Annotated in this window: 178 protein-coding genes, 6 tRNA genes, 2 pseudogenes and 1 riboswitch (1 of these 187 running past the window's edge); of the genes and pseudogenes, 136 read left to right on the plus strand and 50 right to left on the minus strand. The window is 69.8% G+C overall.

Annotated elements, in window-relative coordinates; translation table 11 throughout:
- On the plus strand, nt 1-739 hold the 3' portion of the coding sequence (locus tag ACGFNK_RS31585; RefSeq protein ID WP_393421357.1) for a TrmH family RNA methyltransferase. It extends 80 nt beyond the left edge of the window; only the last 739 of its 819 coding nucleotides appear in the window; its start codon lies off the left edge, out of view; its stop codon occupies nt 737-739.
- Here ACGFNK_RS31585 and ACGFNK_RS31590 read toward each other — a convergent pair.
- On the minus strand, nt 730-2055 hold the full coding sequence (locus tag ACGFNK_RS31590; protein WP_393421610.1) for a serine/threonine-protein kinase: 1326 nt from the start codon (nt 2053-2055) through the stop codon (nt 730-732). The genes ACGFNK_RS31585 and ACGFNK_RS31590 overlap by 10 nt on opposite strands.
- Before the next feature lie 196 nt (nt 2056-2251).
- On the opposite strand from ACGFNK_RS31590, the gene ACGFNK_RS31595 reads away from it, so the two are divergent.
- The 4 genes from ACGFNK_RS31595 to ACGFNK_RS31610 all read left to right on the plus strand — a co-directional run bounded on the left by ACGFNK_RS31595 (nt 2252) and on the right by ACGFNK_RS31610 (nt 4588).
- Nucleotides 2252-2527, plus strand: a complete 276-nt coding sequence (locus tag ACGFNK_RS31595) for a hypothetical protein (protein WP_033324869.1) — start codon at nt 2252-2254, stop codon at nt 2525-2527.
- 224 nt (nt 2528-2751) lie between these two features.
- Nucleotides 2752-2961 carry a hypothetical protein gene (locus ACGFNK_RS31600; protein ID WP_388676211.1) on the plus strand — a complete coding sequence of 70 codons (210 nt, stop codon included), beginning with the start codon at nt 2752-2754 and terminating at the stop codon, nt 2959-2961.
- A 288-nt stretch (nt 2962-3249) separates the two neighbouring features.
- Nucleotides 3250-4221, plus strand: a complete 972-nt coding sequence (locus tag ACGFNK_RS31605) for a phosphotransferase (protein WP_393421359.1) — start codon at nt 3250-3252, stop codon at nt 4219-4221.
- A 73-nt stretch (nt 4222-4294) separates the two neighbouring features.
- On the plus strand, nt 4295-4588 hold the full coding sequence (locus ACGFNK_RS31610) for a zf-TFIIB domain-containing protein (RefSeq protein WP_033324873.1): 294 nt from the start codon (nt 4295-4297) through the stop codon (nt 4586-4588).
- A 62-nt stretch (nt 4589-4650) separates the two neighbouring features.
- Here ACGFNK_RS31610 and ACGFNK_RS31615 read toward each other — a convergent pair.
- Together ACGFNK_RS31615 and ACGFNK_RS31620 are read right to left on the minus strand one after the other, a co-directional pair.
- Nucleotides 4651-4725, minus strand: a tRNA-Val gene (locus tag ACGFNK_RS31615).
- Between the two features lie 525 nt (nt 4726-5250).
- Complete coding sequence (locus ACGFNK_RS31620) at nt 5251-5877, minus strand: hypothetical protein (RefSeq protein WP_393421364.1); 627 nt, start codon at nt 5875-5877, stop codon at nt 5251-5253.
- Nucleotides 5878-6372: 495 nt separating this feature from the next.
- On the opposite strand from ACGFNK_RS31620, the gene ACGFNK_RS31625 reads away from it, so the two are divergent.
- Both ACGFNK_RS31625 and ACGFNK_RS31630 read left to right on the plus strand, forming a co-directional pair.
- Nucleotides 6373-7185 carry an adenylate/guanylate cyclase domain-containing protein gene (locus ACGFNK_RS31625; protein ID WP_393421612.1) on the plus strand — a complete coding sequence of 271 codons (813 nt, stop codon included), beginning with the start codon at nt 6373-6375 and terminating at the stop codon, nt 7183-7185.
- Nucleotides 7186-7805: 620 nt separating this feature from the next.
- Nucleotides 7806-8315, plus strand: coding sequence for a hypothetical protein (locus ACGFNK_RS31630; RefSeq protein ID WP_393421366.1), 510 nt, complete (start codon nt 7806-7808; stop codon nt 8313-8315).
- A gap of 307 nt (nt 8316-8622) precedes the next feature.
- Here the strand turns inward: ACGFNK_RS31630 and ACGFNK_RS31635 are convergent, their stop codons facing one another.
- The gene (locus tag ACGFNK_RS31635; RefSeq protein ID WP_393421368.1) at nt 8623-8892 is read right to left on the minus strand and encodes a hypothetical protein; all 270 of its coding nucleotides are present in this window, start codon (nt 8890-8892) and stop codon (nt 8623-8625) included.
- Between the two features lie 900 nt (nt 8893-9792).
- Here ACGFNK_RS31635 and ACGFNK_RS31640 point away from each other — a divergent pair.
- Complete coding sequence (locus ACGFNK_RS31640) at nt 9793-10587, plus strand: NUDIX domain-containing protein (RefSeq protein ID WP_393421370.1); 795 nt, start codon at nt 9793-9795, stop codon at nt 10585-10587.
- Here ACGFNK_RS31640 and ACGFNK_RS31645 read toward each other — a convergent pair.
- On the minus strand, nt 10571-11614 hold the full coding sequence (locus ACGFNK_RS31645) for an XRE family transcriptional regulator (RefSeq protein WP_393421614.1): 1044 nt from the start codon (nt 11612-11614) through the stop codon (nt 10571-10573). The two genes, ACGFNK_RS31640 and ACGFNK_RS31645, sit on opposite strands and share 17 nt — an antisense overlap.
- Nucleotides 11615-12037: 423 nt before the next feature.
- Between ACGFNK_RS31645 and ACGFNK_RS31650 the strand changes: the two genes are divergently transcribed.
- From ACGFNK_RS31650 to xerC, 11 genes are all read left to right on the plus strand, one after another.
- Entirely contained in the window at nt 12038-12391 is a 354-nt protein-coding gene (locus ACGFNK_RS31650; protein ID WP_053750107.1) for a hypothetical protein, read from the plus strand.
- Between the two features lie 2 nt (nt 12392-12393).
- Nucleotides 12394-13749, plus strand: coding sequence for an FtsK/SpoIIIE domain-containing protein (locus ACGFNK_RS31655; protein WP_393421372.1), 1356 nt, complete (start codon nt 12394-12396; stop codon nt 13747-13749).
- A gap of 83 nt (nt 13750-13832) precedes the next feature.
- Nucleotides 13833-14504 carry a DUF2637 domain-containing protein gene (locus ACGFNK_RS31660; protein ID WP_393421374.1) on the plus strand — a complete coding sequence of 224 codons (672 nt, stop codon included), beginning with the start codon at nt 13833-13835 and terminating at the stop codon, nt 14502-14504.
- 20 nt (nt 14505-14524) lie between these two features.
- Nucleotides 14525-14719, plus strand: coding sequence for a hypothetical protein (locus tag ACGFNK_RS31665; RefSeq protein ID WP_393421376.1), 195 nt, complete (start codon nt 14525-14527; stop codon nt 14717-14719).
- A gap of 1 nt (nt 14720) precedes the next feature.
- Nucleotides 14721-14912, plus strand: a complete 192-nt coding sequence (locus ACGFNK_RS31670; RefSeq protein ID WP_062043666.1) for a mobile element transfer protein — start codon at nt 14721-14723, stop codon at nt 14910-14912.
- Nucleotides 14913-14924: 12 nt separating this feature from the next.
- The gene (locus tag ACGFNK_RS31675; protein ID WP_217234632.1) at nt 14925-15080 is read left to right on the plus strand and encodes a hypothetical protein; all 156 of its coding nucleotides are present in this window, start codon (nt 14925-14927) and stop codon (nt 15078-15080) included.
- A 23-nt stretch (nt 15081-15103) separates the two neighbouring features.
- Nucleotides 15104-15421: a SpdD-like protein gene (locus tag ACGFNK_RS31680; protein WP_393421378.1), complete on the plus strand. Its 318-nt coding sequence runs from the start codon at nt 15104-15106 to the stop codon at nt 15419-15421.
- A gap of 88 nt (nt 15422-15509) precedes the next feature.
- The gene (locus tag ACGFNK_RS31685) at nt 15510-15692 is read left to right on the plus strand and encodes a hypothetical protein (protein WP_393421380.1); all 183 of its coding nucleotides are present in this window, start codon (nt 15510-15512) and stop codon (nt 15690-15692) included.
- Nucleotides 15685-17058, plus strand: a complete 1374-nt coding sequence (repSA, locus tag ACGFNK_RS31690) for a replication initiator protein RepSA (RefSeq protein ID WP_393421382.1) — start codon at nt 15685-15687, stop codon at nt 17056-17058. Before ACGFNK_RS31685 ends, repSA begins: the two co-directional genes overlap by 8 nt.
- A 2-nt stretch (nt 17059-17060) precedes the next feature.
- On the plus strand, nt 17061-17279 hold the full coding sequence (locus tag ACGFNK_RS31695) for a helix-turn-helix domain-containing protein (RefSeq protein ID WP_393421384.1): 219 nt from the start codon (nt 17061-17063) through the stop codon (nt 17277-17279).
- A complete protein-coding gene (gene xerC, locus ACGFNK_RS31700) occupies nt 17276-18442 on the plus strand; it encodes a tyrosine recombinase XerC (protein WP_393421386.1) in 1167 nt (388 codons plus the stop codon). Before ACGFNK_RS31695 ends, xerC begins: the two co-directional genes overlap by 4 nt.
- Before the next feature lie 69 nt (nt 18443-18511).
- On the opposite strand, the gene ACGFNK_RS31705 is transcribed toward xerC, so the two are convergent.
- The 3 genes from ACGFNK_RS31705 to ACGFNK_RS31715 all read right to left on the minus strand — a co-directional run bounded on the left by ACGFNK_RS31705 (nt 18512) and on the right by ACGFNK_RS31715 (nt 18768).
- Nucleotides 18512-18583, minus strand: a tRNA-Val gene (locus ACGFNK_RS31705).
- A gap of 1 nt (nt 18584) precedes the next feature.
- A tRNA-Cys gene (locus ACGFNK_RS31710) sits at nt 18585-18658 on the minus strand.
- A 37-nt stretch (nt 18659-18695) separates the two neighbouring features.
- A tRNA-Gly gene (locus ACGFNK_RS31715) sits at nt 18696-18768 on the minus strand.
- 156 nt (nt 18769-18924) lie between these two features.
- Between ACGFNK_RS31715 and ACGFNK_RS31720 the strand changes: the two genes are divergently transcribed.
- From ACGFNK_RS31720 to ACGFNK_RS31730, 3 genes are all read left to right on the plus strand, one after another.
- Nucleotides 18925-19986 (plus strand): chorismate-binding protein, encoded by a 1062-nt coding sequence (locus ACGFNK_RS31720; RefSeq protein ID WP_393421388.1) that lies wholly within the window; start codon nt 18925-18927, stop codon nt 19984-19986.
- Nucleotides 19983-20804 carry an aminotransferase class IV gene (locus tag ACGFNK_RS31725; protein WP_393421390.1) on the plus strand — a complete coding sequence of 274 codons (822 nt, stop codon included), beginning with the start codon at nt 19983-19985 and terminating at the stop codon, nt 20802-20804. The genes ACGFNK_RS31720 and ACGFNK_RS31725 overlap by 4 nt, the downstream gene beginning before the upstream one ends.
- Before the next feature lie 64 nt (nt 20805-20868).
- Nucleotides 20869-21618, plus strand: coding sequence for a GNAT family N-acetyltransferase (locus tag ACGFNK_RS31730; protein ID WP_393421392.1), 750 nt, complete (start codon nt 20869-20871; stop codon nt 21616-21618).
- A gap of 28 nt (nt 21619-21646) precedes the next feature.
- Here ACGFNK_RS31730 and ACGFNK_RS31735 read toward each other — a convergent pair whose 3' ends face one another.
- Nucleotides 21647-22171 carry a DsbA family protein gene (locus ACGFNK_RS31735; protein WP_393421394.1) on the minus strand — a complete coding sequence of 175 codons (525 nt, stop codon included), beginning with the start codon at nt 22169-22171 and terminating at the stop codon, nt 21647-21649.
- 219 nt (nt 22172-22390) lie between these two features.
- Between ACGFNK_RS31735 and ACGFNK_RS31740 the strand changes: the two genes are divergently transcribed.
- A complete protein-coding gene (locus tag ACGFNK_RS31740) occupies nt 22391-22846 on the plus strand; it encodes a hypothetical protein (protein WP_386347012.1) in 456 nt (151 codons plus the stop codon).
- A 221-nt stretch (nt 22847-23067) separates the two neighbouring features.
- Nucleotides 23068-23220 carry a hypothetical protein gene (locus ACGFNK_RS31745; RefSeq protein ID WP_344393644.1) on the plus strand — a complete coding sequence of 51 codons (153 nt, stop codon included), beginning with the start codon at nt 23068-23070 and terminating at the stop codon, nt 23218-23220.
- 41 nt (nt 23221-23261) lie between these two features.
- Here the strand turns inward: ACGFNK_RS31745 and ACGFNK_RS31750 are convergent, their stop codons facing one another.
- Both ACGFNK_RS31750 and ACGFNK_RS31755 read right to left on the minus strand, forming a co-directional pair.
- Nucleotides 23262-23819: a CGNR zinc finger domain-containing protein gene (locus ACGFNK_RS31750; protein WP_393421396.1), complete on the minus strand. Its 558-nt coding sequence runs from the start codon at nt 23817-23819 to the stop codon at nt 23262-23264.
- A gap of 343 nt (nt 23820-24162) precedes the next feature.
- Nucleotides 24163-24576, minus strand: coding sequence for an SsgA family sporulation/cell division regulator (locus ACGFNK_RS31755; protein ID WP_003959770.1), 414 nt, complete (start codon nt 24574-24576; stop codon nt 24163-24165).
- Between the two features lie 191 nt (nt 24577-24767).
- Here ACGFNK_RS31755 and ACGFNK_RS31760 point away from each other — a divergent pair, with 191 nt between their 5' ends.
- From ACGFNK_RS31760 to ACGFNK_RS31800, 9 genes are all read left to right on the plus strand, one after another.
- Nucleotides 24768-25202 carry a TIGR02611 family protein gene (locus tag ACGFNK_RS31760; protein WP_393421398.1) on the plus strand — a complete coding sequence of 145 codons (435 nt, stop codon included), beginning with the start codon at nt 24768-24770 and terminating at the stop codon, nt 25200-25202.
- Nucleotides 25203-25270: 68 nt separating this feature from the next.
- A tRNA-Val gene (locus tag ACGFNK_RS31765) sits at nt 25271-25342 on the plus strand.
- Nucleotides 25343-26046: 704 nt separating this feature from the next.
- Nucleotides 26047-27336: an ABC transporter substrate-binding protein gene (locus ACGFNK_RS31770; protein WP_393421400.1), complete on the plus strand. Its 1290-nt coding sequence runs from the start codon at nt 26047-26049 to the stop codon at nt 27334-27336.
- Complete coding sequence (locus ACGFNK_RS31775; protein WP_393421402.1) at nt 27336-28334, plus strand: carbohydrate ABC transporter permease; 999 nt, start codon at nt 27336-27338, stop codon at nt 28332-28334. The genes ACGFNK_RS31770 and ACGFNK_RS31775 overlap by 1 nt, the downstream gene beginning before the upstream one ends.
- A complete protein-coding gene (locus tag ACGFNK_RS31780) occupies nt 28334-29248 on the plus strand; it encodes a carbohydrate ABC transporter permease (RefSeq protein ID WP_393421404.1) in 915 nt (304 codons plus the stop codon). Before ACGFNK_RS31775 ends, ACGFNK_RS31780 begins: the two co-directional genes overlap by 1 nt.
- 8 nt (nt 29249-29256) lie before the next feature.
- Complete coding sequence (locus ACGFNK_RS31785) at nt 29257-29856, plus strand: hypothetical protein (RefSeq protein ID WP_393421406.1); 600 nt, start codon at nt 29257-29259, stop codon at nt 29854-29856.
- Nucleotides 29857-29944: 88 nt separating this feature from the next.
- Nucleotides 29945-32695, plus strand: a complete 2751-nt coding sequence (locus ACGFNK_RS31790; RefSeq protein ID WP_393421408.1) for a Tat pathway signal sequence domain protein — start codon at nt 29945-29947, stop codon at nt 32693-32695.
- Between the two features lie 100 nt (nt 32696-32795).
- A complete protein-coding gene (locus ACGFNK_RS31795; RefSeq protein WP_393421410.1) occupies nt 32796-33257 on the plus strand; it encodes an SRPBCC family protein in 462 nt (153 codons plus the stop codon).
- A gap of 36 nt (nt 33258-33293) precedes the next feature.
- Nucleotides 33294-33365, plus strand: a tRNA-Val gene (locus ACGFNK_RS31800).
- A gap of 71 nt (nt 33366-33436) precedes the next feature.
- Here the strand turns inward: ACGFNK_RS31800 and ACGFNK_RS31805 are convergent.
- Nucleotides 33437-34162, minus strand: coding sequence for a 3'-5' exonuclease (locus tag ACGFNK_RS31805; RefSeq protein WP_386346958.1), 726 nt, complete (start codon nt 34160-34162; stop codon nt 33437-33439).
- Nucleotides 34163-34340: 178 nt separating this feature from the next.
- Here ACGFNK_RS31805 and ACGFNK_RS31810 point away from each other — a divergent pair, with 178 nt between their 5' ends.
- The 4 genes from ACGFNK_RS31810 (at nt 34341) to ACGFNK_RS31825 (ending at nt 38878) form a co-directional block, all read left to right on the plus strand.
- The gene (locus ACGFNK_RS31810) at nt 34341-34907 is read left to right on the plus strand and encodes a DUF4365 domain-containing protein (RefSeq protein WP_344388040.1); all 567 of its coding nucleotides are present in this window, start codon (nt 34341-34343) and stop codon (nt 34905-34907) included.
- Nucleotides 34904-36136 carry a hypothetical protein gene (locus ACGFNK_RS31815; RefSeq protein ID WP_393421411.1) on the plus strand — a complete coding sequence of 411 codons (1233 nt, stop codon included), beginning with the start codon at nt 34904-34906 and terminating at the stop codon, nt 36134-36136. Before ACGFNK_RS31810 ends, ACGFNK_RS31815 begins: the two co-directional genes overlap by 4 nt.
- 123 nt (nt 36137-36259) lie before the next feature.
- Nucleotides 36260-38236, plus strand: coding sequence for a threonine--tRNA ligase (gene thrS / locus ACGFNK_RS31820; RefSeq protein WP_386346954.1), 1977 nt, complete (start codon nt 36260-36262; stop codon nt 38234-38236).
- Between the two features lie 78 nt (nt 38237-38314).
- Nucleotides 38315-38878 carry an HIT family protein gene (locus tag ACGFNK_RS31825; RefSeq protein WP_386346952.1) on the plus strand — a complete coding sequence of 188 codons (564 nt, stop codon included), beginning with the start codon at nt 38315-38317 and terminating at the stop codon, nt 38876-38878.
- 199 nt (nt 38879-39077) lie between these two features.
- On the opposite strand, the gene ACGFNK_RS31830 is transcribed toward ACGFNK_RS31825, so the two are convergent.
- The gene (locus ACGFNK_RS31830; protein WP_393421414.1) at nt 39078-40739 is read right to left on the minus strand and encodes a hypothetical protein; all 1662 of its coding nucleotides are present in this window, start codon (nt 40737-40739) and stop codon (nt 39078-39080) included.
- Nucleotides 40740-40908: 169 nt separating this feature from the next.
- On the minus strand, nt 40909-43107 hold the full coding sequence (locus tag ACGFNK_RS31835; protein ID WP_393421416.1) for an elongation factor G-like protein EF-G2: 2199 nt from the start codon (nt 43105-43107) through the stop codon (nt 40909-40911).
- A 193-nt stretch (nt 43108-43300) separates the two neighbouring features.
- Here ACGFNK_RS31835 and pgsA point away from each other — a divergent pair, with 193 nt between their 5' ends.
- From pgsA to ACGFNK_RS31915, 16 genes are all read left to right on the plus strand, one after another.
- Complete coding sequence (gene pgsA / locus ACGFNK_RS31840; protein WP_393421616.1) at nt 43301-44143, plus strand: phosphatidylinositol phosphate synthase; 843 nt, start codon at nt 43301-43303, stop codon at nt 44141-44143.
- Nucleotides 44140-45063 (plus strand): phosphatidylinositol mannoside acyltransferase, encoded by a 924-nt coding sequence (locus ACGFNK_RS31845; protein WP_393421418.1) that lies wholly within the window; start codon nt 44140-44142, stop codon nt 45061-45063. The genes pgsA and ACGFNK_RS31845 overlap by 4 nt, the downstream gene beginning before the upstream one ends.
- On the plus strand, nt 45060-46220 hold the full coding sequence (locus tag ACGFNK_RS31850; protein ID WP_393421420.1) for a glycosyltransferase family 4 protein: 1161 nt from the start codon (nt 45060-45062) through the stop codon (nt 46218-46220). Before ACGFNK_RS31845 ends, ACGFNK_RS31850 begins: the two co-directional genes overlap by 4 nt.
- A gap of 12 nt (nt 46221-46232) precedes the next feature.
- A complete protein-coding gene (locus ACGFNK_RS31855; RefSeq protein ID WP_393421422.1) occupies nt 46233-46520 on the plus strand; it encodes a hypothetical protein in 288 nt (95 codons plus the stop codon).
- A gap of 69 nt (nt 46521-46589) precedes the next feature.
- Complete coding sequence (locus ACGFNK_RS31860) at nt 46590-47132, plus strand: hypothetical protein (protein WP_386346940.1); 543 nt, start codon at nt 46590-46592, stop codon at nt 47130-47132.
- A gap of 283 nt (nt 47133-47415) precedes the next feature.
- Complete coding sequence (pdxS, locus tag ACGFNK_RS31865) at nt 47416-48330, plus strand: pyridoxal 5'-phosphate synthase lyase subunit PdxS (protein WP_344388052.1); 915 nt, start codon at nt 47416-47418, stop codon at nt 48328-48330.
- A gap of 7 nt (nt 48331-48337) precedes the next feature.
- Nucleotides 48338-48946, plus strand: a complete 609-nt coding sequence (gene pdxT / locus ACGFNK_RS31870; RefSeq protein WP_386346938.1) for a pyridoxal 5'-phosphate synthase glutaminase subunit PdxT — start codon at nt 48338-48340, stop codon at nt 48944-48946.
- 48 nt (nt 48947-48994) lie between these two features.
- On the plus strand, nt 48995-49747 hold the full coding sequence (locus tag ACGFNK_RS31875; RefSeq protein ID WP_033324912.1) for a YebC/PmpR family DNA-binding transcriptional regulator: 753 nt from the start codon (nt 48995-48997) through the stop codon (nt 49745-49747).
- 202 nt (nt 49748-49949) lie between these two features.
- Complete coding sequence (gene ruvC, locus ACGFNK_RS31880) at nt 49950-50528, plus strand: crossover junction endodeoxyribonuclease RuvC (RefSeq protein ID WP_393421425.1); 579 nt, start codon at nt 49950-49952, stop codon at nt 50526-50528.
- Nucleotides 50525-51136 (plus strand): Holliday junction branch migration protein RuvA, encoded by a 612-nt coding sequence (gene ruvA / locus ACGFNK_RS31885; protein ID WP_393421427.1) that lies wholly within the window; start codon nt 50525-50527, stop codon nt 51134-51136. The genes ruvC and ruvA overlap by 4 nt, the downstream gene beginning before the upstream one ends.
- Before the next feature lie 143 nt (nt 51137-51279).
- Nucleotides 51280-52350 carry a Holliday junction branch migration DNA helicase RuvB gene (gene ruvB, locus ACGFNK_RS31890; RefSeq protein WP_393421429.1) on the plus strand — a complete coding sequence of 357 codons (1071 nt, stop codon included), beginning with the start codon at nt 51280-51282 and terminating at the stop codon, nt 52348-52350.
- 166 nt (nt 52351-52516) lie between these two features.
- Nucleotides 52517-53002 (plus strand): preprotein translocase subunit YajC, encoded by a 486-nt coding sequence (gene yajC, locus ACGFNK_RS31895; protein WP_386346930.1) that lies wholly within the window; start codon nt 52517-52519, stop codon nt 53000-53002.
- A 141-nt stretch (nt 53003-53143) separates the two neighbouring features.
- A complete protein-coding gene (gene secD / locus ACGFNK_RS31900; RefSeq protein ID WP_393421431.1) occupies nt 53144-54901 on the plus strand; it encodes a protein translocase subunit SecD in 1758 nt (585 codons plus the stop codon).
- 1 nt (nt 54902) lies between these two features.
- The gene (gene secF, locus ACGFNK_RS31905) at nt 54903-56030 is read left to right on the plus strand and encodes a protein translocase subunit SecF (RefSeq protein WP_386346926.1); all 1128 of its coding nucleotides are present in this window, start codon (nt 54903-54905) and stop codon (nt 56028-56030) included.
- On the plus strand, nt 56027-56575 hold the full coding sequence (locus tag ACGFNK_RS31910; RefSeq protein WP_344388062.1) for an adenine phosphoribosyltransferase: 549 nt from the start codon (nt 56027-56029) through the stop codon (nt 56573-56575). The genes secF and ACGFNK_RS31910 overlap by 4 nt, the downstream gene beginning before the upstream one ends.
- A gap of 215 nt (nt 56576-56790) precedes the next feature.
- Nucleotides 56791-59373, plus strand: a complete 2583-nt coding sequence (locus tag ACGFNK_RS31915; RefSeq protein WP_393421434.1) for a RelA/SpoT family protein — start codon at nt 56791-56793, stop codon at nt 59371-59373.
- Nucleotides 59374-59464: 91 nt separating this feature from the next.
- On the opposite strand, the gene ACGFNK_RS31920 is transcribed toward ACGFNK_RS31915, so the two are convergent.
- Together ACGFNK_RS31920 and ACGFNK_RS31925 are read right to left on the minus strand one after the other, a co-directional pair.
- Entirely contained in the window at nt 59465-60694 is a 1230-nt protein-coding gene (locus ACGFNK_RS31920) for a DUF349 domain-containing protein (protein ID WP_393421435.1), read from the minus strand.
- Between the two features lie 134 nt (nt 60695-60828).
- The gene (locus ACGFNK_RS31925; protein ID WP_393421437.1) at nt 60829-61674 is read right to left on the minus strand and encodes a peptidylprolyl isomerase; all 846 of its coding nucleotides are present in this window, start codon (nt 61672-61674) and stop codon (nt 60829-60831) included.
- 167 nt (nt 61675-61841) lie between these two features.
- Here ACGFNK_RS31925 and ACGFNK_RS31930 point away from each other — a divergent pair, with 167 nt between their 5' ends.
- The 19 genes from ACGFNK_RS31930 to nusB all read left to right on the plus strand — a co-directional run bounded on the left by ACGFNK_RS31930 (nt 61842) and on the right by nusB (nt 80989).
- Nucleotides 61842-62555 carry an MBL fold metallo-hydrolase gene (locus tag ACGFNK_RS31930; protein ID WP_393421439.1) on the plus strand — a complete coding sequence of 238 codons (714 nt, stop codon included), beginning with the start codon at nt 61842-61844 and terminating at the stop codon, nt 62553-62555.
- Between the two features lie 12 nt (nt 62556-62567).
- The gene (gene hisS / locus ACGFNK_RS31935) at nt 62568-63830 is read left to right on the plus strand and encodes a histidine--tRNA ligase (protein WP_393421441.1); all 1263 of its coding nucleotides are present in this window, start codon (nt 62568-62570) and stop codon (nt 63828-63830) included.
- A gap of 126 nt (nt 63831-63956) precedes the next feature.
- Nucleotides 63957-64598 carry a vitamin K epoxide reductase family protein gene (locus tag ACGFNK_RS31940; protein WP_393421443.1) on the plus strand — a complete coding sequence of 214 codons (642 nt, stop codon included), beginning with the start codon at nt 63957-63959 and terminating at the stop codon, nt 64596-64598.
- Between the two features lie 109 nt (nt 64599-64707).
- Nucleotides 64708-66063 (plus strand): replication-associated recombination protein A, encoded by a 1356-nt coding sequence (locus ACGFNK_RS31945; protein ID WP_393421445.1) that lies wholly within the window; start codon nt 64708-64710, stop codon nt 66061-66063.
- A gap of 346 nt (nt 66064-66409) precedes the next feature.
- Entirely contained in the window at nt 66410-67024 is a 615-nt protein-coding gene (gene rpsD / locus ACGFNK_RS31950; RefSeq protein ID WP_033324931.1) for a 30S ribosomal protein S4, read from the plus strand.
- Nucleotides 67025-67222: 198 nt separating this feature from the next.
- Entirely contained in the window at nt 67223-67678 is a 456-nt protein-coding gene (locus ACGFNK_RS31955; protein ID WP_386346909.1) for a DUF948 domain-containing protein, read from the plus strand.
- A gap of 7 nt (nt 67679-67685) precedes the next feature.
- Nucleotides 67686-68036, plus strand: a complete 351-nt coding sequence (locus ACGFNK_RS31960; RefSeq protein ID WP_393421447.1) for a DUF6167 family protein — start codon at nt 67686-67688, stop codon at nt 68034-68036.
- Entirely contained in the window at nt 68036-70708 is a 2673-nt protein-coding gene (gene alaS, locus ACGFNK_RS31965; RefSeq protein ID WP_393421449.1) for an alanine--tRNA ligase, read from the plus strand. Before ACGFNK_RS31960 ends, alaS begins: the two co-directional genes overlap by 1 nt.
- Nucleotides 70709-70725: 17 nt before the next feature.
- Nucleotides 70726-71190 (plus strand): Holliday junction resolvase RuvX, encoded by a 465-nt coding sequence (gene ruvX, locus ACGFNK_RS31970; protein WP_386346904.1) that lies wholly within the window; start codon nt 70726-70728, stop codon nt 71188-71190.
- Nucleotides 71191-71314: 124 nt separating this feature from the next.
- Nucleotides 71315-73138 (plus strand): endolytic transglycosylase MltG, encoded by a 1824-nt coding sequence (gene mltG, locus ACGFNK_RS31975; protein WP_393421618.1) that lies wholly within the window; start codon nt 71315-71317, stop codon nt 73136-73138.
- The gene (locus ACGFNK_RS31980; RefSeq protein WP_393421451.1) at nt 73119-73958 is read left to right on the plus strand and encodes a shikimate dehydrogenase; all 840 of its coding nucleotides are present in this window, start codon (nt 73119-73121) and stop codon (nt 73956-73958) included. Before mltG ends, ACGFNK_RS31980 begins: the two co-directional genes overlap by 20 nt.
- 45 nt (nt 73959-74003) lie before the next feature.
- Nucleotides 74004-74264 (plus strand): hypothetical protein, encoded by a 261-nt coding sequence (locus tag ACGFNK_RS31985; protein WP_393421453.1) that lies wholly within the window; start codon nt 74004-74006, stop codon nt 74262-74264.
- A gap of 167 nt (nt 74265-74431) precedes the next feature.
- The gene (gene aroC / locus ACGFNK_RS31990; RefSeq protein WP_386346898.1) at nt 74432-75616 is read left to right on the plus strand and encodes a chorismate synthase; all 1185 of its coding nucleotides are present in this window, start codon (nt 74432-74434) and stop codon (nt 75614-75616) included.
- Nucleotides 75613-76131 (plus strand): shikimate kinase, encoded by a 519-nt coding sequence (locus ACGFNK_RS31995; RefSeq protein WP_344388086.1) that lies wholly within the window; start codon nt 75613-75615, stop codon nt 76129-76131. Before aroC ends, ACGFNK_RS31995 begins: the two co-directional genes overlap by 4 nt.
- The gene (gene aroB / locus ACGFNK_RS32000; protein WP_388676332.1) at nt 76128-77228 is read left to right on the plus strand and encodes a 3-dehydroquinate synthase; all 1101 of its coding nucleotides are present in this window, start codon (nt 76128-76130) and stop codon (nt 77226-77228) included. The genes ACGFNK_RS31995 and aroB overlap by 4 nt, the downstream gene beginning before the upstream one ends.
- A gap of 162 nt (nt 77229-77390) precedes the next feature.
- Nucleotides 77391-78278 carry a Pro-rich N-terminal domain-containing protein gene (locus tag ACGFNK_RS32005; protein WP_393421456.1) on the plus strand — a complete coding sequence of 296 codons (888 nt, stop codon included), beginning with the start codon at nt 77391-77393 and terminating at the stop codon, nt 78276-78278.
- A gap of 535 nt (nt 78279-78813) precedes the next feature.
- The gene (locus ACGFNK_RS32010; protein ID WP_393421458.1) at nt 78814-79929 is read left to right on the plus strand and encodes a M24 family metallopeptidase; all 1116 of its coding nucleotides are present in this window, start codon (nt 78814-78816) and stop codon (nt 79927-79929) included.
- Nucleotides 79930-79988: 59 nt separating this feature from the next.
- Entirely contained in the window at nt 79989-80555 is a 567-nt protein-coding gene (gene efp, locus ACGFNK_RS32015) for an elongation factor P (protein ID WP_149510572.1), read from the plus strand.
- A 2-nt stretch (nt 80556-80557) separates the two neighbouring features.
- Complete coding sequence (gene nusB, locus ACGFNK_RS32020; protein ID WP_344388093.1) at nt 80558-80989, plus strand: transcription antitermination factor NusB; 432 nt, start codon at nt 80558-80560, stop codon at nt 80987-80989.
- A gap of 150 nt (nt 80990-81139) precedes the next feature.
- Here nusB and bldD read toward each other — a convergent pair whose 3' ends face one another.
- Nucleotides 81140-81640, minus strand: coding sequence for a transcriptional regulator BldD (bldD, locus tag ACGFNK_RS32025; RefSeq protein WP_033321790.1), 501 nt, complete (start codon nt 81638-81640; stop codon nt 81140-81142).
- 264 nt (nt 81641-81904) lie between these two features.
- On the opposite strand from bldD, the gene pyrR reads away from it, so the two are divergent.
- The 14 genes from pyrR to ACGFNK_RS32095 all read left to right on the plus strand — a co-directional run bounded on the left by pyrR (nt 81905) and on the right by ACGFNK_RS32095 (nt 98504).
- Nucleotides 81905-82477 carry a bifunctional pyr operon transcriptional regulator/uracil phosphoribosyltransferase PyrR gene (gene pyrR / locus ACGFNK_RS32030; RefSeq protein WP_386346885.1) on the plus strand — a complete coding sequence of 191 codons (573 nt, stop codon included), beginning with the start codon at nt 81905-81907 and terminating at the stop codon, nt 82475-82477.
- Between the two features lie 120 nt (nt 82478-82597).
- Nucleotides 82598-83575, plus strand: a complete 978-nt coding sequence (locus ACGFNK_RS32035; protein WP_165340549.1) for an aspartate carbamoyltransferase catalytic subunit — start codon at nt 82598-82600, stop codon at nt 83573-83575.
- Nucleotides 83576-83580: 5 nt separating this feature from the next.
- The gene (locus tag ACGFNK_RS32040) at nt 83581-84867 is read left to right on the plus strand and encodes a dihydroorotase (protein ID WP_393421461.1); all 1287 of its coding nucleotides are present in this window, start codon (nt 83581-83583) and stop codon (nt 84865-84867) included.
- Nucleotides 84864-85442 carry a hypothetical protein gene (locus tag ACGFNK_RS32045; RefSeq protein WP_393421463.1) on the plus strand — a complete coding sequence of 193 codons (579 nt, stop codon included), beginning with the start codon at nt 84864-84866 and terminating at the stop codon, nt 85440-85442. The genes ACGFNK_RS32040 and ACGFNK_RS32045 overlap by 4 nt, the downstream gene beginning before the upstream one ends.
- On the plus strand, nt 85439-86590 hold the full coding sequence (carA, locus tag ACGFNK_RS32050) for a glutamine-hydrolyzing carbamoyl-phosphate synthase small subunit (protein ID WP_393421465.1): 1152 nt from the start codon (nt 85439-85441) through the stop codon (nt 86588-86590). Before ACGFNK_RS32045 ends, carA begins: the two co-directional genes overlap by 4 nt.
- Entirely contained in the window at nt 86583-89891 is a 3309-nt protein-coding gene (carB, locus tag ACGFNK_RS32055; protein WP_393421467.1) for a carbamoyl-phosphate synthase large subunit, read from the plus strand. Before carA ends, carB begins: the two co-directional genes overlap by 8 nt.
- Nucleotides 89892-89895: 4 nt before the next feature.
- The gene (locus tag ACGFNK_RS32060) at nt 89896-91002 is read left to right on the plus strand and encodes a quinone-dependent dihydroorotate dehydrogenase (RefSeq protein ID WP_393421469.1); all 1107 of its coding nucleotides are present in this window, start codon (nt 89896-89898) and stop codon (nt 91000-91002) included.
- Nucleotides 90999-91850 carry an orotidine-5'-phosphate decarboxylase gene (gene pyrF / locus ACGFNK_RS32065; protein ID WP_393421471.1) on the plus strand — a complete coding sequence of 284 codons (852 nt, stop codon included), beginning with the start codon at nt 90999-91001 and terminating at the stop codon, nt 91848-91850. Before ACGFNK_RS32060 ends, pyrF begins: the two co-directional genes overlap by 4 nt.
- Before the next feature lie 300 nt (nt 91851-92150).
- On the plus strand, nt 92151-92474 hold the full coding sequence (locus ACGFNK_RS32070) for an integration host factor (RefSeq protein WP_005319887.1): 324 nt from the start codon (nt 92151-92153) through the stop codon (nt 92472-92474).
- A 38-nt stretch (nt 92475-92512) separates the two neighbouring features.
- Entirely contained in the window at nt 92513-93106 is a 594-nt protein-coding gene (gene gmk, locus ACGFNK_RS32075) for a guanylate kinase (protein WP_393421473.1), read from the plus strand.
- Nucleotides 93107-93144: 38 nt separating this feature from the next.
- Nucleotides 93145-93417 (plus strand): DNA-directed RNA polymerase subunit omega, encoded by a 273-nt coding sequence (rpoZ, locus tag ACGFNK_RS32080; protein ID WP_033321800.1) that lies wholly within the window; start codon nt 93145-93147, stop codon nt 93415-93417.
- A 153-nt stretch (nt 93418-93570) separates the two neighbouring features.
- A complete protein-coding gene (gene coaBC / locus ACGFNK_RS32085; RefSeq protein WP_393421475.1) occupies nt 93571-94773 on the plus strand; it encodes a bifunctional phosphopantothenoylcysteine decarboxylase/phosphopantothenate--cysteine ligase CoaBC in 1203 nt (400 codons plus the stop codon).
- 253 nt (nt 94774-95026) lie between these two features.
- Entirely contained in the window at nt 95027-96235 is a 1209-nt protein-coding gene (gene metK, locus ACGFNK_RS32090; protein WP_386346867.1) for a methionine adenosyltransferase, read from the plus strand.
- A gap of 124 nt (nt 96236-96359) precedes the next feature.
- Nucleotides 96360-98504: a primosomal protein N' gene (locus ACGFNK_RS32095; protein WP_393421478.1), complete on the plus strand. Its 2145-nt coding sequence runs from the start codon at nt 96360-96362 to the stop codon at nt 98502-98504.
- Between the two features lie 153 nt (nt 98505-98657).
- On the opposite strand, the gene ACGFNK_RS32100 is transcribed toward ACGFNK_RS32095, so the two are convergent.
- Nucleotides 98658-99203, minus strand: coding sequence for a hypothetical protein (locus ACGFNK_RS32100; protein WP_393421480.1), 546 nt, complete (start codon nt 99201-99203; stop codon nt 98658-98660).
- 441 nt (nt 99204-99644) lie between these two features.
- Here ACGFNK_RS32100 and fmt point away from each other — a divergent pair, with 441 nt between their 5' ends.
- The 3 genes from fmt to ACGFNK_RS32115 all read left to right on the plus strand — a co-directional run bounded on the left by fmt (nt 99645) and on the right by ACGFNK_RS32115 (nt 103003).
- Nucleotides 99645-100580, plus strand: a complete 936-nt coding sequence (gene fmt, locus ACGFNK_RS32105; RefSeq protein ID WP_393421482.1) for a methionyl-tRNA formyltransferase — start codon at nt 99645-99647, stop codon at nt 100578-100580.
- 75 nt (nt 100581-100655) lie between these two features.
- Entirely contained in the window at nt 100656-102086 is a 1431-nt protein-coding gene (locus ACGFNK_RS32110; RefSeq protein WP_393421484.1) for an RsmB/NOP family class I SAM-dependent RNA methyltransferase, read from the plus strand.
- A 71-nt stretch (nt 102087-102157) separates the two neighbouring features.
- Complete coding sequence (locus ACGFNK_RS32115; RefSeq protein ID WP_393421486.1) at nt 102158-103003, plus strand: TylF/MycF/NovP-related O-methyltransferase; 846 nt, start codon at nt 102158-102160, stop codon at nt 103001-103003.
- A 36-nt stretch (nt 103004-103039) separates the two neighbouring features.
- Here ACGFNK_RS32115 and ACGFNK_RS32120 read toward each other — a convergent pair whose 3' ends face one another.
- Entirely contained in the window at nt 103040-105223 is a 2184-nt protein-coding gene (locus ACGFNK_RS32120; RefSeq protein WP_393421488.1) for an MMPL family transporter, read from the minus strand.
- Between the two features lie 134 nt (nt 105224-105357).
- On the opposite strand from ACGFNK_RS32120, the gene rpe reads away from it, so the two are divergent.
- The 9 genes from rpe to ACGFNK_RS32165 all read left to right on the plus strand — a co-directional run bounded on the left by rpe (nt 105358) and on the right by ACGFNK_RS32165 (nt 115334).
- Nucleotides 105358-106044 carry a ribulose-phosphate 3-epimerase gene (rpe, locus tag ACGFNK_RS32125; RefSeq protein WP_393421490.1) on the plus strand — a complete coding sequence of 229 codons (687 nt, stop codon included), beginning with the start codon at nt 105358-105360 and terminating at the stop codon, nt 106042-106044.
- A gap of 88 nt (nt 106045-106132) precedes the next feature.
- Nucleotides 106133-107176 (plus strand): sugar-binding transcriptional regulator, encoded by a 1044-nt coding sequence (locus ACGFNK_RS32130; RefSeq protein WP_393421492.1) that lies wholly within the window; start codon nt 106133-106135, stop codon nt 107174-107176.
- A 94-nt stretch (nt 107177-107270) separates the two neighbouring features.
- Nucleotides 107271-107621, plus strand: a complete 351-nt coding sequence (locus tag ACGFNK_RS32135) for a barstar family protein (RefSeq protein ID WP_393421494.1) — start codon at nt 107271-107273, stop codon at nt 107619-107621.
- Between the two features lie 257 nt (nt 107622-107878).
- Nucleotides 107879-108967 (plus strand): winged helix DNA-binding domain-containing protein, encoded by a 1089-nt coding sequence (locus ACGFNK_RS32140; RefSeq protein WP_393421496.1) that lies wholly within the window; start codon nt 107879-107881, stop codon nt 108965-108967.
- A 240-nt stretch (nt 108968-109207) separates the two neighbouring features.
- Nucleotides 109208-110674 (plus strand): GuaB1 family IMP dehydrogenase-related protein, encoded by a 1467-nt coding sequence (locus tag ACGFNK_RS32145; RefSeq protein ID WP_393421498.1) that lies wholly within the window; start codon nt 109208-109210, stop codon nt 110672-110674.
- A 151-nt stretch (nt 110675-110825) separates the two neighbouring features.
- Nucleotides 110826-111278, plus strand: coding sequence for an Lrp/AsnC family transcriptional regulator (locus ACGFNK_RS32150; protein WP_393421500.1), 453 nt, complete (start codon nt 110826-110828; stop codon nt 111276-111278).
- A gap of 152 nt (nt 111279-111430) precedes the next feature.
- A complete protein-coding gene (locus tag ACGFNK_RS32155) occupies nt 111431-112633 on the plus strand; it encodes an MFS transporter (RefSeq protein ID WP_393421502.1) in 1203 nt (400 codons plus the stop codon).
- A 153-nt stretch (nt 112634-112786) separates the two neighbouring features.
- Nucleotides 112787-113575, plus strand: coding sequence for a carbon-nitrogen hydrolase family protein (locus ACGFNK_RS32160; RefSeq protein ID WP_393421504.1), 789 nt, complete (start codon nt 112787-112789; stop codon nt 113573-113575).
- A 49-nt stretch (nt 113576-113624) separates the two neighbouring features.
- Nucleotides 113625-115334, plus strand: coding sequence for a flavin monoamine oxidase family protein (locus ACGFNK_RS32165; RefSeq protein WP_393421506.1), 1710 nt, complete (start codon nt 113625-113627; stop codon nt 115332-115334).
- A gap of 39 nt (nt 115335-115373) precedes the next feature.
- Here ACGFNK_RS32165 and ACGFNK_RS32170 read toward each other — a convergent pair whose 3' ends face one another.
- Together ACGFNK_RS32170 and ACGFNK_RS32175 are read right to left on the minus strand one after the other, a co-directional pair.
- Complete coding sequence (locus ACGFNK_RS32170) at nt 115374-116306, minus strand: LLM class F420-dependent oxidoreductase (RefSeq protein WP_393421508.1); 933 nt, start codon at nt 116304-116306, stop codon at nt 115374-115376.
- A 97-nt stretch (nt 116307-116403) separates the two neighbouring features.
- Entirely contained in the window at nt 116404-117090 is a 687-nt protein-coding gene (locus ACGFNK_RS32175; protein WP_393421510.1) for a DUF5995 family protein, read from the minus strand.
- A 173-nt stretch (nt 117091-117263) separates the two neighbouring features.
- On the opposite strand from ACGFNK_RS32175, the gene ACGFNK_RS32180 reads away from it, so the two are divergent.
- Nucleotides 117264-118394, plus strand: a complete 1131-nt coding sequence (locus ACGFNK_RS32180) for a glycoside hydrolase family 6 protein (protein WP_393421620.1) — start codon at nt 117264-117266, stop codon at nt 118392-118394.
- On the opposite strand, the gene ACGFNK_RS32185 is transcribed toward ACGFNK_RS32180, so the two are convergent.
- Entirely contained in the window at nt 118376-119587 is a 1212-nt protein-coding gene (locus ACGFNK_RS32185) for an MFS transporter (protein WP_393421512.1), read from the minus strand. The genes ACGFNK_RS32180 and ACGFNK_RS32185 overlap by 19 nt on opposite strands.
- 130 nt (nt 119588-119717) lie before the next feature.
- Here ACGFNK_RS32185 and ACGFNK_RS32190 point away from each other — a divergent pair, with 130 nt between their 5' ends.
- The gene (locus ACGFNK_RS32190) at nt 119718-120899 is read left to right on the plus strand and encodes an ROK family transcriptional regulator (protein WP_393421514.1); all 1182 of its coding nucleotides are present in this window, start codon (nt 119718-119720) and stop codon (nt 120897-120899) included.
- Nucleotides 120900-120926: 27 nt separating this feature from the next.
- Here the strand turns inward: ACGFNK_RS32190 and ACGFNK_RS32195 are convergent, their stop codons facing one another.
- Nucleotides 120927-121676, minus strand: a complete 750-nt coding sequence (locus ACGFNK_RS32195; protein WP_393421622.1) for an SDR family oxidoreductase — start codon at nt 121674-121676, stop codon at nt 120927-120929.
- A gap of 300 nt (nt 121677-121976) precedes the next feature.
- A riboswitch (FMN riboswitch) is annotated at nt 121977-122107 on the plus strand.
- A 151-nt stretch (nt 122108-122258) separates the two neighbouring features.
- On the opposite strand from ACGFNK_RS32195, the gene ACGFNK_RS32200 reads away from it, so the two are divergent.
- From ACGFNK_RS32200 to ACGFNK_RS32240, 9 genes are all read left to right on the plus strand, one after another.
- The gene (locus ACGFNK_RS32200) at nt 122259-122861 is read left to right on the plus strand and encodes a riboflavin synthase (RefSeq protein ID WP_393421516.1); all 603 of its coding nucleotides are present in this window, start codon (nt 122259-122261) and stop codon (nt 122859-122861) included.
- The gene (locus ACGFNK_RS32205; protein ID WP_393421518.1) at nt 122858-123502 is read left to right on the plus strand and encodes a nicotinamide riboside transporter PnuC; all 645 of its coding nucleotides are present in this window, start codon (nt 122858-122860) and stop codon (nt 123500-123502) included. Before ACGFNK_RS32200 ends, ACGFNK_RS32205 begins: the two co-directional genes overlap by 4 nt.
- Nucleotides 123499-124788: a bifunctional 3,4-dihydroxy-2-butanone-4-phosphate synthase/GTP cyclohydrolase II gene (locus tag ACGFNK_RS32210; RefSeq protein WP_393421520.1), complete on the plus strand. Its 1290-nt coding sequence runs from the start codon at nt 123499-123501 to the stop codon at nt 124786-124788. Before ACGFNK_RS32205 ends, ACGFNK_RS32210 begins: the two co-directional genes overlap by 4 nt.
- Before the next feature lie 28 nt (nt 124789-124816).
- A complete protein-coding gene (gene ribH / locus ACGFNK_RS32215) occupies nt 124817-125302 on the plus strand; it encodes a 6,7-dimethyl-8-ribityllumazine synthase (protein ID WP_393421522.1) in 486 nt (161 codons plus the stop codon).
- A 34-nt stretch (nt 125303-125336) separates the two neighbouring features.
- Nucleotides 125337-125609 (plus strand): phosphoribosyl-ATP diphosphatase, encoded by a 273-nt coding sequence (locus tag ACGFNK_RS32220; protein WP_020128904.1) that lies wholly within the window; start codon nt 125337-125339, stop codon nt 125607-125609.
- 67 nt (nt 125610-125676) lie between these two features.
- Nucleotides 125677-126525, plus strand: coding sequence for an ATP phosphoribosyltransferase (hisG, locus tag ACGFNK_RS32225; protein ID WP_165343754.1), 849 nt, complete (start codon nt 125677-125679; stop codon nt 126523-126525).
- Nucleotides 126526-126545: 20 nt separating this feature from the next.
- Nucleotides 126546-127037, plus strand: a complete 492-nt coding sequence (locus tag ACGFNK_RS32230) for a PH domain-containing protein (RefSeq protein ID WP_393421524.1) — start codon at nt 126546-126548, stop codon at nt 127035-127037.
- Between the two features lie 198 nt (nt 127038-127235).
- Nucleotides 127236-128564 carry a hemolysin family protein gene (locus tag ACGFNK_RS32235; RefSeq protein WP_393421526.1) on the plus strand — a complete coding sequence of 443 codons (1329 nt, stop codon included), beginning with the start codon at nt 127236-127238 and terminating at the stop codon, nt 128562-128564.
- A complete protein-coding gene (locus ACGFNK_RS32240) occupies nt 128561-129667 on the plus strand; it encodes a hemolysin family protein (RefSeq protein ID WP_393421528.1) in 1107 nt (368 codons plus the stop codon). The genes ACGFNK_RS32235 and ACGFNK_RS32240 overlap by 4 nt, the downstream gene beginning before the upstream one ends.
- Nucleotides 129668-129755: 88 nt before the next feature.
- Here the strand turns inward: ACGFNK_RS32240 and ACGFNK_RS32245 are convergent, their stop codons facing one another.
- Entirely contained in the window at nt 129756-131621 is a 1866-nt protein-coding gene (locus ACGFNK_RS32245) for an AAA family ATPase (protein ID WP_393421530.1), read from the minus strand.
- Between the two features lie 437 nt (nt 131622-132058).
- Nucleotides 132059-132691: a uridine kinase gene (locus ACGFNK_RS32250; protein WP_393421532.1), complete on the minus strand. Its 633-nt coding sequence runs from the start codon at nt 132689-132691 to the stop codon at nt 132059-132061.
- A 162-nt stretch (nt 132692-132853) separates the two neighbouring features.
- On the opposite strand from ACGFNK_RS32250, the gene ACGFNK_RS32255 reads away from it, so the two are divergent.
- The 3 genes from ACGFNK_RS32255 (at nt 132854) to ACGFNK_RS32265 (ending at nt 135292) form a co-directional block, all read left to right on the plus strand.
- The gene (locus ACGFNK_RS32255) at nt 132854-134221 is read left to right on the plus strand and encodes a peptidase C39 family protein (RefSeq protein ID WP_393421534.1); all 1368 of its coding nucleotides are present in this window, start codon (nt 132854-132856) and stop codon (nt 134219-134221) included.
- Nucleotides 134222-134363: 142 nt separating this feature from the next.
- Nucleotides 134364-134525: an SCO1431 family membrane protein gene (locus ACGFNK_RS32260; RefSeq protein WP_393421536.1), complete on the plus strand. Its 162-nt coding sequence runs from the start codon at nt 134364-134366 to the stop codon at nt 134523-134525.
- 113 nt (nt 134526-134638) lie between these two features.
- The gene (locus ACGFNK_RS32265; protein ID WP_386355194.1) at nt 134639-135292 is read left to right on the plus strand and encodes a TetR/AcrR family transcriptional regulator; all 654 of its coding nucleotides are present in this window, start codon (nt 134639-134641) and stop codon (nt 135290-135292) included.
- Nucleotides 135293-135344: 52 nt separating this feature from the next.
- On the opposite strand, the gene ACGFNK_RS32270 is transcribed toward ACGFNK_RS32265, so the two are convergent.
- A complete protein-coding gene (locus ACGFNK_RS32270; RefSeq protein ID WP_393421538.1) occupies nt 135345-136610 on the minus strand; it encodes a glycoside hydrolase family 18 protein in 1266 nt (421 codons plus the stop codon).
- A 347-nt stretch (nt 136611-136957) separates the two neighbouring features.
- Between ACGFNK_RS32270 and ACGFNK_RS32275 the strand changes: the two genes are divergently transcribed.
- Nucleotides 136958-138130 (plus strand): acyl-CoA dehydrogenase family protein, encoded by a 1173-nt coding sequence (locus ACGFNK_RS32275; RefSeq protein ID WP_386355200.1) that lies wholly within the window; start codon nt 136958-136960, stop codon nt 138128-138130.
- Nucleotides 138131-138658: 528 nt separating this feature from the next.
- On the opposite strand, the gene ACGFNK_RS32280 is transcribed toward ACGFNK_RS32275, so the two are convergent.
- Nucleotides 138659-139090 (minus strand): hypothetical protein, encoded by a 432-nt coding sequence (locus tag ACGFNK_RS32280; RefSeq protein ID WP_386355203.1) that lies wholly within the window; start codon nt 139088-139090, stop codon nt 138659-138661.
- Nucleotides 139091-139355: 265 nt separating this feature from the next.
- Between ACGFNK_RS32280 and ACGFNK_RS32285 the strand changes: the two genes are divergently transcribed.
- From ACGFNK_RS32285 to fxsA, 4 genes are all read left to right on the plus strand, one after another.
- Nucleotides 139356-139796, plus strand: coding sequence for an Lrp/AsnC family transcriptional regulator (locus tag ACGFNK_RS32285; RefSeq protein WP_030343745.1), 441 nt, complete (start codon nt 139356-139358; stop codon nt 139794-139796).
- Between the two features lie 45 nt (nt 139797-139841).
- Nucleotides 139842-141458, plus strand: a complete 1617-nt coding sequence (locus tag ACGFNK_RS32290; RefSeq protein WP_393421541.1) for an amidohydrolase — start codon at nt 139842-139844, stop codon at nt 141456-141458.
- A 505-nt stretch (nt 141459-141963) separates the two neighbouring features.
- Entirely contained in the window at nt 141964-142731 is a 768-nt protein-coding gene (locus ACGFNK_RS32295) for a polyprenol monophosphomannose synthase (protein WP_393421543.1), read from the plus strand.
- A gap of 71 nt (nt 142732-142802) precedes the next feature.
- The gene (gene fxsA / locus ACGFNK_RS32300) at nt 142803-143384 is read left to right on the plus strand and encodes an FxsA family membrane protein (protein WP_393421545.1); all 582 of its coding nucleotides are present in this window, start codon (nt 142803-142805) and stop codon (nt 143382-143384) included.
- A 242-nt stretch (nt 143385-143626) separates the two neighbouring features.
- Here the strand turns inward: fxsA and ACGFNK_RS32305 are convergent, their stop codons facing one another.
- The 3 genes from ACGFNK_RS32305 to ACGFNK_RS32315 all read right to left on the minus strand — a co-directional run bounded on the left by ACGFNK_RS32305 (nt 143627) and on the right by ACGFNK_RS32315 (nt 146460).
- Nucleotides 143627-144001: an RNA polymerase-binding protein RbpA gene (locus ACGFNK_RS32305; RefSeq protein WP_003977404.1), complete on the minus strand. Its 375-nt coding sequence runs from the start codon at nt 143999-144001 to the stop codon at nt 143627-143629.
- A 279-nt stretch (nt 144002-144280) separates the two neighbouring features.
- Nucleotides 144281-145630: an MFS transporter gene (locus ACGFNK_RS32310; protein WP_393421547.1), complete on the minus strand. Its 1350-nt coding sequence runs from the start codon at nt 145628-145630 to the stop codon at nt 144281-144283.
- Nucleotides 145631-145692: 62 nt separating this feature from the next.
- A complete protein-coding gene (locus tag ACGFNK_RS32315; RefSeq protein WP_393421549.1) occupies nt 145693-146460 on the minus strand; it encodes a glycerophosphodiester phosphodiesterase in 768 nt (255 codons plus the stop codon).
- A gap of 180 nt (nt 146461-146640) precedes the next feature.
- Between ACGFNK_RS32315 and ACGFNK_RS32320 the strand changes: the two genes are divergently transcribed.
- Entirely contained in the window at nt 146641-148140 is a 1500-nt protein-coding gene (locus tag ACGFNK_RS32320; protein WP_393421551.1) for a PLP-dependent aminotransferase family protein, read from the plus strand.
- Nucleotides 148141-148339: 199 nt separating this feature from the next.
- Here ACGFNK_RS32320 and ACGFNK_RS32325 read toward each other — a convergent pair whose 3' ends face one another.
- Both ACGFNK_RS32325 and ACGFNK_RS32330 read right to left on the minus strand, forming a co-directional pair.
- Nucleotides 148340-149941, minus strand: coding sequence for a hypothetical protein (locus ACGFNK_RS32325; RefSeq protein WP_393421553.1), 1602 nt, complete (start codon nt 149939-149941; stop codon nt 148340-148342).
- Between the two features lie 37 nt (nt 149942-149978).
- Nucleotides 149979-150173, minus strand: a complete 195-nt coding sequence (locus tag ACGFNK_RS32330; RefSeq protein ID WP_344388177.1) for a hypothetical protein — start codon at nt 150171-150173, stop codon at nt 149979-149981.
- 312 nt (nt 150174-150485) lie between these two features.
- On the opposite strand from ACGFNK_RS32330, the gene ACGFNK_RS32335 reads away from it, so the two are divergent.
- From ACGFNK_RS32335 to ACGFNK_RS32355, 5 genes are all read left to right on the plus strand, one after another.
- Nucleotides 150486-150878 carry an ankyrin repeat domain-containing protein gene (locus ACGFNK_RS32335; protein WP_388676480.1) on the plus strand — a complete coding sequence of 131 codons (393 nt, stop codon included), beginning with the start codon at nt 150486-150488 and terminating at the stop codon, nt 150876-150878.
- Between the two features lie 299 nt (nt 150879-151177).
- Nucleotides 151178-152596 (plus strand): HEAT repeat domain-containing protein, encoded by a 1419-nt coding sequence (locus tag ACGFNK_RS32340; protein ID WP_393421556.1) that lies wholly within the window; start codon nt 151178-151180, stop codon nt 152594-152596.
- Nucleotides 152597-152826: 230 nt separating this feature from the next.
- On the plus strand, nt 152827-153951 hold the full coding sequence (locus tag ACGFNK_RS32345) for a glycosyltransferase family 4 protein (protein ID WP_393421558.1): 1125 nt from the start codon (nt 152827-152829) through the stop codon (nt 153949-153951).
- Nucleotides 153948-155141, plus strand: a complete 1194-nt coding sequence (locus tag ACGFNK_RS32350) for a glycosyltransferase (protein WP_393421560.1) — start codon at nt 153948-153950, stop codon at nt 155139-155141. Before ACGFNK_RS32345 ends, ACGFNK_RS32350 begins: the two co-directional genes overlap by 4 nt.
- Nucleotides 155138-155992 (plus strand): SGNH/GDSL hydrolase family protein, encoded by an 855-nt coding sequence (locus ACGFNK_RS32355; RefSeq protein ID WP_393421562.1) that lies wholly within the window; start codon nt 155138-155140, stop codon nt 155990-155992. The genes ACGFNK_RS32350 and ACGFNK_RS32355 overlap by 4 nt, the downstream gene beginning before the upstream one ends.
- A 6-nt stretch (nt 155993-155998) precedes the next feature.
- On the opposite strand, the gene ACGFNK_RS32360 is transcribed toward ACGFNK_RS32355, so the two are convergent.
- From ACGFNK_RS32360 to ACGFNK_RS32380, 5 genes are read right to left on the minus strand one after another with little or no spacing between them, the layout of a single operon-like run.
- Entirely contained in the window at nt 155999-156868 is an 870-nt protein-coding gene (locus ACGFNK_RS32360; protein ID WP_393421564.1) for a biotin-dependent carboxyltransferase family protein, read from the minus strand.
- Complete coding sequence (locus ACGFNK_RS32365; protein WP_393421566.1) at nt 156865-157497, minus strand: allophanate hydrolase subunit 1; 633 nt, start codon at nt 157495-157497, stop codon at nt 156865-156867. The genes ACGFNK_RS32360 and ACGFNK_RS32365 overlap by 4 nt, the downstream gene beginning before the upstream one ends.
- Complete coding sequence (locus ACGFNK_RS32370; RefSeq protein ID WP_393421568.1) at nt 157494-158252, minus strand: LamB/YcsF family protein; 759 nt, start codon at nt 158250-158252, stop codon at nt 157494-157496. Before ACGFNK_RS32370 ends, ACGFNK_RS32365 begins: the two co-directional genes overlap by 4 nt.
- Nucleotides 158253-158272: 20 nt before the next feature.
- Nucleotides 158273-159094 carry a putative hydro-lyase gene (locus ACGFNK_RS32375; protein ID WP_393421570.1) on the minus strand — a complete coding sequence of 274 codons (822 nt, stop codon included), beginning with the start codon at nt 159092-159094 and terminating at the stop codon, nt 158273-158275.
- Nucleotides 159091-160410 carry an MFS transporter gene (locus ACGFNK_RS32380; protein ID WP_393421572.1) on the minus strand — a complete coding sequence of 440 codons (1320 nt, stop codon included), beginning with the start codon at nt 160408-160410 and terminating at the stop codon, nt 159091-159093. The genes ACGFNK_RS32375 and ACGFNK_RS32380 overlap by 4 nt, the downstream gene beginning before the upstream one ends.
- Before the next feature lie 203 nt (nt 160411-160613).
- Here ACGFNK_RS32380 and ACGFNK_RS32385 point away from each other — a divergent pair, with 203 nt between their 5' ends.
- The 4 genes from ACGFNK_RS32385 (at nt 160614) to ACGFNK_RS32400 (ending at nt 168953) form a co-directional block, all read left to right on the plus strand.
- Nucleotides 160614-161312 carry a GntR family transcriptional regulator gene (locus ACGFNK_RS32385; RefSeq protein WP_393421574.1) on the plus strand — a complete coding sequence of 233 codons (699 nt, stop codon included), beginning with the start codon at nt 160614-160616 and terminating at the stop codon, nt 161310-161312.
- 60 nt (nt 161313-161372) lie between these two features.
- Nucleotides 161373-162875 (plus strand): hypothetical protein, encoded by a 1503-nt coding sequence (locus ACGFNK_RS32390; RefSeq protein ID WP_393421576.1) that lies wholly within the window; start codon nt 161373-161375, stop codon nt 162873-162875.
- A 223-nt stretch (nt 162876-163098) separates the two neighbouring features.
- Entirely contained in the window at nt 163099-163977 is an 879-nt protein-coding gene (locus tag ACGFNK_RS32395) for a hypothetical protein (protein WP_386355262.1), read from the plus strand.
- A 143-nt stretch (nt 163978-164120) separates the two neighbouring features.
- Nucleotides 164121-168953, plus strand: coding sequence for a hypothetical protein (locus ACGFNK_RS32400; protein ID WP_393421578.1), 4833 nt, complete (start codon nt 164121-164123; stop codon nt 168951-168953).
- 95 nt (nt 168954-169048) lie between these two features.
- On the opposite strand, the gene ACGFNK_RS32405 is transcribed toward ACGFNK_RS32400, so the two are convergent.
- From ACGFNK_RS32405 to ACGFNK_RS32420, 4 genes and pseudogenes are all read right to left on the minus strand, one after another.
- Nucleotides 169049-170599 carry a GMC family oxidoreductase gene (locus tag ACGFNK_RS32405; RefSeq protein ID WP_393421580.1) on the minus strand — a complete coding sequence of 517 codons (1551 nt, stop codon included), beginning with the start codon at nt 170597-170599 and terminating at the stop codon, nt 169049-169051.
- Between the two features lie 42 nt (nt 170600-170641).
- Nucleotides 170642-172204, minus strand: coding sequence for an APC family permease (locus ACGFNK_RS32410; RefSeq protein WP_393421582.1), 1563 nt, complete (start codon nt 172202-172204; stop codon nt 170642-170644).
- 174 nt (nt 172205-172378) lie between these two features.
- A complete protein-coding gene (locus ACGFNK_RS32415; RefSeq protein ID WP_393421584.1) occupies nt 172379-173845 on the minus strand; it encodes an aldehyde dehydrogenase family protein in 1467 nt (488 codons plus the stop codon).
- Nucleotides 173838-174337, minus strand: a pseudogene (locus ACGFNK_RS32420) (SRPBCC family protein); the annotation flags it as partial. The gene ACGFNK_RS32415 and the pseudogene ACGFNK_RS32420, both read right to left, overlap by 8 nt.
- 40 nt (nt 174338-174377) lie before the next feature.
- Here ACGFNK_RS32420 and ACGFNK_RS32425 point away from each other — a divergent pair.
- A complete protein-coding gene (locus ACGFNK_RS32425; protein ID WP_393421626.1) occupies nt 174378-174602 on the plus strand; it encodes a hypothetical protein in 225 nt (74 codons plus the stop codon).
- 42 nt (nt 174603-174644) lie between these two features.
- On the opposite strand, the gene ACGFNK_RS32430 is transcribed toward ACGFNK_RS32425, so the two are convergent.
- Nucleotides 174645-175172, minus strand: a complete 528-nt coding sequence (locus ACGFNK_RS32430) for a hypothetical protein (RefSeq protein WP_393421586.1) — start codon at nt 175170-175172, stop codon at nt 174645-174647.
- 429 nt (nt 175173-175601) lie between these two features.
- Between ACGFNK_RS32430 and ACGFNK_RS32435 the strand changes: the two genes are divergently transcribed.
- The 5 genes from ACGFNK_RS32435 to ACGFNK_RS32455 are packed head-to-tail and all read left to right on the plus strand — an operon-like array spanning nt 175602 to nt 183701.
- Nucleotides 175602-178622, plus strand: a complete 3021-nt coding sequence (locus ACGFNK_RS32435; protein ID WP_393421587.1) for a nitrate- and nitrite sensing domain-containing protein — start codon at nt 175602-175604, stop codon at nt 178620-178622.
- Nucleotides 178619-179059, plus strand: coding sequence for a roadblock/LC7 domain-containing protein (locus tag ACGFNK_RS32440; RefSeq protein WP_033321872.1), 441 nt, complete (start codon nt 178619-178621; stop codon nt 179057-179059). The genes ACGFNK_RS32435 and ACGFNK_RS32440 overlap by 4 nt, the downstream gene beginning before the upstream one ends.
- A gap of 9 nt (nt 179060-179068) precedes the next feature.
- Nucleotides 179069-179464, plus strand: a complete 396-nt coding sequence (locus tag ACGFNK_RS32445) for a DUF742 domain-containing protein (protein ID WP_189325843.1) — start codon at nt 179069-179071, stop codon at nt 179462-179464.
- 24 nt (nt 179465-179488) lie between these two features.
- Nucleotides 179489-183115, plus strand: a complete 3627-nt coding sequence (locus tag ACGFNK_RS32450) for a hydantoinase B/oxoprolinase family protein (RefSeq protein ID WP_393421590.1) — start codon at nt 179489-179491, stop codon at nt 183113-183115.
- Nucleotides 183096-183701, plus strand: a complete 606-nt coding sequence (locus ACGFNK_RS32455) for an ATP/GTP-binding protein (RefSeq protein ID WP_386355287.1) — start codon at nt 183096-183098, stop codon at nt 183699-183701. The genes ACGFNK_RS32450 and ACGFNK_RS32455 overlap by 20 nt, the downstream gene beginning before the upstream one ends.
- Before the next feature lie 178 nt (nt 183702-183879).
- Here ACGFNK_RS32455 and glpK read toward each other — a convergent pair whose 3' ends face one another.
- The 5 genes from glpK to ACGFNK_RS32480 form a co-directional block, all read right to left on the minus strand.
- Nucleotides 183880-185391, minus strand: a complete 1512-nt coding sequence (glpK, locus tag ACGFNK_RS32460; protein ID WP_393421592.1) for a glycerol kinase GlpK — start codon at nt 185389-185391, stop codon at nt 183880-183882.
- Nucleotides 185392-185413: 22 nt separating this feature from the next.
- Nucleotides 185414-186139: an MIP/aquaporin family protein gene (locus ACGFNK_RS32465; protein WP_386355292.1), complete on the minus strand. Its 726-nt coding sequence runs from the start codon at nt 186137-186139 to the stop codon at nt 185414-185416.
- Nucleotides 186140-186606: 467 nt separating this feature from the next.
- Nucleotides 186607-188259, minus strand: coding sequence for an EAL domain-containing protein (locus ACGFNK_RS32470; protein ID WP_393421594.1), 1653 nt, complete (start codon nt 188257-188259; stop codon nt 186607-186609).
- Nucleotides 188260-188383: 124 nt separating this feature from the next.
- A complete protein-coding gene (locus ACGFNK_RS32475) occupies nt 188384-189574 on the minus strand; it encodes a lipid-transfer protein (protein WP_386355298.1) in 1191 nt (396 codons plus the stop codon).
- Complete coding sequence (locus ACGFNK_RS32480; protein WP_393421624.1) at nt 189571-189996, minus strand: Zn-ribbon domain-containing OB-fold protein; 426 nt, start codon at nt 189994-189996, stop codon at nt 189571-189573. The genes ACGFNK_RS32475 and ACGFNK_RS32480 overlap by 4 nt, the downstream gene beginning before the upstream one ends.
- Before the next feature lie 266 nt (nt 189997-190262).
- Between ACGFNK_RS32480 and ACGFNK_RS32485 the strand changes: the two genes are divergently transcribed.
- A complete protein-coding gene (locus tag ACGFNK_RS32485; protein ID WP_393421596.1) occupies nt 190263-190799 on the plus strand; it encodes an NUDIX domain-containing protein in 537 nt (178 codons plus the stop codon).
- A 39-nt stretch (nt 190800-190838) separates the two neighbouring features.
- Here the strand turns inward: ACGFNK_RS32485 and ACGFNK_RS32490 are convergent, their stop codons facing one another.
- The gene (locus tag ACGFNK_RS32490; protein WP_393421598.1) at nt 190839-193205 is read right to left on the minus strand and encodes a TIM-barrel domain-containing protein; all 2367 of its coding nucleotides are present in this window, start codon (nt 193203-193205) and stop codon (nt 190839-190841) included.
- Between the two features lie 214 nt (nt 193206-193419).
- Here ACGFNK_RS32490 and ACGFNK_RS32495 point away from each other — a divergent pair, with 214 nt between their 5' ends.
- Complete coding sequence (locus tag ACGFNK_RS32495) at nt 193420-195396, plus strand: acetoacetate--CoA ligase (protein ID WP_393421600.1); 1977 nt, start codon at nt 193420-193422, stop codon at nt 195394-195396.
- Between the two features lie 120 nt (nt 195397-195516).
- A pseudogene (locus ACGFNK_RS32500) lies at nt 195517-196408 on the plus strand (hypothetical protein).
- 70 nt (nt 196409-196478) lie between these two features.
- Here the strand turns inward: ACGFNK_RS32500 and ptsP are convergent.
- Entirely contained in the window at nt 196479-198149 is a 1671-nt protein-coding gene (gene ptsP / locus ACGFNK_RS32505; RefSeq protein ID WP_393421602.1) for a phosphoenolpyruvate--protein phosphotransferase, read from the minus strand.
- Nucleotides 198150-198225: 76 nt separating this feature from the next.
- Nucleotides 198226-198675, minus strand: a complete 450-nt coding sequence (locus ACGFNK_RS32510) for a PTS glucose transporter subunit IIA (protein ID WP_386355313.1) — start codon at nt 198673-198675, stop codon at nt 198226-198228.
- Nucleotides 198676-199079: the final 404 nt, after the last annotated feature.

Here is a 199079-nt window from a genome sequence, read left to right on the forward strand (position 1 = left end):
CCGCAAGCGCGAGCCCGCCGAGGGCCTGTTCATCGCCGAGGGCGAGAAGGTCATCAGACGGGCCAAGGACGCCGGTTACGAGATGCGCTCGATGCTGCTCTCCGCCAAGTGGGTCGACGTCATGCGCGACGTCATCGACGAACTCCCCGCCCCGGTGTACGCGGTGAGCCCCGAACTCGCCGAGCAGGTCACCGGCTACCACGTGCACCGCGGCGCCCTCGCCTCCATGCAGCGCAAACCGCTGCCGACCCCCGACGATCTGCTCCAGACGGCCCGCAGGGTGGTCGTCATGGAGTCGGTCAACGACCACACCAACATCGGCGCGATCTTCCGCTCCGCCGCCGCCCTGGGCATGGACGCGGTCCTCCTCTCACCGGACTGCGCGGACCCGCTCTACCGCCGGAGCGTGAAGGTCTCCATGGGCGCGGTCTTCTCCGTCCCGTACGCGCGTCTCGACACCTGGCCCAAGGGCCTGGAGACGGTCCGCGAGGCGGGTTTCGCCCTCCTCGCGCTCACTCCGGACGAGAAGGCCAAGAGCCTCGACGAGGTGGCCCCGCACCGGATGGACCGAGTCGCCCTGATGCTGGGCGCGGAGGGCGACGGCCTGTCCACCCAGGCCCTGGTGGCGGCGGACGAATGGGTCCGCATCCCGATGGCACACGGGGTGGATTCGCTGAATGTGGGGGCCGCCGCCGCGGTCGCGTTCTACGCGGTCACGACGGGGCGCCCTCAGCCCTGAGGCTGCGTCTCGATCGTCGACTCGTACCGCTCGGACATCAGCGGCGGCAGGTCCTGCGCTTTGAACTCCGGCTGTACGGGCTCGAGTTGCCGCTGGTCACCGCCGAGCCCGCGCTCCGGTCCCTGGCAACCTTGCGCCGCCGCGATCCCGAGGGCCACCAGCAGCGTCACCACGACGAACACGAACAGCCGCTGCCGCAGCAACCGTGGATTGGCGGGCCGCCGCCCCGCTCCGGTGGTCCGCGGCCCCGGACGCCCGGCACCACTGCGCGGCGCCGTGGACCGACTGCCGGAGCCGGAGCGCGTCGAGTTGCCCCGCGACGGCACCGGCCGCGCCCCGGACCGCGGCGGCGTGCCGTTCCGAGGCGGCGGGGGAGTGCCCTGCGTACGCCGCTGGGTGCGCTGGTCCGGGTGGTTCTCGGTGAGCCGCCCCGTCGGCCGCTCGGCCTCGCTCCGGCGCGGCGCGGGCGGCCGGGCGGCACTCAGCCCCTGCGCCTCGCGGGCCGCGATCTCCTTGAGCCGCAAGGACAGTTGAAGCGTGCTGGGCCGCTCCTCCGGGTCCTTCGCCAGACACGCCCGTACGAGAGGTGCCAGCGCATCCGGCACGCCCTTCAGCTGCGCCTCCTCGTGTACCACCCTGTAGAGCATCACTTCGGAACTGCCGTGCCCGAAGGGCGAGTCGGTGGTCGCCGCATACGCCAGCGTGGCCCCAAGCGCGAACACGTCCGTGGCCGGCGTGACGGCGGCACCCCGCACCTGCTCGGGCGCGAGGAAGCCGGGCGACCCCACCGCCGTACCGACGTGCGTGAGCGTGCTCGCCCCCGTCGCCCAGGCGATGCCGAAGTCGATGATGCGTGGCCCCTTCGGGGACAGCAGGATGTTCGACGGCTTGAGATCCCGGTGCACGACACCGGCCTCGTGCACGGCGACGAGCCCCTCGGAGAGGGCGGCGCCGACGGCCGCGATCTCGGCCGCGGTGAGCGGCCCCTCCTCGGCGACCTTGTCGTGCAACGAGGGCCCGGGGACGTACTGCGTCGCGAACCACGGACGGTCCGCTTCCAGATCCGCGGCGACGAGACGGGCCGTACACCCGCCCCGGATCCGCCGCGCCGCCGACACCTCGCGTGCGAACCGAGACCGGAACTCCTGGTCCTCCGCCAGATCCGGCCGGATCACTTTCAGTGCGACTCGCTGGCCACGCCGGTCGGAGCCCAGATAGACAACGCCCATCCCACCCGCGCCGAGCCGTCGATGGATCTTGAACGAGCCGACGACACGCGGGTCCTCGCGCCTCAGGCGCATCATCGCCATGTCCATCCCCGCTGCCCGGTCCGTTTGACGTGGCACAGCTTACGTTTCCGTGGCCGGGCGCGCGCAGAGGCCGCGCCCTCGTGGCCCGGCCGATTGTCAGTGCCGGGTGCGAAACTTGAAAGGTGGTCAGGGGACGGGCGAATTCAGCGGCTTTGGGCTGCCGGGATCCCCAACCATCTGTCGCAGAAGGGGGATTGGGCCCGTGAAGGGTGATCGAGTGGAGATAGTCGTGGACGCCGGGGACACGACACGCACATACGAGGTGGTGGCGAGCCGCGCGGGGCGCCGGGTGGAGACGGCGGTCCGCAGGGGAGTCGTGGAAGTGAGCGAAGTCACCCGCAGCGGAGGGGTGGTCCGAACGGCCCGCTTCATGGCGAACAGGGTGCTGGCCCTGGTCGAACAGCCCGTGCCCAGGGAGGACAGCTCGGAACAGACGGGGCAGACCGGACGTCCCCTCCGGGAAGACCCCGAGACCTAGGACCTCTTCTCCACCCAGGGGAGTACTTCGCAGGTCATCGCTCATCCTCCGGGAGGCCCGGCAATCGATACGACGGCATGACGCCCCACGGGCCCCGCCCACCTAGATTTGAAGTCAAGCGGCGGGTGCAGCACTCGTCCCCCGAGGTCAGCCACCCGCCGCTGTCAGACAGCAGGTTCAATCAGCAACAAGAGCTTCATCAACAGAAGGTCAGGAGAGGGACCATGGCGGACACGGCATCGCGGACGATGATCCGCACGCGGGGACGCAGGGCGAACAGCGCCGCGTTCGGTACCCGCCGGTCCGGCCAGCGCCACCCCTTGGTGGCGACGGCCATGGTCCTCCCCCTGGCGACCCTGCTCGTGGTCGTCTTCGGCGGCTGGGAAGCAGTGGTCACACAAGCGTCGTCCGTGGGCGTGATGCTGGGGCGCTGAGCGGCGCCCCAGGCCCGGAAGAGCGGTCCGGGCGGGGACATCCGGCCATGAAACCCCGTGGGGACGGGGGTGCGGCGGACGGCACAGACGCCCGCGCAGCTGGGGAGCTGCGCGGGCGTTTTTTTTGCGCCTAAGCCGGCGCCGCTCTCGCGGACCCAATGCTCGCCGTTGTGGTTGCTCAATTGATGGTTGCGGTTCGAGGGCCGTCGTGGATGGTTGCGGTTCTGGGTCCAGGGCTGGCTGCGTACGCTCACGGGGTTGACCCGGGCTCACTGGGTTGAGCCGGCGATGTACGACCCCAGGGGGATCCGAGTGACCGCAGACGTGCTGCCCGCCCTCACCGCGAAGGTGCGCGCCGCGGTGCACCCGGGGGCGAGTGTCTGTGCCTGCGGTACGGACACGTCCGTGCTGGCCGATCGGCCCGATGGCACCGTCGTGCGGCATGCGGACACCGTGGCCAAGGCGCACGCCCCCGGCACCGACACTGGCGAGCTCGCGGCGCGTCTGGCCGTCGCCGCGCACCCGGCCCTCGACGGCGTCCTCCTGGCGCCGCTCGCTGCGAGCGCTGCCGAACTGCACGGCCGCCTGGTCACGTTCTGGCCGTACGGCACCCCCGTGGACCCCGAAACCCCCGAAGCCGCCCCCTGGGAGGACGCCGCCACCCTCCTCGCCCGCCTCCACCGGACGTCCCGAGCCGCGCTCGCGTCCGGGCTCCCGCCGATGCGCGGTCCGGCGAAGGCGGCCCGAGCCGTCGAGCGGCTCCGGGCGGCGGGCCCGCACCCGGCCGCCGAGCCGGTTCTGCGCGCCTGGTCCGTCCTCCCAGCCTGGGCGAAGAACGAGGCCCCGATGGTGAACGCACACACGCTGTGCCACGGTGACCTCCACCTGGGCCAGCTCGTCCGCGACCCGGGCGGCGCCTGGCTGCTGATCGACATCGACGACCTCGGACTGGGCGAGCCGGCGTGGGATCTGGCCCGCCCAGCCGCCTGGTTCGCCTGTGGACTCCTCCCGCCCGACGAATGGACCCGCTTCCTGACGGCGTACCAGAAGGCCGAAGGCCCCGCGCTCTCTGCGGACACCGACCCCTGGCCCGCCCTGGACGTCCCGGCCCGTGCCCTCACCGTCCAGACGGGAGCTCTGGCGATTGTGAAGGCGATGGCAGCCGGCCGTGCGCTCGACGAAGTGGAGGTGGCCGTGATCGACGCCTGTGACCGAATGGCAGCCCACCCGCCGGAGTTGGCTCCGGGTTTCCCGACGTAGGGTGCAACCGACCGAAGCCGGGCAGTGTCTGTCCTGGCGAAGCAGTACCGACCGGCGAGGAGTTGAGCCGACCATGCAGTGTCCGAAGTGCCGTGCGCCGATGCACACGTACAACCGCAATGGCGTCCAGATCGAGCAGTGCAGCGGCTGCCGCGGGATCTTTCTCGACTACGGTGAGCTGGAGTCACTGACCCGCCTGGAGTCCCAGTGGCAGCAGCCCGCGCCGCCGCCCCCCGCCGCTCCGGCGGCCCCGCAGGCCTACCCGGCCGCTCCCGCACCCGCCTGGGGCGCCCCGCACGGCGGCCATGGCGGTCACTACGGCCACAAGCGTCAGAAGAGCTTCGGCCACATGCTCTTTTCCTCCTGACCGCGTCCACGGAGAGTGCACAACGAAGCCCCCGGCCGTACGAGACGGCCGGGGGCTTCGGCTGGTGCGCGATACTGGGATTGAACCAGTGACCTCTTCCGTGTCAGGGAAGCGCTCTCCCGCTGAGCTAATCGCGCGGGCGGCCCGTCCGGGCCGGTGGAGAGATATTGACACGCCTCTGGCCTGCACCGCAAATCCGTTGACGTCCGTCGATGTTCGCCGCTGTGCGTGCCGGTTGTCACGCAGTTAGTCACTCAGTCCGCGCGGTAGTCACTCACACCGACAGGTCTGGACTGAGGTCGGCGGAGTGCCACTCTGCTGCTCGCGCTCCTCGATGCGAACTACGGGCGGGGAGGCCGCTGAGGTCTGTGCGGCTGGTCGCCCAGTTGCCTGCGGTCGGTGGTGACTGGCTGCGGTCGCGATGGTCGCTGTACCTCGCTGCTGTACGGCAGAGCAGCCGCCTCTTCATGCCAGTTCTCCGGGTGCAGGCATAACCCTCCCAGTGTGGCAGATCAACTCTGGCAGCCCAGGCCAGAGCGGGGTGGGGGCGGTCACCCGTGGGTGCCGACTGTCAGCTTTGGTCGGCCTCGCACGGCCCAGGGACGGCCCAGGACTCAGTGAGCCCTCGACCGGCCGGGTCCAGGCAGCGGCGCCACCGTCCGTCACTCCAGCTGCACGGGAGCGACCGGGAGCTGTTCCCTGTAGGGCCATGTGAAGGTGCGGTCGGGTTCGAGGTGGGCGTCTCCCCAGTGGATGGCATGGATGCCGTTTTCGGCGTCGGCCGTGAAGAACACACAGACCAGCCTGGTGGAAGCTCCCAGCTCCTCGAACGCTTCGTGCAGCCCCAGGTACTCCTCGGTCGCCAAGTCCTCATCGACGTCGAACAGGCCTTCCGGAGGCTGCGGCCCGTGCGCCCGGAACAACCGGTGCCGAGTGGGCGACGCGTTGGCGGGCAATCGGGCTCGGTCCAGGGGCCTCGGCCTATCCGCGTACCGGAACGGGAAGAGTGCGTGATCGTTGATCACCGCATACTCATATCCGCGCACGTCGCGCACGGCTTCCCCCAGCTCCCGCGCCGTCTCCGCCAGGTTCTCGCGCACCACCCCCGCAAGGGCGAGACCGTACGGACTCCGCTTCTTCAGCCCCGCAGCGAGGTGCGCGGCATGAGCCTTCCCGTGTGCTTTGGCCAGTTGCGCCGGAACCGCAGCGGCAAGCGCGCCGGCATGCCGCCCAAACCGCTCGACGGCCCAGGCCGACGGCCCTGCCGGATAGCCACCCAACACCGACATGCAGTGCTCCCCTCCCCCAGGTCCCGCCTCTGAACTGTGTGACACGTACACGAAGGGCGCACAAGGGGGCGATCTGGCCAGGACGCGGCTACACACGCTCGTTTCTCAGAACAGCCATAACTGATCATCGGCGGCCGTGACCTGCGGTCGCCTAATCGATCAACGCTCTGACCTGCTGCTGAGGTGTCGACAGTTGTCGGCTTTGGTCATCGCTGAGCGCCCTTCCCTGGCCTGAGTACGGCCCGGGAGGACGCTCGTGCATTGTGGCGACCGGGTCCCACCTTGATGGGTTCGAGGCGGTCACCCACTGGGAATAGTCCAAGCGAATGCGAAGTCAACCATTCCGCTTACCTGTGGGTAGGTAAGGCAATCCATTCCTTCCTTGCGAGGGGGGTGGTTTTCCCTTCTCATGGATCGCCAAGGCGGGCGTACAATCGGAAATGCTCGGGCTGGTGATCACCATGCCGGACGTTTGCATGGAGGTCAGCAGTGCAGGTGTGGACAGGCCAGCAGGGTCAAGATCGGTTTGCTCGCGACGCTTTTAATCGGTACCGAACGCTCACGGCCTCGGCCGGGACAGTATCGAAAGAGGCACGTGCCGCAGCAGCTACGTTGCCTTCTACGGGGCACCCCGATTTCGAGCACCTCGGCTTGGGGGAGAGTGGGTACTGTCACGGTGTAACCGCCTTCATTGACCTCGTCTCGTTCACGGCTCGCACCTTCTGGGAGTCGCCTGAGTCAGTACTCCGCCTGAACACCGCCGTCATGACTCAGATCGCGCTGGCCGTCCAGGACTTCGGCGGCTATGTGCTCGGTTTTCGAGGTGATGGCGTCTTCGCGTGTTTCGGTGATCCAAGGGTTCAAGATCATCGTATTTCGGCGGCGGTTGCTGTGACGGCATGCGCCTTTGCTCTTGACGCTACCAGGAATGCCCTCAACTCTCTGCTCAAAGAGTCAGGGATGCGGCCGGTGCAGGTTCGTGCAGGTGCAGATTTCGGGAGGCTCGACTTTGTGCGTATCGGAAGTGAGGTCGCTAGCGAAGTAAACGTCGTTGGCTTCAGTGCCAACTTCGCCGCCAAATGTGAGAAGTATGCGAACTCCTGGGAAGTGGTCGCAGGGGAAGAGCTAGCTGGGCTTCTCCCCGATGATGACTTGTGGCGCCATGACAAGTCCCCGAAGCGATACACCAGAGACGATGAGACAAAGTCCTATGATTTCTATCAAGTGAAGTGGGGTTCGTACATTCAACACATCCCAGGCATCCGAGAAGCCCTAGCCGGCAGGCCGGTAAGCGCTATTCGTTATTAATGGAGAGATCGTGAGCATTCCAACCCTGCTCCGTCATGTCGGAATCAATACGCCGCGCTCCGTGACCGTGGACGGTCGCATCGTTTTGGACGGAGCCCACACGGCAAGTCAGCCCAGCACCAGGATGGAGCCCCACAGGTTCCACGGGGGCGAAGATCCTTCTCCCGTCCGTTCCGAGTATCAGTCGGCCTGGTGGAACACAGACCTAGCAGGAAGGCACAGCGACGTAGAGGCTATGCGTGCCGCTTTTCCGGCGTTCACTCTGGTCGACGACGAGGGAGACTACTTCTACTTCGGCGAAATCAATACTGGGCGAGGAGTGTTTCCGGTAGCGGTCTTCCCTCAGGTCGACAAGTCTCTGCCCTCGGTTCGAACTACGCGTCGGCTCGGACGTCAGGAAGGGAAGCGCTGGAAGAAGCCGCCGCACCTCTATACTTCGGATGCCCTGTGCATTGCCGGTGCAAGTGACTGGGATCCTGAACGGCACAGCACGGCCACTGCGGTAGCCTGGGCTGCCCACTGGTTTGCCGCTTACACTGAGTGGCGTATGCGTGGATTCTGGCCGACGGATGGTTACAGTGAGGTTGCGTAGAGCGGGATCGCGTAGGCGTCAAGCCTCCATGTCTGACGAGTCGCCGGTGAATCATGACCCGGGCGAGGATGTACGCTTTACGCTGGAGCAGGTCGGAGAATGGATCCGTTCAGCTGATACAAAGGCGGGTCTGCTGGCGCCAACCCTCGCGCTGCTGGTGAGCCCCGCCTTCGATAATTTCAGCAAGAGGCAGCTTATTGATTTTCTTGACTCGCCCCGCGATTTCATCGGCACATTGCTCTTCGTGGGATTCAGTCTGACCTTCGGCATGGCCGCTTTCTTCGTGGCCAAGGTTTTGATCCCCAGAACCCAGCATGCAGTACGTAGCTCGCGGTATTCGTGGCCATGGCTATGTGAGACTGATCTGCACGTTCTGACTGCACTAAGTCCTTCTGAGTCGCGTGAAGAGGCCTGGGCGCAGGCGAAAAACCTTGCGCAGATTGCTCAGTGGAAGCACAAGAACTTCAAGTTGGCGCTCCGCACCACGATTGCGAACGCGGCCTTTCTGACTGCTTGGCTATTCGTATCCGCATGGTGAAGCGTAGGAGGTCGGTGGAGTCTCAATGGGCGACGCAACCCCTTGAGCGATCTTGAAAACCGTCGTGGCAGCGATGTCACCGTGGGTTCAAATCCCACACCCACCGCAGATGAACGGCCCCTGACCAGGTAAATCGGTCAGGGGCCTTCGTCATGCAGGTTGCCTGTTGGTGACCGCAGTTCCCCGTGAGTTCCCGGTCTATCGGGCACGGATGGGGCACGACGCGTACAGGCTTTGAGTTCGGCCCGCATCCTTGCGTTGGTCGTTGCGGTCCGCCCTGATCCGCCTTCGTACGGGGCTGTTGGCGTCAGCCGTTGGTGTCAGGTTCAGCGGCAGACTTGGCACGCGACTGCGGAAGGTGTACCGCAATCGCCTGCACAACGATCAGAACGACGACCGCCACTATCAGCCAAGTGGCCTGGCGCAGAACGCCAGTCATCGTGTCGCCGTTGATCACGCACGCTGCGACCACAGCCAGCGACAGCATGATCTTCTTGCGGCTGTCAGTCCCTCGTGCGAGAGTTGCAAGCAGGTGGGTGTCAAGCACCGACAGTCCACCGAGACCCGGGATGGGCATAGTCCTCCTTGGTTGTCAGAAGGGTGCGCCCGGAGCCTCTTCCCAAAGGCGGGCGCGCCCTTCGGTGTTGGTGGTTAAACGGTATGGCACGCCCCTGACAGTAGGCGCCCCTCGCCTTCAAGTCTCCGACTTGTACGCGGCGCTCTCGGCGAAACGAACTCCAGCTAACTTAGGCGAACTTAGGCGAACTTAGACGTTCACACGTCAGTTAGCTGACCTGCAAAGACTCATCCCCATATCACACGCCACTGACAATCAGGCCCCCCATTCGCGGGTATGCCCCTAGCCTACACAGGCCTTATGAGGCATATACCCGACTTTGCGGCGTGACGGAGATCACTATATTTGCGAGTCGATCGGCTTCGCACCCACCGCTCCCCACCACTCACCCCAGCTCGCATCCCGTCCGCCGTCGACCCACACACCGTGGAGCAGGCGTGGTCCATGGCGTCCAGGTGGAGCGCGCCACTGTACGAACGACCTGGACGCCATGGGCCGCGTCTGCTCGGCTTCGCCTGGGTCGACGGTGGACGGGATGGGAGCCCTTCACGCAACCACCTGCGAACCGGCAGCCGACAGCGGCGCCCCCTGCCCCCGGTGCCTGAGCGCCCCCGCCGGAGGCATCGTCTTTGACCGTGGCCTGGCCGGAGCGGGTCTCTTCCCTCTGCCCGCATGTACGCGAGCGCGCCGCGTGGCGCGGCCAGCCGGTGCCGAAGGCATGGAGGCGGGCCGCGCCTGGAGCGGCGCGCGCCCGCGCCGTGCGCGGGCCTTGATGAAGTAGGGAAAGTCCTACCGCGCCCTTGCTGCTCGGCGACGACATCGGACCACCTACGGATTTTCGTATGTGGTCGCTACGCTGGAGCGGACCAGCATCACAGGCGCAAGGAGTGTGCTCACCGGATGGGACCGAAGTCAGAGCGGGTCTACCGCACGATTCGCGAGTGGATCGCGACGGGCACGTACTCGCCAGGTTCCAAGCTCCCGTCCGAGCGGACCCTGTCGGAAGAGCTGAGCATCGGCCGTACAGCACTGCGCCAGGTGCTGGCCAAGCTCGTCGCTGAGGGCGTCGTCGAGGTACATGGCCGTAGCTCCTACCGGGTTCCGGATCGCTCCGTGACTACGGTAGCGCCGGCCGATGTCGAGCCCTGGCAGATCCATGGCGAGCGAACGGTGTACGACAACCGCTGGGTGAAACTCAGTCTCGTCGACGTCGAGCCTCCCGGTGTGGACCGCTTCGAGCATCACGTTGTGCGCCTGCACCACGTCGCCATTGCCGCCGTGATCGACGACGAGAACCGCGTCTTGATGATATGGCGATACCGCTTCGTCCCCGAGGCCTTCGGCTGGGAGTTGCCCGGCGGCATCGTCGACGAGGGCGAAGACCCCATGCAGGCGGCGCTGCGCGAAGTCGAGGAAGAGACTGGCTGGCGGCCGGACGCTCTTGAGCACGTGGTCACCTACCAGCCCATGGTGGGCATGGTCGACTCGCCGCACGAGATCTTCGTAGGCCAGGGCGCGAAGCTCGTCGGGGAGCCGACGGACCTCGAAGAGGCGGGGCATATCGCCTGGGTACCTCTTACCGACATTCCCGGACTCATGGCCCGCGGTGAACTCATGGGTTCGGGAACGCTCGTGGCCCTACTCCACGTACTCGCGACCAGGAGTATCGGAGTCTCCCCTACAACTGCTGCGTGAGCTGCTCGATCAGACGCCTATAGCGGACTGATCCCGTACGGTTCGCCACCAGCCGGGCCTGCCGCAGATGGTCGTGCGCTTGGTCGTATTCGCCGCGCGACATGTGCGCCTGTGCGAGATCGCAACGCAGTCCCGCCGACGCCCGTATGAAGGTGGGATCTGCGGAATCAAGGGCGTCATAGAGGCTGGACACCGCTTCGTCGTCGCCTATCAGGGCGAGCGCGCTACCGCGCCACCTGCTGAGGTGCCCCTCGTTCAGGAAGATGCTCAACATGTCCGCGTCACGGGCCTCGTCCCCCGGCGGCAGGTACCGCATCGCACTTTCGAGCGCCCGCCGGCAGTCGTCCGGCATTCCCGCTCGGGCGCAGATTTCAGCTTCGGCCGCGTACAACCAAGCCTTGAGGCGCGGCGACATCGCCTTGCCACCGACCCGTTGGGCATCCCGTACCAGCTGGACTGCGACGGAGGTCCGGCCCGCGTCGCACAGCACGTATGCCTGCTCGGCCGTGGCGTGCGCGAGATACATCGGCTCGTTGGCCTCCTGCGCCGCCCTCTTGCCCAACTCGTAGTGTCGCCAGGCACGTTCGACGGCACCAACGTCTAACGCTTGCCAAGCGGCCATCGTCGCCGCCCCGGCCAGCGCGAGGGCAACCGGGCGCCGGGTCTCAGGGAGTACCGCGAAGGTGAGCGCGTCCTCCAGCGTCGCCAGGTGCCCCGTCACCTGGTCGACGAGGCTCGCGGCTCCCAGTTGCCGGTCCATGGTCCGGAACAGTTCCGTCTGATCCATGAACGTCTTCACCATGGTGAGGCTGACGCTGCGGGCAGAGTCGATACGGCTTATGAGTTCCTCGTACCCGTCAGCCGAGATTGGCGCGGACAACGCATCTGCCTTGCCGTGAAGTTCGTCATCGGTGATGCCGAGCAGAGAGCGCAGGATCTTCGCGTAACGGGCCGAGATCGGGCGGCGGCCGTTCTCCCACTCCGAGACGTAGACCCGCAAGCTGGCCGTGGATGCGACGGTGAGCATGTGCTGATGCGCATGGCGCTCGATCTCTCGGACCAGCCGCTCCTGCGACCACTCCCGCGCACTCCTCGCTGACTTGAGTCCGTTCGTCACGTCGCCTCGCCCTGCATGTGGTTGCCAAGCCCTAATAGCAGCATGCCTCACATCCCCGCAGGTCGGCAGGGGTTAACGAGCCGGGTGTTAACCCCTGTTGGCTACCGGAACGTTGGCAGAAACGCTTCTCTAGAAGTGTCGCAGGTAGGCGAGTTGAAGAGCCGAACCGACGACACCGCTTGACATCTGGTGCGCACCAGATGCAACCTATTGGTGCGCACCAGACGGAAGCGCAAACATGCGTGGCTTTGCTACGCATCCAGTCAACGCACAGGAGCGGCGACCCACCGCCAAGCAAGTACGCCGCTCCCGTCCCTGAAAGGGAGTTCCATAATGCGTCAGATTCCCGTCGACACCTCCAACGCGACCGTGATGGTCGCCAAGGCTCCGCAGCCGAAGGTCAAGGACCGCCGTACTGGTGAGATCGCCATCGACAAGGACGGCGTCACGCTGATGACCGTGGAGGTCATGTTCTCCACGCCCGACGAGGTCGAGATCCTGAAGCTCACCGTTCCGCAGCCCGGCGTCTCCGAGGACCTGGCCATGGGTACCCCGGTCGCGCTGACGGGTCTGGTCGCCTCGGCGTGGGAGAACGAGTTCAACGGGCAGAAGCGGCACGGGATCGCGTTCCGTGCGGTCGCCGTGACCTCGCTGGCCGCCGGTGCCTCGAAGCCCAAGGCGGCCTGACCATGGCCTGGTTCACGGTCACGCTGGTGCTGGTCGTCGCTGCCGCAGTCATCCTGCGGTGGCGGCGCCCCGCCTGGTACTGGCTCACCTTCGGCGTCACCCTCGCCACCCTGCGGGTCCTGGTCCGCTACACCTCCGTCATGGACGCCTGCGGCCTGACCGTCCCGCCCTCCCGCTGGCGCCTCGCCCTCGCCCGGATGACCAACCGTCCGGCACCCGAGTCCCGTCCGCCGCGCATCCTGCGCATCCGCCCGACTCGCACCGGCCTGGTCCTGCGGCTGGGCCTGCGCCCCGGGCAGGACGCTTTCGACGTCGCGGCGGCCTCGGACCGGCTGCGCCACTCCTTCAACCTGTACGGCGTCACCTCGCGTGAACTGTGCTCAGGCGTCGTCGAAGTGCGCATGACGGGCTACGACGTACTGAAGCGGGTGCAGATGCCCGCCCGGACCGACACTCGCCCGATGCGGGTCCCGGTCGCCCTGCGCGAGGACGGCTCGGTCCACTACCGCGACTACCGCGCCGTCCCGCACGGTCTGACCTTGGGCGCCACGGAGTCCGGGAAGTCCGTCTACCAGCGCAACCTGGTGGCCGGGCTTGCCGCGCAGGATGTCGCCCTGGTCGGCATCGACTGCAAGCAGGGAGTCGAACTCTTCCCGCTGGCACGCCGGTTCTCCGCGCTCGCCGACAACCCGGACACCGCCCTCGACCTCCTGGAAGCCCTCGTCTCCCACATGGAGGACGTCTACCAACTCATCCGCGCCCAGCAGCGCATCAGTGTCGCGATTCCGGACGCCGAGATCGCCGCCGACATCTGGGACCTGCCCGCCGACCTGCGCCCCGTGCCGGTGGTGGTCCTGGTCGACGAGGTCGCCGAACTGGCCCTGTTCGCCACCAAGGACGAGGAGAAGCGACGGGACCGCATCATCACCGCCCTGGTCCGCCTGGCCCAGCTCGGCCGCGCCGCCGGGATCTACCTGGAGATCTGCGGGCAGCGCTTCGGCGCCGAACTCGGCAAGAGCATCACGATGCTCCGCTCCCAGCTCACCGGCCGCACCGCCCACCGCGTCAACGACGAGACCTCCGCCAACATGGCCTTCGCCGACATCTCCCCGGACGCCGTCCTTGCGGCCGTCCAGATCCCCACCGACATGCGAGGGGTCGCCATCGCCGGGGACTCCTCCGGCGGCTGGGCCCGCATCCGCGCTCCGCACACCTCGCTGCGCGAGGCCGTGAACATCTGCAACAAGCACGCCGATCGCGTCCCGGACCTGCCCGCCCTTGAGGCCTTCCGCCCCGCGGTTGCCCCGCTGCCCTCGGCCCGCGTGCCGCTGTCCATGACGGCCCCCGCCACCGCCTGACCCACCCCCGCTTCCCGGTCGGCGCGGCCGTCCTCGCGCCAGGTCCCTACCCCTGCCATGCCTCATCACCGGAAGGAGCTGTGATGGCCCGCCCCGCCCTCCGTGTCGACGCCGTGCTCGTCCAGGCCGTCATTGCCGGGGCACTGTCCTTCGCCCACCTGCACGACCTCGCCGCCGCTGCCGGACAAGACGGCTGGAAAGCCTGGGCCTACCCGGTCTCGGTGGACCTGCTCCTGGTTGCCTCCTGGCGGCGGCTGCGCTCCGATGGCCCGTCCCGGCTGGCCTGGTGCTGGTTCGTGATCGCGCTGGTGGCCTCGCTCGGCGCCAACGTCGCCACTGCCGGACTCCTCGACCTCCAGCAGGTTCCGGCCTGGCTGCGGATCCTGGTCGCCGCCTGGCCCGCCCTGGCCTTCATGGGCGGCACCCTCCTCGCCCACTCGACCACCGACCACCCGGCACCAGAAGCGCCGGCCCCTACACCCGACCCCGAATCGGTCGCCGCACCTGAGCCGGAAACCATCCCGGCCCCCGTGACTGACGCCGAGGAAACCCCCGCGCTCCCGGCCGCCGAGCCCTTGACCGCTGCGTCTACTGTCCCGGCTCCGCCGGTACCGGCCGCGCTGGTCGACCACGCCCGCAAGGTCGCCGACGACCACCACGCCCGCACCGGATCGCCGATCGACACCGACACCCTGCGCGCCCGCCTCGGCGTCCCGCCCCAGCTCGCTGACGCCATCGCCGCCCAACTCGCCTGACCCAGAAGGGAGCAAGACCGATGCTCCGTGACCCCGCCGACCTGACCGCCTCTGACTACCTCGACGGTGCCCGCGAGATGGCCGCCGCCAACCGGCCCTACCTCGCCCACCTGCTCGCCGAGGAAGCCGCCCAGCGCACCACCGACCCGGCCACCGCCGCCGGTATCCGCGCCAGTTTCCCCGCCCCGCTGACCACCCGAACGGAGAGCGACTGACATGCCTGCCCGCGACCACTTCCACTCCGTCATGCGGATCGGCCCCGTGCAGATAGGAACCCACCGCGACCGCCACGGCCGCACCAAGCACGCCGCCGTGTGCACCAACGACCGCTGCGGCTGGTCCGCCGACTACTCCAGCCAAACCGCCGCCCAACTCGCCGCCCGCACCCACCGCTGCACCGCCCGCTAGGAGGCCACCGCCATGGAAGTCCCGCTCTGGTTCGCCCTCGCCGCCGTCGGCTACCTCGGCATCAAGCTCATCCGCCCGCCGCTCTGGCTGGTCCTGGTGCTCCTCCTCGGCGGCTACCTCATCGCCGACAGCCTCCTCGCCCCCGTCATCGACACCGCCATCAAGTAACCACCGCTGAAAGGAGACGCACCATGTTCCGCCCCAAGCTCCCGGTCATGCCCCAGCCGACCGGCCTCGTCACCCCGCCCGCCGTTGTCGAGCCGACCACCGTCATCCAGTCCGCCCCGGTCACACCCGTACCCGCTTCGGCTGCCGTGCCTGCCCGGCCCACCGTCCAGCTCACCCCCGGTGCCGTCGTCGCCCTCGTCGGCGGTGGAACGGCCGTGGTCCTGGTCGTCGGCGTGGTCCTGGTCTCGATGCTCCTCGCGGTTGCCATCACCGGCGCATCCGTCGCGATCTGCGCCCTGGTCATCCGCTCGCTCATCAACAGCGAGGCAAAGCGCCGCTGACCGGCCCCAGGGCGGCCTCAACCGCCAAGTCTGCGCCGCCCGGGAGCCGTGCCCCACTCCGATCTCGCAACCGGAAGGAACCCCCAGCATGACCGACCGCACCACACCCTCGCCTCGCATCTGCCCGAACTGCGACGGGCACGCCTCCGCCGCCGTCACTCTCGGTGGCCGCGACCAGCACGGCCACCAGCGCACGATCACCGCGTACTGCCCGGCCTGCCACGGCACCGGCACCCGTCCGGTCCGCACTCGGGAGGGCGCCCGTGCCTGACCTGCTGCTCGACCCGGTCACCCTCGGCGATCTGCTGAGGGTGGCCTCGGCCGATGACTACGACCGCTGGCACGAACAGATCCGCCGCACCGGAGGCTGCGCCGACCCCATCCACCTCACCGGCTGGACGCTCGCCAAGGACAAGACGACCGGCGAGACCCTGCACCACTACTCGACCGAGAACGAGCCGGGCGGACGGCTCCGTGTCGCCTGCGGCAACCGCCGAGCCTCCCGCTGCCCCTCCTGCGCCTTCACCTACGCGGGCGACACCTACCACCTCATCCGCGCGGGCCTGGCCGGAGACGACCGGCGCGACATCCCCGCCACCGTCCGCGATCACCCGCGCGTCTTCGCCACCCTCACCGCCCCGTCCTTCGGGCCGGTCCACAACCGGCCCGACCGGGGCACCTGCCGCTGCGGCACCCGCCACGCCCCGGATGACCCGGTCCTCGGCACCGCACTCGATCCGGCCACGTACGACTACGCGGGCGCCGTCCTGTTCAACAACCACGCCGGGCAGCTGTGGCAGCGCTTCACCAACCGGCTCCGCCGCGAGATCGCCGCCCGCGCCGGCATCACCCAACGCGAGCTCAAGGAAGTCGCCCGCGTCTCGTACGGCAAGGTCGCCGAGTTCCAGAAGCGCGGTGCCCTGCACTTTCACGCCGTCATCCGCATCGACGGCCCCGACGGCCCCGAAACCCCATCTCCGGTCTGGGCCACCGTGCAGCTGCTCGACGACGCGATCCACGCAGCCGCCGCGCACTCGTACACCTCGGTTTCGATCCCGGCCGCTGGGGACCAGCCCGCCCGTACCTTCCGCTGGGGCACCCAGCTCGATGTCCGACCGGTCAAGGCCTTCGGTGACGGCTCCGACATCACCGAACAGGCCGTGGCCTCCTACGTCGCCAAGTACGCCACCAAGGCCGCCGAGAACACCGGCACCCTCGACCGCCGCATCGGCGAACTCTCCGAACTCGACCGCCATCAGATCCCCGACCACACCCGCCGCCTGATCACCGCATGCCGGGACCTTGATCCGCTCTACCCGGACCGTCGCCTGTGGGCCTGGGCTCACATGCTCGGCTTCCGCGGCCACTTCTCCTCCAAGTCCCGTCGCTACTCGACCACCCTCGGCGAACTCCGGCAGGCCCGCGCCGACTTCCGCGCCGCCCAGGAACGCGAAGCGCTCGGCCTGGACGACGTCGAGCCGGACACGGTCCTGGTCTTGGCCGACTGGCAGTACGCCGGACACGGCCACACCCCCGGCGAATCTGTCCTCGCCGCCACCATCGCCCGGGATCTACAGCTCAACCGCGAAACCGCCCGTGAAGCACTCGCCTCACTGTCTGCTGAGGGGGAGTGGTGAGCATGGCGACCGCCGTTGAGCATGGTCTGGTTGGCGAACCTGTCCTTTACCGGGTCGAAGACGCCATGAAGGCGCTCAGCCTCAGCCGCACCGTGATCTATGAGCAGATCCGCGCCGGACGCCTTCGCGCCGTGAGGCAAGGGCGTGCCCGTCGCATCCCTGCCTCGGCGATCCGCGAGTACGTCGCACTCCTCGAACGCGAAGCGGGGGGCGACCAGTGACAAAGCGGCGTAGCAGGGGAGACGGCGGCCTTCACTGGGACGACAAGCGCCAACGCTGGATTGCAACGGTCAGCCTGGGCTACGACGGTCGGGGAAAGCGGATCGTCAAGCGTGGCAGTGGCCGGACCAAGACTGAGGCCAAAGCCAAGCTGAAGGAGGTGATTCGGGACTACGAAGACGGCCTTGCCATCGCGCCCTCGGGCTACACGGTCAAGCACGCTGTTGATGACTGGCTGGCCTACGGCTTGGCGGGACTGGACGGAGCGACCGTGGCCAAGTACACGACCCTCTGTCGGCGGCACATCATTCCGGCGCTCGGAGCGCGGAAGCTCCGCGACTTGACCGCCGACGAGGTGGACAAGTGGCTGGCTGACAAGGCCAAGGCGCTCAGTACGAGCACGTTGCAAGTGATCCGGTCGTGTCTGAACCGAGCGGTCAAGCGGGCCATGGTGCGGGACAAGGTGAAGCGCAACGTCGTTGAGCTGTGCTCCGTCCCGACCGGCCAGGAGGGGCGTCCGTCCAAAGCGCTCACTCTCGCGCAGGCTGAGGCGGTGCTGGACGCTGCCGCTGATACGCCGCTGCACGCCTACATCGTGCTGTCTCTCCTCACTGGAGGTCGGACAGAGGAACTGCGCCCGCTCACGTGGGATCACGTGGACCTTGAAGGGGCGCCGGCCGCGGATCCCCCGATCCCGCCGCACATCGCCGTCTGGCGTTCCGTCCGTGCGAGCGGGGACACCAAGACCCGGAAGTCGAGGCGCACGCTCGCGCTGCCTGCTCGCTGTGTGGAGGCGCTTACCGAGCAGCGAAAAGCGCAGGATCGGCAGCGTGAGAAGGCGGGGGAGCAGTGGAGGGAGAAGGGCCTCGTCTTCACGTCCGCAGTCGGCACAGAGCTCGATGCGGCCAACGTCCGGCGGGCCTATCGAACTGTCCTTGCCGCGGTGGATGGTCTCGACCCTGCGGACTGGACGCCTCGGGAGCTCCGGCACAGTTTCGTGTCCTTGCTCTCCGACAACGGCGTACCGCTGGAGGAGATCTCTCGGCTCGTGGGGCACTCCAGCACGGCGGTCACGGAGAAGGTCTACCGGAAGCAGATCCGCCCGGTGATCCAGACAGGAGCGGTGACCATGGACCGCATCTTTGAGGGTGGCGAGGATCGGTAGTCACGCAGATAGTCACTCGCTACGCGCCAGAGGCCGTCTCCCGAATCGGGAAACGGCCTCTGGCCTGTGTGGACGATACTGGGATTGAACCAGTGACCTCTTCCGTGTCAGGGAAGCGCTCTCCCGCTGAGCTAATCGTCCTTGGAGGTGGAGACGGGATTTGAACCCGTGTAGACGGCTTTGCAGGCCGTTGCCTCGCCTCTCGGCCACTCCACCAGGGGGTGGGGTTCGGGAAGATCCCCCACTTCCTGCGAGCGGACGACCAGGTTCGAACTGGCGACCTCAACCTTGGCAAGGTTGCGCTCTACCAACTGAGCTACGTCCGCTTGTCCTTTCCGCCCCGCTCGCGCGGGTCGGTGACGTGTTGAACTCTAGCGGATTCCGGGGCCAGTACAAAAACGCGTTTGTGCAGCGTGCTGCGCTGCACCCGCCAGGCGACACGCCCGGGGCACCCGTGCGGCGCCCGCCATAGACTCGCACCTGTGCACGACCTCCCAGCTCTCGCCCGCTTCGGCGCGCTCGTCGCGACCGGCCTCCGTGACGTCACGAGTGACCCCGCGGCCCTGGAATCGAGTGGCTTCTGGGCCGTCATGGCGGACTTCGAGGGGCGCCTGGTGTGCGCCCGCTTCCATGACATACGTCATGAGCCGGTGCCCGCGCCGGTGCCGGGGGAGTGGCAGGGGCCCGCGATCGACGACTGGACGTCGTCACTCGACCACGCCGCGTACACGGCGGGCGTGCGCCGCATCCGCGAGCACATAGCGGCAGGCGAGGTCTACCAGGCGAACCTCTGCCGGGTCCTGTCCGCACCGGTCGCTCCGGACGCCGACGTGGACGCGCTCACCGCGCTGCTCGCCCGCGGCAACCCGGCACCGTATGCCGGAACGATCCGCCTCCGCGACCACGGCGTCGAACTGGCCACAGCGTCACCCGAGCTCTTTCTGCGCCGCGACGGGCGGTTCGTCGAGTCGGGCCCGATCAAGGGCACCGGACGCACCGGGGCCGACCTTCTGGAGAAGGACTACGCCGAGAACGTGATGATCGTGGACCTGGTTCGCAACGACCTCGGGCGCGTCTGCGCCACCGGCTCGGTGACCGTGCCCGACCTGTGCGTCGTCGAGAAGCACCCGGGTCTCGTCCACCTCGTCTCGACCGTGTGCGGCGAACTGCGCGATGGCGCGGGCTGGCCGGAGCTGCTGGAGGCGACGTTTCAGCCCGGCTCCGTCACCGGCGCCCCCAAATCGAGCGCTCTGCGGATCATCGACGCCCTGGAGACCGCGCCCCGGGGCCCGTACTGCGGCGGCATCGGCTGGGTGGACGCCGACCGCGGGACCGGGGAACTGGCCGTCGGTATCCGTACGTTCTGGATGGACCGGTCCGCCAAGCACGGAAGGGCCGCGGCAGTGCTGCGCTTCGGCTCCGGCGCGGGTATCACCTGGGGGTCCGACCCCGAGCTCGAGTGGCGGGAGACCGAGCTGAAAGCCGCCCGACTGCTGGCTGTAGCGTCAGGGGCGTACGACTCAAGTGGAGGGACCCTCACGTGAAGCTCTGGCTCGACGGTGGGCTGCGGGACATCGAGTCGGCCCGTGTCTCCGTCCTCGACCACGGACTGACCGTGGGCGACGGCGTCTTCGAGACCGTCAAGGCGATCGACGGCCGGCCGTTCGCGCTCACCCGCCATCTCGAGCGGCTGGCCCGCTCGGCGCACGGCCTCGGGCTGCCCGAGCCCGACCTGGATGAAGTGCGCCGGGCCTGCGCAGCCGTCCTGGACGCCAACCCGATGCCGCTGGGCCGCCTGCGGATCACGTACACCGGTGGCCTCTCACCGCTCGGTTCAGACCGCGGCGAGCACGGTCCGACCCTCGTCGTCGCCCTGGGCGAGACCAGCCGGCGCGCCGACTCCACCGCCGCGATCACCGTGCCGTGGACCCGCAACGAACGCGGCGCGCTCACCGGCCTCAAGACCACGTCGTACGCCGAGAACGTCGTCGCCCTCGCCCGCGCTCGCGAACAGGGCGCGACCGAGGCGCTGTTCGCGAACACCGTGGGTCGGCTGTGCGAGGGCACCGGGTCCAATGTCTTCGTGGTCCTCGACGGCGAGATCCACACCCCGCCGATCGCCTCCGGCTGCCTCGCGGGCATCACACGCGCGCTCACCGTCGAGTGGACCGGCGCCAAGGAGACCGACCTGCCGCTGGACGTCCTGGAGCGGGCGCAGGAGATCTTCCTGACCTCGACCCTGCGCGACGTACAGGCCGTGCACCGGGTCGACGCGCGCGAACTCCCGGGCAGGCCCGGGCCGGTGACCGCCAAGGCCATGCGGATCTTCGACGAGCGGTCGGGCGACGACCTCGATCCGTGAATGCCGTCCATAGCCGAGCACATTGGGCTGACGCCGGTAATCCACGGTGGGTACAACATCCCTGATGACCACCACCCTGCGGCCGACCGAGCCGCTTCAGCGCGAAGCCGACGGGGCGCTGTCACGCCACTACAAGGTCTGCGTGAACAGCCGGCCCGTCGGTGCGATACACCTTGCGACCCACCCCCTCGCCGGGCCGTCGGTCGCGCAGATCCGGGAGCTGGGGATCGACGAGCCGGACCGCCGGCGGGGGCGCGGCACAGTGGCCGCGCTCGCTGCCGAAGAGGTGGCGCGCGGCTGGGGCTGCCGGCGGATCGAAGTGCCGGTGCCGGGTGCCGCCGAGCCCGCGCTGCGGCTGGCCACGGCGCTCGGATACGTGCCGCGCGACCGCACCATGGAGAAGCGGCTCGGCGGCACTCCTCCCGTACTGCCCGCAGACAGCCGGGGCCGGCCGATGACAGAGGCCGAGGCACGCGCCAAGTACGGGAAGGATCATGCCACTTCGCTGTCGGCTGGGTTCGCCCCCGAGGGCATGGCGTTCAGCGTCCTGGAACACGAGGGGACACCGGTGGGCACGCTGTGTCTGGGGGCACGGGAGGGGATGGCGTTCGTCCTCGACGTGGAGACCGACGAGCCGTACCGGCGCCGAGGACACGGCCGTACGTTGATGCTGCTGGCGGAGGAGCAGGCGATCGCCGCCGGACGGACCGGGATCCGTATGAACGTCCCCGCGGGGAACACCCCGGCCGAGCGGCTCTCTGAGTCACTCGGCTACGAGACGATCACCTACCTCCTCAGCAAGGACCTGCTGTAGAGACCCGTACAGGAACCCGCCGTGGGGCTCAGGCCCGCTGTCCGGCCAGCAGCCGGTCCACGATCTCCTCGATGCGCTCGCGCAGCCCCTCCTGGCTCTTGCCGCCGTCGAGGCGCTCGCCGTCGATGACGTACGTCGGCGTGCCCGTCACGCCGATGGCCTTGCCCTCGGCCTGGTCGGCGTCGACGATCAGGATGTGCCGGCCGTCGATCAGGGCGGTGTCGAACTCTTCGGCGTCCAGACCGAGTTCACGGGCCACCTCGACCAGGAAGGGTTCTCCCTTACGGTTCAGCTCCTCGACCCGGCCCAGTACCGCCTCGACGTACGGCCAGGCCTGGCCCTGTTCCGCGGCCTCCTCGGCGGCCTGCGCGGCCGCGAACGCGTGCTTGTGCTTCTCCAGCGGGAAGTGCCGCAGCCGCAGCTCCAGCCGGTCGCCGTAGCGGGCGCGCAGCGCGCGCAGGTCGTCGAGGGCGCTACGGCAGTCGGGGCACTGGAGTTCGCACCAGACGTCCAGGACGGCGACGGCGGGGTGCGCGGGGGAGGAGTCGCTCATGCGCACCAGTCTCCCAGCCGTGGCCGAGGAGGCCCAAACCGTGGCCGGGGCGACCCTACGGGGGACCGTCCGGCGTACGGAGGGGCCGGGCCCTGAGGAGGACCCGACCCCGAGATGTCCCTGAGGTCTGCCCGGACCATGGCATACCGGGCACGGTGCGGTGCAGGATGGAAGGGACGAAGTGACCCTGCCCGAGTGAGTTCTGCCCTGGAGGACCGGATGATTGCCGAGACCGTCTGTTCCGCCGTCTCCGCGGCAGGCCTGGGTATCGCCGCGGTCACCGCGTACCGCAAGCGTTTCCTCGCGGCGGCTCGCCTGGCGGCGTACTCGTTGGTGCCCCTCGGCCTGGTGATGACCGGGGCTGTCGAATGGGCGGCCGACACCGCCTTCAGCCCGGTGGCCTGGGCGGGCTTCGGCGTGCTCGGCGCCTCGTGGCTGCTGTTCACGACCACGCGCGCCGTCGAGCGGCGCGGCGGCGGGACGCGCAAGGAGCGCAGGGCGGCCCGTGCCGCGCAGCGTGACGCGGTGGCGCCTTCGGCCTCGGCGCCCTCGCTGGGCCCGTCGACAAGCCCGGCGACCCGACCCGAGTCCAAGAGCAAGGCCAAGCCCCGCGCCGCCGAGTCCGGGGACGACTTCAGCGACATCGAAGCCATCCTGAAGAAGCACGGCATATGACGCCGTGAGCACGGCATATGCCGCTCCGAAACGACACAGTGAGCCGACTGTGAGCCGTGCGGTGCGCGGAGGAAGCCACTCCGGGATGCACGCCGGAATCCGCGTCGAAGCGGTCTATCCCAGATACTGGACCGTCACATCACGGATTTCGGCTAACTCCCCCATTTTTCGGGCGTGTTGATCGCGTCGGGGGTCTCAGCTGCGTCATCATCGCCCGCGAGATGCTGGACACAACACAGAGCGACACCGCCGCGCCCGAAGGGGAGCGGCGAGGTTGTCTCTTCGCACTTTCCCAGCCACCGCTGATGATCTTCCTTGCGGTGATCGGCTGTCTGCTGCTCATGGCTTCGCTGCACGATCTGCTGCTGCTCTGAGCCGTACGCGGAGTCCCTGGCGCCACCCGCCGAGGACTCCGTCAGCCCGCCGCTTCCTTGCGTCGCGCCCTGTAGGCGGCCACATGCAGACGGTTTCCGCAGGTCCGGCTGTCGCAGTAGCGGCGGGAGCGGTTGCGGGAGAGGTCCACGAAGGCGTGCCGGCAGTCGGGCGCCTCGCAGCGTCGCAGCCGGTCCTGTTCGCCGGCCACCACGAAGAACGCCAGCGCCATCCCGCAGTCGGCGGCGAGGTGATCCGCGACGGAAGCGCCGGGTGCGAAGTAGTGCACATGCCAGTCGTAGCCGTCGTGATCGGTGAGCCGTGGCGTGGTGCCGGCCGCGGCGACCAGCTCGTTGATCAGCACGGCGGCGGCCCGGGCATCGGGTGCCGCGAAGATCCCGCAGAACCGGCCGCGGATCTTCCGTACAGCCGTGAGATCGAGCTCGGACAGCGACCCGACTTCGCTGATGTCGTGCTTGCGTACGAACCCGTCCAGATCCGCGACGCTCGCGAGCCCGTCCGCCGTGTCGTCCTCCGGTGCGGTGTTCACCAGATCGACCACGATGTCGAGGGCGCACCGGGTGTCGTGGGTGATCAGCACGTTTCGCTCCCTGGCCTGGGGTCGGGCGGGCGCCCGCCGATGCTGGCCGATGCTAGCGGCTCCATGAATCGGGGGATTCGGCGCCATCCATGCCGAACGGTCGTTGGGCAAAGCGCGGCCCGCGTCCTGGTGTCGAGCGTACGTTCGGCCGCGGCCGGGGGCACGTAGGCGTTGGGTCGCACTTTGGGCGCGCACGCGGTTTGTCCATGCCGGGGGCACGCACGTAGACGCCGCCTCCGCGGAATCCGCGGCGACGGCGCCGGTGTATACCGTATGGGGACGGTCCGAGCCCGCGCCGTCTCCCCGAGTGGACGGCGCCGGGCGGCTTGTTTGGAGCCTCGGCCTAGCTCTCGGCCAGGATGTGGGAGAGCTCCGTGTCGAGATCGAAATGGCGGTGCTCCGTGCCCGGGGGTACGGCGGCGTCCGTTCGCTTCAGGAACGACTCCAGGGCCCGCGCCGGGGCCTCGAGCAGAGCCTCGCCCTCGGGGGAGCTCAGGGCGATGCACACGACGCCCTGACCGTGACTGCGGGACGGCCAGACACGGACGTCGCCCGTGCCGGTGGGCCGGTGCAGTCCCTCGGCGAGGAGATCGCGGGCGAACACCCACTCGACGGTTTCCTCGGCTCCGGTGTGGAAGGTGGCGTGCACGGCGTAGGGATCGGCCGTGTCATACCGCAGTCCTGCGGGAACAGGCAGTGAGGACTCGCTCGACACAACGAGGCGCAGGTGCAGCTCGCAGCTGACCGTGGTGTTCATAAGCGCCAGGGCCTTTCGCTCAGTGTGCGCTCGGGGATTCGCACGTCGGCGAAATCGACATGCCACCTACGGTGCCGTTGTAAACCCCTCTGAGTGTTTTGCGTGTCTTTAGGTAGCTCATCCGGCCGAGTGCGCGTTCGTCGACTACGACCATTCCAGTGACTGGTTTCTGTCCGGTAGGGTTTGGCCGTATGAATACGGGGAGTGACGAAACGGGGGAGGCCGTCGAGGCGGCCGACGAGACGAAGAGCGAGCCGGCGCTTGGATCCCGTGCGCCGCAATTCATCCAGGCGCGACGCGCGCTGCACCTGAGCTGGCAGGTGGGCGTGTTCGTGGTGGGCCTCGCGGTCGTGGTGGCCGGCGTGATCATGCTGCCACTGCCCGGGCCGGGCTGGCTGGTGATCTTCGGCGGCATGGCGATCTGGGCCACCGAGTTCGTCTGGGCGCAGCTGGTGCTCCGCTGGACGAAGCGCAAGGTCACCGAAGCGACACAGCGGGCGCTCGATCCCAAGGTGCGCAGACGCAACATCATCCTGACGACGATCGGTCTGGTGATCATCGGGGTGCTGGCCGGGATCTACCTCTATCGGTTCGGCTTCGTGATGCCGTGGAAGATCAAGGAGTAGCGGGGCTCCGCGTGCTCGGCGGGCGGTCGGAAGCACGCCCTGACATGGGGTAATGTTTTCCTACGTCCGGGCGATTAGCTCAGCGGGAGAGCGCTTCGTTCACACCGAAGAGGTCACTGGTTCGATCCCAGTATCGCCCACGATGTCGATGGCGGCTCGTGCCTGCGCAAAGCGCAGGCCGGGTCGCCATCGTCGTTATTGCGCGGCCTCGCCGCGTGTGGCGGGGGCTCGGTCGCCCGCACCCCCATGGTGCCCGTCGGGGTGAGCGCCCTCGTGCGCATAGCGCACCAGAAGGTCCGCCGGGGTCGAGGCCGGGTGCTGGGGCATCCCACCAGCACACGCCACGTTCGTCGTTTCCGTGAGGCCGTACCGGGTGCGGCCTCACGGAGGCTCCGGCAGCTTCGTACGCCCTCGTGGGCCACTTCTCGGATGGGCCAGGACCTTCCAGCAGCCGCAGCCCAGGTCGTACGCCCCTGAGGTCGGCCGAGGCGGCGAAAGCGACGGCAAGCTCCCGGCCGAGCCCTCATTGCATCGCGTGCCCACCCCGGCGGGCCTGCCCGACCCCCGCCAACTCCCCATCCCAGCCGCGAATCTCCTTCCCCATCCGCCCCAACTTCCGCAAGGCGTCCCCCGTTCGACCGGTCGACTCCACGCGCTCCACCTGCGCAGTCGTCCAACACCCGAGTCGGCCCACCCCTGTTCACGCTGCCGCGCGGGCGACCCCGTCCACATCAATTCCTGTCCGAGTCATTGACGCGCCCGAAGGGCCTCCGTAACTTGTGGCGGCAAGCGCTTACTTGAAACGATTCATGGGGCGGACGCATCGTCGCGGGGAGGCTCAGCCATGCAGCAGAACAGAAAAGTTGAGAGGCGAACGATCCTTAAGGCGGGGGGAGCCTCGCTGGCCGCGTTAGGGCTGGGAACGACAGCGACGGCCTGTGGGGGCGGTAGCGGCGCCGGGGACGGGACGGTGACGATCCGTTACGCGTGGTGGGGCGCTGAAGACCGAGCCAAGCGGATCAACGAGACCGTCAAACTCTTCGAAAAGAAGTACCCGAAGATCAAGGTGAAAACGGACTTCCAGGTTTACACGGACTTCTGGAAGAAGTTCAATACCCAGGCTTCCGGCGGCAATCCGCCCGATGTCTTCCAGAACGCCATCGGATTCCTGCGTAAATACGACGCGAAGAATGTGCTGCTCGATCTCAGCGAGCAGGTCGAGGCGGGCAACCTCTCCATGGACGGTTTCCGCGCAGGTCTGGAGAAGTTCGGCGAGATCGACGGCAAGCTGCTCGGTGTTCCGGTCGGCTCCAACTCGATGGCCCTGGTCATCGACAAACCCGTCTACACCAAGGCCGGCGTGAAGCCGGAGCAGGGCTGGACTTGGGACGACTTCGACGCGGCGATGAAGAAGATCCGCGACAAGGCGGGGCGGGCCGGTGACACCGGCCCGTACAACGTCATGTACCTCTACGACCTTTACCTCCGCCAGAACGGCAAGGCGTTCTTCACCGAGGACGGGCTCGGGTTCGCCGAGGCGGACCTGAAGGAATGGTGGACGAAGGCCGAGAAGGCCGTCGGGGAAGGCGTCTACGCCGACCAGAAGAAGGTCGCCCAGATCAAGCCCAAGTCGGCGGTCGCCGCGGAACTCTCCGGTGGTGAGTTCACCTGGGACAACTTCACCGTCCGCTACACCTCCGAGGGCAAGAGCGAGTACGGCCTGGCTCCCATCCCGACCACGGACGGCAAGAAGACCGGCCAGTACCTCGGCTCTCTCATGCTCAGCGCCTCCAAGCGCACCCAGCACCCCAAGGAAGTCGCCCAGTTCATCGACTTCATGGTGCACGACCCGGAGGTCGCCAAGATCATGGGCTACGACCGAGGTGTGCCCGCGACGCAGGCTCAGTACGACGCCTTCAAGCCGACCGACCCGGTCAACAAGGAGATAGCCGCCTACGAGGAGTCTCTCGTCGAGGCGGGCGTCCTGGAGCCCATCACCCCGCACCCGAGCGGCGCGGACGTCTGTGAGGCCGCCTTCCTGCGCCTCGGTGAGGAACTCGGCCTGGGCAAGCGGTCGGTGGACGACGCCGTCAAGCAGTTCTTCACCGAGTCGAAGACGGCTCTCAGCAGCTGATGGGAACCACCGTGACACACGCCCCTGCGATGGAGGGCCTGACCAAGGACTCCGAGCCGCGGCACGGTCCGGTGAAATCCCCGCGCCCCGCCGAACTCAAGCGGCGGGGCCGCCGGGAGAACCTGGCCGGCTATCTCTTCATGTCCCCCTGGATCGCCGGGTTCCTGCTGCTCACAGCGGGCCCGATGGTCGCCTCGCTCTATTTCGCGTTCACCGACTACAACCTGTTCGACTCGCCCAAGTGGATCGGCCTCGACAACTTCTCCGAGATGTTCGGCGACCCGCGCTGGCGTCACTCGGTGCAGGTGACGATCTGGTACGTCGTCGTCGGCACGCCGCTCAAGCTGCTCGCCGCCCTCGGTGTGGCTCTGCTCCTGGCCCAGAAGCGGCGCGGACAGGCCTTCTACCGGGCCGCCTTCTATGCGCCGTCGCTGATCGGGGCGAGCGTCTCCATCGCCATCGTCTGGAAGGCGATCTTCTCGGACGACGCGATCGTCGACCGTACGCAGAAGATCTTCGGCGTGAACGTCGGCGGCTGGACCGGCGACCCGGACATGATCATCTACAGCCTGGTGGCGCTCACCGTCTGGCAGTTCGGCGCCCCCATGGTCATCTTCCTCGCCGGCCTCAAGCAGGTGCCGCGCGAGTTGTACGAGGCGGCCGAGGTCGACGGAGCGGGCAAGCTGCGGCGGTTCTGGAACATCACACTGCCGATGATTTCCCCGGTCCTCTTCTTCAACGTCCTCCTGGAGACCATCCACTCCTTCCAGATCTTCAGCTCCGCGTACATCGTCGGTGGCGGCGCCGGAGGCAACTCCTGTGGCCCTGCGGACGGTTCGATGGTTTACACCTGCTACCTCTACGTCCAGGGCTTCGAGAACAGCCGGATGGGTCTGGCCTCCGCCATGGCCTGGATGCTGCTGGTCGCGGTCGCCCTGGTGACGGCGGTGCTGTTCTGGTCCCAGAAGCGCTGGGTGCACTACGAGGAGGGCGCCTGATGAGCGCGCAGGCCACAGAGATCACGCCGACGCAAGGTCCGTCGACATCGGGCCGGTCGGCGAAGGCGGGCAACTTCCGGCGCAGGCTGCCCGGTTCGCTCGCCTGGCACATCGGGTCCCTGGCGATCCTCGCGGTCATCCTCTATCCGGTGGTCTGGGTCATCGGCGGCTCGCTCAAGAAGAGCGAGGACATCGTCGGCAGCCTGGACCTCTTGCCGACCGACCCGATCACGTCCAACTACACGCGCCTGACCGAGGGCATCGCGGACATCTCGATCTCCACGTTCTTCTTCAACTCGCTGTTCCTCGCGGTCGGTTCGGTGATCGGGATCCTGATCTCCTGCTCACTGACGGCCTATGCCTTCGCGAAGATCAAGTTCGCGGGCCGCAACCTCATGTTCACGTTGATGATCGGCACGCTCCTGCTGCCGTATCACGTGCTGCTCATCCCGCAGTACGTGCTGTTCCGCAACATGAACATGATCAACACGTACACGCCGCTCCTGCTCGGCAAGTACCTCGCCATCGAGGCGTTCTTCGTCTTCCTGATGGTGCAGTTCATGCGCAACCTGCCCAAGGAACTCGACGAGGCGGCCCGTATCGACGGCTGCGGGCACTTCCGCATCTACTGGTCGATCGTGCTGCCGCTGTGCCGCCCCGCCTTGATCACCAGTGCGATCTTCACCTTCATCAACTCCTGGAACGACTTCATGGGCCCGCTGATCTACCTCAACGAGCCCGACAAGTACACGGTCTCGCTCGGCCTGAAGATGTTCGTCGACCAGGAGGGACTGGCCGACTACGGCGGCATGATCGCCATGTCGCTGGTCGCCCTGATGCCGGTGCTCGCCTTCTTCATGGCCTTCCAGCGCTACTTGATCGACGGCATGGCGACGTCGGGTCTGAAGGGCTGAGGCGCCACATGAGCCAGGCACCGGTCAAGACAAGCGGTCCGCCGCGGGAGTCCGTGTTCGCCGAGCGGTTCGGCCTCTTCGCCGAGTGTCTGCTCACCGGAGTGTGGATCGCGCTGGCCTCGCTGCCCCTGGTCACGTACCCCGCCGCGTTCGCCGCGGGGGCGCGGCATCTGCGGCGGCGTACGGAGCATCAGGGCGGCGGCTGGCGGGAGTTCGTCGCCGACTTCCGGGCGGCCGTGCGCCGCGGGTGGGTCGTCGGCGTCGCCGGCTGGGTCGCGGCCGTCGCGGTCTGGGTGGATGTGCAGGCCGTACGGGCCGGGATCCCCGGCGGGCCGCTCGTCGGCGTCGTCGGGATGTTCGCCCTGATCGGACTGGTCGTCGCCGGAATGCGTGCGGCGGCGGTCTGGGAGCCCGATGCGTCGTGGCGGGTGCTGCTCGGTGCCGCAGCGCGCCGTACCGTCCTCGATCCCGCCGGGTCCTTTCTGATCGTCGGCGGACTGGTCATGGTGGCCTGCTCCGCCTGGTTCGTCGCGCCGCTGGCGATCCCCGTCCTGGGGGCCGTCGCGGCGGCGGCCCTCGCCGTGGAGGCGCGCGGCCGGCGCCGCTGAGCGGTCGCACCTCAAGCAAGGTCGGCGCCCTTGGCGTCGTACCTCTCTCTGTCATGCCCCTGACTTCCCCGCACGGAAAGGAAAGGCCATGTCTCCCATCCCTCGCAGGTCCCTCCTGAAGGCCGCCGCAGTCGCCGGCGCCGCCGCCCAGTTCAGCTGGGCCTTGGGAACCCAGGACGCGCAGGCCGCGCCCAGAGCCGAGCCGGGCGATGCCGACCCGGTGACCCTGGACTGGCTGGAGGAGGGCGGCCTCGGCGCCGCCCCGGGCTCCACCGTGGGCGTGCCCTGGCCGAAGGGCGCGTACGAGAAGGACCAGACGTTCGCGCTGAAGGACGCCGACGGCAAGGAGGTGCCGGTCCAGTCCTGGCCCATCGGCTACTGGCCCGACGGCTCGCTGAAGTGGACCGCGCACGCGGTCGGGGCCGGAGTCGGCGCCGGGAAGCTGACGCTCGCCGCCGGTGCGCCGGCGGCGTCCGAGAAGAAGGTCACCGTCGACAAGAGCGGCGGCACGATCGACATATCGACCGGTGTCATCACCGCGAAGATCGGCAAGAGCGGCTCCACGCTCATCAAGTCCGTCACCCGCGGCTCCACCGAGATCGCCAAGGACGGCCGGCTCGTGCTGCTGCGCCAGCCCGAGATCGAGGACGGCGACCAGGGCGCGGAGAAGTACGAGCGGTTCGAGAGCGTCATCGGCGAGGTAGAGGTCGAGCAGGACGGGCCGGTACGTGCCGCGGTCCGCATCGACGGCAAGCACCGTAAGGGCGGCCGGAGTTGGATGCCCTTCTCGATCCGGCTCTACTTCTACGCGGGCGCCGAGTCGTTCCGCATGGTGCACACGATCACGTTCGACGGGAAGCAGGAGCCCGGCAAGGCGAGCGGCGACTTCATCCGCGGCATCGGTGTGCGCTTCAAGGTGCCGATGCGGGACGCCGCGTACGACCGGCACATTCGCATCGGCGGCGAGGGCACCGGTCTGCTGCGCGAGGCGGTCAAGGGCATCACCGGGCTGCGGCGCGACCCGGGGGCGGCCGTGCGGACGGCCCAGTTCGAGGGCAAGAAGCTGCCCGACCCGTCCACCTGGGACCAGCGGGTGACCACCCGGCTGCAATACATCCCCGAGTGGGGCGACTACACCCTCTCGCAGCTCTCGGCCGACGGCTTCGGCGTCCGCAAGCGCACCAAGAAGGGCCACGGCTGGATCCCCGCAGGCGGCGGCCGTCGGGCGAGCGGCTTCGGGTACGTCGGCGGCGCGAGCGGTGGATTCGCCTTCGGTCTCAGGGACTTCTGGGAGAAGTTTCCCGCCCAGCTCGACATCCGCGAGGCCCAGACCGACGAGGCCGAGGTCACGCTCTGGCTCTGGTCGCCCGAGGCGCAGCCCATGGACCTGCGCTTCTACCACGACGGCATGGGCCAGGACACGTACCCCGAACAGCTCGAGGGCCTCAACATCACCTACGAGGACTACGAGCCCGGCTTCGGCACGCCCTACGGCATCGCCCGCACCAGCGAACTCCTCTTCTGGGCCCACGAGTCCACACCGAGCGCCGAGGCGATGGCCCAGCAGGTCGAGGCCGTACGCACTCCGCCGCAGCTCGCCGCCCCGCCGGGGCAGCTCATCAAGGCGGGCGTCTTCGGCAAGCTGTTCGCCGAGCCGGACCGCTCCACGGCCGCCAAGGCGAAGATCGAGGACCACCTCGACTTCCTCTTCACCTACTACAAGGACCAGGTGGAGATGCGCCGTTGGTACGGCTTCTGGGACTACGGCGACATCATGCACAGCTACGACCCCAGCCGCCACCAGTGGTGTTACGACATCGGCGGCTATGCCTGGGACAACTCCGAGCTCTCGCCCGACCTGTGGCTCTGGTTCGCGTACATGCGCTCCGGCCGCGCCGACATCTTCCGCTTCGCCGAGGCCATGACCCGGCACACCGGCGAGGTCGACGTCTACCACCTCGGCAAGTGGGCGGGCCTCGGCACCCGCCACGGCGTCCAGCACTACGCCGACAGCGCCAAGCAGCAGCGCATCGCCAACACCACCTACCGCCGCTACTACTACTTCCTCACCGCGGACGAACGCGTCGGCGACCTCATGCACGCCAATGTCGACTCCGACGAGACGTTCCTCGTCCTCGACCCCATCCGCAAGATCCGCACCGAGCCCTACACCCCCGACCGCAACGCCCTCTCCATCGGCTTCGGCACCGACTGGAGCGGCCTGGTCTCCGCATGGCTCACCGAGTGGGAACGGCGCGGCCCCAAGTGGGAGAAGGCCAAGGCACGCGTCCTGTCCACGATGGAGACCATCGCCGCCCAGCCCAACGGCTTCGTCCAGGGCAACGCGCTGTACGACCTGGACACCGGGAAGTTCGCCGTCGCCAAGGAAGCCAAGGTCAGCGTCTCGCACCTGTCGGCGATGTTCGGCCTGGTCGAGCTGAACGCCGAGCTCATCGACCAGATCGACATGCCGAAGTTCAAGGAGGCGTGGCTCGACTACTGCCGCTACTTCAACGCCACGAAGGCCGAGCAGAAGGCCCGTTACGGCTCCGACTTCGGTTCCCTGCTGCTCTTCCAGGGCCATGCGCGGCAGGACGCGTACGCCGCTGTTCAGTTGGGCGACGACAAGCTGGCCGCGCGTGCGTGGCGGCAGTTCTACAACAGCGCCGACACCTGGGACTACAAGGAGTCCACCGACTGGTCCACGAAGAAGATCGAGGGCCCGACCGCGCTGGTGCCCGGCAGCGAGGCGGCGTGGGTGTCCACCAACGCGACGGCGCTGTACGGGCTGGCGGCGATCCAGAACCTGGCGCTGGTCGGCGACAAGATCCCGTCATGACGGTCGCCTGACGCAGCCTCCCCAGCTCCTCCCGCACTCGCCGCGCGCAACGACCGGCGAGTGCGGGAGGCACCACCGGGTCAGTGGGCAGACTCGGGTCATGGACTGGACGCACTACCGCTTCCGCAGCCTGTGGGTTCTCGGCGCATCGGCCGACGACGTCTACGACGTGCTGGCCGACGCCGAGAACTACCCCCGGTGGTGGCCGCAGGTGCGGGAGGTGACGCGGATCGACGACCGCAGCGGGATCGTCCGTATCCGCTCACTGCTCCCGTACGACCTGGTGTTCACCGCGCGGGAGGTACGCCGCGACCGGGCGGCCGGGGTCCTGGAGATCGCGATGACGGGCGACCTGGACGGCTGGGCACGCTGGACGCTCACCTCGCAGGGGCCGGGCACGCGCGCCCGCTACGACCAGGAAGTCCACGTGACCAAGCCCCTGCTCCGGCGCCTCGCCCTGCCCGGACGGCCGGCGTTCCGCGCCAACCACGCGCTGATGATGCGGGCGGGGCGGCGCGGGCTGGCCGCGTACCTGGGCGGGAACCATCAACAGGTTTGTTGAGAACCCCGCTCGGCCTGTATGGTTCAGTGCGTTCCCGGGCGATTAGCTCAGTGGGAGAGCGCTTCGTTCACACCGAAGAGGTCACTGGTTCGAACCCAGTATCGCCCACCCGGAGACAGCCGGTCCGTCACAGACGGACCGGTTTTTCGCATGTCAGAGCCAGGGCGCTTCTCTTGGGCCTACGCCGCCGCAGGGAGCTCCGGACGCAGAGGCCATGCCGGATCGACCGCCTCCTCCGTGCCACTGCGTGCGAACCACGCCTCCAGGCCGCGGGCCTGCGCCGCGTGCCACACCGCCTGCAGCGTGTGCAGTTCGGCCGGCGAGAGCCGCTCCAGGCGGGCCGCGAAACGCCGCCCCACCGCGCGTACGACATCCATCGCGGCCTGCGCGTCGGCCGCCGCGTCATGCGCGCCCGCCAGCTCCACACCGTAGTGCGCGCACAGATCGGTCAGCGTGCGGCGGCCCTTGCGGTAGCGGTCCAGGTGTTTGTCGAGGACCCGGGGATCGAGCACGCGCAGCGGCACGGTCTCGAACCAGTGGTCCAGCGAAGACGCCCGATGCCGACGCAACTCCCGGTCGAGCAGCGTCAGATCGAACGGCGCGTTCATCACCACGAGCGGGCGTCCCGCCGCGCTCTGCTCGGCCAGCTCCCTGACTATCTCGTCCATCACCGGCGACGGCCAGCGGCCGTTGCGCTGCAGGTGATCCTCCGTCAGACCGTGTACCGCCGTTGCCCCTTCGGGCACCGGAACGCCCGGATTGACCAGCCAGCGGCTCACCCGCGGCCGGCTTCCGGAAGCGTCCTGGACGACGACGGCGGCCGACACGATCCGGTCGGTCTCCACGTCCACACCCGTCGTCTCGGTGTCGAACGCGGCCAGTGGACCTTCGTACCAGCACGTCATGCGCACGCAACTCCTCGTTCGCCTTCGGCAGTTGACGCACCGTCCGCGCCGCCCTCTGCCCGATTCGGTGATACCCGTGCTGTTTGCGCCGTACGCCGGAAGGAGACAACAGAGATACGGGTCTTTGCAGTTCAGCGGCCCGTCGCGGGAATTCACCGGTTTCGGAAGGCTGTTGGAAATGGCCATCGCGCAGCCCGAACAGGGCGGGCTGCTGCCTCAGCGGACACCACCGCATCGCGGCACACTCGCCACCACCGCCTGCATGGAGACACTGCAGGTCGGCTATCTGCACGCAGTCGCGGCAGCCGCGGGCTGCTCCCTGTCCCAGCCCTTTCCGGACAACGGCATCGACTGGCACGTCAGCCACAGCGCCCCCGGGCACACGGTCGACGACGAAGTCACCATCAAGGTGCAGCTCAAGTGCACGTACCAGATCCCGCCGAACCCCCCGGGCCCGGCCTTCTCCTTCACGCTCGACAACGCCCACCTGGAGAAGCTCGCCCGCAGCCCGGTCTCGGTACACAAGATCCTGGTCGTGATGCTCGTGCCCAGATCCCAGGACGACTGGCTGCGCGCCAGCCACGACCGGCTCGATCTGCGGCACTGCTGCTACTGGACCAACCTCGCCGGACATCGCATCACCGGCCGGCGCAGGACCACCGTGCGGATACCGACCTCGCGCATCTTCGACGACCGGGCGCTCTGCGAGATCATGACGCGGGTCGGAACCGGAGGCAGACCGTGACGCACCGCCCGACCGACGAACCGGCACGACCAGCCAGGCCCCACCCGGTGGAGCCGCCGGGCCAGTGGGACCGGCCGCCCAGGCCCGACCAGGTCGACCCCGCCGTCCTCAGCGCGCTGCTGCATCGGCACGGCTGGCAGCGCCGTGGCGGAGCCGCCGGACGGTACGGCCGCTGGACCCCACCCGGGCCCGGCGGCGCCGGCACCAGCCTGCTCGTGCCGGAGAGCCGGGCCTTCCCCGACAGCGAGGACCTCCTCGGCGAGGCCCTCGTCGCGCTCTCGCGCAGCGGCCTGCCCTCCGCGCGTGACGTCCTGGTCGCCCTCGCCGTGCCCAGCGACGAGATTCACTGGTGGCGCGATGTGCCCACCGGGCCCTTGGGCGCCACGCCCTGGACCGTCGAGGAGCAACTGCGCAAAGCAGCCCGCCAGATGCTCCTTGCGGGCGCCCTCGCCGTACGCGCGCGTGCGGGCTATTACGGCGCCCGCCACCGCAGGCCCGCCGCCGCGTCCCTGGAGGACGTGCTCGTCTCAGCCGCGCCCGGCGGCCGGCAACTGACCGCCTTGGTGCCCGTCGCCACTGGACGGCCGCTCGCCGTCCGGCTCCACCAGGCGGTGTACGCGGCCCGCGAGGCCATCGACTACCAACGCGCCACCGGCGGCATGGACGCCTTCGACGGCGCCGTCGAAGCGGGCGTCAGCCATGAGTTCACAGAGGCTCTCGTAGCCCTCGTGAAGGGCACCGAGGGTGCCCGGATCGCCGTCGAGTGGGCACCCGCCGCCGGAGTCCCCGAGGGCTGCGCGACACCCGCCGAGCCCGTCGAGTTCTCACCCGGCGACCTGCCCGTGCTGCGCGAGGCCGGTGCCCGCTATCTGCGCGAGGAGCCGTCCGTGGCGGTGCGGATCACGGGCACGGTGGTACGGATGCGCAGGTCGGAGCCGCGCGGTGACGGCGCCGTACGGCTGCGGGTCATCGCGGGCGCCGAGATCCCACACGTACGGATGACGCTCGACGAGGAGGCGTACCGGATCGCGGGCCATGCCCATCTGGTGGGGCTGCCGGTACGGGTGCACGGGCGGCTGGAGAGCCGGGGCGGCTTCCGGCGGCTGACCGGGGCCTCCGGGGTCGTGCCGGTGCAGGTGGACGAGGCGGAGCGGGACCGGCTGATGAAGTCGCTGCAGGAGACGGCGGAGATCACGGCCTTCTTCGAGGAGGCGTGCGGCGGGGACTGAGGCGGCGGACGGCGGGGCAGGCCTGACCGTTTCGCAAGGGGAGCCCTGGGCTCGGTACGATCGCCCTTGTCTATTGCGCGCGTAATCAAAGATCCGCGTGCCCCTTGCAGTCAGGAGAGACCGGTGTCAGACGTCCGTGTGATCATCCAACGCGATTCCGAGCGGGAAGAGCGCGTGGTGACGACGGGCACTACGGCCGCCGATCTGTTCGCCGGAGAGCGCATCATCGTCGCCGCACGCGTGGCCGGCGAGCTGAAGGACCTCGCGTACGAGGTGAAGGACGGCGAGACCGTCGAGGGCGTCGAGATCTCCTCCGAGGACGGTCTGAACATCCTGCGCCACTCCACCGCGCACGTCATGGCGCAGGCCGTGCAGGAGCTCTTCCCCGAGGCCAAACTGGGCATCGGCCCGCCGGTCAAGGACGGCTTCTACTACGACTTCGACGTGGAGAAGCCGTTCACGCCCGAGGATCTCAAGGCCATCGAGAAGAAGATGCAGGAGATCCAGAAGCGCGGCCAGCGCTTCTCGCGGCGTGTGGTGACCGACGAGGCCGCGCGTGAGGAGCTGGCCTCCGAGCCGTACAAGCTGGAGCTCATCGGGCTGAAGGGCTCGGCTTCGTCCGACGACGGCGCGGACGTCGAGGTGGGTGCCGGCGAGCTGACCATCTACGACAACATCGACGCCAAGACCGGTGACCTGTGCTGGAAGGACCTCTGCCGGGGTCCGCACCTGCCGACCACCCGGAACATCCCGGCGTTCAAGCTGATGCGCAACGCCGCCGCGTACTGGCGCGGCAGCGAGAAGAACCCCATGCTCCAGCGCATCTACGGCACCGCCTGGCCGTCCAAGGACGAGCTGAAGGCGCACCTCGAGTTCCTTGCCGAGGCCGAGAAGCGCGACCACCGCAAACTGGGCTCCGAGCTGGACCTTTTCTCGATCCCCGAGCAGATCGGCTCCGGCCTCGCCGTCTTCCACCCCAAGGGCGGCATCATCCGTCGGGTGATGGAGGACTACTCGCGGCGCCGCCACGAGGAGGCGGGCTACGAGTTCGTCTACACCCCGCACGCGACGAAGGGGAAGCTCTTCGAGACCTCGGGGCACCTGGACTGGTACGCGGACGGTATGTACCCGCCCATGCAGCTCGACGACGGCGTGGACTACTACCTCAAGCCCATGAACTGCCCGATGCACAACCTGATCTTCGACGCGCGTGGGCGGTCGTATCGTGAACTGCCCTTGAGGCTCTTCGAGTTCGGTACGGTCTACCGCTACGAGAAGTCGGGTGTGGTGCACGGCCTGACCCGGGCCCGCGGCTTCACCCAGGACGACGCGCACATCTACTGCACGCGCGAGCAGATGTCCGAGGAGCTCGACAAGCTGCTCACCTTCGTCCTCGATCTGCTGCGGGACTACGGTCTGACCGACTTCTACCTGGAGCTGTCGACCAAGGATCCGGAGAAGTTCGTCGGCTCGGACGCGGCGTGGGAGGAAGCGACCGAGACGCTGGCCCAGGTCGCCGAGAAGCAGGGACTGCCGCTGGTCCCGGACCCGGGTGGCGCCGCCTTCTACGGGCCGAAGATCTCCGTCCAGGCCAAGGACGCGATCGGCCGCACCTGGCAGATGTCGACGATCCAGCTCGACTTCAACCTGCCGGAGCGCTTCGAGCTGGAGTACACCTCGCCCGACGGTTCCAAGCAGCGTCCGGTCATGATCCACCGCGCCCTGTTCGGGTCGATCGAGCGGTTCTTCGCGGTGCTGCTCGAGCACTACGCGGGTGCGTTCCCGGCGTGGCTGGCTCCCGTGCAGGCGGTCGGTATCCCGGTGGGCGACGCGCACGTCGAGTACCTGGAGAAGTTCGCTGCCGAAGCGAAGCAGAAGGGGCTGCGGGTCGAGGTGGACGCCTCGTCCGACCGGATGCAGAAGAAGATCCGTACGCAGCAGAAGCTGAAGGTTCCGTTCATGATCATCGTCGGCGACGACGACATGAACGCGGGGACCGTGTCGTTCCGCTATCGCGACGGTTCACAGGAGAACGGCATTCCCCGGGACGAGGCACTGGCGAAGCTCGTGGACGTGGTGGAGCGCCGGGTCCAGGTGTGATCGTGGCCCTGCCACAGCGGCGCTTTGGCCCCCGGGTTTTCCCCGGGGGCCTTTGCCGTGCATGGTGTGTGAAGCCATATGCTGCACCACATGACGAGTGAGCCGGAGCAGCAGATCGGGGTGGGGACGCAGGACGCGTTCCAGCGCTTGTGGACGCCCCATCGGATGGCGTACATCCAGGGGGAGAACAAGCCCAGCGGCCCTGGTGCCGACGACGGCTGCCCGTTCTGCTCGATCCCGGCCAAGTCCGACGAGGACGGGCTCGTCATCAAGCGGGGTGAGCAGGTCTACGCGGTGCTCAACCTGTACCCGTACAACGGCGGCCACCTGATGGTCGTGCCGTACCGGCACGTCGCGGACTATACGGAGCTGACCGCTGAGGAGACCGCGGAGCTCGCCGAGCTGACGAAGCAGGCGATGGCTGCGTTGCGCTCCGCGTCGGGGGCGCATGGGTTCAATATCGGCATGAACCAGGGTGGTGTCGCGGGCGCGGGGATCGCCGCGCATCTTCACCAGCATGTCGTGCCTCGGTGGGGCGGCGACACGAACTTCATGCCGGTCGTCGGGCACACCAGGATCCTGCCTCAACTCCTTGCGGACACCCGCAAGATGCTCGCGGAGGCGTGGCCTACGGCGGCCTGAGCGCTCCGCGGGGGAAGTGCGGTCGTGCGGGCCCTGAAGCAAGGGCGCCCTGTGACGACCGGGCGGGCAGTACCGCGCCCTTCAGGGGCGCGGGGAACTGCGCGACCGGCCACGACGGACTCGCAGCTTCGAACCGCGCCCAGTGTCACAGGGCACCCTTGCCTCCGGGCACCCCCACCCCCGCTGAACCGCCGGAGGCCTACGCGTCGTAGACGTCTGCCTTGCTGGGGGCCGCGTCCTGGACCTGGGTGCTCAGGAACGCTGAGCGGGTGCCGAACTTTTCGGTGTTCACGCCGTTCTCGTCGAGGACGCGGATGGCCGCGGCGTGGACCACGCGGAGGATGGGTGTCGCGGCGCGCAGGGCGTCGTCTGCCATGAAGCGGTGGCGCCAGGGCTTGTCGGCCCAGGCGTGGCGCAGGCCGAAGGGCTCGGGGAGGACCAGCTTGCCGCCCAGCCAGTCGAGGATCGGCGGATACCAGGTGAAGGGGGCGCGCACCGCGAGCCGTACCACCTCGTCCGTCTCGACCAGCGGCAGCTTCCGCTCCGTCGTCTCCCAGAACTTGACCGTCTTGGCGACTTCCTTCGTCTTGGCCGCGGGCTTCGAGGTGAACAGGGAGTGCACAGGCCCCAGGGCATGACCGGTGACCTCGATCCGCAAGGTCTCGTGCAGCACGGTCACGGTGATCAGCATCGTGATGATCAACTGGCCGTCCCAGAGCGTCCATTGGACCCCGAGGTAGTGCCGGTCACCGCTGCCGAACTGCTGCTTGTTGCAGATGTCCTGGATGGCGTGGGTCTTGATCTGGTACGCGTCCACGTCCGTACCCCCCGGCCGGGACACCTCCGCGGCGTTCTCACCGATCGGCGTGACCACCCAGTGCCGTATCGAAGGCTTCGGGAAGCCACCGGTGTTGAGCGGACCGCGCTCCAGCATGCGCAGCTGATCGTGGATCGAGCGTATGACGTCCCAGCTGCGGAAGGGGTGGATCTCCTTGTCGGCGTTTGCCGGCACCAGATCCTCGGCGAGATGCCAGCTGCCCCAGCGCGTACCCATGCCGAGTATGCCCTTGGGGCCCGCGTAGAACACGGAGTTGGACTGCTGCTCGGCGGTGAGCCGGGCCAGCCCCTGGCGCAGCCGCTCGGCCGCGGTCTCACCGGGACTGCCCGGCACCGCCTCGGGGATCTTGGCGCCTACGCCACCGCCGGCCAGCAGACTGGCCCAGCGCTCGCGCATGTCCTTCGCCGTACGCTCGCAGATCTGCCTCGCCCAGAACCAGCCGAGGACGGGTGCGACGACCGCCGCGCGCGCATACCAGGCCCAGAAGCCGGTGAACGGCATCCGGATCAGGAAGATCACGGCGAGGGCGGCCACACCGATCAGCAGGGCCGTGGCGAGGGCGGAGGCACGCTTGTTGGTGGTCTTGTCGATCGTCCGGCGGATCTGGAAGACCAGCAGCCACACCAGCAGACCGGGCAGGAAGATCAGACCTGTCAGCACCATCACGGCGGTGAGCCAGCTGTCCCGCTCCTTGCGGATGCGGTTCGCCGCCAGACAGTGCTCGACGACGACCTGCGGCTCCGTGCCGAACGACTGGATGAGCGGCTTGCGCGCACCGCCCAGCATCCTCAGCTGCACGGCGCGGGCGAACGCCTCACCCAGGTTCGGCTTGCAGATCGTCGCCCACTTGAGGCCCGGCTTGACGGTCGACTTGTGCCACTCGCTGTTGGCTTCGAGGATCTTCTCGACGGGGTCGTCGCGGTACGCCGCCGAGGCCAGGGCGAACGTCGCCGCCGTCTGTCCCGCGGCACCCTGGAGCGGAATCTGTGCCCCGGGCCTGAAATCGAATCCGTCGTCCGCCACTGACCGCCCCCATCGCCGCCTTGCTCCGCTGCTGCGGCTTTTCCCGACTTCCGTACTCCGCACACCTGTTGATCAGGTCGTCGCCTTGATCAGGTTCTCAGCGTAGCCGCCGGGACCGACAACCGTCGGCGGACAGCCCAAGCTGTCCGCCGACCCTACGGGAGATCAACTAGGGAGAATCCTGGGCCTGTTCGCGGATCTTCTCGGCCAGGTGCGCCGGCATCGGCTCATGCCGCGCGTAACGCCGGCTGAACCGTGCGGTTCCGTGCGAGAGGGAGCGCAGATCGACCGCGTACCGGTCGATCTCGATCTCGGGGACCTCGGCCCGTATGAGCGTCCGCCCGCCGCCGGCCTGCTCGGTGCCGACGACCCGGCCGCGCCGCCCCGACAGATCGCTCATCACGGCGCCCACGTAGTCGTCGCCGACCAGGACCGTCACTTCGGCGACCGGCTCCAGGAGATGGATCTTCGCGTCGGCGGCGGCCTCGCGCAGGGCGAGCGCGCCGGCGGTCTGGAACGCGGCGTCCGAGGAGTCCACCGAGTGCGCCTTGCCGTCGAGCAGCGTCACCCGTACGTCGATGAGCGGATAGCCCGCGGCCACACCCTTTGCGGCCTGAGCGCGCACGCCCTTCTCGACGGACGGGATGAACTGCCTCGGCACGGCGCCCCCGACGACCTTGTCGACGAACTCGATGCCGGAGCCGCCGGGCAGCGGCTCGACCTCGATCTCGCAGATCGCGTACTGCCCGTGCCCGCCGGACTGCTTCACATGCCGGCCGCGGCCGGCCGACTTGCCGGCGAACGTCTCCCGTAGAGAGACCTTGTGCGGTACGACGTCGACCTGGACGCCGTACCGGCTGCGCAGCCGCTCCAGGGCGACGTCGGCGTGGGCCTCGCCGAGGCACCACAGGACCACCTGGTGGGTGTCCTGGTTCTGTTCCAGGCGCATCGTGGGGTCCTCGGCGACCAGCCGGCTCAGGCCTTGCGAGAGCTTGTCCTCGTCCGCCTTGCTGTGCGCGTGGATGGCCAGCGGCAGCAGCGGGTCGGGCATCTCCCACGGCTCCATGAGCAGCGGGTCCTCCTTGGCCGAGAGCGTGTCGCCGGTCTCCGCGCGGTTCAGCTTGGCCACGCACGCCATATCGCCCGCGATGGCGTGCGTGAGGGTGCGCTGCTGCTTGCCGAACGGTGCGGACAGGGCGCCGATGCGCTCGTCGACGTCGTGGTCCTCGTGCCCGCGATCGGCCAGCCCGTGCCCGGAGACGTGCACCGTCTGGTCGGGCCGCAAGGTGCCCGAGAAGACGCGGACGAGGGAGATCCGGCCCACATAGGGGTCGCTCGCCGTCTTCACGACCTCGGCGACCAGCGGCCCGTTCGGGTCGCAGGCCTTGATCCCGCGCGGTTTGCCGTCCGGAGTGGTGACCGTGGGTGCCTCGGGCTCCAGCGGGGTCGGGAAGCCGCCGGTGATGAGCTCCAGCAGCTCGACCGTGCCCAGGCCCTGACGGGCGCCGTCGGCCGCGGGCGCGGCAGCCAGCACCGGGAAGAAGACCCCGCGCGCCACCGCACGCTCCAAGTCCTCCACCAGCGTCTTGAAGTCGATCTCCTCGCCGCCGAGATAGCGGTCCATGAGGGTCTCGTCCTCACTCTCGGAGATGATGCCCTCGATCAGCCGATTGCGGGCCTCCTCGATGAGCGGCAGCTGGTCGGGACCCGGTTCGGACTCCTTGCGCTCTCCGGAGGAGTAGTCGAACAGCTTCTGCGAGAGCAGCCCGGTCAGACCCGTCACGGGCGCGTGCCCGTCGGGGCCCGGCGCTCCGTGGAGCGGCAGATACAGAGGCAGTACGGCGTCCGGGTCGTCGGCGCCGAAGGCCTCCGCGCAGGTCCGCGTCATCTCGTCGAAATCGGCTCTGGCCGCTTCGAGGTGAGTGATCACGATGGCCCGCGGCATACCGACCGCCGCACACTCCTCCCACACCATGCGGGTCGAGCCGTCCACCCCGTCCGAGGCCGAGACGACGAAAAGGGCCGCGTCCGCCGCTCGCAGACCGGCCCTCAACTCCCCGACGAAGTCGGCGTATCCGGGAGTGTCCAGAACATTGATCTTGTACCCGCCCCATTCGACGGGCACCAGGGAGAGCTGTACCGACCGTTGCTGCCGGTGCTCGATCTCGTCGTAGTCGGAGACGGTGCCGCCGTCCTCCACGCGGCCCGCCCTGTTCACCGCTCCCGCTGTCAGCGCGAGAGCTTCCACCAGAGTCGTCTTGCCCGATCCGGAGTGGCCGACCAGCACCACATTCCGTACGGACGCGGGGTGGTCGGCCGCCGTAGCCCTGCCGGCGGCTCCGGGGTGTGCGTTCGCCTTGTCGCCCATGGCCTTGCCTCCCGTGCACGGTGAGGTCATGTGTGGGCGCGGACATGCGGACCCGCGTGCCGCGTGCGGTTGGCGGCTCCGGTGACGCCCGCGGTCCTTTCGAGCTTTCCACTCACGTCACGGCGCGTCCATACAAAGGACGGGATCGTGCGCTCAGGGTCCCGCCCGCCGCCCACGCGCGCGCGTGACTACGATGGGCCAGCCGGTGGCCAGCAGGGGCCGCGCGGCCACACCGACCCTCGGGAAGGCCATGCTGAACAAGTACGCGCGTGCTTTCTTCACGCGTGTTCTCACACCGTTCGCCGCGTTTCTGATCCGCCGCGGCGTCAGCCCCGACACGGTCACGCTCCTGGGCACGGCGGGAGTGGTCGCGGGCGCGCTGGTCTTCTTTCCGAGGGGCGAGTTCTTCTGGGGCACGATCGTCATCACGCTGTTCGTCTTCTCGGATCTCGTCGACGGCAACATGGCCCGCCAGATGGGCCGGTCCAGCCGCTGGGGCGCCTTCCTGGACTCGACCCTCGACCGGGTCGCCGACAGCGCGATCTTCGGCGGCTTCGCGCTCTGGTACGCGGGCAGTGGCGACGACAACATCCTGTGCGCCGTCTCGATCTTCTGCCTGGCCAGCGGCCAGGTGGTCTCGTACACCAAGGCCCGTGGCGAATCGATCGGCCTGCCCGTCGCGGTCAACGGCCTCGTCGAGCGGGCCGAGCGCCTGGTGATCTCGCTGGTCGCGGCCGGTCTTGCGGGCTTCGAGACGTTCGGGGTACCCGGTATTCATGTGCTGCTGCCCATCGCCCTGTGGATCGTCGCCGTGGGCAGCGTCGTCACGCTGATCCAGCGGGTCGTCACGGTGCGCAGGGAGTCCGCGGAGGCGGATGCCGCGACCGGCCAGGAAGGCGACCGGCCGGACGGCCAGGACAACGGCCAGGACAACGGCAGGGACAACAGCCGGGAAGAGGGCCCGGAGAGCGCCCCACAGGGCAGCTCGCAGAGCAGCTCAAAGACCAGCTCACAGAGCAGCGAGGCCACATCGTGAGCGGTGTGCGTGAACGGCTGACGGACGGCGCGTACGCCCTGGGCTGGAGCACTGTCAAGAAGCTCCCCGAACCCGTGGCCGTACGGCTCGGCAGGACCATCGCCGACATCGCCTGGAAACGGCGCGGCAAGGGCGTACGCCGTCTGGAATCCAACTACGCGCGCGTGGTGCCCGACGCGACCCCCCAGCGGCTCGCCGAGCTCTCCAGGGCGGGCATGCGCTCGTATCTGCGCTACTGGATGGAGTCCTTCCGGCTGCCCGCCTGGAGCAGGGAGCGCATCGCGAGCGGCTTCAGCGCCCAGGATCTGCACTACCTGACCGACGGGCTCGCATCCGGCAAGGGCGTCATCCTCGCGCTGCCGCACCTGGGCAACTGGGACCTCGCCGGCGCCTGGGTCACCACCAAGCTGGAGACGCCCTTCACCACGGTCGCCGAGCGGCTCAAGCCGGAGACGCTGTACGACCGTTTCGTCGCCTATCGCGAGGGCCTCGGCATGGAGGTGCTCGCGCACGACGCGTCCGTGTTCGGCACGCTGGCCCGCCGGCTGCGCGACGGCGGCCTGGTCTGCCTGGTCGCGGACCGTGACCTTTCCGCCTCCGGAGTCGAGGTGAAGTTCTTCGGAGAGACGACGCGGATGCCCGCGGGCCCGGCGCTGCTCGCCCAGCAGACCGGCGCCCTGCTGCTGCCGGTGACGCTCTGGTACGACGACTCGCACATGATGCGGGGCCGTTTGCATCCTCCGGTGGATGTCCCCGAGACAGGTACCCGGACCGAGAAGACGTCTGTCATGACGCAGGCGCTGGCCGACGCCTTCGCCACGGGTATCGCCGACCATCCGGAGGACTGGCACATGCTGCAGCGCTTGTGGCTCGCTGACCTGGAACCCCGCCCCGAGCCGTCCGACGGGGAGCGCCCGTGAGGATCGGCATCGTCTGCCCGTATTCCTGGGACGTGCCCGGCGGCGTCCAGTTCCATATCCGCGATCTGGCCGAGCACCTCATCCGTCTCGGGCATGAGGTGTCCGTCCTCGCCCCGGCGGACGACGAGACCCCCCTGCCGCCGTATGTCGTCTCGGCCGGCCGCGCGGTTCCGGTGCCGTACAACGGGTCGGTGGCCCGGCTCAACTTCGGCTTCCTGTCGGCAGCGAGGGTCAGGCGCTGGCTGCACGACGGCACGTTCGACGTGATCCACATCCATGAGCCGGCCTCGCCGTCGCTCGGCCTGCTGGCCTGCTGGGCCGCACAGGGTCCCATCGTCGCGACCTTCCACACGTCCAACCCGCGCTCCCGTGCGATGGTCGCCGCGTACTCGATCCTCCAGGCTGCCCTGGAGAAGATCAGCGCACGGATCGCCGTGAGCGAGTACGCGCGGCGCACGCTCGTCGAGCACCTGGGCGGCGACGCGGTCGTCATCCCGAACGGCGTGGACGTCGACTTCTTCGCGAAGGCCGAGCCCAAGGCCGAGTGGCAGGGGGAGACGATCGGCTTCATCGGCCGCATCGACGAGCCCCGCAAGGGCCTGCCTGTCCTCATGAAGGCCCTCCCGAAGATCCTCGCCGAACGACCGGGGACGCGTCTCCTGGTGGCCGGCCGCGGTGACGAGAAGGAGGCCGTCGAGTCGCTCCCCAAGGAACTGCGCGGACGCGTCGAGTTCCTCGGCATGATCAGCGACGAGGACAAAGCGCGGTTCCTCCGCAGCGTCGCCCTGTACGTCGCCCCCAACACCGGCGGGGAGAGCTTCGGGATCATCCTCGTCGAGGCCATGTCGGCGGGCGCGCCCGTCCTCGCCTCCGACCTCGACGCCTTCGCGCAGGTCCTCGACCAGGGCGCGGCGGGCGAACTGTTCGCCAACGAGGACGCGGACGCGCTGGCGGCCTCCGCGGTACGGCTGCTTGCCGACTCCGGGCGCCGCGCGGAGCTGCGTGAGCGGGGCAGCGCGCATGTCCGGCGATTCGACTGGTCGACGGTCGGGGCGGACATCCTCTCCGTGTACGAGACGGTCACGGACGGAGCCGCCGCGGTCGCCGCCGACGAACGCAGCGGGTTGCGGGCGCGGTTCGGGCTGGCGCGGGACTGAGAGGGGCGTCTGGTGCGGGAACTGCGAAACGTGCGGAAAGTGCCGCAGGAGGGCGCCACGACGCCTCTGACGGCCGAGGAGGAGCTGCGGGCCCGGTCGGTGTTCGCCGCCGAGATCGGCGCGCAGCTGGCCCGTCAGGGATGGGCGACGTTTCCCGCTCACACGCCTCAGGAGCGCATCCGGCTGTACGCGGTGGCGCGGATGATCGGGGAGAGGCTGGGCTGCCTCGTGGAGGCCGTGCCGGAGGACACGATCACCATGCGCTTCACAGTGGTCGGGACGGGTGACGCACTCAGCTGATCCCGGTGATCCGCGTGCGGCCCCGGGCCGCGCAGGAGGCCTGGTCCCGCACCGGTAGCCTGTGCGCCCGTGACCTCCACCCTGATCTGGATCGTGGTCGCCCTTGTGGCGATCGGCCTCTACTTGAGCTGGACCGCGGGCCGACTCGACCGGCTGCATGCCCGGATCGACGCCGCGCGCGCCGCTCTCGACGCACAACTCCTGCGGCGTGCGTCGGTCGCACAGGAACTGGCCACCGCCGGAGTGCTCGATCCGGCCGCCTCGATCGTGCTCTACGAAGCGGCGCACGCGGCCCGGCAGGCCGAGGAGGAGCAGCGGGAAGTCGCCGAGAGCGACCTCAGCCAGGCCCTGCGGGCCGTCTTCGGGGAGGCACAGCAGGTCGAGGCGGTACGCGAGGCCCCCGGCGGCGAGGAGGCCGCCGGCGAGCTCGCCCAGGCGGTGCGCCGGGTGCCGATGGCCCGCCGTTTCCACAACGACGCCGTACGCGCCGCCCGCGCCCTGCGCCGCCACCGCAAGGTCCGCTGGTTCCGGCTGGCCGGCCACGCACCATTCCCGCTGGCCTTCGAAATGGACGACGAGCCTCCGGCGGCCTTGGCCGATCGCGCGGCCTAGGTGCGGGCTGGGCACCTGGCCTGGGTTTCGCTCCGCCGCCCCTATCCGTCCCGAGGCGCTGATCTTGAGCCCGTCCGGCGTTTGCGGACGAGGCCGTTCAGGCCGATGGGGGTCTGGGGGCGCAGCCCCCAGCGGGACCGGGGCAGCGCCCCGGCAGGGGACGGGTAGGAGCGGCGGGGGCGAAATCATGCCACCGGCTCCCCATTGGCCCTTGCAGTGGCCTGGTCCCCTCGCGTTTCCTCGGTGTTTGCAGAAACCCTCTTTCAGCGAGTGAGGTCAACCCGTGTCGAGCACGCTCTCCAACTCCGCCCAGGCTCCCGAAACCGGCACCGCGCGCGTGAAGCGCGGTATGGCCGAGCAGCTCAAGGGCGGTGTGATCATGGACGTCGTCACGCCGGAGCAGGCGAAGATCGCCGAGGACGCGGGCGCCGTCGCCGTCATGGCCCTGGAGCGGGTCCCGGCGGACATCCGCAAGGACGGCGGCGTGGCCCGGATGTCCGACCCGGACATGATCGAGGGCATCATCGAGGCCGTGTCCATCCCGGTGATGGCCAAGTCGCGGATCGGCCACTTCGTGGAGGCCCAGGTCCTGCAGTCCCTCGGCGTCGACTACATCGACGAGTCCGAGGTCCTCACCCCGGCCGACGAGGTCAACCACTCCGACAAGTGGGCCTTCACCACGCCGTTCGTCTGCGGCGCCACGAACCTCGGCGAGGCCCTGCGCCGCATAGCCGAGGGCGCGGCCATGATCCGCTCCAAGGGCGAGGCCGGCACGGGGAACGTCGTCGAGGCCGTCCGCCACCTGCGCCAGATCAAGAACGAGATCGCCCGCCTCAAGGGCTACGACAACAACGAGCTGTACGCCGCCGCCAAGGACCTCCGCGCCCCGTACGAGCTCGTCAAGGAGGTCGCCGCACTCGGCAAGCTCCCGGTGGTGCTGTTCTCGGCCGGTGGTGTCGCCACTCCCGCCGACGCCGCCCTGATGCGCCAGCTCGGCGCCGAAGGCGTCTTCGTGGGCTCCGGCATCTTCAAGTCGGGCGACCCGGCCAAGCGCGCCGCCGCCATCGTGAAGGCCACCACCTTCTACGACGACCCCAAGATCATCGCGGACGCCTCCCGCAACCTGGGCGAGGCCATGGTCGGCATCAACTGCGACACCCTCCCCGAGGCCGAGCGCTACGCGAACCGCGGCTGGTAAGCACCCCATGACTGAAGCACCCGTCATAGGCGTCCTGGCCCTCCAAGGCGACGTACGGGAGCACCTCATCGCCCTGTCCGCGGCCGATGCCGAGGCCAGGGCGGTGCGGCGCCCCGAGGAACTCGCCGAGGTCGACGGACTGATCATTCCCGGCGGCGAGTCCACCACCATCTCCAAGCTGGCCGTCCTCTTCGGAGTGATGGAACCCCTCCGCGCGCGCGTGCGGGCCGGAATGCCCGTCTACGGCACCTGCGCCGGCATGATCATGCTCGCCGACAAGATCCTCGACCCGCGTTCGGGCCAGGAGACCATCGGCGGCATCGACATGATCGTGCGCCGCAACGCCTTCGGACGGCAGAACGAATCCTTCGAAGCGGCCGTCGACGTGAAGGGCGTGGAAGGCGATCCTGTAGAGGGCGTTTTCATCCGCGCCCCCTGGGTCGAGTCCGTCGGAGCCGAGGCCGAGGTGCTCGCCGAGCACGAAGGCCACATCGTCGCCGTACGCCAGGGCAACGCGCTCGCCACGTCGTTCCACCCGGAACTGACCGGCGACCACCGCGTGCACGGTCTGTTTGTCGACATGGTGCGCGCGGACCGTACAGCGGAGTCCTTGTAGGATCTCTGCCGTTCGGACAGAGATGGGTTACGCGAAGGAGACAGGCAGATGTCCGGCCACTCTAAATGGGCCACGACGAAGCACAAGAAGGCCGTGATCGACGCCAAGCGCGGCAAGCTCTTCGCGAAGCTGATCAAGAACATCGAGGTCGCGGCGCGCATGGGCGGCGTGGACCTGGACGGCAATCCGACGCTGTACGACGCCGTGCAGAAGGCGAAGAAGTCGTCGGTCCCGAACAAGAACATCGATTCCGCGATCAAGCGCGGTGGTGGTCTCGAGGCCGGTGGCGCCGACTACGAGACCATCATGTACGAGGGTTACGGTCCGAACGGTGTCGCGGTGCTCATCGAGTGCCTCACGGACAACCGCAACCGCGCCGCCTCCGACGTACGCGTCGCCATGACGCGTAACGGCGGCTCGATGGCCGACCCGGGCTCGGTCTCGTACCTCTTCAACCGCAAGGGCGTCGTCATCGTCCCCAAGGGCGAGCTGTCCGAGGACGACGTCCTGGGTGCCGTACTCGAGGCGGGCGCCGAGGAGGTCAACGACCTGGGCGAGTCCTTCGAGGTGCTCAGCGAGGCCACCGACCTGGTCGCGGTCCGCACCGCCCTCCAGGACGCCGGCATCGACTACGACTCCGCAGAGGCCAACTTCGTCCCGACCATGCAGGTCGAGCTGGACGAGGAGGGCGCCAAGAAAATCTTCAAGCTGATCGACGCCCTGGAGGACAGCGACGACGTGCAGAACGTCTTCGCCAACTTCGACGTCAGCGACGAGGTCATGGAGAAGGCGAGCGCGTAGCGCTACCGCGAGCGCCGCAGGTTTCGGCGGGCCGGTGGGACCTCTCCCACCGGCCCGCCGCTGTTGTCGGTGGCAGCGGATAGCCTGGCGTCAATCAAAAGATCACCGTCCACGGACCGTAACCATCAATTGAGGAACCCGGATGGTGCTCAGCCAGGTCCGCGAGAGCGGCGGCGGTTCAGGCCGCAAAGAGGGGGGCTGGATGCGTGTACTGGGTGTCGACCCGGGGCTGACCCGATGCGGCGTCGGTGTTGTCGAGGGCGTCGCCGGGCGCCCCTTGACGATGCTCGGCGTCGGGGTCGTACGGACGCCCTCGGACGCCGATGTCGGCCACCGCCTCGTCGCCATCGAGCAGGGCATCGAGCAGTGGATCGACGAGCACCGGCCCGAATACGTCGCCGTGGAGCGGGTGTTCAGCCAGCACAACGTACGGACGGTCATGGGCACCGCCCAGGCCAGCGCTGTCGCCATGCTCTGCGCGTCCCGTCGCGGACTGCCCGTAGCCCTGCACACCCCCAGCGAGGTCAAGGCGGCCGTGACCGGCAACGGCCGGGCCGACAAGGCCCAAGTCGGCGCCATGGTCACCCGCCTGCTGCGGCTCGACGCACCCCCGAAGCCCGCCGATGCCGCCGACGCCCTCGCGCTCGCCATCTGTCACATCTGGCGTGCCCCGGCCACCAACCGTCTGCAACAGGCCCACGCCCAGGCCCGCGAGGCCCAAGCCAGGGCCCAACAGGCCCGGCAGCAGGCCCAGTCACTTGCCCGAAAGGCCCCCCGATGATCGCCTTCGTCAGCGGCCCGGTCGCCGCCCTCGCCCCCGACTCCGCGGTGGTCGAAGTGGGCGGCATCGGCATCTCCGTCCAGTGCACGCCGGGCACGCTGTCCGGACTCCGCATGGGCAAGGAGGCGAAACTCGCCACGTCCCTCGTCGTACGGGAGGATTCGCTGACCCTGTACGGCTTCGTGGACGACGACGAGCGGCAGACCTTCGAGTTGCTGCAGACCGCGAGCGGTGTCGGCCCGCGGCTGGCTCAGGCGATGCTCGCCGTGCACAGCCCGGACGACCTGCGCCGCGCGATCTCCACCGGTGACGAGAAGGCGCTCATGGCTGTCCCGGGCATCGGCAAGAAGGGGGCCCAGAAACTCCTCCTGGAGCTCAAGGACCGCCTCGGCGAACCTCTCGGCACGGGCCGCCCGGCCGTCGGTACGCCCGTCTCTACCGGCTGGCGCGAGCAGTTGCACGCCGCGCTCATCGGACTCGGGTACGCGACAAGGGAGGCCGACGAGGCGGTCTCGGCCGTCGCGCCGCAGGCAGAGGCCTCCGAAGGGGCTCCCCAGGTGGGCCAGTTGCTGAAGTCCGCCCTGCAGAGCCTGAACAGGGCGCGCTAGCAGGCGAGTTCCGCGCACAGGCACGCACGCCCGTACGAACTACCAGACCGCGAGGCACACGTAATGCTGCATCTTCCCGGGGGGCAACCCCCGGACCCCCGGCCGGACGACCTCCCCGGCACCCCCTTGGGAGGTGAACTTCAGTGAACTGGGACGACCCGACCGACGAGAGCGCCGCCGAGCGGCTCGTCGGTGCGTCCGCCGACCGTGAGGACCAGGCCGTCGAGGCCGCCCTGCGCCCCAAGGACCTGGACGAGTTCATCGGCCAGGAGAAGGTCCGCGAGCAGCTCGACCTCGTCCTGCGCGCGGCACGCGCGCGTGGCGCCACGGCCGACCACGTACTGCTCTCCGGGGCTCCCGGCCTCGGCAAGACCACCCTCTCGATGATCATCGCGGCCGAGATGGAGGCCCCGATCCGCATCACCAGCGGCCCCGCCATCCAGCACGCGGGAGACCTGGCCGCGATCCTGTCCTCCCTCCAGGAGGGCGAGGTCCTCTTCCTCGACGAGATCCACCGCATGTCGCGGCCCGCCGAGGAGATGCTCTACATGGCGATGGAGGACTTCCGCGTCGACGTCATCGTCGGCAAGGGCCCCGGAGCCACCGCCATCCCGCTCGAACTGCCGCCCTTCACCCTGGTCGGCGCCACCACGCGCGCGGGACTGCTGCCGCCCCCGCTGCGCGACCGCTTCGGCTTCACCGCGCACATGGAGTTCTACGAGCCCGCCGAACTGGAGCGCGTCATCCACCGCTCCGCGCACCTGCTCGACCTCGAGATCGGTGCCGAGGGAGCCGCCGAGATCGCCGGACGTTCCCGGGGGACGCCCCGTATCGCCAACCGCCTGCTGCGCCGCGTGCGCGACTACGCCCAGGTCAAGGCCGACGGCGTCATCACCCGGGACATCGCCGCGGCGGCCCTCGCCGTGTACGAGGTGGACGACCGAGGTCTCGACCGCCTCGACCGCGCCGTCCTCGAAGCCCTGCTCAAGCTCTTCGGCGGCGGACCGGTCGGCCTGTCCACGCTCGCCGTGGCAGTGGGGGAGGAGCGCGAAACGGTCGAAGAGGTCGCCGAGCCCTTCCTCGTACGCGAGGGACTGCTGGCCCGCACTCCCCGCGGCCGCGTCGCCACACCGGCCGCATGGGCGCATTTCGGCCTCACCCGGCCCGGGCCTTCCGCCGGTGGAAACGGACAACAGGACCTGTTCGGGGCGTGAGGGGGCGCAGACTCGCCGGACGAGGAACCACGGTGTAATGCTGGGCGTTGTTCCTTGAGTGCGGACTCGCTTAGACTCCGCCGATGCCGCCTTTGTCGGCGGCGCATATATACCCCCATCCATCAGGCCGCACAGCATCGCGGTCGAATGAAGGAAGTTCCGACCCGTGAGTCTCGTGACCCTCCTCCCGTTCATCGTGCTCATCGGGGCCATGTTCCTGATGACCCGGTCGGCCAAGAAGAAGCAGCAAGCCGCTGCGCAGATGCGCAACGAAATGCAGCCAGGCTCCGGTATCCGCACGATCGGCGGCATGTACGCGACGGTGAAGGAGGTCAACGAGGACACGGTCCTCGTTGACGCAGGCCCGGGCGTCGACCTGCTCTTCGCCAAGAACGCCATCGGTGCCGTCCTCAGCGACGACGAGTACAACCGCATCGTCCACGGCGTCGAGCACGACCTGAAGACCGACGAAGCCGTCGTCCCGGACGATGCCTCCTCCCTCACCGAGACCGACGAGCCCGCCGACTCTTCCGACGACCAGCCCATCGACCTCGGCAAGAAGGAAGCGGCCGACGAGACCGCCGACGAGGAGCCGAAGAAGGCCGATGACGCAGAGCTGAAGAAGTCCGACGGCGAGTCCGACGCGAAGTAGTCATGACCGGGGACCGCGGAGTGCGCCGCTCGCGCACCGCGGTCCCCGGGTCATGTTGTTTCGCGGGGAATCTCGACACCATTTATTGGCCGTCCGCGCAGGTGCCCCGTCGCCGGGCGGACAACGAGGGAGAACGAGAAGGTGGCAGCACCTAAGAAGGGCCGAAAGCAGAGCGCCCAGGGGAAGCCGGGTCGCACTCTGGCCCTGATGCTGATCGCGATCGTGGCGCTCACCGGTGGCATGTTCGCCTCCGGGCACACGACGCCGCGCCTCGGCATCGACCTCGCCGGCGGCACGAGCATCACGCTCGAGGCCCAGAACGAGCCAGGTCAGAAGAACGCGATCAACCCGACCAACATGAAGACCGCGGTCGGCATCATGGAGCGTCGCGTCAACGGCCTGGGCGTCTCCGAGGCGGAGGTCCAGACGCAGGGCGACAAGAACATCATCGTCAACATCCCCAAGGGCACGAACTCGGCGCAGGCCCGGGAGCAGGTCGGTACCACCGCCAAGCTCTACTTCCGCCCGGTTCTGACCGGGGCGCCGACGGGTAGTGCGACGGACCCCGGCGCTTCCCCGTCACCCAGCCCTTCCGGGAACTCCGCGTCGCCTTCTGCCTCCGGGAAGTCTCCCTCGCCGACTCCCTCCGCCACTGCCACCACCCAGGGCCGCGCGGTGACGGAGGGCCTCGCCGCGAAGGATGACGCGAAGAAGGCGGACCCGACGCCCTCCACGACGCCCAGCGGCAGCGCCTCCCCGCCGGCCGACCCCTCCGACGGCAGCGCCGCTGCCGCCGACGTGCAGAAGCGGCTGGACGCGCTGGACTGTTCCACGGCGAAGGGCCGTGCCGCGGCGAGCGAGAAGGCCAGCCAGGCCAAGGACTCCGAAACCATCGTCGCCTGCGATCCGGAGTCCCAGTACAAGTACGCGCTCGGTCCGGTCTCCGTGAACGGCGAGCGGGTCGAGGACGCCAGTGCCGTGTTCGCGACGACGACCGGCGAGGGCTGGATCGTCCAGATGAAGTTCGACAACAAGGGTTCGGATCAGTTCGCCGATGTCACCGGCAAGCTGGTGGGCCAGACGCCGCCGCAGAACCAGTTCGCCATCGTCCTCGACGGCGAGATCGTCTCGGCTCCGTCGGTCAACACGGCGATCACCGGCGGATCCGCCCAGATCTCCGGCGGCTTCACCCAGCAGTCCGCCGAGGACCTGGCGAACGTCCTGTCCTACGGCGCCCTCCCGCTCACCTTCAAGGAGGCGAGCGTCACCACGGTCGACGCCGCGCTCGGCGGCGAGCAGCTGGAGGCCGGTCTGATCGCAGGCGCCATCGGCCTCGCCCTGGTCATCATCTACCTGCTGCTCTACTACCGCGGCCTGTCGCTGATCGCCATCGCCTCACTGCTGGTCTCAGCGGTCATGACGTACGTGATCATGTCGCTGCTCGGTCCGGCCATCGGCTTCGCGCTGAACCTGCCGGCGGTCTGCGGTGCGATCGTCGCGATCGGTATTACCGCGGACTCGTTCATCGTGTTCTTCGAACGCATCCGTGACGAAGTCCGTGAGGGCCGTACGCTGCGGCCCGCCGTCGAACGGGGCTGGCCGCGCGCCCGGCGCACCATCCTGGTCTCCGACTTCGTGTCGTTCCTCGCCGCCGCGGTGCTCTTCATCGTCACCGTCGGCAAGGTCCAGGGCTTCGCGTTCACGCTGGGTCTGACCACCGTCCTGGACGTGGTCGTGGTCTTCTTCTTCACCAAGCCGCTGATGACGATCCTCGCCCGCAAGAAGTTCTTCGCGAGCGGCCACAGCTGGTCCGGCCTGGACCCGAAGCGCCTCGGCGCCAAGCCACCGCTGCGCCGCTCCCGCCGCGTATCCGCTCCCGTCGACCCGAAGGAGGCGTGAGATGTCGAAGCTCGGCAACCTCGGCGCCCGTCTCTACCGCGGTGAGGTCGGCTACGACTTCGTCGGCAAGCGCAAGCTCTGGTACGGCGTCTCGATCCTGATCACCATCACGGCCATCGTCGGCCTGGCGGTACGCGGCCTGAACATGGGCATCGAGTTCGAGGGCGGTGCCGTCTTCACCACTCCGAAGACCAGCGTCTCGGCCTCCCAGGCGGAGGAGTACGCGGAGGAGGCAGCCGGCCACGACGCGATCGTGCAGGGCCTCGGCAGTGGCGGGCTGCGCATCCAGGTCGCCGGTTTGGACACGGACACGTCCGACCAGGTCAAGTCCGAGCTCGCCCAGGACATGAACCTCGCTTCGGAGAGGATCAGCGCCGAACTCGTCGGACCCAGCTGGGGTGACCAGATCGCCACCAAGGCCTGGCAGGGCCTGGGGATCTTCCTGGTCCTGGTGGTGATCTATCTGGCGATCGCCTTCGAGTGGCGCATGGCGTTGGCGGCGTTCGTCGCCCTCATCCATGACATCACCATCACGGTCGGTATCTACGCCCTCGTCGGCTTCGAAGTCACACCAGGCACCGTGATCGGTCTGCTGACGATCCTGGGTTATTCGCTGTACGACACAGTCGTCGTCTTCGACAGCCTCAAGGAACAGACGAAGGACCTCACCAAACAGACTCGCTGGACCTACAGCGAGGTGGCGAACCGCTCGATCAACAGCACCCTCGTGCGCTCCATCAACACCACGGTGGTCGCACTGCTCCCGGTCGCCGGACTGCTGTTCATCGGTGGCGGCGTACTCGGCGCGGGCATGCTCAACGACATCTCGCTGTCGCTGTTCGTGGGCCTCGCGGCCGGTGCGTACTCCTCGATCTTCATCGCCACTCCGCTCGTCGCCGACCTCAAGGAGCGCGAGCCGCAGATGAAGGCGCTCAAGAAGCGCGTACTCGCCAAGCGCGCCTCGGCGGCCTCGCAGAGCGAGCCCCAGGAGGCCCCGGCCGTCGACGAGCCGTACGACGAGGGGCCGGAAGACGCGGCGCCCGCGGTCGTCGGGCCGCCGCGCGGCCAGCGTTCCCAGCCGTCGTCCCGCAACAGGGGCCGCGGCCGACCTTCCGGGAAGCGCCGATGAGCGAGCTCACAGACATCTCGGAGTTGCTCCTCAGCCGTATCCGGGACGTGGCCGACTATCCGGAGCCGGGCGTGATGTTCAAGGACATCACCCCGCTCCTGGCCGACCCGGCGGCGTTCACGGCACTCACCGACGCGCTCGCCGAGATCAGCGTCCGCAGCGGCGCCACGAAGATCGTGGGCCTGGAGGCCCGTGGCTTCATCCTCGGCGCCCCCGTAGCGGTCCGCGCCGGGCTCGGCTTCATCCCCGTCCGCAAGGCCGGCAAGCTCCCAGGGGCGACGCTGAGCCAGGCGTACGAGCTGGAGTATGGCTCGGCCGAGATCGAGGTGCACGCCGAGGACCTGGCCGTGGGCGACCGCGTCATGGTCGTCGACGACGTCCTCGCCACCGGAGGCACCGCGGAGGCCGCGCTCCAGCTGATCCGCCGGGCCGGCGCCGAGGTGGCCGGGGTGGCCGTCCTCATGGAGCTCGGCTTCCTCGGCGGCCGGGGGCGGCTGGAACCGGCCCTCGCCGGCGCCCCGCTGGAGGCGCTCCTCACGGTCTGAGCGACGCGCGGGCACCCTGAGGCAGGGCGTACGCAAGGCCTGGGACACTCGTAGGACACCGCGGAGGCGGGCCCGGAGGAATCCGGTGCCCGCCTCCTGCGTTTCTCCTGGACAAGGCCGTCTCTCCGGGCGAAGGCGAGTCCGCAGCACGGGATCGCTACCATGGGATCTCCGGAGCCTGACCGGGGGACCCGGATCGCGCACGAGGAGCCCTCTTGGCAGACGAGGCCCAGCCACTGACTCCCAGGGCTGAACACCTGGGGGCACCCCCAGCCGCCAAGCCCGATTCGACGACGGGCACCGCGGCCGCGCCCACGAAGAACGCCAGGAGCGACACCGGCGGGCCGGTCCAGCATGCCCAGCCCGCCTCCGGCGGCACAGCGGCCGAGCAGTCGCGCCCGAAGCCTGCTCCTGCCGAGCGCGAGCGGCCCAAGCCCTCACCCACGCCCACGACCGCACCCGCGGTTCGCCCCGCGCCCGGCCAGCCCGCCCGCTCCGGCGGCTCGTCCAATCGCGTACGCGCCCGTCTCGCTCGCCTCGGCGTCCAGCGCTCCAACCCGTACAACCCGGTCCTGGAGCCCCTGCTGCGGATAGTGCGCAGCAACGACCCGAAGATCGAGACCTCCACGCTCCGCCAGGTCGAGAAGGCCTACCAGGTCGCCGAGCGCTGGCACCGCGGCCAGAAGCGCAAGAGCGGCGACCCGTACATCACGCACCCGCTCGCCGTCACCACCATCCTCGCCGAGCTCGGCATGGACCCGGCCACCCTGATGGCAGGCCTGCTGCACGACACCGTCGAGGACACCGAATACGGGCTCGAGCAGCTGCGCCGCGACTTCGGCGACCAGGTCGCTCTCCTCGTCGACGGCGTCACCAAGCTGGACAAGGTCAAGTTCGGCGAGGCGGCCCAGGCCGAGACCGTACGCAAGATGGTCGTCGCGATGGCCAAGGACCCCCGTGTCCTGGTCATCAAGCTCGCCGACCGCCTGCACAACATGCGAACGATGCGCTACCTCAAGCGCGAGAAGCAGGAGAAGAAGGCGCGCGAGACCCTCGAGATCTACGCGCCGCTCGCCCACCGCCTGGGCATGAACACCATCAAATGGGAGCTGGAGGACCTCGCCTTCGCGATCCTCTACCCCAAGATGTACGACGAGATCGTCCGCCTCGTCGCCGAGCGCGCCCCCAAGCGCGACGAGTACCTGGCCATAGTGACCGACGAGGTCCAGTCCGACCTGCGCGCCGCCCGTATCAAGGCGACCGTCACCGGGCGCCCGAAGCACTACTACAGCGTCTACCAGAAGATGATCGTCCGAGGCCGTGACTTCGCGGAGATCTACGACCTGGTGGGCATTCGTGTACTGGTCGACACCGTCAGGGACTGCTACGCCGCCCTCGGCACCGTGCACGCGCGATGGAACCCGGTCCCCGGCCGGTTCAAGGACTACATCGCGATGCCCAAGTTCAACATGTACCAGTCGCTGCACACGACGGTCATCGGGCCCAACGGCAAGCCCGTCGAACTCCAGATCCGTACGTTCGACATGCACCGCCGCGCCGAGTACGGCATCGCCGCGCACTGGAAGTACAAGCAGGACCCCTCCGCGGGCGCCTCCAAGGTGCGCACGGACGCGCCGAAGGGCCTGGGCAAGGACAAGGACGCCGTCAACGACATGGCGTGGCTGCGCCAGCTGCTCGACTGGCAGAAGGAGACCGAGGACCCCAGCGAGTTCCTGGAGTCCCTGCGCTTCGACCTGTCCCGCAACGAGGTCTTCGTCTTCACGCCCAAGGGCGACGTCATAGCGCTCCCCGCGGGCGCGACCCCGGTGGACTTCGCCTACGCGGTCCACACGGAGGTCGGCCACCGGACCATCGGCGCGCGGGTCAACGGTCGCCTCGTACCGCTCGAATCGACCCTGGACAACGGCGACCTGGTGGAGGTCTTCACCTCCAAGGCGGCCGGCGCGGGCCCCTCCCGCGACTGGCTCGGTTTCGTGAAGTCACCGCGGGCCCGCAACAAGATCCGCGCCTGGTTCTCCAAGGAGCGCCGCGACGAGGCCATCGAACACGGCAAGGACGCCATCGTCCGCGCGATGCGCAAGCAGAACCTGCCCATCCAGCGCATCCTCACCGGCGACTCCCTGGTCACGCTCGCCCACGAGATGCGCTACCCCGACATCTCCGCGCTGTACGCGGCGATCGGCGAGGGCCATGTGTCCGCGCAGAACGTCGTGCAGAAGCTCGTCCAGGCGCTCGGCGGCGAGGAGGCCGCCACCGAGGAGATCGACGAGAGCGTGCCGCCCGCGCGCGGGCGCAGCCGCAAACGCCGCTCCAGCGCCGACCCGGGCGTCGTGGTCAAGGGCGTCGACGACGTGTGGGTCAAGCTGGCCCGCTGTTGTACGCCCGTCCCCGGCGACCCCATCATGGGCTTCGTCACGCGCGGCAGCGGCGTATCGGTCCACCGCACCGACTGCGTCAATGTCGACTCCCTGTCCCGCGAGCCCGAGCGCATCCTCGAGGTCGAGTGGGCGCCCACCCAGTCCTCGGTCTTCCTGGTCGCCATCCAGGTCGAGGCCCTGGACCGCTCACGCCTCCTCTCGGACGTCACGCGCGTCCTCTCGGACCAGCACGTCAACATCCTCTCCGCGGCCGTCCAGACCTCCCGCGACCGGGTGGCCACCTCCCGCTTCACCTTCGAGATGGGGGACCCGAAGCACCTGGGTCACGTCCTGAAGGCCGTACGGGGCGTGGAAGGCGTGTACGACGTGTACCGGGTGACGTCGGCACGCAGGCCGTAACGACCGCTGCGCCGCTAGTACGCAGAAGGGGCTTCCGTACGTTGCGTACGGAAGCCCCTTCTGCGTAGCAGCGGGAAAACTGCGGGAAGACTCAGCCGCCGAACTCCTGCAGACCCTTCAGCGCCTGGTCCAGCAGCGCCTGACGGCCATCGAGCTCCCTCTGGAGCTTGTCGGCCTTGGCGTTGTTGCCCGCGGCGCGCGCCGCTTCGATCTGGCCCTGGAGCTTGTCCACCGCGGCCTGGAGCTGACCGGTCAGACCCTCGGCACGCGCACGTGCCTCCGGGTTCGTCCGGCGCCACTCGGTTTCCTCGGACTCCTGGATGGCCCGCTCGACCGCGTGCATCCGGCCCTCGACCTTCGGGCGGGCGTCGCGCGGCACATGACCGATGGCCTCCCAGCGCTCGTTGATGGCGCGGAAGGCGGCGCGGGCCGCCTTCAGATCCGTCACCGGGAGGATCTTCTCGGCCTCTTGGGCCAGCTCCTCCTTGAGCTTGAGGTTCTCGGCCTGCTCCGCGTCCCGCTCGGCGAAGACCGAGCTGCGGGCCGCGAAGAAGATGTCCTGGGCGCCGCGGAAGCGGTTCCACAGGTCGTCCTCGTGCTCGCGCTGGGCGCGGCCCGCGGCCTTCCACTCCGACATCAGCTCGCGGTAGCGCGCCGCCGTCGGACCCCAGTCCGTGGAGCCGGACAGTGCCTCGGCCTCCGCGACCAGCTTCTCCTTGGTCTTGCGGGCCTCCTCGCGCTGCGCGTCCAGCTGCGCGAAGTGCGCCTTGCGGCGCTTGGAGAACGCCGAGCGGGCATGCGAGAAGCGGTGCCACAGCTCGTCGTCCGACTTGCGGTCGAGCCGCGGCAGCCCCTTCCAGGTGTCCACCAGGGCTCGCAGCCGCTCGCCGGCCGCCCGCCACTGGTCGGACTGCGCCAGCTCCTCCGCCTCGGCGACCAGCGCCTCCTTGGAGTGCCGCGCCTCGTCGGACTGCTTCGCCCGCTGGGCCTTGCGCTCCTCGCGGCGCTTGTCGACCGTCTCCACGAGCTTGTCCAGCCGGACCCGAAGGGCGTCCAGGTCGCCGACTACGTGATGGGCGTCGACTTGCTCGCGGATGTGGTCGATCGCGGCCATCGCATCCTTGGCCGACAGGTCGGTGGTCTTCACTCGTCGCTCGAGGAGGCCGATCTCCACAACCAGGCCCTCGTACTTGCGCTCGAAGTAGGCCAGTGCCTCGTCAGGAGAGCCGGCCTGCCAGGAACCGACGACCTGCTCGCCATCGGCCGTACGCACGTACACGGTGCCCGTCTCGTCGACGCGGCCCCACGGGTCGCTGCTCACAGCGCCTCCTCCACATGATGCCTGCGTAGGGTGGCTGTACCCCCGGCATCGTCCACAGTTTCGTCACGGCCAACATAGGCGACCGGCGGGGCGGCTGTCCGCATACCGCGCGACCGAAATTCCGCACCTGGCGATCAGGATTTCGTCACGGTCGCCTTGTTGATCACGACCGTCGCATTCGGTGCGGTGGTGCCAGTCGTGGGGTCGGCGGGCTGGGCGCCGGCGTCCGAGATCTTCTTCAGGACCTCCATGCCTTCCTTGGAGATCGTTCCGAACGGCGTGTAGTCGGGCGGCAGCTGACTGTCCTGGTACACGAGGAAGAACTGGCTGCCACCGGAGTCGCGGCCCTCCTTCGTCTGCGCGTTGTACTGGTTGGCCATGGCCACCGTGCCCGCCGGATACACCTTCCCCTTCAGGCGCTCGTCCTTCAGGTTCTCGTCCGGAATGGTGTAACCGGGACCGCCAGTGCCATCACCCTTGGGGTCACCGCACTGGAGCACGTAGATGCCCTCGGGGACGAGCCGATGGCACTTGGTGTGGTCCAGATAGCCCTTGCCCACCAGGAAGTTGAACGAGTTCACCGTACGCGGAGCCTTCGACGCCGGCATCTCGATGTCCATCGTGCCGCAGGTCGTCTCAAGCTTCATCGTGTAGTCCGCCGACTTGTCGATGGTCATCGCCGGCTCCTTCTTGTAACTGAGCGGCTTCACCTTGCCCGCGGCGGGCTTCTCGCAGGGGTCCGGCGCCTTGCTGGGGGAGGCGCTCGGGGTCACCTCCGCATTCGCGTTGTCCTTCGTGTCGTCGCCCTTGAGGGCATCCGTCATGGTCGCGACCCCGACCAGCACCAGGATCACACCGAGCGCCGACGCGATGGAGGCGTTGCGGACACGTGCCTTGCGCCGCGCGGCCGTACGCCGCTGCTGCTGCCGCAAGAACTTCTCCCGGGCGAGCTGACGCCGCCGCTGTTCCTGGGTGACCACCGGGTTCTCTCCTCATGCGTCTCGTACGTCAGGTGGGACGCGTGCGTCTTGTGAGCCGACCGCCTGCGTGTGCCCCGTACCGTATATGGGTTCGCTGTGGTTCCGGCAGCGCCGGTAGGCTCTGGTCCACAGCCACCCGCCCCCCTACGACATACCGAAGGACGATCGTGCTCATTGCCGGGTTCCCCGCCGGGGCCTGGGGCACCAACTGTTATCTGGTTGCCCCCGCCGCAGGCGAGGAGTGCGTGATCATCGACCCGGGCCACGAGGCCGCCGAGGGAGTCGAGGAAACGCTGAAGAAGCATCGGCTCAAGCCGGTCGCCGTCGTCCTCACGCACGGCCACATCGACCACGTGGCCTCGGTCGTCCCGGTGTGCGGCGCGCACGGCGTACCGGCGTGGATCCACCCCGAGGACCGGTACATGATGACGGACCCGTCGATGGGTCTCGGCCGTTCCATCGGGATGCCGCTCATGGGAGAGCTGACCGTGGGGGAGCCGGACGACGTCAAGGAGCTGACCGACGGCGCGAAGCTGGAGTTGGCCGGTCTGGAGCTGTCCGTCGCGCACGCGCCGGGCCATACGAAGGGGTCGGTGACCTTCGGGCTGCCCGAGGCGGCGGATATCCCGCCGATCTTCTTCTCGGGCGACCTGTTGTTCGCCGGCTCCATCGGACGCACCGACCTGCCCGGCGGTGACATGGCCGAGATGCTCGACTCGCTGGCCCGCGTGTGCCTGCCGCTCGACGACTCGACCGTGGTGCTGTCCGGTCACGGCCCCCAGACGACCATCGGCCAGGAGCGCGCCACCAACCCGTATCTGCGGCAGGTGGCGGCCGGCCCGGCAGCGGATCCCGAATCCGCTCCTCGACGAGGAATGTGACGAGAGACTTCCGTGAGCACCTTCAAGGCCCCCAAGGGCACGTACGACCTGATTCCCCCGGACAGTGCGAAGTTCCTCGCCGTGCGCGAGGCGATCGCCGCCCCGCTGCGGAACTCCGGTTACGGCTACATCGAGACGCCCGGCTTCGAGAGTGTCGAGCTCTTCGCGCGCGGGGTCGGTGAGTCCACCGACATCGTGACCAAGGAGATGTACGCCTTCGAGACCAAGGGCGGCGACAAGCTCGCGCTGCGGCCCGAGGGCACCGCTTCCGTACTGCGTGCCGCGCTCGAGGCCAACCTCCACAAGCTGGGCAACCTCCCGGTCAAGCTCTGGTATTCGGGCTCGTACTACCGCTACGAGCGCCCGCAGAAGGGCCGTTACCGCCACTTCTCCCAGGTGGGCGCGGAGGCGATCGGGGCCGAAGACCCCGCGCTGGACGCCGAGTTGATCATCCTGGCGGACCAGGCGTACCGCTCACTCGGCCTGCGGAACTTCCGCATCCTGCTCAACTCGCTGGGCGACAAGGAGTGCCGTCCGGTGTACCGGGCCGCGCTGCAGGACTTCCTGCGCGGGCTCGAACTCGACGAGGACACGCTGCGCCGCGCCCAGATCAACCCTCTGCGCGTCCTCGACGACAAGCGCGACGACGTGCAGAAGCAGCTCGTGGGGGCGCCGTTGCTGCGTGACTACCTCTGCGACGCGTGCAAGGCGTACCACGAGGAGGTCCGCGAGCTGATCACGGCCGCCGGGGTCTCCTTCGAGGACGATCCGAAGCTGGTGCGCGGCCTGGACTACTACACGCGGACGACCTTCGAGTTCGTGCACGACGGTCTGGGCTCGCAGTCCGCGGTGGGCGGCGGCGGCCGCTACGACGGGCTCTCCGAGATGATCGGCGGACCCGCGCTGCCGTCGGTCGGCTGGGCGTTGGGCGTCGACCGTACGGTCCTTGCCCTGGAGGCAGAAGGCGTCGAGCTCCAACTGCCCGCGTCCACCAGCGTGTTCGCGGTGCCGCTCGGGGAAGAGGCCCGGCGGGTGCTCTTCGGGGTGGTCACCGAGTTGCGCAAGGTCGGCGTCGCGGCTGACTTCTCGTACGGCGGGAAGGGGCTCAAGGGGGCGATGAAGAGCGCGAACCGAAGTGGGGCGCGGTACGCCATCGTCGCCGGTGAGCGCGACCTTTCCGAGGGTGTCGTCCAGCTCAAGGACATGGAGTCCGGGGAGCAGGAGGCCGTCGGGGTGAACGAGATCGTGGCGGAGTTGGAAGCACGGCTGAGGTGACGTTTCGAGCGAACGTTCCGGGGCCGCTGTGCGTACCTCCTTATGTCCAGCGAACGGTGGATACGCGCGCGCGTGCGGCACAATGACCGTGCCCGTCGACCCCCCTCAAGCTACGGAAACGGCGTGATGAGCAAGACGACAGTCAGGGAAGGCGTCTCAGTCGACCAGGCACATGCCGAGGGCCCGCCACGCACGGTGGGCGGGAGCCGCGCTCTCGCCCTCCTGCTGGTGATCACGGGCGCGGCCGGGCTGCTGGCCTCCTGGGTCATCACGATCGACAAGTTCAAGCTCCTGGAGGACCCGAACTTCACTCCGGGCTGCAGCCTGAACCCGGTCGTCTCCTGCGGCAACATCATGAAGAGCGACCAGGCCTCGGTCTTCGGGTTCCCCAACCCGATGCTGGGCCTGGTCACCTACGCCATCGTCATCGGCGTCGGCATGAGCCTCCTGGGCCGGGCCACGTTCCCGCGCTGGTACTGGCTGACCTTCAACGCGGGCACGCTCTTCGGCGTCGGCTTCTGCACCTGGCTCATGTACCAGTCGCTCTACAACATCAACTCCCTGTGCCTGTGGTGCTGCCTCGCCTGGGTCGCCACGATCGTCATGTTCTGGACCGTGACCGCGTTCAACGTCCGGCACGGGTTCCTGCCCGCGCCCGGCTGGCTGAAGGGCTTCCTCGGCGAGTTCGCCTGGGTGCTGCCCGTGCTGCACATCGGGATCATCGGCATGCTGATCCTGACCCGCTGGTGGGAGTTCTGGACCAGCTGACCGGACCAGTTGAACGCACCGGCTGACTGGACCAGATGTCCGGATCGTCGAACGGACCGGCTGACCGCGGCCCGGGGCGTTGTCAGTCGCGTGACATAGGGTTTTCCTCGTGGAGCCCGACCTGTTCACCGCCGCAGCAGAAGAACGCCAGGAGAAGGACCCGTCCAGCAGCCCCCTGGCGGTACGGATGCGCCCGCGCATCCTGGACGAAGTCGTGGGCCAGCAGCACCTGTTGAAGCCCGGATCGCCCCTGCGCCGGCTCGTCGGTGAAGGAGGCGGGGGCCCGGCCGGACCCTCCTCCGTAATCCTCTGGGGCCCGCCCGGCACCGGCAAGACGACCCTCGCGTACGTCGTCTCCAAGGCCACCAACAAGCGCTTCGTGGAGCTCTCCGCGATCACCGCGGGCGTCAAGGAAGTCCGCACGGTCATCGACGGCGCCCGCCGTGCCACCGGCGGCTTCGGCAAGGAGACCGTCCTCTTCCTGGACGAGATCCACCGCTTCAGCAAGGCCCAGCAGGACTCCCTGCTCCCGGCCGTCGAGAACCGCTGGGTGACGCTGATCGCCGCGACCACCGAGAACCCGTACTTCTCGGTGATCTCCCCCCTCCTCTCCCGCTCTCTGCTCCTCACCCTCGAACCGCTCACGGACGACGACCTGCGCGGTCTCATCAAGCGCGCTCTGACCGACGAGCGCGGCCTGAAGGACGCCGTCACGCTCCCCGAGGAGACCGAGGAGCACCTGCTGCGGATCGCCGGCGGTGACGCCCGGCGCGCCCTGACCGCCCTGGAGGCCGCGGCAGGCTCCGCGCTCGACAAGGGGGAGACGGAAGTGACCCTCCAGACCCTGGAGGAGACGGTCGACCGCGCCGCCGTGAAGTACGACCGCGACGGCGACCAGCACTACGACGTGGCGAGCGCCCTGATCAAGTCCATCCGCGGCTCGGACGTGGACGCCGCGCTGCACTACCTGGCCCGGATGATCGAGGCCGGCGAGGACCCCCGCTTCATCGCCCGCCGACTGATGATCTCCGCCAGCGAGGACATCGGCCTGGCCGATCCGAACGCGCTGCCCATAGCCGTCGCCGCCGCCCAGGCCGTCGCCATGATCGGCTTCCCCGAGGCCGCACTCACGCTCAGCCACGCCACCATCGCCCTCGCGCTGGCGCCCAAGTCGAACGCCGCGACCATGGCGATCGGCGCCGCCATGGAGGACGTACGAAAAGGACATGCGGGCCCCGTGCCGCCACACCTGCGTGACGGGCACTACAAGGGCGCGGCCAAGCTCGGGCACGCGCAGGGGTACGTCTATCCGCACGACCTGCCCGAGGGAATCGCCGCCCAGCAGTACGCCCCTGACGCGCTCAAGGACCGGGAGTACTACACGCCCACCCGGCACGGCGCCGAGGCGCGCTACGCGGACGCGGTGGAGTGGACCAGAAAGCATCTCGGGCGGAAGCAGCCCTGAACCCCCTGTAGACTTCTCTGCAGCGCTGAGTCCCGTGTCCGGCTCCGGTCGGCACCACCAGAACGGGACATCCAGCCGGAATCTCTTCGCCGAGCGGCTGTTCGCCGACAGGCGGGAGAATCCAGGAGCGTCGCGCACCGTCGAACGGTGTCGCGGGCAGCCCACCACCATCCGGTCTCCCGGAGCGGTCGGTGGGCCACTCGCGTGCTGCACGTATGTGCCCAGACCAGGGAGCGGCTGCCCGGCAGGTCCGTCAAGGGCCCGCAGGGTTTCCCAGGCTGCGGATGCGACCTCCCCTAACCCTGGTGAAGCCGTATTCGCATCAGAAACACGAGGTGTTTGGTTCATGGCGAACCAGTCCCGCCCCAAGGTCAAGAAGTCGCGTGCCCTCGGCATCGCGCTGACCCCTAAGGCCGTCAAGTACTTCGAGGCCCGCCCCTACCCGCCGGGCGAGCACGGCCGCGGTCGCAAGCAGAACTCGGACTACAAGGTCCGTCTGCTCGAGAAGCAGCGCCTGCGCGCGCAGTACGACGTGTCCGAGCGCCAGCTCGTCCGTGCCTACGAGCGTGCCGCCAAGACGCAGGGCAAGACCGGTGAGGCCCTGGTCATCGAGCTCGAGCGCCGTCTCGACGCGCTGGTCCTGCGTTCGGGCATCGCCCGCACGATCTACCAGGCCCGCCAGATGGTCACCCACGGCCACATCGAGGTCAACGGCCACAAGGTCGACAAGCCGTCCTTCCGCGTCAAGCCCGACGACGTCGTGATGGTCCGCGAGCGCAGCCGCCAGAAGCCGCTGTTCGAGGTGGCCCGCGAGGGTGGCTTCGCCCCCGACGGCGAGACCCCCCGCTACCTCCAGGTGAACCTCCGCGCCCTGGCCTTCCGCCTGGACCGCGAGCCGAACCGCAAGGAGATCCCGGTGATCTGCGACGAGCAGCTCGTCGTCGAGTACTACGCCCGCTGATCACTTTTCAGCGGACGTAGCGCCACAAGCGCGTCGGCCCGCCGTCTCCCCGCCCTTCCCGGCGGGCGAGGCGGCGGGCTTTCGCGCATCCGCCGACGGCCTGGCCGTAATCCGGTACGGAGCGCCATCCCGGGCGCGATAGGCTCGTGAGACGACTTTTCAGATGTGCAGGCACGAAATGCAGGGAGCGGGTGCGCAGTGTCCGGTGGAGAGGTGGCCGGGATCCTGGTGGCCGTCTTCTGGGCGATCCTGGTCTCCTTCCTCGCGGTGGCGCTCGCGAGGCTGGCCCAGACGCTCAGGGCGACCACCAAGCTCGTCGCGGACGTGACCGACCAGGCCGTCCCGCTCCTGGCAGACGCCTCCGCCGCGGTGCGCTCCGCGCAGACCCAGATCGACCGGGTCGACGCGATCGCCTCCGACGTCCAGGAGGTCACGTCGAACGCGTCGGCGCTCTCCACGACCGTCGCCTCCACCTTCGGCGGCCCGCTGGTCAAGGTGGCGGCCTTCGGCTACGGCGTACGCAGGGCCATCGGCGGCCGACGTGAGGACGCGCCCGCCAAGTCGGAGCGCCGTACCGTGATCGTGGGCCGCACCGTTTCGTCCGCGCGACGGGAGAAGCGGAACAGCCGGAACAACCGGGGTAAGAAGGACTGACGCAGCGATGTTCCGCCGTACGTTCTGGTTCACCGCCGGCGCAGCCGCCGGGGTCTGGGCCACCACCAAGGTCAACCGCAAGCTCAAGCAGCTGACGCCCGAGAGTCTCGCGAACCAGGCCGCGGGCAAGGCGCTCGAAGCGGGCCATCGCCTCAAGGACTTCGCGCTCGACGTCCGCGACGGCATGGCCCAGCGCGAGGCCGAACTCGACGAGGCCCTCGGGCTGAACGCGAACCCCGAGCTGCCCTCCCCGCGGCGCGTCGCCGCCCTGGAGAACAGCAAGCCTCCGAAGTACAGCAAGAACCCGACGTACGTCGAGCGGTCGACGTACTCGTACAACCGGAATGAGGACCACTGATGGAGTCGGCTGAGATTCGCCGCCGCTGGCTGAGCTTCTTCGAGGAGCGCGGGCACACCGTCGTCCCTTCGGCGTCGCTCATCGCGGACGACCCGACTCTGCTCCTCGTCAACGCGGGCATGGTGCCCTTCAAGCCGTACTTCCTCGGTGAGGTCAAGCCGCCCTACGCGCGCGCCACCAGCGTGCAGAAATGCGTGCGCACCCCCGACATCGAAGAAGTCGGCAAGACCACCCGGCACGGCACGTTCTTCCAGATGTGCGGCAACTTCTCCTTCGGCGACTACTTCAAGGAAGGCGCCATCAAGTACGCCTGGGAGCTGCTCACCTCGCCCCAGGATAAGGGTGGTTACGGGCTGGAGCCGGAGAAGCTCTGGATCACCGTCTACAAGGAGGACGACGAGGCCGAGCGCATCTGGCGCGACGTCATCGGCGTCCCGGCCGAGCGCATCCAGCGCCTGGGCATGGGCCCCAACTTCTGGTCCATGGGCGTCCCGGGCCCGTGCGGACCGTGCTCCGAGATCAACTACGACCGCGGTCCGGAGTTCGGAGAAGAGGGCGGCCCGGCCGTCAACGACGAGCGGTACGTGGAGATCTGGAACCTGGTCTTCATGCAGTACGAGCGCGGTGAGGGCTCCGGCAAGGAGGACTTCCCGATCCTCGGCGACCTGCCCGCCAAGAACATCGACACCGGCCTCGGCTTCGAGCGGCTCGCCATGATTCTGCAGGGCGTGCAGAACATGTACGAGATCGACACCTCCATGGCCGTCATCGACAAGGCCACCGAGCTGACCGGCGTCCGCTATGGCGACGCCCACGACTCCGACGTGTCCCTGCGCGTGGTCACCGACCACATCCGCACGTCCGTGATGCTCATCGGCGACGGCGTCACGCCCGGCAACGAGGGCCGCGGCTATGTGCTGCGCCGCATCATGCGCCGCGCCATCCGCAACATGCGTCTCCTCGGCGCCACGGGTCCCGTCGTCCAGGACCTGATCGACGTCGTGATCGAGGTGATGGGCCAGCAGTACCCGGAGCTCATCACCGACCGTCGGCGCATCGAGACGGTCGCCCTCGCCGAGGAGGCCGCCTTCCTCAAGACGCTGAAGGCCGGCACGAACATCCTCGACACCGCCGTCACGGAGACCAAGTCCGCCGGCGGCACGGTCCTCGCCGGCGACAAGGCCTTCCTGCTCCACGACACCTGGGGCTTCCCGATCGATCTCACCCTCGAAATGGCCGCCGAGCAGGGCCTTTCGGTGGACGAAGACGGCTTCCGGCGCCTGATGAAGGAGCAGCGGGAGCGCGCCAAGGCCGACGCCAAGGCCAAGAAGACCGGCCACGCCGACCTGGGCGCCTACCGCGAGATCGCCGACAACTCGGGCGAGACCGACTTCATCGGCTACATGCACACCGAGGGCGAGTCGAAGGTCGTCGGCATCCTCGTCGACGGTGTCTCGTCCCCCGCCGCCACCGAGGGCGACGAGGTCGAGATCGTCCTCGACCGCACCCCGTTCTACGCCGAGGGCGGCGGTCAGATCGGCGACATGGGCCGCATCAAGGTCGACTCCGGTGCCGTCATCGAGGTCCGCGACTGCCAGAAGCCGGTCCCGGGCGTGTACGTCCACAAGGGTGTCGTCCAGGTCGGCGAGGTCACCGTCGGCGCCTCCGCCCAGGCCGTCATCGACGTACGCCGCCGCAAGGCCATCGCCCGCGCCCACTCGGCCACGCACCTCACGCACCAGGCCCTGCGTGACGCCCTCGGCCCGACGGCCGCCCAGGCCGGCTCCGAGAACCAGCCCGGCCGCTTCCGCTTCGACTTCGGCTCCCCGTCCGCCGTGCCCACGGCCGTGATGACGGACGTCGAGCAGAAGATCAACGAGGTGCTCGCCCGCGACCTCGACGTCCACGCCGAGATCCTGAGCATCGACGAGGCCAAGAAGCAGGGCGCCATCGCCGAGTTCGGCGAGAAGTACGGCGAGCGCGTGCGCGTCGTCACCATCGGCGACTTCTCCAAGGAGCTGTGCGGCGGTACGCACGTGCACAACACCGCCCAGCTGGGCCTGGTGAAGCTCCTCGGCGAGTCGTCGATCGGCTCCGGCGTACGCCGCATCGAGGCCCTGGTCGGCGTCGACGCCTACAACTTCCTCGCCCGCGAGCACACGGTCGTCGCCCAGCTCCAGGAGCTGATCAAGGGCCGACCGGAGGAACTGCCCGAGAAGGTCTCCACCATGCTCGGCAAGCTGAAGGACGCCGAGAAGGAGATCGAGAAGTTCCGCGCGGAGAAGGTCCTCCAGGCCGCCGCCGGTCTCGCCCAGGGCGCCAAGGACGTACGCGGTGTCGCCCTCGTCACTGGCCAGGTACCGGACGGCACGACCGCCGACGACCTGCGCAAGCTGGTCCTCGACGTACGGGGCCGCATCCAGGGTGGACGAGCCGCCGTGGTCGCCCTGTTCACGACCGTCAACGGCAAGCCGCTGACGGTCATCGCCACCAACGAGGCCGGCCGCGAGCGCGGCCTCAAGGCCGGCGACCTGGTCCGTACGGCCGCCAAGACCCTCGGTGGCGGCGGTGGCGGCAAGCCCGACCTCGCCCAGGGCGGCGGCCAGAACCCGGCCGCCATCGGAGAGGCCGTCGAGGCCGTCGAGCGCCTTGTGGCCGAGACGGCCAAGTGAGCGGAGACGAACGCGTCATGCGCCGGGGACGCCGGCTCGCCATCGACGTCGGGGACGCCCGGATCGGGGTCGCCTCGTGTGACCCCGACGGGATCCTCGCCACCCCGGTGGAAACCGTCCCGGGCCGCGACGTCCCGGCGGCCCAGCGGCGGTTGAAGCAACTCGTCGAAGAGTACGAACCGATCGAGATCGTCGTCGGCCTCCCTCGCTCCCTCAAGGGGGGCGAGGGCCCGGCCGCGGTCAAGGTCCGTGCCTTCGCCCAGGAATTGGCCCGCATGTTCGCCCCGGTTCCGGTCAGACTCGTGGACGAGAGGATGACCACAGTCACGGCAAGTCAGGGACTGCGTGCTTCGGGCGTGAAAGCCAAGAAGGGCAGGTCCGTCATCGACCAGGCCGCCGCCGTCATCATCCTGCAGCAGGCGCTGGAATCCGAACGGGTGTCAGGTAAAGCTCCCGGGGATGGCGTCGAAGTGGTCATCTGATCGCGGTACGGTAACGTTCCGCGCGATGCGGAGGCGTTCGAACAGCCTCCGCACAGCAGAGAGGCGGATGGGAGCCGGGCCACACGCGCCGCGCGACCGCCGCCTCGCGGCTTCTAGGGGATCGATGACTGATTATGGCCGGGGCCAAGGCTCCGAACCGTGGCATCCTGAGGACCCGTTGTTCGGGGACGACGGATGGAGAGGACAGGACGGCCAGGCGGCCCAGTCCCCTTCCTACGGCGGCCAGCAGCAGCACTATTCGCAGCAGCCGCAGCAGCAGAACCAGTACGGCGACTGGGGCAACAGGCAGCAGTCCGGCTACGACCAGGGGCAGCAGCACTATGCCCAGGGACAGCAGCAGTACGGCGGCCCGGATCAGCAGCAGTACTACGATCAGGGCGGCCAGCAGTATCAGGGCCAGAACGGCGGCCAGCAGTATCAGGGCCACAACAACAGCCAGCAGTATCAAGGCCACAACAACGGCCAGCAGTATCAGGGCCAGAACGGCCAGCAGTACAACAGGGGTTGGGACACCGGGCAGCAGGGGCATGGCCAGGGGCACGGCCCGTACGGATCCGAATCCGGCGATCCGTACGGAGGCCAGCAGGCCCAGCAGGCCCCGTACGGCGGTCAGCAGTCCGACTACTACGGGACTCCCGACGCGTACCCGCCCCCGCAGCCGCCGAGCCGTCGCCGAACCGAACGCGAACCCGAGCCCGCGCCGCCGACCGACTGGGACCCGGGACCGGATCAGGGCGAGCACGCCTTCTTCTCGGGCGGCAGCGACGATGACGACGACTTCGACGACGACCCGTCGGACGGGAAGCGCGGCAAAGGAAAGGGCAAGGGCAAGGGGAAGACCGGCAAGAAGAGTCGCAATGGCTGCGCCTGCCTGGTCGTGTCACTGGTCCTCGTCGGTGGTGTCGGCGGAGGCGGCTATTACGGCTACCAGTTCTACCAAAGCCGTTTCGGCGAGGCGCCGGACTATGCGGGCGACGGCACCAGCCAGACAGTGATGGTCGAGATCGCCAAGGGTTCGGGCGGCTACGAGATCGGCCAGAAGCTGAAGGCGGCGGGCGTGGTGAAGAGCGTCGACGCGTTCGTGTCGGCGCAGTCGCAGAATCCCGAAGGGCAGCGGATCCAGGCCGGCGTCTATCTCCTCAAGAAGGAGATGTCCGCCGAAAGCGCCGTGAATATGATGCTCGACCCCAAGAGCCAGAACAACATGATCGTGGCGCCGGGTCAGCGCAACAGCACGGTTTACGCGACGATCGACCAGAGGCTCGGACTCAAAAAGGGCACCACCGCGAACGTCGCCAAGGAGAAGTACGAGAGCCTCGGACTTCCTGACTGGGCGAACAACAACGACGACATCAAGGATCCGCTGGAAGGTTTCCTTTACCCGCACACCTACGCCGCCGCAAAGGGCATGAAGCCCGAGGACGTCCTGAAGAAGATGGTCGCTCAGGCCAAGGCGAAGTACACCGAGTACGACCTGGAGGCGAAGGCCAGGGAACTCAAGCTCGACAACCCGCTGGAGGTCGTCGCGGTCGCGAGCCTTGTCCAGGCCGAGGGCAAGACCAGCGACGACTACCGCAAGATGGCGGAAGTGGTCTACAACCGCCTCGACCTCGCCAACCCCGAGACCTACGGGGCCCTGCAGTTCGACTCGACCTTCAATTACTTGAAGAACGAGAGCAATATCGACATCAGCGAGTCGGAGATCAAGAGCAACAAGGACCCGTACAACACGTATACGAACAAGGGACTGCCGCCGGGCCCGATTGGAAACCCGGGCGATGTAGCCATCAAGGCGACGCTCGATCCCACCGACGACGGCTGGTACTACTTCGTGGCGACCGACGGTGTGAAAAAGACCGAATTCGCCAAGACGCATGACGAATTCCAGAGGCTCAAGGACAAGTTCAATGCGCGCTCGGGCAGTTGAGGCCCGCCGGGCCGCCGTGCTCGGCAAGCCCATCGCCCACTCCCTCTCCCCGGTCCTGCACCGAGCCGCCTACGCGGATCTGGGGCTGGGGGACTGGTCGTACGACCGTTTCGAGATCGACGAGGCCGCTCTGCCCGGCTTTCTCGAGGGGCTCGGACCGGAGTGGGCCGGGCTGTCGCTGACGATGCCGTTGAAGCGGGCCGTGATTCCGCTGCTCGACGGGATCAGTGCGACGGCGGCCTCCGTCGAGGCGGTCAACACCGTCGTGTTCAGCGAGGACGGCCGGCGCAACGGTGACAACACCGATGTCCCCGGCATGGTCGCCGCCCTGCGGGAGCACGGGATCGAGCAGGTCGACTCCGCCGCCATCCTCGGCGCGGGCGCCACCGCCTCGTCCGCGCTGGCCGCCGTCTCACGGATCTGCCCGGGCGAGATCGTCGCGTACGTCCGCAGCGAGGCGCGCGCCGCCGAGATGCGGCAGTGGGGCGAACGGCTGGAGACCGAAGTACGCATCGCGGACTGGGCGGACGCCGAGCGGGCGCTGCACGCGCCGCTGGTGGTCGCCACGACGCCGGCGGGCACCACCGATGCCCTCGCCTCCGCCGTCCCCGGGCGCCCCGCCACGCTCTTCGACGTCCTGTACGACCCCTGGCCGACCGCACTCGCCGCCCGCTGGTCCGCGTACGGCGGCGCCGTCGTCAGCGGCCTCGACCTCCTGGTGCACCAGGCCGCCCTCCAGGTCGAGCAGATGACGGGGCGTGCGCCGGCCCCGCTGGGTGCCATGCGAAAAGCGGGAGAACACGCCCTCGCCGGACGTTAAGATTCTTTCCGGTTCCGCAGGGGGCGGGACCGAGGGGGAATCTTCATGACCACGCATGCATCCTGGAAGTCGGAAATCTTCCAGGCCACGCTGAATTTCCTGCCGGACTGGCTGCAATACACGGCGATCGGACTGGCAGTCGGCGGCTTTATCGTTTTCCGGATCGTCAAGTGGCGCCGCGGACGCGCCCTCCGACGAGCGCTCGGCCCGATCACGCCCATCCCCGACGTGCCGGACGGGGCGCGCGGCGCCGACTACCTCGGTGCGTACGCCCCCCAGCAGCCGTACAACGACGCCACGACCTGACCGAGCCGTCCGCCTGATGGACCTGCGCCAGGTCCTCGGGAGCGGACGTGGGAGGATCGACAGTGGCGGGCCAGGGCCGCGCACCCGGTCACGCCGTCGCCGTATGCGAGGACGCGCGTACGCACAGGCAGTACGCAGTACCAGGGCGCGAGTATCGAGGAGCACCGTTGAGCAGGTTGCGCTGGCTGACCGCGGGGGAGTCCCACGGTCCCGCACTTGTCGCGACGCTGGAGGGTCTTCCCGCCGGCGTGCCGATCACCACGGAGATGGTGGCGGACCACCTGGCACGGCGGCGCCTCGGCTATGGGCGCGGCGCGCGGATGAAGTTCGAGCGCGACGAGGTCACCTTCCTGGGCGGTGTCCGGCACGGGCTGACGCTCGGTTCGCCGGTCGCGATCATGGTGGGGAACACCGAGTGGCCCAAGTGGGAGCAGGTCATGGCGGCCGACCCCGTGGACCCGGCCGTGCTCGCCGAGCTGGCGCGCAACGCGCCGCTGACCCGGCCCCGGCCCGGTCACGCGGACCTGGCGGGCATGCAGAAGTACGGCTTCGACGAGGCCCGGCCGGTCCTTGAGCGGGCCTCCGCGCGGGAGACGGCGGCGCGGGTGGCGCTGGGTGCGGTGGCGCGCTCGTACCTGAAGGAGACGGCGGGCATCGAGATCGTCTCGCATGTCATCGAGCTGGCCGCGGCGAAGGCTCCGTACGGCGTCTACCCCAAGCCCTCCGACGTCGAGAAGCTCGACGCGGACCCGGTGCGGTGCCTGGACGAGGACGCGTCGAGGGCGATGGTCGAGGAGATCGACCAGGCTCACAAGGACGGCGACACCCTGGGCGGTGTGGTCGAGGTGCTGGCGTACGGAGTGCCGGTGGGCCTGGGCTCGCACGTGCACTGGGACCGGCGGCTGGACGCGCGACTCGCGGCCGCGCTGATGGGCATCCAGGCCATCAAGGGCGTCGAGGTCGGCGACGGCTTCGACCTGGCGCGAGTGCCGGGCTCGAAGGCGCACGACGAGATCGTGCAGACCGACGAGGGCATCAAGCGGGCCACGGGCCGTTCGGGCGGCACCGAAGGCGGGCTGACCACCGGTGAACTGCTGCGCGTACGCGCAGCGATGAAGCCGATCGCGACCGTGCCGCGCGCGCTGGCCACCATCGATGTGGTGACCGGTGAGGCGACGAAGGCCCACCACCAGCGTTCGGATGTCTGCGCGGTCCCGGCGGCCGGCATCGTCGCGGAGGCGATGGTGGCGCTGGTCCTTGCGGACGCGGTGGCGGAGAAGTTCGCCGGAGACAGCGTCACGGAGACCCGGCGCAACGTCACCTCGTACCTCGAGAACCTGGCGATCCGATGAGCGCAGGACCCGTGGTCGTACTCGTCGGGCCGATGGGCGTCGGGAAGTCGACGGTGGGCGCGCTGCTCGCGGAGCGGCTCGGAGTCGGCCACCGGGACACCGACGAGGACATCGTCGCCGCCGAGGGGCGCACCATCGCGGACATCTTCGTCGAGGAGGGCGAGCCGGCCTTCCGCGCGATCGAGAAGCGGGCGGTGCACCAGGCACTGGCCGAGCACAAGGGCGTACTCGCCCTCGGCGGCGGCGCCATCCTCGATGCCGACACCCGGGCGCTGCTGCACGGGCTGCCGGTGGTGTACCTGTCGATGGACGTCGAGGAGGCCGCCAAGCGCACCGGGCTGAACGTGGCCCGGCCGCTGCTCGCGGTCAACCCGCGCCGCCAGTGGCGCGAGCTGATGGAGGCCCGCCGCCACCTCTACACCGAAGTCGCCCGTGCGGTCGTCGCCACCGACGACCGCACTCCCGAGGAGGTCGCCCAAGCGGTCCTCGACGCCTTGGAGTTGAAGCAGGCATGAGCGAGCAGGACCAGACGGTCACCCGGATCCAGGTCGGCGGTACGGCCGGCACCGAGCCGTACGAGGTGCTGGTGGGCCGCCAACTCCTCGGCGAACTGGGCGTGTTGATCGGCCCTCGGGCGAAGCGGGTCGCGGTCGTCCACCCGGAGGCGCTGGCCGAGACCGGCGAGGCGGTCCGGGCCGATCTGGCCGGGCAGGGCTTCGACGCGGTGGCCATCCAGGTGCCCAACGCCGAGGAGGCCAAGACGGCCGAAGTCGCCGCGTACTGCTGGAAGGCGCTCGGGCAGTCCGGCTTCACCCGCACCGACGTGATCGTCGGAGTGGGCGGCGGCTCGACCACCGACCTGGCCGGGTTCGTGGCCGCGAGCTGGCTGCGCGGGGTGCGCTGGATCGCGATCCCGACGACCGTACTGGCCATGGTGGACGCGGCGGTCGGCGGCAAGACCGGCATCAACACCGCCGAGGGCAAGAACCTGGTGGGCGCCTTCCACCCGCCCGCAGGGGTGCTCTGTGACCTGGCCGCCCTCGACTCGCTGCCGGTCAACGATTTCGTGTCCGGGCTCGCGGAAATCATCAAGGCCGGGTTCATCGCCGACCCGCGGATCCTCGAGCTGATCGAGGCCGATCCGGAAGGGGCACGCGGACCGGACGGTCCGCACACCGCCGAACTCATCGAGCGCTCCATCAAGGTCAAGGCCGAGGTGGTCTCCTCCGACCTCAAGGAGTCGGGGCTGCGCGAGATCCTCAACTACGGCCACACCCTGGGCCACGCCATCGAGAAGAACGAGCGCTACCAGTGGCGGCACGGCGCCGCCGTCGCCGTCGGCATGCACTTCGCCGCCGAACTCGGCCGCCTGGCAGGCCGGTTGGACGACGAGACCGCCGACCGGCACCGCACCATCCTGCAGTCCGTGGGCCTGCCGCTGCACTACCGCTACGACCAGTGGCCCAAGTTGCTGGAGACCATGAAGGTCGACAAGAAGTCCCGAGGCGACCTGTTGCGCTTCATCGTCCTGGACGGACTTGCCAAGCCCACGGTCCTGGAGGGCCCCGATCCGGCCGTCCTGCTCGCCGCCTACGGAGAAGTGGGCGAATAGCTCCGCAGGAGGCCACTTCGCCCGATTTGCCTTGTGCCCATGGGCACTTCGGACCCACCCCGGCCGTTCACCAAACGGCGGCCGGGGACGGTACCGTTCGGTAGGGAGCGGGGCAGGTGTCCCGCTGCCAGCGCCAAGAGCTACGAGACGGAGTGGCACCGGATGCAGCACGCAGTGGGGTCTCCGCTGCCGCCGCCCCACCAGCCGGGGCAGGAGCCGGCCGCCGGCTTTTCGCCGACCGCGCAACACCCGGGCGCGCACTCGGGTGCCCCCGCGGGTCCCGCGCCCGTGAACCCGCCTCCGGGTTTCGCCGGACCGCCCGGACCCGCCGCGCCGCACCCTCCGGGGCACGCGCCCGTCCAGCAGCATCACGCGGCGCCCCAGCACGCGCCCGCGCCGATGCCGGACACCACGGGGCATGTGCAACTGCCGCCGGGCGGGCCCGTCGCGATGCCGAGCCCGCCGCCTGCCGCGGGTACGCCCGATCTGGCGTCCACCACGCTGGCCGTGCTGCTCATAGGGCCCGCTGGTGCCGGGAAGACGAGCGTCGCCAAGTACTGGGCCGGCCATCGGCGGGTGCCCACCGCGCACATCAGCCTTGATGACGTACGGGAATGGGTGCGCTCGGGCTTCGCGGACCCGCAGTCGGGATGGAACGACCACTCGGAGGCGCAGTATCGTCTCGCCCGCCGAACCTGCGGCTTCGCCGCGCGCAACTTCCTTGCCAACGGCATCTCTTGCATCCTGGACGACGCCGTCTTTCCGGACCGGCCGGTCGTCGGCCTTGGCGGCTGGAAGCGGCACGTGGGGCCCGGCTTGCTGCCGGTCGTTCTCCTGCCGGGCCTGGAGATAGTTCTGGAGCGCAATGCCGAGCGCTCCGGAAATCGCCGCCTTACCGATGAGGAAGTCGCCCGCATCCATGGCCGGATGGCCGGCTGGTACGGGTCCGGGCTTCCCATCATCGACAACTCCCAGCTCGACGTTCCGACGACGGCGCGTGTCCTTGACGATGTGCTGGCGCGGTCGGTTGCGAGCCCGCCGCAGTGGTGAGCAGGGGGTTTCCTTTTCCCCAAGCCCGCCCCTTCCCGTAACTGAGGGCTGCGCCCCCAGGCCCCCAAGGGGGTGGGAGTGACAGGTCGTGGGTCGACTGCGGGCCCGTCGTGGCTTGTCGCGCCCCGCGGCGGAGCCGCTGATGTCACAGCAGCCCCGCGCCCCTAAAAAGCCTGCGGCTCCCCGGGCCCGGAGTAAGCCCGCGACGCCCCTCGCGCCTGTACCCCCAACTACCCGCAGCCTCCCACCGGCGGGAGGGGCCGTGGGCCGGTGCGTCGTATGCCCGTCGCGTAGGTTCTGTCTCAGGCCGCCTGCGCCCTGTGGGAGCGGAGGGTCGTATGCCCACCCAGCGACGGGCTGACGCACCAGCCCACGGCCCCGACCCAGCGACCACCCAGCGGCGCGGGGCTGTGACATCAGCGGCTCCGCCGCGGGGCGCGACCAGCGACAACGGACCGCAGCCGACGTAGACCACGAAACCCGCCCGGCCCAACCTGAACCGGCACCATCCGCCCACCCCTCGTAGGCTCGGGTCATGTCAGAGGTGTACGCGGCCCGCCGCGAACGGCTCCGGGAGCGATGTGCAGCCAGCGGCAGCGCTACCGCGCTGGTGTCACGCCCCGCCAACGTCCGCTACCTCGCGGGCGCGGCCCCCCGCGGCGCCGTTCTCCTGCTGGGCAAGGGAACGGACCTGATGGTGTGCGCGGGCCCGCTCGGCGCGCACCCCGACGACGAGCGGCCCGACGAAGCCCTGCGGATCCAGACGCTGCCGGGAGCCGCCGACGGCCGCGGCGACCCGGCCGTCGCCGCGGCCGATCTCGCCGTGGCGGACGGCGCCGAGTCCCTCGCCGTCGAGGAACACCACCTCACCGTGGCCCGCCACAGAGCCATCCGCTCCGTGACACCCCGCCTGCGCCTCACCGACCTCGGCGGCGCCGTCGAGCAGCTGCGCGTCATCAAGGACGAGGAGGAGATCTCCTGCCTCCGGATCGGCGCCGAGATCGCCGACCAGGCCCTGAGCGAACTCCTCGAATCGATCCTCGTCGGCCGCACCGAGCGCCACCTCGCCCTGGAGCTGGAGCGCCGCCTCGTCGACCACGGCGCCGACGGCCCGGCCTTCGCGACCTCCGTCGGCACCGGACCGAACTCGGGGCGTCGCGGCCACCGTCCAACCGACCGACGGGTCGAGGAGGGCGACTTCCTCTCCGTGTGCCTGGGGGCGACCTACCGCGGCTATCGCTGCGAGATCGGCCGTACGTTCGTGATCGGCACCTCGCCCGCCGACTGGCAGATCGAGCTCTACGACCTCGTCTTCGCCGCCCAACGGGCCGGCCGCGAGGCGCTCATCCCCGGCGCCGAATACCGCGACGTGGACCGCGCCGCCCGCCAGGTGCTGGACTCCGCGGGGTACGGACACGGTCTTTCTCCGCTGACCGGGCACGGTGTAGGGCTCGAAATCGATGAGGACCCTCAGCTGGCCCCCGCGGCCATGGGTAAACTGGACACTTGCGTGCCGGTCACCGTCGAACCGGGGGTCCACCTCCCGGGCCGGGGCGGTGTCCGGATCGATGACACGCTCGTCGTACGCCCTGAGGCGGACGGCGGACCCGAGCTACTCACCATCACGACCAAGGAGCTGCTCGCGCTCTAGCCTCCGAGCTGTGCGCTTGCCCCGGGGTCGTCCACGTCAGTCCAGGAGATTCCGCAACCGTGGCTTCCACGAACGACCTCAAGAACGGCCTGGTGCTCAAGCTCGAAGGCGGCCAGCTCTGGTCCGTCGTCGAGTTCCAGCACGTCAAGCCCGGCAAGGGCCCGGCCTTCGTGCGCACCAAGCTCAAGAACGTGCTCTCCGGCAAGGTCGTCGACAAGACCTTCAACGCCGGTGTCAAGGTCGAGACGGCCACTGTCGACAAGCGCGACATGCAGTTCTCGTACATGGACGGCGAGTACTTCGTCTTCATGGACATGGAGACCTACGACCAGCTGATGGTCGACCGCAAGGCCGTCGGCGACGCCGCCAACTTCCTGATCGAGGGCTTCACCGCGACCGTCGCGCAGCACGAGGGCGAGGTGCTCTTCGTCGAGCTGCCGGCCGCCGTCGAGCTGGTGGTCCAGGAGACCGAGCCGGGCGTCCAGGGCGACCGCTCCACCGGTGGCACCAAGCCCGCCACCCTGGAGACCGGCCACCAGATCAACGTGCCGCTCTTCATCACCACCGGCGAGAAGATCAAGGTCGACACCCGCACGAGCGACTACCTCGGCCGGGTGAACAGCTAACCGTGGCTGCCCGCAACACGGCCCGCAAGCGCGCCTTCCAGATCCTCTTCGAGGGCGACCAGCGCGGCGTGGACGTCCTGACGGTCCTCGCGGACTGGATCCGGCACTCCCGGACCGACACCCGGCAGCCGCCGGTGAGCGAGTACACGATGCAGCTGGTGGAGGGCTACGCCAAGCGTGTCCCGCGCATCGACGAGCTCATCGCGCAGTACGCGGTCGACTGGACGCTGGACAGGATGCCGGTCGTCGACCGCAACATCCTGCGCCTCGGCGCGTACGAGCTGATCTGGGTCGACGAGACTCCGGACGCCGTCGTCCTCGACGAGATGGTCCAGCTCGCGAAGGAATTCTCCACGGACGAGTCCCCGGCCTTCGTGAACGGCCTTCTGGGCCGCTTCAAGGACCTCAAGCCTTCGCTGCGCCGCGACGAGTAGCGCCACAGGTCGTCACGGAGGGCCCGCAGCCTCGGCTGCGGGCCCTCCGACGTGTTCTGCGCGGGCGGCCGACACAAAGCCGCCGGGGTGGGCGGAACGCTCAGGTTCCGGCCACCCCGGCGGCACGTTTCTTCAGAGGGCTGACGCCAGTCAGCCCTCCTCGTGGGAGACCGCGCGACGCGCGTCCGCGTCGAGGACGCCCCAGTTGATCAGCTGCTCGGTGAGGACCGAGGGGGACTGGTCGTAGATGACGGCCAGGGTGCGCAGGTCGTCCTGCCGGATCGAGAGCACCTTGCCGTTGTAGTCGCCACGCTGGGACTGGATCGTCGCTGCGTAACGCTGCAGGGGGCCCGCCTTCTCGGCCGGGACGTGGGCCAGTCGCTCCAGGTCCAGGACCAGCTTCGGCGGCGGCTCGGCGGCGCCGCCCGGTGTGGTGCCCGGCAGCAGCTCCTGCACCGGAACGCCGTAGAAGTCCGCCAGCTCGGCGAGGCGCTGTACGGTCACGGCGCGGTCGCCGCGCTCGTAAGAACCGACCACGACCGCCTTCCAGCGGCCCTGGGACTTCTCCTCGACGCCGTGGAGGGAAAGGCCCTGCTGGGTACGGATCGCGCGGAGCTTGGCCCCGAGCTGTTTGGCGTATTCGCTGGACATATAGCTCCCCGGACACTGTGTCGACGTGCGGTTCTGCCGCGCGGCTGGTGACTCACTGTGAGGTTACGCAGCGTTACTCTTCCCCGTCAAGCCGAATGGTCCCGCCCGCCCCATCCGTGCGATCCCGGCAGAAGTGACGTCAGGTGGTGCAGGAGTGACTGCAGGGGGGTGATCAGGGCCGTTGCCGGGCTGGTACCGTTGTTGGCGCAATTCCGACGTCCTTTAAGGTCCGTCCCGTGAGGCGGAGAAGGAGGTCCGTCTCGTATGGACACACAGCAGTCAGAATCCCGGGCCGTGCTCGAAGGCCCCGACATCGCGCGGGTGTTGACCCGCATCGCCCACGAGATCGTCGAGCGCGCCAAGGGCGCCGACGACGTGGTGCTTCTCGGCATTCCGACCCGGGGCGTCTTCCTCGCCCAGCGGCTCGCCGCCAAGCTCGAGGAGATCACCGACCGCAAGATCCCGGTGGGCTCACTCGACATCACCATGTACCGCGACGACCTGCGCATGCACCCGCCGCGTGCGCTGGCCCGCACCGACATCCCGGCCGACGGCATCGACGGCCGGCTGGTCGTCCTCGTCGACGACGTGCTCTTCTCCGGCCGCACCATCCGCGCAGCGCTCGACGCGCTGAACGACATCGGCCGTCCGCGCGCCGTGCAGCTCGCGGTCCTCGTCGACCGGGGCCATCGAGAACTCCCGATCCGCGCCGACTATGTCGGCAAGAACCTCCCCACGTCGTTGCGGGAGACGGTCAAGGTCCAGCTCGCCGAGGAGGACGGTCGCGACACCGTCCTGCTCGGCGCGAAGCAGCCCGCACCGGGCGCGCAGCAGTAGCACTCCGGCCTACGTCCCTGCGTAAGCCCCCGAGCGCGCCTGTGCGTGCCTGCCTGCCCGGCTGCGACCTCCCGCCGGGCCCTCGCCTCCCGAACTGAACTGCCTTACGGAGCCTGACAGATGCAGCGTCATCTCATCTCGGCCGCCGACCTCACCCGCGACGACGCCGTCCTGATCCTCGACACCGCCGAGGAGATGGCCCGGGTCGCCGACCGGCCGATCAAGAAGCTGCCGACCCTGCGCGGCCGCACCGTCGTCAACCTCTTCTTCGAAGACTCGACCCGTACCAGGATCTCGTTCGAGGCCGCCGAGAAGCGCCTCTCCGCGGATGTGATCAACTTCACCGCCAAGGGGTCCAGCGTCTCCAAGGGCGAGTCCTTGAAGGACACCGCCCAGACCCTGGAGGCGATGGGCGTCGACGCCGTCGTCATCCGGCACGGCGCCTCCGGAGCCCCGTACCGCCTCGCGACCTCCGGCTGGATCGACGCCGCCGTCATCAACGCCGGCGACGGCACCCACCAGCACCCCACCCAGGCCCTGCTCGACGCCTTCACGATGAGGCGCCGCCTCGTCGGACGGGACGCCGGGCTCGGGCAGGACCTCGACGGCAAGCGCATCACGATCGTCGGCGACATCCTGCACGGCCGGGTCGCCCGCTCGAACGTCGACCTGCTGCACACCCTCGGCGCCCAGGTCACCCTCGTCGCCCCGCCCACCCTGCTGCCGGTCGGCGTGGAGACCTGGCCCTGCGAGGTGTCGTACGACCTCGACAGCACGCTGCCCAAGTCCGACGCGGTGATGATGCTGCGCGTCCAGCGCGAGCGGATGAACGCGGCCTTCTTCCCGACCGAGCGCGAGTACTCGCGGCGTTACGGCCTCGACGGCGACCGTATGGCGCGGATGCCTGAGCACGCCATCGTGATGCACCCCGGGCCGATGGTCCGCGGCATGGAGATCACCGCAGAGGTCGCCGACTCCGACCGTTGCACCGCCATCGAGCAGGTCGCCAACGGCGTCTCGATCCGCATGGCGGTCCTGTACCTGCTCCTGGGCGGCAATGAGCCCGCCGTCACCCACAGCCGTACCGAGGAGAAGTAAGACACATGAGCAAGATCCTGATCCGTGGTGCGAAGGTGCTCGGCGGCGAGCCGCAGGACGTCCTGATCGACGGCGACACCATCGTGGAGGTCGGTGCCGGACTTCCCGCCGAGGGAGCCGAGGTCGTTGAGGCCCAAGGCAAGGTGCTTCTGCCGGGCCTCGTCGACCTCCACACCCACCTCCGCGAACCCGGGCGTGAGGACTCCGAGACCGTCCTGACCGGTACGCGGGCTGCCGCGAGCGGCGGTTACACGGCCGTGTTCGCCATGGCCAACACCTTCCCGGTCGCCGACACCGCCGGTGTGGTCGAGCAGGTCTACCGGCTGGGCCAGCAGCACGGCTACTGCGATGTGCAGCCCATCGGGGCCGTCACCGTCGGCCTGGAGGGCAAGAAGCTCGCCGAACTGGGCGCCATGTACGAGTCGGCGGCCGGCGTCACCGTCTTCTCCGACGACGGCAAGTGCGTGGACGACGCCGTGATCATGCGGCGGGCGCTGGAGTACGTGAAGGCCTTCGGCGGTGTCGTGGCCCAGCATGCGCAGGAGCCGCGGCTGACCGAGGGCGCCCAGATGAACGAGGGCGTCGTATCGGCCGAGTTGGGGCTCGGCGGCTGGCCCGCCGTCGCCGAGGAGTCGATCATCGCGCGCGATGTGCTGCTCGCCGAGCACGTGCACTCCCGGGTGCACATCTGCCATCTGTCGACCGCCGGCTCGGTGGAGATCGTGCGCTGGGCCAAGTCCCGCGGCATCGACGTGACCGCCGAGGTCACCCCGCACCACCTGCTTCTCACCGATGAGCTGGTCCGCTCGTACGACCCGGTCTACAAGGTCAACCCGCCCCTGCGCACCGAGCGCGACGTGATGGCCCTGCGCGAGGCGCTCGCCGACGGCACGATCGACATCGTCGCCACCGACCACGCCCCGCACCCGCACGAGGACAAGGACTGCGAGTGGGCCGCGGCGGCCATGGGCATGGTCGGCCTGGAGACCGCGCTGTCCGTCGTCCAGCAGACGATGGTCGACAGCGGGCTGCTCGACTGGGCCGGCGTCGCGGACCGCATGTCCTTCAAGCCCGCCCGGATCGGCCGGGCGACGGGACACGGCCGTCCCGTCTCGGCAGGTGAGCCCGCCAACCTCACGCTGGTCGATCCGGCATACCGTGGGACCGTGGACCCCACGGGCTTCGCGTCGCGCAGCCGCAACACTCCGTACGAGGGTCGTGAGCTGCCGGGCCGTGTCACGCACACATGGCTGCGGGGCCGCGCCACGCTCGTCGACGGGAAGCTCGCGTGACACCACTGACGCAACTGACGTACGCCGCGGAACAGAAGTCGGCGGAGGTGACCGACTGGGCCGCCCGCATCGGCTGGCTCGTGGGCCTCGCACTCTTCGTCGCCCTCGTCTACTGGTTGATGCGCGAGGGCTGGAAGTGGCGCGGCACCCTCCAGGGCGACCTGCCCGAGCTGCTCCAAGCGCCGGACGAGGCCGGTCCCGTGCGGCTGACGTTGAGCGGCCGTTACCACGGCTCGACGACCGCCGGTCAGTGGCTCGACCGCATCGTGGCGCACGGCCTGGGCACCCGCAGCCGGGTCGAACTCACGCTGACGGACGCGGGCCTGGACGTCGTACGCCCCGGAGCGGCCGACTTCTTCGTGCCTCTCGAGGCGCTGCGCGAGGCCCGGCTCGACAAGGGCATCGCGGGCAAGGTCCTCACCGAGGGCGGCCTGCTGGTCGTCACATGGGAGCACGGCGACAGGCTGCTCGACTCCGGGTTCCGCTCCGACCACGCGGCCGAGCACAACGAGTGGGTCGAGACCCTGAACCAGATGATCAACAAGGACAGCAACAAGAGGGAAGGCGCACGATGACCACCTCCACCCGGGGAGCTTCCAGAACTCCCGCCGTACTCGTCCTGGAGGACGGCCGGATCTTCCGCGGCCGCGCCTACGGGGCCGTGGGGGTGACCTTCGGAGAGGCCGTCTTCTCCACCGGGATGACCGGCTACCAGGAGACCCTCACCGACCCCTCGTACCACCGCCAGGTCGTCGTGATGACCGCCCCGCACGTCGGCAACACCGGCGTCAACGACGAGGACCCCGAGTCGAAGCGGATCTGGGTCGCAGGCTATGTCGTACGCGACCCCGCGCGCGTGCCCTCGAACTGGCGCTCCCGGCGCTCGCTGGACGAGGAGCTCGCCGAGCAGGGCGTGGTCGGGATCTCCGGCATCGACACACGGGCGCTCACCCGCCACCTGCGCGAGCGCGGTGCCATGCGCGTCGGCATCTTCTCCGGGGACGCGCTGCCCGACGAGGGCACCATGCTCACCGAGGTGCGCCAGACGCCCGAGATGAAGGGCGCCAGCCTCTTCGAGGAGGTCGCCACGACGGAGGCGTACGTCGTTCCCGCCCTCGGCGAGAAGAAGTTCACCGTCGCCGCCGTGGACCTCGGCATCAAGGGCATGACCCCGCACCGCATGGCCGAGCGCGGCATAGAGGTGCATGTGCTGCCCGCCACCGCGACCGCCGAGGACATCTACGCGGTCGGCCCGGACGGCGTCTTCTTCTCCAACGGTCCCGGCGACCCGGAGAAGGCCGAGCACCCGGTCTCGGTGATGCGCGCCGTCCTCGAGCGGAAGACCCCGCTCTTCGGCATCTGCTTCGGCAATCAGATCCTCGGCCGCGCGCTCGGCTTCGGCACGTACAAGCTGAAGTACGGCCACCGGGGCATCAACCAGCCCGTCCAGGACCGTACGACCGGCAAGGTCGAGGTCACCGCGCACAACCACGGGTTCGCCGTCGACGCGCCGCTCGACCGTGTCAGCGACACCCCCTACGGGCGTGCCGAGGTCTCGCACGTCTGCCTGAACGACGAGGTCGTCGAAGGGCTCCAGCTGCTCGACCAGCCGGCGTTCAGCGTCCAGTACCACCCCGAGGCGGCGGCGGGCCCGCACGACGCGGCCTACCTGTTCGACCGCTTCGTAGAGCTCATGGCAGAAAAGGGAGCCCAGCGTGCCTAAGCGCACCGATATCCAGTCCGTCCTGGTCATCGGCTCCGGCCCGATCGTCATCGGCCAGGCCGCCGAGTTCGACTACTCCGGCACCCAGGCCTGCCGCGTCCTCAAGGCCGAGGGCCTCAGGGTCATCCTCGTCAACTCCAACCCCGCGACGATCATGACGGACCCGGAGATCGCCGACGCGACGTATGTCGAGCCGATCACCCCTGAGTTCGTCGAGAAGATCATCGCCAAGGAGCGGCCGGACGCCCTGCTGCCCACGCTGGGCGGCCAGACGGCCCTCAACACGGCCATCTCGCTGCACGAGGCCGGGACGCTCGACGAGTACGGCGTCGAGCTGATCGGCGCCAACGTCGAGGCGATCAACAAGGGCGAGGACCGCGATCTCTTCAAGGAGGTCGTGGACGCGGTGAAGGAGAAGATCGGGCACGGCGAGTCCGCCCGTTCGGTGATCTGCCACTCCATGGACGACGTCCTCAAGGGTGTGGAGACGCTCGGCGGCTACCCCGTCGTCGTCCGGCCCTCCTTCACCATGGGTGGCGCCGGTTCCGGCTTCGCGCACAACGAGGACGAGCTGCGCCGCATCGCCGGCCAGGGGCTCACGCTCTCTCCGACCACCGAGGTGCTCCTGGAGGAGTCGATCCTCGGCTGGAAGGAGTACGAGCTGGAGCTGATGCGCGACAAGCACGACAACGTCGTGGTCGTCTGCTCCATCGAGAACTTCGACCCCATGGGCGTGCACACCGGCGACTCGATCACCGTCGCCCCGGCGATGACGCTCACCGACCGCGAGTACCAGATCCTGCGCGACATCGGCATCGCGGTCATCCGCGAGGTCGGCGTCGACACCGGCGGCTGCAACATCCAGTTCGCGGTGAACCCCGAGGACGGCCGGGTCATCGTCATCGAGATGAACCCCCGGGTGTCCCGGTCGTCCGCCCTCGCCTCCAAGGCGACCGGCTTCCCGATCGCCAAGATCGCCGCGAAGCTCGCAGTCGGCTACACCCTGGACGAGATCCCGAACGACATCACCGAGAAGACACCGGCGTCCTTCGAGCCGACGCTCGACTACGTCGTCGTGAAGGCGCCGCGCTTCGCCTTCGAGAAGTTCCCGCAGGCCGACTCGACGCTGACGACGACCATGAAGTCGGTCGGCGAGGCCATGGCCATCGGCCGCAACTTCACCGAGGCCCTGCAGAAGGCGCTGCGGTCGCTGGAGAAGAAGGGCTCGCAGTTCACGTTCGTCGGCGAGCCCGGGGACAAAGCGGCCCTCCTGGAGGAGGCGATCCGGCCGACCGACGGGCGGATCAACTGCGTCATGCAGGCCATCCGGGCGGGCGCGACCCAGGAGGAGGTCTTCGAGGCGACGAAGATCGACCCCTGGTTCGTCGACCAGATGTTCCTCATCAAGGAGCTTGCGGACGAGCTGGCCGCCGCCGACAAGCTGGACCCGTCGCTGCTGGCGGAAGCCAAGCGCCACGGCTTCTCCGACGCCCAGATCGCCGAGATCCGTGGCCTGCGCGAGGACGTCGTCCGCGAGGTCCGGCACGCGCTGGGCGTGCGCCCGGTCTACAAGACGGTCGACACCTGCGCCGCCGAGTTCGCGGCGAAGACGCCGTACTTCTACTCCTCGTACGACGAGGAGAGCGAGGTCGCCTCCCGCGAGAAGCCCGCGGTGATCATCCTGGGCTCCGGCCCGAACCGCATCGGCCAGGGCATCGAGTTCGACTACTCCTGCGTTCACGCGTCCTTCGCGCTGAGCGACGCCGGGTACGAGACCGTGATGGTCAACTGCAACCCGGAGACCGTCTCCACGGACTACGACACCTCCGACCGGCTGTACTTCGAGCCGCTCACCTTGGAAGACGTGCTGGAAATCGTCCACGCGGAGACGCTGGCCGGGCCGATCGCGGGCGTCGTCGTGCAGCTCGGCGGCCAGACCCCGCTGGGTCTGGCGCAGGCACTGAAGGACAACGGCGTCCCGGTGGTGGGCACGCCGCCCGAGGCGATCCACGCCGCCGAGGACCGCGGCGCCTTCGGCCAGGTGCTCGCCGAAGCGGGGCTGCCGGCTCCCAAGCACGGCACCGCGACGACCTTCGCGGGCGCCAAGGCCATCGCGGACGAGATCGGTTACCCCGTCCTCGTACGGCCCTCGTACGTGCTCGGCGGGCGCGGCATGGAGATCGTGTACGACGAGACGCGACTGGAGGTGTACATCGCCGAGTCGACCGAGATCTCCCCGTCGCGCCCGGTCCTCGTCGACCGTTTCCTCGATGACGCGATCGAGATCGACGTGGACGCGCTCTACGACGGCCACGAGCTGTACCTCGGCGGCGTCATGGAGCACATCGAGGAGGCCGGGATCCACTCCGGCGACTCGGCGTGCGCGCTGCCGCCGATCACGCTGGGCGGCTTCGACATCAAGCGGCTGCGGGCCTCGACCGAGGCCATCGCAAAGGGGGTTGGCGTCCGCGGACTGATCAACATCCAGTTCGCGATGGCGGGGGACATCCTGTACGTCCTCGAAGCCAACCCGCGTGCCTCGCGCACCGTCCCCTTCACCTCCAAGGCGACCGCGGTGCCGCTCGCGAAGGCCGCCGCCCGGATCTCGCTGGGCGCGACCATCGCCGAACTGCGCGCCGAGGGACTGCTCCCGGCGAGCGGCGACGGCGGCACACTGCCGCTGGACGCGCCGATCTCCGTCAAGGAGGCCGTCATGCCGTGGTCGCGCTTCCGGGACATCCACGGGCGCGGCGTCGACACGATCCTGGGCCCGGAGATGCGCTCCACCGGTGAAGTCATGGGCATCGACTCGGTGTTCGGTACGGCGTACGCCAAGTCGCAGGCGGGCGCGTACGGTCCGCTGCCGACCAAGGGCCGCGCCTTCATCTCCGTAGCGAACCGCGACAAGCGCTCGATGATCTTCCCGGCGCGTGAACTGGTCGCCCACGGCTTCGAGTTGCTCGCCACGTCCGGCACGGCCGAGGTGCTCAAGCGCAACGGCATCAACGCCACCGTCGTCCGCAAGCAGAGCGAGGGCACCGGCCCGAACGGCGAGCGGACGATCGTCCAGCTCATCCATGAGGGCGAGGTCGACCTGATCGTCAACACGCCGTACGGCACCGGTGGCCGACTCGACGGCTACGACATCCGTACGGCCGCCGTGGCCCGCTCCGTGCCCTGCCTGACGACGGTCCAGGCGCTCGCCGCCGCCGTCCAGGGCATCGACGCGCTCAACCACGGGGACGTGGGCGTCCGCTCGCTCCAGGAACACGCGGAGCACCTCACGGCGGCGCGGGACTGACGCCATGTACCGACTGTTCTTCGGCTTGCTCTTCAAACGGATGGACCCGGAGCGGGCCCATCACCTGGCCGTCGCCTGGATCCGCCTCGCCGCCCGCCTCCCTGTGCTGCGTACGTTCATCGCGGCGGCTCTCGCCCCGCGCCACAAGGAGCTGCGCACCGAGGCCTTCGGGCTGCGGATGCACGGGCCGTTCGGGCTCGCGGCCGGCTTCGACAAGAACGCGATCGCGGTCGACGGGATGTCGATGCTCGGCTTCGACCACGTCGAGATCGGCACGGTCACGGGGGAGCCGCAGCCCGGCAACCCCCGTAAGCGGCTGTTCCGGCTCGTCCCGGACCGGGCGCTGATCAACCGCATGGGGTTCAACAACGAGGGCTCTGCGGCCGTGGCGGAGCGCCTGGCAGGCCGCGAGACGGTCTTCAGGACCGTCGTGGGCGTCAACATCGGCAAGACCAAGGTCGTGCCCGAGGGCGAGGCGGTCGGTGACTATGTGAAGTCGACGCGGCGGCTTGCCCCGTACGCCGACTACTTGGTGGTCAACGTTTCCTCGCCGAACACGCCGGGCCTGCGCAATCTGCAGGCGGTGGACCATCTGCGACCGCTGCTCAGCGCCGTCCGCGAGGCCGCCGACCAGGCCGTGACCGAGCGCCGCGTCCCGCTGCTGGTGAAGATCGCCCCCGATCTCGCCGACGAGGACATCGACGCCGTCGCCGACCTCGCCGTGGAGCTCGGCCTGGACGGGATCATCGCCACGAACACGACCATCGCGCGCGACGGGCTCGGTTTGACATCCGAACCCTCCCTCGTGAAGGAAACCGGTGGCCTCTCCGGTGCGCCACTGAAATCGCGCTCCCTGGAGGTGCTGCGTCGCCTCTACGCGCGCGTGGGCGACGACATCACGCTTGTGGGCGTCGGCGGCATCGAGAACGCCGAGGACGTCTGGCAGCGCATCCTCGCCGGCGCCACCCTGGTCCAGGGCTACAGCGCCTTCATCTACGAGGGCCCCTTCTGGAGCCGCGCGATCCACAAGGGGCTCGCGGCACGCCTGCGCACCAGTCCGTACGCCACCCTTGCCGACGCGGTCGGCGCCGACGTGAAGGAGCCCGCGTGAACCTGGAACCCTTCGGTACGCGCCTTCGCCGCGCCATGGACGAGCGCGGTCCGCTGTGCGTCGGCATCGACCCGCATGCCTCGCTGCTCACCGACTGGGGCCTGAACGACGACATCGCGGGCCTGGAGCGCTTCAGCCGCACCGTCGTGGAGGCGCTGGCCGACCGGGTCGCCGTACTGAAGCCGCAGAGCGCGTTCTTCGAGCGCTTCGGGTCACGCGGCATCGCCGTGCTGGAGAAGTCGGTCGAGGAGGCACGGGCCGCCGGGGCGCTCGTCGTCATGGACGCCAAGCGCGGCGACATCGGCTCGACCATGGCCGCGTACGCCTCCGCCTTCCTGGAGAAGGGTTCGCCGCTGTTCTCCGACGCGCTGACCGTTTCCCCGTATCTCGGCTACGGATCGCTGAAGCCTGCCGTCGAGCTCGCGCGCGAGAGCGGTGCCGGGCTGTTCGTGCTCGCGCTCACCTCCAACCCGGAGGGTGGCGAGGTGCAGCACGCGGTACGGCCCGACGACGCGGCCCGCAGGAACGTCGGCGCCACCATGCTCGCGCACCTCGCCGAGGAGAACGCGGGGGAGGCCCCCATGGGCTCCTTCGGCGCGGTCGTGGGCGCCACGCTGGGCGACCTCTCCTCGTACGACCTCGACATCAACGGGCCGCTCCTCGCGCCCGGCATCGGCGCCCAGGGAGCGACCCCCGCCGATCTTCCGGGCGTCTTCGGGGCGGCGGTGCGTCGTGTGGTTCCGAACGTCAGCCGGGGTGTTCTGCGTCACGGACCCGATGCCGGTGCGCTACGCGCGTCCGCGGACCGGTTCGCGGAGGACATCAGGGCGGCCGTGGCGGCGCTCTAGCGTCTTTGGCGCCTCTTCGGTGAGGTCCTCGTGGACGTCCCACGTCTGAATACACCCTCAAATCCGGAGCACTATGTACCAAATGTCGGGTTCAATGGAGGCTGACCAGGACTTTTCCGCTGTTCTCGCTGACTCCGGCGGACTTGGCCGCTAGTCTCCGACGAGTGGGGGCACCTCCCACGCTTTTAAGGCAGTGGGGGAGAACGGGCAAGAAGCGTTGCTCGTTGCTCCCCAGGTGTGGGGCGACTAGGTTCCTCACCGGTCCGTATCCGACAGTTCGACATCCGAGGTGACGTAGGCGTGGCTCTTCCGCCCCTTACCCCTGAACAGCGCGCAGCCGCGCTCGAAAAGGCCGCCGCGGCTCGCCGGGAGCGGGCCGAGGTCAAGAATCGACTCAAGCACTCCGGCGCCTCCCTTCACGAGGTCATCAAGCAGGGCCAGGAGAATGACGTCATCGGCAAGATGAAGGTCTCCGCTCTCCTGGAGTCCCTGCCGGGCGTGGGCAAGGTCCGCGCCAAGCAGATCATGGAGCGACTCGGGATCTCCGAGAGCCGCCGCGTGCGTGGCCTCGGCTCCAACCAGATCGCCTCTCTTGAGCGCGAGTTCGGCGGCGGTGCCGCCTGACGTTCTCGGGCACTCCTGAGAACCTGGATAATCGCTGCATGGCTGCAACATCCCGGGGGACGACCCCCGTACCCCCGGAATCACGTCCGCGGCTGACCGTGCTCTCCGGCCCCTCCGGGGTCGGCAAGAGCACGGTCGTCGCTCATATGCGCAAGGAACACCCCGAGGTCTGGCTCTCGGTGTCGGCGACGACCCGTAAGCCGCGTCCCGGTGAGAAGCATGGCGTCCAGTACTTCTTCGTCAGCGACGAGGAGATGGACAAGCTGATCGCCAACGGAGAACTTCTCGAGTGGGCGGAGTTCGCCGGCAACCGCTATGGCACCCCGCGGGGCGCCGTGATGGAGCGGCTGGAGTCCGGCGAACCCGTCCTGCTGGAGATCGACCTCCAGGGTGCGCGTCTGGTCCGTGAGTCGATGTCCGAGGCCCAGCTGGTGTTCCTGGCTCCGCCCTCCTGGGAGGAGCTGGTGCGCAGACTCACCGGGCGGGGCACCGAGCCGCCCGAGGTGATCGAGCGCCGACTGGCCGCCGCGAAGGTAGAGCTGGCGGCCGAGTCGGAGTTCGATGTCACCCTGGTCAACACCTCCGTCGAGGATGTGGCGCGTGAGCTGCTAGCCTTGATGGACGTAGTGTGATCGTTTTCGATCTCATCCCATCTTTCGGAAGGTAGAGCGTGTCCTCTTCCATTGCCGCGCCCGAGGGCATCATCAACCCCCCGATCGACGAGCTCCTCGAGGCCACCGACTCGAAGTACAGCCTCGTGATCTACGCGGCCAAGCGGGCCCGTCAGATCAACGCGTACTACTCGCAGCTCGGCGAGGGTCTCCTCGAGTACGTCGGTCCGCTCGTGGACACGCACGTCCACGAGAAGCCGCTCTCGATCGCCCTGCGCGAGATCAACGCGGGCCTGCTGACGTCCGAGGCCGTCGAGGGCCCGGCGCAGTAGGCAGCACGCGGTAGGCGTCGCACAGTAAGTGGTATCTGCAGATTGCAGCAGGCTTTTCCACAGGCCCGGCAGCCCGGCTGTCGGGCCTGTGGTGTGTCATGAGTACGTACACGTTTGCAGGCGCAGGTGAGCCGAGCCGGGGAGAGACAGACCGTGGACAAGCCGAAGGTCGTGCTGGGAGTCAGCGGCGGCATCGCCGCGTACAAGGCGTGCGAGCTGCTGCGCCGGCTGACCGAGTCGGGGCACGACGTACGGGTCGTGCCGACCGATTCGGCGCTCCACTTCGTCGGCGCCGCGACCTGGTCCGCGCTCTCCGGGCACCCCGTCTCGACCGAGGTCTGGTCCGATGTGCACGAAGTCCCGCACGTCCGCATCGGCCAGGAGGCCGACCTGGTGGTCGTGGCCCCCGCCACCGCGGACATGCTGGCGAAGGCGGCGCACGGCCTGGCCGACGACCTGCTGACCAACACCCTGCTCACCGCCCGCTGCCCGGTGGTCTTCGCCCCCGCCATGCACACCGAGATGTGGGAGCACCCGGCCACCCAGGAGAACGTCGCGACGCTGCGCCGCCGCGGTGCCGTCGTCGTCGAGCCCGCCGTCGGCCGTCTGACGGGCGTCGACACGGGCAAGGGCCGGCTGCCGGAGCCCGGCGAGATCTTCGAGGCCTGCCGCCGGGTGCTGGCGCGCGGGGCTGTCGCCCCCGATCTGGCGGGCCGCCATGTCGTGGTCAGCGCCGGCGGTACGCGCGAGCCGCTCGACCCGGTGCGCTTCCTCGGGAACCGCTCCTCCGGCAAGCAGGGGTACGCCCTCGCGCGCACCGCTGCGGCCCGGGGGGCCAGGGTCACGCTGATCGCCGCGAACACCGGGATGCCGGACCCGGCGGGCGTGGACGTGGTGTCGGTCGGCACGGCCGTCCAGTTGCGCGAGGCGGTGCTGAAGGCCGCCGCGGACGCCGACGCGGTGGTGATGGCGGCCGCGGTCGCGGACTTCCGTCCGGCTGCGTACGCGGCCGGAAAGATCAAGAAGAAGGACGACCAGGACCCGGATCCGATCACCCTGGTGCGTAATCCCGACATCCTCGCCGAGATATCCACCGAGCGCGCCCGCCCCGGTCAGGTGATCGTCGGCTTCGCCGCCGAGACGGACGACGTCCTCGCCAATGGGCGGACGAAGCTGGAGCGCAAGGCATGCGATCTCCTCGTCGTGAACGAGGTGGGGGAGCGCAAGACCTTCGGCTCGGAGGAGAACGAAGCGGTCGTGCTCGGCGCCGACGGCAGTGAGACCCCCGTGCCGTACGGGCCCAAGGAAGCTCTGGCCGAGACGGTGTGGGATCTTGTGGCGCGACGCCTGGAGTGATGCCTGATTCGTTCCGCCGAAGCAGGCTTTGTCGGCTTCCGACACCGGGGAATTCGTGCTGGGAAAGCTGGCGGAGACCGAGCGTCGTTGGGCAGAATGCCCGTGCCGCAGGTCACAGGTCTTCCGAGTCGCGAGACGGGGTGGACCCGTAGTCGAGCGTGACCGATAAACTGACCCCCGGACGACAGCGGGCGCAGCCCCCGATGTGTCCACCAATGATCAGCCAGCAGCCGCTGCAACCCCAGGGAGCGTTGTGTCCCGTCGTCTGTTCACCTCGGAGTCTGTGACCGAGGGTCACCCCGACAAGATCGCTGACCAGATCAGCGACACCATTCTCGACGCGCTTCTGCGCGAGGACCCGAAGTCCCGGGTCGCCGTCGAAACGCTGATCACGACCGGCCTCGTACACGTGGCGGGCGAGGTCACGACCAAGGCGTATGCGCCGATCGCGCAGCTGGTGCGCGACAAGATCCTCGAGATCGGTTACGACTCCTCGAAGAAGGGCTTCGACGGCGCCTCCTGCGGCGTGTCGGTGTCGATCGGCGCCCAGTCCCCGGACATCGCGCAGGGCGTCGACACCGCGTATGAGAAGCGTGTCGAGGGCGACGAGGACGAGCTGGACAAGCAGGGTGCGGGCGACCAGGGCCTGATGTTCGGTTACGCGACCGACGAGACGCCCGAGTTGATGCCGCTGCCGATCCACCTGGCGCACCGCCTGTCGAAGCGACTCTCCGAGGTCCGCAAGAACGGGACGATCCCCTACCTGCGCCCCGACGGCAAGACCCAGGTCACCATCGAGTACGACGGCGACAAGGCCGTCCGCCTCGACACGGTGGTCGTCTCCTCGCAGCACGCCCAGGACATCGACCTGGACTCGCTCCTGGCGCCCGACATCCGCGAGTTCGTGGTCGAGCCCGAGCTCAAGGCTCTCCTGGACGACGGCATCAAGCTGGACACCGAGGGCTACCGCCTGCTGGTGAACCCCACCGGCCGCTTCGAGATCGGCGGCCCGATGGGTGACGCCGGCCTGACCGGCCGCAAGATCATCATCGACACGTACGGCGGCATGGCCCGCCACGGCGGCGGCGCCTTCTCCGGCAAGGACCCGTCCAAGGTGGACCGCTCGGCGGCGTACGCGATGCGCTGGGTCGCCAAGAACGTCGTGGCGGCCGGCCTGGCCACCCGCTGCGAGGTCCAGGTCGCCTACGCCATCGGCAAGGCCGAGCCCGTCGGCCTCTTCGTCGAGACCTTCGGCACCGCCAAGATCGACACCGACAAGATCGAAAAGGCCATCACCGAGGTCTTCGACCTCCGCCCCGCCGCGATCATCCGCGACCTCGACCTGCTGCGCCCGATCTACGCCCAGACCGCGGCGTACGGTCACTTCGGGCGTGCGCTGGACGACTTCACGTGGGAGAAGACGGACCGGGTGGAGGCGCTGCGCAGGGCGGCCGGGCTGTAGTTCCCGGTTCTTTCTGTAGCTCCGGCTCATTCCGAGGCCCGGCGTCCCCAAGGGGCGCCGGGCCTCGGTGCGTCAGGCCGGTTCGCGGTGGGCGTTGTCGGTGGTGTCTGGTACCAATGCTGGTGTGAGCAGCACGAATGGGCAGGGCGAGGGAGCGGGGGGTGTGCCCCCTGAGCAGCTTGCGCTTATTCGGGAGAGTGTGCGGTCGGCGAAGGGGCCGCGGGCGAAGCCTCGGACGTGGCGGGGGGCCGCGTTGGCCAAGGAGCGGCCGGTGGCCCGGGTTTTGGTGGACAAGGGGGTGCTGCATCTTGACCGGTACTTCGACTATGCCGTTCCGGAGGAGTTGGACGCCGATGCGCAGCCAGGGGTGCGGGTGCGGGTGCGGTTCGGGGCCGGGCGGCATCGCGTGCGGGAAGGGCGGCGTGAGGGTGGGGGGCTGATCGACGGGTTTCTGGTGGAGCGGCTTGCCGAGTCCGACTACTCGGGGCCCCTTGCCGCGCTGGCCCAGGTCGTCTCGCCCGAGCCCGTGCTCAGTAAGGAGTTGCTGGGGCTCGCGCGGGCCGTGGCCGATCGGTATGCGGGGAGTGTGGCCGATGTGCTGCAACTGGCTGTGCCGCCCCGGAACGCGCGGGCGGAGAGCCGGCCGTCTCCGGCGCCGCTGCCGGTGCCCGAGATACCTGACGTCGGGTCATGGGGGCGGTACGGGCGAGGGGACGCCTTCGTACGATCGCTCGCGACGGGCGGGGCACCGCGAGCCGTGTGGAACGCGCTGCCGGGGCCCGAGTGGGCAGACGAGCTCGCGCGGGCCGTCGGGGCGACGCTCGCTTCGGGGCGTGGCGCACTGGTCGTCGTACCGGACGGACGGGCTGTCGCCCGGGTCGACGCCGCGCTGACCTCGCTGTTGGGGGAGGGGCGGCATGCGGTGCTGACGGCCGAGGCCGGGCCCGAGAAGCGATACCGGCAGTGGCTCGCGGTGCGGCGGGGGTCCGTACGGGCTGTGGTGGGGACCCGGGCCGCCATGTTCGCGCCCGTACGGGATCTGGGGCTCGTCGCCATCTGGGACGACGGGGACGACAGCCACAGTGAGCCGCACGCGCCGCAGCCGCATGCGCGGGAAGTGCTGCTACTGCGGGCCGCCCATGAGAAGTGCGCCTTTCTGCTGGGGAGTTGGAGCTGCACCGTCGAGGCCGCGCAGCTCGTCGAGAGCGGCTGGGCGGCGCCGCTCGTCGCCGATCGCGAGCAGGTGCGGGCGGCGGCTCCCCTCGTACGGACCGTGAGTGACGGGGACCTCGCGCGGGACGAGGCGGCCCGGGCGGCGCGGCTGCCCACGCTCGCCTGGCAGGTCGTACGGGAAGGGCTGCGGCACGGTCCCGTACTGGTGCAGGTGCCCCGGCGTGGCTACGTACCCCGGATGGCGTGTGCGCAGTGCCGGGCACCCGCGCGGTGCCGCCACTGTGCGGGCCCCTTGGAGGGGCAGGACGGCGGGGTCCTGCGCTGTGGCTGGTGCGGGCGGGACGAGGGGGCCTGGCACTGTCCCGAATGCGGTGGGTTCCGGCTGCGGGCGCAGGTCGTGGGGGCGCGGCGGACCGCCGAGGAGCTGGGGCGCGCGTTTCCCGCCGTTCCCGTGCGGACCTCGGGGCGCGAGCAGGTGCTGGACACGGTGCCGGGGGCGCCCGCGCTCGTGGTGAGCACGCCAGGAGCGGAGCCCGTGGCCGAGGGAGGGTATGCGGCTGCGTTGCTGCTCGACGGCTGGGCGATGCTGGGGCGGCCCGATCTGCGGGCGGGCGAGGACGCCCTGCGGCGGTGGATCGGGGCGGCTTCGCTGGTACGAGGGCAGGGAGCCGGCGGAAAGGTGGTGGTCGTCGCCGAGCCGACGCTGCGGCCCGTGCAGGCGTTGGTGCGCTGGGATCCCGTCGGGCATGCGGTTCGTGAGCTGGGCGAGCGGGCCGAGTTGGGGTTCCCGCCCGTGTCGCGGATGGCTGCCGTGTCCGGAACGCCGGAAGCTCTCGCCGGGTTTCTTGCCGCCGTCGAACTGCCCGGCGACGCCGAGGTGTTGGGGCCGGTGCCGCTGCCCGTCACGGAAGCGGGGCGGCCTCGGCGTACGGGGGCGCCGCCGGTCGGGGAGCGTTGGGAGCGGGCGTTGATCCGGGTGCCGCCGGGGAGTGGGGCCCCGCTGGCTTCTGCGCTGAAGTTCGCGCAGGCGGCGCGGATGGCTCAAGGGGGGAGTGAGGTCGTACGGGTTCGGATTGATCCGCCCGACATCGGGTGAGGGGGTGAGCGGGCGGCGAGGGAGCCGATGCGGGTTCAGGTGTCGACGCGCCTCCGCCTGCTGACGCGCTCCGCCTTCCGACGCGCGTCTGCCTCCCGATGGTCGTCGGGAGGCAGACGGAGGGGGCGTCAACCGGCTATCAGTCGCCGGGGCTCAGCCATTTCGCGGGCCAGGGAAGGCGCTTGGCATCGCCTCGTCGCGGAGGGTTGGGCTGCCGGCGGTCGGCTGGGTGGGCAGGGGCAGGGGCATGGAGCGGGCCGCGGGGACCGTGGGCAGGCCGACACCCCCGGGCACCGCGCGGGAGCTCGACGGCTCCGTGGCGCGCTCGGCCTCGGCGGCTGCCTGGGCGGCGGCGCGGCGTGCGCCGTAACGGCGGTGTACCGCCTGTTTGGTGACTCCGAGTGCGGAGCCCACCGCGTCCCACGAGAAACCCAGTGAGCGATCGAAGTCCACGGCGGCGGTGACCAGGGTCTCGACACTGTCCCGCAGCTCCTGGGCGAGGCGGACGGTCGGGGCGGGGGCGCGTCCGTAGACGACGAAGCCTGTGGACGGGCCGGAGCGGCGCGGGCGGTAGACGTTGCCCAACTGGGCGGTGAGCGTGCGCAGTGCGTCCACCTGCCGGCGGACCCGCTCGATGTCCCGCACCAGCAAGTGCAGGCTGGCCCGAGCCTGGGCGTCGTGGGTTGCGTGGTCGGCCATGAACAAGCCTCTCGAACCGGCGTTGAAAAGGATCGGGCCGCTGGTGCGGCCCGTTTTGGTCAACTCTTTCTTGACCCAACGCGTTGGCGCTCCGCTGGTCACGGGTGGGGGCGTGTGCGTGTGTTCGTGCGCTCCCTGGGGTGTGGGGGTGCGCTGTTCGGCTCGCCTTCGGCTTCGCCGGGCTTTCTCTCCCGCCCGCGCACCGCCCGTTTCCAGTGGGAAGAGGGGTGGGCGTCTCCTGTGGGGGTGTTCGCCGTTGGCGGCTTTCCCGTCGTGGTCGTGGGATCTGCGGCTTCGCGCCGATGGCGCAGGATGCCGCTTCCCCTCGCGGTCCTGGGATCTGCCGCTTCCCGTTGTCGGCGTGGGATCTTCCGCGTTTCGCCGCCATAGAATTGTGTGTTGCCCGCTTTCCACCCTCGCCCGAGAGGCCCGAACCAGCCCATGAAGCTCGTCTTCGCCGGTACACCCGAGGTTGCCGTTCCCGCTCTGGATGCACTGATCGCTTCTGAGCGGCATGACGTGGTCGCCGTTGTCACCCGGCCCGACGCGCCGGCCGGGCGGGGGCGGAGGCTGGTTGCCAGTCCGGTCGCCGAGCGGGCCGAGGAAGCCGGGATCGAGGTGCTCAAGCCCGGAAAGCCGCGGGAGCCGGAGTTCCTGGAGCGGCTGCGGGAGATCGGGCCCGATTGCTGCCCGGTCGTCGCGTACGGGGCGCTGCTGCCACGGGTCGCGCTCGACATTCCTGCCCATGGCTGGGTCAATCTGCACTTCTCGTTGTTGCCCGCCTGGCGGGGTGCGGCGCCCGTGCAGCATGCGGTGATGGCGGGGGACGAGATCACGGGTGCGTCCACGTTCCTGATCGAGGAGGGGCTCGACTCCGGGCCCGTGTACGGGACCGTCACCGAAGAGGTACGGCCCACCGACACCAGTGGGGATCTGCTGACGCGGCTTGCCTTCGCGGGCGCCGGGCTGCTCGTCGCGACGATGGACGGGATTGCGGACGGCACGCTCAAGGCCGTACCGCAGCCTGTGGAAGGCGTCACGATCGCCCCGAAGATCACTGTCGAGGATGCGGAGATCGACTGGTCCGCGCCCGCGTTGCGCGTCGACCGGGTGGTGCGGGGCTGCACCCCGGCACCCGGCGCCTGGACCGTTTTCCGCGGCGAGCGGCTCAAGCTCATCCAGGTCGCGCTCTTGCCCGAGCGCACGGACCTCGCCCCGGGCGAGCTGTCCGTCGCCAAGAACAACGTGTACGTCGGCACCGGCTCGCACACCGTCGAACTCCTGTGGGTCCAGGCCCAGGGCAAGAAGCCGATGCGCGCGGCGGACTGGGCACGCGGGGTACGGATCGCTTCCGGAGAGCGGGTCGGGGGCCAATAGGGGGTCAGTAGGGGTCCGGCAGACGTCGACGTACGCTGGACGAGTAGCCCTTCCAAGATCCGGAGCACCTTTTACGTGAACGAGCAGGACCGTCGTCGTCGCCCGCAGGGGAAGCCTCACCGTCGCCCGAAGAAGGACCCTGTGCGGATGCTCGCCTTCGAGGCCTTGCGGGCCGTGGACGAGCGGGACGCGTACGCGAACCTGGTGTTGCCCCCGCTGCTGCGGAAAGCGCGGGAGAAGGGGGACTTCGACGGTCGGGACGCGGCGCTGGCAACGGAGTTGGTGTACGGGACGCTGCGCCGGCAGGGGACGTACGACGCTGTCATCGCGGCCTGTGTGGACCGGCCGTTGCGTGAGGTCGACCCTCCCGTGCTCGATGTGCTGAGCCTTGGTGTCCATCAGTTGCTCGGTACGCGGATTCCCAGCCATGCCGCCGTGTCCGCCTCAGTCGAGCTCGCCCGGGTCGTACTCGGTGACGGGCGGGCCAAGTTCGTCAACGCCGTTCTCCGGAAGGTCGCGCAGGACGATCTCGACGGGTGGCTGGAGCGGGTGGCGCCGCCGTACGACGAGGACCCCGAGGAGCACCTCGCCGTCGTGCACTCGCATCCTCGATGGGTCGTCTCGGCGTTGTGGGACTCGCTCGGGGGCGGGCGCGCCGGGATCGAGGACCTCCTCGCGGCCGACAACGAGCGGCCCGAGGTGACCCTCGTCGCCCGGCCCGGACGCGCCACGGCCGGGGAACTTCGCGACGCACTCGATGACGAGGCCGCGTTGCCCGGGCGCTGGTCGCCGTACGCCGTGCGGCTCTCCGAGGGCGGCGAACCGGGCGCCATCGCAGCCGTGCGCGAGGGCAGGGCCGGCGTCCAGGACGAGGGCAGCCAGCTGGTGGCGCTCGCACTCGCCAACGCGCCCCTCGACGGGCGCGACCAGGCGTGGCTCGACGGCTGTGCGGGACCGGGCGGCAAGGCGGCGCTGCTCGCCGGACTCGCCGCCGAGCGGGGGGCCGTGCTGCTCGCCGCCGAGAAGCAGCCGCACCGGGCCGGGCTCGTGGCCAGGGCGCTCGCCGGGAACCCGGGGCCGTACCAGGTGATCGCCGCCGACGGTACGCGTCCGCCGTGGCGGCCCGGCTCCTTCGACCGGGTCCTGATGGATGTACCGTGCACCGGGCTCGGCGCCCTGCGCCGCCGCCCCGAGGCCCGCTGGCGGCGCCGTCCCGACGACCTGGACGACTTCGCGCCGCTCCAGCGCGGGCTGCTGCGCACGGCGCTGGAGTCGGTACGGGTCGGCGGGGTCGTCGCATACGTCACCTGCTCGCCGCACCTCGCCGAGACCCGCGCGGTCGTCGGCGACGTCCTGAAGCAGTACGACGGCTCCGCCGAACTGCTCGACGCCCGGCCGCAGTTGCCCGGTGTACCGGCGCTGGGGGACGGGCCCGACGTACAGCTGTGGCCGCATCTGCACGGGACGGACGCGATGTATCTGGCGCTGATCCGCCGGACGGGCTGACGTAAAGCTGTTTGTGGGTACGTGGCGCCGGTGAAGCTGCCGGTTTCTGTTTCGGGACGTACGTTGCCTTTATGACGTGGCGTAGGAATGTCAATGACACCTTGAGGCGGCTCAGCGGCTACGAACTCCGTCGCTCGAGACCTGCATTGTCCCGTGAGAGTTCCCCGCAGAGCGTCCCGCAAAGGCCCCCACAAAGGCCCCCACAAAGGCCTCAGCAAAGCTCGGAGCCGTCTCCCGGTCGCAAATTCCCCGCCGACTACGACGACGACGCAAAGGAAGTCATTCGGGCCGTTTCCCCCTACACGATGACCTCGCCCGAACGGCTCAATGCCCTGATTCTGGCCGCCCGTTACGTCAGTCGGCACAACATCGCCGGTGACATCGTCGAGTGCGGAGTGTGGCGGGGCGGCAGTATGCAGGCGGCTGCCCGCACTCTGCTCGGCCTGCACGACACGGGGCGGCACCTGTACCTCTTCGACACGTTCGAGGGCATGCCGGCGCCGACCGACAAGGATCTGCGCAGGGACGGGGAATCCGCCGCGGATCTGCTCGCCAGGCAGGACAGGAGCCGCCCGATCTGGGCCGTCGCCACGTTGGAAGACGTCAAGGAGGGCTTCGAAAGGATTCCGTACCCCGCGGATCGCGTCCATTTCGTGCAGGGGCTTGTGGAGGACACCATTCCCGCCGCGGCGCCCGAGCAGATTTCGATTCTTCGGCTCGACACCGACTGGTATGCGTCGACGCGTCATGAACTGGAGCACCTTTACCCGCGGCTGGTCAGCGGCGGTGTTCTCCTCATCGACGACTACGGCTGGTGGCAGGGGTCGAAAGCCGCGGTGGACGAATTCCTGGAGAAGACCGGCGCCCGGCTGCTCCTGCTTCGTATGGACGAGGGCCGTATCGCGGTCAAGCCATAGGGTCTACTCCGATGGTCCGCCCGGCCGCGGCAGGTTCTACTCCGATGGTCCGCCCGGCCGCGGCGCTGGTTCCGGAGTGCCGCCCCTGACCGTCGTCGGCGGCGGTGCCCCGCTGCCCTCCCGGGCCAGTCGGTGGGGCCACCACACCTTCGGGCCGACGTCCAGGAACAGGGACGTGACCAGGATCGAGCGGACGATGAACGTGTCGATGAGGACGCCGAGGGCCACGGCGAAGCCGATCTCCGCGAAGGCCACCATGGGGAGGGTGCCGAGGGCGGCGAAGGTGCCGGCCAGGACCAGGCCCGCCGAGGTGATGACGGCTCCGGTCGCGGCCAGGCCCGTCACCACGCCGGGGCGGGTGCCCTGCCGGGCCGCCTCCTCGCGGATGCGCGTGGTCAGGAAGATGTTGTAGTCGATGCCCAGCGCCACCAGGAACACGAAGACGAAGAGCGGGAAGTCCGTCGACTCGCCCGCGTAGTCGAAGAGGTAACGGAACGCGAGCGCACTGATCCCCAGCGCGGCGGCGAACGAGAGCACCACCGTGCCGATCAGCAGGAGCGGCGCGATCAGGGCGCGCAGCAGCGCACCGAGGATCAGCAGCACGACCACGAGCACCAGCGGGATGATCAGGATGTTGTCGTGGGTCGTCGCCTTGTCCATGTCCAGCAGAGCCGCTGTACCGCCGCCCACCTGCGCGTCCGCGTCGGGCACCGCGCGCACGGCGTCCCGTACCCGCTCCACCGTCTCCTTCGCGGCCTCGCTGTCCGCGGGCGCGGTCATCGTGGCCTCGAAGAGGACCCTGCCCTCGACCTGCGGCTTCGTGCCCGGTGGCAGGCCGAGGGACTCCGGTACGACGCCGGAGGCGCCCGCGACGGCCTGGCCGACTTCCTCGGCCTGCGCCCGGTCGCTGATGATGACCAGCGGATCGCCGCTGCCCGCGGGGAAGTAGCGTGCGGACACCTCCTGGCCGACGATCGAGTCGGGTTTGTCGGTGAAGGCGTCGGCGTTGCTGAGCCCCTCGGCGCGCATCTGGATCAGGCCGAGCGACAGCAGCGCGAGGGCCGCCGCCGTGACGCCCCAGATCATGCGGGGGCGACGGGCGATACGCCGGCCCATGCGGGCCCAGACGCCGCGTTCGGTCGGGTCGGGCGCGCCGAAGTGCGGGCTCACCGGCCAGAAGATCCAGCGACCGAAGATCACGAGCAGGGCGGGGAACAGGGTCAGCATCGCGATCAGCGCCACCGCGACGCCGATGGCGGCGACCGGGCCGAGGCCACGGGTCGAGTTCATCTCGGCGGCGAGCAGCACCAGCATGCTCAGGACGACCGTGGCGCCGGACGCGATCACCGCAGGACCCGCCCGGTGCAGAGCCAGCGCCATGGCCTCGTGGCGGTCCTCGTGGCGGCGCAGTTCCTCCCGGTAGCGGGCGACCAGGAGCAGGGCGTAGTCCGTCCCGGCGCCGAACACCAGGACCGTGAGGATGCCCGCGCTCTGGCCGTTCACGGTGAGGCCCGCGTGCTCGGCGAGGAGGTAGATCAGCGCCTGCGCGGTGAACAGCGCGACAACCACCCCGAGCAGCGGGACGAGGATCAGCGTCGGGCTGCGGTAGGTGAGCAGCAGCATCACGATGACGACGGCCATCGCCGAGAACAGCAGCGTCGAGTCGATGCCCTCGAAGGCCTCGGAGAAGTCCGCGGACGTACCGCCCGGGCCCGTGATGTGCACGGCAAGCCCGTCGCCGCCCTCGCCGACGTCCGCACGGATCGAGTCGACCGCGGGCGCGATGCGCTCCCAGCCCTTCTCGTCCATCGTGATCGGCACGAAGACCTGGGCCGCCCGCGGATCGGCGTCCCGGTCGAACGTCGGGCCTCGGGTCTCCGCCCCGCGGATGCCGTGGTCGCGCAGCTCCTTGAGCTGGCGTACGTCCTCGGAGATCTGTGCCCGGTCCTGTGCCGTGAGGCCGCTCTCGCGGGCGTACACGACGATCGCGGGGATCTGCTCCGGCCTGAAGTCCTCGGAGGACTCCAGGACCTGGGTCGACTCCGCGGAGCCGGGCAGCCAGGACGCCGCGTCATTGTCCTGGGCGTCGGTGAGCTTCTGCGCGAACGGAGCCGTGAGCAGCAGCACCACCAGCCACAATGCCACCACCAGCCACTTGGCCCGCCGCCCGCAGACCAGGTGCGCTATGCCTCGCTTCTGCCGGTCTCGTACGTCCGTCATGGCCACCCCCGTAGCCGTACGCGGAGCCTGTGGGCGGCCCAGAATGGCACGCCGTCATGGGATGCCGCATGCGCAGAAGGGACTAGATCCGGACCGAGGGGAACAACCCCCGGAGGGCATGGCACGCTTAGAGCATGGCCGTGCAGATCAACCCCAGCATCCTGTCCGCCGACTTCGCCCGCCTCGCCGAGGAGGCAAAGGCGGTCGAGGGGGCCGACTGGCTCCATGTGGATGTGATGGACAACCATTTCGTCCCGAACCTCACGCTCGGTGTGCCGGTCGTAGAGTCCTTGGCGCGTGCTACGGACACGCCGCTGGACTGCCATCTGATGATCGAGGACGCCGATCGCTGGGCGCCTCAGTACGTAGAAGCGGGTGCCGGTTCCGTCACCTTCCATGTGGAGGCGGCCGCCGCTCCGGTGCGGCTCGCCCGCGAGATCCGGGCCAAGGGCGCCCGTGCCTCCATGGCCCTCAAGCCCGCGACGCCGATCGAGCCGTACGAGGATCTCCTCGCCGAACTCGACATGCTGCTGATCATGACCGTGGAACCGGGCTTCGGAGGCCAGTCGTTCCTCGACATCATGCTCCCCAAGATCCGTCGGACCCGCGAGTTGATCTCCAAGCACGGTCTCGAGCTCTGGCTCCAGGTCGACGGCGGAGTCTCGGCCGAGACCGTCGAGCGCTGCGCCGAGGCCGGAGCCGACGTCTTCGTGGCGGGTTCGGCGGTGTACGGCGCATCGGACCCGGCAGAGGCGGTACGTGCGTTGCGCAGCCAGGCGGAGGCGGTGATGGCCCATGCGGCCTGGGCGTGCGGCCACTGAGCCACTGCCAGGCCAAGGGAACGTGAACGCCGCCCATCAGGGCTGATCAAGGACGCCGGATCTGCAAGGATGAAGGCGAATCCAGAGTGTGAACAGCAGTGAGGAGATCGCCGTGTCGGGTATGTCGGCGGGCCGGTCAGCCATGCGGATGGGGCCCGCTGAGCTCGTGCAGGCGGCGGCCATGGCCCGCCGCTTCTACCTCGAGGGCAAATCCAAGATCCAGATCGCCGAGGAGTTCGGTGTCAGCCGCTTCAAGGTAGCCCGGGTTTTGGAGACCGCCCTCGAACGGGATCTGGTGAGGATCGAGATCCGTGTCCCCGCCGAACTGGACGCGGAGCGCTCGGACGCGCTGCGCGCCCGCTACGGCCTCAGGCACGCCGTCGTGGTGGAGTCCCCGGCCGACGCGGAGGAGTCGCCCGACCCGGAGAACCTCGGAGAAGTGGCCGCCGATCTGCTCGGCGAGCTGGTCAACGAGGGCGATGTGCTCGGCCTTGCATGGGGCCGGTCCACCATCCACATGGCGGCGGCCCTCGACCGGCTGCCGCCGTGCACGGTGGTGCAGCTGACGGGGGTGTACGACGCCGGGACGGCCGAGCGCGGCTCGGTCGAGGCCGTGCGCCGGGCCGCCCAGGTCTCGGGTGGCGACGCCCACCCCATCTACGCGCCGATGCTGCTGCCGGACGTGGCCACCGCCGCCGCGCTGCGCAACCAGACGGGGATCGCCCGCGCCTTCGAGTACTTCGACAAGGTGACGGTCGCCTGTGTGTCGATCGGTTCCTGGGAGGCGGGCATCTCCACGGTGCACGACATGCTCACCGACGAGGAGCGCTCGCACTACGCCTCGCTCGGTGTCGCCGCCGAGATGTCCGCTCACCTCTTCGACGCCCAGGGCCGTCGCGTGGGCCGGGACCTGGGGGAGCGCTGCATCACGGTCGAGGCCGACCGGCTGCGGCGTATCCCCGAAGTCGTCGCGATCGCGGGCGGGCAGCGCAAGGCCGCCGCCATCGACGCGGTGCTCCGCTCCGGTCTGGTCACCAGCCTGGTGACCGACACATCGGCCGCGGACTCTCTGATGACGACGGGCTCCGCGCCGCGTCCGGCCCTGGACCGGGCCGACCCCGACGGGCCCTGATCCGTCAGCGGCCCGTCGGCGGCTCGACCGCTGACGGGCCGCGCTCTCTTGCGCTACGAGTCTTATGGGTCTTTCGAGGCAGGGCGGTACCGAGATGACGGACGACGTGGCGGACCGCCTCGTGGTCACGCTGGACCTCTCAGGGGTCGCGGACAAGGCGGGCTTCATGGAGCGCTGCGTACGCGCCCTGGAGCTGCCCGACTGGTTCGGCCGCAATTGGGACGCGCTGGCCGACAGCCTCACCGACCGCTCCGTGTGGCCCGCGGACGCCGCCGAGCGCGGCCTGCTGATCGTCGTCACGGGCTGGCGTACGTACGCCAAGGCGCGGCCGGACGAGTGGGAGATCGCACAGGACGTGTTCGCCGAGGCCGCGGACCGGCCGGACGGGCTCTCCGTGCTGCTCGTGCTGGGAGGCACTCGGCAGAAGCCCTCTGACGACGGCTGATTTCCGACCGGGCAGCCTGGTGGTGCCCGACACGCAAGTGTTCATGCGCCGGGGAAGTGCCGACCGACACGACGGGGTGGGATCCGGCAGAAACGGGTGCCCCGAGGAGGCTCGGGATTCGACGGCGGCGCTGTTCCGGGCCCGTTCCAGCCTGGGCTGCTGCAGGTCGATGCCCAGGGCGTGCCGTGGCAGTCACTCCGCCAGGATGGGGGCGAGAACTCGATCGTCGCTCAAGGGCCGCTGTGGACAATCCCTCTATGCCGCCGCTCTCTCTCCGCGCCCTCAACAGAACCCTGCTGCACCGGCAGTTGCTCGCGATCCGCAGCAACCGCCCGGCTCTCGACGTCGTACGACATATCGTCGCGATGCAGAGCCAGGAGCCCAACTGGCCGTACGTGGGCCTGTGGACGCGGATGGAGAACTTCACGCACGACGAGCTGACCTCGCTCCTTGAAGACCGCGGGGTGGTGCGTTCGACCATGCTGCGCGGCACCCAGCACCTGGTGTCCGCCGACGACTTCGGCTGGCTGCGCCCCACGCTCCAGCCGCTCCTCGACCGCGCCCTGCGCGCCGCCTACTACGCCAAGGAGACCGCCGACCTCGACCTGGCCGACCTCGCCGCGGCGGGACGCGACATCGTCGCCGACCGGACCATGCCCCGCCGCGAACTCGGCCGGCTCCTCGTCGAACGCTGGCCCGGCCACAAGGGGGCCGTCCTGGCCGGAGCGGTCGAGCTCCAGGTGACCCTGGTGCATCCGACACCTGGAGGAACCTGGGGCAAGTGGGGCACCCGCGCCGCCATGCCGGTGGCCCTCGCCGAGGCGTGGACCGGGCGGTCGATGGGCACGGCGTCCGTCGAGACGATGATCGACCGGTACCTGGCGGCTTTCGGCCCCGCGAGCGTCAAGGACATACAGGCCTGGTCCGGACTGACGAGGCTGCGCGAAGTGGTCGACCGGCTGCGCCCCCGGCTGTGGGTGCTGCGCGACGAACGGGGCACGGAGCTGTTCGATCTGCCCGACGCCCCGCACGCCGACCCTGACTCCGCGGCCCCGGTGAGGTTCCTGCCCGCCTTCGACAACCTCGTCCTCGGGCACGCCGACCGGACCCGCGTGATCAGCGATGAGGACCGTAAACGCGTGATGCCCGGCCAGGCACAGGTCCTGCCCACGTTCCTCGTCGACGGCTTCGTCCGCGGAACCTGGGCGTTGGAGCCGTCCCGGCTGCAGGTGTCGCCGTTCCGGCCGCTGACGAAGACGGAGCGCACGGCGGTGACCGAGGAGGCAGCGCTGCTGCTGCCGTTCCTCGTCGGCGACGCCACGGGGTACGACATCCACGTGGGCTGATCCGGCCGGTTCCGGCCATCTTCTCCTCCCCGGCGTCGAACGTGCTGCGAGCCCGAGTTGAGCGGTGAGCGGCATCGTCGGCCGCCGGCTCACGCCACCGCGGTAACGTCTTGTTGTAAGGCAGGTCCCTGCCCGACACGGGAGCCCCCGTACCTCCCTGGAGGATTGCCTGATCGCGGGGGCCACTTGCTGTGTCTTCAGGGGAGAGACCTGCGCCAATTCGCGTGAAACTGTGGGTCTATGCGTTTCCTCGAGGCCAGCACCGGTCGCTACGTAGAGTCATCTCCGGTTCCCTACGACCTGACGTACGACGATGTCTTCATGGTGCCGAACCGTTCCGCGGTCGGCTCGCGGCAGGACGTCGACCTGGCGTCGCCGGACGGCACCGGCACCACGATTCCGCTGGTGGTCGCCAATATGACGGCGATCGCGGGCCGCCGGATGGCCGAGACCGTGGCCCGCCGCGGCGGGCTCGTCGTCATTCCCCAGGACATCCCGATCGACGTCGTCACCGAGGTCGTCTCCTGGGTCAAGGGCCGTCATCTGGTGCTCGACACCCCGATCGTCCTCGCGCCCCACCAGACCGTCGCCGACGCGCTGGCGCTGCTGCCCAAGCGGGCGCACAACGCGGGCGTCGTCGTGGACGAAGACGGCAAGCCCGTCGGCGTGGTCACCGACGCCGACCTGCGCGGAGTCGACCGCTTCACACAGCTGGCCGAAGTCATGTCCCGCGACCTGCTGCTGCTCGACGCGGACATCGAGCCGCGCGAGGCCTTCAACACGCTCGACACCGCCAACCGCCGTTACGCGCCCGCCGTCCACCAGGACGGCCGCCTCGCCGGAATCCTCACCCGCAAGGGCGCCCTGCGCGCGGCCCTCTACACACCGGCCACCGACGCCAACGGCAGTCTGCGCATCGCCGCCGCCCTCGGCATCAACGGCGACGTCGCGGGCAAGGCCAAGCAACTGCTCGACGCCGGCGTGGACACGCTCGTCATCGACACGGCGCACGGCCACCAGGAGTCGATGCTCACCGCGATCAAACTGGTGCGCGCCCTCGACCCGCAGGTCCCGATCGTCGCGGGCAACGTCGTCGCCGCGGCCGGTGTGCGGGACCTGATCGAGGCGGGCGCGGACATCATCAAGGTGGGCGTGGGCCCCGGCGCCATGTGCACCACGCGCATGATGACCGGCGTCGGCCGGCCGCAGTTCTCGGCCGTCATCGAGTGTGCCGCCGAGGCGAAGAAGTACGGCAAGCATGTGTGGGCCGACGGCGGCATCCGGCACCCCCGCGATGTGGCGATGGCACTCGCGGCCGGTGCGTCGAACGTGATGATCGGCTCCTGGTTCGCCGGAACGTACGAGTCGCCGGGCGACCTGCACCAGGACGCCGACGACCGCCTGTACAAGGAGTCGTACGGCATGGCCTCGGCCCGCGCCGTCCGGAACCGCACCAGCGAGGAGTCGGCGTACGACCGGGCCCGCAAGGGCCTGTTCCAGGAGGGCATCTCCACCTCCCGGATGTACCTCGACCCGGACCGCCCCGGCGTCGAGGACCTCATCGACGCGATCATCGCGGGCGTCCGCTCCTCCTGCACCTACGCCGGCGCGAACTCCCTGGAGGAGTTCGCCGAGAAGGCGGTCGTCGGCATCCAGAGCGCCGCCGGCTACGCGGAGGGCATGCCACTGCACGCCAGCTGGGACTGACGCGGGGTGCGGATCGCCGAGCGCGGTACCGCGCCCCTTGAGGGGCGCGGGGCAGTATCAATTTGCGGCTCCGCCGCGCGGGCGTGACCAGCCACACCGAACCGGCAGATTCGAACCGCATCTCCAACCGCATCTCAAGCGGAGCGCCTACGTGCTGAACGAACTCGACGAACGTATCGTCCACGCCCTCGCCGAGGACGCCCGCCGCTCCTACGCGGACATCGGGCAGGAGGTCGGCCTGTCCGCGCCCGCCGTGAAGCGGCGCGTGGACCGGTTGCGGGCCACCGGAGCCATCACCGGTTTCACGGTTCGGGTGGACCCTGCTGCGCTCGGCTGGGAGACCGAGGGGTTCGTCGAGATCTACTGCCGCAGCAACACTTCGCCCGGGACCATTCGGCGTGGTCTCGAGCGCTATCAGGAGATCGTGGCCGCCTCCACCGTCACCGGTGAGGCGGACGCGGTCGTTCAGGTCTTCGCCTCCGACATGCGGCACTTCGAGCGGGTACTGGAGCGGATTGCCGGGGAGCCGTTCGTGGAGCGGACGAAGTCCGTGTTGGTGTTGTCGCCGTTGTTGCGGAGGTTTTCTTCGGGGGCGCCTGGCTGACCACGGGCCACCGTTATCCCCTGGGCCGGTGGCGCCCGCGCGTCTAACATCGGTGCCATGACCTGGCGACATTGATCCACCAGCCGTGCCTCCCGAGGGCCGCCTCGGGCGCTGTACCTCCGGCGTCCGATTCGTCCCTGCGGGAAGGCCTCATGACAACCTCATCTGCGCGTGTGCCCGAGACCACCGGTGCACGGCGGCTCACGGCCACGTTGTACGGCTACGCGTTCCTCGACGACCTCGTCCTGCTCTACCCGGTGTACGCCCTGCTGTTCGCCGACACCGGGATGTCCCTGTGGCAGATCTCCTCTCTCTTCGCCCTGTGGTCGCTCACCGGCGTACTGCTGGAGGTCCCCTCCGGTGCCTGGGCGGACGCCTTCTCGCGGCGGACCCTTCTGTGGGTCGGCCCGCTGCTCACCGCCGCCGGCTTCGCCCTGTGGGTGCTCGTCCCGTCGTACGCGGCCTTCGCGCTTGGCTTCGTCCTGTGGGGCGCGGGCGGAGCGCTCGGCTCCGGCGCGCTGGAGGCGCTGGTCTATGAGGAGCTGGACCGGCTCGGCGCCGCCGACCGCTACGCCCGCGTCATGGGCCGGTCCCGGGCGGCGCGACTGCTGGCCACGATGGCGTCGATGGGGCTGGCCGGACCGGTGCTCGCGCTGGGCGGCTACCCGGCCGTCGGTGCGGTCAGCGTCCTGGCCTGCCTGCTGACCGCGGCGTCGGCGACGCGGTTCCCGGAGCACCGGGTGCCGCCGGAGACCGGGGACGACGGTTGGGCGACGACCCTGCGCACCGGGCTCGCCGAAGCACACCGGGACCCCTCCGTGCGCGGCGCCCTGTTGCTCGTGCCGGCCGTCGCCGCGGTGTGGGGCGCGCTCGACGAGTACACGTCGCTCCTGATCCGCGACACGGGCGTGGCCGACCAGACGGTGCCCTACCTGCTCTTGCTGGTCTGGGCAGTGGTCGCGGCAGGCAGCCTGCTCGCCGGAGCGGCCGAACGCCTCGGGACGACCGGGCTTGCGGCGGTGATCGCGGGCGCCGCGCTCGCCCTCGCCGTCGGTGCGCTGACGCGTACGCCTGCCGGTATCGCCCTCGTCGCCGTCGCCTTCGGCGGTTTCCACCTGGCCGAGGTGCTCGCCGAGGTCCGGCTCCAGCACCGTATCGACGACACCCGCCGGGCCACCCTCACCTCCGTCGCGAGCCTGGGCACCGAGCTGGCCACGGTCGTCGTGTTCGGCGTGTACGCGGTCATCGGCGCGCAGGCGGCGCACGGCACGGTGTTCGCGATGCTCGCTGTGCCGTACCTGCTGACAGCGCTGATCCTGCTGGCCAGAGCCTCGACCGCCAAGGTCCGACCGTGAAACCACCCGTGCGCAACAAATCGCCGCCCTGCGCCGGAAGTACGCAACGATCCGCCCTCAAACGCGCAACAACACCACCTTGTCCGCCCGAAGCCGCCGCCCGTACCGTCGATCTGGCCCCCGAACCCCCTCCGCCCCCGGTGAGGAACTCCCATGCGCACCGCCCTGCTCCAGAGCTCCGGACGCCCCGGCTCCGTCGCCGCGAACCTCAAGGTTCTCGACGAGGCCGCGGGGCGTGCCGCCGCCGCGGGCGCCGGCCTGCTGCTGGCACCGGAGATGTTCCTGACCGGGTACGCGATCGGAGCCGACGTGCGCCGCCTTGCCGAGCCCGCCGACGGGGACTGGGCCGACGCGGTCGCCGAGATCGCCGGGCGGCACGGACTCGCGGTCGCGTACGGATACCCGGAGAGGGACGGCGAGACCGTCTACAACTCCGCCCAGCTGATCGCCGCCGACGGCAGCCGACTCGCGAACTACCGCAAAACCCACCTCTTCGGCTGCTTCGAGCGCGAGCACTTCACACCGGGCGACGAGCCGGTCGTCCAGGCTGAACTCGGCGGCCTCCGCATCGGCCTCATGATCTGCTACGACGTGGAGTTCCCGGAGAACGTCCGCGCCCACGCCCTGGCCGGCACCGACCTCCTCGTGGTCCCCACGGCCCAGATGCACCCGTTCCAGTTCGTCGCCGAGTGCGTCGTACCGGTGCGCGCCTTCGAGAACCAGATGTACGTCGCCTACGTCAACCGGGTCGGCGCGGAAGGGGAGTTCGAGTTCGTCGGGCTCTCCACGCTGGCCGGGCCCGACGGGGTCGCGCGCGCCCGCGCCGGCCGCGGCGAGGAACTCGTCCTGGCCGACATCGACCCCGCCTTCCTCGCTGCCTCACGCGAGGCGAACCCGTACCTGAAGGACCGCCGCCCCGGCCTCTACGGGTCCCTCGTCTGAACCCCCTCCAGCCTCACCCCGCAGCTTTCGCGCAAGGAGTCCGCACCCCATGACGTCCACCGTGCCCAACGCCATCGAGCACGCAGACAAGCAGCAGCCGCCGATCACCATGTTCGGCCCGGATTTCCCGTACGCGTACGACGACTTCCTCGCGCACCCCGCGGGCCTCGGCCAGATCCCGGCGACCGCACACGGTACCGAGATCGCGGTCATCGGCGGCGGCCTGTCCGGCATCGTGGCGGCGTACGAGCTGATGAAGATGGGCCTGAAGCCCGTCGTGTACGAGGCCGACGAGATCGGCGGCCGGCTGCGGACGGTGGGCTTCGACGGGTGCGATCCCTCCCTCACCGCCGAGCTGGGCGCGATGCGCTTCCCGCCGTCCTCCACGGCGCTCCAGCACTACATCGACCTGGTGGGCCTCGAGACCCGGCCGTTCCCCAACCCCCTTGCCGAAGTGACGCCTTCGACGGTCGTCGACCTCAAGGGCGAGTCCCACTACGCCCGGACCATCGACGACCTGCCCGAGGTCTACCGCCAGGTCGCGGCGGCCTGGAACGCCTGCCTCGAAGAGGGCGCCGACTTCTCCGACATGAACCAGGCCATGCGCGAGCGCGACGTCCCGCGCATCCGTGAGATCTGGGCCAGGCTGGTCGAGAAGCTCGACGACCAGACGTTCTACGGCTTCCTCTGCGACTCGGAGGCCTTCAGATCCTTTCGACACCGCGAGATCTTCGGACAGGTCGGCTTCGGCACGGGCGGCTGGGACACCGACTTCCCCAACTCGATCCTGGAGATCCTGCGCGTCGTCTACACCGAGGCCGACGATCACCACCGCGGCATCGTCGGCGGCAGCCGCCAACTCCCGCTCCGCCTCTGGGAACACGAGCCGCAGAAGATCGTGCACTGGCCGTACGGGACATCGCTCGCGAAGCTGCACGACGGGACCCCGAAGCCCGCCGTGACGCGCCTGAACCGCACCGCCGGCAACCGGATCACCGTGACGGACGCGCACGGCGAGATCCGTACGTACCAGGCGGCGATCTTCACCGCGCAGTCGTGGATGCTGCTCTCCAAGGTCGACTGCGACGACTCGCTCTTCCCGATCGACCACTGGACGGCCATCGAGCGGACTCATTACATGGAGTCGAGCAAGCTCTTCGTGCCCGTCGACCGGCCCTTCTGGCTCGACGAGGCCGTCGACGACAGGGGAAACGCAACCGGGCGTGACGTGATGTCGATGACCCTCACCGACCGTATGACGCGAGGTACTTACCTCCTCGACAACGGCCCGGACCGCCCCGCCGTCATCTGCCTCTCCTACACCTGGTGCGACGACAGCCTGAAGTGGCTGCCGCTGTCCGCGAACGAGCGGATGGAGGTGATGCTGAAGTCGCTCGGCGAGATCTATCCGAAGGTCGACATCCGGAAGCACATCATCGGCAGCCCGGTGACCGTGTCCTGGGAGAACGAGCCTCATTTCATGGGCGCGTTCAAGGCCAACCTGCCCGGCCACTACCGCTACCAGCGGCGCCTGTTCACGCACTTCATGCAGGACCGGCTCCCCGAGGACAAGCGCGGCATCTTCCTCGCGGGCGACGACATCTCCTGGACGGCAGGCTGGGCCGAGGGCGCCGTCCAGACCGCGCTGAACGCGGTCTGGGGCGTCATGCACCACTTCGGCGGGGCGACCGACCCGGCCAACCCCGGGCCCGGCGACGTCTACGACGAGATAGCGCCGGTGGAACTGCCCGAGGACTGAGGCAGGGCGGGCCGGCCGCCTTGAGGGAAACGCGGAACGTCAGATCCCGGCCGCCCGCGCCGCGGCGTACACCTCGGCGGCCACGTCCTTGAGCTCCTGGGCGTCCCGCGTCGAGGCCTGGAGGTCGAGGAAGAACTCGTCGAGGCCGATCTCGGCGTGGGCCTTGAGGTCCGTCACGATCTGCTCGACGTTGCCCTGGAACGGGGCGCGGTCGGCGCCGTCGTACGCCTTCGCCGTGTACTGCACGCCGTTCACCCGCACCGAGGTCTCGATCGGCTTCGTCCGGCCGCGCTCGGCCGCCATGTCCTGCACCTGCTGCCACTGTGCGGCGAGCTGTTCAGCCCCCATGGCGATCGGCATCCATCCGTCGGCGCGGTCGATGAGCCGGGTCAGCGCCTTCTTGCTGTTGGCGGGCAGCAGGATCGGGATCGGCCGGGCGGGCTTGGGCCCGACCACGGACGGCGCGATCTTGCTGAGGCGGCCCTCGTACTCCACCGGGTCCGGGCCCCACGCGGCCTGGCACACGTCGAGGACCTCGTCCAGGACCCGGCCGCGCTCCTCGAACGGCGCGACGCCCGCCGCCGCGTACTCGTCCAGCGACCAGCCCGTGCCGAAGCCCGCCACCACCCGGCCGCCACTCGCCGCGTCCAGCGTGCCGAGCGTCTTGGCCAGCTGGAACGGGCCGTGCAGCGGGGCGACCAGGACAGCCGTGCCGAGCCGGACCCGCTCGGTGGCCGTGACCGCCAGTGTCAGCGTGACCAGGGGGTCGGGGACACTGCGGTAGTGCTCGGGCCAGGGCAGGCCCGGGACGCCGTACAGGCCCTGCGTCGCGGGCTCCGGAAACAGGGCGCGCTCGTACACCCACAAGCTCTCGTAGCCGATCTGCTCGGCGGTGCGCGCCACATCGGGCACGTCCCGTCCGATGTCGTACTGCCGCGCCTGAGGAAGACAGAGACCCAACCTGGTGGCCATGCGTACGCTCCTTCGCGTCGGTTCGCCTAAGGCAGTTCAATGGTCAACCTAACGCCCGCGTACCCCGATTCGGCGGTGCCGAGCCGGTGTGGCCGGATCAATCCGGCAGGGGAGTGAGCAGCATCCGGCTCGCCAGACCGACGGCCGCGTCGAGGCGGCGGGCGAACCCGTCGGCGAGGTCGGGCAGTGCGCGCAGGGCCCACAGGGCGCGAGCCGCCGACCACGCTCCGTCCCGTGCCTGCTCCAGGCTCCACGAGCCGATCAGATGGGTGAGCGGATCGGCGATCTGGAGGACGTCCGGGCCCGGCATCAGATCTTCGCGGATACGCTCCTCCAGCGTACTGAGGATGTCGCCCACGTGGTCGAACTCGTCCTCCAGGTGGACGGGTTCGCAGTCGAGCGTACGACAGGCGTCTACTACGGCGAGCGCCAGATCGTGTCCGATGTGCGCATTGATGCCCGCGAGGGCGAACTGCAAGGGGCGTACGCCGGGATGGCGCCGGAGCTGGAACAGCGGACGCCAGCAGGCGGGCGGACGGCGCTCTTCGGCCACCGCCTCGACGGCGGCGAGGTAGCGCTCGGCGAACCGTACATCCAGCGTGATTGCCGCCTGAGCGTCGGGGAATTGGCCGGCGTCCACGTGCCGGTCGACCTCCTCCGTGACGGTGAGGTAGACGCGGTTGAAGACCGCGACGCCGTCCCGCTCGGGCCAAGTCGCGTCCAGCGTGCGCAGACGAGATACGACCTTGTCCACGGGTGTCGCGAAATGTTCCAACTGGACCATGGATGCAGCGTCCCACCCTTAGGGTGACTAAAGGTCCGACGGGCCGAACGCTTCCCCAGAACGGGGGAACGTGCTCGATCGGGATGAGGGGTGAGCACCGCGTGTCAGGCAAACGTGCCCGGCGCCTTGCCGAACGCAAGGTCGAGCGCAGGCGCGCCGCCCGGCGTGGCGCCATGGTGTCGGTGGCCTCCGCCGTGGTCGCGGTCGGCACCGCGACGGGGATGATGTCCGCACTCGATGACCGAGGCGGCAGCGACGAGGCCCGCCCGGAGGTGACCAACTCCCCGTTCCTGGAGCCCGGTCCGGCCGTGCCGACCTCCTCGCCCACGAAGACGTCCGCCGCACCGTCCCCCTCGCCGTCCAAGACCTCGGCCAAGCCGAGTCCCAAGCCGTCGAAGGCCCCGAAGCCCGAGGCGACGCAGCCGAAGTCCGTCGAGACGTCCACGCGGCTGTACCGCCACCCCGATTCCCAGGTGCTCGACTGGGTCGCCGCGAACCGCGACGACCCGCGCCGCGCGCTCATAGAGTCCCGGATAGCGGACCGTCCGGCGGCGGTGTGGTTCGCGGATTTCACTCCGTCGACCATCACTGCGCGGGTCCGCGCGGTCACGTCGAGCGCAGCCGCCAAGGGGAGCGTCCCGGTCGTGGTGCCGTACGCGATTCCGCAGCGCGACTGCGGCGGGCCCTCCCAGGGCGGGGCGGGCAACCTCGGCGAGTACGACGCGTGGATCGACAAGTTCGCTGCGGGCCTCGGCTCCGGGGAGGTCGTCGTGATCCTGGAACCCGACGCCATCGCCCTGTCCGACTGCCTCTCGCAAGGTGAACGGGGCGCCCGCTTCGCCTCGTTGGCCCGCGCCGGCCGCGTCCTCAAGGCCGCGAACCCGAACGCCCGGGTGTACTACGACGCGGGCCACTCCAGCTGGCGCCCCGCCTCGACGATGGCCGGGCTGCTGCGCCAGGCGGGCGCGGCCTCGGCCGCCGGTTCGGACGGCATCTTCAGCAACGTCTCCAACTTCAACGGTACGAGCGGCGAGATCGCGTACGTCCGGCAGACCCTCGACGCGCTCGGCGGCCCCGCGAGCCTCGGCGCCGTCATCGACACCAGCCGCAACGGGAACGGCGCCCCGCCCGCCGGCGAGTGGTGCGATCCGGCAGGCCGCAAGCTGGGCCAGGCACCGACGCTGAGCACCGGCGAGGCCCGGATCGACGGCTACCTGTGGATCAAGCTGCCGGGCGAGTCCGACGGCTGCCTGGCCGCGCCGGGGACGTTCACGCCGGACTACGCCTACGACTTGGTGCGCTGAACCGGCTCCTGTGAAGCGAGTGCACCGCCGGTCTGCCGGCCGCCGGTGCGCAGGACGCCTGCGAACGCGGCGAGCCCGAAGGTCAGGGCCGTCACCAGGCCGAACGACACCACCAGGCTCGACGCGTCCGCGATCGTGCCGATGGCGGAGGGGGCGATCAGGCCCGAGGTGTACGTGATGGTGGCGACGCCCGCGATGGCCTGGGCGGGGTTGGGGCCGCTGCGTCCGGCCGCCGCGAAGCAGAGCGGTACGACGACGGCGATGCCGAGGCCGAGCAGCGCGAAGCCGCTCATCGCAACCACCGCGTTCGGGGCCACCACGACGAGCAGCCCGCCGAGGGTCGCGAGGACGCCGCCGACGCGTACGGTGCGGACCGGGCCGAAGCGGTCGATCACCCTGTCGCCCGCGAGGCGCGCGATCGCCATGGTGAGCGTGAAGCCGGTCGTGGACGCCGCCGCCACCCCGGCCGAACTGTCGAGCACGTCCCGCAGATAGACCGCCGACCAGTCCAGGCTCGCCCCCTCCGCGAACACCGCGCAGAACCCGACCGCGCCGATGAGCAGCGCGGACCTGGGTGGAAGCGCGAACCGCGGCGGCGCCTCCTCGTCCTCCGTGGGCCGCAGATCCAGTACGCCCTGACAGGCGGCCACACCGATCAGCGTGAGCGCCACGGCCGCCAGCGCGTGATGGAGGCGGGCGTCCGAGCCCAGGTGGGCGGCGAGTGTGCCGGCCGCCGAACCGATCAGGGCGCCCGCGCTCCACATGCCGTGCAGCCCCGACATGATCGACTTGTCGAGACGGGTCTCCACCTCGACGCCCAGCGCGTTCATCGCCACGTCGGACATGCCCGCGGTGGCGCCGTACACGAAGAGGGCCACGCACAAGGTGAGCAGGTTCGGCGCGAGTGAGGGAAGCACCAGGGCCAGCGTCCACAGCGCGAGCAGTCCGCGCAGGGCCGCACGGGCACCGAAGCGGTGACTGATGCCGCTGGCCAGCGGCATCGCCACGGAGGCGCCGATCGCGGGGAACGCGAGCGCCACGCCGAGCTGGCCCGCGCTCACCGAGGCGTGGTCCTGGATCCACGGAACGCGGGTCGCGAACGAGCCCGTCACGGCGCCGTGCACGGCGAAGACCGTCGCCACGGCGTACCGGGCGCGCCTCAACTCGCGTTTGTCGTAGACCACTTCACTCACGTCTCCGGGCCCTCCCTCGCGCCTGTCCGCTCTGCCGATCCGCCGACGTAAACTATCAGGGTCCCTGCCTGATAGATAGCGGATATTGGGCCTTGGTCGCCTTGCCCCTCCAATCTGGAAGGATCCCGGCATGCCCGCATCTCCGAGTACCGCCCGGGCCATCAACGACCGGCTCGCCCTGCGGCTGCTGCAGCAGGAAGGCCCTTTGACGGCAGGGCAGTTGAAGCAGCTCACCGGACTGTCCCGGCCCACGGTCGCCGACCTGGTGGAGCGCCTCACGGCCGCCGGGCTGATCGCGGTCGTCGGGGAGGCGGGGGAGCAGCGCCGTGGCCCGAACGCCCGGCTGTACGGGATCGTCGCCGACCTCGCGCATCTGGCCGCGCTGGACGTCCGCACCGAGGGCGTGTCCGTGGTCGTCACGGATCTGCTGGGCTCGGTGCTGGCCGAGGCGTCGGTGCCGATCGGGGACGAGACGGGCACCGGGTCCGCCGTCGAGCAGGCGGTCACCCTGGTCGAGCGTACGGCCAAAGAGGCCGGGGCCGACCGGCTGTACACGGTGGGGGTCGGCGCGCCCGGCCTGATCGACCCCGCCACCGGCGAACTCCGTGACTCCTCCGGCCTGCCCGAGTGGCACCGGCGCCTCGTCGCCGCGCTCGACGACCGGTTCGCGGCCCGCGTCCTCGTCGAGAACGAGACGAACCTCGCGGCCCTGGCGGAGCAGCGGGCCGGCTCCGCCCGCGACCGGGACACCTTCGTCCTCCTCTGGCTCGGCCACGGCATCGGCGCCGCCGTGGTCCTCGACGGCAGCCTGCGCCGGGGCGCCTCCGGCGGAACCGGCGAGATCGGCTTCCTCCCGGTCCCGGGAACCGCGGGGCTGCCGTCGGCGACGGCCTGCGACGGCGGCTTCCACTCACTGGCGGGGGCGGCGGCGATCGTCGAACTCGCCGAGCAGCATGGGGTGGTGGCGCCCCCGTCACCTCAGGAGCCGCATGCGGCGGCCCTGGTCCGGGCGGCGGCGAGTGGTGTGCCGGCGAGTGGCGCGGCGGACCACTTCCTCGATGCGCTCGCCGATCGTGTGGCCATTGGGGCCGCGTCCGTGATCGCCGTGCTGGACCCCGGGTGTGTGGTGCTCGCGGGGGAGATCGGTCAGGCCGGCGGCGAGGCTCTGGCAGGTCGCGTCCAGGAACGGCTGACCCGGTTGTCGCCGCTGCCCACCGAGGTGCGGGCCAGTTCGCTGGGGGGCGGGGCGGTGCTTCGGGGGGCGTTGCTGATGGCGCGGGAGGGGGCGCAGGACGAGCTGTTCGCGCCGTAACGCTTCGCTGAAGGACGTACGGGGCCGCTACCGCCCGCCCCCGAACCGAGCCGCCAGATACTCCTCGAACGTACGTTTCCCCACGGCCCGTTCCGGAGTCAGATGGCCACCCGCGCGGAAGGCGCGGTACGCCTTGCCGAACAGTGGGACGTTCACGATCGGACGTCGGCGACCCGTCGCCTTCAGGTAGGCGCGTGCCAGGTCCGGGAACGTACGGACCTCGGGGCCGCCCATGTCGTCGACGCGCCCGGCGGGTTCGCCCGTGGCGAGGCCGGCCAGACGGTCGGCGACCTCGGCCACGTCGACGGGCTGGTCGCCGACCCCGGCCGGCAGGAACAGGACCGGCAGCTTGGAGAGGGTCCGGAGGAACATCGCGACAAGGTCGTGGAACTGGGTCGCGCGCAGGATCGTCCAGCCGAGCCCCGACGCCTCGATCTGCTTCTCCACGGCCAGTTTGGCTTTGTAGTAGCCGAAAGGAACCCGGTCGATGCCGACGATCGAGATGTAGACGAGGTGCCGTACGCCCGCCCCCCGCGCCGCCGTGATCAGATGACGCGCCGCCTGCTCGTCGCCCCCGCGGGCCGTGGTCGCGCAGTGCACGATCGTGTCCACGCCCGCCACCGCCGCGTCAAGACCGCTGCCACCCTCGCGCAGATCGACGGCGTACGGCTGGGAGTGCCGGCTGAGCACTCGCACCTCGTGGCCGTTCGCGCGCAGCCGCTGGGCGACGAGTCGGCCGAGCGTACCCGTACCGCCGGTCACCAGGATCGTGGTCATGCTGATCAGCTCCTCACTCATCCAGCGTGACCGTAGCCGGGCAGGAGACCCGGCGGCGGGGCAAGGGCCTCCGTCACCGCCGCCGGGTCGCTCTTGGGGGCGGATCGGTGAACGCAGACCCTAAGAGGAGTGAACCAGTGCGTCAATAGGTATGGACCAATCGCAAGGGGCCGCGCCCGTACGGAAGTTGGACCGTCATGAGTGTCCCGTGAAGTCCATCGAGATGCGCTGTGAGCCACCCCACAGGCATCGGGTCCATAGGCATCGATCAGGCGTGGCACACTGGCTCTGTACCAGAAGCAGCGCACTCCGGGGTCGGTGAAACTCCGAACCGGCGGTTAAAGTCCGCGACCCGGTCGCTTCCAGCGGCCGGTTGACCAGGTGAAATTCCTGGACCGACGGTTAAAGTCCGGATGGGAGGCAGTGCGCGGCGGGCGGGCATTCGTGCGCGCCGCCGTCTGTTTCGACGTGTCCCAGGGACACGTCTCATTCGGCGTCGTTCCCGGTGTCGTCGTCCGTTCATATCTGTCGTCATCGACAGGCCCCGGAGTCCGTGCCCGAAGAGGCAGGAGGACCCGGGAAGTGTTCACCGGAATCGTCGAAGAGCTGGGCGAGGTCACGGCCGTCGAGAATCTTGACGACGCCTCCCGCTTCCGGCTGCGTGGACCCGTTGTCACCGAAGGCGCGCGCCATGGCGACTCCATCGCCGTCAACGGCGTCTGTCTCACGGTCGTCGACCACGAAGGCGACGAGTTCACCGCCGACGTGATGGCCGAGACCCTGAACCGCTCCAGCCTCGGCGTCCTCACCGTCGGCTCCCGCGTCAACCTCGAACGCCCGATGGCCGTCGGCGAACGCCTCGGTGGGCACATCGTGCAGGGCCATGTGGACGGCACGGGCGAGATCATCGAGCGTAAGCCGTCCGACAACTGGGAGATCGTGAAGATCTCGCTCCCCGAGGACCTCAGGCGCTATGTCGTCGAGAAGGGCTCCATCACCGTCGACGGCATCAGCCTGACCGTCGTCGACGCGGGCCCCGACTACTTCACCATCAGCCTCATCCCCACGACCCTCGCTCTCACCACGCTGGGCCGCAAGCAGCCCGGCGACCCGGTCAACCTCGAGGTCGACGTCATCGCCAAGTACGTCGAGCGGCTGCTCGGCAGCCAGGGGGCCGGGCGGTGAACTGGCTGAACTCCGAGGCCTTCACGGTCTTCGGACAGCACATCAAGTGGGCGGACATGATGGGCAACACCATCGGTCTGATCGCCCTCGCCCTCGGCTGGCGACGCTCCCTGTGGACCTGGCCCGCCCAGTTCCTCTCCGGCGTCATCCTCCTCACGGCCTTCGCGACCGCCCACCTCTCCGGCAGCGCCGGCAAGCAAGTGGTCGTCATGGCCGTCGCCGTCTGGGGCTTCTGGCAGTGGAACCGCGGCAAGCGGAAGGCGCAGGACGGCTCCGTCACCGTACGGTTCGCCACCTGGCGCGAGCGCGCCTACCTGGTCGGCGCCGCCGCACTCGGCACCCTCGCGGTCGGCGGACTGTTCACCGCCTACCCGACCCTCTCGTGGGACCCCTGGCCGGACGCGTACATCTTCGTCGGCACGATCGTCGCCATGTACGCCCAGGCGCGCGGCATGGTCGAGTTCTGGTTCGCCTGGCTGCTGGTCGACCTCGTGGGCGTGCCGCTCAACTTCGCCAACGGCTTCGCCTTCTCCGGCTTCGTCTACATCATCTACGGCGCACTCGTCCTGTGGGGCATGCGCGACTGGTGGCTGCGCTCGCGGCAGAGCGCGCAGCCCGTCCTGGAAGGAGCCCCCGCATGACTGCGGCACCCATCCTGTACAGCACCGAAGGCTTCGAGGACCTCACCCTCGACCCCATCGAGCAGGCCATCGCCGACATCGCGGCGGGCCGCCCGGTCGTGGTCGTCGACGACGAGGACCGGGAGAACGAGGGCGACCTCGTCATCGCCGCCGAGAAGGCGACCCCCGAGATCATCGCCTTCATGATGAGCGAGTGCCGCGGCCTGATCTGCGCCCCGATGGAGGGCGACGAACTGGACCGGCTGCGGCTCCCGCAGATGGTCGACGACAACACCGAGTCGATGAAGACCGCGTTCACCGTCTCCGTGGACGCCTCCGCCGCACACGGTGTGACCACCGGGATCTCCGCCTCCGACCGGGCCACCACGCTTCAACTCCTGGCAAGCGGTGCGGCCGAGCCGACGGACCTGGTCCGCCCCGGCCACATCTTCCCGCTGCGCGCCAAGTCCGGCGGCGTGCTCGTCCGCGACGGCCACACCGAAGCCGCCGTCGACCTCGCCCGGCTCGCTGGGCTGCGCCCGGCCGGCGCCATCGTCGAGATCGCCGGCGAGGACGGTCAGATGCTGCGCCTGCCCGAGCTCGTCCCCTTCGCCCGCAAGCACGGCCTGACGATCATCTCCATCGAGGACCTCATCGCCTACCGCCGCACCTCCGAGCCCACCGTCCGCCGCGAAGCCCAGACCCAGCTGCCCACCGCCTACGGTGAGTTCACGGCATACGGCTACCGCTCCACCGTCGACGGCGTCGAGCACGTCGCCCTCGTCCACGGCGAGCTCGGCGACGGCGAGGACGTCCTCGTCCGCGTCCACTCCGAGTGCCTCACCGGCGACATCTTCCACTCGCTGCGCTGCGACTGCGGCCCCCAGCTGGAGGCCTCCCTGGAGCGCATCCACGCCGAGGGCAGGGGAGTGTTGGTCTACCTGCGCGGGCACGAGGGGCGCGGCATCGGGCTGCTGTCCAAGCTGCGCGCGTACGAGCTCCAGGAACGCGGTCGCGACACCCTCGACGCCAACCTGGAGCTGGGCCTGCCCGCCGACGCCCGGGACTACGGCGCGGGCGCGCAGATCCTCGAGGATCTCGGCGTACGCAGCCTGCGGCTGATGACCAACAACCCCGACAAGACCGACGCGCTCGTCCGCCACGGCCTCAAGGTCACCGACCGCGAGCCGATGCCCGTGAAGGCGGGCGAGCACAACCTCCGCTACCTGCGCACCAAGCGGGACCGGATGGGGCACGACCTGCCCTGGCTGGACACGACCACCGTGTCCCCCTGCGGCAACCAGTAAGAGCACGAAAAGAACGCTGAGGAGACACGTGAGCGGCAAGGGTGCACCTGAACTGTCCGTACGCAACTGCGGCGACCTGCGCGTCGCGGTGATCGCGGCACAGTGGCACGAAAAGGTGATGGAGGGCCTCGTCGACGGCGCCTTGCGCGCGCTGCGCGAGTTGGGAATCGACGAGCCGACCGTGCTGCGCGTCCCCGGCAGCTTCGAGCTCCCGGTCGTCGCGAAGGTCCTGGCGGGCCGCGGCTACGACGCGATCGTCGCCCTCGGCGTCGTCATCCGCGGCGGCACCCCCCACTTCGACTACGTGTGCCAGGGCGTCACGCATGGCCTCACCCAGGTCTCCGTGGACACCGGCGTCCCCGTCGGCTTCGGCGTGCTGACCTGCGACACCGAGGAACAGGCCCTCGACCGCGCGGGCATCGCGGGCTCCAGCGAGGACAAGGGACACGAGGCGGTGACGGCCGCCGTCGCGACCGCGGCCACACTGCGCTCGGTATCCGAACCCTGGCGCTGAGGAACGGGCGGCTGCGCGTAAAGTGGGCGCCACCATGTCCAAGAAGACGTTTGAGGAGCTCTTCACCGAGCTCCAGCAAAAGGCCGCCAACGGCGACCCCGCCACCTCCCGCACCGCCGAGCTGGTCGGCAAGGGCGTCCATGCCATCGGCAAGAAGGTCGTCGAAGAGGCCGCCGAGGTCTGGATGGCCGCCGAGTACGAGGGCAAGGAAGCAGCCGCCGAGGAGATCTCGCAGCTGCTCTACCACGTCCAGGTGATGATGGTCGCCCGCGGCATCTCCCTGGACGACGTGTACGCCCACCTCTGAGCCGTCACGCCGTAAAGACGCAACCCCAACTCCCGCACCGTACGCACGAACAAAGGAAGCCGACCTCATGCTGCGCATCGCCGTCCCCAACAAGGGTTCCCTGTCAGGCCCTGCGGCGGAGATGCTGCATGAGGCCGGCTACCAGCAGCGCCGGGAGTCCAAGGAACTGAGGATCGTCGACCCGGAGAACGACGTCGAGTTCTTCTATCTCCGCCCCCGCGACATCGCGATCTACGTCTCCTCCGGACAGCTCGACATCGGCATCACCGGCCGCGACCTGCTCATCGACTCCGGCGCCGACGCCGAGGAGATCCTGCCGCTCGGCTTCGCCCGCTCCACGTTCCGCTACGCCACCAAGCCCGGCACGGCCAACGGCGTCACGGACCTGAACGGCATGACGGTCGCCACCTCGTACGAGGGCATCGTCGCGAAGCACCTCGCCGACCACGGCATCGACGCCTCCGTCGTCCACCTCGACGGCGCCGTCGAGACCGCGATCGAGCTGGGCGTCGCCGAGGTCATCGCGGACGTCGTCGAGACCGGCACCTCGCTGCGCAACGCGGGTCTCGCGGTCATCGGCGAGCCCATCATGAAGTCCGAGGCCGTCGTCATCCGCCGTACGGGGACGGACGGCGAGGAGCCGAAGGTGCAGCAGTTCCTGCGCCGCCTTCAGGGCGTCCTGGTGGCGCGGACGTACGTGATGATGGACTACGACTGCCGCGTCGAGGAGCTGGAGAAGGCCGTGGCCCTCACGCCGGGTCTGGAGTCACCGACGGTCTCGCCGCTGCACAACGAGGGCTGGGTCGCCGTCCGGGCGATGGTTCCGGCCAAGGAAGCCCAGCGGATCATGGACGACCTGTACGACATCGGCGCCCGGGCCATCCTGACCACGGCCATCCACGCCTGTCGTCTCTGACCGGGATCCGGAGCACGCCCATGTCGGATCTGCCCGCTCTGCCCGTCACCTTCAGGCCGGGACGCACCCGTGCCGTCCTGCTGACCGCCGGTTCCGCGATCTTCGTGGTCATCACGACGGTGGCGATGCTGCTGGAGAAGCTCAGCGCGGGGGAGCGCCTCAGCTTCGTCTTCACCGGGGCACTGCTCTTCGGGGTGCTCGTCCTGCTCTCGCGGCCGAAAGTCGTCGCCGACGAGTCCGGGGTCACAGTCGTCAACATCGCCAGCCGACGGCACCTTGCCTGGGCGGAGATTCTGCAGGTCAACCTGCGTCCCGGCGACCCGTGGGTGTTCCTGAACCTCAGCGACGGCACCAGCCTGCCCGCGCTCGGCATCCAGCCGGGGATCGCGAAGCAGCAGGCGATCAGGGACGCCCGTACGCTGCGGGCGCTGGCCGAGGCCCGCGCGATCGGCGATGCCGACGGACGGCACGAAGGACCGGGCGACGGCCGGTCCGGCGAATATCACGGCTGATCGCAGGAATTCACCCTGCCGCTTTCGCCGGTGTCTTGATTAATCTGGTGCCGGAGGCGTTTTCCTTGCGCCTCCGCCCCTGATGTTCCGCCCCGGAAGTCAGGGGCTCCTGCTACTCGAGGAGTGACTCCCTCCAGCGATGGACGGATCGTCCTGTAGTACCTGCGCCGCCCCCTCCCGGCATATCGAGGCGGCGGCATGACCATCCCCCTGCTGCTCCTCGGGGCGGCGTTCCTCCTGATTCTCGCCAACGGCTTCTTCGTGGCGGCCGAGTTCGGCCTCGTCACGGTGGAGCGCCCCGACGCCGAGAAGGCCGCGGCCGAGGGCGACCGAAGGGCCCACCGGGTCGTCGAGTCGCTCAAGGAGCTGTCCTTCCAGCTCTCCGGCACCCAGCTCGGCATCACCATCACCTCGCTCGTCGTCGGCATGCTCGCCGAACCGGCGCTCGCCGAGTTGCTGCACGGCCCGTTCACCTCGATCGGCATCCCTGAGGGCGCCGTACCCGGTGTCTCCGTGATCGTCGGCATGCTGCTGGCCTCGGCCGTGCAGATGGTGATCGGCGAGCTCGTGCCCAAGAACTGGGCGGTGTCCAGGCCGATGCAGGTCGCGCGCTTCGTCGCGGGACCTCAGCACCTGTTCGCCCGCTTGTTCAGGCCGGTGATCGCCGGCCTGAACTCCGTCGCCAACCGGCTCGTCCGTGTCTTCGGCGTCGAGCCGGCCGCGGAACTGGCCTCTGCCCGCACGCCCGGCGAACTCGTCTCCCTGGCCCGGCACTCCGCCCGGGCCGGCACCCTGGAACAGGACACCGCCGACCTCTTCGTCCGCACCCTTTCGCTGGCGGACCTCACCGCGCAGCACGTCATGACACCGCGCGTGAAGGTCAGCACCCTGCAGTCCTCCGCGACCGCCGAGGACGTCGTCAACCTCACCCGTGCCACCGGCCTGTCCCGCTTCCCCGTCTACCGGGAGCGCATCGACGAAATCGTCGGCATGGTGCACCTCAAGGACGCCCTCGCGGTGCCCGCGCACGAACGGCTGCGCACGCCCGTCGGCCACATCGCGCAGCCTCCGCTGCTCGTCCCGGAGACGCTGCCGGTCAAGCCCCTCCTGGAGCGGCTGCGCAGCGAGCAGCCCATCGCGGTCGTCGTCGACGAATACGGCGGCACGGCCGGTGTCGTCACCCTGGAGGACATCGTCGAGGAACTCGTCGGCGAGGTCCGCGACGAGCACGACGGACACGACCTGCCCGAACTCGCCGTGGCCCCGTCCGAGGACGGCCGCCCCGCCTGGGACGCCGACGGCAGTTGCCGCGTCGATGTCCTCCAGCGCATCGGCCTCGAGGTGCCCGAAGGCCCGTACGAGACCGTCGCCGGCCTCGTCGCCGATCTGCTCGGCCGGATCCCGGCACCCGGTGACAAGGCCGAGCTCCCCGGCTGGCGCCTGTCGGTGCGGCAGGTTGGGCACTACCGGGCCGAGCGGGTACGTCTGGTCAAGGCCGCGGACGCCATGGTGGAGGCCGTCCGATGAGTCTGCTCCAACTCCTGTTCGCCGCCCTGCTCGTACTCGCCAACGGATTCTTCGTCGGCGCCGAGTTCGCGCTCGTCTCCGTACGCCGCAGCCAGATCGAACCGCTCGGCACCGCACGCGCCCGGCAGGTCATGTACGGCCTGGAGAACCTGCCGCAGATGATGGCCGCCGCACAGTTCGGCATCACCGTCTGCTCGTTGACGCTGGGCGCCGTCGCCGAGCCCACCGTGGCCCGCCTTCTGGAGCCCGTCTTCCACGCGGTGCACCTGCCCGAGGGCGTGATCCATCCCCTCGGGTACGTCATCGCCCTCGCCGCGGTCGTGTTCCTCCACCTCGTCGTCGGCGAGATGCTGCCGAAGAACCTGGCGATGGCCGCGCCGGAGAAGACCGCGCTGTGGCTCAGCCCCGGCCTGGTCGCCTTCGCCCGGCTGTGCAAGCCGGTCACCGCGGGCCTCGGCGCCTGCTCCCGCGTGATCCTCAAGCTCTTCCGTGTCGAGCCGAAGGACGAGGTCGAGGCGGTCTTCACCAGCGAGCAGCTCAACCGCCTGGTGGAGGACGCGGGCCAGGCCGGGTTCCTCGACCCCGAGGAGCAGGAGCGCCTGGAGGACGCCCTGGAGCTGGGCTCCCGCCCGGTCACGGATGTGCTTCTGGACCGCGAGTCACTGGTGACGGTCGGCCCCTCGGTCACCCCGGGCCAGGTCGTCGCGCTCACCGCCCGCACCGGCTACTCCCGTTTCCCGGTGTGCGCGGAGAGCGGCGCCTTCATGGGCTATCTGCACGTGAAGGACGTACTCGACCTGGAGGAGTCCGAGCGGGCCGTGCCGCAGCAGATCTGGCGCCCCATGACGACCCTGCGTTCCGAGCTCCCGCTGGACGACGCCCTGAGTGTGATGCGCCGCGCCGCGACGCACCTCGCCCAGGTCGCCGACGCCTCGGGCCGCGTACTCGGCCTGGTCGCTCTGGAGGACGTACTGGAACTCCTGGTCGGCGAGGTACGCGACCCGGCACACCGGGCCGCTCCGGGCACCCAGCAGGCTCAGCAGGTGACGACGCTGGCGGAGCCCGTCCCGAGCGGTGCCCCGGAGGAGGCACTGGCCGGCTGAGGGGCAAGAGGGTCGGGCGCGAAATTGGGACACTTGAACGTGCAAGTGTCCCAATTTCGCGCCCCAGGCATGCCTCCGAGGCCGCCACTCACAGCGCCGACGGATCCTGAGGCCCCCGGCCCGACAGGACCTCGCCGTACGCCTGCATCAGATCCGGCAGGCGCAGGGTGGACAGGTCGTCGCGGGTCAGCTCCCCGGTGTAGCCGGACAGCCGCAGATCGCGGTAGGCGCAGCTCTTCTCGTACAGAGTGCGCAGGAAGCGGCCGTTGCCGAGCTCGTCGATCCAGCCCTGGTCGACGACATGACCGCTGATGGAGCGCAGCTCGTCGAGCGCCTCCTCGTCCCATGCGTCGCCGTTCTCGGTGGCCAGCACCTCGCCGATCGAGGTGAGTTCGAGGGGACGGTACGAGGGGAAGTCGACGCGGGTCGTGAAGCGGGACGAAAGTCCTGGGTTGGCGGCGAGCAGGCGGTCCATGCCCTCGGGGTAGCCGGCGAGGATCACCACGAGATGGTCCCGGTTGTCCTCGGCGCGCTTGAGCAGCACCTGAAGCGCCTCGTCGCCGTATGCGTCGCCCTTGCCATAGCCGGAGTTGGACAGCGAGTAGGCCTCGTCGACGAAGAGGACGCCGCCGATCGCGGAGTCGATCAGTTCGTTGGCCTTCACGGCGGTCTGGCCGAGATACTCGCCCACCAGGTCGGCGCGCTGGGCCTCCACGAGGTGGTCGCCACCGAGCAGCCCGAGCGCGTAGAAGACCCGGCCCAGGATGCGGGCCACCGTCGTCTTGCCGGTGCCGGAGGGCCCGGAGAAGACGAAGTGCCGCTTCGGCGGCTGCACGGGCAGGCCCTGGCAGGCGCGCAGCCGGGCCATGTTCAACTGCGCGGACAGTGCCTTCACCTGCCGCTTCACCGGCTCCAGGCCGACCATCCGCTCCAGCTCGGCGAGCGCCTCCTCGAGCAGCGCGGGGTCGGTGGGTCCGGTCGGCAGCTGCGCAGGCCGGATCGGCACTATGGCCTTCTCGCGAACCGTGTCGGCATCCGGCGGCAGCCCGCCCGACGGAGGCAGATCGGGCTCCGAGAGCTTGAGGTCCCGGCCCTCCGGGCCGAACAGCGTGTCCACGCCGTCCGGTCCCTCGATCATGTCCTGGACGCCGGTGAGCGTGATCGCCGCGAGATCCGCCACGTCGTCGTACCCGTCGCCCTCGGCGATCGCCGCGAGCCGCGCCGAGGTGTCCATGAAGGCGGGGTCGACCCGGTGCACCGCCCGGTACAGCGGCAGCGCAGCCGCGGACCGTCCCGTTCCCTCGTGTGCCCGCGCCAGCCAGTACCGCAGCTCCTTGCGCTGCGGCTGCTCGCTGCGACAGCGCATGAGCGCGGCCGACAGCAGCGGCTCGGCCTGCCCGTACATCTCCAGGCGTACGCGCGCCATGCCGCCGAAGAGCCCGGCCTCGATGCCCAGCATCGGATCGTCGATCAGCGGATCGGTGTGCCGGACCAGCTGCTCCCAGTCCTTGACGAGGTAGGCCCGGCAGGCGTGCAGAAACCGCACCTGCCGGTCGGCGTCCACCGGCGGCAGTCCCGCGAGAGCCCGGTCCAGCTCCGGGACATGGCGTCCGTCGAGCCAGTGCGAGGCGTGCGCGAGCAGCAGATCGCGCGGGCTCTCAAGGACGGGCTGCACCCACCAGCCCAGCCAGTACCAGGAGTTGAGGGTGCGCCGGTGGCGGGCGCGCTGTTCCCCGAAGCGTTCCCGGTGCCGGAACATCCGCAGCAGCGCGGTGGTGGTGTCGATGCGCAGCGCGTGCAGCCCGAGCCAGCCGTCGGCCATCCCCGGATCCATCCGGACCGCGGCGCGGAACTCCTCCTCCGCCTGCGGATAGGCCCCCATCGTGTAGGCGTCCACACCTCGCAGCCAGGCGAGGTCGGCCGGGGCCTCGGGGCCCTGCGTGCCGAAGTCCATCACGTCCCCCACATACCGTGCCCCCGTTGAGTGCCGGGCGGGCAGGTGCCCGTCGGCAACCTTCGTCGAACCGCTGTGCTGTGGACGGGAGTTGCGCGTTCGGTGCGGAGAGCAGCCGTCCGAAAGTCGCACCGAGAGGCATCGTACCCGCGGGGTGGTACCCGGCCGAAGAGTGCCTGCACGACGGGTTCTTCGAGGTGGGAGCACATGGGGCGCACTCAGCTCGGTGACCGAGGGTGAGCGAAACATTTCGCCGGGCGTCCGGAATCCGGAATGAGGACAGAACGAAGCCCCCGATCACGGGGGAACAACCGGGGGCTTCGCGTCTGTCGGCGACTCCGAAGAGCCGCACATTGGAAACGTAAGACCTGTACGGCCCCTCGGTCAAGCCGAGTTGAAGCACTTGGGGCAGTTCTCGGACACGCCTCTTCACAGGTTCAGCACACAGGAGACGGCCCGTCACGGTGCGTGACAACCTGGTCCGGTCCAGCGGTCCCACCAGGTCCCTGAAGTACCTCAAATCCCTCCGAAAACCCCCGCACCAAGAGATCGGCAAAGGGCCGGGAAGGGTCCTCGGCGAAGTGGCGGCGCTCGGCGACGACCCAGCCTGCCCAGAAGTCCCTCTGCTCCGAACCGTCCCTCTGCCGGCCTCGCGCCCAGGCGTCCTCGGAAGCAAACTCCATCCACAGCAGGCACGCCAGAAACGGCCGCAACGCGCGGCGTCCCGCGCCCACACCCTCGACGAGCACCACGGGCGCGGGGGGCAGGGCGCGGACCGGCCCGAAGCGGCGCGCCTGCCAGTCGTACGCCCGGTACTGCGCCTGATCCCCGCGGCTCAGCGGCTCGACGACGTCCCGGAGCAGCCGGCCCGTCCACGCGAACAGCTCCTCGTGCGTGGCGATGTCGTCCAGGTGCAGTACGGGTGCACCGCCCAGCGCCTCGGCCAGCTGTCCCGCGAACGTCGTCTTTCCTGAGCCCGCGTGCCCGTCGACGCCGACAAGGCGGACGGGGCCGCAGGAGGGCGGCAGCCTACGGAGGCGGGAGGCAAGGAGATCTGGCGAGGTGTGCACATTGCCAGGGTATTTCCCGAACGCTGTGCCATTGGTTGTGACCAATATTGATCGGTGCCACGACCCTTGAAGTGCTGGCAGCAGACAGCACGGCCATCCATAGTGGGCCGCACACCCGCACTTTTGACTCGCCCGTTCCGGAAATCTGGGGGTCACCCGCACATGACCAGAGCCGAACAGCCTTCCCGCAGAAGCCTCTTGGCCGTGGCGGTGGCCGCGGCAGCGGTGGGGGCCGCGAGCCCGGCAGCCGCCGCCGGCTCCTCCGCCCGCACCGCGCACGCCCCGTCGAAAGCGCCGTCCGGCCAGGTCGACAACCGCGCCTGGACCTCGTACACCGACTGGCGCGGCGGCACCGCGAAGGGCACCCGAGCCGTCTCCGGGAAACGCCCGGGCCTGGTGATCGCGACTCCCGCGGGGCGCACCGACTACGCGGACCCGCACACCGGCAAGACGACCGCTTGGGAGTACGCGCGCTGGACCTCGCCCGTCCACCGCCTCGACGTGCCCTCGACCGAGGTCATCGCCTCCTGGAACGCGCACACTCCGGCGGGGACCTGGCTCCAGGTGGAGCTGACGGGCACGTACTCCGACGGCACGGACACCCCCTGGTACGTGATGGGCCGCTGGGCGTCCGGCGACCAGGACATCAGGCGCACCTCGGTGGATGACCAGAGCGACGGCAAGAGCAGCGTCTGGACGGACACCTTCGCCATCGACGACGCGGCCTCAGGTCTGCGCCTCGTCTCGTACCGGCTGCGGCTGACCCTGTACCGCAAGCCCGGCGCGAAGATCACGCCCACTGTGTGGCGGCTGGGCGCGATGGGCTCCGGCATCCCGGACCGCTTCACGGTCCCGGCCTCGAAGCCCGGCCTCGCCAAGGAGCTGACGGTCCCGCGGTACTCGCAGGAGACCCACATCGGCCAGTACCCGGAGTACGACAACGGCGGCGAGGCCTGGTGCAGCCCCACCTCCTCACAGATGATCATCGAGTACTGGGGCCGGAAGCCCACGGCCGAGGACCTGGCCTGGGTCAATCCCGACTTCGCGGATCCGCAGGTGTGCCATGCCGCCCGGTTCACCTACGACTACCAGTACGAGGGCTGCGGCAACTGGCCCTTCAACGCCGCGTACGCCGCCACGTACAAGGACCTCCAGGGCGTGGTGACGCGGCTCGGTTCGCTCACCGATCTGGAGACGCTCATCGCGGCGGGCATCCCGGCCATAACGTCCCAGTCGTTTCTCGAGTCCGAGCTGCCCGGGGCGGGGTACGGCACCGCGGGCCATCTGATGACCGTCATCGGATTCACGGCCGACGGTGACGTGATCGCCAACGACCCGAACTCACCGAGCAACGAGGCCGTGCGGCGGGTCTACCAGCGGCGCGCCTGGGAGAACATCTGGCTGCGTACCAAGAGGTACAACGCTTCCGGGAACGTAACCTCCGGCACGGGCGGGGTCTGTTACCTCTACTTCCCGGCGCATCCCACGGCGCGCCAGCGGAAGGCCCTGGCTGCGGTCGGTGTCCACTGACCTGAGGGCCGGATGACCTGGGCATTCGGGACGTGAGCAAGGTCTCCCTCGCAAAAGCCGATCCGGGTGGCAAGGTGGACAGCCCCCGGGGCCCCGGAACGCGGGGGAGCCCACCGACCGAAGCCAATGCGAGCGAGCTGCCATGACCGCGACCTCTGTCACCGCCGGACGCCTTCGGGCCGGACGCCTTCAGACCCGTACCGGCGGCCCCGAGGACGACGGCCCGAAGATCCTTGAGCACCTTGCCGGGTGGACCCTCGTGGTGGTGCTCGCGATGCTCGTCACACAGCTCGGAATGATCTGACGGCTGGCCTGCGGGACTACGACAGCAGTCGAATGGAGTCGAACGGGCCGTTTCCGGGGATCTGACATACTGCCAGCGAAAGTTTCGGAGGCAGTTGAAGACCAGGGCTGGAATTGAACCATAGTCAACGGCACGTCGGCCGCCCACAGGCACGCGGCACCGATCGCTCCTTGGCGCGTCGTGCCGAACTCATCGCCATCGGGCGGAAGTTATTCGCCGACACGTCCTACGACACCCTGTCGATGGACGACATCGCCAAGCAGGCACACGTCGCCAAGGGCTTGATCTACTACTACTTCAAGTCCAAGCGCGGCTACTACCTGGCCATCATCGAGGACTCGGTCGCCGACCTGATCTCCCGTGCGGCCGGCGGCCTCGAACTGCCGCCCGAGGAACGGGTGCACCGCACGATCGACAGTTATCTGTGCTACGCCGAGCAGCACCAGGCCGCGTACCGCGCGATCATCACCGGCGGCGTCGGCTTCGACGCCGAGGTCCTCGCCATCCGCGACGGCGTGCGCGAGGCCATCATCGAGACCATCGCCGAGGGGGCGTACGGCCGGCGCAAGGTCACTCCGCTGCCCCGCATGGCGCTGCTCGGCTGGCTGTGCAGCGTCGAGGGCGCCACCCTCGACTGGATCGACCACCAGGCGCTCCCGCGCGACGTGATGCGCGCACTGCTGGTGAAGATGCTCGGCGGTGCCCTGCGGGCGATCGAGGACCTCGACCCCTCGTACCCGGCGCCCCAGGCCGCCCGCCGGGCATGAGCGAAGAGCGGGGGTCCGCCGACCCCCGCCCCAAGTGACGTACGGAAACAAGTTAGTTGATCGCCTTGATCAGCTCGCCGTTCGAGGTGTCACCGCTCAGTTCCCAGAAGAAGGTGCCTCCCAGGCCCTGCTGGTTCTTGTAGGCCATCTTCCCGGCGATGGTCGACGGGGTGTCGTAACTCCACCAGTCGCTGCCGCACTTGGCATACGCCGTGCCGCCGACCGTGCCCGTCGCCGGGCACTTCGACTTGAGCACCTTGTAGTCGTCGATGCCCTGCTCGTACGTCCCCGCCGCCGGACCGGTGGCGGAGCCGCCGGGCGCCGCCTGGGTGACACCGGTCCAGCCGCGCCCGTAGAAGCCGATGCCGAGCAGCAGCTTCGAGGCCGGGATGCCGAGACCCTTGAGCTTGTTGATGGTCGCGGAGGTGTGGAACTGCGCCTTCGGAATCCCGGAGTACGAGGTCAGCGGCGAGTGCGGAGCCGTCGGACCGGTCGCGTCCCAGGCGCCGAAGAAGTCGTACGTCATCGGGTTGTACCAGTCGACGTACTGCGCGGCGCCCGCGTAGTCCGCCGCGTCGATCTTGCCTCCGCTGGTGGCGTCGGCCGGGATCGCCGCCGTGACCAGCGAGGAGCCGCCGAACTTCGCACGCACCGCCGACATCAGCTTCCCGTACGCCTCCCGGCCGCTGGTGTCGCAGGTCAGACCGCAGGCGTTCGGGTACTCCCAGTCGATGTCGATCCCGTCGAAGACGTCCGCCCACTTGGAGTTCTCGACCAGGTCGTAGCAGGACTGGGCGAAGGCGGCCGGGTTCCTGGCGGCCTCGGTGAAGCCGCCGGACCAGGTCCAACCCCCGAAGGACCAGAGGACCTTGAGGTTCGGGTGCTTCTTCTTGAGCTCTCGCAGCTGGTTGAAGGTGCCGCGCAAGGGCTGGTCCCAGGTGTCGGCGACGCCGTCGACGGACTCGGCGGCGGTGTACGTCCGTTCCGTTGCCGCATAGGAGTCGCCCATGGCGCACTTGCCGCCCGTGACGTTGCCGAAGGCGTAGTTGATGTGGGTGAGCCTGGCCGCCGACCCGGACGTCTCGATGTTCTTGACGAGGTACTGGCGCTGGTAGGTGCCCCACTCGGTGAAGTAGCCGACGACCTTCGAGCCGGCGGCGGCTCTCGTTGCCGAGTTCTTTGCCGAGTCTGACGCCTTGGCCTCTTGCGATGCCGTTGCGGGGCCCGCGCCGGCGAGCAGTCCGGCACCGAGGACGGCGCAGCACACGGCGGAGATGAGTGTCCGGAAGCGGGCGTGGGGACGTTGCGGTCTGAGCATCGGATCTCCTCGTGGGGGAGGGGAGCGTGGGATGTGGTGCTGGACCTGCCGGGTGGCGCTCGGGCAGGGCGGTACCGCTTGGCATGAACGCGTTCGACGCTGGGGGAACAGTAGGAGGACTAGACCAGTGCGTCAATGGTTCGGACCAATCCGGATGTGTTCTAATTAACGACCGTTAACCGGTGACGCGCAGACGCGGATCGGGCATACTCACAGCGCGCAGCCGCTGGTCAGCTCTTTCCGCGACCCGGAGGGACGGCATCGGCTGGGCACTGTGAGACCCGGTGGACCCACCGCAACCAAGGTCGGCGTCCGCCGAAGTGCCCGACAGGGAGGAGAGCGTCGCCATGCCCGACCGCGCCCCGCAGCCGGTGGACCGGCAACTGCCCACGGACGAGGCCCGGGATCTGATCTCGCTCGTCCGCGACATCGCACAGGGCGAGATCGCCCCGAAGGCGGCCGAGGAGGAGGATGCCGGGCACTTCCCGCGCGACGTCTTCACACTGCTCTCCGAGTCGGGGCTGCTCGGCCTTCCGTACGACTCCGAGTACGGCGGCGGGGACCAGCCGTACGAGGTCTACCTCCAGGTCCTCGAAGAGCTCGCCGCGGCCCGGATGACCGTCGGCCTCGGCGTCAGCGTGCACTCGCTGTCCTGCCACGCCCTCGCCCATTACGGCGCCAAGGAGCAGCAGGTCGAGCATCTGCCGGCCATGCTCGGCGGCGGCCTCCTCGGGGCGTACTGCCTCTCCGAGCCGTCGTCGGGATCCGATGCCGCCAGCATGCGTACGAAGGCCGTACGGGACGGGGAGGACTGGGTTCTCACCGGCACCAAGGCCTGGATCACTCATGGTGGGATCGCCGACTTCTACACCGTGTTCGCGCGCAGCGGAGGCGAGGGGACGCGTGGCATCACGGCGTTCCTGGTTCCCGGTGACGCCGAGGGGCTGAGTGCGGCGGCTCCCGAGAAGAAGATGGGCATGAAGGGCTCGCCCACCGCCCAGGTGCACTTCGACGGGGTGCGGATCTCCGACGACCGGCGCCTGGGCGACGAGGGCCAGGGCTTCGCGATCGCCCTGTCCGCGCTCGACTCCGGGCGGCTCGGCATCGCGGCCTGTGCGATCGGTGTGGCCCAGGCGGCGCTGGACGAAGCGGTCGCGTACGCCACCGGGCGTGAGCAGTTCGGGCGGCGGATCGCGGACTTCCAGGGCCTGCGCTTCATGCTCGCGGACATGGCGACACAGATCGAGGCGGGCAGGGCGCTCTATCTCGCGGCCGCCCGGCTGCGCGACGCGGGGCGGCCGTTCTCCAAGCAGGCGGCCATGGCGAAGCTGCTGTGCACGGACGCCGCGATGAAGGTCACCACGGACGCCGTCCAGGTGCTCGGCGGGTACGGCTACACGGCTGACTTCCCCGTCGAGCGCTACATGCGCGAGGCCAAGGTGCTGCAGATCGTCGAGGGCACCAATCAGATCCAGCGGATGGTCATCGCCCGTCACCTCGCTGGTCCCGAGTCGCGGTGAACAACCGCCCGTAGCCATATCCGTACATGGCCGAGGGCGCGACGAGCCGGACCCACTCGGGGTCGTGACGCCCCGGCAGGGTCCGGCCCCGGTTGGCCCAAGTGCGCATCAGGGCGCGGTAGATGGGCGGATCCTGGGGCTGCCGCACCACTTGGGGTTCCTGTGCCTGCGGTGTCTTTGCCTCTGGCGTCTTGGTCTGGGGCGTCTTGGCCTGCGGCTTTTCAGGCTGCTGCTGTGTGCTCTGGGGTGCCGATTCCGCGGGTGCCGGAACGATAATCCTTCGGCGACGGCTCGTCTCTGCATAGGTGGAGGTCATACCGGGGCCAACGCGTTGAGGCCGGACAAGTCACCGACCGGGGATTCGCCCGTGAGTTCACGACGGAGCCCGTACGGGGGTTTTGAACCCGGCCCTCATGGCGTCAGGTCTACCGAAGTCCTGCACTACCGCGCCCCGTAAGGGGCGCGGGGAACTGCGCGACCAGCCACAACGAAGCCGCAGCTTCGAAATCGCCCAACCCGGCGGAGCGCCTACGCGGCCTGGCGGCGGCGCATCACCGGCACCCGGATGGGCCGCGAGCCGGGACCGCCGACGTGCGAGAAGGGCTGGGTGCGCCAGTCGAGTCCCTGAGGCAGCGTCAACAGCAGGGCGGTGTCCTGCTCCTGAGCCTCCATCGACTCGTCGGCGGGCCGGGCCTCGGCCGCCGCGCGGCCCGTACCGGCGCAGACCGTGAGCCCGAACGGGTTCCACGGGGTGGCGCACAGCGCGTGCTCCGGCAGGACCTCCTCGTCCGCGAGGAGCGCGATGGGCTGCGCGCAGTCCGGGCAGATCACCCGGTACATCTCGAAGGTGTCGTACGCGTCGAACTCGTCCTCAGCCGGTTCAACACCCTCCGGCGCGGGCTCGACGACCGGCTGCTGCCGCTTGGGTGCGGTACGACCGGGGCGCTTCAAACTCTGCATAGATTTTCTCCCCCTCGGGTGGGCCGACAAGGCGCTGCGGCCTCGACCACAGCAAGCACTTCCCGTCCGCTCTCGGCGGTAATCACGAGAACATCACGGAACCTGTGACCACACTGTGGCGTTCGTCACATGCCGCCCGCAGGTGCCGGACGCGGTGCATTTGTCCCCGCACGGCTTGCCGGGTCGCCCCTATCAGATCACAAACCGGGTATGACCTGCGCCGCTGAGGTACCGGTGAGGATCAAGGGCCCTGTAGGTTCCTGCCATGGAGGAGCTCGACCGACAGATCGTGCAGCTGCTCGTCGAGGACGGGCGGATGAGCTACACCGACCTGGGCAAGGCCACCGGTCTGTCCACGTCGGCCGTGCACCAGCGGGTGCGCCGCCTCGAGCAGCGCGGCGTGATCCGCGGCTATGCGGCGGTCGTCGACCCGGAGGCCGTGGGGCTGCCGCTGACGGCCTTCATCTCGGTGAAACCGTTCGACCCCAGCGCCCCGGACGACATCGCGGAACGCCTGGCCGGCGTGCCCGAGATCGAGGCCTGCCACAGCGTCGCGGGCGACGAGAACTACATCCTCAAGGTCCGGGTCTCGACCCCCCACGAGCTGGAGGAATTGCTCGCGCGCCTCCGCTCGCTCGCCGGCGTGTCGACGCGTACGACGGTCGTCCTGTCCACGCCGTACGAGGCCCGGCCGCCCAAGATCTGAGCCCCGCACGAGGGGTGCGGGCGTCGAGGGGCGAAACTGTTCTCCATGAGTGAGAGCACCGCCACCCCCCGTACCGTGCTGCTGCGCGGCGGGGAAGTCCACAGCCCCGCCGACCCGTTCGCCACCGCGATGGTCGTGGAACGCGGGCAGGTCGCCTGGGTCGGCTCCGAGGGCGCGGCCGACGCGTTCGCGGACGGGGTCGACGAGGTGGTGGACCTCGACGGCGCCCTGGTCACCCCGGCGTTCACCGACGCCCATGTGCACAGCACGGCCACCGGGCTCGCTCTCACCGGACTCGATCTGTCCGACGCGCCCTCCCTGGCGGCGGCCCTCGATCGCGTACGGGACTTCGCGGCGGCCCGCCCCGGCGACCGGGTCCTCCTCGGCCACGGCTGGGACGCCGCCCGCTGGCCCGAGCGGCGCCCGCCCCGGCGGGACGAACTCGACGAGGCCGCCGGCGGTCGGGCTCTCTACCTCAGCCGTATCGACGTGCACTCCGCCGTCGTGACCACGGCCCTGCTGGATCTGACGCCAGGGGCGTGGGAGAAGGCGGGCTTCGAGGCCGGGCAACCGCTCACCCGGGACGCTCACCACGCCGTCCGCGCCGCGGCTCTGGGGGCCGTCACCCCGGCCCAGCGCACCGAGGCCCAGCGTGCCGCGCTCGCGCACGCGGCCTCGCTCGGCATCGGCTCCGTCCACGAGTGCGCGGGACCGGAGATCTCCTCCGAGGACGACTTCACCGGGCTGCTGCGGCTTGCCGCGGAGGAGACCGGGCCGAGGGTCGTCGGTTACTGGGCCGAGCAGCACGTCACGAAGGCCCGCTCGCTGGGCGCGATCGGAGCCGCGGGCGACCTCTTCGTGGACGGCGCGCTCGGCTCGCACACGGCCTGCCTGCACCTGCCGTACGCGGACGCCGGCCACACCGGTACCTCCTACCTGGAGACCGCCGATGTCGCCGCCCATGTGGTGGCCTGTACGGAGGCGGGGCTCCAGGCCGGCTTCCACGCCATCGGGGACGCCGCTGTGACCGCCGTGGTCGAGGGAGCGCGCGCCGCCGCCGAGAAGGTCGGCCTGGCCCGTGTCCGGGCGGCCCGGCACCGCGTCGAGCACGCCGAGATGCTCACTCCGGAGACCATCGCGGGTTTCGCCGAACTCGGCCTCACCGCCTCCGTCCAGCCCGCCTTCGACGCGCTGTGGGGCGGCGAGGACGGCATGTACGCCGAGCGCCTGGGCGCCGAACGGGCCCGTACGCTCAATCCGTTCGCGGCCCTGCTGCGTATCGGCGTACCGCTCGCCTTCGGCTCCGACAGTCCCGTCACCCCGCTCGACCCGTGGGGCACCGTTCGTGCCGCTGCCTTCCATCGCACACCGGAACACCGGATCTCCGTACGCGCCGCCTTCACGGCCCATACACGGGGCGGCTGGCGGGCGATCGGCCGGGACGAGGCGGGCGTCCTGGTGCCGGGCGCACCCGCCGACTACGCCGTGTGGCAGGCCGATGAACTGGTCGTCCAGGCCCCGGACGACCGAGTCGCCCGCTGGTCGACCGACCCCCGCTCCGGCACCCCAGGGCTGCCCGACCTGACGCCCGGGACACCCCTTCCGGTGTGTCTGCGGACCGTCGTGGGCGGGCGTACCGTGTTTGTACGGCCGGAGGGGTGATGTGCCGGGGCGGCCCGGCACCGGTCCTCACCAGGCACTCTGTCCTGCCACCTGCGTATCCTCCGCGCTGACCAGGCGGTTGAGCGAAAGTCCGCAGCTCGAACGGCTGTTGACAGCAAGCGGCGGGTGGCCGGTAGGTTCGGCCGGGTCCACCACCGGACGTCCGACCGCGGAGGTTCCGAGCAGCCCTCGAAGCGCCGCTGTGTCAGGGGTGGTGTGCCGCACCGGCGCACGACCACTGGGAGCCAGGCCCAGCGCTCGCGCCACGGGGGCGGGGGAAGGTTCCGCCGGTCGGCAGGTGTGACCCGGGTGGGGCCCGGCGCTCAGTAGACAACGGCTCTAGGTCGACCCGCAGCCAGCGGGTCCCAGGTCGGCCCGAAGGGTGCCGGGTCCCGATCCGCAGTACCTTTCGCTTCTCAGGTCTCCCGGGCCGCCACCCCCACCTCCACCGGAGGGAGCGCTCGCTAGGGTGGTGCCCCTCGCACGGATGTCTTAAGGGGTAGCTGTGAACGACGGCGGTGGGCGACAGTTCGGTCCGCTCGGCACCACCTTGGTGATCATCCCCACCTACAACGAGGTGGAGAACATCAGGGCGATCGTCCGCCGGGTGCGGGCCGCTGTGCCCGCGGCGCACGTGCTGGTGGCCGACGACAACAGTCCCGACGGCACCGGCAAGCACGCCGACGAGCTGTCCGTCGAGGACGACCACGTCCATGTGCTGCACCGCAAGGGCAAGGAGGGCCTCGGCGCCGCCTACCTCGCGGGCTTCCGCTGGGGCCTCGAACACGGTTACGGGGTACTGGTCGAGATGGACGCCGACGGTTCGCACCAGCCCGAGGAACTGCCCCGGCTGCTCACCGCGCTGAAGGGCGCAGACCTGGTCCTCGGCTCCCGGTGGGTGCCGGGCGGGCGGGTCGTGAACTGGCCCAGGTCCCGGGAGTACATCTCGCGCGGCGGCAGCCTGTACTCGCGCGTCCTGCTCGACGTACCGCTCCGCGATGTCACCGGCGGCTACCGCGCGTTCCGCCGGGAGACCCTCGAAGGACTCGGTCTCGACGACGTCGCCTCGCAGGGCTACTGCTTCCAGGTCGACCTGGCACGCCGTGCCGTCAAGGCCGGCTACCACGTCGTCGAGGTTCCCATCACCTTCGTCGAGCGTGAACTCGGCGACTCGAAGATGAGCCGCGACATTCTCGTGGAGGCACTGTGGCGGGTCACGACATGGGGTGTGGGGGAGCGGGCAGGGCGGATCCTGGGACGTAAGTCGCCCTGATCCTCGGGGCCTCAGGCGGAGTTGATCGCCCCCTTATCCCGTACTGAGCACGGGCCAGGCACACTGGACGCATGACGACTGGCGCTCCGACTCCGACCTTCCCCGCGCGACCGCGGCGTTCTCGGCTGCGTACGTATCTGCCGCTCGGCATCGCCGCATGGCTGGTCCTGGAGATCTGGCTGCTGACCGTGGTGGCGGGCGCGGCCGGCGGCTTGGCCGTTTTTCTGCTGCTCGTGGCCGGCTTCGTGCTGGGTTCCGTGGTCATCAAGCGAGCCGGACGCCGGGCCTTCCGGGCTCTGAGCGAGGCCCTTCAACAGCAGCAGAGCGGGGTGCTGCCGCAGGGCGAGCGGGTCAGCGAGGGCAACGGTCTGATGATGCTGGGCGGCCTGCTCCTGATGCTGCCGGGCCTGATATCCGACGCGTTCGGCCTGGTCCTGCTGATCCCACCGGTCCAGAAGTCCCTGAGCCGCTACGCAGAGCGCACCTTCGAACGCAAGATGCGCGAAGCCACCCCCGGCACCCTGGGCGACGCCTTCCAACAGGCCCGCATGCACCGCCCCGACGGCAAGGTCGTACCGGGCGAGGTCATCCACGATGACCAGACCAGGGGATCCGAGGGAGAGCCGGGCCCGCGCCCGCCACTGACTGGCTGAACTTTGCAGCGCGGGCCGACACCAATCAGCCCGCCGTGGAGGTCCCCCGCTCGAGCGAAGCCGAGAGTGGGGGAGATTGAGGTCGAGCCCGCCAGGGCGATGGGGGCCTCGGCGCAGCCCCAGGACAGCAACCACCACTCAGGGGCACCGTCAACGCACAACAGAACCGCGGGTGCCGTGCACCAAAGCACGGCACCCGCGGTTCTGGGTGCGCTCTCTATGCCGCCCAACCCCCAAAGGGGCTACGCGGACTTGCGGCTGTCCCGCGGATGTACCGCGATGTTCATGGCGCCGGATCGGAGAACGGCCAAGCGCTCCTCGAGGACCTCTTCGAGTTCCTCGCGTGTGCGCCGCTCCATCAGCATGTCCCAATGCGTGCGCGCGGGCTTGGCCTTCTTCTCTTCGGGGCCATCGCCATCCACCAGGAGTGCCTGGGCCCCGCAGACCTTGCACTCCCACTCCGGCGGGATCTCCGCCTCCACCGAGAAGGGCATCTCAAAGCGATGACCCTTCTCGCATGCGTACTCCACGGCCTGGCGCGGGGCCAGGTCGATGCCGCGGTCCGTCTCGTAGCTGGTCACCACGAGGCGCGTGCCGCGAAGAGCTCGCTCACTCATGAATCGTGCCTCCCGGGCTTGTCGCCCACAGGACAGGTGTCGCTGTCGTCGTCATCCGGTCAACGTCCGGTCGGCGGTAAAGATTCCCGTTGCGGGTCATGCGTCGCCGTCGTAGCCGCCCCTTGTTGTACCCACCAACGCCCGGTTTGTCACATCTGAGAGCAGATGTCACCCACCGTTTCGGCATCTTTGACGCGCAGTAACGGTACGCCTGGCAGGCCAAACGCGTACACTACCGGCCTTTGGCCCCCGGTGCTAAATCGGCGCCAGGGGCAGACTCTAGATCCGGTCCGGAACCGGGTTGCCCGCATCCCGCACCGCTTCCCGCACCGAAACCCGTGCGAGCAGCAGAAATCCGATGACGAAGAAGGCCACGAGCGAGATGATCGCGTCCCGATAGCTTCCGGTCAGCTGGTATGTGAGACCGAACACAAGCGGTCCCAGCCAGCTCATCCCGCGGTCGCTCATCTCGTACGCCGAGAAGTACTCGGCCTCCTTGCCCGGCGGCACCAGATGCGAGAACAGCGAGCGGGACAGTGCCTGGCTCCCGCCGAGTACGAGGCCGATCCCGGCGGCGAGCACGAAGAACCACGCGGACGAGCCCGCGGGCAGGAAGTAACCCGCCCCGATCGTCACGGTCCACGCCACGAGCGAGCCGAGAATCGTGCGCTTCGCGCCGTACGTGCGCGCGAGGCGGCCCATGCCGAGGGCGCCGGCCACGGCCAGCAGCTGGACGAGCAGCACCGCGACGATGAGGGTCGACTGGCCGAGTCCCAGCTCTTTGGAGCCGTACACGGATGCCTGTGAGATGACCGTCTGGATGCCGTCGTTGTAGACGAGATAGGCCAGCAGAAAGGCGAGTGTCCGGGGCTTGCGCCGCATCTCCCGCACAGTGGCGGCCAGTTGACGCCAGCCGTGCGCGGACGTCCCCTCCGGAGTCGTCGCAGGGCGGTCGCGCAGCCGCTTGAGGGGTACGAGCGTGAAGGCGCCCCACCAGATGCCCGCGGAGGCAAGACAGATGCGTACCGCCGTCGCTTCCGAGAGTCCGAAGCTGTCGTGAGCGGTGAACAGCACCAGGTTCGCCACCAGGACCAGCGCGCCCGCGGCGTAACCGAAGGCCCAGCCCCTGGATGAGACGGCGTCGCGCTCTTCGGGCGGGGCGATCTGCGGCAGATAGGAGTTGTAGAGCACCATCGAGACGGCCACCGAGGCATTGGCCACGATCAGCAGGAAGCCGCCCAGCAGATAGCGGTCGCCGTCCAGGAAGAACATGCCGGTGGTGGCCGCGGCGCCCACATAGGCGGCGGTCGCGAGCAGCGGCTTCTTGCGCCCGGTACGGTCGGCCGCCGCGCCCGCCAGCGGCATCACGAAGATCGACAGGATCACGGACGCGGACACGGAGTACGCGAAGAAGGAACCCGCGCGGACCGGAATCCCCAGGGGGTGCACAAAGCCGTCCGCGTCCGCCGCCGACTCGGCGACCGACGTCAGGTAGGGACCGAGGAACACCGTCAGGACACTCGTCGAATAGACGGAGCAGGCCCAGTCGTAGAAATACCAGCCGTGTTGTTCGCGGCGCCGCCCGGCCGAGTCGTCGGCCGTCTCCGTCCGCACGGTGTCGGTGCCCACCCGTGCCCTCGCTTCCCCGTCACAGTCCCCGTACGCGGACGCGGCGGGGTGCGCCGGGCCCGTCAGACCCAGGTGCCGCGGTCCTTGAGGACCCCGCGCAGCGTCTCGATGTGATCGGTCATGATGCCATCGACGCCGAGGTCCAGGAGACGGTGCATCCGCTCGGGTTCGTTGACGGTCCACACGTGGACATGCAGCCCGCGCGCGTGTGCGGCACTGAGGAAGCGGTCGTCGACCACCTGGACCCCCGACTGGGACTCGGGCACCTGCGCGCAGACCGCCGAGCGGCGCAGCGCCGCGGGGATGCCCCACGACCGCAGGCGCAGCCCCAGGACACCCCGGGTGCCGTACGAGGTCGCCAGTCGCGGCCCGGCCAGGCGCTGGGCGCGGGACACGCGCGCCTCGGAGAAGGAGCCGACGCAGACGCGGTCCCAGGCGTTGGTGCGGGCGATCAGGTCGAGCAGCGGGTGCAGGGCGGGCTCGGCCTTGATGTCGACGTTCCAGCGGACGTCGGGGAACGTCTCCAGAAGCTCCTCGAAGAGGGGTACCGGTTCGGCGCCGGCCACGCGCGCGTGCCGTACTTGATCCCAGGGGAGGTCCGCTATCCGGCCCGCTCCGTCGGTCACCCGGTCCAGCGTCGCGTCGTGGAAGGCGACGAGCCGGCCGTCGGCAGTGGCGTGTACATCGGTCTCGATGTACCGGTAGCCCGCCTCGACCGCGCGCCGGAACTGGGCCACGGTGTTCTCCAGTCCGTCCGCCGCCCCGCCCCGGTGGGCGAAGGCGATCGGGCCGGGATGGTCGAGGTAGGGATGACGTATCCGCGTGGTCACCTGTGCAGTATCACCCCCTTTGGTTGACCCGCGGCAACGGCGGTGCTGCCGCCTGCCGAGGGGACGGCGAACAACCGCAGGAACAGCGGGGAGATGGTGACAGTGGCCTGATCCATGACACCCTGTGGCTTGGCAGTACATGCCATCCATGGCCAATTCGGGGAAGGTGGACTGAGGATCATGGCGCAGTGGACTTCGGCGGTTGGTGCCGCGCAGCTGGCGCGGTTGCTCAACTCCCAGCAGGAGCGCCCTGCCGGTCCCGGTACGCGGCGCCCGCCCGCCTATCGCGCCCTTGCCGACGGCATCCGGCTGCTCGTGCTCGAAGGGCGCGTCCCCGTTGCCGCACGGCTGCCCGCCGAGCGCGAGCTGGCCCTCTCGTTGTCCGTCAGCCGCACCACCGTGGCCGCCGCCTATGAGGCGCTACGCAGCGAGGGGTTCCTGGAGTCCCGCCGGGGAGCGGGGAGTTGGACCGCCGTACCGGCCGGCAATCCGCTTCCCGCACGGGGCCTGGAACCGCTGCCGCCCGATGCGCTCGGCTCCATGATCGACCTCGGCACCGCTTCCCTGCCCGCGCCCGAGCCCTGGCTCACCCGTGCCGTCCAGGGCGCCCTGGAGGAGCTGCCGCCGTACGCCCACACACACGGCGACTACCCGGCGGGGCTGCCCGCGCTACGCACTACGCTCGCCGAGCGGTACACCGCACGCGGCATTCCCACGATGCCCGAGCAGATCATGGTGACCACCGGTGCCATGGGAGCCATCGACGCCATCTGCCACCTCTTCGCCGGGCGAGGCGAACGCATCGCCGTCGAGTCGCCCAGTTACGCCAACATCCTCCAGCTGATGCGGGAGGCGGGAGCCCGTCTCGTGCCGGTCGCCATGGCCGAGGGGCTCACGGGCTGGGACACGGACCGCTGGCGGCAGGTACTGCGCGACGCGGCGCCCCGGCTCGCGTACGTCGTCGCGGACTTCCACAACCCGACGGGCGCGCTGGCAGACGAGGACCAGCGGCGGCGGCTCGTCGACGCCGCGCGGTCGGCGGGCACCGTGCTGGTCGTGGACGAGACCATGAGCGAGCTGCATCTGGACGAGGGGCTCGAACTGCCGCGCCCCGTCTGCGGTTTCGACCCGGCCGGGTCGACGGTCATCACGGTCGGCTCGGCCAGCAAGGCGTTCTGGGCCGGTATGCGGATCGGCTGGGTGCGGGCGGCGCCCGAGGTGATCCGCAGCCTGGTCGTGGCACGCGCGTACGCCGATCTGGGTACCCCCGTCCTGGAACAGCTGGCCGTGAACTGGCTGCTGAGCACCGGGGGTTGGGAGCAGGCCGTGGACGTGCGCCGCGGCCAGGCCCGCGAGAACCGCGACGCGCTCGTGGCCGCCGTACGCCGTGAGCTGCCCAGCTGGGAGTTCGAGGTGCCGCACGGCGGGCTCACGCTGTGGGTGCGTACCGGAGGGCTGTCGGGATCGCGTGTGGCCGAGGCCGGTGAGCGGGTGGGCGTACGGGTGCCGTCGGGGCCGCGCTTCGGTGTGGACGGGGCCTTCGAGGGCTATGTGCGGCTGCCGTTCACCGTCGGCGGCGCGGTGGCCGATGAGGCCGCGGCGCGCCTGGCCGCGGCGGCCCGGCTGGTGGAGACGGGAGCGAACGGGGCGACGGAGACACCGCGCACCTTCGTGGCGTGACGCTGCGCGTTGGACGTCTCGTCGTGTGACCCCGGGTGTCCAGTCCTCTCGTCGTGTGGCCCCGGGGGTCCGGGCGTCTCGTGGCGTGACGCTGCGCGCGTCCAGCCCTTTCGTGGCGTGGCCCAGTGCGTCCAGGTCTCTCGTGGCGCGGGCCGGTGCGATCGTGCCGATCGGACATCCGGACCTCCGCTGCGGCCGGTCAGCCTTCCGCCGCGACCTTCGCGACCGCGTCGGGGCCCGTTCGGTCTTCCGCTGTGACGTCCGTGACGTCGGCGGGCCCCCCGTCTGCCGGGGCGATGCGCTCCGGCAGAAGGCTCAGGACCGCCTGGCGGTGGGCCTCGCTCGTCGCCTCGTCGTACGGGTCCGGGGTCGCCGGAACCTGGAGACGGTGCACCGGACCCGTGCCCAGCCGGGCGTAACCGCGGCCGGGGGGCATGTCCGCGGTCGCTGTGGTGGGCGGACGCGTCCCGAGCACCGCTTCGAGCTGTGCGGCAGAAGCCGTGCCGAGTGCGACGCGCGCGCGTGTGTGCTGACGTACCGGGTCGCTGAGGCACTCCATGCCGTCGAACTGCTCGGCCACCACCACCGTCACACCGGCCGCGCGTCCGTGCCGCAACGGCACCTGGAGAAGGGACTGCGGGTCCCGGCGCCCGTCTGCCGCCGCCAGCTGCCCGAGCACCGTCGGGCGGTCCAGGAGGAGCCAGAGCGGACGCCGCGTGTCGTCCGGCGGGGGCTGGCCCGCCTGACGGGCCCGGTTCATGGCGATGAGGCGTCGCTCCGTCTCGTGCACCGCCCACTCCAGACCGGCCAGGGCACCCGTCAGATCGCACTCGACGGCCAGTACGCCGGCGCGGCCCGCGAGGCACGCGTACTCGCCCGTGCCGCCACCCTCGACGATCAGCACGTCACTGTGCCGGAGGGTCTGCAGAGCGATCGACCTCAGGAGGGTCGTCGTGCCGCTCCCGGGACCGCCGACCGCGAGCAGATGCGGCTCGGTCGAGCGCACGCCCGTACGCCATACGACCGGCGGAACGTCGCGCCTGTCCGTACCGGAGGTGACGGGGAGCGTGCGCTGGACACCCGCCGGGTCGGTGAAGCCGAGCACGGTCTCGCCCGGAGCCGTGACGAAGTGCTGGGCGGCGATGTCGACGGAGAGCGGCGGCAGGGCCGTGACGGTGAGCTGATTGCCCTCCTCGTCCCACTCGAAGCGGTACTCCCGGCCACGGCCCGACTTGGTGTGCAGCAACTGCTCGATGCGCGCGCGGGAGGCCGCCTCGCCGTCCGTGAAGTACGCCGGGTAGCGGATCGTCAGCTGCGAGACGCGGCCGGTGCCGTCGAAGGCGTAGGAGACGAAGGCTTTGGCCCAGTCCCCGCCGTGGGTGAACAGGGGAGCGGGGTCCTCGGGGGCCGAGAAGTACGGGACGAGCGCCTCGTAGAGCGACTCCAGGCGCTTGGTCTGCGCCTCGTCGGGGCCCGTCGGCCGGGACGCGGTGCGGTCCCGGCCGTGCCAGGCGGCAGCCGCCATGAGGGTGATGGTGGCGAGCAGCGGCCCGAAGGGCAGGAAGGCGACGACCAGCACGATCGAGGCCAGCAGGAACAGCAGCGGCCCGCGCCTGTCCTTGGGGGTGCCGGACCATCTGTGCCGCCCTGCCGCCGCCAGTCGGCGCAGTCCACGGGTGATCGTGATCAGCGGGTGGAGAACGTCGGTGGCATTCTCGGCGGCCGACCGGGCCAGCTCCCGGCCGCGGACGATCCGGTCGTTGCCGCTGTTGGTGATGCGGGGGAGAGGGCGCCGGGCCACTGCTGTCTCCTGACGATGCGCGCGAAGGGGAGGGGCGTCAGAACTTGATTCCGCCGAGGAGGCTGGCCAGGCTCTCGCCGCCCGCCTTGATGCTCGGGGCGACGGCCGTGCTCGCCAGATAGAACCCGAACAGCGCGCACACCAGCATGTGCGAGGCCTTGAGGCCGTCCTTGCGGAAGAAGAGGAAGACGATGATGCCGAGCAGGACGACACCTGAGATGGACAGGATCATGATGGTTCTCCTGGTCGAGTGGGACGTCGATGGGGACAGTCACCATGAGTACTTCCAGGCTCACAGCATGTATCCGTAGGACAAAAGGCGCAACTAGGTGAATTTCCCCTCATTTCGCCCTGATGGTCCTGGCTCACCGGCCACTCGGGCATCAGCGGTCGCCTGCTGCTTCGAGGTGATCTTTGCCTCGGTCGGGCCCGGTCATGTGCCCGCTCAAGCCAGTACGCTGGCGATTCACTCGTACGGCCGCACCGCTCGTGGTCGTACGGACCCGAAGTCCCCTAGTTCGCGCAGCGAGAGGTGGTCCGGCCGATGAGTGAAGCCCCCGACCCCGAGGTCGTGGAGCTGGCGACCAGGATCTTCGATCTGGCGCGCCGGGGGGAGACCGAGGCGCTCGTCGCGTATGTCGACGCGGGCGTGCCGGCCAACCTCACCAACGACCGCGGCGACTCGCTCGTGATGCTCGCCGCCTATCACGGCCACGCGGAAGCGGTGCGCGCCCTCCTGGAACGCGGCGCCGAGGCGGACCGCGTCAACGACCGGGGTCAGACGCCGCTGGCCGGAGCGGTTTTCAAAGGCGAGGACGCAGTGGTCCGGGTCCTCCTGGACGCCGGCGCAGACCCCTCCGCGGGCACGCCGTCCGCCGTGGACACGGCCCGGATGTTCGGCAAGACCGAGTTGCTCGGTCTTTTCGGAGTGAACTGAATCACCGCCCTGACCAGGCGCAACAACGATTTTGGGGGAGGCGGTACCCAGCCGCCGGAAATGCGGTCGCGGTAGCGAGAACCGCTGGGTCATCATGACGTCGTGATTCACGGACGCGATGGCTGGGCAGGTGTTGCCGCACCGCGCGGGCCGTGATGCGGCCCTTACGGGCACCGACGAGAGGCAGAGGAAGATGGTCTACAGCAAGCAAGAAACGACGGGCGTCCCGACGTGTTGTCACGCGACCAGGTAAAGCACGATCCCCGGTTGCGCCGACGCTTGATGTGAGGCTGTTTCCCATGTTCGATCCGGTCATAGCGCCCAGCGGTACGCTGCTCGGCCTGCTCCAGAGGGGCCGCGGCGACGGCACGCTGCACGCGCTCACCGCACCGCGCCCCGAGGCGCTCACCGCGCTCAACGCGTGTGTGCTGCACGACCCCCGCCACGACTGGCAGGTGGAGAACCGCTCCCTGTTCTACGCCCGCCTCTATCTCGACCTGAACGGCGAGCTCGACGAGATCGAGGCCCACCTCTTCGACGCCGAGGACATCCTCGACACGGACGAGTCACGCACGGGCCTCGCGCTCGCCGTGCTCGGGCATCTCGCCTCGTACGGCAGGCGGGACGCGCTCGAACTGCTGCGGCGGTACGCCGCCCGCGGCAGCAATTGGGCCTGGGCCCTGGACGAACTGGCACTGCGTGACGACGACGCCGGACTGCGCGCCCTCGCGGCGCCGGTCCTCGCGCGCTTCCCGGCAGACTCCGAGGGCGAGGCCGAACTCGCCGCCGCCGTGCGCGACGCCTTCGAACCCCGGCCCTGGCGGCTGTGGGCCGAGGACTCCCGCACATCCATCGCCACACGCGTGCGTGCCGCCCAAGAAGCAGGCTCCTTCGACCGCTGGCAGCGGCAGATGCAATCCTCCGGGCCCCGTCCCGGGTGGAGCGTGCGGGCCGTCTTCGAATGGGCCCAGCAGGGCGTCGAACGTGGAGCCGCGCTCCATGTCCCGGCCGCCCGCTGCCTCACCGCCGTCGCAGGGCCCGACGACCGTCCCGAGATCATCGACGCGGCCCGGCACGGCGACGACGGCGCGCGCTGCACGGCCCTGCGCTACCTCGCCGACAGCCACGATCCCGACGTACTGGACCTGATCGAGGCCGCTCAGACCGCCGGCTCGCGACTCGTCGTGGATGCCGCCGTGGACGCCTTCGAGCGGATGCGCAGCATCGCCGCCGTGGAGCGGGCGCGACGGTGGGCGCACCGGCCCGACGCGCTCGGTCAGGCCGCGGGGCGTGTGCTCGCCTGCCGGGGCGGCGCACAGGACAGCGAGCTCGTGTTGGGCGCCCTGCGCGAGGCGGTACGGGGGGACGGGCCCGACGCGCCGACCTTGTGCACCCTCGTCGACGGCGCAGGCCGGCTCGGTATCGCGTGTGCCGCCCCCGTGCTGCGCCACGTCTACCGTGAGACGGCCTCGTCGCATCTGCGCGGGCGCACGGCTCGCGCGCTGGCCGCCACCGATCCGTCCTTTCCCGCCGGGTTCGCCGTCGAGTGCCTATGGGACTGCGAGGAGACGACCCGGGAAGTCGCCGCCCGGCACGCCGAGACCGGTGACGCCCGTGTGGTCGACCAGCTTCGGCGGCTCGCCGCCGATCCCGCCGAGGAGGCCGAGGTGCAGACGGCGGTCCGCAGCAGAATCGGCCCGGACACGACCGCCGTGTGAAGGCCGGCGCGTCCACAGTGTGAGATCGGGCGCCTCTGCGGTGTGAGGCGGGATGCGACCGTGGTGTGAGCGTGTTGTCGACCGCCCGTAGCCCGTTGGTACGAGCCTGGATGCCGGGGCGTGACCGGGGCGTGATCCGGGGGCGCGCGCAGCGCAACGCTCATGGGACGTTCCCTCTCCGGAAAGATCCACGTTGACGCGGCCACGTCCAGCACGACGACAACACGGGTATGCGTGTCGTCATCGTGACCGAGTCCTTTCCCCCCGACGTGAACGGCGTGGCCCACTGCGCGTTCCAGACCGCCCGACACCTCGTCGACCGCGGTCACGACCCCCTCGTCGTCGCCCCGGCCACCGCCGCCGGCAACGGGCCCGACGCCCTTGCGCCGTGCCCCGTCGTCCGAATCCCCTCCCTACCGCTCCCCGGCTACCCCCAGGTCCGTGTCGCCCTCCCCAGCCGACGCGTCGCCGCCGCGATCACCGAACACCGCGCCGACCTCGTCCACCTGGCCAGCCCCTTCGTTCTCGGCGTCCGCGGCATGGCGGCCGCCACCCGGCTCGGCGTCCCCGCCGTGGCCATCTACCAGACCGACCTCGCCGGATATGCCCGCACCTACGTGCACGCGGGCGAGGCGGCCGCCTGGCGGCGCATCCGCTCCGTCCACGCCGCCGCCGACCGGACGCTCGCCCCGTCCAGCGCCGCTCTGCAGGACCTGGAGGCGCACGGCGTGCCCCGGGTGCGACTGTGGCCGCGCGGCGTGGACACCGTCCGGTTCCGCCCGGAACACCGGGACGACGCACTCCGCCGTGAACTTGCGCCGAACGGCGAGCTGATCGTCGGCTACGTCGGCCGGCTCGCCCCCGAGAAGCAGGTCGAACTCCTCGCCGGGGCCTGCGGCCTGGACGGCGTACGCGTCGTGATCGTGGGCGACGGCCCGAGCCAGACGAGTCTGACCGGGGCACTTCCCGGAGCCGTTTTCCTGGGCCGTCGCACCGGTGACGAACTCGCCCGGATCTTCGCCTCGTTGGACGTCTTCGTGCACACCGGACCGTTCGAGACCTTCTGCCAGACCGTGCAGGAGGCGATGGCCAGTGGCATCCCCGTGGTCGCCCCCGCCGCGGGCGGGCCGCTCGACCTGGTGGCCCACGGGCGCACCGGACTGCTCGTCCCGCCGCGTGACGAGGGCGCCGTACGCGACGCCGTGGCGGCGCTCGTCGCCGATCCGGCGCTGCGGGCGGCATACGGGGCCGAGGCGCGCCGTACCGTCGAGGGCCGCACCTGGGCGGCCGTCGGCGACCAGCTCATTGGGCACTACGCCGATGTGCTCGCCGGAAGGGCGGTGGTGGCGGCATGAGCGAGTCACTGCGGATCGTCCGGCTCGCCAACTTCGTCGCCCCCGCCTCGGGCGGCCTGCGGACCGCGCTGCGGGAGCTGGGCGCCGGTTACCGGGAGGCCGGGCACGAGCCCGTGCTGATCGTGCCCGGCGAACGCGCCACGGACCGCGAGACCGAGCAGGGCCGGGTGATCACCCTGCCCGGACCGGTGCTGCCCGGGACCGGCGGCTACCGCGTACTCACCGACAAGAAGCGTGTGTCCGCCCTCCTGGAGGAGCTCGCGCCGGACCGGCTCGAGGTCTCCGACCGCACGACGCTGCGCTGGACCGGCGTCTGGGCGCGGCGCGCCCGGGTGCCCGCCGTGATGGTCTCCCACGAGACCGCCGACGGTGTACTGCGCACCTGGGGCCTGTCCGAAGGCATCGCACGCCGGGCCTCCGACGCCCTCAACATCCGTACCGCCCACCACTATTCACGCGTGGTGTGCACCACGGAGTTCGCGGAGCGCGAGTTCGTCCGCATCGGCGCCCGCAATGTCGTGCGCGCTCCGCTGGGCGTCGACCTTGAGGGCAGGCGCCCCTCGCTGCGGGACCCGGGGCTGCGCGCCCGGCACGCGCGCGTGGACGAGACCTTGCTGGTGATGTGCTCCCGGCTGTCCGTCGAGAAGCGGCCCGGCACCGCGCTGGACGCCCTGGAGGCGCTGCTGCGCCGTGGGGAACGCGCGGTGCTCGTCGTAGCCGGTGACGGGCCGTTGCGGACCCGGCTCGAACAGCGGGCGCGCGAGCGGCGGTTGCCGGTCACCTTCCTCGGGCATGTGGGCGACCGCGCGCTCCTGGGGGGCCTGCAGGCCTCCGCCGACGTATGCCTGGCCCCGGGGCCCGCCGAGACCTTCGGGCTCGCGGCCCTGGAGGCGATGGCCTGCGGTACGCCCGTCGTCGCCAGCGCCTCCTCCGCACTCCCGGAGGTCATCGGCTCCGCCGGAGCCACCGCGGCCGACAACGGAGAGTCGTTCGCGGACAAGGTGCGGCTGCTGCTGGACCGTCCCGAGAGCGAGCGCCGGGAGGCGGCACGCGCGCGTGCCGCCTGTTTCGGCTGGCCGGCCGCCGTCGAGGCGTTCCTCACGGCGCACGACGCGGCCGTACGGGTCGACCGCCCGTCGTCACAGGCGGGCGCCTCCTCCGCGCGAAGGGCTCGGGAGGGCGTGGCATGAGACCCCTGCGGTTCGTGGCGCTCGGGGATTCCCTCACCGAAGGAGTGGGCGATCCCGTCGGTGAAGGGTGGCGCGGCTGGGCCGCGCTGCTCGCCGACGGGATCGCCCCCGCAGACGCGCCCGCACAGTTCGTCAACCTCGCGGTCAGCGGGGCCCAGACGCGTGACGTCCTGGAGCGTCAGACCCCTGCCGCGCTGGCCGTACGGCCGGACGTCGCCTCGGTCGTCATCGGGGTCAACGACACTCTGCGGTGCAGCTTCGACATCCACGCGGTGGCCGCGCGGCTCGACGAGGTGTACGCGGCGTTCACGCGGCAGGGGGCGGTGCTGCTCACCGCCTGCCTGCCCGACCCGGGCGCGATGCTGGGACTGCCCGGGGCCCTGGCCCGGCCGCTCGCACGGCGCCAGCGGGCCGTGAACACGGTGGTGCACGCGCTCTCCGAGCGGTACGGCGCCGTCCATCTGCACGCCGCGGAAGGGGCGTGGCTCACGGAGCGCGCCATGTGGAGCGCGGACCGGCTGCATCCGGGCGAGCTGGGGCACCGGCAACTCGCCGTACGCTTCCACGCGCTGCTCGCGGAGGCGGGCCTCGCGACGGGGCGTGCGCCTTCTTCGAAGCCCGAATTCCCCGCGCCCACACGCTCGGCGAGCCTGTGGTGGCTGGCCACCGCCGGCACCGGCTGGGTGGCCCGCCGCTGCACCGACCTTCTGCCCCAACTCCTCACACTCGCCGCCGACGAGATCCGCCACCGCGCCCGCGGCACCAGCGCCCGGCTCGACCTGAGCGCGTCGCATGCGGTGGCGTCTGCGCTGGCGGCGTTGTCGGTCACGGAGCAGCCCGATGCGGCGTAAGCCTGGTCAACGGCGCCGCACGGTCACGAACCGCACCGGCGTGCCCGGCGCGGCCTGGGCCGCGGCAGGGAGGTCCGTGGCCCGGACGACGGCGATGACCGGGTAGCCGCCGGTGGTCGGGTGATCGGCCAGGAACACCACGGGCCTGCCGTCCGGGGGCACTTGGATCGCGCCGAGGACCATGCCCTCGCTGGGGAGTTCGCCGGGGCGCGCCCGCTCCAGTGCGGGCCCCTCCGTGCGCAGGCCGATGCGGTTGCTCGCCGAGGAGACCCGGTACGTGTGCGTCGTAAGGGCGCGTACGGCCGATGCCGTGAACCAGTCGTCGCGGGGGCCGAGGGTCACTCTGAGTACGAGTTCGGCGGGCGGGCCCGGCTGCGCGGCGACGTCCAAGCGCACGGGTGGGGCGCTCGGCCGTCCAAGAGGGAGCACCACTCCGTCGCTCAGGGGCGGTGGGCCGAGGCCCGACAGGAGGTCCGTGGAGCGGCTGCCGAGGACCGGCTCGACGGCGACTCCGCCGGAGACGGCGAGGTAAGTGCGTACTCCGGAGAGCGCCGTTCCCACGGACAGCAGTGACCCGGCATGGACGAGCACGGGTGCTCCCCAGGCCACCGGACGCCCGTCCACGGAGATCGGGCAGGGGGCCCCGCCCACGGCGACGGTGACTGCTGAACGCGGGCGCACGGCACATCCGTTGAGCGTGGTCTCCAGGACGGCCGCTTCGGGCGGATTGCCGACGAGACGGTTCACCAGGGCGGCGGCGGGACCGTCCAGCGCACCGGAGCGCGGTACACCCAGGTGGGCGTGGCCGGGGCGCCCCAGGTCCTGCACGGTGGTCAGCGCACCGGCCCGTACGACGGCGAGAGCACGGTCCGTCATGAGGATCCCACCGAAGACGACCCCACCGGTATGAAGCGGACCCGGGTACCCGGGGAAAGCAACGCGGCCGGCACGCGTGCGTGGTCCCACAGCACCACGTCCGTCGTGCCGATCAACTGCCAGCCGCCCGGCGACGGCCGCGGGTAGACACCCGTGTACGGGCCTGCGAGCCCCACGGCACCGGCCGGGACGGTCGTGCGAGGTGTCGCGCGGCGCGGCACGCCGTAACGGGCCGGGAGTCCGGTCAGATAGCCGAAGCCCGGCGCGAACCCGCAGAAGGCGACCCGGAATTCGGCCGCCGCGTGAATCCGCGCCACCTCGTGCACGGGCACATCCCAGAGCGCCGCGACCTCCGCGAGGTCGGGGCCGTCGTAGCGGACCGGGATCTCGACGATCTCCCCGGCGCGCGAGGGCACAGGCGGCACCTGTGAGGCGGCCAGCTGCTCCGCCAGGCGCACCGGGTCGTCGAGGCCGTCCAGGAGGACCGTACGGGCCGCGGGGACGATCTCCCGTACCGAGAGGGCCCCCTCCGCGCGACGGCGCAGCAGATCCGCGTGCAGGGCCTGCGCCTCCTCGTCCGTCGAGACTTCGACGAGAAGGGCACGGTCGCCGACCGGCAGCGCCCTCATGCGAACGCCTCCACGCGCACGCCCGACGCCTCCAGCTTCGTACGGACCTGGCGCGCCAGCTCCACCGCTCCGGGCGTGTCGCCGTGCACGCACAGGGAGCGGGCGCGCACACCGATGTCCCGCCCGGAGCGGGACGCGACGACGCCGGAGCCGGCGAGGCGCACGGAGCGCTCCACAACGGCACCGGGGTCGGTGATCACGGCGCCGTCCTGACTCCGCGGCACGAGCGTGCCCTCGTCCGTGTAGGCGCGGTCCGCGAACGCCTCGGTGACGACCGGGAGTCCGGCCTTCTCCGCCACGGAGAGGAAGCGCGATCCGGGCAGCCCGAGCACGGGGAGCGTGGCGTCCGCGAGGAGCACCCCGTCGACCACGGCCCGGGCCTGTTCCTCGTCGTGGACCACACGGTTGTAGAGCGCGCCGTGCGGTTTGACGTAGGCCACGCGCGCGCCCGCCGCGCGCGTGAAGACCTCCAAGGCACCGATCTGGTACGCCACTTCGGCCGCCAGCTCGTCGGGCGGCACATCCATCGCGCGCCGCCCGAAGCCCGCCAGGTCACGGTAGGAGACCTGGGCGCCGATCCTTACGCCGCGCTCGGCAGCCAGCTCGCACACCCGCCGCATGGTGGCGGCGTCCCCGGCGTGGAAGCCGCAGGCCACATTGGCGCTGGTGACGACGGACAGCAGCTGTTCGTCGTCGGTCAGGCGCCAGCGGCCGAAGCCCTCGCCCAGGTCGGCGTTGAGATCGATCGAGGTCATGGAGATGTCGATTCTTCCTGTCAGGCCACGCGGTACTGCTCGTCGCGGGCGTCGGTGATGAACATCTGTCCCGGTGCGTGGGTGATCGCGAAAGGCGGGCGCGAGGCCATCACCGCTGCCTGCGGCGTCACCCCACAGGCCCAGAACACCGGGATGTCGCCGGGGCCGGCGTCCACAGGATCGCCGAAGTCGGGGCGCGCCAGGTCCTCGATGCCGAGCCCGGCCGGTTCGCCGCAGTGGACCGGGCTGCCGTGCACGGCGGGCAGCAGACTGCTCTCCCGGATCGCCGCGGCCAGGTGCTCGGGCGGGACCGGGCGCATCGACACCACCATGGGGCCGTGCAGCCGCCCCGCGGGACGGCACTGACGGCTCGTCACGTACATGGAGACGTTGCGTCCCTGCTCGAGGTGGCGCAGCGGCACGCCGGCCTCGGTCAGGGCCCACTCGAAGGTGAAGCTGCACCCGATGAGGAACGACACGAGGTCGTCGCGCCAGTGGGCCAGCACGTCCGTGGGCTCGTCGGCCAACTCGCCGTGTTCCCAGACCCGGTAGCGCGGCAGATCGGTGCGCAGATCGGCGCCCGGGGCGAGGACGGTGGTCCAGGAGCCGGCGTCGGTGACGTCGAGGACCGGACAGGGCTTCGGGTTGCGCTGGCAGAACAGCAGCATCTCGTACGCCCAGTCGGCGGGCACCGAGATCAGGTTCGCCTGGGTGTGGCCCGCCGCGCAGCCCGCCGTGGGGCCGGACAGGCCCGAACGGAAGCGGGTGCGCGCCTCGTCGGGGCTCCACGCGTGCGCGTGCTCGTCGAGCCCGTTGTGGTGCCGGAGTTGAGTGTGGTTCACAGGATCTCCTTCCCCCGCGTCTCGGGCAGCCCGAACAGGGCCAGCGCCGCGAGACCGTAGCCGATCGCGCCGAAGACCAGCGCACCGCCGACACCCCAGCTGTCGGCCATGTACCCGACGCAGGTCGGGAAGACGGCGCCCACGGCGCGGCCGGTGTTGTACGTGAAGCCCTGCCCCGTGCCGCGCACCGCCGTCGGGTACAGCTCACTCAGGAACGAACCGAAGCCGCTGAAAATCGCCGACATACAGAAGCCGAGCGGGAAACCGAGCACAAGGAGAAGGGTGTTGGCACCGGTGGGGATGTTGGCGTAGACCAGGATGCAGATCGCCGAGAGCACCGCGAAGAGCCAGATGTTGCGCCTGCGGCCCAGCTTGTCGGTGAGATAACCACCGGTCAGGTAGCCGAGGAAGGCTCCGCTGATCAGGAACGCGAGATAGCCGCCGGTGCCGACGACGGACAGTTCGCGCTCCGTCTTCAGGTACGTGGGAACCCAGGTGGCCAGTGTGTAGTAGCCGCCCTGGACACCGGTGGAGAGCAGAACCGCGAAGATCGTCGTCCGGAGCAGTCCGGGTGATTCGGCTGTGCCCGGTTTGAAGATGGCCTTGAACGATCCCTTCTCGGTGCTCTGCTCACGGCGTTCGGTCGCCTGGGGGGCGTCCTTCACCTGGCGGCGCACCCAGATGACGAGCAGTGCGGGCAGCGCGCCGGTCCAGAACATCACCCGCCAGGCGATGTCGTTGTCCACGAACTCGAAGACCAGCGTGTAGACGATCACGGCGAGTCCCCAGCCGACCGCCCAGGAACTCTGGATCGCGCCGAGCGTGCGCCCCCGGTGCTTCGGGCTCGCGTACTCGGCGACCAGGATCGCGCCGACCGCCCACTCGCCGCCGAAACCGAGCCCCTGAAGGGCACGGAACACCAGCAGGGTCTCGTAGTTGGGTGCGAAGCCGCAGGCCACGGTGAAGACCGCGTACGTGATCACCGTGATCATCAGGGCCTTGACGCGCCCGATCCGGTCCGCGAGCACCCCCGCGATGGCGCCGCCGATCGCGGAGACGACCAGCGTGACGGTCGTGAGGAGTCCGGTCTGGCCGCTGTTGAGGCCGAAGTACGCGGCCAGGACGACCATGCTCAGCGGCAGCGTGAAGTAGTCGTACGAGTCGAGGGCATAGCCGCCGAACGCGCCGCCGAAGGCGCGGCGGCCCCGCGGACCCAGGGCCCGCAGCCAGGCGAACGCGCCCTCGTCGGCGGGGGGTTCGCCCGGACCGGTGCCGGTGTCGGCGGGTAGGGCCTGCGGTGGAGGGGTCGTGCTCATGGTGCACCTCGCAATTGAGGACGGAGGGTGCTTCAGGACTGATGAGCCGTGCCGTGCGGACACGCCGAGGTACGGAACCGGCGTGCGAGAGCCATCGGCGCCGGGACGAGCGGTCGGCGCCATTCCCAGCAAGGTAGAGGATTGTTGAACGATCCCTCAATACCTATGTTGTTTCGTTCTTGTATCTGCGATTGAATCCGGGTGTGGCCGAACTGAACGGACTGGCGGACGATCGCGCACTATTGGGACGAACCAGTACTGCGGAGCGGGTCTCGGACATCCTCAGGAGCCGGATCGCGGAGGGGTTCTTCCCGCCCGGCACGCGGCTGTCCGAGGACAGCATCGGCGGCGCGCTCGGCGTCTCGCGCAACACACTGCGCGAGGCGTTCCGGCTGCTCACGCACGAACGGCTGCTGGTGCACGAGCTCAACCGGGGCGTGTTCGTACGGATCCCGACCGTCGAGGACGTCGAGGACATCTACCGCACCCGGAGCCTCGTCGAGTGCGCCGTCGTCCGTGGCCTCGGCAAGCCGCCGTACGCCGTGGACGGTCTCGCCCGAGCCGTCGCCGACGGGCAGCGGGCGACGGTCGAAAAGGACTGGAAAGCCCTGGGAACGTCCAACATCCGCTTCCACCGGGAGCTGGTGGCGCTCGCCGGAAGCGCCCGCACCGACGAGCTGATGCGCAGGGTCTTCGCCGAACTCCGGCTCGCCTTCCACCTGGTGGACGACCCACGACGGCTGCACGAGCCGTACCTCGCCCGCAACGGCCAGATCCTCAAGGCCTTCCAGGACGGCGACCGGGACGAGGCCGAGCAACTGCTCGCGACCTACCTCGCCGATTCGCGCAGGCGGGTCGGGGAGGTCTATGGGCGACGGGTGGCGGAGAAGAAGCTCGGATGACGCGGGGGCCCTTCTTGGGCGTTTGGGGCGTTGTCAGACCCAGGACCTAGTCTTTGCATCGTGACTTCGCCTGCAACGACGGACAGCGTTCCGCCCCAGCACAGCGCGGGGCCGCGCCCCGCACCGGGCCCGGCCGCCGACGAGGGGCTGGCGCGGCGCCTGCGCGCGCTCGCCTGCACCGCACCCCTGCACGACCTCGATGTACGCAAGGCGAACCTCGCGGGTGAGTACTCCGTGTACGGCATGGCTGAGGTGGCCCTCGCCGCCATCGACCTCGTCACACTGAACATGGACTTCGACACGGGAGCCGACCACGACCAGATCGTGGCCAGGCTCATCCCGCGCATCGCCGCGCAGGCCCCGCGCCGCCCCGTCGCCGAGCACGAGCGCGTGGCCCGCTGGGTCCTGGAGAACCTGATCAACGTCGGCAGCGTCGACCGCGGCTTCCGGGCCGTATACGGCACGTTCACACCGGACGGCTCCTATGTGCGCCGCGACTACGACTTCAAGCTGATCGAGGAGGTGCCCGGCTACGGCGGCAGCGTGTATCTCCGCACGACGGACGAGGCGGTCAACGTCCTCGTGGGCGCCCTCGACACGGACGTCACCAGCGCGCAGATCGCCGCCGAGGTCAAGCTGGAGGTGCTGATCAGCCGCGGCAGGCTCGCCGACGCACAGCTCGCCGCCGAGCAGGCCCGCTATCGGACCGTGCAGTATTCCGAGACGCTCCGCAAAGCCCTGGACGCGACACGGCGCAACGTCCGCGCGGTTGACTGGCTGCAGGCCGTCCCCGACATGATCGCCGAGGCACTCGACCACGTGGCCGACCGCTATCGCCACGAGAACGCGATCCTCACCAACATCCGCAAGGCGCGCGACGAGTCCGAGGATCCCGAGCACAAGCGCCGTGCCGCCGAGCTCGTCGACATCGTCAAGGACTGCATCCGCCGCCATACGCAGTTGCAGTCCCGGCTCCTGGAGGCCGGCCCGCTGTTCCGCGCCGAGCAGGACCGACAGGCCTTCGCCGCGCCCATGGCGACGTCGGGGATAGACCTGTACGGGCACCTTGTCGCGCCGGTGCTGCCCCTGCCCGTCGATCAGGCGCTGCGCGTGACGGACGCGTTCTTCGCGCGCGGGTCGGGGCTCCGCACTCCCGTGTCCGTACGGGTCGGGGATCTGGTCGACATCCTGCTGACGCCGCCCATGGAGCGGGAGCATCTCGGGGCGGAGATGCCGGAGCCGGATCTGATTGCCACGCCGGATGACAGCCGGTTCAGCGAGGAGCAGTTGGCTGCCGCCATGGAGCTGCTGGATCTGCCCGCGGATGCGCCGCGGCGGCTGTCCGGGATCCTTGACGACGCCCGGTGTCAGGATCCTGAACTGCCTTACCTCGTCGCGCTGCTGGCCGTCCACGCGGCCAGTCCGCCGGTGGGGACCGCTCATCGCCAGGGTGAGGAGAAGCTGTTGTTCGCGGTGGACGACGGGATGGAGCTGGACGATCCCGAGTTCGGCGGGGCCGATTTGATCGTGGGTACGGCGACGCTCCGCTTGGAGGGCCGGTGAAGCGCGGGTTGTCGTTTGACTGCGGGCCGTCAGCGGTTGCTCGCGCCCACGATGGGGGTCCCCTCGCTCATGGGGGTCCCCCCGCTCATGGGGGTCCCCCCGCTCGAGCGAAGCCGAGAGTGGGGGAGAAGCCGAGAGTGGGGGAGGAGCCGCACATGTCACCGCCCCGCGTCCCTTACACGGGCGCTCTCACCGCCGTACCTCTGAACAAGGAGCCGAAGCCGTGACCGAGCACGTCGAGTGGAGTGAGCCGGATGCCGTCGCCGTGCCGGCGTCCGCCGCCGTCACTCCGGCCGACGCCGCCGACGCGGCCCGGCTCGTCGCCTTCGGGCTGCAGCCCAAGCTCCAGCCCGCCCGCGACCAGGAGTACGCCGAGCTGTTGCGGCGGTATCGGGAAGACCCGGCGTTCGCCCGGCTCGCCGATGCCGTTGCCGCGGGGCTCGGGCTGGTCGTGCTGGAGGTTTCACCGCGCGCAGGGATGGCGGTGACCGCGGCCGAGGACTCGGTGTTCGCCGTGCGCATGGGGGACTACGCACGGCGGGCGTCCGCGGACGCCGGGGACCGGTTCCTGCACGGTCTCGCGCATCTCGCTGTCGCCGCGATGGCGTTTCCGCGGCCCGAGGATCTCGCCGACGACGGGTACATCGGGCGCGTTTCGGTCAACGGAGTGGACGCCTTCGTACGGCAGGCCTGCCGTCGCCTGGAGGAGCGGGCCGAGGAACAGGGGGACAACACCGACCCGGCCACCGACGCGCCCGGCCTCGAGGCCGCCTGGCGGATCTGGGCCAGACGCAGCGCGACCGGGGCGACCAAGGACGCACGCCGCCTTGCCGGTTCGACCACCGGCATCGTGGGCAAGGCCGTCGCGTTCCTCACCGACTCCGGGTTTCTGCAGCGCACCGGGGACGACGGCGGAGGGACGTACCGCACGACCGCCCGCTACCAGCTCCAAGTGCGCGACATGGCGGGCAGCGCCGCCATGGCCGAGCTGCTCGAGCTGGGCATCGTGCCGGTCACCGACGGCACCGCGACCCTGCTGCCCGCCGAGGACACCGACGACCTGGAGCTGGCGGCCGACGCGGGGCTGCCGTTCCACTCCTGACCTCGACGATTCCTGATCACGACGATTCCTGATCATGACCACTCCCGACTCCGACCCCCCCGAACGTGATCGCTCCCGACCGCGACTGAACCAACTCCCTTCCGAATACGTCCGACTACGTCCGATTACGAGAGTCCGCCGCCATGTACGAGCTGTCCCGGGTCCGCCTCTACTCCATCGGGCCGGCCGGTGCGCGCTACGCCGACACCGTGCTGGACCTGCGGGGTGTCGGCGAGCCCGTGCCCGACCCCGCGCCCACGCAGGCGGAGTTCTTCGAGGAGGAGCCGACCGGGCCGCCGCGCCGTCCCGCGCCCGCGGGTGTGCTCTTCCTGGAGAACGGCGGCGGCAAGTCCGTACTGCTCAAGCTGATCTTCTCGGTGATGCTGCCGGGGCACCGGAACACGCTGGGCGGGGCCAGTTCGGGTGTGCTGCGGAAGTTTCTGCTCGCCGACGACTGCGGGCATGTGGCGCTGGAGTGGCAGCACACGCTGACCGGTGAGTGCGTTGTGGTCGGCAAGGTGAGCGAGTGGCGCGGGCGCCAAGTGTCCAACGATCCGCGGAAGTTCGCGGAGGCGTGGTACTCGTTCCGGCCCGGACCGGGGCTGAGCCTCGACAATCTGCCGGTCGCCGAGGCCACCGCCGTGCGGCCGCACGGCGAGGGCGTGTCAGGGGCCCAAGGGCGGCGGCGCACGATGAAGGGTTTCCGGGACGCGATCACGGATGCGGGGAAGGCGTACCCGCACCTGGAGGTGCACTGGGAGGAGATCCACGACCGCTGGAACGAACACCTCGGGGATCTCGGTCTGGATCCAGAACTCTTCCGCTACCAGCGGGAGATGAACGCCGACGAGGGCGAGGCAGCCGGCCTCTTCGCGGTCAAGAAGGACTCCGACTTCACCGACCTGCTGCTGCGCGCGGTCACCGACACCCGTGACACCGACGGGCTCGCGGACCTGGTCGGCGGGTTCGGCAACAAGCTGGGGCGTCGCGCCGAGCTGATCGCCGAGCGGGAGTTCACAGCGGGGTCCGTGGAACTGCTCGGGCGGATCGTGGAGGCGGCCGAGACCCGTTCGCGCGCGCGGGACATCCACACGGCCGCCGAGCGGCGTACGCGCACGCTGGCCCGGCGGCTGACCGCGCGCGCCGTGCAGGAGCGGGCCCGGGCCGCCGATCTCGCCCAGCAGGTCACCGCTGCCGCGCACACGGTCACCGAAGCCGAGGGTGCTCGCTCCAAGAGCGCCCTGATCGCGGCCGAACTCGCCTACCGGCACGCCTCCTTGGCACTCGCCGGCGCCGAGAAGGCAGCGACGGCGCAGAAGCGCGAGCTCGCCGACGCGCGCACGCTGCACTCCGCCTGGCAGGCCGCCGAGGCGGTGCTGCGCCACCGGGCGGCCGCGGACCGCTCCGCGCGCGTGTCCGCCGCGATCCGTGAGGCCGAGCGGGATGCCGCGCCCGCGCTCGCCGCGCGCGCCAGGGCCGCCGTCGACCTCGTCCGCGCGCTGCACACCGCGGCCGAAGGAGCCGAGACGGTCGCCAACGAGGAGGAGGAGCGCTCCGCCGCGCTCCAGGAGACCGGAGAGGCCGCCCACCGCGACTCCACGGCCGCCGCCACCGAGGCGCAGCGCGCCCGCAGCGAGGCCGGTCACCTGCGGCAGCGGCTGGGCGAGGTCGAGCAGGAGACCGCCGAGGCGGTACGCGCCGGATGGCTCGACGACACGGCCCCCGACGCCGACCCCGCGCGCGCGGCCCTGGCGGCCAGCGACGCCGAGAAGTCCGCCGTCGCTGCCTGGGACACCGCACGCGAGGCGTCCCGCCGGGCTTCGGAACACGCCCGAGAGGCCGCAGCCACCGAGTCCCGCGCCGAGCTCACGGCGGCCCGCGCGTCGGACGCGGCGACGGCCGCCGAGCGTGCGTACGACGCGGAGCGGCGCACCGGCGAAGCCCTGGCGGAGGAGGAACGGCTGGCCGAACTGCTGAGCTTGCCGGGGGCGGCTGCCTCGGGCCCGGGCCGCGGTGGGGTGCCGATGCCCCGAGCGGCGGCGGACGGCTCCGGAGAGCCCGCGCAGGGTGTGGCTTCTGCGCAGGGTCCGGCCGGCGGCGCGGGTGTGCCCGGCGTCAGCCGGGATGCGGGTGCTGCCCACGGCCGGAGTGCCGCCGCGCGGCCGACGACCGAAGTCGCCCTCACCGCCGAGGAGTTGGACCGTTACGCCGACGAACTGCGGGAGTTGCTCGACGACGGGGTCACCTCCGCCGAGCGGCAGCTCTTCGAGTTGCGGACCGCGGCGGCCGATGACGCGCGGATTCTCGGCGCCCTCGGTGACGGCGGGCTGCTGCCACCGGGGCCGGACGTCGTGGCCACCGTGGAGTACCTGGGGGAGCGTGGTATCCCCGCGCTCCCCGGCTGGCGCTATCTCGCGCAGGCCGTCGACCCCGTCGACCACGCACGCGTGCTGACCGCCCGGCCCGAGCTGGTGGACGGCGTCATCATCACGGATCCGGAAACCCACGCGCGCGCACGCGAAGCCCTCGCCGATGCCGCGCTGCTGCCCCGGTCCGCCGTGGCCGTCGGTACGGCCGCCGCGCTGCTCGCCCCGACGCCGGCCCACGAAGCGGGCGACGGCGGCCGTGGTGACGTATTCCTCGTACCGCCGAACCCGGCCATGCACGACGAGCACGCCGCCGACGAGGAACGGCAGGCGTTGCGCACACGTGCGACCGAACGGGACGAGGAGATCCGGGAGTTGGCGGCCCGGCTGGCCAAGGACCGTGAGCTGGCGGCGCGCCTCGCCTCCTGGCGGGCCGGGTGCCCGGCGGGCCGGCTCGCCGAACTGGCCGTGGCGGCCCGCGATGCGCGGGCGTTCGCCGAGGAGGCCGAGGCCGAACTGGCCGAGGCGCGCACGGTGCGGGCCGAGGCCGACGAGGCCGCGTCCGACGCGGCCCGGGTACGGGACGAGCGCCAGGACGCCGCACAGCGGGCCCGACGCGCCGCCGACGCGCTCGCCGGACTCGCCTTCCGGCTGCGCGAGCGGGCCGGCTGGCAGGCCAGGCTGCGCGAACTCGCCGACGAGGCAGCCGAGTCGGAGGCCCGCGCCCAGTCCTGCCTGGAGCGAGCCCGAGCCGCCGACGAGGACCGGCGCGCCGCCCAACGCGCCGCCGACGACGCCCGCCGCACCGCCCGCACCCTGCGCGCCGAACGCGCGGAGATCGCGGGCGTCCCCGACGACGTACAGGAGGACGCGGCGACGGAGGGCGAGGGCGCTCCCCAGGCAGAGACAGCAGGAGACACGCCAGGCGACAAGGCCCCCGGTCGCGCCCACCCCAAGCCGTCCCTCCCGGCCCTCCGCGAGGCCTACCGCGCCGCGTCGCAGCTCTACGAGAAGGTCGGCGTCGGTGCCGATCTGCGCGCCGAGCAGGCGCGGGCCGAGAGCGACGAGAGCGCCGCGCTCGCCGAGCTGGACCGGCTCAGCAACAAGGTGCGTACACGCGCGGCGCAGCTTCTGGAGTCCCCGGACGGTTCCGACGGTCCGTCCCGGCAGGCCGCCGCCGCCCGGGCCGAGGAACTCGTCCAGCTGCTGGAGACCCGTATGTCGACCGCGAGCGAGCAGCTCGGACGGCTGCGCGGCGAGGCCGAGCGGCACGCCCCCGAGGACGGCGAGGCTCACACCGAGCTGCCCGGGGAGCTTGTCCCGCGAGACGCCGAGCATGCGCAGAGCCTGCTGCGTACCGCCACGGCCGAACTCGCCTCCCGTACCGAGGCGTTGAGCCAGGCGCGCGAGGTCCACGCCGAACTGCTCGACGCCCACCGAGCCGCCGAGGACGCGGCCGGCGGCTTCGACGAGACGGCCGCCCTCCTACGGGACCTCCTGCGCGAGCACACGACGGACGAGGAGCAGGAGGAGCCCGAGCCGTACCCGGGCACCCTCGATGAGGCGCGGCAGTCCGCCGCCGAGACCCGCCGCTCCCTGCGGGGCTGCGCCGCCGACCTCTCCGCCGCCGAGTCAGCCGTACGCGACGCGAGCGATGTCCTCGTACGGCATGCCAACTCGACACGTTACGAGCAGGTCCGCACCCCCGCCCGGCAGCAGATCCGCGAGCTGCCCGCCGCCGCGCTGCCCGAGCACGCCCAGAAGTGGGCGGACGCCTTCGCACCTCGGCTCCGGGTCCTCACCGATGAGCTGGCGCAGCTGGAGCGCAACCGGGACTCGATCGTGGACCGGCTGCGAGGACTGGTGGAGTCGGCGCTGGCCACGCTCCGCTCCGCTCAGCGGCTGTCCCGTCTCCCCGAAGGGCTCGGCGAGTGGTCCGGGCAGGAGTTCCTGCGCATTCGCTTCGAGGAGCCCGACCAGGCCACGCTCACCGAGCGGCTCGGCGAGGTCATCGACGAGGCGACGCGAGCGGCCGTGAAGAAGAACTCCGACCTTCGCCGCGACGGCATGACGCTGCTCCTGCGCGGTGTCGGCGCGGCACTCCAGCCGAAGGGCGTCGCCGTCGAGATCCTCAAGCCGGACGCCGTACTGCGCGCCGAGCGTGTCCCCGTCGGGCAGATGGGCGATGTGTTCTCCGGCGGCCAGCTGCTCACCGCCGCCATCGCCCTGTACTGCACGATGGCCGCCCTCCGCTCCAACGACCGGGGCCGCGACAAGCACCGCCACGCCGGCACGCTGTTCCTCGACAACCCCATCGGCCGCGCCAACGCGACGTACCTGCTGGAACTGCAGAGGGCGGTCTCGGACGCGCTGGGCGTCCAACTCCTCTACACCACCGGCCTGTTCGACACGACCGCGCTGGCGGAGTTCCCGCTGGTGATCCGGTTGCGGAACGACGCCGACCTCAGGGCGGGCCTGAAGTACATCAGCGTGGAGGAACACCTCCGGCCGGGACTGCCACAGCAGCCTCCGGCCGGCGAGGGGGAGTCGGTACACAGCGAGATCACGGCGACGCGAATGTACAAGAGGCCGGCGGCCAGCGCCCCTTGAGGGGCGCTGGGCGGTATCGATGTGCGGCTCGGCCGCGTGGACGCGATCAACCACAAACGACCCGCAGTCGCCCCACAGGCTCCGCCACGGAATCCTCAGGCGTCCGATTTCAAGAGATCGGCACACTTCTCGCCGATCATCATCGTCGTGATGCATGGATTCACGGTGACGAGATCCGGCATGACGGACCCGTCCGCGACCCGCAAGCCCTCAACCCCCTTGACCCGCAGCCGAGCGTCCAGCGGTGCCGAGGCGTCATCGTCGGCCCCCATCTTCACGGTGCACGACGGGTGATAGACGGTGTTGTGGGTCTTGTGGATGTAGTCGAGTAGTTCGTCATCCGTCCGCACATCCGGCCCGGGCGCCAACTCCGCCCCGGCCCACCCGCTCAGCGCGGGCTGTTCGGCGATGCGACGGGCGAGCCGAAGCCCGTAGGTCATGACCCGCATGTCGTGCTCGTGGGTGAAGTACCGCGGGTCCACCCGCGGCTTGTCCCGGTAGTCGCGCGTGCGCAACCGCACCGTGCCCCGCGACTTCGCCCGCGTCACGTTCGGCGTCAGGCAGAACGCGTTCTCCGAGGTCGGATAGCCCCACCGGGCCGTGTTCATGTCGAACGGAACCGACCCGTAGTGGAACATCAAATCCGGCCGGTCCAGGCCAGGTTCGGTGTCGTAGAAGATGCCCGCCTCCCACCACTGGCTGGAGGTGGTCGTCATGGGCTGCTTGGCGTCCCACATGATGACGCCCTCGGGATGGTCCTGAAGGTTCTCCCCGACGCCGGGGGAGTCGACCACCACCTCGACGCCCACCTCGCGCAGATGTCCGGCCGGTCCGATGCCCGACAGCATCAGCAGCTTCGCGCTGTCGATCGAGCCGCAGGACACGATCACCTCACGCCGGGCGCGCACGGTCCGGGTGTGGATCAGGTCCGGGTCCAGATACTCGGCACCCACGCAGCGCCGCCCGTCCAGTACGAGCTTCTTGGCCCGCACCCCGGTCCGTACCTTCAGGTTCGGCCGTTTGCCGAGGATCGGGTGCAGATATGCGACCGACGAGGACTGCCGGGTGTTGTTCTCGTCGGAGTTGATCTGGAACCAGTTGGCGCCGCGGACCACCGTCCTGCCCGTGTTGAAGGCGACGGTCGGGATGCCCGCCTGTGCGCAGGCCTGCAACAGGGCTGTGCCACACGGGTCGTCGCTCTTCAACGTACGGAGCTTCACCGGCCCCGTACGCCCGTGGTGTTCCCCCGGCGCGTCATTGGACTCCAGGCGCTGGTACAGCGGGAACAGATCGGCCGCGCTCCAGCCCGTACAGCCCTCGGCCGCCCAGTCGTCGAGATCCTCGGCCGGTGCCCAGAAGGCGATGCAGGAGTTGTGCGAGGAGCAGCCGCCGAGCACCTTGGCGCGGGCGTGCCGCATGAAGCTGTTGCCGCTGGCCTGCGGCTCGACCGGATAGTCCCAGTCGTAGCCGGACTCCAGCAGCCCCATCCAGCGCTCCAGCTTCAGGACGTCGTCGTCGCCGACGTCGCTGGGCCCCGCCTCCAGGAGGCACACGGTGACGGACGGGTCCTCGGAGAGCCGGGCCGCGACCACGTTCCCCGCGGTGCCGCCGCCGACCACCACATAGTCGAACTCATCTGTTTTCATGGAGAGTTGACCTCCTCGGAGTCAGATCCTCGGGTCGGCCGCCTACTCGGACGCCGGTGAAGCGGCGGGCGCTACGGGCGCGGGCTGCTGCAACTGGTGCTCGGCGAGCACCCCGGTGCGGTGCCGCTGCACGAACCAGTAGTAGGCGAAGCCGCCCGCCATCACGATGCCGACGAAGAGGACGGCGCCCCAGCGCAGATACCAGTGGTACGGAGCGGTGGCGTTGTAGACGGCCTGGCGCGGCCAGATCAGGTTGGTCATCATGGCCGCGCCCCACACCACGGCGACGATGTTGACGAGCAGACCCCAGCGGCCGAGCGAGAACTTGCCGTCGCCTGCAGGCTGCCACTTGCCGCGCAGCCTGGCCACCAGCATGGGGCCGGTGACCAGCAGATACGCGAGGTAGATCAAGATGATGCCGATACTGGTGACCACGGTGAAGATCTGCGGCTGGCGGATGTTGACCACCAGGATCGCCAGCGCCAGGACGCCGATGATCACCGCGGGCACGATCGGGGTCTGGAAGCGCGGGTGGACCTTGGCCAGCTTGGAGGAGGCGGGCAGGTTGTTGTCCCGGGCCATCGCGAAGGCCAGCCGGATCGCCGCCGTGTGCACGGCCAGGGCGCACACGGTGACCGCGATGAACACGCACCACAGCATGGCCTTGCCCGCGTCCTCACCGAGCACGTTGAGGACGATGTACTGCAGGCCGTCCGTGGACAGTTGCTCGCCCTCCAGGCTGGACACGCTCATCAGCGCGAGCAGCAGGATGAGCCCCCCGAGGAGGAACGAGGCGAAGATGGCGCGGAGGATGGCGCGCGGCGCGTTGCGCGACGGGTCGAGGGACTCCTCGCCGAGCGAGGCGGCCGTGTCGAAGCCGTACATCACGTACGCGGACGCCAGCGACGCGACCAGGAACGCGCCGAGGTAGCCGCCGGGCTGGCCCGCTCCCGTGCCGTTCGTATCCAGCACGACCTGAGGTCCACGGGTGATATGCACGGCGAACAGCACGATCAGTACGACGGTCGCGATCAGCTCGATGAAGACGCCCGCCGTATTGATCCTGGCCATCAGCTTCACACCGAGGGCGTTCACCAGGGTGGTGAAGAGAATGAGTACGGAGGCCAGCAGCACGGCGTTGGTGGCGACGTCGTACTTGCCCGTGCCGTCGCCCACGAACTGGAACACGGAAGAGATCTGGGGAAGCGTCAACTGGTAGGCAAGGGCCACGGCAGCGATCGACACGATCGAGGCGATCAGCATCGTCCAGCCCGCCAGCCAGCCTATGTGTCGATTGCCCACCTTCTTCGACCAGTTGTAGACGGAGCCGGCCACGGGATAGCGGGCGGCGAGTTCGGCGAAGCACAGCGCGACCATGAACTGGCCGACGAAGACCATGGGCCAGGACCACCAATAGGCGGGCCCGCCGCTGCCGTAACCGAAGTAGAAGAGCTGGAAGGTGCCGGTCAGGATCGAGATGTAGCTGATGCCGGCGGCGAAGGTGTGGAAGTTGCCGAGCGTGCGCTTGAGTTCGGGTTTGTACCCGAACTCGGCGAGCTCGGAATCGTCGTGATTGTGCTCGGGTGACTCAGCGGTGGTCGTCATGCGCGGACTCCTGGGGAGAGGGGGGATCCCGGGTGGGAGGGGAGCGCGGCTGGTGCGGGTCGCTGTCGTACGGGGTCGCTGCCGTACCTGGTCGTTGGCCTACGGTTCTGGATCTTGTGGGGGACGTACGTGGCCTGAATCATACGGACGTGCGAGCACTGGAACACGTGTGACTCAAGCGAACCAACCCTGTGGGCTGGGATTCGTCGTCCGCCAGATGTGCTTCGCCTCGCGATACTCGGCGAGACCGGCCGGCCCGAGTTCCCGCCCGAACCCGGACTGCTTGAAGCCGCCCCACTCCGCCTGCGGGACGTACGGGTGGTAGTCGTTGATCCACACCGTGCCCAGGCGCAGCGCGGACGCCACTCGCTGCGCCCTGGCCTCGTCGGACGTCCACACCGCGCCCGCGAGACCATAGATCGTGTCGTTGGCCAGCCGTATCGCCTCCGCCTCGTCCGAGAACCGCTCCACGGTCAGCACCGGCCCGAAGGACTCCTCCTGGACGACCGACATCCCGGCCGAGCACTCGTCCAGAACGGTTGGCGGATAGTAGAACCCGTCCGCGTACGCCGGATCCGTCGGCCGCTTCCCGCCACAGCGCAGGACCGCCCCCTCCGCCAGCCCCTGGGCGACGTACGCCTCGACCTTCGCCCGGTGCGCCGCCGAGATCAGCGGTCCGGTCTGTGCCCGCTCGTCGAACGGGCCGCCGAGCCGGATCTGAGAGGCCCGCCGTACGACCTCGTCGACGAACCGGTCGTGCAACGAGTCCTCGACCAGCAGCCGCGCCCCCGCTGAGCAGACCTGCCCCGAGTGCAGGAAGACGGCGGTCAGCGCCATGTCGACGGCGGTTTCGAAGTCGGCGTCGGCGAAGACGATGTTGGGGTTCTTGCCGCCGAGTTCGAGGGCGACCTTCTTCACCGTCCCGGCCGCCGCGGCCATGAGCCGGCGGCCGGTCTGAAGACCGCCGGTGAACGAGACCAGGTCGACGTCCGGGTGGTCGCCGAGCGGCGCTCCGGCCTCGGGTCCTGCGCCGAGGATCAGATTGGCCGCGCCCGCGGGCAGCCCGGCCTCCTCCAGGAGGCGCATCAGATGGACAGCGGTGTGCGGGGTGAGCTCGCTCGGCTTGAGGACGAAGGTGTTGCCCGCGGCCAGCGCGGGGGCGACCTTCCAGGCGGTCTGGAGGAGCGGGTAGTTCCATGGCGTGATCAGCGCGCAGACACCAACCGGCTCGTACACGACCCGGCTGTCGACCCCCGCCGTCCCCGTGTCGACGACCCGGCCGGTCTCGCTCGCCACCAGCCGGCCGAAGTAACGGAAGCAGTTCGCGATGTCGTCGATGTCGTACGCGCTCTCCACCAGGCGTTTTCCGGTGTCGAGGGACTCGGCGCGGGCCAGCGCGTCCTTGTCGCGTACAAGGAGATCCGCGACTCGCAGCAGCAGGTCACCGCGCTCGTTCGACGGCGTCCGCGGCCAGGGACCCTCGTCGAAGGCCCGTCTCGCGGCCGCGATCGCGTCGGCGGTGTCCCGGCCGCCCGCCTCGTCCACCACTGCCACCAGGGAGCCGTCGGCCGGGCAGCGGATTTCGCGGGTCCGTTTCTCCCGCGCGCTCGTCCACGCGCCACCGATGAAGAGATCAGCCATCTGTGCCTCCCAGCACCCCGATGAGCCACTCTTGGAATATCCGGATGGGGTGCTCCGTGGGCACCAGCACCCCGCCGCGCCGGCAGGCACGGAGGCCATCGCGGGCTGCGTACGTGCGCAGGCCTCGAAGTCCTGAGAGTTGACTCGGTGGAATAGTTCCACGGACTTCGAGACATCGGCACCGGACGCGATGACCTCGGGTGCGCAGAGCCAGTCGCACTCAACGACCGTGCGGTCCTCGGCGAGCGGGAACATCGAGCGGGAACCTGCGGTGCAGGATCACATGGCCTGGTACGAGATTGATGAAAACGGTGGGTTTGACCGTGATCGCGTAATAACGGCGGTCCTGGTCCTCCGCGACCGAGGGCAGCTTCGCGAAGCCCTCGCTGCCGTCGACGGTGAACCCTTGACCCCGTCGCCGGACTTGGCGCCGTGGCCCACGTAGTACTGGGCGGCGTATCAGCCGGCGAACTCCGGGAGTACATCGGTGAGACCGTGCGCCTCGTCCCCTGCTTCCGGTCCGACCTGTACGGTGCACGCCGGTTCGCGGCGGCGGCTCGCCATCGACACAGTCCGCATCGAAGGGGGCTCGATCATCGGCGGCGCGCCGGACGAGGGCGGCTTCCTAGCGAGGTGCGAGCGCGACGGCCGCACAACGGCGGTGCTCTCCGTGGAACGCCCGCGCCCCTTCGAGCCGGCCAGGCGCGAACTGGCGCGCGGGGCAAGCGTGGTGGAGGCGGCAGTCGCCTACCGGTGAGCCGGTCGGCCTCGAGTTCCGGACCAGCTCACCGGGAGCTCATCAGGAGTGCGACAACTGCCCCGCGCCGCCCCGACGGCGTATCCGCTCCTTGGCGCGCTCGGACGCCCGCTCCTGGCGCCGTGCTTTGCGGCGCTCACGTCGCAGGGCACGCGCCGTGCTGCTCGGCGTCGACACCACGCCGTTCCGCTGCATCCACACCTGTCGGGTCACCCACACGTCCAGCGCGCCCCACGTGGCAACCACCGTGCTCGCCACGCTGCTGAGGACCATGGGGAACGCGAGCCAGGAACCGGCCAGCGTGCCCAGGAAGGCCACCATCGCCTGGATCAGCGTGAGGGCGATGATGATGACGGCCCGCACCGCGGACGTACGCACCGGATCGGGCAGCCGTGGTCGGCGCGCGGGCTCCTCGATCCACAACGGCCGGTAGTACGCCCGCTCTTCCTCCTGTTGCTCCTCCTGCGCCGGAATGTCGCGATCCGGCGCCTGTGCCTGAGCATCCCGCTCCGCCACCGCCGTTCCCCCGACGCTCAGACGGGGCGCCTCGCGCCGCTCTGCCGTGCCCATCAACTTGTCACTCCCCACCGCCCAGCAGCCCCTCGCTTCGGTGTCACGAGACATCAACATCCCACGGCTGCCCGGCTTACGCCGTTTTATGCCACCTGGGTGCGCATACGGCGCCTGAGCCGATTCCGTCCCCAACTCCCATACAGACAGACGATCGACGCACCTCGAAGATTCCCAACGAGCGGAAAATTTCAGCCAACTCACCAAGTCCCCTGAGAGGTTGGCGTTCGGCGTTCTGTGCCGGAATCGGGGAGGCAATCTCCCGCAATGAACGGACAACTGCGGATGTCTTGTTCCTGTCGCGTCGGTGAAACGGAAGTATCCCGTCCGGATGTGCCTTCGAGTTCCTTGTGTGTCGGTAGTAGGCTCACGCCGTTTGTTGACGCACATGTGTACCCCCATCCGGAGGGGGTCGAGCTGGGGGAGGCCATGCGCTTTCGCGGGAAGTCCATCCGCCGGAAGATCGTGGCGCTGCTCATCGTGCCGCTGGTGTCCCTGACAGCGATCTGGGGCTTCGCCACGGTACTCACCGGGCGTGAGGCAGGTGAGCTGTTCGACGCTTCGTCCGTCGTGGAGAAGGTCACCTATCCCACCGAGGACACCGTCCGCGTCCTGCAGCAGGAACGCCGTCAGACCCTCGTCTATCTCGCCGACCCCCGCGCCTCCGATGGGCTCGCAGCACTCCGTCGCAGCCGGGCGGCCACCGACGACGCCGTCACCGAGATCCGCAGAAACGCCAAGAACTCCGACGTACGCGACGCGGTGGGCGAGGGCACCGGCGGGCGGCTGACGGCCATGCTGGACTCCTTGGACGGCATCGAGTCACTGCGCCGCAGCGTCGAAGAGGGCACACTCACCCGGGCCCAGGCCCTGGAGCTCTACAACAACCTCGTCGAGCCCTGCTACGTCGTGCTTTCAAACCTTCATGTGGTCGACGACGTGGAGATGGACAAGCAGTCCCGCGCCCTCGTCAACATCGCCCTCGCGCGCGAACTGCTCTCCCGAGAGGACGCCCTGCTCGGCTCGGCGCTGGTCGTCGGCAGGCTCTCCTCCGACGAAATCCGCGACATCTCCGACCTCGTGGCCCAGCGCGACCTGATGTACGCCAACAACCTGCCGCTGCTCCCCTCCGCGGAGCGTGATCGCTACGAGCGCTTCTGGAAGAACGCCGCCACCGCTCCGCTGCGGGTGGCCGAACAGGCCGTCATTTCCTCCGAGTCCGGCAAGCCCCGTGGCGTCACCGCGAAGAGCTGGGACACCGAGGCCGGCAACGTCCTCGACGAGCTGGGCACCCTCAACGACGAGGCGAGCGACCGCTACCAGGACCGCGTCAGCCCGATTGCCGTCGACGTCATCGTCAGGGCGGCCGTCGCCGGCGTCCTCGGCCTGATCGCCCTGCTGGTCTCGCTCTTCCTGTCCGTACGCATCGGCCGCGGTCTCATCCGCGACCTGCGCGGACTGCGCCTGGAAGCCCACGAGGCATCCGGCGTGCGGCTGCCCAGCGTGATGCGCCGGCTCTCCGCGGGCGAACAGGTCGACGTGGAGACCGAGGTGCCGCGTCTGGAGTACGACAAGAACGAGATCGGCGAGGTCGGCCAGGCCCTCAACACCCTCCAGCGCGCCGCGGTCGAGGCCGCCGTCAAGCAGGCCGAACTGCGCGACGGCGTCTCCGAGGTCTTTGTGAACCTCGCCCGCCGCAGCCAGGTCCTGCTGCACAAGCAGCTCACCCTGCTCGACAGCATGGAGCGCAGGACCGAGGACACCGACGAACTCGCCGATCTCTTCCGCCTCGACCATCTGACCACCCGCATGCGCCGCCACGCCGAGGGCCTGGTGATTCTCTCCGGCGCGGCCCCCTCACGGCAGTGGCGCAAGCCCATCCAGCTGATGGACGTCGTCCGCGCCGCCGTCGCCGAAGTCGAGGACTACGAACGTATCGAGGTACGCCGACTGCCACGCCTGGCCGTCACCGGTCCCGCGGTCGCCGACCTCACCCACCTCGTGGCCGAACTCCTGGAGAACGCCACGGTGTTCTCGCCCCCGCACACCGCAGTCCAGGTGTACGGCGAACGCGTCGCCAACGGCTTCACGCTGGAGATCCACGACCGCGGTCTGGGTATGGCCCCGGAAGCGCTCCTCGACGCCAACCTGCGCCTCGCCGAGACCCCGGAGTTCGAGCTGTCGGACACCGACCGACTCGGGCTGTTCGTGGTCAGCCGCCTCGCCCAGCGGCAGAACGTACGCGTCTCCTTGCAGCCGTCCCCGTACGGCGGGACCACGGCCGTGGTGTTCATCCCCGACGCGTTGCTCACAGAGGACGTGCCCGACACCAACGGTGTGGGCTTCCGGCTCGACCGGGCGCTCGCGCCGAAGGAGGGCGACGAGAACCGCAAGGCCGCGCTCTCCCAGGTACCGGTCCAGCTTCCGGGCCTGCCGGCCTCCATTCTGGACGGGCCCATCGAGCTGGAGTCTCCCGTCGATCTGGGCGCCCTCGACAACTTCCCGGGCGGCCTCGATGCCGAGGACAGCGAGCGTGGCGGCATCTTCCGCCCGCGCCGCTCCATCGCCGGAGTTCCCGTGGAGCAGCACCAGCAGGCACGCGAGGCCCCGGGCGAGTCGGCTCGCCCGGGCGATGGCGACCACCCCGGCGAACCCGTGCCGCTCCCGCGCCGCAGGGCCCCGAAACTCGTCAGCTCCCACGGCCGCCCCGTCACCCAGACGAAGCCACGGCGCGCGGAGCCGTCGGAACGCGCGGACGCCGAGGAGTCGACTCAAGCGGCGGAATCGGCCGACGGGGCGCCCGGACGACCGGGCGCACTGGAGGAGCTGCCGAAGCGCACGCGCGCCGCCAAAGCTGATCGGCTGCCGTCACGTCGGGAACCGGCGAATCCGCTGCCAACCCGCCAGGGCGAGCCCGACGCGGGCACCGAGCCTGCGGATGGCGGGGCCGGGCTCGGCCGGACACCGGACCGTGACACCGAGCCCACGGGCAGCACCCGGCCGGTCGGCCGCGGCTCTGAACCAGGAGGCAGCCGCCTCGATCCGGGTGAGGCGTCCACCCACGGATCCGAACGCACCGAAGCCTCGGCCCGAGGCGGTGAGCCCGGCGAAGCCGCGCCCCTCCCCAAGCGGGCGTCGCGTCGCGGCACCGCGACGGGCGGCAGCCGCACCGGCGCCCCGCCCACAGGCGGCGGCACCGGCCCATTGCCCCGACGCGTACGGCAGGCCAATCTGGCCCCGCAGCTGAAGGACGGACCCGACCGGCGCGCCGAACGCGACGCGACCGGCGCCGGGAACAGCGCGGAGGCCACCGAGCGTGACGCCGACCAGGTACGCAACCGCATGGCCTCGCTCCAGCGTGGCTGGCAGCGCGGCCGTGAGGAGAACGCCGCGGGCGACGGGGCCCAGGGCGGCACAGCACAAGGAACGACTAAGGGGGACGGTCGATGACCGCACCGAAGGATGCCGGCCACATCAGGACCAACAAGGTGTCCGGCGAACTCAACTGGCTCCTCGACGACCTGGTGGACCGCGTCGCCAGCATCCGCAAGGCACTCGTGCTCTCCAGCGACGGTCTGCCCACCGGGGTCTCCGAGGACCTGACCAGGGAGGACAGCGAGCACCTCGCCGCCGTCGCCTCCGGATTCCACAGCCTCGCCAAGGGCGTCGGCCGCCATTTCGAGGCGGGCAGTGTCCGGCAGACGATCGTCGAGCTCGACGACGCGTTCCTGTTCGTCACGGCCGCAGGTGACGGCAGCTGTCTCGCCGTCCTCTCGGACGCCGACTCGGATGTCGGGCAGGTCGCGTACGAGATGACACTGCTGGTCAAGAGGGTCGGCGCACATCTGGCACAGGCTCCGCGCACCGATCTGCCCGCAGGCGGGTAGTGGGATGGCATGAGCGCAGACGGTCAGGGGATGTCCCACTGGTTCGACGACGAGGCCGGACCGGTGGTCCGTCCGTATGCCATGACACGCGGCCGCACCACCAGCCCGGCCCAGCACCGCCTCGACCTGATCGCGGTGGTCGTGACGGAACCGCATGCCGACGACCCGGGGGCGGACCAGACGCTGTCCCCGGAGCACGAGGACATCGTCGACCTCTGTCGCGACGCGCCGCAGTCGGTCGCCGAACTCGCCGCCGAACTCGACCTCCCCATTGGAGTGGTACGTGTCCTCATAGGAGATCTCGTGGCTGACGAAATGGTCCATGTGACGCGTCCGGTACCCCCCGCCGAGCTGCCGGACGAGAGTATTCTGCGCGACGTGATCAATGGGCTCCGGGCGCTCTGAGTAGCGCGGAAGCGGGGAACAGACGTGACAGGCTGGCAGTTCTGGGTCGACCGAGGCGGCACCTTCACCGACATCGTCGCGCGTCGCCCCGACGGCCGCCTGCTCACGCACAAGCTCCTCTCCGACAACCCGGCGCGGTACGCCGACGCCGCCGTCGCGGGCGTACGGGAACTCCTCCGCGACGACAGCCCCATCGACGCCGTCCGCATGGGCACCACCGTCGCCACGAACGCCCTTCTGGAACGCAAGGGCGAGCGCACCCTCCTCGTCGTCACCCGCGGTTTCCGGGACGCGCTGCGCATCGCCTACCAGAACCGCCCGCGGATCTTCGCCCGCGCGATCGAACTGCCCGAGCTGCTGTACGAACGGGTCGTAGAGGTCGATGAGCGCATCGCCGCCGACGGAACCGTCCTGCGCGCCCCCGACCTGGAGGCCCTCGACGGGCCGCTCCAGGAGGCGTACGACGACGGAATCCACGCCTTGGCCGTCGTCTGCATGCACAGCCACCTCCATCCCGTCCACGAGCAGGCCATCGGCGGGCTGGCCGCGCGTATCGGCTTTCCGCAGATCTCGCTGTCCAGCGAGGTCAGCCCGCTGATGAAGCTCGTCCCGCGCGGGGACACGGCCGTCGTCGACGCCTACCTCTCGCCCGTACTGCGCCGCTACGTCCAGCACGTCGCCGACGAACTGCGGGGCGTGCGGCTGATGTTCATGCAGTCCAACGGAGGGCTCGCCGAGGCGGGACAGTTCCGTGGCAAGGACGCCATCCTGTCCGGGCCGGCCGGCGGCATCGTCGGCATGGCGCGGATGTCGCAGCTCGCCGGCTTCGACCGTGTCATCGGTTTCGACATGGGCGGCACGTCCACGGACGTCTCGCACTTCGCGGGCGAGTACGAACGCGTCTTCACCACCCAGATCGCCGGCGTACGACTGCGCGCGCCCATGCTGGACATCCACACCGTCGCGGCGGGCGGCGGCTCCGTGCTCCACTTCGACGGCTCCCGCTACCGCGTAGGGCCGGACTCGGCGGGCGCGGACCCGGGGCCCGCCTGCTACCGGAATGGCGGCCCGCTCACGGTCACCGACGCCAATGTGGCCCTCGGCCGCATCCAACCCGACCACTTCCCCAGAGTTTTCGGCCCAGGCGGCGATCAGCCGCTCGACGACGCGCTGGTCCGCGACCGGTTCGCCGCCCTCGCGCACGAGATCCGGGAAACCACCGGAGATGACCGCACCCCCGAGCAGGTCGCCGAGGGGTACCTCCAGATCGCGGTCGCCAACATCGCCAACGCCGTCAAGCGGATCTCGGTCCAGAAGGGCCACGACGTCACCCGCTATGCGCTCACCACCTTCGGTGGCGCGGGCGGGCAGCACGCCTGCATGGTCGCCGACTCGCTCGGCATCCGCACCGTCCTCGTGCCACCCATGGCAGGCGTCCTCTCCGCGCTCGGCATCGGGCTCGCCGACACGACAGCCATGCGTGAACAGTCCGTCGAGGCGCCCCTTGAGGCGTCCTCGATGCCCGGTGTCCTGAAGACCGCGGACGACCTGGAGGGAGCTGCCCGCGCCGAACTCCTCGCCGAGGACGTCCCCGAGGACCGCATCCGGGTCACCCGCCGGGCCCAGCTGCGCTATGACGGCACGGACACGGCACTCGTCGTCGAGCTCACCGCGCCCGACACCATGACCCGCACCTTCGAAGACCGCCATCGCGCCACCTACTCCTTCACCCTCGACCGTCCGGTCGTCGTGGAAGCCCTCTCCGTGGAAGCCACCGGTCTCACCGACCCCCCCGATCTCTCCGCCCTCGCCAGCCCTTACTCGGCCCCAGGCACCCCCGAGACCGTCAGCCTCCACACGGGCGGCGCCTGGCGCGACGTACCCCTGCACCGTCGCGAGGAGCTGCCCCCCGGTGAAACCGTCACCGGCCCCGCGATCATCACCGAAGCCAGCGCGACGACCGTCGTCGACGACGGCTGGCGGGCGGCCATGACCGACGACGGGCATCTGATCATGGAACGCGCGGCGGTCACGGAGAGTTCCGATCTCGGTACGGAAGCCGACCCGGTTCTCCTCGAGGTCTTCAACAACCTCTTCATGTCGATCGCCGAGCAGATGGGCGCCCGCCTGGAGTCCACCGCCCAGTCGGTCAACATCAAGGAGCGCCTGGACTTCTCCTGCGCGCTCTTCGACCCCGAAGGCAACCTGGTCGCCAACGCCCCTCATATTCCTGTGCACTTGGGATCGATGGGCACCAGCGTCAAGGAGGTCATCCGCCGCCGGGGCTCAGGGATGCGCCCCGGGGACGCCTACGCCATCAATGATCCGTACCACGGCGGCACCCACCTGCCCGACGTCACGGTGGTCACTCCGGTCTTCGACACGGAGGGTGACCGGATTCTCTTCTACGTCGCCTCGCGCGGCCACCACGCCGAGATCGGCGGCATCGCCCCCGGCTCCATGCCGGCCAACAGCCGGACCATTGAGGAAGAGGGCATCCTCTTCGACAACTGGCTGCTCGTGGAAGGCGGCCGCCTCCGCGAGGCGGAGACACGACGGCTCCTCACCGAGGCGCCCTACCCCTCGCGCAACCCGAAGACCAACCTCGCCGACCTGCGCGCCCAGATCGCCGCCAACCAGAAGGGCGTCGACGAAGTCGCCCGCATGATCGAGAACTTTGGCCTCGACGTTGTCCAGGCGTACATGAAGCACGTCCAGGACAACGCCGAGGAATCCGTACGCCGCGTCATCGACGCCCTTGAAGACGGCGAGTTCACCTACGAGACCGACTCCGGTGCCGTCATCCGCGTGCGCATCTCCGTAGACCGCGAAAAACGCTCCGCCACCGTCGACTTCACCGGTACGTCGCCGCAGCTCGACACCAACTTCAACGCACCCTTCTCGGTGGTCAACGCCGCCGTCCTGTACGTCTTCCGCACCCTGGTCGCCGACGACATCCCGCTCAACGACGGCTGTCTGCGGCCCCTGGACATCATCGTGCCCCCGGGCTCGATGCTCGCCCCCGACCCCCCGGCCGCCGTAGTCGCCGGCAACGTCGAGACCTCGCAGGCCATCACGGGTGCCCTCTACGGAGCCCTCGGAGTGCAGGCGGAGGGTTCCGGCACCATGAACAACGTCACCTTCGGCAACGAACGCCACCAGTACTACGAGACCGTGGCCTCCGGATCCGGCGCCGGCGAAGGTTTCCCCGGCGCATCCGTCGTCCAGACCCACATGACCAACTCGCGGCTCACGGACCCCGAGGTGCTCGAGTGGCGACTGCCCGTCCAGCTCGACGAGTTCGCCGTACGACGCGACAGCGGCGGGGCCGGACGGTGGCGCGGCGGAGACGGCGCTGTACGCCGCATCCGGTTCCACGAGCCCATGACCGTCTCCACGCTCTCTCAGCACCGCAGGGTCCCGCCCTACGGCATGGCGGGCGGCGAGCCCGGAGCACTGGGAGCCAACCGCGTGGAACGCGCGGACGGTACGGTCACCGAACTCGGCGGAAGCGACGCGGCGGACGTCGGCCCCGGCGACGTACTGGTCATCGAAACCCCCGGGGGCGGCGGTTACGGTCAACGCCCCGCCCCATCCCCGTACGACACCACTGAAGCAGGAGAAGAGAACGATGATCTTCGGGCGTTCTGAGCGCGGCAAGGCCCCCGTCGAGCCCGTCACGCTCAAGATCCTCGTGGCGGGCGGCTTCGGCGTGGGCAAGACGACAATGGTCGGCGCGGTCAGCGAGATCAAGCCGCTGCGGACCGAGGAAGTGCTCACCGAGGCCGGTCGTCCGGTCGACGACACCAGCGGTGTGGAGGGCAAGCACACCACCACGGTCGCCATGGACTTCGGCCGCATCACACTCCGCGAGGACCTGGTCCTGTACCTCTTCGGGACACCCGGACAGGACCGTTTCTGGTTCCTGTGGGACGAGCTCTCCACCGGCGCCCTGGGAGCCGTCGTACTCGCCGACACCCGCCGCCTGGAGGACTGCTTTGCCGCGGTCGACTACTTCGAGCGGCGCTCCATACCCTTCCTGGTGGGCGTCAACTGCTTCGAGGACGCCGCCCGTTACCCCACCGAAGACGTCCGCCAGGCCCTCGACCTCGACCCCGATGTGCCCGTCGTGCTGTGCGACGCGCGCGACCGGGAGTCCGTCAAGGAGGTCCTCATCGGCGTCGTCCAGCACGCCATGGCGTACGCGGCCGAGCGCCGCCAGACCGTCACCACCTGAAGCGCTCGCTCCTCACCCGGCCCGCCACGCGTACGGCCCGTACCCCCGCCGACTGGGGTACGGGCCGTAGTCCTTCGGGCACGACACGCGTGACGCACGCGCGCGTGCACCCCAAAACGCTGCACGCGCGCGAGCACCCCAAAACGCTGCACGCGCGCGTGCAGCGCGAAAGCGAGCGCTAGCTGGGATCGTCCTCGTGCCAGCCGAAGCTCTTCTCCACCGCCTTGCGCCAGTTGTGGTACTCGCGGTCGCGCACCGAGTCCTCCATCGACGGGGTCCACTCGACGTCCTTCTGCCAGTGCGACTTCAGCGTGTCGAGGTCGTTCCACACACCGGTCGCGAGGCCCGCCGCGTAAGCGGCGCCCAGGCAGGTCGTCTCGGAGACCTTCGGACGGATCACCGGTACCCCGAGCACATCCGCCTGGTGCTGCATCAGGAGGTTGTTCTTGGTCATGCCGCCGTCCACCTTCAGGGTCGTGATGTGCACCCCGGAGTCCTGGTACATGGCGTCGACGACCTCCCGGGTCTGCCAGCTCGTCGCTTCGAGCACCGCCCGCGCGAGGTGCCCCTTCGTGACGTACCGCGTGAGACCGGTGACGACCCCGCGCGCGTCGGAGCGCCAGTAGGGCGCGAACAGGCCGGAGAACGCGGGCACGATGTACGCCCCGCCGTTGTCGTCGACACTCGACGCGAGCGTCTCGATCTCGTCCGCCGTACGGATGATGCCGAGCTGGTCGCGGAACCACTGGACCAGGGCGCCGGTGATCGCGATCGATCCCTCCAGGCAGTACACGGGCGCCTCGGAGCCGATTTTGTAGCCCATGGTGGTGAGCAGCCCGCTCTTCGAAGGAACCGGCCGGTTCCCGGTGTTGAGCAGCAGGAAACTGCCGGTGCCGTAGGTGTTCTTGGCCGTGCCCACGTCGTAGCAGGCCTGCCCGAAGACCGCCGCCTGCTGGTCGCCGAGCGCCGAGGCGACCGGCACCCCGCCGAGTTGGCCCACGGCCGTCCCGTACACCTCGGAGGAGGACTTGATCTCCGGGAGCATCGCTTCGGGGACGTTCATCGCGGAGAGGATCGAGGCGTCCCACTGAAGGGTCTCGAGGTTCATCAGCATGGTGCGCCCGGCGTTGGTCACGTCGGTGACGTGACGGCCGCCGTCCGTGCCGCCGGTGAGGTTCCAGATCAGCCAGGAGTCGATCGTGCCGAAGGCGATCTCGCCCCGCTCGGCGCGGGCCCGCAGCCCCGGCACGTTGTCCAGCAGCCAGGCCGCCTTCGGCCCGGAGAAGTAGCTGGCCAGCGGCAGGCCGGTCTGCTCGCGGAAGCGGTCCTGCCCGTCCGAGCCGCCCAGGTCGTTGCAGAGCGCGGAGGTACGGGTGTCCTGCCAGACGATCGCGTTGTGCACGGGCTTGCCCGTGGCGCGGTCCCAAAGGACCGTCGTCTCCCGTTGGTTGGTGATCCCCAACGCGCTGAGCTGGTCGGCGCGGAGACCGGCCTTCGCGATCGCCCCCGCCACCACGGCCTGCACCTTCGACCAGATCTCGGTGGCGTCGTGCTCCACCCAGCCCGGCTTCGGGAAGATCTGACGGTGCTCGCGCTGGTCGACGGCGACGATCGCGCCGGCTTCGTTGAAGATGATGCAGCGGCTCGAAGTGGTGCCCTGGTCGATTGCGGCGACGAACTTGTCTGTCATGACGTCCCCTTCGTCGGATTCTTCAGAAGGCTGCGTTGAAGATGAGCCCCGAGAGCGCCCCGCCGATCAGCGGCCCCACCACCGGGATCCACGCGTAACTCCAGTCCGAGGTGCCCTTGTTGGGTATCGGGAGCAGGGCGTGGGTGATGCGCGGGCCCAGGTCACGGGCTGGATTGATGGCGTATCCGGTGGGACCGCCGAGCGACAGGCCGATGCCGACCACCAGGAAGGAGACGATCAGAATCGCGGTGCCGGACTCGCCGAGACCCTTCGTCAGGCCGAAGGCCAGGATCGGCAGAACCAGAGCGATGGTGGCGATGATCTCGGTGATGAGGTTCGCCATGGGATTGCGGATCGCGGGTGCCGTGGAGAAGATCCCGAGCGTCGGTTGCGCCTTCTTCTCCTCGGCGTTGGCCTGGAACTGGGCGAGGTAGACCAGCCAACACAGGACGGCGCCGAGGATCGCGCCGATCATCTGTCCGGCGACGTAGAGGTGGACCTTGTCCCAGTTCCCGGTGTCGATGGCGATGCCAAGTGTCACCGCCGGGTTGAGATGCCCGCCGGACAGCGGCGCCGCGGTGTACGCCCCGGCCATCACACCGAAGCCCCAGCCGAACGCGATGACGACCCAGCCCGCGTCCTTCGCTTTGGAGTCGTTCAGTACAACGGCGGCGACGACTCCGGCGCCGAAGAGAATCAGAATCGCTGTGCCGATGATCTCACCGACGAAGATGTCTCCATTGCTCATGGCGGCTCCTAGGCCCTCGCCCGGGGCGGTCGGCCCCGGGCCACCGTGCAGGGTGCGTTCCCATGGCTACTTCAGCCGAGGGCAGGGAGGGTCCCGCGCCCCGCCCGGCGTCCGTGACGAGCGTGCCGTGGCAGCCGAATCGCCCATGGGGGATGACCCGTTGGCGCAGGCAAGGGCCCGCGCAGCGCAGTGCGTGAATACGCCGGAATGCGGCGACGCCGACTGACATCCGGAAGTGTTCACCGGAGGTCACGGACCGTCAAGGTCGCGGGCGGCAACGGTTCTGGCCCGCGAAGATGCTTGAACCCGGACGGCTGCGTTCCGCAACCGCTGTGCGAGGTCCCCCCACTCTCGGCTTCACTCAAGCGAGGGTGGGCGCAACCGCGGAGGAGCCGCATACGGCACTGCCCCGCGCCCCTTACGGGGCGCCATACGGCACCGGACTTCACGAAGGCCGCTCAGGCCGCTCAGCCCAGGCTCGGCCCGCCCGCCCCGCATCCCGCCTGCGCGGGCGCCGCCCCCGAGCCCCGGCGGATCTCGTGGCCGGGCAGACCGGCGTGGCCCAGCACCCAGCTTGCGCCCCGCAGGGACTTCGCGGCCTGTTTGAGCGGCGCCAGACACGCGGCCGCCTGACGGTGGTCGGTCACGCTTCCCGGGGCGCACAGCACCGTGGCCAGGGACAGCGTGACGGCGAGACCACCGGCCGACCACGGCGTGTCCAGCACCGACATGGCCAGCGGATCGAGCCCCTCCGGATCCGTCAGTACGAGAAAGTCGTCACCGCCGATGTGCCCCACGCGCGTGGCCCCGTACGCCGCCGCCTGCAGCGCTCGCCCCACCGCGCGGATCAGCTCGTTGCCCGCCGCGAACCCCGCACCGTCGTTGACCTGCTTGAAGCCGTCGACATCCAACCAGCTCAGCGCGAAGATCCGCCCGTCCGCGATCCGCCGGTCCACCTCTGTGGTGATCGCGTCCGAACCGGGCAGCCGCGTCAGCGGGTTCAGCCCGGCCGCCTCCTCGACGCGGCTCTCGGCCAGCGCCCGTACCAGATCGGCCAGTCGTACGACTCCTACGCACCGCCCGAGCCGGTCGACGACCGCGACGTCGTCGGACGTACGGTCCCGGTCCCCGTCCGCCACCACGTCGAGGACCTCCCACGCGGTCGCGTCCACACCGACCGTACGCGGCGGATCGCCGAGCTTGGCGGCCGGCCGGTCGGCGTACAGCGCATGCCCGTAGCGGCCCGACAGCGACAGCAGGAACCGGGAACGGTGCACCGACCTCACCGGAACCCCGGCCGCGTCCACCAGCAGCACGCCGGACACCTCCGGCGACCCGGTCAGCAGCGCCCGCACCTGAATCGCCGACGCGCCTGCGGGCAAGAGCGCCGCAGGGCGTACGAACTGCCGCACCGACGGCCCGTACGGAGGCGTCGCCGCCGTGGCGTGAGAGAGCGCCGGAACGTATACGTCCGCTGCCGGACGGCGTGCCGGGGGACCGAACAGCTCGCCCTGCGCCAGCTGCGCGCCTGCCGACAGGGCCGCCGCACACTGCTGTTCGGTCTCCACGCCCTCGATCGACAGCAGTGCGCCAAGCTGCTCGCACAGGGTCCGCATCGCCCGCACGACCGCGGGCCGCGCCAGCAGGGAAGCATCGAGCTTGACCAGGTCGGGCGCGAGATCCGCGAGCACCCGAAGAGGGACGTCGCCGTCGCCGATGCCGTCCGCGCAGACCCGGAAGCCCTCGCCGCGCAGCGCCGTGACCGCCTCGATGAGCGCCCGGTGCGGCACGTGGGTGAAGGGCGGGCCGACGTCGACCGTCACTTCCCACGGCATGCGCCCGGCCTCGCGTACGGCCTCCCTGAGCGCGGAGAGTCCTCCGAGGTCGGCGAGGGTGCCCGCGAACACGTTGACATGGAGCGGGAGCAGCGTCTCCTGACGGGCGGCCGACCGGATCGCCAACGCGGCCAGCCGGCCGTCGAGTTCGGGATCGCGGCGGGCCTGTGCGAGGACGTCACCGGCCTCCGGGCGGGCGAGTATCTCCAGCGCCGCGACCCCTCCCGTCGTCAGGTTGACGATCGGCTGGAAGGCGAAGCGGAGAGTATCCGTCCAGGAGCGCACGAAAGCATGATGACGCTTCCGGCATGCGCCCAAGCCCAGTTCACGCGCTGTTCACGCAGGATTCCGGACTGATCACTCAGCGTACGGAAAGCCACTTCAGCTCCCCCGAACGGGCACCCTGCACTCACCGGACGGCTATCACGGACGACCCGTGGCCGAACAGCCCCTGGTTCGCGGTGATCCCCACCCGTGCGCCCGCCACTTGCCGTTCGCCCGCCGAACCGCGCAACTGCCAGGTGAGCTCGCAGACTTGGGCGATGGCCTGCGCCGGAACGGCTTCTCCGAAAGAGGCGAGTCCGCCGCTGGCGTTCACGGGTATTCGACCGCCGGGAGCCGTCGCGCCCTCCCGCAGCAGCTTGGCCGCCTCGCCCTCGCCGCACAGCCCCAGGTCCTCGTACCACTGCAACTCCAGGGCCGTGGACAGGTCGTAGACCTCGGCGAGCGACAGGTCCTCCGGGCCGATGCCCGCCTCCTCGTACGCCGCCCGCGCGATCGACGCGCGGAACGTCTCGGCCGGCGGCTCCACCGCGACCGCGGAGTCCGTAGCGATGTCCGGCAGATCGAGCACGGTGTTGGGGAAGCGCGGTGTCACGGTGGACACCGCGCGGATCCGCACCGGATCCGCGGCTCCATGGCGCCGCGCGAACTCCATGCTGGACAGCACGAGCGCCGCGGCCCCGTCCGAGGTGGCGCAGATGTCGAGCAGCCGCAGTGGATCGGCGACGACGGCCGAGGCGGCGACCTCCTCGGCGGTGACCCGCTTGCGGTACCGCGCGTTCGGATTCAGCGCTCCCAGGGCGGCGTTCTTCACCTTGACCTGCGCGAAGTCCTCCAACGTGTCCCCGTGCACGGCCATCCGCCGCCGCGCGTACAGCCCGAAGTACGTCGGATTCGTCGCTCCCAGGACCCGGAAGCGCAGCCAGTCCGGATCGTCGGGCCGGTTCCCGCCCGCGGGCCGGAAGAACCCCTTCGGCGCCGCGTCCGCACCCACCACCAGGACCACGTCGGCGAGACCCGAAAGGATCTGCGCCCGAGCCGTGTTGACGGCCTGTGCGCCCGACGCGCACGCCGCGTACACACTCGCCACCCGGGCGCCCTGCCAGCCCAGCGCCTTCGCGAACGTCGCCCCCGCCACGTACCCCGGATAGCCGCCACGGACCGTGTCTGCGCCGACGATCGAGCCGACGTCCCGCCAGTCGACCCCCGCGTCGGCCAGTGCTGCGCGCGCCGCCGCCACCCCGTACTCGACGAAACCGCGTCCCCATTTGCCCCAGGGGTGCATGCCCGCGCCCAGCACCGCCACCTCACCCGTCATGCCCCCACCCCCGTCGGCCGCCAGTGCCACGTCGTCCAGATCGTCTCCGCGTCCTCGTTCAGCACGCCCGGGACGACCTCCACCTCCATACCCACCGTCAGATCGGCGACGGTGACCCCGGGAACCGTCTGTCCGAGCACCACGATCCGCTCGGATTCCAGCTCCACAGCGATCAACGCGTAGGGCTGCCATTCGAGTTCCGGGTCGGACACGTACGGTGACGGTGGCCGATACCGGCTGTCCGTGTACGACCAGACACGGCCTCTCCTGGACAGCGGGACCTCGGCCAGCTCGCCGCCTGGGCAACCCGGGTTGCGGCAGAAGGCGTCCTCACGGGGGAAGAACACCGATGCGCAAGCCGAGCAGCATGTGCCCAGAAGTCGGAAGTCGTCTCCCTCGCCGGTGAACCAGCCGGGGACCACGGGTGTACGGATGCGGGTGCGGGACAAGGCCCCTCCAATTCTGTATATCTGACGGCTCGTCAGAAGTGTGGCACGGGGCGCGCCGCTTGGGCAGGGCGTCAGCGGACAGATCCCTGCGTCAGGAGAACCGCTCGGGCCCTCCCGGGCGTCGGTGTATCGGTAGGGGCGGCCGGGGCCCACGGGGGTGGTTCCGGCCGTCTCTCGTCTCCTCGCACGGAGGCGGCCCTCCGGAGGCGCCCATGTGATGATCGGCTACAGTCCCCGGCGTGTCCCCGTCACAGAACCCGCCCGCCGACTCCGCGCCGGACTCCCACTGTTCGAGCTGCGGCGCGCCCTACGGAGAGGGCGTCTCCGGCTGGCCCCGCACCTGCGCCTCCTGTGGCGCCGTGGCCTACCGCAATCCGCTGCCCGTCGCGGTGGCCCTTCAGCCCGTGTACGACACCAAGGGCACCGCCCTGGTCGTCATCACCCGAGCCATCGCCCCCGCGCGCGGGGGCATCGCTCTGCCCGGAGGGTTCATCGACCACCGGGAGGACTGGCGGCACGCCGTCGTCCGCGAGCTCAAGGAAGAAACGGGCATCGACGCGGCGAGCCGCGACGTACGGCTCGCCGACGCGATGAGCTCTCCCGACGGCCACCTCCTGCTCTTCGGCCTGCTTCCGGAGCGCCCGGCCGCCACACTGCCGCCGCCTGCCGCGACGGACGAGACCGAGGGCTGGCATCTCCTCCGCACAGCCACCGAACTCGCCTTCCCGCTGCACACAGTGGCGGCGCGGGCGTTCTTCGAGGGTCGCTACGTCTGACCGTCGTCCAGGGCGCCTGAAGCACTGCTGAGGAGTGCGTCACAGGGCCCCCAGCCCGCGGACACGTACAGGGCGTGACGGTTCGCTCGGGCCGTCCTCCCCGTCCCGCTCGACGACCACGCGCTTTCCTTCCCAGCGCGTCACATATCGCTCGATCTCAGGCTCGTCCCATCCGTCACCCGTGTCCGGCACCACGAGCCCGCCTCCGGTATCTCCAGGGGCGGGCGGCCACACCTCCAGCTCCAGACCGCCGTCGGTGCCGTGTACGGGCACGACGGCACCCGCGCGCGCGAGCACCGGAATCCGTGACAAGGGGGCATCGAGCAGCACCTGAGCGGGCCCCTCGTAGCACTCCTCGGTCACCGTGTCGTACCAGCACCCCCGCGGCAACTGCACCGCACGCCGGTCCGTTCCCGGGTCCAGCACCGGCGCCACCAGGAGGCAGTCGCCGAGCAGGAAGGTGTCGTCGCAGTTGCGCAGCACTCTGTCCTCGGGCGCGCCCCACCACACCGGTCGCACATACGGCGCTCCCGTACGGTGCGCCAGCTGCGCCAGCGTCACGAAGTACGGCAGCAGCCGCCGCCGCTCGACGAGGGCCACGCGCGCGTGATCGAGGATCTCGTCGCCGAACTCCCAGGGCTCCCTGCGCCCGGCCCGCAGACTCGCGTGGGTACGGAACAGCGGTAGATACGCGCCGAGTTGGAACCAGCGCAGATACAGCTCGGGCGACGGACTGCCGTCGAACCCGCCCACATCAGGGCCCGAATAAGGCACCCCGCACAGCCCGAGCCCCACCACCAGCGACAACGACGCCCGCAGCCCTGGCCAGCCTGTGGCCACGTCCCCGGACCAGGTCCCTCCGTAGCGCTGCATTCCGGCCCACCCGGAGCGCGAGAACATGAACGGCCGCTCCCCGGGCGTCAGTTCACGCAGCCCTTCGTAACCGGCCCGCGCCATGCAGAGCGCGTACACGTTGTGCGCCTCACGATGGTCGCCGCCGCGTCCCTCCAGGTCGTGCCGTGCCGAACGGGGCAGGGTGTTCTCCCCGAAGGCCGTGAACGACACCGGCTCGTTCATGTCATGCCAGAAGCCCGCGAAACCCTGCGCCAGCCGCTCCTCGTAGAGCTCGCCCCACCACTGGCGCACCCGCGCGCGCGTGAAGTCCGGATACACCGACTCGCCTGGCCAGACCACACCGCGCACCGGCCTTCTCGCGGAATCCCCCACGAAGGCGTCCACCGCGGACCCGCTGTCGTACACAGCGTTGCCCGGTTCGGCCTTGACCGCCGGATCCACGATCGACACCAGTCGGATCCCGTCCCGGCGCAGCTCCTTGGCGAGCATCGGAAGCTTCGGGAAGCGCTCCCGGTCGACCGTGAACACCTGGTGCGCGTCGAAGTGGTCGATGTCCAGATGAACCGCGTCCAGCGGCAGACCGCGCTCCAGATAGCCGGCGACGATCCGCCGCACCTCCTGCACGCTGCCGAAGCCCCACCGCGCGTGATGGTGCCCCAGCGCCCACGTGGGCGGCAGCGCGGCGGCCCCGGTGAGCGATGCCCAGGTGCGCAGCACGCGCGCGGGGGTGCCCACCATCACCCAGCAGCGCAACGGTCCGCCGTCCATGCGCAGCTCGCTCGTCCCGGCCCGGTCGTGCCCGGATCCCGCGCCCTCCTCGCCCTCGCGCAAGGTCACGGTGCCGTCCCAGGTGCTGTCGTGGAACACGAGATGCGTGGCGGCGTCGGCCACCACCATCTGCACCGGCATGGTGATGTACAGCGGGTCGTCGCCCGGACCGAAGGAGAGGCCGGGATCGGTGTTCCACATCCGGTACGTGCCGTCGCGCAGCCGCGGTCCCGACGCGCGCCCGCCCAGGCCGAAGAACCGCGCGTCCGCGGCCACTTCGGACCGCTGCATCCACCGCGCCGGGCCCCCGCCGACCGGTTCCCACCACCGGGGCGGCAGATCGCGGCGCAGGGTCACCCCGCCCGGCGTACGTACCTCCACGGCGCCGTTCCGCGAGACGACGACCGTCACGCGCTCGGACACCACCCGCCAGGCGCCGTCCTTTTCCGGCTCCAGAACCGCCCGCGGGTCCGGCTTGGGAGAGTGGCCCGCGAGCGCGTACGACGGCTCGGGTCCGGCCCCGTCCCAGCCCCAGAAGACCGCTCCGTTCACGGCGACGGTGATGCGCAGCTCCGACCGGGTGAACCGGACCAGTCCGCCGCCGGGCCCCGGCTCCACGTCCAGTACCGGCCCGGGCACCCGCGCACGCTCGGCACCACGGGGCGCAAGCCCGGAGGCGTCGGCGCGCCTCCTGCGCCACGAGGCCCGCACGGTCCGCCACCCCTGGGCCGCCCCCGTCGAACCGACTGCCTTCACCGAGCGCACCAGGTCACGAGCGTCCATGCTGCTCAGCCTGCCATTGACCTGTCCACATGTGTGAGTCGTTCAACTGCCGTTCACCCGCGACGGGACCACATCTTCACGACCCGGACCATCCGTGGCGTGCCCTGGTGCAGAAGTCGAATCACATGGCATCGTCCGTGTCAGCCGCGTGACGCGCACACCCCAGCCCGTGCGTGATACACGTATACGACGCGCACAGTCCGGGAGCCGCCCCATGTCCTCAGCGAACGCCTCACCGCTCTGGCAACCCGACCGGGAACGCATCGCCCGGGCACAGATCACCAAGTTCCAGGCCTGGGCGGCCGAGCACCACGGAGCCCCGGCCGAAGGCGGCTACGCGGCCCTGCACCGCTGGTCCGTGGACGAGCTGGACACCTTCTGGAAGGCCGTCACCGACTGGTTCGACGTACGGTTTTCGACCCCCTACGCGCGCGTGCTCGGCGACCGCTCGATGCCGGGCGCCCAGTGGTTCCCCGGGGCCACGCTCAACTACGCCGAGCACGCCCTGCGCCCGGCCGAGGCCCGCGCCGACGCCCCGGCCCTCCTCCACGTCGACGAAACCCACGAACCGCGCCCGGTCAGCTGGTCCGAACTGCGCCGCCAGGTCGGCTCCCTGGCAGCCGAGCTGCGCACCCTCGGCGTACGCCCCGGAGACCGCGTCAGCGGCTACCTCCCGAACATTCCGCAGGCCGTCGTCGCCCTCCTCGCCACGGCCGCAGTGGGCGGCGTCTGGACGTCCTGCGCGCCCGACTTCGGCGCCCGCAGCGTCCTCGACCGCTTCCAGCAGGTCGAACCGGTCGTCCTGTTCACCGTCGACGGCTACCGCTACGGAGGCAAGGAGCACGACCGCCGCGACACCGTCGCCGAGCTGCGCCGCGAACTGCCCACGCTGCGCGCCGTGGTCCATGTCCCGCTGCTCGGCACCGAGGCTCCCGAAGGCGCTCTCGAGTGGTCCGCGCTCACCTCCGCGGACGTGGAGCCCGTCTTCGAAGCGGTCCCCTTCGACCATCCCCTGTGGGTGCTCTACTCCTCCGGCACGACCGGCCTCCCGAAGGCCATCGTGCAGTCCCAGGGCGGCATCCTCGTCGAGCACCTCAAACAGCTCGGCCTGCACTGCGACATGGGCCCCGAGGACCGCTTCTTCTGGTACACCTCCACGGGCTGGATGATGTGGAACTTCCTCGTCTCCGGCCTCCTGACGGGCACCACGATCGTTCTGTACGACGGAAGCCCCGGCTACCCGGGCACAGCCGCCCAGTGGCGCATCGCCGAACGCACAGGAGCCACGCTCTTCGGCACCTCGGCCGCATACGTCATGGCCTGCCGCAAGGCGGACGTTCACCCCTCTCGCGACTTCGACCTCTCCCGTGTGCAGTGCGTCGCCACCACCGGCTCGCCCCTGCCGCCCGACGGATTCCGCTGGCTGCATGACGAGTTCGCGGAGAGCGGTGCTGCCCTGTGGATCGCCTCCGTCAGCGGCGGCACCGACGTCTGCTCCTGCTTCGCAGGCTGCGTACCCACGCTCCCTGTGTACATCGGCGAACTCCAGGCACCTTGCCTCGGCACCGACCTCCAGTCCTGGGACCCCAGCGGCAAACCCCTGACCGACGAAGTCGGCGAGCTGGTCGTCACCAACCCGATGCCGTCCATGCCCATCCGCTTCTGGAACGACCCCGACGGCAGCCGCTACCACGACAGTTACTTCGACGTGTACCCCGGAGCCTGGCGCCACGGAGACTGGACCACCGTCACCTCACGCGGCTCGGTGATCATCCACGGCCGCTCGGACTCCACGCTCAACCGCCAGGGCGTGCGCATGGGTTCGGCCGACATCTACGAAGCCGTCGAACGCCTCCCCGAGATCCGCGAATCCCTCGTCATCGGCGTCGAACAGCCCGACGGCGGATACTGGATGCCCCTGTTCGTCCACCTTGCGCCGGGTGCCGCACTCGACGAGGCACTCCTCGGACGCATCAAGCAGACCATCCGCGAACAACTCTCGCCGCGCCATGTCCCCGATGAGGTCATCGAGGTGCCCGGCATTCCGCACACCCTCACCGGCAAGCGCATCGAGGTCCCGGTCAAGCGCCTGTTGCAGGGCGCTCCCCTCGAAAAGGCCGTCAACATCGGTTCGGTGGACAGTGTGGAGCTGCTTCGCTTCTATCAGGACCTGGCCCGCAAACGCACCTGATCATGGTGCTGACCTGCTCGTTTATCGCACAAGCGTGTCCGTGACCCCTCGCCGACGGCCGTTGTCAGTGCCGCCGGTTACGGTGAGTGAGCATTGATCGACTGCACTCAGGGGGAGAAAATGGCGCACATCCAGCACCACAGCATGCGACGCACTCTGCGCCGCGAAATCGCCGGCACCATCGGCCTGCTGACCGACGAACAGGACTTCACGGCGATGCGGCGCTATCGCACGTTCACCTTCGCCGACCACGCGAGCTACCTCCAGCAGGTGGAAGCCCTCCTCAGGACACTCGCCTCCCAAGGTGGCCACACCACAGTGGCGCTCTTCGACCCCGAGGAGTATGCGGAGTTCTGCGCACGAGCACGGCCTGGAACCCGACGCCCCGACCAGCCGCACCCGCTTCACAGCAGAACTCGCCTCGACGGGCGCCACCCTCGCGTACGAGGGACAGCCCTTCGCCGAGCTCGTCCCGAACCTCGTCGACGAGGCCGTCCGACAAGCCACGTGGGAGTACGCGACCACGCTCCTGTCCCGCATCGGCAACTGCGCGTCCTGCGGCGAGGACATCGGCCGTGCGGCCTTCATCCGAGCCTCTGACCTGCTCGTTCGCATCCTTGAAAGCACAGGCCCCGGCGAGCGCCACCTCGTGTGCAGTGTCTCGACCTCACCAGAAACACTCATCGCCGTCCTCCATGCCGACGACGACGAGGAGGGCACACCCCAGCTCGACGAGGCCGAGGCCCTCGAATTCACCACCGTCCTGGCCGTCGGAATCGCCACCCAGAGCGCCGGAGGCCTGGTCATGCGCACCAGCGCCGCCGACAGGACCGACCGCGTCTTCGGCTGGCGCCTGCGCGGCGAAGGCCTGGAACCGCTGACCGCCGGAGAGGTCTTCGACGCCTACTGCACCGACATCGAATCCGGCGACCTCGTCTCCCCGGAGTCGGGCGTCGACTACTGCGTGCCACCGGACCTGGGGGACGGCCCTACGACGGCGCACACGCACTGAACGCGCGAAGGGTGCCCCACTCAGCCGGGGCACCCCTCGATCACCGCTCTGGTCAACGGCGCGGTCCGACCTACTCGCCGGACAGCACCGCCTGAGCCGCCGTGCGCGCCTCTTCGGCGCTGTCCGAGGCGCGCGCCGCCGCTGCGGCACGCTCGCACTGCGCCAGCGTGTACTTGGCCAGCGTCGCCCGGACGTACGGAATCGACGCCGCACCCATAGAAAGGGAGGTGACCCCCAGACCGGTCAGCACACACGCGAGCAGAGGGTCCGACGCGGCCTCGCCGCAGACACCACAGCTCTTGCCCTCGGCCTTCGCCGCCTCGGCGGACAGCGCGACCAGGTCGAGCAGCGCGGGCTGCCACGGGTCCTGAAGTCGGGACACCGCGCCCACCTGACGGTCGGCGGCGAAGGTGTACTGCGCGAGATCGTTGGTCCCCAGCGACAGGAACTCGACCTCCTGCAGGATCGACCGCGCCCGCAGAGCGGCCGACGGAATCTCGACCATGGCACCGAACTTCGCCTGCAGCCCGGCCTCGCGGCACGCATCCGCGAACGCCTTGGCGTCGATGCGGTCCGCGACCATCGGCGCCATCACCTCGAGATAAACCGGCAGCCCCTCGGAAGCCTTCGCGAGCGCCGTCAGCTGCGTACGCAGCACCTCCGGGTGATCGAGCAGCGTCCGCAGACCCCGCACGCCCAGTGCCGGGTTCGGCTCGTCGGCCGGCGTCAGGAAGTCGAGCGGCTTGTCGGCACCCGCATCGAGCACACGCACCACGACACGACCCTCGGGGAAGGCCTCAAGGACCTTGCGGTACGCCTCTATTTGCTTGCTCTCCGACGGCGCATTCTTGCTGTCGTCAAGAAAGAGGAACTCGGTACGGAACAGACCGACACCCTCCGCACCGGCGGCGACCGCCGCCGGCACATCCGCGGGACCACCGACATTGGCCAGCAACGGCACCTTGTGCCCGTCCGAGGTGGCTCCGGGCCCGGTCGACGCGGTAAGCGCCGCCTTGCGCTCGGCAGCCGCGGCCTCCATGGCGGCCTTCTTCTCGGCACTCGGGTTCACGAAGATCTCACCGGTGCTGCCGTCCACCGCGATCATCGTTCCCTCGGCGAGCTCACCCGCTCCCGGCAACGCGACCACGGCGGGTACACCGAGCGCCCGCGCCAGAATCGCGCTGTGGCTGGTGGGCCCGCCCTCCTCGGTGACAAAACCGAGGACCAGAGCCGGATCCAGCAGGGCAGTGTCAGCAGGCGCAAGGTCACGAGCAATAAGGACGTACGGCTCGTCACTGTCCGGGACGCCCGGCATCGGAACACCGAGCAGTCGGGCGACGATACGGTTCCGCACGTCGTCGAGGTCCGCCACACGACCGGCCAGGTACTCACCAGCACCCGCAAGCAGAGCGCGATACGCCGCGAACGCGTCGTACACCGCGCGTTCAGCCGTGCTCCCGACAGCGATACGCCGCTCGACATCGGCCATGAGCTCCGGGTCCTGAGCCATCATGGCCTGGGCCTCGAGCACCGCCTGGGCTTCGCCGCCCGCCAGATTGCCGCGCGCCATCAGATCGGCCGCCACGGCTTCCACGGCCTTACGGGCGCGCCCCTGTTCGCGCTCCGCGTCCTCCGGCGGAATCTGCTTGGCAGGCGGCTCGAGGACCGCCGTCCCCATGTGCCGGACCTCGCCGATCGCCACACCGTGGCTCACGCCGACCCCTCGCAGCGTTGTCTCCATGTCACCTGTCTCCAGTAGAGCGGCGGGTCCCGCCACCGCGGTGGTCGTCCTGCCTGTCGTTCATGACAGCACCAAGTCAGTGCCAGCTGAAGAGAGCGTCGCCAGCCTTCACGTCGCCGTCAACGTTGAGGTCGGAGAGGGACTCGGCCGCAGCTTCGAGCGCCACGATGGGGCACACCGGGGACTTGCCCGCCGCCTCGACGGCAACCGGGTTCCAGCGGACCATGGCCTGACCGCGCTGTACGGTGTCGCCCTTGTTGATCAGCAGCTCGAAGCCTTCGCCATTCAGCTGGACAGTGTCGATGCCGAGGTGCGTGAGCACACCGTGGCCTTGCTCGTCGACTACGACGAAGGCGTGCGGATGCAGCGAGACAACAACGCCGTCGATGGGGGCGACAGCCTCGGAGGGCTCACGCACGGGGTCGATCGCAGTGCCGGGCCCAACCATCGCTCCGGAGAAGACGGGATCAGGTACGGCTGCGAGCCCGATGGCACGTCCTGCAAGCGGGGACGTCACGGTGGTCATGGGGAGCCTCCCAGGGGTGGAGATTCGTATGGGCCGTCACTGCCTGTACCGGACGGCGCACTGGTCAGCAGCGTAAGTCATGAGAAGTCCCGGTCCGCCGGAGAGGTCCCGGTTGGCGACCGTAGGGCACGGCACAAACGATTTGCGCCTGCTCCGGAGCCCGCTGTAGAGTCGTACACCTGCTTGAGGCGGGCGACGCGACCAAGCGTCGTTGCCTGGCAGCACTCAAACTTGTCAGATCTTATCGCGAGCCCGGTTCTGCATGCCCGCAGTACCATGGTCAGTGAGACGGTAGAACCCTGATAGAGTTTGGAAACACCGAAGGGAAGCCCGGAGGAAAGCCTGCGAGGGTGAGTACAAAGGAAGCGTCCGTTCCTTGAGAACTCAACAGCGTGCCAAAAATC

This window comes from Streptomyces sp. NPDC048825 (assembly GCF_043198355.1).
Lineage (GTDB): Bacteria > Actinomycetota > Actinomycetes > Streptomycetales > Streptomycetaceae > Streptomyces > Streptomyces xiangluensis.

Coding starts and splice junctions, on each gene's coding strand:
- ACGFNK_RS32305 (WP_003977404.1), bottom strand. CDS start 144,001: ATGAGTGAGCGAGCTCTTCGCGGCACGCGCCTCGTGGTGACCAGCTAC.
- ACGFNK_RS32365 (WP_393421566.1), bottom strand. CDS start 157,497: ATGAGGGCGCTGCCGGTCGGCGACCGTGCCCTTCTCGTCGAAGTCTCG.
- ACGFNK_RS32140 (WP_393421496.1), top strand. CDS start 107,879: ATGCCGCCGCTCTCTCTCCGCGCCCTCAACAGAACCCTGCTGCACCGG.
- ACGFNK_RS31640 (WP_393421370.1), top strand. CDS start 9,793: ATGGGACCGAAGTCAGAGCGGGTCTACCGCACGATTCGCGAGTGGATC.
- ACGFNK_RS32370 (WP_393421568.1), bottom strand. CDS start 158,252: ATGACCTCGATCGATCTCAACGCCGACCTGGGCGAGGGCTTCGGCCGC.
- ACGFNK_RS31600 (WP_388676211.1), top strand. CDS start 2,752: ATGGCGGACACGGCATCGCGGACGATGATCCGCACGCGGGGACGCAGG.
- glpK (WP_393421592.1), bottom strand. CDS start 185,391: ATGACAGACAAGTTCGTCGCCGCAATCGACCAGGGCACCACTTCGAGC.
- ACGFNK_RS32190 (WP_393421514.1), top strand. CDS start 119,718: ATGCCCGCATCTCCGAGTACCGCCCGGGCCATCAACGACCGGCTCGCC.
- ACGFNK_RS32510 (WP_386355313.1), bottom strand. CDS start 198,675: ATGACCACCGTGACGTCCCCGCTTGCAGGACGTGCCATCGGGCTCGCA.
- ruvC (WP_393421425.1), top strand. CDS start 49,950: ATGCGTGTACTGGGTGTCGACCCGGGGCTGACCCGATGCGGCGTCGGT.
- ACGFNK_RS31685 (WP_393421380.1), top strand. CDS start 15,510: ATGACCGACCGCACCACACCCTCGCCTCGCATCTGCCCGAACTGCGAC.
- ACGFNK_RS32350 (WP_393421560.1), top strand. CDS start 153,948: ATGAGCGAGTCACTGCGGATCGTCCGGCTCGCCAACTTCGTCGCCCCC.
- ACGFNK_RS31735 (WP_393421394.1), bottom strand. CDS start 22,171: ATGAGCGACTCCTCCCCCGCGCACCCCGCCGTCGCCGTCCTGGACGTC.
- ACGFNK_RS32345 (WP_393421558.1), top strand. CDS start 152,827: ATGCGTGTCGTCATCGTGACCGAGTCCTTTCCCCCCGACGTGAACGGC.
- ACGFNK_RS31675 (WP_217234632.1), top strand. CDS start 14,925: ATGGAAGTCCCGCTCTGGTTCGCCCTCGCCGCCGTCGGCTACCTCGGC.
- ACGFNK_RS31665 (WP_393421376.1), top strand. CDS start 14,525: ATGCTCCGTGACCCCGCCGACCTGACCGCCTCTGACTACCTCGACGGT.
- ACGFNK_RS32040 (WP_393421461.1), top strand. CDS start 83,581: ATGAGCAAGATCCTGATCCGTGGTGCGAAGGTGCTCGGCGGCGAGCCG.
- ACGFNK_RS32170 (WP_393421508.1), bottom strand. CDS start 116,306: ATGGCCACCAGGTTGGGTCTCTGTCTTCCTCAGGCGCGGCAGTACGAC.
- ACGFNK_RS31770 (WP_393421400.1), top strand. CDS start 26,047: ATGCAGCAGAACAGAAAAGTTGAGAGGCGAACGATCCTTAAGGCGGGG.
- ACGFNK_RS32475 (WP_386355298.1), bottom strand. CDS start 189,574: ATGACGGGTGAGGTGGCGGTGCTGGGCGCGGGCATGCACCCCTGGGGC.
- ACGFNK_RS31995 (WP_344388086.1), top strand. CDS start 75,613: ATGAGCGCAGGACCCGTGGTCGTACTCGTCGGGCCGATGGGCGTCGGG.
- ACGFNK_RS31910 (WP_344388062.1), top strand. CDS start 56,027: ATGAGCGAGCTCACAGACATCTCGGAGTTGCTCCTCAGCCGTATCCGG.
- ACGFNK_RS31635 (WP_393421368.1), bottom strand. CDS start 8,892: ATGCCCATCCCGGGTCTCGGTGGACTGTCGGTGCTTGACACCCACCTG.
- ACGFNK_RS32320 (WP_393421551.1), top strand. CDS start 146,641: ATGGCGCAGTGGACTTCGGCGGTTGGTGCCGCGCAGCTGGCGCGGTTG.
- rpe (WP_393421490.1), top strand. CDS start 105,358: ATGGCCGTGCAGATCAACCCCAGCATCCTGTCCGCCGACTTCGCCCGC.
- ACGFNK_RS32235 (WP_393421526.1), top strand. CDS start 127,236: ATGACCATCCCCCTGCTGCTCCTCGGGGCGGCGTTCCTCCTGATTCTC.
- ACGFNK_RS31805 (WP_386346958.1), bottom strand. CDS start 34,162: ATGACGTGCTGGTACGAAGGTCCACTGGCCGCGTTCGACACCGAGACG.
- ACGFNK_RS32280 (WP_386355203.1), bottom strand. CDS start 139,090: ATGCAGAGTTTGAAGCGCCCCGGTCGTACCGCACCCAAGCGGCAGCAG.
- ACGFNK_RS32335 (WP_388676480.1), top strand. CDS start 150,486: ATGAGTGAAGCCCCCGACCCCGAGGTCGTGGAGCTGGCGACCAGGATC.
- ACGFNK_RS31745 (WP_344393644.1), top strand. CDS start 23,068: ATGCTGGACACAACACAGAGCGACACCGCCGCGCCCGAAGGGGAGCGG.
- ACGFNK_RS32255 (WP_393421534.1), top strand. CDS start 132,854: ATGACCAGAGCCGAACAGCCTTCCCGCAGAAGCCTCTTGGCCGTGGCG.
- ACGFNK_RS32290 (WP_393421541.1), top strand. CDS start 139,842: ATGAGTGAGAGCACCGCCACCCCCCGTACCGTGCTGCTGCGCGGCGGG.
- ACGFNK_RS31670 (WP_062043666.1), top strand. CDS start 14,721: ATGCCTGCCCGCGACCACTTCCACTCCGTCATGCGGATCGGCCCCGTG.
- ACGFNK_RS32415 (WP_393421584.1), bottom strand. CDS start 173,845: ATGGCTGATCTCTTCATCGGTGGCGCGTGGACGAGCGCGCGGGAGAAA.
- ACGFNK_RS32115 (WP_393421486.1), top strand. CDS start 102,158: ATGACGTGGCGTAGGAATGTCAATGACACCTTGAGGCGGCTCAGCGGC.
- ACGFNK_RS31740 (WP_386347012.1), top strand. CDS start 22,391: ATGATTGCCGAGACCGTCTGTTCCGCCGTCTCCGCGGCAGGCCTGGGT.
- ACGFNK_RS31960 (WP_393421447.1), top strand. CDS start 67,686: ATGTTCCGCCGTACGTTCTGGTTCACCGCCGGCGCAGCCGCCGGGGTC.
- bldD (WP_033321790.1), bottom strand. CDS start 81,640: ATGTCCAGCGAATACGCCAAACAGCTCGGGGCCAAGCTCCGCGCGATC.
- ACGFNK_RS32275 (WP_386355200.1), top strand. CDS start 136,958: ATGCCCGACCGCGCCCCGCAGCCGGTGGACCGGCAACTGCCCACGGAC.
- ACGFNK_RS32120 (WP_393421488.1), bottom strand. CDS start 105,223: ATGACGGACGTACGAGACCGGCAGAAGCGAGGCATAGCGCACCTGGTC.
- ACGFNK_RS31630 (WP_393421366.1), top strand. CDS start 7,806: ATGTCTGACGAGTCGCCGGTGAATCATGACCCGGGCGAGGATGTACGC.
- ACGFNK_RS32380 (WP_393421572.1), bottom strand. CDS start 160,410: ATGAGCACGACCCCTCCACCGCAGGCCCTACCCGCCGACACCGGCACC.
- aroB (WP_388676332.1), top strand. CDS start 76,128: ATGAGCGAGCAGGACCAGACGGTCACCCGGATCCAGGTCGGCGGTACG.
- ACGFNK_RS31610 (WP_033324873.1), top strand. CDS start 4,295: ATGCAGTGTCCGAAGTGCCGTGCGCCGATGCACACGTACAACCGCAAT.
- ACGFNK_RS32230 (WP_393421524.1), top strand. CDS start 126,546: ATGTCGGATCTGCCCGCTCTGCCCGTCACCTTCAGGCCGGGACGCACC.
- ACGFNK_RS32405 (WP_393421580.1), bottom strand. CDS start 170,599: ATGAAAACAGATGAGTTCGACTATGTGGTGGTCGGCGGCGGCACCGCG.
- ACGFNK_RS32330 (WP_344388177.1), bottom strand. CDS start 150,173: ATGATCCTGTCCATCTCAGGTGTCGTCCTGCTCGGCATCATCGTCTTC.
- ACGFNK_RS32195 (WP_393421622.1), bottom strand. CDS start 121,676: ATGACCACGATCCTGGTGACCGGCGGTACGGGTACGCTCGGCCGACTC.
- ACGFNK_RS32340 (WP_393421556.1), top strand. CDS start 151,178: ATGTTCGATCCGGTCATAGCGCCCAGCGGTACGCTGCTCGGCCTGCTC.
- pyrR (WP_386346885.1), top strand. CDS start 81,905: ATGGACACACAGCAGTCAGAATCCCGGGCCGTGCTCGAAGGCCCCGAC.
- ACGFNK_RS32220 (WP_020128904.1), top strand. CDS start 125,337: ATGTCCAAGAAGACGTTTGAGGAGCTCTTCACCGAGCTCCAGCAAAAG.
- ACGFNK_RS32465 (WP_386355292.1), bottom strand. CDS start 186,139: ATGAGCAATGGAGACATCTTCGTCGGTGAGATCATCGGCACAGCGATT.
- ACGFNK_RS32180 (WP_393421620.1), top strand. CDS start 117,264: ATGGTGTCGGTGGCCTCCGCCGTGGTCGCGGTCGGCACCGCGACGGGG.
- ACGFNK_RS32010 (WP_393421458.1), top strand. CDS start 78,814: ATGTCAGAGGTGTACGCGGCCCGCCGCGAACGGCTCCGGGAGCGATGT.
- ACGFNK_RS32210 (WP_393421520.1), top strand. CDS start 123,499: ATGACTGCGGCACCCATCCTGTACAGCACCGAAGGCTTCGAGGACCTC.
- secF (WP_386346926.1), top strand. CDS start 54,903: ATGTCGAAGCTCGGCAACCTCGGCGCCCGTCTCTACCGCGGTGAGGTC.
- ACGFNK_RS31785 (WP_393421406.1), top strand. CDS start 29,257: ATGAGCCAGGCACCGGTCAAGACAAGCGGTCCGCCGCGGGAGTCCGTG.
- ACGFNK_RS31680 (WP_393421378.1), top strand. CDS start 15,104: ATGTTCCGCCCCAAGCTCCCGGTCATGCCCCAGCCGACCGGCCTCGTC.
- ACGFNK_RS31590 (WP_393421610.1), bottom strand. CDS start 2,055: ATGGACATGGCGATGATGCGCCTGAGGCGCGAGGACCCGCGTGTCGTC.
- ACGFNK_RS32400 (WP_393421578.1), top strand. CDS start 164,121: ATGTACGAGCTGTCCCGGGTCCGCCTCTACTCCATCGGGCCGGCCGGT.
- ACGFNK_RS32240 (WP_393421528.1), top strand. CDS start 128,561: ATGAGTCTGCTCCAACTCCTGTTCGCCGCCCTGCTCGTACTCGCCAAC.
- gmk (WP_393421473.1), top strand. CDS start 92,513: ATGGCTGCAACATCCCGGGGGACGACCCCCGTACCCCCGGAATCACGT.
- ACGFNK_RS32360 (WP_393421564.1), bottom strand. CDS start 156,868: ATGACGGACCGTGCTCTCGCCGTCGTACGGGCCGGTGCGCTGACCACC.
- ACGFNK_RS32455 (WP_386355287.1), top strand. CDS start 183,096: ATGATCTTCGGGCGTTCTGAGCGCGGCAAGGCCCCCGTCGAGCCCGTC.
- ACGFNK_RS32100 (WP_393421480.1), bottom strand. CDS start 99,203: ATGGCCGACCACGCAACCCACGACGCCCAGGCTCGGGCCAGCCTGCAC.
- ACGFNK_RS32005 (WP_393421456.1), top strand. CDS start 77,391: ATGCAGCACGCAGTGGGGTCTCCGCTGCCGCCGCCCCACCAGCCGGGG.
- fmt (WP_393421482.1), top strand. CDS start 99,645: ATGAAGCTCGTCTTCGCCGGTACACCCGAGGTTGCCGTTCCCGCTCTG.
- ACGFNK_RS31695 (WP_393421384.1), top strand. CDS start 17,061: ATGGCGACCGCCGTTGAGCATGGTCTGGTTGGCGAACCTGTCCTTTAC.
- ACGFNK_RS31755 (WP_003959770.1), bottom strand. CDS start 24,576: ATGAACACCACGGTCAGCTGCGAGCTGCACCTGCGCCTCGTTGTGTCG.
- ACGFNK_RS31810 (WP_344388040.1), top strand. CDS start 34,341: ATGGCCATCGCGCAGCCCGAACAGGGCGGGCTGCTGCCTCAGCGGACA.
- ACGFNK_RS32445 (WP_189325843.1), top strand. CDS start 179,069: ATGAGCGCAGACGGTCAGGGGATGTCCCACTGGTTCGACGACGAGGCC.
- fxsA (WP_393421545.1), top strand. CDS start 142,803: ATGACGACTGGCGCTCCGACTCCGACCTTCCCCGCGCGACCGCGGCGT.
- ruvA (WP_393421427.1), top strand. CDS start 50,525: ATGATCGCCTTCGTCAGCGGCCCGGTCGCCGCCCTCGCCCCCGACTCC.
- carA (WP_393421465.1), top strand. CDS start 85,439: ATGACCACCTCCACCCGGGGAGCTTCCAGAACTCCCGCCGTACTCGTC.
- pdxT (WP_386346938.1), top strand. CDS start 48,338: ATGACTGAAGCACCCGTCATAGGCGTCCTGGCCCTCCAAGGCGACGTA.
- ACGFNK_RS32135 (WP_393421494.1), top strand. CDS start 107,271: ATGACGGACGACGTGGCGGACCGCCTCGTGGTCACGCTGGACCTCTCA.
- ACGFNK_RS31655 (WP_393421372.1), top strand. CDS start 12,394: ATGGCCTGGTTCACGGTCACGCTGGTGCTGGTCGTCGCTGCCGCAGTC.
- ACGFNK_RS31795 (WP_393421410.1), top strand. CDS start 32,796: ATGGACTGGACGCACTACCGCTTCCGCAGCCTGTGGGTTCTCGGCGCA.
- ACGFNK_RS31620 (WP_393421364.1), bottom strand. CDS start 5,877: ATGTCGGTGTTGGGTGGCTATCCGGCAGGGCCGTCGGCCTGGGCCGTC.
- ACGFNK_RS32155 (WP_393421502.1), top strand. CDS start 111,431: ATGACAACCTCATCTGCGCGTGTGCCCGAGACCACCGGTGCACGGCGG.
- ptsP (WP_393421602.1), bottom strand. CDS start 198,149: ATGGAGACAACGCTGCGAGGGGTCGGCGTGAGCCACGGTGTGGCGATC.
- ACGFNK_RS31780 (WP_393421404.1), top strand. CDS start 28,334: ATGAGCGCGCAGGCCACAGAGATCACGCCGACGCAAGGTCCGTCGACA.
- ACGFNK_RS32160 (WP_393421504.1), top strand. CDS start 112,787: ATGCGCACCGCCCTGCTCCAGAGCTCCGGACGCCCCGGCTCCGTCGCC.
- ACGFNK_RS31790 (WP_393421408.1), top strand. CDS start 29,945: ATGTCTCCCATCCCTCGCAGGTCCCTCCTGAAGGCCGCCGCAGTCGCC.
- ACGFNK_RS32285 (WP_030343745.1), top strand. CDS start 139,356: ATGGAGGAGCTCGACCGACAGATCGTGCAGCTGCTCGTCGAGGACGGG.
- ACGFNK_RS31660 (WP_393421374.1), top strand. CDS start 13,833: ATGGCCCGCCCCGCCCTCCGTGTCGACGCCGTGCTCGTCCAGGCCGTC.
- ACGFNK_RS32060 (WP_393421469.1), top strand. CDS start 89,896: ATGTACCGACTGTTCTTCGGCTTGCTCTTCAAACGGATGGACCCGGAG.
- ACGFNK_RS32440 (WP_033321872.1), top strand. CDS start 178,619: ATGACCGCACCGAAGGATGCCGGCCACATCAGGACCAACAAGGTGTCC.
- ACGFNK_RS31835 (WP_393421416.1), bottom strand. CDS start 43,107: ATGGGCGACAAGGCGAACGCACACCCCGGAGCCGCCGGCAGGGCTACG.
- ACGFNK_RS31825 (WP_386346952.1), top strand. CDS start 38,315: ATGCTGCACCACATGACGAGTGAGCCGGAGCAGCAGATCGGGGTGGGG.
- ACGFNK_RS31605 (WP_393421359.1), top strand. CDS start 3,250: ATGTACGACCCCAGGGGGATCCGAGTGACCGCAGACGTGCTGCCCGCC.
- ACGFNK_RS31650 (WP_053750107.1), top strand. CDS start 12,038: ATGCGTCAGATTCCCGTCGACACCTCCAACGCGACCGTGATGGTCGCC.
- ACGFNK_RS32490 (WP_393421598.1), bottom strand. CDS start 193,205: ATGGACGCTCGTGACCTGGTGCGCTCGGTGAAGGCAGTCGGTTCGACG.
- ACGFNK_RS31940 (WP_393421443.1), top strand. CDS start 63,957: ATGAGCAAGACGACAGTCAGGGAAGGCGTCTCAGTCGACCAGGCACAT.
- ACGFNK_RS32245 (WP_393421530.1), bottom strand. CDS start 131,621: ATGGACTTCGGCACGCAGGGCCCCGAGGCCCCGGCCGACCTCGCCTGG.
- alaS (WP_393421449.1), top strand. CDS start 68,036: ATGGAGTCGGCTGAGATTCGCCGCCGCTGGCTGAGCTTCTTCGAGGAG.
- ACGFNK_RS32035 (WP_165340549.1), top strand. CDS start 82,598: ATGCAGCGTCATCTCATCTCGGCCGCCGACCTCACCCGCGACGACGCC.
- ACGFNK_RS32410 (WP_393421582.1), bottom strand. CDS start 172,204: ATGACGACCACCGCTGAGTCACCCGAGCACAATCACGACGATTCCGAG.
- ACGFNK_RS32175 (WP_393421510.1), bottom strand. CDS start 117,090: ATGGTCCAGTTGGAACATTTCGCGACACCCGTGGACAAGGTCGTATCT.
- pgsA (WP_393421616.1), top strand. CDS start 43,301: ATGGGCCAGCCGGTGGCCAGCAGGGGCCGCGCGGCCACACCGACCCTC.
- ACGFNK_RS31775 (WP_393421402.1), top strand. CDS start 27,336: ATGGGAACCACCGTGACACACGCCCCTGCGATGGAGGGCCTGACCAAG.
- rpsD (WP_033324931.1), top strand. CDS start 66,410: ATGGCGAACCAGTCCCGCCCCAAGGTCAAGAAGTCGCGTGCCCTCGGC.
- hisG (WP_165343754.1), top strand. CDS start 125,677: ATGCTGCGCATCGCCGTCCCCAACAAGGGTTCCCTGTCAGGCCCTGCG.
- ACGFNK_RS32430 (WP_393421586.1), bottom strand. CDS start 175,172: ATGGGCACGGCAGAGCGGCGCGAGGCGCCCCGTCTGAGCGTCGGGGGA.
- ACGFNK_RS32145 (WP_393421498.1), top strand. CDS start 109,208: ATGCGTTTCCTCGAGGCCAGCACCGGTCGCTACGTAGAGTCATCTCCG.
- ACGFNK_RS32355 (WP_393421562.1), top strand. CDS start 155,138: ATGAGACCCCTGCGGTTCGTGGCGCTCGGGGATTCCCTCACCGAAGGA.
- ACGFNK_RS31645 (WP_393421614.1), bottom strand. CDS start 11,614: ATGCTCACCGTCGCATCCACGGCCAGCTTGCGGGTCTACGTCTCGGAG.
- ACGFNK_RS31875 (WP_033324912.1), top strand. CDS start 48,995: ATGTCCGGCCACTCTAAATGGGCCACGACGAAGCACAAGAAGGCCGTG.
- ACGFNK_RS32270 (WP_393421538.1), bottom strand. CDS start 136,610: ATGCTCAGACCGCAACGTCCCCACGCCCGCTTCCGGACACTCATCTCC.
- ruvX (WP_386346904.1), top strand. CDS start 70,726: ATGCGCCGGGGACGCCGGCTCGCCATCGACGTCGGGGACGCCCGGATC.
- ACGFNK_RS32435 (WP_393421587.1), top strand. CDS start 175,602: ATGCGCTTTCGCGGGAAGTCCATCCGCCGGAAGATCGTGGCGCTGCTC.
- mltG (WP_393421618.1), top strand. CDS start 71,315: ATGACTGATTATGGCCGGGGCCAAGGCTCCGAACCGTGGCATCCTGAG.
- ACGFNK_RS32165 (WP_393421506.1), top strand. CDS start 113,625: ATGACGTCCACCGTGCCCAACGCCATCGAGCACGCAGACAAGCAGCAG.
- ACGFNK_RS31760 (WP_393421398.1), top strand. CDS start 24,768: ATGAATACGGGGAGTGACGAAACGGGGGAGGCCGTCGAGGCGGCCGAC.
- ACGFNK_RS32260 (WP_393421536.1), top strand. CDS start 134,364: ATGACCGCGACCTCTGTCACCGCCGGACGCCTTCGGGCCGGACGCCTT.
- ACGFNK_RS31730 (WP_393421392.1), top strand. CDS start 20,869: ATGACCACCACCCTGCGGCCGACCGAGCCGCTTCAGCGCGAAGCCGAC.
- ACGFNK_RS31985 (WP_393421453.1), top strand. CDS start 74,004: ATGACCACGCATGCATCCTGGAAGTCGGAAATCTTCCAGGCCACGCTG.
- ACGFNK_RS31980 (WP_393421451.1), top strand. CDS start 73,119: ATGCGCGCTCGGGCAGTTGAGGCCCGCCGGGCCGCCGTGCTCGGCAAG.
- ACGFNK_RS32495 (WP_393421600.1), top strand. CDS start 193,420: ATGTCCTCAGCGAACGCCTCACCGCTCTGGCAACCCGACCGGGAACGC.